The sequence below is a fragment of the Ruegeria sp. CH10 genome, from assembly GCF_056537125.1.
Map to the genome: position 1 here is coordinate 1 of NZ_JBQFQY010000003.1, position 223878 is coordinate 223878.

At 59.4% G+C, this 223878-nt stretch carries 226 protein-coding genes, 3 tRNA genes, 1 pseudogene and 3 riboswitches (1 of these 233 only partly in view); of the genes and pseudogenes, 130 read left to right on the top strand and 100 right to left on the bottom strand.

The features are described from left to right. Both ACRZ94_RS10145 and ACRZ94_RS10150 read right to left on the bottom strand, forming a co-directional pair. Positions 1–224 (bottom strand): annotated as a pseudogene (locus tag ACRZ94_RS10145) (hypothetical protein); the annotation flags it as partial. Positions 225–278: 54 nt separating this feature from the next. Next, positions 279–992, bottom strand: coding sequence for a uroporphyrinogen-III synthase (locus ACRZ94_RS10150; RefSeq protein WP_480797263.1), 714 nt, complete (start codon positions 990–992; stop codon positions 279–281). A gap of 97 nt (positions 993–1089) precedes the next feature. Here ACRZ94_RS10150 and tsaD point away from each other — a divergent pair, with 97 nt between their 5' ends. From tsaD to ACRZ94_RS10170, 4 genes are read left to right on the top strand one after another with little or no spacing between them, the layout of a single operon-like run. Then, complete coding sequence (tsaD, locus tag ACRZ94_RS10155) at positions 1090–2187, top strand: tRNA (adenosine(37)-N6)-threonylcarbamoyltransferase complex transferase subunit TsaD (RefSeq protein WP_480797264.1); 1098 nt, start codon at positions 1090–1092, stop codon at positions 2185–2187. After that, positions 2184–3140, top strand: a complete 957-nt coding sequence (locus ACRZ94_RS10160) for an NAD(P)H-dependent glycerol-3-phosphate dehydrogenase (protein WP_480652919.1) — start codon at positions 2184–2186, stop codon at positions 3138–3140. Before tsaD ends, ACRZ94_RS10160 begins: the two co-directional genes overlap by 4 nt. A 1-nt stretch (position 3141) precedes the next feature. Further along, positions 3142–3411, top strand: a complete 270-nt coding sequence (locus tag ACRZ94_RS10165) for a YciI family protein (protein WP_480652921.1) — start codon at positions 3142–3144, stop codon at positions 3409–3411. Next, positions 3411–3833, top strand: coding sequence for an EVE domain-containing protein (locus tag ACRZ94_RS10170; protein ID WP_480652923.1), 423 nt, complete (start codon positions 3411–3413; stop codon positions 3831–3833). Before ACRZ94_RS10165 ends, ACRZ94_RS10170 begins: the two co-directional genes overlap by 1 nt. Positions 3834–4029: 196 nt before the next feature. Here ACRZ94_RS10170 and ACRZ94_RS10175 read toward each other — a convergent pair whose 3' ends face one another. Then, positions 4030–4371, bottom strand: a complete 342-nt coding sequence (locus tag ACRZ94_RS10175; protein WP_480652925.1) for a DUF2853 family protein — start codon at positions 4369–4371, stop codon at positions 4030–4032. A 114-nt stretch (positions 4372–4485) separates the two neighbouring features. Beyond that, entirely contained in the window at positions 4486–5391 is a 906-nt protein-coding gene (locus ACRZ94_RS10180) for a LysR family transcriptional regulator (protein ID WP_480797265.1), read from the bottom strand. Positions 5392–5483: 92 nt separating this feature from the next. Here ACRZ94_RS10180 and ACRZ94_RS10185 point away from each other — a divergent pair, with 92 nt between their 5' ends. Beyond that, entirely contained in the window at positions 5484–6560 is a 1077-nt protein-coding gene (locus ACRZ94_RS10185; protein ID WP_480797266.1) for an L-dopachrome tautomerase-related protein, read from the top strand. 36 nt (positions 6561–6596) lie between these two features. Here the strand turns inward: ACRZ94_RS10185 and ACRZ94_RS10190 are convergent, their stop codons facing one another. The 3 genes from ACRZ94_RS10190 to ACRZ94_RS10200 form a co-directional block, all read right to left on the bottom strand. Continuing rightward, a complete protein-coding gene (locus ACRZ94_RS10190) occupies positions 6597–7343 on the bottom strand; it encodes an extensin-like domain-containing protein (protein WP_480797267.1) in 747 nt (248 codons plus the stop codon). A 13-nt stretch (positions 7344–7356) separates the two neighbouring features. After that, entirely contained in the window at positions 7357–8745 is a 1389-nt protein-coding gene (gene ahcY / locus ACRZ94_RS10195) for an adenosylhomocysteinase (RefSeq protein ID WP_480797510.1), read from the bottom strand. Positions 8746–8847: 102 nt separating this feature from the next. Beyond that, positions 8848–9168 (bottom strand): hypothetical protein, encoded by a 321-nt coding sequence (locus tag ACRZ94_RS10200; protein ID WP_480652932.1) that lies wholly within the window; start codon positions 9166–9168, stop codon positions 8848–8850. Positions 9169–9374: 206 nt separating this feature from the next. On the opposite strand from ACRZ94_RS10200, the gene ACRZ94_RS10205 reads away from it, so the two are divergent. Beyond that, on the top strand, positions 9375–9968 hold the full coding sequence (locus tag ACRZ94_RS10205) for an HD domain-containing protein (RefSeq protein ID WP_480652934.1): 594 nt from the start codon (positions 9375–9377) through the stop codon (positions 9966–9968). On the opposite strand, the gene ACRZ94_RS10210 is transcribed toward ACRZ94_RS10205, so the two are convergent. The 4 genes from ACRZ94_RS10210 to ACRZ94_RS10225 all read right to left on the bottom strand — a co-directional run bounded on the left by ACRZ94_RS10210 (position 9965) and on the right by ACRZ94_RS10225 (position 12104). Then, positions 9965–10336 (bottom strand): VOC family protein, encoded by a 372-nt coding sequence (locus ACRZ94_RS10210; RefSeq protein WP_480652936.1) that lies wholly within the window; start codon positions 10334–10336, stop codon positions 9965–9967. The genes ACRZ94_RS10205 and ACRZ94_RS10210 overlap by 4 nt on opposite strands. A gap of 105 nt (positions 10337–10441) precedes the next feature. After that, a complete protein-coding gene (locus ACRZ94_RS10215) occupies positions 10442–10765 on the bottom strand; it encodes a hypothetical protein (RefSeq protein ID WP_480797268.1) in 324 nt (107 codons plus the stop codon). 88 nt (positions 10766–10853) lie between these two features. After that, a complete protein-coding gene (locus ACRZ94_RS10220; RefSeq protein ID WP_480652939.1) occupies positions 10854–11408 on the bottom strand; it encodes an ActR/PrrA/RegA family redox response regulator transcription factor in 555 nt (184 codons plus the stop codon). A 75-nt stretch (positions 11409–11483) separates the two neighbouring features. Continuing rightward, positions 11484–12104: an SCO family protein gene (locus tag ACRZ94_RS10225; protein ID WP_480652941.1), complete on the bottom strand. Its 621-nt coding sequence runs from the start codon at positions 12102–12104 to the stop codon at positions 11484–11486. Positions 12105–12196: 92 nt separating this feature from the next. Between ACRZ94_RS10225 and regB the strand changes: the two genes are divergently transcribed. From regB to ACRZ94_RS10275, 10 genes are all read left to right on the top strand, one after another. Then, positions 12197–13594 carry a sensor histidine kinase RegB gene (gene regB, locus ACRZ94_RS10230; protein WP_480652943.1) on the top strand — a complete coding sequence of 466 codons (1398 nt, stop codon included), beginning with the start codon at positions 12197–12199 and terminating at the stop codon, positions 13592–13594. A gap of 79 nt (positions 13595–13673) precedes the next feature. Next, positions 13674–15170 carry a PAS-domain containing protein gene (locus tag ACRZ94_RS10235; RefSeq protein WP_480797269.1) on the top strand — a complete coding sequence of 499 codons (1497 nt, stop codon included), beginning with the start codon at positions 13674–13676 and terminating at the stop codon, positions 15168–15170. A 41-nt stretch (positions 15171–15211) separates the two neighbouring features. Continuing rightward, positions 15212–15685 carry a tRNA (adenosine(37)-N6)-threonylcarbamoyltransferase complex ATPase subunit type 1 TsaE gene (gene tsaE / locus ACRZ94_RS10240; RefSeq protein WP_480797270.1) on the top strand — a complete coding sequence of 158 codons (474 nt, stop codon included), beginning with the start codon at positions 15212–15214 and terminating at the stop codon, positions 15683–15685. Then, on the top strand, positions 15682–16686 hold the full coding sequence (locus ACRZ94_RS10245) for an aminoglycoside phosphotransferase family protein (protein WP_480797271.1): 1005 nt from the start codon (positions 15682–15684) through the stop codon (positions 16684–16686). The genes tsaE and ACRZ94_RS10245 overlap by 4 nt, the downstream gene beginning before the upstream one ends. Next, positions 16683–17369, top strand: coding sequence for a nucleotidyltransferase family protein (locus ACRZ94_RS10250; protein WP_480797272.1), 687 nt, complete (start codon positions 16683–16685; stop codon positions 17367–17369). The genes ACRZ94_RS10245 and ACRZ94_RS10250 overlap by 4 nt, the downstream gene beginning before the upstream one ends. Next, positions 17362–20289 (top strand): double-strand break repair protein AddB, encoded by a 2928-nt coding sequence (addB, locus tag ACRZ94_RS10255; RefSeq protein WP_480797273.1) that lies wholly within the window; start codon positions 17362–17364, stop codon positions 20287–20289. The genes ACRZ94_RS10250 and addB overlap by 8 nt, the downstream gene beginning before the upstream one ends. Next, complete coding sequence (gene addA, locus ACRZ94_RS10260) at positions 20286–23645, top strand: double-strand break repair helicase AddA (protein WP_480797274.1); 3360 nt, start codon at positions 20286–20288, stop codon at positions 23643–23645. The genes addB and addA overlap by 4 nt, the downstream gene beginning before the upstream one ends. A gap of 60 nt (positions 23646–23705) precedes the next feature. Further along, positions 23706–24026, top strand: coding sequence for a thioredoxin (trxA, locus tag ACRZ94_RS10265; protein WP_170382359.1), 321 nt, complete (start codon positions 23706–23708; stop codon positions 24024–24026). A gap of 66 nt (positions 24027–24092) precedes the next feature. Next, positions 24093–24443, top strand: coding sequence for a Lin0512 family protein (locus ACRZ94_RS10270; protein WP_480797275.1), 351 nt, complete (start codon positions 24093–24095; stop codon positions 24441–24443). Then, positions 24440–24802: a Lin0512 family protein gene (locus tag ACRZ94_RS10275; RefSeq protein WP_480797276.1), complete on the top strand. Its 363-nt coding sequence runs from the start codon at positions 24440–24442 to the stop codon at positions 24800–24802. Before ACRZ94_RS10270 ends, ACRZ94_RS10275 begins: the two co-directional genes overlap by 4 nt. 58 nt (positions 24803–24860) lie before the next feature. On the opposite strand, the gene ACRZ94_RS10280 is transcribed toward ACRZ94_RS10275, so the two are convergent. Beyond that, positions 24861–25055, bottom strand: a complete 195-nt coding sequence (locus tag ACRZ94_RS10280) for a DUF1127 domain-containing protein (RefSeq protein WP_480797277.1) — start codon at positions 25053–25055, stop codon at positions 24861–24863. A gap of 197 nt (positions 25056–25252) precedes the next feature. Here ACRZ94_RS10280 and hslV point away from each other — a divergent pair, with 197 nt between their 5' ends. Continuing rightward, positions 25253–25810 carry an ATP-dependent protease subunit HslV gene (gene hslV / locus ACRZ94_RS10285; protein ID WP_480652960.1) on the top strand — a complete coding sequence of 186 codons (558 nt, stop codon included), beginning with the start codon at positions 25253–25255 and terminating at the stop codon, positions 25808–25810. On the opposite strand, the gene ACRZ94_RS10290 is transcribed toward hslV, so the two are convergent. Beyond that, positions 25802–27043 carry an MFS transporter gene (locus ACRZ94_RS10290; RefSeq protein WP_480652962.1) on the bottom strand — a complete coding sequence of 414 codons (1242 nt, stop codon included), beginning with the start codon at positions 27041–27043 and terminating at the stop codon, positions 25802–25804. The genes hslV and ACRZ94_RS10290 overlap by 9 nt on opposite strands. Positions 27044–27215: 172 nt before the next feature. Here ACRZ94_RS10290 and hslU point away from each other — a divergent pair, with 172 nt between their 5' ends. After that, positions 27216–28523, top strand: a complete 1308-nt coding sequence (gene hslU, locus ACRZ94_RS10295; protein WP_480652964.1) for an ATP-dependent protease ATPase subunit HslU — start codon at positions 27216–27218, stop codon at positions 28521–28523. 97 nt (positions 28524–28620) lie between these two features. Continuing rightward, entirely contained in the window at positions 28621–29721 is a 1101-nt protein-coding gene (locus ACRZ94_RS10300) for an alpha/beta hydrolase (RefSeq protein ID WP_480797278.1), read from the top strand. Between the two features lie 9 nt (positions 29722–29730). Here the strand turns inward: ACRZ94_RS10300 and ACRZ94_RS10305 are convergent, their stop codons facing one another. The 3 genes from ACRZ94_RS10305 to ACRZ94_RS10315 are packed head-to-tail and all read right to left on the bottom strand — an operon-like array spanning position 29731 to position 32008. Further along, positions 29731–30318, bottom strand: coding sequence for a Smr/MutS family protein (locus ACRZ94_RS10305; protein ID WP_480652968.1), 588 nt, complete (start codon positions 30316–30318; stop codon positions 29731–29733). Further along, on the bottom strand, positions 30318–31352 hold the full coding sequence (gene mltA / locus ACRZ94_RS10310) for a murein transglycosylase A (protein ID WP_480797279.1): 1035 nt from the start codon (positions 31350–31352) through the stop codon (positions 30318–30320). The genes ACRZ94_RS10305 and mltA overlap by 1 nt, the downstream gene beginning before the upstream one ends. Continuing rightward, entirely contained in the window at positions 31349–32008 is a 660-nt protein-coding gene (locus tag ACRZ94_RS10315; protein ID WP_480652972.1) for a Tim44/TimA family putative adaptor protein, read from the bottom strand. The genes mltA and ACRZ94_RS10315 overlap by 4 nt, the downstream gene beginning before the upstream one ends. 107 nt (positions 32009–32115) lie before the next feature. Between ACRZ94_RS10315 and ACRZ94_RS10320 the strand changes: the two genes are divergently transcribed. Together ACRZ94_RS10320 and secB are read left to right on the top strand one after the other, a co-directional pair. Beyond that, positions 32116–32604 carry an FxsA family protein gene (locus tag ACRZ94_RS10320; RefSeq protein WP_480652974.1) on the top strand — a complete coding sequence of 163 codons (489 nt, stop codon included), beginning with the start codon at positions 32116–32118 and terminating at the stop codon, positions 32602–32604. 64 nt (positions 32605–32668) lie between these two features. Beyond that, entirely contained in the window at positions 32669–33166 is a 498-nt protein-coding gene (secB, locus tag ACRZ94_RS10325; RefSeq protein WP_480652976.1) for a protein-export chaperone SecB, read from the top strand. Between the two features lie 30 nt (positions 33167–33196). Here secB and dnaQ read toward each other — a convergent pair whose 3' ends face one another. The 4 genes from dnaQ to ACRZ94_RS10345 are packed head-to-tail and all read right to left on the bottom strand — an operon-like array spanning position 33197 to position 35931. Beyond that, on the bottom strand, positions 33197–33919 hold the full coding sequence (gene dnaQ / locus ACRZ94_RS10330) for a DNA polymerase III subunit epsilon (RefSeq protein WP_480797280.1): 723 nt from the start codon (positions 33917–33919) through the stop codon (positions 33197–33199). After that, the gene (coaE, locus tag ACRZ94_RS10335) at positions 33912–34505 is read right to left on the bottom strand and encodes a dephospho-CoA kinase (protein ID WP_480797281.1); all 594 of its coding nucleotides are present in this window, start codon (positions 34503–34505) and stop codon (positions 33912–33914) included. Before coaE ends, dnaQ begins: the two co-directional genes overlap by 8 nt. After that, entirely contained in the window at positions 34502–35335 is an 834-nt protein-coding gene (locus ACRZ94_RS10340; protein WP_480797282.1) for a shikimate dehydrogenase, read from the bottom strand. The genes coaE and ACRZ94_RS10340 overlap by 4 nt, the downstream gene beginning before the upstream one ends. After that, complete coding sequence (locus ACRZ94_RS10345) at positions 35332–35931, bottom strand: Maf family protein (protein ID WP_480797283.1); 600 nt, start codon at positions 35929–35931, stop codon at positions 35332–35334. The genes ACRZ94_RS10340 and ACRZ94_RS10345 overlap by 4 nt, the downstream gene beginning before the upstream one ends. Positions 35932–36335: 404 nt before the next feature. On the opposite strand from ACRZ94_RS10345, the gene ACRZ94_RS10350 reads away from it, so the two are divergent. From ACRZ94_RS10350 to ACRZ94_RS10380, 7 genes are all read left to right on the top strand, one after another. Then, positions 36336–36785 carry a CopD family protein gene (locus tag ACRZ94_RS10350; RefSeq protein WP_480797284.1) on the top strand — a complete coding sequence of 150 codons (450 nt, stop codon included), beginning with the start codon at positions 36336–36338 and terminating at the stop codon, positions 36783–36785. A gap of 221 nt (positions 36786–37006) precedes the next feature. Further along, positions 37007–38278 carry a transcription termination factor Rho gene (gene rho / locus ACRZ94_RS10355; RefSeq protein WP_480797285.1) on the top strand — a complete coding sequence of 424 codons (1272 nt, stop codon included), beginning with the start codon at positions 37007–37009 and terminating at the stop codon, positions 38276–38278. A 30-nt stretch (positions 38279–38308) separates the two neighbouring features. Then, positions 38309–39595: a tRNA uridine-5-carboxymethylaminomethyl(34) synthesis GTPase MnmE gene (gene mnmE / locus ACRZ94_RS10360; RefSeq protein WP_480652985.1), complete on the top strand. Its 1287-nt coding sequence runs from the start codon at positions 38309–38311 to the stop codon at positions 39593–39595. Between the two features lie 12 nt (positions 39596–39607). After that, the gene (gene mnmG / locus ACRZ94_RS10365; protein WP_480652987.1) at positions 39608–41476 is read left to right on the top strand and encodes a tRNA uridine-5-carboxymethylaminomethyl(34) synthesis enzyme MnmG; all 1869 of its coding nucleotides are present in this window, start codon (positions 39608–39610) and stop codon (positions 41474–41476) included. Continuing rightward, complete coding sequence (rsmG, locus tag ACRZ94_RS10370; RefSeq protein WP_480652989.1) at positions 41473–42087, top strand: 16S rRNA (guanine(527)-N(7))-methyltransferase RsmG; 615 nt, start codon at positions 41473–41475, stop codon at positions 42085–42087. Before mnmG ends, rsmG begins: the two co-directional genes overlap by 4 nt. Then, positions 42080–42883: a ParA family protein gene (locus tag ACRZ94_RS10375; RefSeq protein ID WP_480652991.1), complete on the top strand. Its 804-nt coding sequence runs from the start codon at positions 42080–42082 to the stop codon at positions 42881–42883. The genes rsmG and ACRZ94_RS10375 overlap by 8 nt, the downstream gene beginning before the upstream one ends. Before the next feature lie 20 nt (positions 42884–42903). Continuing rightward, positions 42904–43797 carry a ParB/RepB/Spo0J family partition protein gene (locus tag ACRZ94_RS10380; protein ID WP_480652993.1) on the top strand — a complete coding sequence of 298 codons (894 nt, stop codon included), beginning with the start codon at positions 42904–42906 and terminating at the stop codon, positions 43795–43797. On the opposite strand, the gene ACRZ94_RS10385 is transcribed toward ACRZ94_RS10380, so the two are convergent. The 4 genes from ACRZ94_RS10385 to rph are packed head-to-tail and all read right to left on the bottom strand — an operon-like array spanning position 43787 to position 46612. Next, a complete protein-coding gene (locus tag ACRZ94_RS10385; RefSeq protein ID WP_480652995.1) occupies positions 43787–44140 on the bottom strand; it encodes a YbaN family protein in 354 nt (117 codons plus the stop codon). The genes ACRZ94_RS10380 and ACRZ94_RS10385 overlap by 11 nt on opposite strands. A 3-nt stretch (positions 44141–44143) precedes the next feature. Beyond that, positions 44144–45298, bottom strand: coding sequence for a radical SAM family heme chaperone HemW (gene hemW, locus ACRZ94_RS10390; RefSeq protein WP_480797286.1), 1155 nt, complete (start codon positions 45296–45298; stop codon positions 44144–44146). Continuing rightward, positions 45288–45902 carry an RdgB/HAM1 family non-canonical purine NTP pyrophosphatase gene (rdgB, locus tag ACRZ94_RS10395; protein WP_480797287.1) on the bottom strand — a complete coding sequence of 205 codons (615 nt, stop codon included), beginning with the start codon at positions 45900–45902 and terminating at the stop codon, positions 45288–45290. Before rdgB ends, hemW begins: the two co-directional genes overlap by 11 nt. Continuing rightward, the gene (gene rph / locus ACRZ94_RS10400) at positions 45899–46612 is read right to left on the bottom strand and encodes a ribonuclease PH (protein WP_170412685.1); all 714 of its coding nucleotides are present in this window, start codon (positions 46610–46612) and stop codon (positions 45899–45901) included. Before rph ends, rdgB begins: the two co-directional genes overlap by 4 nt. Before the next feature lie 112 nt (positions 46613–46724). Between rph and hrcA the strand changes: the two genes are divergently transcribed. Then, positions 46725–47789 (top strand): heat-inducible transcriptional repressor HrcA, encoded by a 1065-nt coding sequence (gene hrcA, locus ACRZ94_RS10405; RefSeq protein ID WP_480653002.1) that lies wholly within the window; start codon positions 46725–46727, stop codon positions 47787–47789. Between the two features lie 10 nt (positions 47790–47799). Then, the gene (locus tag ACRZ94_RS10410) at positions 47800–48363 is read left to right on the top strand and encodes a nucleotide exchange factor GrpE (protein ID WP_480653004.1); all 564 of its coding nucleotides are present in this window, start codon (positions 47800–47802) and stop codon (positions 48361–48363) included. Between the two features lie 58 nt (positions 48364–48421). Here ACRZ94_RS10410 and mutS read toward each other — a convergent pair whose 3' ends face one another. Next, positions 48422–51037 carry a DNA mismatch repair protein MutS gene (gene mutS, locus ACRZ94_RS10415; RefSeq protein WP_480653919.1) on the bottom strand — a complete coding sequence of 872 codons (2616 nt, stop codon included), beginning with the start codon at positions 51035–51037 and terminating at the stop codon, positions 48422–48424. A gap of 159 nt (positions 51038–51196) precedes the next feature. Between mutS and ACRZ94_RS10420 the strand changes: the two genes are divergently transcribed. Then, entirely contained in the window at positions 51197–53461 is a 2265-nt protein-coding gene (locus tag ACRZ94_RS10420; RefSeq protein WP_480653006.1) for an NADP-dependent malic enzyme, read from the top strand. Continuing rightward, positions 53458–54327, top strand: coding sequence for a ribokinase (locus ACRZ94_RS10425; RefSeq protein ID WP_480797288.1), 870 nt, complete (start codon positions 53458–53460; stop codon positions 54325–54327). The genes ACRZ94_RS10420 and ACRZ94_RS10425 overlap by 4 nt, the downstream gene beginning before the upstream one ends. On the opposite strand, the gene msrA is transcribed toward ACRZ94_RS10425, so the two are convergent. The 3 genes from msrA to ACRZ94_RS10440 form a co-directional block, all read right to left on the bottom strand. Next, a complete protein-coding gene (gene msrA / locus ACRZ94_RS10430; protein WP_480797289.1) occupies positions 54324–54995 on the bottom strand; it encodes a peptide-methionine (S)-S-oxide reductase MsrA in 672 nt (223 codons plus the stop codon). The genes ACRZ94_RS10425 and msrA overlap by 4 nt on opposite strands. Before the next feature lie 88 nt (positions 54996–55083). Next, positions 55084–55365 (bottom strand): SCP2 sterol-binding domain-containing protein, encoded by a 282-nt coding sequence (locus tag ACRZ94_RS10435; RefSeq protein ID WP_480797290.1) that lies wholly within the window; start codon positions 55363–55365, stop codon positions 55084–55086. A gap of 129 nt (positions 55366–55494) precedes the next feature. After that, positions 55495–56721, bottom strand: coding sequence for an argininosuccinate synthase (locus ACRZ94_RS10440; protein ID WP_480653014.1), 1227 nt, complete (start codon positions 56719–56721; stop codon positions 55495–55497). A gap of 141 nt (positions 56722–56862) precedes the next feature. Here ACRZ94_RS10440 and ACRZ94_RS10445 point away from each other — a divergent pair, with 141 nt between their 5' ends. Beyond that, the gene (locus ACRZ94_RS10445) at positions 56863–57621 is read left to right on the top strand and encodes a hypothetical protein (protein ID WP_480797291.1); all 759 of its coding nucleotides are present in this window, start codon (positions 56863–56865) and stop codon (positions 57619–57621) included. 56 nt (positions 57622–57677) lie between these two features. Continuing rightward, entirely contained in the window at positions 57678–58904 is a 1227-nt protein-coding gene (ilvA, locus tag ACRZ94_RS10450; RefSeq protein WP_480653016.1) for a threonine ammonia-lyase IlvA, read from the top strand. On the opposite strand, the gene ACRZ94_RS10455 is transcribed toward ilvA, so the two are convergent. Next, on the bottom strand, positions 58901–59230 hold the full coding sequence (locus ACRZ94_RS10455; RefSeq protein ID WP_480653018.1) for an Hpt domain-containing protein: 330 nt from the start codon (positions 59228–59230) through the stop codon (positions 58901–58903). The two genes, ilvA and ACRZ94_RS10455, sit on opposite strands and share 4 nt — an antisense overlap. A gap of 155 nt (positions 59231–59385) precedes the next feature. On the opposite strand from ACRZ94_RS10455, the gene ACRZ94_RS10460 reads away from it, so the two are divergent. Continuing rightward, positions 59386–60657, top strand: coding sequence for a PP2C family protein-serine/threonine phosphatase (locus ACRZ94_RS10460; RefSeq protein WP_480653020.1), 1272 nt, complete (start codon positions 59386–59388; stop codon positions 60655–60657). Here ACRZ94_RS10460 and ACRZ94_RS10465 read toward each other — a convergent pair. Then, positions 60654–61097, bottom strand: coding sequence for an NUDIX hydrolase (locus ACRZ94_RS10465; protein WP_480797292.1), 444 nt, complete (start codon positions 61095–61097; stop codon positions 60654–60656). The two genes, ACRZ94_RS10460 and ACRZ94_RS10465, sit on opposite strands and share 4 nt — an antisense overlap. A gap of 76 nt (positions 61098–61173) precedes the next feature. Between ACRZ94_RS10465 and hslO the strand changes: the two genes are divergently transcribed. The 8 genes from hslO (at position 61174) to ACRZ94_RS10505 (ending at position 70502) form a co-directional block, all read left to right on the top strand. Next, positions 61174–62151, top strand: coding sequence for an Hsp33 family molecular chaperone HslO (hslO, locus tag ACRZ94_RS10470; protein ID WP_480653024.1), 978 nt, complete (start codon positions 61174–61176; stop codon positions 62149–62151). Further along, positions 62135–62740 (top strand): CoA pyrophosphatase, encoded by a 606-nt coding sequence (locus ACRZ94_RS10475; RefSeq protein ID WP_480797293.1) that lies wholly within the window; start codon positions 62135–62137, stop codon positions 62738–62740. The genes hslO and ACRZ94_RS10475 overlap by 17 nt, the downstream gene beginning before the upstream one ends. Further along, positions 62737–63891 carry a CCA tRNA nucleotidyltransferase gene (locus ACRZ94_RS10480; RefSeq protein WP_480797294.1) on the top strand — a complete coding sequence of 385 codons (1155 nt, stop codon included), beginning with the start codon at positions 62737–62739 and terminating at the stop codon, positions 63889–63891. Before ACRZ94_RS10475 ends, ACRZ94_RS10480 begins: the two co-directional genes overlap by 4 nt. 191 nt (positions 63892–64082) lie before the next feature. Next, complete coding sequence (locus ACRZ94_RS10485) at positions 64083–65921, top strand: ABC transporter ATP-binding protein (protein ID WP_480653030.1); 1839 nt, start codon at positions 64083–64085, stop codon at positions 65919–65921. After that, positions 65918–67750, top strand: coding sequence for an ABC transporter ATP-binding protein (locus ACRZ94_RS10490; RefSeq protein ID WP_480797295.1), 1833 nt, complete (start codon positions 65918–65920; stop codon positions 67748–67750). The genes ACRZ94_RS10485 and ACRZ94_RS10490 overlap by 4 nt, the downstream gene beginning before the upstream one ends. A 139-nt stretch (positions 67751–67889) precedes the next feature. Continuing rightward, entirely contained in the window at positions 67890–69119 is a 1230-nt protein-coding gene (locus ACRZ94_RS10495; protein ID WP_480797296.1) for a class I SAM-dependent RNA methyltransferase, read from the top strand. Positions 69120–69139: 20 nt separating this feature from the next. Then, complete coding sequence (locus ACRZ94_RS10500) at positions 69140–69925, top strand: ion transporter (RefSeq protein ID WP_480653923.1); 786 nt, start codon at positions 69140–69142, stop codon at positions 69923–69925. Between the two features lie 58 nt (positions 69926–69983). After that, positions 69984–70502, top strand: a complete 519-nt coding sequence (locus ACRZ94_RS10505; RefSeq protein ID WP_480653036.1) for a L,D-transpeptidase family protein — start codon at positions 69984–69986, stop codon at positions 70500–70502. Here ACRZ94_RS10505 and ACRZ94_RS10510 read toward each other — a convergent pair. From ACRZ94_RS10510 to cysQ, 7 genes are all read right to left on the bottom strand, one after another. Then, entirely contained in the window at positions 70486–71931 is a 1446-nt protein-coding gene (locus ACRZ94_RS10510) for a nodulation protein NodH (RefSeq protein ID WP_480797297.1), read from the bottom strand. The genes ACRZ94_RS10505 and ACRZ94_RS10510 overlap by 17 nt on opposite strands. Before the next feature lie 6 nt (positions 71932–71937). Further along, complete coding sequence (locus ACRZ94_RS10515; RefSeq protein WP_480797298.1) at positions 71938–73638, bottom strand: DUF5927 domain-containing protein; 1701 nt, start codon at positions 73636–73638, stop codon at positions 71938–71940. Further along, the gene (locus ACRZ94_RS10520; RefSeq protein ID WP_480797299.1) at positions 73635–74621 is read right to left on the bottom strand and encodes a glycosyltransferase family 2 protein; all 987 of its coding nucleotides are present in this window, start codon (positions 74619–74621) and stop codon (positions 73635–73637) included. Before ACRZ94_RS10520 ends, ACRZ94_RS10515 begins: the two co-directional genes overlap by 4 nt. A gap of 166 nt (positions 74622–74787) precedes the next feature. Further along, positions 74788–75825, bottom strand: a complete 1038-nt coding sequence (locus ACRZ94_RS10525; RefSeq protein ID WP_480797300.1) for a glycosyltransferase family 2 protein — start codon at positions 75823–75825, stop codon at positions 74788–74790. Between the two features lie 7 nt (positions 75826–75832). Further along, complete coding sequence (gene galE, locus ACRZ94_RS10530) at positions 75833–76816, bottom strand: UDP-glucose 4-epimerase GalE (RefSeq protein WP_480653045.1); 984 nt, start codon at positions 76814–76816, stop codon at positions 75833–75835. A gap of 70 nt (positions 76817–76886) precedes the next feature. Continuing rightward, positions 76887–77687, bottom strand: coding sequence for a 3-deoxy-manno-octulosonate cytidylyltransferase (locus tag ACRZ94_RS10535; protein ID WP_480797301.1), 801 nt, complete (start codon positions 77685–77687; stop codon positions 76887–76889). Next, positions 77687–78484: a 3'(2'),5'-bisphosphate nucleotidase CysQ gene (gene cysQ, locus ACRZ94_RS10540; RefSeq protein WP_480797302.1), complete on the bottom strand. Its 798-nt coding sequence runs from the start codon at positions 78482–78484 to the stop codon at positions 77687–77689. The genes ACRZ94_RS10535 and cysQ overlap by 1 nt, the downstream gene beginning before the upstream one ends. 122 nt (positions 78485–78606) lie before the next feature. Between cysQ and ACRZ94_RS10545 the strand changes: the two genes are divergently transcribed. Next, complete coding sequence (locus ACRZ94_RS10545) at positions 78607–79428, top strand: ABC transporter permease (RefSeq protein WP_480797303.1); 822 nt, start codon at positions 78607–78609, stop codon at positions 79426–79428. On the opposite strand, the gene ACRZ94_RS10550 is transcribed toward ACRZ94_RS10545, so the two are convergent. Continuing rightward, positions 79425–80027 carry an alpha-ketoglutarate-dependent dioxygenase AlkB family protein gene (locus ACRZ94_RS10550; protein WP_480797304.1) on the bottom strand — a complete coding sequence of 201 codons (603 nt, stop codon included), beginning with the start codon at positions 80025–80027 and terminating at the stop codon, positions 79425–79427. The two genes, ACRZ94_RS10545 and ACRZ94_RS10550, sit on opposite strands and share 4 nt — an antisense overlap. A 212-nt stretch (positions 80028–80239) precedes the next feature. Between ACRZ94_RS10550 and dnaK the strand changes: the two genes are divergently transcribed. From dnaK to radC, 13 genes are all read left to right on the top strand, one after another. Next, positions 80240–82147, top strand: a complete 1908-nt coding sequence (gene dnaK, locus ACRZ94_RS10555) for a molecular chaperone DnaK (RefSeq protein WP_480797305.1) — start codon at positions 80240–80242, stop codon at positions 82145–82147. Between the two features lie 74 nt (positions 82148–82221). After that, positions 82222–83373, top strand: a complete 1152-nt coding sequence (gene dnaJ, locus ACRZ94_RS10560; RefSeq protein ID WP_480797306.1) for a molecular chaperone DnaJ — start codon at positions 82222–82224, stop codon at positions 83371–83373. Between the two features lie 170 nt (positions 83374–83543). After that, positions 83544–83650: riboswitch (TPP riboswitch) on the top strand. Between the two features lie 44 nt (positions 83651–83694). Continuing rightward, a complete protein-coding gene (gene thiD, locus ACRZ94_RS10565; RefSeq protein WP_480797307.1) occupies positions 83695–84498 on the top strand; it encodes a bifunctional hydroxymethylpyrimidine kinase/phosphomethylpyrimidine kinase in 804 nt (267 codons plus the stop codon). Next, a complete protein-coding gene (locus tag ACRZ94_RS10570; protein WP_480797308.1) occupies positions 84495–85472 on the top strand; it encodes an FAD-dependent oxidoreductase in 978 nt (325 codons plus the stop codon). The genes thiD and ACRZ94_RS10570 overlap by 4 nt, the downstream gene beginning before the upstream one ends. Continuing rightward, positions 85456–85650: a sulfur carrier protein ThiS gene (gene thiS, locus ACRZ94_RS10575; protein ID WP_480653063.1), complete on the top strand. Its 195-nt coding sequence runs from the start codon at positions 85456–85458 to the stop codon at positions 85648–85650. Before ACRZ94_RS10570 ends, thiS begins: the two co-directional genes overlap by 17 nt. Positions 85651–85652: 2 nt before the next feature. Further along, a complete protein-coding gene (locus tag ACRZ94_RS10580; RefSeq protein ID WP_480797309.1) occupies positions 85653–86417 on the top strand; it encodes a thiazole synthase in 765 nt (254 codons plus the stop codon). Continuing rightward, a complete protein-coding gene (locus tag ACRZ94_RS10585; RefSeq protein ID WP_480653066.1) occupies positions 86414–87010 on the top strand; it encodes a thiamine phosphate synthase in 597 nt (198 codons plus the stop codon). Before ACRZ94_RS10580 ends, ACRZ94_RS10585 begins: the two co-directional genes overlap by 4 nt. Next, positions 87007–87969: a ThiF family adenylyltransferase gene (locus ACRZ94_RS10590; RefSeq protein WP_480653068.1), complete on the top strand. Its 963-nt coding sequence runs from the start codon at positions 87007–87009 to the stop codon at positions 87967–87969. The genes ACRZ94_RS10585 and ACRZ94_RS10590 overlap by 4 nt, the downstream gene beginning before the upstream one ends. Positions 87970–87989: 20 nt before the next feature. Further along, positions 87990–88925 carry an ABC transporter substrate-binding protein gene (locus ACRZ94_RS10595; RefSeq protein ID WP_480797310.1) on the top strand — a complete coding sequence of 312 codons (936 nt, stop codon included), beginning with the start codon at positions 87990–87992 and terminating at the stop codon, positions 88923–88925. After that, on the top strand, positions 88922–89596 hold the full coding sequence (tenA, locus tag ACRZ94_RS10600) for a thiaminase II (protein ID WP_480797311.1): 675 nt from the start codon (positions 88922–88924) through the stop codon (positions 89594–89596). Before ACRZ94_RS10595 ends, tenA begins: the two co-directional genes overlap by 4 nt. Beyond that, the gene (locus tag ACRZ94_RS10605; RefSeq protein ID WP_480653074.1) at positions 89593–90318 is read left to right on the top strand and encodes an ABC transporter ATP-binding protein; all 726 of its coding nucleotides are present in this window, start codon (positions 89593–89595) and stop codon (positions 90316–90318) included. Before tenA ends, ACRZ94_RS10605 begins: the two co-directional genes overlap by 4 nt. Beyond that, a complete protein-coding gene (locus ACRZ94_RS10610; protein WP_480653076.1) occupies positions 90315–91049 on the top strand; it encodes an ABC transporter permease in 735 nt (244 codons plus the stop codon). Before ACRZ94_RS10605 ends, ACRZ94_RS10610 begins: the two co-directional genes overlap by 4 nt. A 35-nt stretch (positions 91050–91084) precedes the next feature. Next, positions 91085–91840 (top strand): RadC family protein, encoded by a 756-nt coding sequence (radC, locus tag ACRZ94_RS10615; protein ID WP_480797312.1) that lies wholly within the window; start codon positions 91085–91087, stop codon positions 91838–91840. Between the two features lie 70 nt (positions 91841–91910). Here radC and ACRZ94_RS10620 read toward each other — a convergent pair whose 3' ends face one another. The 3 genes from ACRZ94_RS10620 to secA all read right to left on the bottom strand — a co-directional run bounded on the left by ACRZ94_RS10620 (position 91911) and on the right by secA (position 97223). After that, positions 91911–93458, bottom strand: a complete 1548-nt coding sequence (locus ACRZ94_RS10620; RefSeq protein ID WP_480797313.1) for a phosphate ABC transporter substrate-binding/OmpA family protein — start codon at positions 93456–93458, stop codon at positions 91911–91913. A gap of 25 nt (positions 93459–93483) precedes the next feature. Beyond that, positions 93484–94404, bottom strand: a complete 921-nt coding sequence (locus tag ACRZ94_RS10625; protein WP_480797314.1) for a hypothetical protein — start codon at positions 94402–94404, stop codon at positions 93484–93486. Between the two features lie 101 nt (positions 94405–94505). Continuing rightward, the gene (gene secA, locus ACRZ94_RS10630) at positions 94506–97223 is read right to left on the bottom strand and encodes a preprotein translocase subunit SecA (RefSeq protein WP_480653081.1); all 2718 of its coding nucleotides are present in this window, start codon (positions 97221–97223) and stop codon (positions 94506–94508) included. A gap of 176 nt (positions 97224–97399) precedes the next feature. On the opposite strand from secA, the gene ACRZ94_RS10635 reads away from it, so the two are divergent. The 3 genes from ACRZ94_RS10635 to mutT are packed head-to-tail and all read left to right on the top strand — an operon-like array spanning position 97400 to position 99875. After that, entirely contained in the window at positions 97400–98248 is an 849-nt protein-coding gene (locus tag ACRZ94_RS10635) for a peptidylprolyl isomerase (protein WP_480653083.1), read from the top strand. 5 nt (positions 98249–98253) lie between these two features. After that, positions 98254–99480: a bifunctional glutamate N-acetyltransferase/amino-acid acetyltransferase ArgJ gene (gene argJ / locus ACRZ94_RS10640; protein ID WP_480653084.1), complete on the top strand. Its 1227-nt coding sequence runs from the start codon at positions 98254–98256 to the stop codon at positions 99478–99480. After that, the gene (gene mutT, locus ACRZ94_RS10645) at positions 99477–99875 is read left to right on the top strand and encodes an 8-oxo-dGTP diphosphatase MutT (RefSeq protein WP_480653086.1); all 399 of its coding nucleotides are present in this window, start codon (positions 99477–99479) and stop codon (positions 99873–99875) included. Before argJ ends, mutT begins: the two co-directional genes overlap by 4 nt. Before the next feature lie 45 nt (positions 99876–99920). On the opposite strand, the gene ACRZ94_RS10650 is transcribed toward mutT, so the two are convergent. Then, on the bottom strand, positions 99921–100283 hold the full coding sequence (locus ACRZ94_RS10650; RefSeq protein ID WP_480797315.1) for a hypothetical protein: 363 nt from the start codon (positions 100281–100283) through the stop codon (positions 99921–99923). A 314-nt stretch (positions 100284–100597) separates the two neighbouring features. Here ACRZ94_RS10650 and ACRZ94_RS10655 point away from each other — a divergent pair, with 314 nt between their 5' ends. From ACRZ94_RS10655 to ACRZ94_RS10700, 10 genes are all read left to right on the top strand, one after another. Then, positions 100598–102568 carry an AMP-binding protein gene (locus ACRZ94_RS10655; RefSeq protein WP_480653090.1) on the top strand — a complete coding sequence of 657 codons (1971 nt, stop codon included), beginning with the start codon at positions 100598–100600 and terminating at the stop codon, positions 102566–102568. Between the two features lie 79 nt (positions 102569–102647). After that, on the top strand, positions 102648–103466 hold the full coding sequence (locus ACRZ94_RS10660) for an ABC transporter ATP-binding protein (RefSeq protein ID WP_480653092.1): 819 nt from the start codon (positions 102648–102650) through the stop codon (positions 103464–103466). 68 nt (positions 103467–103534) lie between these two features. After that, positions 103535–104521 carry a branched-chain amino acid ABC transporter permease gene (locus ACRZ94_RS10665; RefSeq protein WP_480653094.1) on the top strand — a complete coding sequence of 329 codons (987 nt, stop codon included), beginning with the start codon at positions 103535–103537 and terminating at the stop codon, positions 104519–104521. Positions 104522–104526: 5 nt separating this feature from the next. Next, positions 104527–104784, top strand: coding sequence for a hypothetical protein (locus tag ACRZ94_RS10670; protein ID WP_480653096.1), 258 nt, complete (start codon positions 104527–104529; stop codon positions 104782–104784). 3 nt (positions 104785–104787) lie between these two features. Next, positions 104788–105864 carry a branched-chain amino acid ABC transporter permease gene (locus ACRZ94_RS10675; RefSeq protein WP_480653098.1) on the top strand — a complete coding sequence of 359 codons (1077 nt, stop codon included), beginning with the start codon at positions 104788–104790 and terminating at the stop codon, positions 105862–105864. 75 nt (positions 105865–105939) lie between these two features. Further along, a complete protein-coding gene (locus ACRZ94_RS10680) occupies positions 105940–107220 on the top strand; it encodes an ABC transporter substrate-binding protein (protein WP_480653100.1) in 1281 nt (426 codons plus the stop codon). A 74-nt stretch (positions 107221–107294) separates the two neighbouring features. After that, positions 107295–108128, top strand: a complete 834-nt coding sequence (locus ACRZ94_RS10685; protein ID WP_480653102.1) for an ABC transporter ATP-binding protein — start codon at positions 107295–107297, stop codon at positions 108126–108128. A 19-nt stretch (positions 108129–108147) separates the two neighbouring features. After that, the gene (locus ACRZ94_RS10690; protein WP_480653104.1) at positions 108148–109368 is read left to right on the top strand and encodes a phenylacetate--CoA ligase family protein; all 1221 of its coding nucleotides are present in this window, start codon (positions 108148–108150) and stop codon (positions 109366–109368) included. A gap of 118 nt (positions 109369–109486) precedes the next feature. Then, positions 109487–111151, top strand: a complete 1665-nt coding sequence (locus ACRZ94_RS10695; RefSeq protein WP_480653925.1) for an ABC transporter permease — start codon at positions 109487–109489, stop codon at positions 111149–111151. Positions 111152–111215: 64 nt separating this feature from the next. Further along, positions 111216–111566 (top strand): DUF2794 domain-containing protein, encoded by a 351-nt coding sequence (locus ACRZ94_RS10700; RefSeq protein WP_480653106.1) that lies wholly within the window; start codon positions 111216–111218, stop codon positions 111564–111566. On the opposite strand, the gene ACRZ94_RS10705 is transcribed toward ACRZ94_RS10700, so the two are convergent. From ACRZ94_RS10705 to ACRZ94_RS10715, 3 genes are all read right to left on the bottom strand, one after another. Continuing rightward, positions 111563–112300, bottom strand: coding sequence for a C40 family peptidase (locus ACRZ94_RS10705; RefSeq protein ID WP_480797316.1), 738 nt, complete (start codon positions 112298–112300; stop codon positions 111563–111565). The genes ACRZ94_RS10700 and ACRZ94_RS10705 overlap by 4 nt on opposite strands. Continuing rightward, positions 112297–113679 (bottom strand): leucyl aminopeptidase family protein, encoded by a 1383-nt coding sequence (locus ACRZ94_RS10710; protein ID WP_480797317.1) that lies wholly within the window; start codon positions 113677–113679, stop codon positions 112297–112299. Before ACRZ94_RS10710 ends, ACRZ94_RS10705 begins: the two co-directional genes overlap by 4 nt. Before the next feature lie 63 nt (positions 113680–113742). After that, the gene (locus ACRZ94_RS10715; protein WP_480653112.1) at positions 113743–114132 is read right to left on the bottom strand and encodes a hypothetical protein; all 390 of its coding nucleotides are present in this window, start codon (positions 114130–114132) and stop codon (positions 113743–113745) included. 143 nt (positions 114133–114275) lie between these two features. Here ACRZ94_RS10715 and ACRZ94_RS10720 point away from each other — a divergent pair, with 143 nt between their 5' ends. After that, a complete protein-coding gene (locus tag ACRZ94_RS10720) occupies positions 114276–114926 on the top strand; it encodes a carbonic anhydrase (RefSeq protein ID WP_480653114.1) in 651 nt (216 codons plus the stop codon). Between the two features lie 91 nt (positions 114927–115017). Next, positions 115018–115554 carry an SRPBCC family protein gene (locus tag ACRZ94_RS10725; RefSeq protein WP_480797318.1) on the top strand — a complete coding sequence of 179 codons (537 nt, stop codon included), beginning with the start codon at positions 115018–115020 and terminating at the stop codon, positions 115552–115554. Between the two features lie 10 nt (positions 115555–115564). Here ACRZ94_RS10725 and arsB read toward each other — a convergent pair whose 3' ends face one another. The 5 genes from arsB to ACRZ94_RS10750 are packed head-to-tail and all read right to left on the bottom strand — an operon-like array spanning position 115565 to position 120137. Beyond that, on the bottom strand, positions 115565–116596 hold the full coding sequence (arsB, locus tag ACRZ94_RS10730; RefSeq protein WP_480797319.1) for an ACR3 family arsenite efflux transporter: 1032 nt from the start codon (positions 116594–116596) through the stop codon (positions 115565–115567). Then, on the bottom strand, positions 116593–117867 hold the full coding sequence (gene arsJ, locus ACRZ94_RS10735; RefSeq protein ID WP_480797320.1) for an organoarsenical effux MFS transporter ArsJ: 1275 nt from the start codon (positions 117865–117867) through the stop codon (positions 116593–116595). The genes arsB and arsJ overlap by 4 nt, the downstream gene beginning before the upstream one ends. Then, positions 117857–118291 (bottom strand): DUF6998 domain-containing protein, encoded by a 435-nt coding sequence (locus tag ACRZ94_RS10740; protein ID WP_480653121.1) that lies wholly within the window; start codon positions 118289–118291, stop codon positions 117857–117859. Before ACRZ94_RS10740 ends, arsJ begins: the two co-directional genes overlap by 11 nt. A gap of 17 nt (positions 118292–118308) precedes the next feature. Further along, a complete protein-coding gene (locus tag ACRZ94_RS10745; protein WP_480797321.1) occupies positions 118309–119307 on the bottom strand; it encodes an ArsJ-associated glyceraldehyde-3-phosphate dehydrogenase in 999 nt (332 codons plus the stop codon). Further along, the gene (locus tag ACRZ94_RS10750; protein ID WP_480653125.1) at positions 119307–120137 is read right to left on the bottom strand and encodes an arsenate reductase/protein-tyrosine-phosphatase family protein; all 831 of its coding nucleotides are present in this window, start codon (positions 120135–120137) and stop codon (positions 119307–119309) included. The genes ACRZ94_RS10745 and ACRZ94_RS10750 overlap by 1 nt, the downstream gene beginning before the upstream one ends. 515 nt (positions 120138–120652) lie before the next feature. Here ACRZ94_RS10750 and ACRZ94_RS10755 point away from each other — a divergent pair. Then, positions 120653–122227, top strand: coding sequence for an anti-phage dCTP deaminase (locus tag ACRZ94_RS10755; protein WP_480797322.1), 1575 nt, complete (start codon positions 120653–120655; stop codon positions 122225–122227). Positions 122228–122434: 207 nt separating this feature from the next. On the opposite strand, the gene ACRZ94_RS10760 is transcribed toward ACRZ94_RS10755, so the two are convergent. From ACRZ94_RS10760 to ACRZ94_RS10770, 3 genes are all read right to left on the bottom strand, one after another. Then, a tRNA-Thr gene (locus ACRZ94_RS10760) sits at positions 122435–122510 on the bottom strand. A 204-nt stretch (positions 122511–122714) separates the two neighbouring features. After that, positions 122715–122933, bottom strand: a complete 219-nt coding sequence (locus tag ACRZ94_RS10765) for a GDCCVxC domain-containing (seleno)protein (RefSeq protein WP_480653129.1) — start codon at positions 122931–122933, stop codon at positions 122715–122717. Between the two features lie 4 nt (positions 122934–122937). Beyond that, on the bottom strand, positions 122938–123303 hold the full coding sequence (locus ACRZ94_RS10770) for a hypothetical protein (RefSeq protein ID WP_480653131.1): 366 nt from the start codon (positions 123301–123303) through the stop codon (positions 122938–122940). A gap of 45 nt (positions 123304–123348) precedes the next feature. Here ACRZ94_RS10770 and ACRZ94_RS10775 point away from each other — a divergent pair, with 45 nt between their 5' ends. Next, a complete protein-coding gene (locus tag ACRZ94_RS10775; RefSeq protein ID WP_480797323.1) occupies positions 123349–123738 on the top strand; it encodes a MerR family transcriptional regulator in 390 nt (129 codons plus the stop codon). A 34-nt stretch (positions 123739–123772) separates the two neighbouring features. On the opposite strand, the gene ACRZ94_RS10780 is transcribed toward ACRZ94_RS10775, so the two are convergent. From ACRZ94_RS10780 to ACRZ94_RS10790, 3 genes are all read right to left on the bottom strand, one after another. Beyond that, positions 123773–124162, bottom strand: coding sequence for a hypothetical protein (locus ACRZ94_RS10780; RefSeq protein WP_480653135.1), 390 nt, complete (start codon positions 124160–124162; stop codon positions 123773–123775). A gap of 232 nt (positions 124163–124394) precedes the next feature. Continuing rightward, on the bottom strand, positions 124395–124820 hold the full coding sequence (locus tag ACRZ94_RS10785) for a hypothetical protein (protein WP_480653136.1): 426 nt from the start codon (positions 124818–124820) through the stop codon (positions 124395–124397). A gap of 514 nt (positions 124821–125334) precedes the next feature. Next, positions 125335–125730 (bottom strand): hypothetical protein, encoded by a 396-nt coding sequence (locus ACRZ94_RS10790; protein WP_480653138.1) that lies wholly within the window; start codon positions 125728–125730, stop codon positions 125335–125337. 224 nt (positions 125731–125954) lie between these two features. Between ACRZ94_RS10790 and ACRZ94_RS10795 the strand changes: the two genes are divergently transcribed. Next, complete coding sequence (locus tag ACRZ94_RS10795) at positions 125955–126650, top strand: hypothetical protein (RefSeq protein WP_480653140.1); 696 nt, start codon at positions 125955–125957, stop codon at positions 126648–126650. A 41-nt stretch (positions 126651–126691) separates the two neighbouring features. On the opposite strand, the gene ACRZ94_RS10800 is transcribed toward ACRZ94_RS10795, so the two are convergent. Further along, positions 126692–127060, bottom strand: coding sequence for a DUF3768 domain-containing protein (locus ACRZ94_RS10800; RefSeq protein ID WP_480653142.1), 369 nt, complete (start codon positions 127058–127060; stop codon positions 126692–126694). A 343-nt stretch (positions 127061–127403) separates the two neighbouring features. Next, positions 127404–127479, bottom strand: a tRNA-Lys gene (locus ACRZ94_RS10805). A 212-nt stretch (positions 127480–127691) separates the two neighbouring features. Here ACRZ94_RS10805 and dapF point away from each other — a divergent pair. Together dapF and mtaB are read left to right on the top strand one after the other, a co-directional pair. Further along, the gene (gene dapF / locus ACRZ94_RS10810) at positions 127692–128534 is read left to right on the top strand and encodes a diaminopimelate epimerase (RefSeq protein WP_480653144.1); all 843 of its coding nucleotides are present in this window, start codon (positions 127692–127694) and stop codon (positions 128532–128534) included. Continuing rightward, on the top strand, positions 128531–129787 hold the full coding sequence (gene mtaB, locus ACRZ94_RS10815) for a tRNA (N(6)-L-threonylcarbamoyladenosine(37)-C(2))-methylthiotransferase MtaB (protein ID WP_480653146.1): 1257 nt from the start codon (positions 128531–128533) through the stop codon (positions 129785–129787). The genes dapF and mtaB overlap by 4 nt, the downstream gene beginning before the upstream one ends. A gap of 139 nt (positions 129788–129926) precedes the next feature. Here the strand turns inward: mtaB and ACRZ94_RS10820 are convergent, their stop codons facing one another. From ACRZ94_RS10820 to petA, 3 genes are read right to left on the bottom strand one after another with little or no spacing between them, the layout of a single operon-like run. Further along, positions 129927–130712: a cytochrome c1 gene (locus ACRZ94_RS10820; protein ID WP_480653148.1), complete on the bottom strand. Its 786-nt coding sequence runs from the start codon at positions 130710–130712 to the stop codon at positions 129927–129929. A gap of 17 nt (positions 130713–130729) precedes the next feature. After that, a complete protein-coding gene (gene petB, locus ACRZ94_RS10825; RefSeq protein WP_480653150.1) occupies positions 130730–132061 on the bottom strand; it encodes a cytochrome b in 1332 nt (443 codons plus the stop codon). Positions 132062–132075: 14 nt separating this feature from the next. Further along, positions 132076–132660, bottom strand: coding sequence for a ubiquinol-cytochrome c reductase iron-sulfur subunit (gene petA / locus ACRZ94_RS10830; protein ID WP_480653152.1), 585 nt, complete (start codon positions 132658–132660; stop codon positions 132076–132078). A gap of 486 nt (positions 132661–133146) precedes the next feature. Between petA and ACRZ94_RS10835 the strand changes: the two genes are divergently transcribed. Next, positions 133147–133593, top strand: coding sequence for a c-type cytochrome (locus ACRZ94_RS10835; RefSeq protein ID WP_480797324.1), 447 nt, complete (start codon positions 133147–133149; stop codon positions 133591–133593). 48 nt (positions 133594–133641) lie between these two features. Here ACRZ94_RS10835 and ACRZ94_RS10840 read toward each other — a convergent pair whose 3' ends face one another. After that, on the bottom strand, positions 133642–134250 hold the full coding sequence (locus ACRZ94_RS10840) for a glutathione S-transferase (RefSeq protein ID WP_480797325.1): 609 nt from the start codon (positions 134248–134250) through the stop codon (positions 133642–133644). 108 nt (positions 134251–134358) lie between these two features. Continuing rightward, positions 134359–134509: riboswitch (FMN riboswitch) on the top strand. 68 nt (positions 134510–134577) lie between these two features. On the opposite strand from ACRZ94_RS10840, the gene ACRZ94_RS10845 reads away from it, so the two are divergent. The 5 genes from ACRZ94_RS10845 to cobO all read left to right on the top strand — a co-directional run bounded on the left by ACRZ94_RS10845 (position 134578) and on the right by cobO (position 138546). Further along, positions 134578–135018, top strand: a complete 441-nt coding sequence (locus tag ACRZ94_RS10845) for a 6,7-dimethyl-8-ribityllumazine synthase (RefSeq protein ID WP_480653160.1) — start codon at positions 134578–134580, stop codon at positions 135016–135018. Positions 135019–135161: 143 nt separating this feature from the next. Then, positions 135162–136262 carry a chorismate synthase gene (gene aroC, locus ACRZ94_RS10850; protein WP_480653161.1) on the top strand — a complete coding sequence of 367 codons (1101 nt, stop codon included), beginning with the start codon at positions 135162–135164 and terminating at the stop codon, positions 136260–136262. Further along, positions 136246–136920, top strand: coding sequence for an HD domain-containing protein (locus ACRZ94_RS10855; protein WP_480653163.1), 675 nt, complete (start codon positions 136246–136248; stop codon positions 136918–136920). The genes aroC and ACRZ94_RS10855 overlap by 17 nt, the downstream gene beginning before the upstream one ends. Positions 136921–136952: 32 nt before the next feature. Beyond that, positions 136953–137888: a DMT family transporter gene (locus ACRZ94_RS10860; RefSeq protein WP_480797326.1), complete on the top strand. Its 936-nt coding sequence runs from the start codon at positions 136953–136955 to the stop codon at positions 137886–137888. Positions 137889–137946: 58 nt separating this feature from the next. Then, the gene (gene cobO, locus ACRZ94_RS10865; protein WP_480653166.1) at positions 137947–138546 is read left to right on the top strand and encodes a cob(I)yrinic acid a,c-diamide adenosyltransferase; all 600 of its coding nucleotides are present in this window, start codon (positions 137947–137949) and stop codon (positions 138544–138546) included. A gap of 194 nt (positions 138547–138740) precedes the next feature. Here the strand turns inward: cobO and ACRZ94_RS10870 are convergent, their stop codons facing one another. The 4 genes from ACRZ94_RS10870 to ACRZ94_RS10885 all read right to left on the bottom strand — a co-directional run bounded on the left by ACRZ94_RS10870 (position 138741) and on the right by ACRZ94_RS10885 (position 142862). After that, positions 138741–140309: an alkaline phosphatase D family protein gene (locus ACRZ94_RS10870; RefSeq protein WP_480653168.1), complete on the bottom strand. Its 1569-nt coding sequence runs from the start codon at positions 140307–140309 to the stop codon at positions 138741–138743. Between the two features lie 133 nt (positions 140310–140442). After that, positions 140443–140808: a hypothetical protein gene (locus ACRZ94_RS10875; RefSeq protein WP_480797327.1), complete on the bottom strand. Its 366-nt coding sequence runs from the start codon at positions 140806–140808 to the stop codon at positions 140443–140445. Positions 140809–140917: 109 nt separating this feature from the next. Further along, positions 140918–141868 carry an AraC family transcriptional regulator gene (locus ACRZ94_RS10880; RefSeq protein WP_480797328.1) on the bottom strand — a complete coding sequence of 317 codons (951 nt, stop codon included), beginning with the start codon at positions 141866–141868 and terminating at the stop codon, positions 140918–140920. A 127-nt stretch (positions 141869–141995) separates the two neighbouring features. After that, positions 141996–142862 (bottom strand): branched-chain amino acid aminotransferase, encoded by an 867-nt coding sequence (locus ACRZ94_RS10885; RefSeq protein WP_480653173.1) that lies wholly within the window; start codon positions 142860–142862, stop codon positions 141996–141998. Between the two features lie 160 nt (positions 142863–143022). Here ACRZ94_RS10885 and ACRZ94_RS10890 point away from each other — a divergent pair, with 160 nt between their 5' ends. From ACRZ94_RS10890 to dxs, 6 genes are all read left to right on the top strand, one after another. Beyond that, positions 143023–143535: a MarR family winged helix-turn-helix transcriptional regulator gene (locus tag ACRZ94_RS10890; RefSeq protein ID WP_480653175.1), complete on the top strand. Its 513-nt coding sequence runs from the start codon at positions 143023–143025 to the stop codon at positions 143533–143535. Next, complete coding sequence (locus tag ACRZ94_RS10895; RefSeq protein WP_480653177.1) at positions 143532–144233, top strand: response regulator; 702 nt, start codon at positions 143532–143534, stop codon at positions 144231–144233. The genes ACRZ94_RS10890 and ACRZ94_RS10895 overlap by 4 nt, the downstream gene beginning before the upstream one ends. A 69-nt stretch (positions 144234–144302) precedes the next feature. Then, positions 144303–145229, top strand: coding sequence for a histone deacetylase family protein (locus tag ACRZ94_RS10900; protein WP_480797329.1), 927 nt, complete (start codon positions 144303–144305; stop codon positions 145227–145229). Beyond that, entirely contained in the window at positions 145226–145468 is a 243-nt protein-coding gene (locus ACRZ94_RS10905; RefSeq protein WP_209195839.1) for an exodeoxyribonuclease VII small subunit, read from the top strand. Before ACRZ94_RS10900 ends, ACRZ94_RS10905 begins: the two co-directional genes overlap by 4 nt. After that, on the top strand, positions 145469–146335 hold the full coding sequence (locus ACRZ94_RS10910) for a polyprenyl synthetase family protein (RefSeq protein ID WP_480797330.1): 867 nt from the start codon (positions 145469–145471) through the stop codon (positions 146333–146335). A gap of 2 nt (positions 146336–146337) precedes the next feature. Continuing rightward, on the top strand, positions 146338–148245 hold the full coding sequence (gene dxs / locus ACRZ94_RS10915) for a 1-deoxy-D-xylulose-5-phosphate synthase (protein WP_480797331.1): 1908 nt from the start codon (positions 146338–146340) through the stop codon (positions 148243–148245). Between the two features lie 8 nt (positions 148246–148253). Here the strand turns inward: dxs and ACRZ94_RS10920 are convergent, their stop codons facing one another. The 4 genes from ACRZ94_RS10920 to ACRZ94_RS10935 all read right to left on the bottom strand — a co-directional run bounded on the left by ACRZ94_RS10920 (position 148254) and on the right by ACRZ94_RS10935 (position 151442). After that, a complete protein-coding gene (locus ACRZ94_RS10920) occupies positions 148254–149405 on the bottom strand; it encodes an acyl-CoA dehydrogenase family protein (RefSeq protein ID WP_480797332.1) in 1152 nt (383 codons plus the stop codon). A 14-nt stretch (positions 149406–149419) separates the two neighbouring features. After that, the gene (locus ACRZ94_RS10925) at positions 149420–149656 is read right to left on the bottom strand and encodes an acyl carrier protein (protein WP_480653185.1); all 237 of its coding nucleotides are present in this window, start codon (positions 149654–149656) and stop codon (positions 149420–149422) included. Positions 149657–149661: 5 nt separating this feature from the next. Then, on the bottom strand, positions 149662–151158 hold the full coding sequence (locus ACRZ94_RS10930) for an amino acid adenylation domain-containing protein (RefSeq protein WP_480797333.1): 1497 nt from the start codon (positions 151156–151158) through the stop codon (positions 149662–149664). A gap of 207 nt (positions 151159–151365) precedes the next feature. Beyond that, a tRNA-Arg gene (locus ACRZ94_RS10935) sits at positions 151366–151442 on the bottom strand. Between the two features lie 243 nt (positions 151443–151685). Here ACRZ94_RS10935 and ACRZ94_RS10940 point away from each other — a divergent pair. Then, the gene (locus ACRZ94_RS10940; protein WP_480797334.1) at positions 151686–152711 is read left to right on the top strand and encodes a LacI family DNA-binding transcriptional regulator; all 1026 of its coding nucleotides are present in this window, start codon (positions 151686–151688) and stop codon (positions 152709–152711) included. Positions 152712–152714: 3 nt separating this feature from the next. Further along, positions 152715–153923 (top strand): winged helix-turn-helix domain-containing protein, encoded by a 1209-nt coding sequence (locus tag ACRZ94_RS10945; RefSeq protein WP_480653191.1) that lies wholly within the window; start codon positions 152715–152717, stop codon positions 153921–153923. A 3-nt stretch (positions 153924–153926) separates the two neighbouring features. Here the strand turns inward: ACRZ94_RS10945 and ACRZ94_RS10950 are convergent, their stop codons facing one another. The 3 genes from ACRZ94_RS10950 to ACRZ94_RS10960 form a co-directional block, all read right to left on the bottom strand. After that, a complete protein-coding gene (locus tag ACRZ94_RS10950; RefSeq protein WP_480653193.1) occupies positions 153927–154625 on the bottom strand; it encodes a fumarylacetoacetate hydrolase family protein in 699 nt (232 codons plus the stop codon). Between the two features lie 111 nt (positions 154626–154736). Continuing rightward, positions 154737–155171 carry a homoprotocatechuate degradation operon regulator HpaR gene (gene hpaR / locus ACRZ94_RS10955; protein WP_480653195.1) on the bottom strand — a complete coding sequence of 145 codons (435 nt, stop codon included), beginning with the start codon at positions 155169–155171 and terminating at the stop codon, positions 154737–154739. 145 nt (positions 155172–155316) lie between these two features. Then, entirely contained in the window at positions 155317–156459 is a 1143-nt protein-coding gene (locus tag ACRZ94_RS10960; RefSeq protein ID WP_480653197.1) for a DUF3095 domain-containing protein, read from the bottom strand. 141 nt (positions 156460–156600) lie between these two features. Here ACRZ94_RS10960 and ACRZ94_RS10965 point away from each other — a divergent pair, with 141 nt between their 5' ends. The 4 genes from ACRZ94_RS10965 (at position 156601) to ACRZ94_RS10980 (ending at position 160729) form a co-directional block, all read left to right on the top strand. Then, entirely contained in the window at positions 156601–157773 is a 1173-nt protein-coding gene (locus tag ACRZ94_RS10965; protein ID WP_480653199.1) for an MFS transporter, read from the top strand. An 18-nt stretch (positions 157774–157791) separates the two neighbouring features. Further along, a complete protein-coding gene (locus tag ACRZ94_RS10970; RefSeq protein WP_480653201.1) occupies positions 157792–158829 on the top strand; it encodes a glycosyltransferase family 4 protein in 1038 nt (345 codons plus the stop codon). 112 nt (positions 158830–158941) lie between these two features. Continuing rightward, positions 158942–159964 carry an aspartate-semialdehyde dehydrogenase gene (locus tag ACRZ94_RS10975; protein WP_480653203.1) on the top strand — a complete coding sequence of 341 codons (1023 nt, stop codon included), beginning with the start codon at positions 158942–158944 and terminating at the stop codon, positions 159962–159964. Positions 159965–160237: 273 nt separating this feature from the next. Then, positions 160238–160729, top strand: coding sequence for a ferritin (locus tag ACRZ94_RS10980; RefSeq protein ID WP_480653205.1), 492 nt, complete (start codon positions 160238–160240; stop codon positions 160727–160729). A 32-nt stretch (positions 160730–160761) separates the two neighbouring features. Here the strand turns inward: ACRZ94_RS10980 and ACRZ94_RS10985 are convergent, their stop codons facing one another. From ACRZ94_RS10985 to ACRZ94_RS11000, 4 genes are read right to left on the bottom strand one after another with little or no spacing between them, the layout of a single operon-like run. After that, positions 160762–161775 carry a FecCD family ABC transporter permease gene (locus ACRZ94_RS10985; protein WP_480653207.1) on the bottom strand — a complete coding sequence of 338 codons (1014 nt, stop codon included), beginning with the start codon at positions 161773–161775 and terminating at the stop codon, positions 160762–160764. A 1-nt stretch (position 161776) separates the two neighbouring features. Continuing rightward, positions 161777–162724: an ABC transporter substrate-binding protein gene (locus ACRZ94_RS10990; protein ID WP_480797335.1), complete on the bottom strand. Its 948-nt coding sequence runs from the start codon at positions 162722–162724 to the stop codon at positions 161777–161779. Positions 162725–162742: 18 nt separating this feature from the next. After that, positions 162743–163528 carry an ABC transporter ATP-binding protein gene (locus ACRZ94_RS10995; RefSeq protein ID WP_480797336.1) on the bottom strand — a complete coding sequence of 262 codons (786 nt, stop codon included), beginning with the start codon at positions 163526–163528 and terminating at the stop codon, positions 162743–162745. Continuing rightward, positions 163525–163881, bottom strand: a complete 357-nt coding sequence (locus ACRZ94_RS11000; protein WP_480653213.1) for a DUF1636 family protein — start codon at positions 163879–163881, stop codon at positions 163525–163527. The genes ACRZ94_RS10995 and ACRZ94_RS11000 overlap by 4 nt, the downstream gene beginning before the upstream one ends. A gap of 101 nt (positions 163882–163982) precedes the next feature. Beyond that, positions 163983–164182: riboswitch (cobalamin riboswitch) on the bottom strand. A gap of 101 nt (positions 164183–164283) precedes the next feature. Here ACRZ94_RS11000 and ACRZ94_RS11005 point away from each other — a divergent pair. The 3 genes from ACRZ94_RS11005 (at position 164284) to ACRZ94_RS11015 (ending at position 167054) form a co-directional block, all read left to right on the top strand. Beyond that, complete coding sequence (locus tag ACRZ94_RS11005) at positions 164284–165072, top strand: DUF3299 domain-containing protein (RefSeq protein ID WP_480797337.1); 789 nt, start codon at positions 164284–164286, stop codon at positions 165070–165072. 72 nt (positions 165073–165144) lie between these two features. Further along, positions 165145–166602 carry a GMC oxidoreductase gene (locus ACRZ94_RS11010; protein WP_480797338.1) on the top strand — a complete coding sequence of 486 codons (1458 nt, stop codon included), beginning with the start codon at positions 165145–165147 and terminating at the stop codon, positions 166600–166602. Then, complete coding sequence (locus ACRZ94_RS11015) at positions 166599–167054, top strand: hypothetical protein (protein ID WP_480797339.1); 456 nt, start codon at positions 166599–166601, stop codon at positions 167052–167054. Before ACRZ94_RS11010 ends, ACRZ94_RS11015 begins: the two co-directional genes overlap by 4 nt. Before the next feature lie 11 nt (positions 167055–167065). Here the strand turns inward: ACRZ94_RS11015 and ACRZ94_RS11020 are convergent, their stop codons facing one another. Then, complete coding sequence (locus ACRZ94_RS11020; protein WP_480653221.1) at positions 167066–168211, bottom strand: glycosyltransferase; 1146 nt, start codon at positions 168209–168211, stop codon at positions 167066–167068. Positions 168212–168490: 279 nt separating this feature from the next. On the opposite strand from ACRZ94_RS11020, the gene rfbC reads away from it, so the two are divergent. From rfbC to ACRZ94_RS11035, 3 genes are read left to right on the top strand one after another with little or no spacing between them, the layout of a single operon-like run. Beyond that, positions 168491–169021: a dTDP-4-dehydrorhamnose 3,5-epimerase gene (gene rfbC, locus ACRZ94_RS11025; RefSeq protein WP_480653223.1), complete on the top strand. Its 531-nt coding sequence runs from the start codon at positions 168491–168493 to the stop codon at positions 169019–169021. Positions 169022–169056: 35 nt separating this feature from the next. After that, entirely contained in the window at positions 169057–169995 is a 939-nt protein-coding gene (locus ACRZ94_RS11030) for an NAD-dependent epimerase/dehydratase family protein (protein ID WP_480797340.1), read from the top strand. A 1-nt stretch (position 169996) separates the two neighbouring features. Next, the gene (locus tag ACRZ94_RS11035) at positions 169997–171322 is read left to right on the top strand and encodes a protoporphyrinogen/coproporphyrinogen oxidase (RefSeq protein ID WP_480797341.1); all 1326 of its coding nucleotides are present in this window, start codon (positions 169997–169999) and stop codon (positions 171320–171322) included. 10 nt (positions 171323–171332) lie between these two features. Here ACRZ94_RS11035 and ACRZ94_RS11040 read toward each other — a convergent pair whose 3' ends face one another. From ACRZ94_RS11040 to ACRZ94_RS11050, 3 genes are all read right to left on the bottom strand, one after another. Then, entirely contained in the window at positions 171333–172340 is a 1008-nt protein-coding gene (locus ACRZ94_RS11040) for an NAD-dependent epimerase/dehydratase family protein (RefSeq protein WP_480797342.1), read from the bottom strand. Further along, positions 172267–173181 (bottom strand): sugar phosphate nucleotidyltransferase, encoded by a 915-nt coding sequence (locus ACRZ94_RS11045; RefSeq protein WP_480797343.1) that lies wholly within the window; start codon positions 173179–173181, stop codon positions 172267–172269. The genes ACRZ94_RS11040 and ACRZ94_RS11045 overlap by 74 nt, the downstream gene beginning before the upstream one ends. A gap of 137 nt (positions 173182–173318) precedes the next feature. Further along, positions 173319–174662, bottom strand: a complete 1344-nt coding sequence (locus ACRZ94_RS11050; RefSeq protein WP_480797344.1) for an O-antigen ligase family protein — start codon at positions 174660–174662, stop codon at positions 173319–173321. 359 nt (positions 174663–175021) lie between these two features. On the opposite strand from ACRZ94_RS11050, the gene ACRZ94_RS11055 reads away from it, so the two are divergent. From ACRZ94_RS11055 to ACRZ94_RS11075, 5 genes are all read left to right on the top strand, one after another. Then, on the top strand, positions 175022–176425 hold the full coding sequence (locus tag ACRZ94_RS11055; RefSeq protein WP_480797345.1) for an oligosaccharide flippase family protein: 1404 nt from the start codon (positions 175022–175024) through the stop codon (positions 176423–176425). A gap of 337 nt (positions 176426–176762) precedes the next feature. Beyond that, complete coding sequence (locus tag ACRZ94_RS11060) at positions 176763–176945, top strand: hypothetical protein (protein ID WP_480653237.1); 183 nt, start codon at positions 176763–176765, stop codon at positions 176943–176945. Between the two features lie 391 nt (positions 176946–177336). Beyond that, complete coding sequence (locus ACRZ94_RS11065) at positions 177337–178041, top strand: sugar transferase (protein WP_480653239.1); 705 nt, start codon at positions 177337–177339, stop codon at positions 178039–178041. Between the two features lie 42 nt (positions 178042–178083). Continuing rightward, on the top strand, positions 178084–179394 hold the full coding sequence (locus ACRZ94_RS11070) for a polysaccharide biosynthesis/export family protein (protein WP_480653241.1): 1311 nt from the start codon (positions 178084–178086) through the stop codon (positions 179392–179394). A gap of 92 nt (positions 179395–179486) precedes the next feature. Beyond that, positions 179487–181007: a hypothetical protein gene (locus tag ACRZ94_RS11075; protein WP_480797346.1), complete on the top strand. Its 1521-nt coding sequence runs from the start codon at positions 179487–179489 to the stop codon at positions 181005–181007. Here the strand turns inward: ACRZ94_RS11075 and ACRZ94_RS11080 are convergent. Beyond that, positions 180973–181959: a glycosyltransferase family 2 protein gene (locus ACRZ94_RS11080; protein ID WP_480653245.1), complete on the bottom strand. Its 987-nt coding sequence runs from the start codon at positions 181957–181959 to the stop codon at positions 180973–180975. The genes ACRZ94_RS11075 and ACRZ94_RS11080 overlap by 35 nt on opposite strands. 180 nt (positions 181960–182139) lie before the next feature. Here ACRZ94_RS11080 and ACRZ94_RS11085 point away from each other — a divergent pair, with 180 nt between their 5' ends. Further along, positions 182140–182520 (top strand): GtrA family protein, encoded by a 381-nt coding sequence (locus ACRZ94_RS11085; protein WP_480653247.1) that lies wholly within the window; start codon positions 182140–182142, stop codon positions 182518–182520. A gap of 4 nt (positions 182521–182524) precedes the next feature. On the opposite strand, the gene ACRZ94_RS11090 is transcribed toward ACRZ94_RS11085, so the two are convergent. The 3 genes from ACRZ94_RS11090 to ACRZ94_RS11100 form a co-directional block, all read right to left on the bottom strand. Continuing rightward, complete coding sequence (locus ACRZ94_RS11090) at positions 182525–182767, bottom strand: hypothetical protein (protein WP_480653249.1); 243 nt, start codon at positions 182765–182767, stop codon at positions 182525–182527. Further along, on the bottom strand, positions 182757–184145 hold the full coding sequence (locus ACRZ94_RS11095; protein ID WP_480797347.1) for a GMC oxidoreductase: 1389 nt from the start codon (positions 184143–184145) through the stop codon (positions 182757–182759). Before ACRZ94_RS11095 ends, ACRZ94_RS11090 begins: the two co-directional genes overlap by 11 nt. 125 nt (positions 184146–184270) lie before the next feature. After that, positions 184271–186406 carry a GumC family protein gene (locus ACRZ94_RS11100; protein ID WP_480653253.1) on the bottom strand — a complete coding sequence of 712 codons (2136 nt, stop codon included), beginning with the start codon at positions 186404–186406 and terminating at the stop codon, positions 184271–184273. Positions 186407–186769: 363 nt separating this feature from the next. Between ACRZ94_RS11100 and ACRZ94_RS11105 the strand changes: the two genes are divergently transcribed. The 12 genes from ACRZ94_RS11105 to ACRZ94_RS11160 all read left to right on the top strand — a co-directional run bounded on the left by ACRZ94_RS11105 (position 186770) and on the right by ACRZ94_RS11160 (position 198461). Then, positions 186770–187570: a WecB/TagA/CpsF family glycosyltransferase gene (locus ACRZ94_RS11105; RefSeq protein WP_480797348.1), complete on the top strand. Its 801-nt coding sequence runs from the start codon at positions 186770–186772 to the stop codon at positions 187568–187570. Between the two features lie 76 nt (positions 187571–187646). After that, complete coding sequence (locus ACRZ94_RS11110; RefSeq protein ID WP_480653257.1) at positions 187647–188513, top strand: sulfotransferase domain-containing protein; 867 nt, start codon at positions 187647–187649, stop codon at positions 188511–188513. Between the two features lie 3 nt (positions 188514–188516). Then, positions 188517–189488 (top strand): sulfotransferase family protein, encoded by a 972-nt coding sequence (locus tag ACRZ94_RS11115; RefSeq protein WP_480797349.1) that lies wholly within the window; start codon positions 188517–188519, stop codon positions 189486–189488. Next, positions 189478–190443: a glycosyltransferase family 2 protein gene (locus tag ACRZ94_RS11120; protein WP_480797350.1), complete on the top strand. Its 966-nt coding sequence runs from the start codon at positions 189478–189480 to the stop codon at positions 190441–190443. Before ACRZ94_RS11115 ends, ACRZ94_RS11120 begins: the two co-directional genes overlap by 11 nt. Position 190444: 1 nt before the next feature. Next, on the top strand, positions 190445–191407 hold the full coding sequence (locus tag ACRZ94_RS11125; protein WP_480797351.1) for a glycosyltransferase family 2 protein: 963 nt from the start codon (positions 190445–190447) through the stop codon (positions 191405–191407). 3 nt (positions 191408–191410) lie between these two features. Continuing rightward, positions 191411–193960: a glycoside hydrolase family 9 protein gene (locus ACRZ94_RS11130; RefSeq protein WP_480797352.1), complete on the top strand. Its 2550-nt coding sequence runs from the start codon at positions 191411–191413 to the stop codon at positions 193958–193960. 150 nt (positions 193961–194110) lie between these two features. Then, positions 194111–194539 carry a hypothetical protein gene (locus ACRZ94_RS11135; RefSeq protein WP_480653267.1) on the top strand — a complete coding sequence of 143 codons (429 nt, stop codon included), beginning with the start codon at positions 194111–194113 and terminating at the stop codon, positions 194537–194539. Next, positions 194536–195201: a MotA/TolQ/ExbB proton channel family protein gene (locus ACRZ94_RS11140; protein WP_480653268.1), complete on the top strand. Its 666-nt coding sequence runs from the start codon at positions 194536–194538 to the stop codon at positions 195199–195201. Before ACRZ94_RS11135 ends, ACRZ94_RS11140 begins: the two co-directional genes overlap by 4 nt. Positions 195202–195232: 31 nt before the next feature. Continuing rightward, entirely contained in the window at positions 195233–195559 is a 327-nt protein-coding gene (locus tag ACRZ94_RS11145; protein ID WP_480797353.1) for an ExbD/TolR family protein, read from the top strand. Further along, complete coding sequence (locus ACRZ94_RS11150) at positions 195556–195933, top strand: ExbD/TolR family protein (protein WP_480797354.1); 378 nt, start codon at positions 195556–195558, stop codon at positions 195931–195933. The genes ACRZ94_RS11145 and ACRZ94_RS11150 overlap by 4 nt, the downstream gene beginning before the upstream one ends. Next, complete coding sequence (locus ACRZ94_RS11155) at positions 195930–197102, top strand: energy transducer TonB family protein (protein ID WP_480797355.1); 1173 nt, start codon at positions 195930–195932, stop codon at positions 197100–197102. The genes ACRZ94_RS11150 and ACRZ94_RS11155 overlap by 4 nt, the downstream gene beginning before the upstream one ends. Positions 197103–197447: 345 nt before the next feature. Further along, positions 197448–198461 carry a porin gene (locus ACRZ94_RS11160; protein ID WP_480653276.1) on the top strand — a complete coding sequence of 338 codons (1014 nt, stop codon included), beginning with the start codon at positions 197448–197450 and terminating at the stop codon, positions 198459–198461. A gap of 58 nt (positions 198462–198519) precedes the next feature. Here ACRZ94_RS11160 and ACRZ94_RS11165 read toward each other — a convergent pair whose 3' ends face one another. Genes ACRZ94_RS11165 through ACRZ94_RS11185 form a run of 5 tightly spaced genes read right to left on the bottom strand, consistent with a single transcriptional unit; the run spans position 198520 to position 202726 of the window. Beyond that, positions 198520–199062: a DUF3833 domain-containing protein gene (locus ACRZ94_RS11165; RefSeq protein ID WP_480797356.1), complete on the bottom strand. Its 543-nt coding sequence runs from the start codon at positions 199060–199062 to the stop codon at positions 198520–198522. Further along, complete coding sequence (locus ACRZ94_RS11170) at positions 199059–199676, bottom strand: DUF3833 domain-containing protein (protein ID WP_480797357.1); 618 nt, start codon at positions 199674–199676, stop codon at positions 199059–199061. The genes ACRZ94_RS11165 and ACRZ94_RS11170 overlap by 4 nt, the downstream gene beginning before the upstream one ends. Continuing rightward, positions 199673–200896 carry an MFS transporter gene (locus ACRZ94_RS11175; protein WP_480797358.1) on the bottom strand — a complete coding sequence of 408 codons (1224 nt, stop codon included), beginning with the start codon at positions 200894–200896 and terminating at the stop codon, positions 199673–199675. The genes ACRZ94_RS11170 and ACRZ94_RS11175 overlap by 4 nt, the downstream gene beginning before the upstream one ends. Beyond that, positions 200896–201441 carry a hypothetical protein gene (locus ACRZ94_RS11180; RefSeq protein WP_480797359.1) on the bottom strand — a complete coding sequence of 182 codons (546 nt, stop codon included), beginning with the start codon at positions 201439–201441 and terminating at the stop codon, positions 200896–200898. Before ACRZ94_RS11180 ends, ACRZ94_RS11175 begins: the two co-directional genes overlap by 1 nt. After that, positions 201398–202726, bottom strand: coding sequence for an NAD(P)/FAD-dependent oxidoreductase (locus ACRZ94_RS11185; RefSeq protein ID WP_480797360.1), 1329 nt, complete (start codon positions 202724–202726; stop codon positions 201398–201400). The genes ACRZ94_RS11180 and ACRZ94_RS11185 overlap by 44 nt, the downstream gene beginning before the upstream one ends. Before the next feature lie 190 nt (positions 202727–202916). On the opposite strand from ACRZ94_RS11185, the gene ACRZ94_RS11190 reads away from it, so the two are divergent. Then, complete coding sequence (locus ACRZ94_RS11190) at positions 202917–203642, top strand: SDR family NAD(P)-dependent oxidoreductase (RefSeq protein WP_480653288.1); 726 nt, start codon at positions 202917–202919, stop codon at positions 203640–203642. Positions 203643–203659: 17 nt separating this feature from the next. Here ACRZ94_RS11190 and ACRZ94_RS11195 read toward each other — a convergent pair whose 3' ends face one another. Both ACRZ94_RS11195 and ACRZ94_RS11200 read right to left on the bottom strand, forming a co-directional pair. Beyond that, positions 203660–205312, bottom strand: a complete 1653-nt coding sequence (locus ACRZ94_RS11195; RefSeq protein WP_480797361.1) for a DUF6504 family protein — start codon at positions 205310–205312, stop codon at positions 203660–203662. Positions 205313–205373: 61 nt separating this feature from the next. Next, positions 205374–205664: an I78 family peptidase inhibitor gene (locus ACRZ94_RS11200; RefSeq protein WP_480797362.1), complete on the bottom strand. Its 291-nt coding sequence runs from the start codon at positions 205662–205664 to the stop codon at positions 205374–205376. 130 nt (positions 205665–205794) lie between these two features. Here ACRZ94_RS11200 and ACRZ94_RS11205 point away from each other — a divergent pair, with 130 nt between their 5' ends. Continuing rightward, positions 205795–206907 (top strand): S-(hydroxymethyl)glutathione dehydrogenase/class III alcohol dehydrogenase, encoded by a 1113-nt coding sequence (locus ACRZ94_RS11205; protein ID WP_480797363.1) that lies wholly within the window; start codon positions 205795–205797, stop codon positions 206905–206907. Positions 206908–206959: 52 nt separating this feature from the next. Here ACRZ94_RS11205 and ACRZ94_RS11210 read toward each other — a convergent pair whose 3' ends face one another. The 3 genes from ACRZ94_RS11210 to ACRZ94_RS11220 form a co-directional block, all read right to left on the bottom strand. After that, positions 206960–207898: a DMT family transporter gene (locus ACRZ94_RS11210; protein ID WP_480653295.1), complete on the bottom strand. Its 939-nt coding sequence runs from the start codon at positions 207896–207898 to the stop codon at positions 206960–206962. Between the two features lie 135 nt (positions 207899–208033). After that, positions 208034–208447, bottom strand: coding sequence for a group III truncated hemoglobin (locus tag ACRZ94_RS11215; RefSeq protein ID WP_480653297.1), 414 nt, complete (start codon positions 208445–208447; stop codon positions 208034–208036). Positions 208448–208495: 48 nt separating this feature from the next. Continuing rightward, the gene (locus ACRZ94_RS11220; RefSeq protein WP_480797364.1) at positions 208496–211414 is read right to left on the bottom strand and encodes an error-prone DNA polymerase; all 2919 of its coding nucleotides are present in this window, start codon (positions 211412–211414) and stop codon (positions 208496–208498) included. 110 nt (positions 211415–211524) lie between these two features. On the opposite strand from ACRZ94_RS11220, the gene ACRZ94_RS11225 reads away from it, so the two are divergent. Further along, on the top strand, positions 211525–211992 hold the full coding sequence (locus ACRZ94_RS11225; RefSeq protein WP_480653301.1) for a DUF1203 domain-containing protein: 468 nt from the start codon (positions 211525–211527) through the stop codon (positions 211990–211992). Here ACRZ94_RS11225 and ACRZ94_RS11230 read toward each other — a convergent pair. Further along, complete coding sequence (locus ACRZ94_RS11230; RefSeq protein ID WP_480653303.1) at positions 211989–212981, bottom strand: ABC transporter ATP-binding protein; 993 nt, start codon at positions 212979–212981, stop codon at positions 211989–211991. The genes ACRZ94_RS11225 and ACRZ94_RS11230 overlap by 4 nt on opposite strands. An 87-nt stretch (positions 212982–213068) precedes the next feature. On the opposite strand from ACRZ94_RS11230, the gene ACRZ94_RS11235 reads away from it, so the two are divergent. The 3 genes from ACRZ94_RS11235 to ACRZ94_RS11245 all read left to right on the top strand — a co-directional run bounded on the left by ACRZ94_RS11235 (position 213069) and on the right by ACRZ94_RS11245 (position 214592). Continuing rightward, positions 213069–213239 carry a zinc-finger domain-containing protein gene (locus ACRZ94_RS11235; RefSeq protein ID WP_480653305.1) on the top strand — a complete coding sequence of 57 codons (171 nt, stop codon included), beginning with the start codon at positions 213069–213071 and terminating at the stop codon, positions 213237–213239. A 95-nt stretch (positions 213240–213334) separates the two neighbouring features. Next, positions 213335–213997, top strand: coding sequence for a YrbL family protein (locus ACRZ94_RS11240; RefSeq protein WP_480653307.1), 663 nt, complete (start codon positions 213335–213337; stop codon positions 213995–213997). 124 nt (positions 213998–214121) lie between these two features. After that, positions 214122–214592 carry a hypothetical protein gene (locus ACRZ94_RS11245; RefSeq protein ID WP_480653309.1) on the top strand — a complete coding sequence of 157 codons (471 nt, stop codon included), beginning with the start codon at positions 214122–214124 and terminating at the stop codon, positions 214590–214592. 67 nt (positions 214593–214659) lie between these two features. Here the strand turns inward: ACRZ94_RS11245 and ACRZ94_RS11250 are convergent, their stop codons facing one another. After that, positions 214660–215151 (bottom strand): hypothetical protein, encoded by a 492-nt coding sequence (locus tag ACRZ94_RS11250; protein WP_480653311.1) that lies wholly within the window; start codon positions 215149–215151, stop codon positions 214660–214662. Positions 215152–215178: 27 nt separating this feature from the next. Here ACRZ94_RS11250 and polA point away from each other — a divergent pair, with 27 nt between their 5' ends. Then, positions 215179–217983, top strand: coding sequence for a DNA polymerase I (polA, locus tag ACRZ94_RS11255; protein WP_480797365.1), 2805 nt, complete (start codon positions 215179–215181; stop codon positions 217981–217983). Positions 217984–218028: 45 nt separating this feature from the next. On the opposite strand, the gene ACRZ94_RS11260 is transcribed toward polA, so the two are convergent. After that, positions 218029–218259, bottom strand: a complete 231-nt coding sequence (locus ACRZ94_RS11260; protein ID WP_480653315.1) for a DUF2798 domain-containing protein — start codon at positions 218257–218259, stop codon at positions 218029–218031. A 61-nt stretch (positions 218260–218320) separates the two neighbouring features. After that, the gene (locus tag ACRZ94_RS11265) at positions 218321–219076 is read right to left on the bottom strand and encodes a hydroxypyruvate isomerase family protein (RefSeq protein ID WP_480653317.1); all 756 of its coding nucleotides are present in this window, start codon (positions 219074–219076) and stop codon (positions 218321–218323) included. A gap of 174 nt (positions 219077–219250) precedes the next feature. Here ACRZ94_RS11265 and ACRZ94_RS11270 point away from each other — a divergent pair, with 174 nt between their 5' ends. Continuing rightward, a complete protein-coding gene (locus ACRZ94_RS11270) occupies positions 219251–220192 on the top strand; it encodes a DMT family transporter (protein ID WP_480797366.1) in 942 nt (313 codons plus the stop codon). Here the strand turns inward: ACRZ94_RS11270 and ACRZ94_RS11275 are convergent. Further along, positions 220189–220767 (bottom strand): DUF1285 domain-containing protein, encoded by a 579-nt coding sequence (locus ACRZ94_RS11275; RefSeq protein ID WP_480653321.1) that lies wholly within the window; start codon positions 220765–220767, stop codon positions 220189–220191. The two genes, ACRZ94_RS11270 and ACRZ94_RS11275, sit on opposite strands and share 4 nt — an antisense overlap. 64 nt (positions 220768–220831) lie before the next feature. Here ACRZ94_RS11275 and ACRZ94_RS11280 point away from each other — a divergent pair, with 64 nt between their 5' ends. The 3 genes in view from ACRZ94_RS11280 to ACRZ94_RS11290 are tightly spaced (each overlapping or abutting the next) and all read left to right on the top strand, a layout consistent with a single transcriptional unit that may run on beyond the window. Beyond that, positions 220832–221839 (top strand): AAA family ATPase, encoded by a 1008-nt coding sequence (locus ACRZ94_RS11280; RefSeq protein ID WP_480653323.1) that lies wholly within the window; start codon positions 220832–220834, stop codon positions 221837–221839. Beyond that, complete coding sequence (locus tag ACRZ94_RS11285; RefSeq protein WP_480653325.1) at positions 221836–222711, top strand: DUF58 domain-containing protein; 876 nt, start codon at positions 221836–221838, stop codon at positions 222709–222711. Before ACRZ94_RS11280 ends, ACRZ94_RS11285 begins: the two co-directional genes overlap by 4 nt. Beyond that, a protein-coding gene (locus tag ACRZ94_RS11290; protein WP_480653327.1) for a DUF4159 domain-containing protein crosses the window boundary here: on the top strand, positions 222708–223878 show its beginning. 1592 nt of this gene lie beyond the right edge of the window; 1171 of the gene's 2763 nt are visible here — the first part of the coding sequence; it begins with the start codon at positions 222708–222710; its stop codon lies off the right edge, out of view. Before ACRZ94_RS11285 ends, ACRZ94_RS11290 begins: the two co-directional genes overlap by 4 nt.

Consider the following 223878-nt stretch of genomic DNA (forward strand, 5'->3'; position numbering starts at 1 on the left):
GCTTCGGCTTCGGCTTCGGCTTCGGCTTCGGCTTCGGCTTCGGCTTCGGCTTCGGCTTCGGCTTCGGCTTCGGCTTCGGCTTCGGCTTCGGCTTCGGAAAGGGCCTCTTCTACGGGTGCGGCGGCGTCAAGCGACGCCTCTTCCCGCTGCGATGTGAATTCAACCGTTTCCTCGGTTTTGGGGTCCTCTACCGGCTTTTGTTCGGATTTTTTCTTACGAGCCACCGCAGTATTCCCCTTATCGAATCCAATTTCACAAGAATAACAGGCTCGTCTAAGTTAGTCGGTGGTCTCGCTGCCCTCAACCCGCATCGCGTGTTTCACAAGCTTTTTAACTGCTTTCCGCATTTTCCTGGGCGTCGGCTCTTTGGCAATCTTCAGCCGGGCGTAGTCCAGTGAATTAAGGGGTTCGGCGGTCGCCTGACTGATTGCAGCCAGCCACAAGGGCGCCGATCCGGTCCAGATATCGGCAAATTGTCGCGCCGTTCTGGGTGAAAACAAAGGCGCGATCACCGGCAAATTGCCATCTGCAGTAGCCCTTGCCTGCGGTGTCAGCGGTAACAGGCGTTGCTGATACACCGCCTGCTCGCGCACGGTCAGGCCCGACTCGGTCAGGCGGGCGGCGACATCGCCCCGGCTATGCTCACCCCGCAAATGCAGCAGCGGGCTTTCGGGCCTGAGCTTCAGCAGGTTCGCCACCAACTCCTCTGCGGTGGCCCCGACCATCTGCGCATCCCACCCCGCACCCTGGGCCGTGCCCGTGGTGGCGGGACCCACGCAAAATGCCGGCATGTCCCGCGACAGGTTCATCGACACGGCGGCATTCACGCCGTTGGCCGAGGTGAAGATCAATCCGCGCACACCTGTGGTATCGACTGAGATCGGCAGAGGTTTGATTTCCAGGATCGGGGAATAGATGACCTCAACCCGCGATCTGGTACGGGTTGGCAGCGTCGCGACAAACCGTTCCGAGGCCGCGCGCGGGCGAGTCATCAACAAATACAACGATCGGCGCCTTCCGCCTTGGGATTGTTTGCGTCCGCGCAGGGTGATACCCCGCTTGTCAATCATGGTGTAACGGATCAGGCCAATGGTGCAAACACTTACCGTCCTCGGGTTGGAAAGCAGCTGTGACGATACAGCCGCCGCCGTTGTGCGCCAGACCGAAGGGTCGGGGGCCGAGGTGCTGTCGTCGGTCGTCTATGGCCAGACCGAATTGCACAGCGCCTATGGCGGCGTCGTTCCCGAGATTGCCGCCCGCGCACATGCCGAAAAGCTGGACACATGTGTGGTGCAGGCACTGCAGGATGCGGCTCTGACATTGGACGAAATCGATGCGATAGCGGTCACTGCCGGGCCCGGCCTGATCGGCGGCGTGATGTCCGGTGTCATGTGCGCCAAGGGGATCAGTGCGGCAACCGGTCTGCCCCTGATCGGGGTGAATCATTTGGCGGGGCACGCACTGACGCCGCGCCTAACCGATGGGATCGCCTTTCCCTACCTGATGTTGTTGGTGTCAGGCGGCCATTGCCAATATCTGATCGCTCATGGGCCGGAACAATTCACCCGCCTGGGCGGCACCATCGATGACGCGCCGGGTGAGGCGTTTGACAAAACCGCGCGTCTGCTGGGCCTGCCGCAACCCGGCGGCCCGTCTGTTGAGGCCGAGGCGAAAGGCGGCGACCCCGAAAGGTTCCGCTTTCCCCGCCCGCTGTTGGATCGACCCGGATGCGATCTGTCCTTTTCGGGCTTGAAGACGGCGCTGATGCGGATGCGTGATCAAGTTGTTGCTGAAAAAGGCGGGCTGACCCGTCAGGACCGCGCCGATCTCTGCGCCGGGTTTCAGCAGGCCATCGTCGACACGCTGGCCGTGAAAACCCGCCGTGCGATTGATCGATATCTGGACGAAAACCCCTCGGACCCGGTGATCGCCGTGGCCGGGGGTGTTGCGGCCAATACTGCGATTCGTTCCGCGTTAGAGACTGTTTGTGCGGAAAAGGGTACTCGTTTCACCGCGCCACCCCTGGCGCTGTGCACCGACAACGCGGCCATGATCGCCTATGCGGGGATGGAGCGGTTTCGCGCCGGTGCCCGCGACGGTCTGGACCTGACGGCCCGCCCCCGCTGGCCTCTGGACCAGACCAGCCCCGCCATGCTGGGCGGCGGCAAAAAAGGGGCCAAGGCATGAGCGTTTCTGTCCTTGGGTCCGGCGCATTTGGCACCGCGCTGGCGATCTCGCTGGCTGGAAATGGGCCGGTCGCACTGTGGGCACGTAATGCAGAACAGGCACAGTTGATGCAAAACATGCGCGAGAACGCCGCGCGCCTGCCGAATATGCCCCTGCCGGACGGAATCACGGTGACCTCTGACATCGCGCAAGCGGCGGAAAATGAGACACTGCTGATCTCAGTTCCTATGCAGAAACTGCGCGGGGCGCTGACCGATCATGCCGATGTGCTGGCCGGGAAAACGCTGGTTGCCTGCTGCAAAGGGATTGAGCTGTCAACGGGGCTGGGGCCGATCTCGGTCATCCGGCAGACCATTCCTGACGCGCGCCCGGCGCTGCTAACCGGGCCCAGCTTTGCCGATGACATTGCGCGCGGGCTACCCACAGCGCTGACGTTGGCCTGCGCCGATGACGCGCACGGGCTTCAGCACGATCTGACAACGGCCAACCTGCGCCTTTATCGCACCACCGATGTGATCGGGGCTGAACTGGGGGGCGCGTTGAAAAACGTTATGGCCATTGCTTGCGGTGCGGCCATTGGCGCGGGGTTGGGTGACAGCGCCCGCGCGGCCCTGATGACCCGCGGATTTGCCGAGATGCAGCGCTTTGCCCTGATGCGCGGGGCGCAGCCCGAAACGTTGATGGGGCTATCGGGGCTGGGCGATCTGGTGCTGACTTGTTCATCTGAGCTGTCGCGAAATTATCGTTTTGGCCTGAGTTTGGGTCTGAATCGGGACTTTGACACCACAACGACCGTCGAAGGCGTCGCCACCGCGCGCGCCATGGCCGACATCGCCAAGGCCGAAGGGCTGGACATGCCCATCAGCGCCACCGTCGCCGACCTGAGCCACGGCGCATACAGCGTCGCGCAAGCCATCGAAACCCTGCTCAACCGACCCCTGAAGGAGGAATAACATGCTCATCGCCCTCATCGCCCGTGACAAGGACGGCGCGCTGCAAACTCGGCTGGACAACCGCGCCGACCATCTGGCCTATATTGAGGAAACCGGCGTTGTTGCGCAGGCGGGTCCGCTGTTGGACGGCGACGCCATGATCGGCTCGCTGATCATCCTTGAAGTCGAGGACATAGCCGCCGCCCAAACCTGGGCCGACAATGATCCCTATGCCAAGGCAGGTCTGTTCCAGTCCGTCGACCTGATCGCGTGGAAAAAGGTCATCGGCTGATGGCATATTGGCTGTTCAAATCCGAACCCTCAACCTGGAGCTGGGACCAGCAGGTGGCCAAGGGGGATGCGGGCGAAGAATGGGACGGCGTGCGCAACTATCAGGCGCGCAACTTCATGCGTCAGATGGCCATTGGTGATCGCGGGTTCTTTTACCATTCGCAAAAAGACAAGGCGATCGTGGGCATTGTCGAGGTCTGCGCCGAGGCGCATCCTGACAGCACCACCGATGATGACCGCTGGGACTGCGTGGACATCAAGGCGGTGCGGGCGTTCTCAAAACCCGTCACGCTGGATCAGATCAAGGCCGATGAACGGTTGGCCGAGATGGCGCTGGTCAGAAACTCTCGCCTGTCTGTGCAACCGGTTGGCGACGCCGAATGGCAGGTGATCTGCGCTTTGGGCGAAACTGATCCTGAATAAAAAGGGAAGGTTCCGACGGATGCAGAACCTTCCCTACCCCCGCGTGCTCCCAACTCACCACACGCGTATGGAAATCTCTGGTTCTGACCGTCCTGGTCACACTGTGACACTAAGCGAAATCTGGCCAGCACTTCAAATGCCAAGTGCTTAAAATTGAAAACGCCCGCGTAGGGAGCGCGGGCGTTTTATACCGGGCTCAGCCGTAGACCGATTCTTTGCCGAAATGTTTGGTCAGCATGTAATAGACCACGGCGCGATACTTGTTGCGTTCGGACATACCATAGGTTTCCAGAACCGATTGGATCGCTTCATCCAGTGCCGGACCGTCGGACAGACCCAGTTTCTTGATCAGAAAGTTGTTCTTGACGGTCTCAAGTTCTCCTTCCTGCGTGGCTGCAACGGTGGACGCGTCGGCATCATAAATCGCCGGGCCACAGCCGATGGTGACCTTGGTCAGCAGGTCCATATCGGCGTCCATCCCGCATTTTTCTTTCAGATCTTCTGCATATTTGGCGATCAGCTCGTCGCGTTTACCCATAAAATACACTCCAATAGTGCAGCCCAGGCTGCGTTTGTCCAAACCTTCAAAAAGGTGCAGGCAGGTTAGTCACATGCAGACATTCAACAAAGGGAAAAATCCCGAATTTTCCCACTAAGCGGATTTCCGTGCGTCAGGCCGGGGTTGAAACGCGAGGCTGGCCAGTTCGGAAAACGCCCTGACTTTGCGTCCGGGCGTCGCGTTGCCTGCATGCACAAATGAAATCGGCGCGTCCGGGGATCGCAAGATACCGGGCATGATTTCGCACAGAGTGCCGTTCTCCAACTCACGCTGAACCGCCAGCCTTGATTTGACCGCCAGACCCAGACCCTGCACCGCCGCCTCGGTCAACATGTCCGAGTTTGACACGGCGATACCACGCGGGATGGAAAATTGCGCTGTCCGATTTGGCCCATCCCGCAAATCAATCCGGGTTTGCCAGGGCAGGCAGGCCCAGCGCATCAGCCGCAGATCCTCAACCGATGCAGGGCGGCCATGTTTTTCACAAAAAGACGGGGCGGCGCAGATGATGCGGTCATTGTCGCTCAGCTTGCGGGCGCGCAGGGTGCTGTCGGCCATCTGCCCCACCCGAATGGCGCAGTCGATCCCTTCATCCACCAGCGAAACATAGCGGTCCACGGCCAGAAACTCGACCGAGAGGTCCGGGTAACGGGTCTGAAACCCATCCATCAGCGGCATCACAAAGCGTGATAGTATCCACGGCGACAGCGTGACCCGCAAATGCCCCCGCACGGCACCTGTACCACTGCCAGCGTCCAGTTCGGCCTCGCGCAGGTCGGCCAGAACCGGTTCGATCCGATCCAGAAAGATCACCCCTTCGTTGGTCAGCTGCACCTTGCGGCTGTTGCGGTGGAAGAGTTTGAGGTTCAACACCTCTTCCAGCTTGGTGATACGGTGACTGACGGTGGCGGCAGAAATACCCAGCGCCTTGGCCGCCGATCCAACCCCACCGGTTTTTGCGACCGAGACAAAAGTCAGCAGATCATTCATGTGATACATTCGAAAAATCCTAACACTGGTTTCAGAATTGAGCCAGTTATCGTGAAAAATTTCAAATGGTATCTGCTCTGAGATTGCCAGAGGAGGACCTGATGAAATCGCTTTACGTAGCCACATGCGCGCTTGCGCTGGCTCTGCCCGCCGCGGCGGCCGAGTTGGAAACCTATCTTGAGTTTGAAAAGGCCATGCCTCCGGGCAATCTGGCCATTGGTCCGGATGGGCGCATGTTCATGTCGGTGCATGAATTCTACGGCCCCGAATTGCGGGTGGTTGAGGTGATGCCGGACGGGTCAACCAAGCCTTACCCGACCGAGGACTGGGCCCGCGCGCCAAACGATGACGCGGATGGGCTGAACGGTGTTCTGGGCCTGCGGGCCGACCGCGATGGTATCCTGTGGATGCTGGACGGTCAGGGCGAAAACCAGACCGGGCGCGTTGTCGGCTGGGACACCAATACCGAGACACTTCATGCGATCCATTATATCGGCGCACCTGTCGCACGCCCGACCTCGTTCCTGAACGATCTGGCCGTGGACCGCGATCATGGGGCCATCTACATCTCGGATACGGGTGACGGTCAGAACTCGGCCATTATCGTTGTCGATCTGGAGACAGGGCGCGCGCGGCGGGTTCTGGAGGGGTCGAAATATACAATTCCAGAAGATACGCCGATGGTCATAGACGGGCGCGAGATTACGCTGGGCGGCAATCCGGCCAAGATCGGCATCAACCCGATCACCGTCGATCCGACCAATACATGGGTCTATTTCGCCCCGATGACGGCCAGCGCGATGTATCGCATTCCGACCGCCGCACTGCTGGACGAAAGCCTGTCGGATGCCGATCTTGAGGCCAAGGTTGAACGCTATGGCGACAAGCCAATCTCGGATGGGTCAACCGTGGATACCGGCGGCAATGTCTATATCACCGCGATGACCGACAATGCGCTGGGTGTCACCAAGCCGGATGGCAGCTATGAAGTGCTGTTCCAGTCTGATGATGAATTGCCTTGGCCGGACGGGTTCTCGATCGGTGCGGATGGATATGTCTACGCCACGATCAACGAGTTGCACCGCTCACCCGTTCTGAACAATGGCGAAGATGCCTCCAAGGGGATCTACAAGATCGTTCGCTTCAAATCGCTGTCGGACGCGGTCAGCGGACGCTAAGCGACCTCCCGGCCCTGCGATGCGGGGCCGGGACACCTATCGGCAATAGCCCCAACCGGGGCCTTGCAGATGGAAGTGATCCGCGTGCAGGCGGTTGAAATTTGGGCCCAGCACCACACGAAACCAGTCGCAGGCCCCCTGCCCGATCCGGTGCAAAAAATCCGCCTCAGTCCCCGGCGTGGACCAATCCCGCAACAGGCTGAGCGCGCGCCCATCGGCCAGTTCCACACCTATAATGTCAATCGAATCCGCCGTTGCATGGCTGCTCCAACCGCTATTTGCACCCTGCGTGGTGCGCATGCGGCGGCAGTTGTAGCTGCCCAGATGCCGCAAGGCGCTGACTTCGGTGCCCAACACATCGCGCGCGGCGGGCTGAACCACATGGTTTTCCCACATAGCCAAACGCAGCGCTGTGGTGCAACGGGTCTCAACCCCCCGCAGATTCGCGCGAACCAGTCCGGACAGCAGACCCCGCCCGGCAATGCCACAGTTCTGGTCAACCACCAGATCGTCCATCTGCGAAAACGCGACACCTGCCTTCGACAGCGTTGCTCGGCACAGCCGCTCATCCGCCAGCGCCCGGTTCAGTTGATACGCTGTGACAGGTGTGACCGGCGCGGACACGGACAGATCCCGAAACGGGTTCCAGTGGTCAGGGACCGGAGAGTTCGGGTGCGACAACAGCAGATAGCCACCGGACCCAACAAGAAATAAAAATACGATGATCGAAAAGAAAGACGCCGCCAGTTGCGTGAACCGGCGGCGTCCTGAACGTTTGGTCATACCCGTTCCGCAATCAATAGCGGTAATGCTCGGGCTTGTAAGGGCCTTCGGGTTTCACGCCGATATAGGCCGCCTGTTCGTTGTCCATCTTGGTCAGCTTCACGCCGATGCGGTCCAGATGCAGGCGGGCAACCTTTTCATCCAGATGCTTGGGCAGGATGTAGACGTCGTTTTCGTACTCGTCACCCTTGGTGAACAGCTCAATCTGCGCCAGAACCTGGTTGGTGAAGGACGCCGACATCACAAACGACGGGTGACCGGTGGCGTTGCCGAGGTTCAGCAGACGACCCTCGGACAGCAGGATCAGACGATTGCCCGAGGGCATCTCGATCATGTCCACCTGTTCCTTGATGTTGGTCCATTTGTGGTTCTTCAGGCTGGCCACCTGAATTTCGTTGTCGAAGTGACCGATATTGCCGACGATGGCCATGTCCTTCATCTCGCGCATATGCTCGATGCGGATCACGTCCTTGTTGCCGGTGGTGGTGATGAAGATATCCGCCGATGCGACTTCGTCTTCCAGCAGTGTCACCTCGAACCCGTCCATGGCGGCCTGCAGGGCGCAGATCGGATCAACTTCGGTGACTTTCACGCGGGCACCCGCGCCACGCAGCGACGCCGCCGAGCCTTTGCCCACATCACCATAACCACACACCACAGCGACCTTACCGGCCATCATGGTGTCGGTGGCGCGGCGGATACCGTCGACCAGCGATTCCTTACAGCCGTATTTGTTGTCAAACTTCGACTTGGTGACGCTGTCGTTCACGTTGATCGCCGGGAACGGCAGGTGGCCGTCTTTTACCAGCTGATACAGACGGTTCACACCGGTGGTGGTTTCCTCGGACACGCCCTGGATCTGGTCCCGCATCTTGGTGAACCAGCCCGGGCTTGCTGCCATGCGTTTGGCGATCTGCTTCTTGATCACCTCTTCCTCTTCCGAGCCCGGAACGGGGATGATGTCTTCACCCGCTTCGGCGCGCGCGCCCAGCAGGATGTACAGCGTCGCGTCGCCGCCATCGTCCAGGATCATGTTCGGGCCGTCCTCGAACAGGAAGGATTTGTCCAGGTAATCCCAATGCTCTTCCAGCGTCTGGCCCTTGATGGCGAAGACGGGAATGCCAGCCTCTGCAATCGCGGCGGCAGCGTGGTCCTGGGTTGAGAAGATGTTGCACGACGCCCAGCGCACATCCGCGCCAAGCGCAACCAGCGTTTCGATCAGAACGGCAGTCTGGATGGTCATGTGCAGCGAACCGACGATGCGCGCCCCTGCCAGCGGCTTGCTGTCGCCATATTCCGCACGCAGGGACATCAGCCCCGGCATCTCGGTTTCGGCAATATCCAGTTCCTTGCGGCCGAAACCGGCCAATGAAATGTCTTTGACGATATAGTCCCCGGCCATCAGGTACTCCATTCCGGTAAATCTTGGTCCGGGTTGCCCCTAACATCCCTTTGGGGACGTGGCAACGCAGATGGCCGGAAACGGGATTTTATGCCGCCCTTCTTAGCTGGGCGTGCCTTCTACCTTGATCTTGGGGATCGCTTCGAAAAAGTCGGTGCCAACGGCGACGATACAACTCAGGCCGTTCGCATGGGTCACCAAAACGGTATAGCTTCCCGTTTCCTCAGAGGTCCAAACCTCCATCACCGATTGTCCGCTGCGCGATTTCTGCAATCCACCAAATGCCAGCTGTTCCGAGTAGCTTTCCTGCAATTTGGCGATCACATGTTCACGCTGCGCACATTTCTGCTGCTGAGCAAAAGCCGGAGGGGCAGTGGCGGCCATTCCAAAGGCCAGGGCAATTCCAAACAAACGCTTGAACATAGCAAGCTCCTTTCGATACGCGTTACGTTCCGAGAGGGGCACACCGGGAGGAGCATGCGCCCCCCTCAGCACTTGATGTCGGTATCACCGCGCCCTTGTTCAAAGCACGAATGCTCAAGAAAAAGTTGGCAGCCGGTGATCTTGACGGGTAAACCATATCACAAAATCGCGGCACAATCGCGGCTGTTGAAACGGGGCATGGCATAATGGCAACACAAACCAGAGCATGGCAAAGGATGCTGTCTGGCCGCAGGCTGGACTTGCTGGACCCCACCCCTGTGGACATCGAAATCGAAGATATCGCGCATGGATTGGCCTTTGTCGCCCGTTGGAATGGCCAAACGGCGGGGGATTTCGCCTATTCCGTGGCCGAGCATTCCCTGCTGGTCGAAGAGCTGTTCGGCCGCATCGCCCCCAAAGCGCCGGTCAAATGGCGACTGGCCGCTTTGTTACACGACGCCCCCGAATACGTGATCGGAGATATGATCTCTCCGGTCAAATCCGCCGTCGGCCCGGACTATGGCGCGTTGGATGATCGGTTGGCGGCGGCAATCCACATCCGGTTTGGCTTGCCAGCTGCGGTGCCGAAAACGATCAAACGTCAGATCAAAAAGGCCGACAGGATCAGCGCCTGGATGGAGGCCACCCAGATCGCGGGCTTTTCCGAGGCCGAGGCGTCCAAGTTCTTTGGCCGTCCGGACAAGGCCGTGATGGAGGGGTTGAACATCGTGTTACGCCCACCGGTCGAGGTTCGGCGGGCGTATACAGAAAGGCATGCAGCCCTATTGGCCGAGCTTTAGCCGAAGACGTAAAAACACAGCTTGTTGCCGTCCAGATCGCGGGCATAGGCCCCGTAGAAAACATCGGGAACGCGCTGACCGGGCTCACCCTCGTCCGAGGCACCCAGGCTGATCGCTTTTTCATACATTGCCTGCGCGTGTTCTTTCGAGTCGGCTGCAAAAGCCACCATCGTGCCATTGCCCGGCGCGCAAGCCTCGCCATCATAGGGTTCGCACACCGCCAGCATCGGGGCGTTCGGCTGATTTCCGATAAACGCAATACGACCCGCATCCAGCGTCACCTTGGCATCCCGATCTGAGAGCAGATCCGTATAGAATTTCTTGGCGCGCTCCATATCCGACACGCCGATGGTCACATAGCCGATCATTTTGGGGTTCCTGTTTTGTTAAGTGTTTTCTCGAAGCAAACACTTGGGCTCAGAGCACAGAGGTGCAAGTCACGAAGCTGTGACATGAGATAAGCGGATGTGTATCTAAAAGACGTTCGAAATCAGCAAATAGAATCCTCTCAGGATCACGACCATCAGCGTTAGCAAGCCCCAAAGACGATATGCAAATTTAAGACGGTCGGCTTGTAGCTCTATGACATTCACAACCTGCAATGACGGCCGCTGGCGTTCGTGTTTCAACAAGCTGGGAAAGATAGCGCTCATCCCGTGAAAAACACCGACAACACAAAGGGCAGCACACAACATCAATCCGAACGCACTTGCCGCCACGCCGACAAATGTCCACGGTTTGTCAAACGCGTTGAACACCGTCACGGAAACAGAAGCCAAGCCGAACAGAGCGGTCAAACACCAAACCAAGGCGCCTACGCGCTCTAACGCTGTTTCCGGAGACGATTTGGCGAGAAATTGTAGCACCGTCGCTAGCGACTATTTTTCACCGCGGGCTGCGTTTCGCCAAAATCCGCTGCAAGGTCCGGCGATGCATGTTCAGCCTGCGGGCGGTCTCGGATACGTTCCGGTCGCACAGCTCATAGACCCGCTGGATATGCTCCCAGCGCACGCGGTCGGCGCTCATGGGGTTTTCCGGCGGAGGGGGCAGTTCGTCGCCCTTCGCCAGCAGCGCATTGGTGATGTCGGTGGCGTCGGCGGGTTTCGATAGGTAATCCGTTGCGCCGATTTTGACAGCAGCCACAGCGGTGGCGATGGCGCCATATCCGGTCAGAACCACAACCCGGCTGTCGGGGCGCTTTTCTCGCAGTACTTCGACCACATCCAGCCCATTTCCATCCTCAAGCCGCAAGTCAACCACGGCATAGGCAGGCGGGCGGGCGATGCTGATGGCGCGGCCCGCGGCGACGGACCCGGCTGTTTCAACCTCGAACCCGCGTTTTTCCATGGCTTTGGCCAGACGTCTCAGAAACGGCTCGTCATCATCTACCAGAAGCAGGGATTTATCCGCGCCGATAACCAGGTCCGAGCTGTCCGCCATTGTCTGTTCTTTCTGCTATTTCACGCCTTTGGCCTGACATGAGTAATAGCAGCGCCATGCCAAAGGTCAAATCTGTCATAGCTTGTCGAGGAAACACCCAACCTTGTCCGCCATCTGCTGGGCGGTGTCATTGCGGTTGAAGAATTCGATGAACCCCTGCTCGGGTGTCACGAGATAGGTAAAGGTGGAATGATCCACCAGGTAATACTCGTCGCTTTTGTCATGGGCCTTGTAATAGGTCTTGTAGGCCTGGCTGGCGGCCTTGACCTGCTCGGGCGAGCCGGTTAGCGCGATGGTCTTGCCACCCAGGTTGAAGGCGTAATCGTCCACCACCTCGGGCGTGTCGCGATCCGGGTCGATTGAGATGAACAGGGGCGTGACAGACTGTCCGCCCTCGGCCAGAATATCCACCGCCTCGGCGTTGCGCGACATGTCGAACGGGCAGACATCGGGGCAGAACGTGTAGCCGAAATAGACCAGCGTGGGTTCGGTGATCACGTCTTTGTCGGTCACCGTCTCACCCTTGCCGTTGATCAGCTCAAACGGGCCGCCAATGGCTGCAGTGCCGCCTGCGATCTGGGATGACCGGCATTGTGCAAACTGATCGTCGGACCCCGCGCCGCGTGTCAGCAGCCACATGGCCCCCACACCAATGGCCAGAGCAACTGCAGCAAGAATAGCGTAGAGACGGACCATCACATCAATCCTGATATCAGAGGGGTTGTTGATCGTTTCGGCCGGGACACCTATCAAGATAGACAGCCGATGCAACAGGACATAGTGGATCGATGGCCAATTCCAATATCACATTTTGGCGCGGGCAGGAACGTAGCAGCTGGATCAGGCTGCGCACGCTGATCCTGTTGCGCTGGGTGGCCATTATTGGCCAGTTCACAGCAATCACCGTGGCGCAGCAATATTTTCACGTTCAGCTGGAACTGGCGCTGTGTTACCTGGCCATCGGCGTCTCGGTAATGGGGAACATGACGGCCATTTTGCTGTTTCCACAGAACAAGCGTCTGACCGAGTTCGAGAATTTTCTGATGGTGCTGTTCGACCTGACTCAGCTGGCCATACTGCTGTATCTGACCGGCGGCCTGAACAACCCGTTTGCCCTTCTGCTGCTGGGTCCGGTAACGATCTCGGCGAATGTCATGAGCACGCGGTCAACCCTGATTGTCGGAGCGGTTGCGATTGTGTTGACGACCCTGTTGGCCGAATTCCATCTGCCTTTGCGCACTGACGCCGGACAGGCACTGGACATTCCCGAGTTGCTGCTGTTCGGCAACTGGGCTGCGATCATCATCGCGATTGTGTTCATTGGCGCTTATTCCCACCGGGTCAGTTCCGAAGTGCAATCCATGTCCGAGGCGTTGGCGGCCACCCATATGGCCCTGGCCCGCGAACAGAAGCTGACCGATCTGGGTGGCGTCGTCGCTGCCGCTGCGCATGAGCTTGGCACACCGCTGGCCACGATCAAACTGACCAGCTCCGAGCTGATAGAAGAGCTTGACGACCGCCCCGACCTGAAAGAGGACGCGGCCCTGATCCGCGAACAGGCCAATCGGTGCCGCGACATTCTGCGCGATATGGGCCGGGCCGGCAAAGACGACCTGCATCTGCGGCAGGCCCCTCTGTCCACGGTTATTCACGAGGCGGCCGAACCTCATATCCATCGCGGCAAGACCGTCCATTTTGCCGAAGGGCCTGCCGGGGATGGCGATGTGCAACAACCCTCGATCCTGCGCAAGCCCGAGATCATTCACGGGCTGCGCAACCTGATCCAGAACGCAGTGGATTTCGCCCGCGCCAATGTCTGGGTCGAGGCCGAATGGACCACCGATCAGATCATCATCAAAATCATGGATGACGGGCGCGGTTATCCGGCCCATATGATCGGCCGGATCGGCGATCCATTCATGCGCCGTCGCCGTGCCGAAAAAGACCAAAAAGCCCGCCCGGAATATGAAGGGATGGGGCTGGGGCTGTTCATCGCAAAGACCCTGCTGGAACGCAGCGGTGCCGATCTGAATTTTGCCAACGGGTCGGACCCCTATCAGAACCTGTGCGAAAACCCTGAACGCCGGGGTGCTATTGTGCTGGTGACATGGCCACGCAACCTGGTGGACGCCCAGACCGGAGATACCCCCGTCCCGTCAGGGGAAAACCAGCGTATTCTGGTCTGATCTGCTCAGGTGCGGGTTAAGACACCGTTAACCATTAAGGCGCATAAATCCTGACCATAACACAGGTACCGAGGATCGCATGGTCGACTGGATTATTCTGGCCGCAATCAGCCTGGTCTCAGCCAGTCTGGCGGTGCAATGGCTGTTGCCCCGCCGCAGACACAGGGGTGATGATTTCGGTTTATCCGCCCCGGCATCCCTGCATGATGCGGTCTTTCTGTTCGACGATGACCGGCTGATCAGCCACTCCGACATTGCGCTGGAAGGATTTGAATCTGTCCGCAACTGGACGGATTTGCGCCGCCTGCTGCAGCGCGACTTTCCCTCGTTTCCCGAGGGCCCTGATCATATCCGGCGTGAGGGGACACTGATCATTCCGGCCATCGACTGCACTGTCGAGCGGGACGTTCTGTGCGAATGGATCGACGGTATCGTCCGTGTGCAATTGCGCCAAAGCTGCCACGCACCGGGCTCAGCCCGGCTTGAGGCGCAGGACCCGATCCGCCTTGCGATGGAACAAGCGCCCTATCCCGTCTGGATGCTGGATCACCAAAGCAATGTCCGGTGGTGCAACGCGGCCTATGTCTCATTGGTGAGAAAGGTACGCGGACAGGACACCGATCTGACCGCACCGCTGTTCACCGGCGCAGATGGGGACGCCAGATTGGGGGCAAAGACCCGCATCTCGATTACGTCTGAAAACAGCGATAACAAGCTGTGGTTCGATCTGAACCTGGTCGAACACCCCGAAGGCCACCTGTGCTATGCGGTTGATATAAATGCAATTGTCGCGGCAGAAACAGCCCAGCGCAAATTCGTACAAACCATGACGAAGACCTTTGCGCAACTGTCCATCGGGCTGGCGATTTTCGACCGGAACCGGCAATTGGCTTTGTTCAACCCGGCGCTGATCGACCTGACCACCCTGCCCCCGGATTTCCTCAGCTGCCGCCCCAGCCTGTCCAGTTTCTTTGACCGGCTGCGCGATCAGCACATGATGCCCGAACCCAAGAATTACCGCAGCTGGCGCAGCCAGATGAATGACCTGCTGGAGGCGGCCGAAGACGGGAATTATCAGGAAACCTGGTCGCTACCATCCGGGTCCGTCTATTCGGTCAGTGGCCGCCCGCATCCCGACGGCGCGGTGGCCTTTCTGTTTGAGGATATCACCGCCGAGATTACCCTGACACGCCGGTTCCGGTCAGAGATGGACCTGATGCAATCGGTGCTGGACAAGCTGGCCGATGCTATTGCCGTCTTTGGCGATGACGGAACGCTGGCCTTTACAAACCGCGCCTACCAAAAGCTGTGGGGCGACAACGATGAGACCGGCTTTGAACCGGACTCAGTGCTGGATGTGACACGGCGCTGGCGGGAACGCTGCGCCGCAACGCCTTTGCTGGGTGAAGTGCGCGATTTTGTCGAAATGCGCGACAACCGGGCGGAATGGTCTGGCCATATCAAGATGCGCGACGGCACAGACCTGACCTGCATCGTCAGCCCCATGCAGAACGGCGCAACTATTGTGCGTTTTAATGTCGATGATCTTGGAGCGGTACAGCAGATCAGCGCCTGAACCGGGTTGCAGCCGACCGGGCCTAAGGCCATTGTGGCGCCATGACGCTGCACACCCGTTCAATCACCCTGACGTCGCCCGAAGACACCGCCGATTTGGCCACCCGGATCGGGGCTGAACTGCGCCCCGGCGATGTGATTTTGCTTGAGGGCGAGATCGGAAGCGGCAAGACCCATTTCGCCCGCAGTCTGATCCAATCCCTGATGACCGTGCCCGAAGACGTGCCCTCGCCCACCTATACGCTGGTGCAGGCCTATGACACGCCAGAGGCCGAGATCTGGCATTGCGACCTCTATCGTCTGAGCGCGGTGGAAGAGATCGAAGAACTGGGCCTGTCCGAGGCATTCGAGACCGCCATTTGCCTGATCGAATGGCCGGACAAGCTGGGGCCGTTGACACCGGACACCTCACTGAAGATGAACCTGAAAGCAGACCCTAACACAATGGAAACACGCCATTTGACGCTGTCCTGGTCCGATCCGAAATGGACCCAGAAACTGGAGCGCGCCGCATGACAAACCGGACCGTGCTGGCCCAAGCCCTGATTGCACAGACACCCTGGGCCAATGCAGGCCGCGCGCCTTTGGCCGGTGATGCCTCGAACCGTCGGTATGAGCGTTTGACTGACCCGGAAACCGGGCGCACGGCGGTTTTGATGGATTCCCCGCCGGGCAAGGCCGAACCGGTCGCGGCATTTGTCCGCATGGCGCATCATCTGCGTTCGGCCGGTCTCAGCGCGCCCGAAGTCTATGCTGAGGACACGGAAAACGGGTTCCTTCTGTTGGAAGATCTGGGCGACGACCTTTTTGCCCGTGTCCTGAAACGGAACCCAAAGGCCGAAAGACAGCTGTATGAGGCGGCGACAGACGTTCTGATTGCACTGCACAAGGCACCGATCCTGTCCCTGCCCGCCTATGACTCAGCAATGATGAGCGAGCTGGCGGCGCTGTCCTTCACCAAATACGCGCAGGCGGTTCAGGGGCAGCACGACGTGGATGCCCGAGAGCGGTTTGAGCACCGGTTTTCGGATATTCTGCATCAGGAAACCTCGGGCCCCAAAGTGGTGATCCAGCGCGATTACCATGCCGAGAACATGATCTGGCTGCCGGACCGCGATGGGATTAAACGCGTGGGTCTGCTGGATTTCCAAACGGCCATGCTGGGCTATCCGGCCTATGATCTGGTGTCGATGCTGCAGGATGTGCGCCGCGATGTCTCAACCGGGACCGAGATGCAGATGCTCAACCGCTATATCGCCGCAACCGGGGTGAATGATCACGACTTCCGCACCGCCTATGCGGTGCTGGGGGCGCAACGGAACCTGCGGATTCTGGGCGTGTTTGCCCGGTTGGCGACGGAATACGGCAAACCGCACTATGTCGATCTGATCCCGGCCACATGGGCGCATCTGATGCGTGATCTGGACAATCCCGCGTTGGTGTGTGTCGCAGATTTGCTGCGTGACGCCCTGCCCGCACCGACCCCGGAAAACCTCGACAGGCTCAGACAGGCATGACCCAACACCCTGACGCCGTAATGCTGTTCGCCGCCGGGTTCGGCACCCGCATGGGCGCACTGACCGAAACACGCCCCAAACCGCTGATCGAGGTGGCCGGTCGCCCCTTGATCGACCACGCGCTGGATCTGGTGGACGATCTAAGCCCGGCACGCGTGGTGGCCAACCTGCACTATCTGCCCGATCAACTTGAGGCACACCTGTCCCCCAAAGGCGTGCTGCTGTCCCGTGAAGACCCCGAGATTTTGGAGACCGGCGGTGGGCTACGCGCCGCTTTGCCTTTGTTAGGGTCTGATCCGGTGATTACCCTCAACACCGATGCGATCTGGTCCGGTCCCAACCCCCTGACCCTGCTGCGCAACGCATGGGATCCTGAACGAATGGACGCTTTGCTGATGTGCGTACCTACCGCGCAGACCATCGGGCACACGGGACAGGGCGATTTCACCGCCGATGCCGAAGGGCGCATCACCCGCGGCGGAAACCTGATCTATGGCGGCGCGCAGATCCTCAAAACCGAAGGGTTGTCGACCATTTCGGATAAGGCGTTTTCGTTAAATCGGCTTTGGGATCAGATACATGGCCGGGGTCGCCTGTTTGCTGCCATCTACCCCGGTCGCTGGTGCGATGTCGGTCGCCCCGAAGGGATCGCGCTGGCCGAAGGGTTGATTGCGGATGTTTAAGCCCAGCACCCATCCCCGCGTTTTTGCCGTGCCGCCGGGTTCGGATTTCCCCAAAGCGCTGGTTGAGGGGCTGCGACAGCGCAGCGCAGCGCATCCGCCCGAGGCTTTGGCGAAGGTCCAGCTTGTGGTGAATACCCGCCGCATGGCCCGCCGCGTGCGCGATCTGTTTGACCAGGGTCCTGCCTGCCTGTTGCCCCGGCTCTCGCTGGTGACCGATTTGGGCGACAGCGTCGATCTTGCGCAAATTCCACCCGCGATTCCCGCCCTGCGGCGCAGGCTGGAACTGACGCAGCTGATTGCCAAGCTGTTGGAGCAACAGCCCGATCTGGCGGCGCGGTCCTCTCTGTTTGATCTCTCCGACAGCCTTGCCGCCCTGATTGATGAGATGCAGGGCGAAGGCGTCTCGCCCGATGCGATCCGGCAGTTAGACGTCAGCGACATGTCGGGCCATTGGGCCCGCGCGCAGGCGTTTATCGGAATTGCGGATCACTTTGTCGACTCGGGGCCCGATGCGCTGGATGCGCAGGCGCGACAACGGAAGGTGGTCGAAAACCTGATTGAGCGCTGGCAGGAAACCCCTCCGCAGCACCCGGTGATCCTTGCGGGTTCAACCGGGTCGCGGGGCACCACCCTGATGCTGATGGAGGCCGTCGCCCGCCTGCCCCAAGGTACACTGATCCTGCCCGGGTACGATTTCGATCAGCCTGATGCCGTCTGGCACCGACTGGATGAGGCGCTGACCTCGGAAGATCACCCGCAATACCGGTTCCGCAAGCTGATGACCCGGTTGGGAATGGACCCCGGACAGGTTGAGCCCTGGACCGATGACCCGGCCCCCTCACCTGCGCGTAACCGTCTGATTTCACTTGCGTTACGCCCTGCCCCAATCACCGACGCGTGGATGTCCGAAGGCCCGCAACTGACCGATCTGGACAGCGCCACCCAGGACCTGACACTGGTTGAGGCGCAATCACCACGGGCCGAGGCACTGGCCATCGCCCTGCGTCTGCGCGAGGCGGCGGAAACCGGCCAGACCGCCGCGCTGATCACGCCCGATCGGATGCTCACCCGTCAGGTCAGCGCCGCGCTGGACCGTTGGAACATCCTGCCCGATGACAGCGCGGGCCTGCCGCTGCAACTGTCACCGCCGGGCCGGTTCCTGCGCCACGTGGCCGGGCTGTTTACCAAACGGCTTGAGGGTGAGGCGCTGCTGACCCTGCTGAAACATCCCCTTTGCCATGGTGGTGACGACCGGGGGGCGCATCTGCTGCACGCCCGCGATTTGGAACTGGATTTGCGGCGGCATGGCCCACCATTCCCCGACAACGCCAGCCTGACCGCCTTCACCATCCGAAAGGAGGTGCCCGAGGACTGGATGCGCTGGCTGATCACCCATTTCTGCGATCAGCAGTTCACGGGGGACTTGCCCCTGTCCGATTGGGTCACACGTCTGCGCAGTCTGGCCGAGGCGATCTCGACCGGCAGCGCAGGTGAAACCAATCCGCTTTGGGACAAGAACGCAGGTCAAAAGGCGCTGTCGGTCCTGACCACGCTGGAGGATGAGGCGCAGCATGGCGGCCCCATGACCGCCCGCGATTTCGCCGACCTGCTGGGCGCGCTTCTGGCGGGCGAAGAGGTCCGCGACCGTGACGCGCCGCATCCGCATATCATGATCTGGGGCACGCTTGAGGCGCGGGTGCAGGGTGCCGATCTGCTGATTCTGGGTGGTCTGAACGAGGGCAGCTGGCCCGAGGCCGCCGCGCCAGACCCCTGGCTGAACCGGCAAATGCGGGACAAGGCCGGTCTGTTGCTGCCCGAACGCCGCATTGGTCTGTCGGCCCATGACTTTCAGCAAGCCGTCGGCGCGCCCGAGGTTTGGCTGACCCGCGCGACCCGGTCCGATGACGCCGAAACTGTGCCATCGCGCTGGCTGAACCGCCTGACGAACCTGCTGCAGGGTTTGCCGGGGCAGGGTGGTCGTGATGCCCTGTCCGCCATGCGCGCACGGGGTCAAACCTATCTGCGCTGGTCCGAACAGCTTGAGGCCGCGCCGCGCATCGACCCCGCGCCGCGCCCATCGCCGCGCCCGCCTATCGCGTCGCGCCCGCGTCGCCTCAGCGTGACCGAGATCAAACGCCTGATCCGCGATCCTTACGCGATTTACGCAAAACATGTGCTGAAGCTGCGGCCACTGGACCCGTTGGTTCAGGCCCCGGATGCGTTGCTGCGCGGGATCGTCATCCATGAAATCCTTGAACATTTCGTCAAGGACAGCGTATTGGACAGCGCCTTGCTGACCCGCGAAAACTTTCTGAAACGGGCCGAAACCCTATTGGATCAGCATGTCGCCTGGCCCACCGCGCGCAAGCTGTGGCTGGCGCGGCTCGAACGGATCGCGGATGATTTCCTGGTCGCCGAAACCGCCCGACGCGGGGATGGCGGGCCGGTGGCGTTCGAGGCCGCAATGAAACTGGTGCTGTCACCGCTGGATTTCACCATCGCGGGACGGGCTGACCGGATTGATCACAACAGCCGGGGCGCTTTGCGGATCGTGGATTACAAAACCGGCACCCCTCCGACAGAATCCCAACAGGCCAAGTTCGACAAACAATTGCTGATCGAGGCTGCAATGGCCGAGCAAGGGGCCATCGAAGGGATTGACCCGATTGCGGTGGCCGAGGCCATTTTTGTCGGCATGGGCGGTACCTATAAAGAGGTCGCAGCCCCCCTGGCCAAAGAACCGCCCGACAAGGTTCTGGCCGAGTTGAAAGAGCTGATTTCTGCCTATTTAGAGCCTGATCAGGGCTTCACATCCCGCCGAATGCTGCACAAGGACACAGACATTGGCGACTACGATCACCTCGCCCGGTTTGGTGAGTGGGACCGCACCGACGCATCCGACCCCGAGGTGTTGAAATGACCGCCCGCAACGATGCGACCGAGCGGCAGGTGCAAGCCGCGCGCCCCGATGCCTCAACCTGGTTGGCGGCCAATGCGGGGTCCGGCAAAACCCGCGTTCTGACCGACCGGGTGGCGCGATTGTTGCTGGGTGGCGTGCAGCCGCAGCATATCCTGTGCCTGACTTACACCAAGGCCGCCGCCAGCGAGATGCAGAACCGCCTGTTCAAACGGCTGGGCGAATGGGCGATGTTGGGCGACGATGCACTGCTGGCGCAGCTGACCGATCTGGGCGTGCCGGGTGTGATCGACCCCGAGCGTCTGGCGCAGGCGCGCACCCTGTTTGCCCGCGCGATTGAGACGCCGGGCGGCTTGAAGATCCAAACGATCCATTCCTTCTGCGCCTCGCTTCTGCGGCGCTTTCCGCTTGAGGCCGGGGTCAGCCCGCAATTCTCGGAAATGGAGGACCGCGCCGCCGCCCTGTTGCGCGAGGAAATCGTTGAGGATTTTGCCGACGGGCCTCAGGCCGGTTTGATCGAAGACGTTGCGCGGTTCGTCACCGATACCGGGTTCGACAACCTGACGACCGCCATCACGCATAAACGCAACCTGTTTGCGCAGCCGCTGGACTGGCCCGATCTGCTGCAACGGTTCGACTTGCCTGACGGGTTTGACGAAGACGCGCTGAAAGCCCGCGTGTTTCTGGGGGGTGAGGTCGACCTGATCCGCGCGATCCTGCCTGCGCTGACGGAAAGCGGCGGCAACAACGCCAAGGCGGCTGCGAAACTGGCTGCGTTTTCTGAAGCGAGGATCAGTAGCCTGCCCCTTTTGGAAAGCGTGTTCCTGACCGGCAAAGCGGCAAAAGAACCCTTTACCGCCAAGATCAACAGCTTTCCGACCAAAGCTCTGCGCGAAGGGGCGCTGGCCGGGCAGATGCCTCAGCTTGAGGCGCTGATGTTGCGCATCGAGGCCGCGCGTGAGCAGCGATTGGCGCTGGTCGCAGCGCGTAAGACGCATGTCTTGCACCGCTTTGCCGCGGCCTTCCTGCCGGAATATGAGCGGCGCAAACAGCTGCGCGGATGGCTGGATTTCGACGACCTGATCCTGCGCGCGCGGCAGGTGCTGAACGACCCGGCGGTGGCCGAATGGGTGCTGTACCGGCTGGATGGCGGCATCGATCATATTCTGGTTGATGAGGCGCAAGACACCAGCCCCGACCAATGGGATGTGGTCGAAAAACTGGCGCAGGAATTCACCAGCGGGGAAGGGGCCCGATCCGGGGTTGAGCGCACGATCTTTGTGGTCGGTGACAAGAAACAGTCGATCTATTCCTTTCAGGGCGCAGACCCGGCGGCCTTTGACCGGATGCAGCAGGAATTTGGGCGCAGGCTGGCGGAATCAGGCTCTAAACTGTGGGATTCGACGCTGGAATACTCGTTCCGATCCTCCAGCGCGATCCTGTCTCTGGTGGATATTCTGTTCGAAAACCGGGCTGAGGCCGGGTTCCACAAGGACAGCCAGCACCGCGCGTTCAAATCCGATCTGCCCGGTCGCGTCGATCTGTGGCCGGTCGTTGAAAAGGTTGAAGACGACGAGGACGGTGACTGGACCGATCCCGTCGATCGCCCCGGCGCGCGGCATCACACTGTTATTCTGGCCGAGAAGGTGGCGCACTCGATCAAAGACATGATCGACCGTGGTGAGACGATCCCCGAGGATGACGATAGACCCGGTACTTTCGTCCGACGAAGGGTGCAGCCGGGGGATTTTCTGATCCTCGTGCAGCGCCGGTCCGACCTGTTTGCCGAGATCATCCGTGCCTGCAAAGCCCTGCGCCTGCCCATTGCCGGGGCAGACCGTCTGAAAGTGGGCGCGGAACTGGCGGTCAAGGATCTGGCCGCACTGCTGAGCTTTCTGGCCACGCCCGAGGACAGCCTGTCGCTGGCGACCGTGCTGAAATCGCCTCTGTTCGGCTGGACGGAACAACAATTGTTTGATCTGGCGCATCGGCGGCAGGAACAATTCCTTTGGGCCGCACTTCGCAGCCGGGCCGAGGATTTTCCCGACACGCTGGAGGTCCTGAACGACCTGCGCGGCCAGATTGACTTTCTCCGCCCCTATGACCTGATCGAACGCATCCTGACCCGCCATGACGGGCGGCGCAAATTGTTGGGCCGTCTGGGGGCTGAGGCAGAGGATGGCATCAACGCGCTGCTGTCTCAGGCACTGGCCTATGAGCGCACGGACATTCCCAGCCTGACCGGGTTTCTGGTGTGGATGCAGACCGACGATCTGGAAATCAAACGCCAGATGAGCGGTGTCGGTAACATGATCCGGGTGATGACGGTGCATGGATCGAAAGGGTTGGAAGCGCCGATTGTGATCCTGCCGGATACGGGCAAACGGCAGGCTCCGCGCGATGCTGAGATCATGGTGGGTGAGGGGACACCGCTGTGGAAAGTACCTGCTGATGCCTCACCCGCGCTGATCGCCCAAGCCCGGACCGAGGCACGCGCGCGGGAAGAGAATGAGCGGCTTCGATTGCTTTATGTGGCTCTGACACGGGCGGAAAAGTGGTTAATTGTGGGTGCTGCAGGGGATGTCGGCAAGGACGGAACCAGCTGGTATCAGATGGTTGAGGCCGCGATGGCGCGGGCAGGGGCCGTTCAGTTGCCGGACGAAGACACCCGGCGCTTGTCGCATGCGGATTGGGATGCCCTGCCACTGGTTGAGCATAGCGAGGCTGAGGTGACTGAGGTCCCGCTGCCAGACCATTTCCAAACGCCCGCTGCTGTACCCGACACCGCGCCTGAAACGCTCAGCCCGTCTGATCTGGGCGGGGCGAAGGCGCTGCCGGGGGATACCGGTCAGGATGAGGAGGCCGCCAAGCTGCGCGGCACACGCCTGCACCTTCTTTTGGAACACCTGCCCGCAGTCGCGCGGGACCAATGGCCCCAGCTCTGCGCCCGCGTTCTGCCGGATATGCAGGAACCCGAACGGCAGGGCCTGCTGGCCGAGGCGCAGACCGTGCTGACCGCCGATCACCTGCAACCCGTTTTCGCCGCAGGCACGCTGGCCGAGGTTCCGGTCACAGCCGACCTCAATGGGCGGCGTATGCATGGGATCATCGACCGGCTGATTGTGTCTGAAACCGACGTACAAATCATTGATTTCAAATCAAATGCAACGGTGCCCGATCGCCCCGAAACCTGCCCCGAAGGTCTGTTGCGTCAGATGGGGGCCTATGCGCAGGCACTGGCGCAGATTTACCCGGGGCGTAAGGTTCGCACAGGGATATTGTGGACCCGAAACGCCGACCTCATGTGGTTGCCACACGATCTTGTGACGGACGCGCTGGCCCGAACCCAGATACCTTGACCTTGCACCGGACCGCCCCTACGTTCTGTTCCCGAGTTAGCCCCATTCAGGAGACAGAATATGTCGACCGTAGCAGTAACCGACGATACCTTTGACGCCGAAGTCAAGAATTCCGACATCCCCGTTGTTGTCGACTTCTGGGCCGAATGGTGTGGCCCCTGTAAGCAGATTGGCCCCGCTCTGGAAGAGCTGGCCGCTGAATACGGCGACAAGGTGAAAATCGCCAAGGTGGACGTGGACAGCAACCCGAACTCGGCCGCGGCCATGGGTGTACGCGGTATCCCGGCGCTGTTCATCTTCAAGGACGGTCAGGTTGTTTCGAACCGCGCAGGTGCCGCCCCCAAGGCAGCGCTGCAAAGCTGGATCGAAGAATCCATCTGATCCGCCCGGATCATCGAATACCAAAGGCGTCCACTTTCGGGCGCCTTTTTTACGCCGGAGGGTCAGATGGCAAAAACACGGGTTCTTGTTGAGTTCGGCATGGGAACCTCGCTGAGGCGCGAGGATTATACCGAGGCCGCGCGGCGGGCGATCAAAGACGCGCTATGGCACAATTCGGTCAACATGGCCGAACTGTTCGACTTTCCAAAAGACGCAATGATCATCGATGCCGAGATTGGTGTTCAGCAGCCGGACAAGGTTGATAAACAGGCGCTGACCGAGATTTTTCCATATGGGCAGCCCAATATCACCGTCACGCAGGGCGGGTTGGATATCGAAAAACCTCATGCCGAAGGGTGCACTGTCATCGCCAATGCGGCCATCATCGTTTCGTTCGACTTGGAGCCCGTGACATGACCGGAAAACGCATCATTCTGGAAATGGGCACCGGCAACGATCTGTACGGGCAGGACTACACCAAGGCCGCGCGCCGGGCGGTACAGGATGCGCTGCATCATTCCTCGATCACGTTGTTTTCAAAGCTGGGCATCGATCACGCCGACATGCGGGTGCGCGTTACGATCGGCGTGCAGGAACCCGATCGCGTTGACTGCGACGTGGTTGCCACCGACCTGCCGCGTGGCCGGGCCGAGGTGCGGGCGGTGAAAGGCGGGCTGGATGTCGCTGATGCCGAAGCTGGCACCAAACACGTGGTCGCGACCGCCGCGATTGAGGCTTTTCTACCCGATCTGTCTGACCGCTTTAAGCTGAGCTGACAAAGAAAAAGCCGCTCGAACGAGCGGCTCATCTTTTGCGGTGGTTCCGATAGTTGGATCAGACCTTGTTGATGTCCGCGCGGCACAGACCGATATCATCCAGTTGATGATCAGACAGTTCGGACAACAGGGCGCGTGTTTTGCGGGTTTCATTCCACTCAGCCGCTTTTTCAAAAGCTGCGGTGAACGCGTCCACTACATGCAGGATGGTAGCTGCTCCGAGTGGCGCATGGATATTTGCAGTACTTGCCATTTGCGCATTCCTTAAAACTGAAACAGCCGACCCTTCGTCGGTTGCAGGTCTCATTTAGAACCAAGGGCTGAGTCCCACAATTGCTAGTCCTACAGACCCGATCTGCGATTCCTGCATATCTTTTAAGCAGTTTGTGAACTGTTGCGCTGACCCCCGGTCCGGCCCATATAGGGTGCCAGCGAAGAACGGAGGCCCCCATGGCAGATAGCGATTTTCCCGGTTGGCACGGCACAACGATCATTGGCGTCAAAAAGGGCGGCCAGGTGGTGATTGCCGGCGACGGACAGGTCAGCCTGGGCCAGACCGTGATCAAGGGCACCGCCCGCAAGGTGCGCCGCCTGTCGCCCGGCGGGTTCGAAGTGGTCGCAGGCTTTGCCGGATCGACAGCGGACGCCTTCACCCTGCTGGAGCGGTTGGAGGCCAAGCTTGAGGCCACGCCCGGCCAGCTTGCCCGCGCCTCGGTCGAATTGGCCAAGGACTGGCGGACGGATAAATACCTGCAAAAGCTTGAGGCGATGCTGATCGTCACCGACGGCACCGATCTGCTGGTGATCACCGGCGCAGGCGATGTGCTGGAACCCGAACACAACGTGGCCGCCATCGGCTCGGGTGGCAATTTCGCACTGGCCGCCGCCCGCGCGATGATGGACAGCGACAAACCCGCCGAAACCGTGGCGCGTGAGGCGATGGCGATTGCGGCCGATATCTGCGTCTATACCAACGGCAATCTGACGGTTGAGAGCATATCAGGCTAGCAACGCTTTTATCTCTTTGCCTTTCCAACGCAATTGCATCCCGATCAGTCCCAGTATCGCCGCAAGGATGACGATGTAATAGGGCACGCGGATGTCGATGCTCATCAACCCACCACCGATCAGGGACATCACGCCGCCCGCAAGGCAGAACACGGCTGTGGTCACCCCCATGACCCAGCCCTGATCGGTTTCACTGACCGCGGATGAGAACAGGCCCAGCAGGGTCGGGTAAGACACGCCGAAGAAGAAGTAGAAAAAGAAAACGGGGACGTAGCTCAGCACCCCGCTGGGGCTGAAGGCAAAGCCGAATCCGCAGATCACCATGACCACCAGCGAGGCAAAGATGATCTGATGCTTGCTGAACCTTTCCTGCGCCGGTTTCACAAGGAATGTGCTGGAAAAGGCCAGCGCAAAACCGATCACCACCATCGCCATGCTGCCGCCGATGACCCCGTAGCCCCAGGCGCTGGTCAGGAAATTGTCGACGAACACGTAGAAGGTGACATTGGCGATCATGAACAACGCGTAAACCGGCAGGATTTTCAACACCATCGGATGTGACCGCACCGCGATCAGGCTGTCGGTGATGTCGCGGGGGCGGAACACAAACGCGGCCCGCTCGGACCGGGTATCTTTAAAGAAAACCATCACCATGAAAATGGCGACCAGTACCAGAACGAAGGCCCCGTAAAACGGTGTTTTCAACGTGGCGAAACTGCCCAGCAGGTTGGCGTCGGACAAGATCGCGCCAATCAGGGGTCCACCAACGAGGCCAAAGCTGACGCCGGTAATGATATAGCCCATGTTGCGGTCGCGGTCGGCATCATCGGTGCTGCCGTCAATCATCGCCGCTTGCGCAATGGGTTGATTGCCTGCGGTGAATCCCGTGATCGACCGGCCAACAATCAGCAGCAACAGACTGTTGATATACAGCGCCGCGATTGTCAGCGCATAGCCGACCAGCGCCCCGCCCAGACAAATCAGCAGGGCATTCTTGCGCCCAATCGAATCTGACACTTTCGAGACATAGACCACCCCCAGAAACCAGGACAAAAAGAAGCACCCGATCACCAGACCGTAGTACAGATGCCGCGTGCCCATGCCTGTACTTTCTGGCAGAAACCCGGATTTTGTCTCCATGATCAACGAATTGATAATGGGAAAAACCAGACCCTGACCCAACAGGTCGACGAACACCACAAACAGCAGAGTGATCTTGGCTAATTTTGTCATGTCCGCGCTCCTGACCCTCAAAGCGTTGAAAACACTGTACCAGAGGGCACGCGTTTCACCTATGGAAAGCATTTGCAAACCGGATGGGGCATTGCTAACCAACGTGGCCGCTGTTGTTTTCACTCTCGCGGTGACTACCTAAGCCGAACCGCTGATCGAAAGGACCCAACCCGTGACCGACCTGACCCCGCGCGAGATTGTCTCGGAACTGGACCGTTTCATTATCGGTCAGAAGGATGCAAAACGCGCCGTTGCCGTCGCGCTGCGCAATCGCTGGCGGCGCAAGCAGCTGGCAGACGATATCCGCGATGAGGTCTATCCCAAAAACATCCTGATGATCGGCCCCACCGGTGTCGGCAAAACCGAGATCAGCCGCCGTCTGGCGAAACTGGCCCGCGCGCCCTTTGTCAAGGTTGAGGCCACCAAGTTTACCGAGGTCGGTTACGTTGGTCGTGACGTGGAACAGATCGTGCGCGATCTGGCCGATGCAGCAATTATCCAGACCCGCGAATATATGCGCGAGGACGTTAAGGCGCGCGCGCATCAAGCCGCTGAGGATCGGGTGATCCAAGCTATCGCGGGCGAGGACGCCCGTGAAGGCACACGCGAGATGTTCCGCAAAAAGCTGAAAGCCGGAGAGTTGGACGACACGGTGATCGAACTGGAACTGGCCGACACTTCAAACCCGATGCCGATGTTTGACATGCCCGGCCAGCCCGGCAGCCAGATGGGGATGATGAATCTGGGTGATATCTTCGGCAAGGCGTTCGGCGGGCGGACCGTCAAGAAACGCATGACCGTGGCCGAAAGCTATGACGCGCTGATCGGGGAAGAGGCGGACAAGCTGCTGGATGACGAAACGGTCAACCGCGTAGCGCTGGAGTCGGTCGAACAGAACGGCATCGTCTTTCTGGATGAGATCGACAAGGTCTGCGCAAGATCCGATGCGCGTGGCGGCGATGTCAGCCGCGAAGGGGTGCAGCGCGACCTGCTGCCCCTGATCGAGGGCACTACCGTCAGCACCAAGCATGGCCCGGTCAAAACCGACCATATCCTGTTCATCGCCAGCGGAGCGTTCCACATCGCCAAGCCCTCGGACCTGTTGCCGGAACTGCAGGGGCGTCTACCGATACGGGTAGAGCTGCGCGCCCTGACCGAAGAGGATTTCGTGCGCATCCTGACCGAGACCGACAATGCCCTGACCCGCCAGTACACCGCGCTGATGGGAACAGAAGAGGTCACGGTCAGCTTTACGGATGACGGCATCGCAGCCCTTGCCAAGATCGCGGCGGATGTGAACCAAAGCGTCGAAAACATCGGCGCGCGGCGGCTTTACACCGTGATGGAGCGCGTGTTCGAAGAGCTCTCGTTCACCGCGCCCGATCAGGCCGGGGCGGACATTACCGTCAACGCGCAATTCGTTGACGACAATCTAGGCGAACTGACCAAATCCACTGACCTGAGCCGTTACGTTCTGTAACACGGGCCAGCTGGTTTTTGCCGCTACTTGCCCCGAACATCTCTGGACGTGGGGCCAGAAATCGATAGCTTGGCGCAAAATCATTCATAGGTGTTTTGTGCTGCGCTATTTGATCGTTTTGGTCCTGTCCCTGTCTGTATCGGCCTGCGTCGACCGGACAATCACGGAAACCGTGCCCTCGGCTGTGAATATCGGCACGCCGATTACCGTGTTCGCCAGCACAACCCGCGCGCGCGAGGCGGACGGATCCTATGGGTTCCGACGCGGTGAAACACTGCAATTTCTGGAAACGCAGGTCTCGATCCCGCCATCGCACACGCCCGGAACCCTCAGGTTTTCCTATGCGGACCCCGATCCGCAAAAGGAATTCGTTCTGGCAGACATCCAGCAACTCAGCGGCCCTGAAGGGTTGCACACGCATCTGCGCGGTCAGGATGACGTGACCATCTTTGTGCACGGCTATAACTCGACCCAGACCGAAACCATTTTTCGTGCCGCGCAGCTGTCGCATGACATCGGGCTGCCCGGATCGATCCTGGTGTATTCCTGGCCCAGCCGGGCCACCGGGTACGGCTATGCCTATGATCTGGACAGTATGCTGTTTGCCCGCGACGGGCTGGAGCAAACCATCCGCGAGCTGAAATCCATGGGGGTCAAACGCGTGGTTCTGGTGGCGCATTCGATGGGCGGCGCCCTGTCGATGGAGATGATGCGACAGGCCGAGTTGCAACAGCCGGGTTGGTCCAACAGGAATATCGAAGGCGTGGTGCTGATCTCACCTGATCTGGATGTGGATTTGTTCCGATCACAGATGAAACGGATTGACACGCCGCCCGATCCATTTGTGGTCATGGTGTCGCAGAAAGACAAAATCCTGAATATCTCGGCCCGCCTGCGCGGCACAGCCGAGGGCGAAAGGCTGGGCAATATCAGCTCGGTCGATGATCTGGCCGAGTTTCCGATCAATGTACTTGATACCACGGCTTTTAACAGCGACGCGGAATCTTCACATTTCGTGGCTGCGACCTCGCCGGCCTTGTTGGCGATCCTGGGTTCGGTCCGGCGGGTCACGGGCACGTTCGGGTCCGACGAGCGGCGTGGAATCGATGTTCTTGTCCCACCGAGTCAGCGCAACCCTGATGGCGCGACCGAAATTGTGCTGACCGAAACAGGGGACGCCGAGGTGATTAAACCATAGCCGCCGGGTCTACCGGGTCCGCCGCAGATAGACGTAATAGGCGCCGTCGCCACCATGGCTGATATGAGCGGGCGTCACCTGCAGCACCGCCTGCGCCAACGGCGGGATCGACAGCCAATGTGGCACCTGATTGCGCAACACCCCGCGCGGGGTGGGGATGGGGCCGGGTTCGTCACGATCCTTACCCTTGCCCGTCACCACAAGGACCAGCCGCTTGCCCTGCGCCTGCGCGGTCAACACGAACCGGATCAGGGTGGGGTGGGCCGTGTCCACGCGCATGCCATGCAGGTCCAGCTTGCCCTCGGGTTTCAGCTTGCCGCGCTTCATCCGCCCGAACGCCTTGGTGTCCATCTGCACCGGGCTGGCACGCATCCGGTCCGTGACCGAGGGCTGCAAACCATGCCGCGCCGGTTTGGTGGGCGCGGTTTGCCCAACTTCGAACCCCTCAAGCCGGAATTTCGGAGTTTTTGTTGGCTTGGGTTTGGGCAGGGTGGTCGGATGCACCGACTGCGGCAGTTCAGGGTGCATGCGTTCGGCTTGTTTGGCGACCTTGCGCCACAGCTCGATCTCTTCTTCGGTCAGTTTGCGCCGGGTCATCAGAACTCATCCGGGATCAGGGCATAGGCGCGCTGGATCGGCAACAAAAGAACCATCCGGCCCGGGTCTTTCAAACGTCCGGCAGCCTGACCTGCCGCATCGCCGGTGCCAAAGAAAATATCCGCCCGTTGCGCCCCCTTGATGGCGGACCCCGTGTCCTGTGCGATCATCAACCGGCGCATCGGGTCCTTGCCGTCCTTCTCAACCCAAACCGGGGCACCCAACGGTGTATAGGCCGGATCGGCCGCAATGCTGCGCATGGTGGTGACGGACCGGTTCATTGCACCCAACGGTCCGAACTCGGGCGCAACGCGGGAAACTTCGCGAAAGAACACGTAAGAGGGGTTGTGAAACAACAGCTCTGCCCCGGCTTCGGGGTTCTTGCGCACCCATGACTTGATCATCTGGGCACTGACCTGATGGGCCGCCAACGCGCCCTGACGGATCAGCTCGGACCCGATCGAGCGATAGGGGTGCCCGTTCGCCCCGCCATAGCCCACCCGCAAGGCCCCGCCATCGGGCAGCCGAATACGGCCCGAGCCCTGGATTTGCAGAAAGAACAGCTCAACCGGGTCATCGACCCAGGCGATCTCAAGTCCGCGCCCGGTCATCGCATCACCCGTCAGGATATCGCGACGGCTGAGCCATGGCCCCTCGGCCCGTGCCTCGGGTGGCATTTTATAAATTGGGTATTTGTAGCGGTCCGTGCGGGTGCGCGAGCCATCCAGTTCCGGTTCGAAATAGCCGGTGAACAGCGCATCCTTGCCGTCCTGAACCAGAACCGGACGGAAAAACAGCTCAAAGAAAGATCGGGCGGCATCGGATTCGTAGGTCCGCGCCACGCCACATAAGGCACGCCAATCCGGGTCGTCCAGATCCCCGCAGGTGTTCAGAAAAACCGAAAGGGCCGCGCCGTGATCATCGGCGGCCCAGCCATCAAGGTCGTCAAAGGACAGGATGGATCGCGTCGCCTCGGCATTGGCAGAGGTTGCCATCACAGCCCCCAGCAAAAGCGACCGAAGCGCGGCAATCATGCGTCCGTGGCAACAAGCAGCCAGTTCGGATCGTCACTGCCCATGACACGGGCAAAGGTCCAGCTGTCCTTTTGGCGTTTGACGGTGTTCGGGTTGCCTTCGATGATGTCGCCGCCGCGATCGCGCACGACCGAGGTCAGCTCACCAACAAACCGCATGGTGATCTCGGCCTGGTTGGTGTCCTTGTCGAACTTCGCATCCGCCACCGTGGTTTCACGAACACCGATGAACTCGGCCTCAATGGTCAGGCCCTGATCTTCGCGGTCTGCGACGACAGAGACAAAGGTGTCGAACACCTCTTCCGACAGGAAAGGCTGGATTTCATCCAGGTTCCCTTTTTCGAACCCCATGACGATCATCTCGTAAGCACCGCGCGCGCCCTGCACGAATTCGCTGACCGAAAAGCTGGGCTCAACCCGTTTCATCGCCGCCAGGGTCTGCGCCTGTTCGCTGTCTTCGGCGACATGGTCGGTGATGTCATGATCCGGGCCGCCATCGATCACCTCAAACCCGCGGCGGGCGTTCTGAGTATCGGGCTGCTGCTGAACGGGAGGTTTTTCAAAACCTTCACGCGTCCCCAGCACGCTTTTCAAGCGCAGGATCAGGAAAACGGCAATTCCGGCCAGGACCAGCAACTGGATCATCGGTTCGTTCATTTCATCCTCTTTTCAGACCGTGGCTTTGTATACACGGCCTCTTGCCACTATGTAGGTGACAGTTTGTGGCAAGTCCACCGCCCGGTCCCCGTTAAAGGATAACGCAAATGTATCTGTTCTTGGCATTTTTGTTGGTGCCCATCATCGAGATCGCCCTGTTCATCCAGGTTGGTGGTCTGATTGGCCTGTGGCCAACGCTGGCAATTGTGGTTCTCACAGCCATTATGGGCACTGCATTGGTCAGGACACAAGGTCGCATGGCGCTGGCCAACCTGCAGCGATCCTTTGCCGAACTGGACGATCCGACCGAACCCCTGGCGCATGGGGCCATGATCCTGCTTTCGGGTGTGTTGCTGCTGACGCCGGGCTTTTTCACAGATGCCATTGGTTTTGCTTTGCTTATCCCCGGCATCCGCGTCGCGGTGTTCCGCTATCTGAAATCCAGGGCCACCATCACCGGGTTTCAAATGGGTACCGGCGCGCAGTTTCGCACCGGACCGCAATCCTATGACGATGACGTGATCGACGGAGAATTTACCGAGGTCCGCCCCAATCGCGACCCCTCAAAGCCCTCCAAATGGGTCGAAGGCCCGTGACCTGCATTGAGGTACCGCGCCCAACTTGCTAAGCAATGGCAAATTTCATTTTTGGAGTAGATCCATGGCCGAAGAAAACGCTGCGGAAAACACCGCAGCCCAAGCAGCCCCGCAGGTTCAAATGCGCGTTCTGGGACAATTCATTCGTGATATGTCCTTTGAAAACGTGATGGCACAAAAAGGTGTGTCCGGTGATGTTCAGCCCGAAATCGCAGTTCAGGTGAACCTGGACGCGAAAAAACGCCCGGTCGAGCATCAGTACGAGGTTGCCGTCAAACTGAACCTCAAATCCAAAGCCAAGGGCATGGAAGACGTCCTATTCCTGTGCGAGATCGACTATTGTGGTCTGTTCCACATCGAAGGTGTGGCCGATGACCAGCTGCACCCGTTCCTGATGATCGAATGCCCGCGCATGTTGTTCCCGTTCCTGCGCCGCATCGTCAGCGACATCACCCGCGACGGTGGCTATCCGCCGGTCAATCTGGACAATATCGATTTCGTCGGTCTCTACCGCAACGAATTGCTGCGCCGTCAGGCCGAAGCCCAAAAAGCCGAAGCCTAAGGGCTTTGACGACCCGCGCCGAGACAGGTCTCAGGCGCGGGTCCACAGGGCGTTTTCGCCCAGTTTCCCAACAAATGCCTCATGCGCTGCGCGTTCATCCTCGGTGATCTTCGATGCCAGAGCTGTCGGACGCGCCGTGGGACGCCAGTCATCCTGACCCCCTGCGCCCGATGACGCGGATGTGGACAGGCCGAAATCCGGCTGCCGCCCGCCGATCAGTTCCAGATAGACCTCGGCCAGAATTTCCGAGTCGAGCAAAGCCCCGTGCAGCGTCCGGTTCGAGTTGTCGATATTGAACCGCCGGCACAACGCATCCAGTGACGCGGGCGAGCCGGGAAAACGTTTGCGCGCAATCGCCAGCGTATCCAGTGCCTGATCCATCGGAATCTGCGGCAGCCCCATCCATTTCAACTCAGCGTTCAGGAATTTCATGTCGAAAGAGGCGTTGTGGATCACCAGCTTGGAATCCTTGATGAAATCGCGAAATCCCTGACCAACCTTGGCAAAGACCGGCTTGTCCTTCAGCGTCACCTCACCCTTTTCCGGCGGGCGTGGGTTGTCCAACAGGTCCGGGCCGATTCCATGCACGCCAAACGCCTCATCCGGCATCCCGCGTTCGGGGTTGATATAGACGTGATAGGTCTCACCTGTGGCCACGTGGTTCCACAGCTCGACCGCGCCGATTTCGACAATCCGGTCGCCGCTTTCGGGATCAAACCCCGTGGTTTCGGTATCGAGTACAATCTCACGCATCTGCCATCCCCGCCCGTATCTGCCTGACCACATCCTGCACCTGCGCACGGGCATGGTCCAGCGTATCCGTCACGATCACAAAATCCGACCGCGCGCATTTCTCGTCATTCGGCATCTGCTTGGTGCGGATCTGTTCAAACTGCGCCTCGGTCATCGTGCCGCGCGCCATCACGCGGCGCTTTTGTTCCCCGGCCGGGATCGACACGCAGGCAACGGCGTCCATCACCGCGTCCCCGCCCGTTTCAAAGAGCAGAGGGATGTCGAACACCAGAATATCCGCCGTCGCCGTCTCGCGAAACGCAGCACGGTCCGCCGCCACCAATGGGTGCACGATCGCTTCGATCTGTTTCAACGCCTGCGGGTCCTGCGCGATGATCTGTTTCAGTGCATCGCGGCTGACAGCACCATCAACAATCGCATCAGGAAAAAGGGCGCGCATGGGTTCAACAGCGGCCCCACCCCTTGTATAGAGCCTATGTACCGCCGCATCCGCATCCCACAGCGCACAGCCTTCGGCGACGAATATCTGCGCCGTGGTGCTTTTGCCCATCCCGATTGAGCCCGTCAGACCCAGCGCAAAGCTCATCCCAATACCGCCGCGCGCAGATCATCCGTGACCTCGGGGCGTACACCGAACCAGCGTTCAAATCCGGGCACGGCCTGATGCAGCAACATGTCCAATCCGTTGACGGTGGTGCATCCAGCCTGTTCAGCCACCTGCAACAGCTGCGTTTTCAACGGCGCATAGATCAGGTCGGTCACAACCGTGCCCGGCTGCAACCCATCCAGCGGCACCCGCAATTCCGGCTGCCCCTGCATCCCCAGCGATGTTGTGTTGACCACCAGCTCGGCCTGATCGACCACATTCCCGGCCCGCACCCAGTCAACCACGGTGATGCGGTCGCCAAATTCCTGTTGCAGGTGATCTGCGCGGGCGCGGGTTCGGTTGCTCAGCAGAATCTGGGGCACGCCCGCCTCAATCAACGCCTGCAACACTGCGCGCGCCGCGCCGCCTGCACCAAACACCACCGCAGGGCCATCTGTCGGCACCCAATCCGGCGCGCCCGAGTGCAGATTTTGCATGAAACCATAGCCGTCGGTGTTATCCGCATGAATCGACCCGTCATCGTGAAACACCAGCGTATTTGCCGCCCCGATCTTTTTCGCCCGGTCCGAGACATGATCCGCGATGCGCAGTGCAGCCTCTTTATGCGGGACAGTGACATTGGTGCCAACAAACCCGGCCTTGGGTAGGGTGCGCAGAACGGTCTCAAGATTTTCCGGTGCCACATCCATCGGAACGTAATGCCCGGCCAGCCCGTAGGTTTTCAGCCAATGCCCATGCAATTGCGGCGATTTGGAATGCGCAATCGGGTGCCCGACCACACCGGCCAGAGGAATACGGTTATGCGTCATTGATCGATCACCCCTTTGACGGCCAGATAGTTCAGCAATTCCAACAGGGGCATACCCAAGACATTAAAATAGTCGCCGTCAATGGTGGCGAACAGACGGACGCCTTCCTCTTCCAGCTTATAAGCGCCCACCGCGTGCCGGATGCTGTCCCAATTGCGGGCTACATAGTCGCGCAGATACGCGTCCGAGCTGGCCCGCATCCGCAGGCGTACCTGACCCACATGACGCCAGATCGGCTCACCATCCTGATAGATCACCGCCGCCGACAGCAACATATGCCGTTTGCCCCGCATCGCCTTAAGCTGCGCTAAGGCGTCTTCGGGCGTTTCAGGTTTCGACAGCAGCTGCCCGTCGAAATCCAGCACCTGATCGCAGCCCAACACCATCGCGCCCCGGGATTTATCGCTGATCTTGCGCGCCTTCATCTCGGCCAGGGCATCGGCAATGTCACGAGGCGCTGCGCCCTCGGCCAGCAGCGCGCGCTTCATGGTATCCTCGTCCACGCGCGCCACCTGAACGGAAAACGGCACGCCTGCGTTTTCCAGCAACTGTGCGCGGATGGATGAGCCTGAGGCCAGGATGATGGGGACAGACATGTGGACAACCCCGTGTGCAAATCGTTGAGCGTTCCTGAACGGTTTGTATGGTTTTCAGATTGACACGCAACCCCGGGATTTTCGCGCAAAACTTCCCTGAGTCGCTCAAACGCTGTCCATCCGGGACAAGGATAAGTCGGAAAGGTGGGAAAACCGCGATCTCCACAGATACCCCAAGATTTGTCCCCAGAGGTATTCAGGAATTCACAAAATAAGTATTTGTTTTATATATGAAATTTATCCCACTCACAGAATCACTCTTCCCACGCCTGAAAAAGTCCACCTGGGGAAAACACATGTGTAAAAAAGTAATCCACGGATTTTGTTCACCCTACAAAACCATCTTCCTTTTTCTTTTCTTATTTTTTTATTAGGGAGAGTTCCGAGCAACGCCCGGAGCCAGCATGACCGATCTTCTTTTCACGATTTACCCATGGGTGAAGTCCGTTCACATCATGGCCGTGATCTCATGGATGGCCGGCCTGTTCTATTTACCGCGTCTGTTCGTCTATCACGTCGAAAAAGCCCAAAGCGTCGATGGGGCTGAGACCATTTTCCATGAAATGGAAGAAAAGCTGCTGCGGGTAATCATGCGCCCGGCAATGATCGTCGCATGGGCATGTGGTCTGATCATGGTGTTCACGCCGGGCATCGTCGGATGGGATTTTGCGTGGCCCTGGGTCAAGGGGGCGGGCGTGATTGCCATGACCTGGTTCCATCATTGGCTGATGGCACGGCGCAAAGACTTCTTTGAGGGGCAAAATAAGCTCACTGGGCGGCAGTATCGCATGATGAACGAGGTTCCGACCATTCTGATGGTTGCCATCGTTCTGGCGGTCGTTCTGAAGTTCTAGGCACTTTACGTTTTCAGAAAGAAATAAGAATCGAAACGCGCGTTCGAGCGTAGCGAGAGGCAGCGTGTTTCGATGTCGATGAAACGTAAAGTGCTTTGAGGGGCGGTTTGACTCTGACGGCTGCGGCGCTTATGTAGGTGGCAACACGCCCGTCCGGGCGGCGTATCTTCCGTACTGAAATTCCACTTCGTGCCGCGCTGTCTGCGGTGAAGGTATATATCATGACAACTGAAGCTTTGAATCTGGCCGATCTGAAAGCCAAAAGCCCCAAAGACCTTTTGGCGATGGCCGAAGAGCTGGAAATCGAAAACGCCTCGACCATGCGCAAGGGCGAGATGATGTTCCAGATTCTGCGCGAACGCGCGGATGAAGGCTGGACCGTCGGTGGCGATGGTGTGCTTGAGGTTCTGCAGGACGGGTTTGGGTTCCTGCGCTCGCCCGAGGCGAACTACCTGCCGGGCCCGGATGACATTTATGTTTCGCCCGACATGATCCGTCTGCATTCGTTGCGCACCGGGGATACGGTCGAAGGTGAGATCAAGGCACCGGACGATAACGAGCGTTACTTTGCGCTGACCAAAGTCACGATGATCAACTTCGAGAATCCTGAGAAGGCCAAGCACAAGATTCTGTTCGACAACCTGACGCCTCTGTACCCCGATAAGCGTCTGAAGATGGAGATCGAGGATCCGACCATCAAGGACAAATCGGCACGCGTGATCGATCTGGTTGCGCCCATCGGTAAAGGCCAGCGGTCGCTGATCGTGGCACCGCCGCGGACGGGTAAGACGGTGATCCTGCAGAACATCGCGCATTCGATCGAACAGAACCACCCCGAATGCTATCTGATCGTCCTGCTGATCGATGAACGCCCGGAAGAGGTGACGGACATGCAGCGTTCGGTGAAGGGTGAGGTTGTGTCCTCGACCTTTGACGAACCGGCGACGCGCCACGTGGCTGTGTCGGAAATGGTGATCGAAAAGGCCAAGCGTTTGGTGGAACATAAGCGAGATGTTGTTATCCTTCTCGACTCGATCACAAGACTTGGTAGGGCCTTTAACACTGTGGTGCCATCCTCAGGCAAAGTTCTGACCGGTGGTGTGGACGCGAACGCGCTGCAACGGCCCAAGCGATTCTTTGGTGCGGCGCGGAATATCGAAGAGGGTGGTTCGTTGACCATCATCGCGACTGCTCTGATCGATACCGGCAGCCGGATGGACGAGGTGATCTTTGAAGAATTCAAGGGCACCGGTAACTCGGAAATCGTTCTGGATCGCAAGATTGCGGACAAACGCGTGTTCCCGGCCATCGACATCCTCAAGTCTGGTACACGAAAAGAGGACCTGCTGGTCGACAAGGGTGATCTGGCCAAGACCTTTGTTCTGCGCCGCATCCTCAACCCGATGGGCACCACCGACGCGATCGAGTTCCTGCTGTCCAAGCTAAAGCAGACCAAGACGAACGGTGAGTTCTTCGATTCGATGAACACCTGACACAGGTCTTAATCCAGGCGAGGCCTTCGAATGGATACGATATTCGCCTTGGCCAGCGCGCAAGGCAAAGCCGGGGTGGCGGTCATCCGCCTCTCGGGTCCTTTGGCGCATTCCGCTGCGGTCCAGCTGACCGGTAGCCCGCTGCCGCCACGTGGCATGCGGGTTCGGTCCTTGCATGCGGCCGACGGATCACGGTTGGATGATGGGCTTGTTCTGACGTTCGAAGCCCCGGCCAGCTTTACCGGTGAGCACGTGGCCGAGTTGCAAATCCACGGAAGTACGGCTTCGGTCAATGCCGTGATGCGGTGCCTATCCGAAACGGAAGGGTTGCGTCTGGCCGAGCCCGGGGAATTCACGCGTCGCGCGCTTGAGAATGGCAAGATGGATTTGACTCAGATCGAGGGCCTGGCCGATCTCATCGATGCTGAAACTGAAGCGCAGCGCAAACAGGCGCAGACCATTCTGGCTGGAGAGCTTGGTGGATTGGCCGAACGCTGGCGTCGTGATCTGATCCGCGCGGCATCCCTGTTAGAAGCGGTGATCGATTTTGCCGATGAAGAGGTTCCGACTGACGTGACGCCCGAAGTGCGCCAATTGGTGACGGGCGTGATGCGGGACCTGCAACACCAGGCAGAAGGTGTGAAAATTGCAGAGCGCATCCGAAACGGGTTCGAGGTTGCCATCGTGGGTTTGCCAAACGCCGGCAAGTCAACTTTGCTGAACGCTTTGGCAGGGCGTGAGGCGGCTATCACCTCCGAATATGCCGGAACGACCCGCGATGTGATCGAGGTTCGTATGGATCTTGGCGGCCTGCCAGTTACTTTGCTGGACACTGCCGGTTTGCGCAAGACCGAGGATCACGTTGAAAGCCTTGGGATCGAACTGGCCCGCAAACGCGCTGATGCAGCAGACTTGCGTGTGTTTCTGACGGAAGACCCTTTGGAATTGGGTGTTCAGATGCAGGACGGGGATATTCAATTGTTGCCGAAAGCCGACCTTCGCGAAGATGTTGAAGGTGGGATTTCTGGTAAAACGGGGCAAGGAATTGATCGCCTGATCAACCACATATCGCGTGTTCTGGGCGAACGATCCACTAGCCATGGTATTGCAACACGCGAAAGGCATCGTGTTTCGTTGATCGATGCGCGGAATGCGCTGAACACCGCCATGACAGTTCTGGAATCGGGTCCAGACCTGTATGATATCGCAGCCGAAGAACTGCGCACGGCGATCCGCGCCCTTGAAACTCTGGTCGGCAGAATAGGTGTAGAGGATCTGTTGGATGAGATTTTCTCTAGCTTCTGCCTTGGTAAGTAAGGAGTGTTTCACGTGAAACATTCAGATTTCGATGTAGTGGTCATTGGGGCTGGACATGCGGGCACCGAGGCCGCGCATGCCGCCGCGCGGATGGGAGTTGCCACGGCTTTGGTCACGCTGTCCGCATCAGATATCGGGGTGATGTCCTGTAACCCGGCCATTGGGGGATTGGGAAAAGGCCATTTGGTCCGCGAGATCGATGCGCTGGATGGTGTTATGGGGCGCGTTGCGGATCGCGCGGGTATCCAGTTCCGTTTGCTCAATCGTCGTAAAGGTCCCGCGGTGCAAGGACCCAGAACCCAAGCTGACCGCGCTTTGTATCGCGCTGCAATGCAAAGTGAGACCGAGAAACAAGAAAACCTCTCGGTGATCACCGGCGAGGTTACTGATTTCCTGATGGATCAAGACCGCGTCGCAGGCGTTGAACTGGCGGACGGGTCTGAGATCCGCGCAAGGGCAGTTATTCTGACATCCGGGACCTTCCTGCGCGGGGTGATCCATATCGGAGATGTGTCGCGTCCTGGTGGTCGGATGGGCGATCGTCCCTCGGTTAAGCTGGCCGAACGGCTTGATAGTTTTGCGTTGCCTTTGGGGCGTTTGAAAACGGGGACACCACCGCGGCTTGATGGCCGCACAATTGATTGGAACGACCTGGAACGTCAGGACGGAGATGACGATCCAACGCTCTTTTCCTTCCTGTCGACAGAGGTTGTGGCCCCTCAGATTTCCTGTGGCATAACGCATACCAACGCGCGGACACATGAAATCATCGAACAGAACCTGTCTCGGTCTGCAATGTATGGCGGTCATATAGATGGGGTGGGACCGCGATATTGTCCTTCAATCGAGGATAAAATTGTCCGCTTTGCGGAAAAGGACTCCCATCAGATTTTCCTGGAACCAGAAGGGGTCAATGACCATACCATCTACCCCAATGGAATTTCGACTTCCTTGCCTCAAGATGTTCAAGAGGCGTACGTCCAGTCGATCAAAGGGCTGGAAAAGGCAGAAATTTTACAACCGGGTTACGCGATTGAATATGACTACGTCGATCCTCGTGTCCTGACGTCGTCGCTGTCTCTTCCAAGTGCTCCGGCACTATATCTTGCTGGCCAGATTAACGGAACCACAGGATATGAGGAGGCAGCGGCCCAAGGGCTTGTTGCGGGTTTGAACGCAGCGCTTGCGGTTCAGGGCCGTGATCCTGCCCACTTTACGCGAGCAGACAGCTATATCGGCGTGATGATCGATGATTTGACCACCCGCGGGGTTGCAGAGCCATACCGCATGTTTACTTCAAGGGCTGAGTTCCGCCTGTCTCTCAGGGCAGACAACGCAGATCAGCGCCTGACGCCTCTGGGGATTGATCTGGGTTGCGTTGGGCAGCGTCGTGAAACCGTTTTTCTAGCTAAAATGGGGAAGCTGGCGACCGCCAAATCCCATCTGACCGAAAAGACCCACACTCCGAAAGAGATCCGCGCGGTTGGAATAAGCGTCAATCAGGACGGAAATCGCCGGGACGGTATGGCGCTATTGGCCTTTCCGGACGTTTCCTTCAGTGACCTGATTCCTCTTCTTCCAAACCTGGCAGATGTCGAAAGTGACATAAGACTGCAAGTAGAGCGGGATGCTTTGTACGCCAACTATATCGAGCGCCAGAAAAAAGACGTCGAAGCGATGAAACGTGACGAATCCTATGAGATTCCGCAGGATTTCGACTATTCAACGCTAGAAGGTCTGTCATCTGAAATGAAACAAAAGCTGTCACTTGCGCGGCCGCAAAACATTGCTCAGGCCGGGCGTGTTGAGGGTGTAACCCCGGCGGCTTTGACCTTGCTTCTTGCAAAATTGCGACGAGAGCAAAAGGTGCGCAAGGCATGAACTCCGGTGTTTTTGAGAGTTTGGATGTTTCACGTGAAACATTTGATCGGCTCACGACGTATGTGGAATTGGTGAAACGCTGGAACCCGAGGATAAACCTGGTTTCGCGCAACAGTTTGAACGATATCTGGAACCGCCACATATTGGATTCTGTACAGGTTTATCGTTGCGCAGCTACCTTCGATAGCTGGGTTGATCTTGGCAGCGGAGGCGGCTTTCCCGGTATGGTTTGCGCGATATTGGCCATCGAAGACGCCCCGTATGCGCAGTTTACCTTTGTTGAAAGCGATCAGCGTAAGTCTGCATTTCTCAGGAACGTTGCGCGCGAATGTGGTGCGCGATGCACTATTATCTCCAGACGAATCGAGCAGGTGGAGCCTTTGGGCGCGGATATCCTTTCGGCGCGCGCCCTTGCTGATCTTAAGACGCTTTTGTCATTTTCCAGCAGGCACTTAGCTGAAAATGGAACCGCCCTGTTGCCAAAAGGTGCAAGCTGGAAAAAAGAGCTGGATGAAGCGCGGGAAGAATGGAATTTTGAATGCGAGCCGATTACAAGTTTAACTGAACCCCAAGCAGTTATCCTAAGGATCAAAGGAGTATCGCGTGGTTGATCTGTCTCGTCCCTCAGGGCCCCGGATAATTGCGGTTGCCAATCAAAAGGGTGGGGTGGGTAAGACAACAACAGCGATCAATCTGGCTGCGGCACTGGCTGAGGCAGGAAGCAGGGTTTTGGTTGTTGACCTGGATCCACAGGGGAATGCCTCGACGGGGTTGGGTGTCGAAGACCGAGACTGGACGACATATGATCTGATCCTTGACGACGCGCCGCTTGAAGCCGTGGTGCAAGAGACTGAGATCGACGGCTTGTTTGTTATACCAGCCACGGTTGATCTGAGCTCGGCGGATATTGAGCTTATTTCAAACGAAAAGCGCAGCTATTTGCTGCATGATGCACTACGCCAGACGGCAATCGACCAATTTGACCTTGAATTTGTGCTGATCGATTGCCCGCCGTCTCTGAATTTGCTGACCGTAAACGCTATGGTTGCTGCGCATTCGGTGCTGGTCCCGCTGCAAAGTGAGTTTTTCGCTCTGGAAGGTTTGTCGCAACTCATGCTGACGATTCGAGAGGTTCGCCAGACGGCGAATCCCGACCTTAGAATCGAAGGTATTGTGTTGACCATGTATGACAACCGCAACAACTTGTCCCGTCAGGTCGAAAAGGATGCGCGTGACAATCTGGGTGAGATGGTATTTAAGACGAAAATACCCAGAAATGTGCGGGTCAGTGAGGCGCCGTCTTACGCTTTGCCGGTTCTGCAATATGACTCGGGGTCGTTGGGGGCGATGGCATATCGGCATCTGGCGCGGGAAGTGATTTATAAAAACAAGAATATTGCCGCTTGACCGGCAATGAGGAGGGCACCGTGGTGGCCAAAAAATCAAAACCAAGAGGGTTGGGTCGCGGTCTATCCGCGTTGATGGCGGATGTAACGCAGGAGTCCGAGGGGATAATCCCTTCGCAACCGCGTCGTCCGGACATGAAGGTTCCGATTGAAAAACTGCGCGCCAATCCCAATCAGCCGCGCCGGACCTTTTTGCCCCAGCAGTTGGACGAACTTGCTGCCTCGGTTAAAGAAAAAGGCATTATCCAGCCTTTGATCGTTCGAGAAATCTCGGGTGGCGACTACGAAATCGTTGCTGGTGAGCGGCGGTGGCGTGCAGCACAGATGGCGCAGCTGCACGAAATCCCGGTTATCGTTCGGGAATTCGACGACACCGAGGTTTTGGAAGTCGCGATTATCGAAAACATCCAGCGCGCGGATCTGAATGCCGTGGAAGAGGCTGCCGGTTACAAGCAGTTGATGGACCGGTTCGGGCACACGCAAGAGAAACTGGCCGAAGCTCTGGGCAAAAGCCGCAGCCATATTGCCAATCTGCTGCGGTTGTTGTCGCTGCCGATGGATGTCCAGACATTGGTGATCGAAGGAAAGCTGTCGGCAGGGCATGCGCGCGCGTTGATTACGGCGGAAAACCCGTCTGAACTGGCGAAGATCGTTGTGCGCGATGGTCTTTCGGTTCGTGCGACCGAGGCATTGGTCAAGAAACAGCAGGCTGATCCGGTTAAATCGGCGCCAAAGTCCAGAAATCTGGATGCGGGCAAGGATGCAGACACGCGCGCGCTTGAAAAAGACCTTTCGGCTATTCTGGCGATGAAGGTTGTGATTAACCACAAACCAGGAACGGAAACCGGGCAGGTGGTTCTGACCTATGAAAACCTGGATCAACTCGACGATCTGTGTGCCAAGCTCAGCCGTTAGGGCGAGTCCAGATAAAGATCATCACCGCGCCTAATACCAACGCCTGAATGATCAGAACATGGGACGGCAAACCCAGTACCAAAGACAACGCAAACACGGCGGCGACCGAGACGGTAGCCGCCTTTTTTGCGCCCGGTCGGATCGCGCCATGGGTCTGCCAGTCAACGATCATCGGGCCGAAGGTGCGATGGGTGATCAACCAATTGTGCAGACGGGATGAGGATCGGGCAAAGAAAAACGCGGCCAGCAGCAGGAATGGCACCGTCGGCAACAGGGGTAACACAATACCCACCACCGCCAAACCGACGCAGATCAATCCAAGAGCGGCCCAGATATATTGCATCGTCTAATCCAGCAACTCTCGGATCACCGCATTCAGAACGGCGCGCCCGTCCTTTGTGGCGATCAGCCTGCCACCGGTTTGCTGCACCATCCCGATCTCCTCTAACTCAGCCAGTTTGTCTGCGGGAAGAGGATGATCGGCTAGCGCATTGAATCTATCAATATCTAGTCCTTCGACTATCCGTAGCCCCATCATCAGGTATTCTTCCGCCTGATCTTGCGTACTAAGCGCCGACCGCTCTTTTTCTCCGGCCCCTGTGTTAACAGCATTTAACCACGCTGTTGGCGACAGGTAGGTTTCTATCGCCAGTTTGCGACCGTTCAGGGTGACGCGGCCATGTGCGCCGGGCCCGATACCGACATAGTCGCCATAGCGCCAGTAGATCAGATTGTGCTGAGATTCTGCCCCGGGCCGCGCGTGGTTTGAGACCTCATAGGCGGGCAGGCCATGCGCCTCGCAGATCTCTTGTGTGGCCAGATACATATCGGCGGCGTGGTCATCCTCGGGCAGGCCGCGTAGTTTTCCGATGGCATAGCGGTCGCCAAAGGCGGTGCCTTCTTCGATGGTCAGTTGATAGAGGGACAGGTGGTCCACGGCCATCGTCAGGGCCTCGGTTAGTTCTGCCTGCCAATCCGCAGGTGTTTGGTGTTGGCGGGCGTAGATCAGATCAAAGCTGACGCGATCAAAGCAATTGCGGGCAATGTCAAACGCGGCGCGGGCCTCGGCAACGGTATGAATGCGACCCAAACGGCGCAGGTCTTCGTCATTCAGCGCCTGCACCCCCATGGAAATCCGGTTGACCCCGGCATCGCGATAGGCGGCAAAGCGCCCGGCCTCGACCGAGCCGGGATTGGCTTCAAGCGTGATTTCCATGTCATTGGCCGGTCGCCACAGCGCGCGGGCCTCGTCAATGACAGCAGCAACGGTTGCGGGCTCCATCAGGGACGGGGTGCCGCCACCAAAGAAGATCGTGTTCAACACCCGATCCGGGGTTTCCGCGGCTGAGCGCCGCAATTCGCTCAGATAAGCGCTAAGCCATTGTTTTTGATCTATATTACGAGAAACATGGCTGTTGAAATCGCAATAGGGGCATTTGGCCTCGCAAAAGGGCCAATGCACGTACAGGCCAAAGCCCCCGTTGCGCCAATCATCCGCCAAAGCAGCCTTTCACGAACATCTCCACCGCGCGGCCGCGATGGCTGATCTTGTTCTTTTCCCAGCGATCCATCTCGGCAAAGGTAATGTCATAGCCGTCGGGGACAAACATCGGGTCATAGCCAAACCCGCCTTCGCCGCGAATGGGCCAGACCAGATGGCCGGGGGCGATGCCTTCGAACACCTCGTCATGACCGTCGGGCCAGGCCAGCACCAGAGTGCTGCGGAATTGTGCTGTGCGCGGGTGCGGGGCGTTCTTGGCCTCCAGCTCATTATGCGCGCGGGTCATGGCCATCAGGAAATCGCGGCCATTGCCGGTTTCGGCCCAATCGGCGGTGTAAACACCCGGCGCGCCGTCCAGCGCATCGATGGTGATCCCGGAATCGTCCGACAGGGCAGGCAGGCCGGTCGCCTTGGCTGCGGCATGTGCCTTGATCCGGGCGTTGCCGACAAAGGTATCCTCGGTTTCTTCCGGTTCGGGCAGGTTCATTTCGCCCGCGCCAATCACGGTCACACCAAAGGGCTCAAGCAGATGCGCCATCTCCTCGAGCTTGCCTTTGTTATGCGTGGCGAACAGCAGCCTGTCGCTGTCGAACTTACGGGTCATGCGGTCGCAGCCTTTTGCGCGGCGGCCAGTTCGCCCACGCCTTTTTCGGCCAGATCCATCAGCTGATCCATCTGCGCGCGGCTAAAGACCGAGCCTTCGGCGCTCATCTGCACTTCGATCAGCTTGCCCGATCCGGTCATGATGAAGTTGCCGTCCACGCCGGCCTCGCTGTCCTCGGGGTAGTCCAGATCCAGAACCGGCTGACCGGCATAGATACCACAAGACACGGCAGCCACCGGATCGACCAGAGGATCGGAGATCACATCGCCCGCTTTCATCAACTTGTTCACCGCCAGACGCAGCGCAACCCAACCGCCGGTGATCGAGGCGCAGCGGGTGCCGCCATCGGCCTGAATCACATCGCAGTCGACGGTGATCTGACGTTCACCCAAGGCAACGCGGTCCACACCGGCGCGCAGGGCGCGGCCGATCAGGCGTTGGATTTCCACGGTGCGGCCGCCTTGTTTGCCGCTGGCGGCCTCACGCCGCATCCGGGTGTTGGTGGCGCGGGGCAGCATGCCGTATTCGGCGGTGACCCAACCCAGGCCGGAACCTTTGATAAAGGGCGGTACGCGATCCTCGATCGTGGCGGTGCACAGCACATGGGTGTCGCCCATCTTGATCAGGCAGGAACCTTCGGCATGTTTGGTAAAGCCCGTCTCGATTGAAACGGCGCGCATTTCGTTTAGATCACGTCCTGAGGGTCGCATGGAAAATCCTTTGTTGGCTGGGTTGGGGATAACTCTCAGTGGCGTTACGATGCAACCCCGATTGACCTTTCATTTGCCTGCGATTTAATGACGACCCAGCAGGGGGCCGCCGATGAGCGAAGCAAGCAAAATTCTGAATGAGATGAACGACCGCTCACGCGAAGTGTTCCGGCTGATCGTCGAAAGCTATTTGGAAAGCGGTGAGCCGGTGGGCAGCCGCACCCTGACCCGCACCCTGTCAGAGAAAGTCAGCGCCGCAACCGTGCGCAATGTGATGCAGGATCTGGAGTTTCTGGGCCTGCTCGACAGCCCTCATGTATCAGCGGGCCGGATTCCCACGCAGCAAGGGCTGCGGATGTTTGTCGACGGGCTGCTTGAGGTCGGTGATCTGGGCGCGGATGATCGGCAGAAGCTGGACCAGACATTAGGCTCTAACGCAGGCGATGTGGGGGGGATGCTGGATCGTGTGGGATCGGCTTTATCACACGTGACACAAGGCGCCTCGCTGGTTCTGACGCCCAAGCACGAGGCCGAGATCAAGCATATCGAGTTCGTCTCGCTGGGCCATGACCGTGCGTTGGTGGTTTTGGTGTTCTCGGACGGTCACGTGGAGAACCGACTGTTCTCACCTCCGCCGGGGCAAACGCCCAGTTCCATGCGCGAGGCAGCGAATTTTCTGAACGCACTGATCGAAGGCCGGACGCTGAGCGAAGTGCGTCGTCAGATGCTGACCCAAATCGATGCCCGCAAGCAAGAGATCGATGTGCTGGCGCGGGAAATGGTCGAAAGTGGCATGGCGGCTTGGGACGGAGACGGGGAAGACTCGGCCCGTTTGATCGTGCGCGGACGGGCGAATCTGTTGAATGAACCGGGTCAGGCCGAAGAGTTGGACCGAATCCGCACCCTGTTTGACGATCTGGAACGCAAACGTGACATCGCCGAATTTCTGGAATTGACCGAAGAAGGCGAGGGTGTGCGCATTTTTATCGGGTCTGAGAACAAACTTTTCTCACTTTCGGGTTCCTCTTTGGTGGTGTCTCCATATATGAACGCTGATCGTAAGATAATCGGTGCGGTTGGGGTCATCGGACCCACACGTCTGAACTATGGGCGGATCGTACCGATCGTGGATTATACGGCGCAACTGGTCGGCAAGCTGATATCCGACCGGAGCTAGAGGGTAAGAGATGGCAGAGCCCAAGAACGAAGATTTTCTGGACGATATCGCAGCCGCTGAGGCCGAAGAACTGGCGGAAGAGATCGCGGAATTCAGCGATGAAGCGCTGGAGCTGGATGAACTGCGTGCCGAGCGGGACGATTACAAAGACAAATTCATGCGCGCGCTGGCGGATGCCGAAAACGCGCGCAAGCGCGGCGATAAGGCGCGTCGGGATGCGGAACAGTATGGTGGCTCGAAACTGGCCCGTGACATGCTGCCGGTTTACGACAACATGAAACGTGCGCTTGAGGCGGCCACCGACGAACAGAAAGAAGTGGCTGCCGGTCTGCTTGAAGGTGTTGAGCTGACCATGCGTGCGCTGAAGGATGTGTTTCAGAAACACGGGATCGAGGTGATTACCCCGGAAGTGGGGGATCGCTTTGACCCGAATGTGCATGAGGCGATGTTTGAGGCCCCGGTGCCCGGTACGCGCGCAGGGGACATCATTCAGGTCTCGGCCGAAGGGTTCATGCTGCATGACCGTTTGCTGCGCCCGGCACAGGTTGGCGTATCGTCGACGCCTGCGAGCTGATTGGCCTCTGCGAGGCCAAGCCTCCGGCGGCCGTATTTTGAACAAGAAGAAGGGGCGGTCAGTTTTTGGCCGCCTCTTTCAGTTTGTAGATCAGGTCGAGCGCGTCGCGGGGGCTGAGCTCATCCGGCAGGATGTCGTCCAGCATGTCCGTGACAGGGGAGGTTTTTGGCGCTGGGGGCGGAGGCGGCGGTGCGGCGGAGAACAGCGGCAGGTCGTCGATCAGCGCCTTTTGCTTGCCGCCTTCGCGTTCGGTTTTCTCTAGTTGATCCAGCACTACGCGGGCGCGATCGACGACCGAGGCCGGGAGGCCCGCCAATTGCGCGACCTGAACGCCATAGGACCGGTCGGCAGCACCCTTGTGGACCTCGTGCAGGAAAATGACCTCACCTTCCCATTCCTTGACGGCGACAGTGGCATTGTCGACGCCTGTCAGTTTCCCGGCCAGTGCGGTGAGTTCGTGGTAATGCGTTGCGAAAAGGGCGCGGCATTGGTTTGCGGCGTGCAGGTGTTCCAGCGTGGCCCAGGCGATGGAGAGGCCGTCATAGGTGGCTGTTCCGCGCCCGATTTCGTCCAGAATGACAAGCGCACGGTCGTCGGCCTGGTTCAGAATAGCGGCGGTTTCGACCATTTCTACCATGAAGGTCGAGCGGCCACGCGCCAGATCGTCCGAGGCTCCGACACGGCTGAACAGCTGGCTGACAACGCCGATATGAGTCTGTTCGGCGGGGACGTAGCTGCCCATTTGTGCCAGCAGTGCAATCAGGGCGTTTTGGCGCAGGAATGTGGATTTACCGGCCATGTTGGGACCGGTCAGCAGCCAGACCGCGGCACCCTGATCGGCGCTGAGGTCGCAGTCATTGGCGATGAAGGCATCACCCGATTGCTGGCGCAGCGCGTGTTCAACGACCGGGTGGCGACCGCCTTGGATATTGAAGGCGCGCGAGCTGTCGACCTGGGGGCGGCACCAGTTTTCACCGCGCGCAAGATCGGCAAGTGCTGTGGTGAGATCCAGTTCTGCCAGCCCGCGGGCAGCTTGGTTCAGGCGGGCGGCGAGGGCGAGAACCTCGTCAGATAGCCTTTGATAGAGCCGCTTTTCGATCTCCAATGCCAGATTTCCGGCGTTCAGGATGCGGGTTTCGATCTCGGACAGTTCGACCGTGGTGAACCGTACCTGATTGGCGGTGGTCTGGCGGTGGATATAGGTCTCACTGAACGGTGGGTTCAGCATCTTCTCGGCATGGGTGGCCGTGGTTTCGATGAAATAGCCCAGCACGTTGTTGTGCTTGATCTTCAACGAGGTGATGCCGGTATGTTCCGCGTATTTCTGTTGAAAGCCTGCGATGACGGATCGGCCCTCGTCGCGCAGGGTGCGGGCCTCGTCCAGTTCCGCGTCAAACCCGGGCGCGATGAAGCCACCGTCGCGGGCCAGAAGGGGTGGTTCGGCCACAAGCGCCTCGTCCAGCAGGTTTAGCAGGTTGTCAAAGCCAACGAGGTTTTGCAGGGCGGTCGCCAGCAGAACCGGCAGGTCCTGACCCTCGCAGAGTTCGGCGATTGCGGCGGCCTGGGTCAGCCCGTTGCGGATGGCGGCCAGATCGCGCGGGCCGCCACGTTCCAGGGACAGGCGGGACAGGGCGCGGTCCAGATCGGGGGTTTTGCGCAGGGCCTCGCGCAGATCCGAGGCGATCAGGCTGTCTTCAGCGGCGAAATTCACCGCATCCAGTCGGGCGTGGATCACATCCAGATTGCGTGAGGGGCTGGAAAGGCGTTGTTCCAGCAGGCGGGCGCCCCCCGGTGTTACGGTGCGGTCAATCACCGACAGCAATGATCCGGCGCGGCCCCCGGACAGGGATCGGGTCAGTTCCAGGTTGCGGCGCGTGGCGGCGTCGATCTGCACCACGCGATCCTCGGATTCCTTCAAAGGCGTCTGCAGCAGGGGCAATTTGCCTTTCTGCGTGATCTCAAGATAGTCGATCAATGCGCCCATGGCGGACACTTCGGCCCGGCCAAAGGACCCGAACGCATCCAAAGCGCCCACGTGAAACAACCCGCAGATGCGTTTTTCCGCCGCCGTGCTGTCGAAACTGGCGCGCCCGATGGGGGTCAGCGAAATACCCAGATCGCGGGTGGTTTCGTTCAGTTCCCGCTCCGCCCCGTCGGCCACGATCAGCTCGGACGGGGCCAGCCGCGCCAGTTCCGGGCTGAGCCGAACGGATGTCAAAGGCATCACGTGAAACGCGCCGGTGGAAATATCGGCCCAGGCCAATGCGGCCTCATCCCGAACCTCGGCATAGGCGGCCAGAAAGTTGTGGCGGCGGGCCTCAAGCAGGGCGTCCTCGGTCAGTGTGCCGGGGGTGACCAGACGCACAACATCGCGCCGAACCACTGATTTAGAGCCTCTTTTCTTCGCCTCAGCCGGGCTTTCCATCTGTTCGCACACGGCCACGCGGAACCCTTTGCGGATCAGGGTCAGCAGATATCCCTCGGCGGCATGGACGGGGACGCCGCACATGGGGATGTCCTCGCCATTGTGTTTGCCGCGCTTGGTCAGGGCGATGTCCAGCGCCTCGGCCGCGTTGACGGCGTCCTCGAAAAACATCTCGTAGAAATCGCCCATGCGGTAAAACAGCAGCGCGTCGGCATGGGCGTCTTTGATTTCGAGATATTGCGCCATCATCGGCGTGACTGTGGACAAGGCTGTTCCCTTCTGGCGTATTCCGGCGCGACCTTACAAATCCGGCGGCTGCGACGAAAGGCGAAATCTATTGTCGTTGAGGCTGAGGCGGGCCTAGGCTAAGACGCTAAGGCCCCAACTTGCAAAGAAACGACATATTCCATGCCCAAAACGAAGATCACCAAAGAAGAAGCGCTGGCCTTTCACCTGGACCCGACCCCCGGCAAGTGGGAGGTGCAGGCCACCGTCCCGATGACCACCCAGCGCGATCTGTCGCTGGCCTATAGCCCCGGTGTGGCGGTTCCCTGCGAGGCCATCGCTGAGGCGCCCGAAACAGCCTATGACTATACCAACAAGGGCAATCTGGTTGCGGTGATTTCGAACGGGACGGCGGTTCTGGGTCTTGGCAATCTGGGCGCGCTGGGGTCGAAACCGGTGATGGAGGGGAAATCCGTCCTGTTCAAGCGGTTCGCGGATGTGAATTCGATCGATATTGAACTGGATACCGAAGACCCGGACGAATTCTGCCGCGCTGTGCGTCTGATGGGGCCGACCTTTGGTGGGATCAACCTTGAGGACATCAAAGCGCCCGAATGTTTCATCATCGAACAGCGCCTGAAGGAAGAGATGGACATTCCCGTCTTTCACGATGACCAACATGGCACGGCGGTGATCTGTGCGGCGGGGCTGCTGAACGCGCTGCATATCTCGGGCAAGAAGATCGAGGATGTGAAGATCGTTCTGAACGGCGCAGGGGCTGCCGGGATCGCCTGTATCGAATTGCTGAAATCGATGGGCGCGCGGCATGAGAACTGCATCGTGTGCGACACCAAGGGCGTGATCTATCAGGGCCGCACCGAAGGGATGAACCAGTGGAAATCGGCGCACGCGATCACCACCGAATTGCGCACGCTGGAAGATGCCATGAAGGGCGCGGACGTGTTCCTGGGTGTCTCGGTCAAAGGGGCGGTGACGCAGGATATGGTGGCCAGCATGGCCGACAACCCGGTGATTTTTGCCATGGCGAACCCCGATCCCGAGATTACGCCGGAAGAGGCACATGAGGTGCGTGTGGATGCCATCGTCGCCACCGGGCGCAGCGACTATCCCAATCAGGTGAATAACGTTCTGGGCTTCCCCTACCTGTTCCGCGGCGCTTTGGATATTCACGCCCGCGCGATCAATGATGAGATGAAGATCGCCTGTGCCCATGCGCTGGCCAATCTGGCGCGCGAGGATGTGCCGGATGAGGTCGCCATGGCCTATGGCAAATCGCTGACCTTCGGGCGCGATTACATTATTCCCACGCCGTTCGATCCGCGCCTGATCCACCGCATTCCGCCCGCCGTTGCCAAGGCCGGGATGGATACCGGGGCTGCGCGGCGTCCAATCATCGACATGGACGCCTATGAGCTGAGCCTGAAATCCCGCATGGACCCGACCGCCAGCATCCTGCGCGGTCTGAACGCCCGCGCCCGCGCGGCGCAAAGCCGGATGATCTTTGCCGAAGGCGACGATCCGCGCGTATTGCGTGCGGCGGTGACCTATCAGCGCTCGGGCTTTGGTAAGGCGCTGGTTGTCGGTCGCTCGGAAGAGGTAAAGCAAAAGCTGGAAGAGGCCGGTCTGGGCGATGCCGTGCGCGAGCTTGAGGTGGTGAACGCCGCCAGAACCACGCATCTGGATGCCTACAAGGACTTTCTCTATCAGCGGCTTCAGCGCAAAGGGTTTGATCGCAAGGATATTCACCGGCTGGCGGCGCGGGACCGGCACGTGTTTTCATCCCTGATGCTGGCACATGGGCATGGCGATGGTCTGGTGACCGGGGCCACACGCAAATCGGCGCATGTGCTGGACCGGATCAACCATGTGTTTGATGCGGATGCGACGCATGGGGCTGCTGGTGTGACAGCCTTGTTGCACAAGGGGCGGATCGTGCTGATCGGGGACACCCTTGTGCATGAATGGCCCGACGAAAACGATTTGGCCAATATCGCAGAACGTTCCGCCGCCGTGGCCCGCCATATGGGGCTTGAGCCACGTGTGGCCTTTGTCAGTTTCTCGACCTTCGGCTATCCGGTGTCGGAACGGGCCGAAAAGATGCACCGTGCGCCTGCGGTTCTGGACCAGCGCGGCGTGGATTTCGAATACGAAGGCGAAATGACCGTCGATGTTGCCCTGAACGTGGATCAGCAGGCCAGCTATCCGTTCCAGCGTCTGACCGGTCCCGCGAATATCCTGATCGTTCCGGCGCGCCATTCGGCGTCGATTTCCACCAAGCTGATGCAGGAAATGGGCGGAGCGACTGTGATTGGCCCGATCCTGTCGGGCATCGACAAGCCGATTCAGATCTGTTCGACCGTGTCGACGGCGAATGACATTCTGAACATGGCGATCCTCGCCTCCTGCGATATTTCGGGCAAACCATGACGATCTGGAATCTCGGCTCGATCAATGCGGACATGATCTATGACGTGCCGCATCTGCCCGGACCGGGTGAGACGCTTTCGGCCAATCGTCTGGATCGGTTTCTTGGGGGCAAAGGCGCGAATATGTCTGTCGCCGCCGCCCGTGCCGGTGCGCGGATTGCGCATATCGGGGCCGTGGGTGCAGATGGGCTGTGGGCGCGGGATCGGTTGACGGAATATGGCGTGGACACGCGCCATATCGCGCAGGTGGACGTACCCACGGGTCATGCGATTATCGCGGTGGATGCCAAGGGTGAGAACAATATCATCCTGTTTCAGGGTTCGAACCACGCGATCTCGGACGATCAATTGGGGCAAGCCCTGTCATCCGCGTCGCAGGGCGATCTGCTGGTGATGCAGAACGAAACCAACCTTCAGGTCGAGGCTGCCCGCATGGGGCGCAAGATGGGCCTGACCGTCTGTTACGCCGCCGCCCCGTTTCAGGCCGACTCTGTGCAGGCCGTTCTGCCCTATCTGGATTTCCTGATCCTGAACGAGGTTGAGGCCGAACAGCTGCATCAGGCCACGGGCCAATCGGTGAGCGATCTGGACATTGCGCATGTCATCGTCACGCTGGGCGCAAAGGGCGCGCGCTACTACCATGGGGGGGAGGTATCCGAGTTTGCCGCCCATAAGGTGCAGGCCGTGGATACGACGGGCGCGGGCGATACGTTCACCGGTTATGTTTTGGCTTGGATGGATCGTGGGATGCCGATGGCGCAGGCGATCCTGCAAGCAAATCGTGCCGCGGCCCTGATGGTCACGCGGCACGGGACTGCTGATGTGATCCCCGACCTCAAAGAGGTGCATGAGGCGCGGTTTGATTAGGACCCGACAAAAGGGGCGTCGCCGCCCCACAGCTGCTTGACGCGCGCGTCGCGGCCGCAGGCATTGCGATAGGCTTTATAGGCATTCTTCTGACGCTTGGGACCAAAGCGGGTGAAGACCAGTTTTTCGCCCTTGTAATAGTTCTGGTGATATTCCTCGGCCGGATAGAAAGCCCCTTCCTGCAGGATTGGCGTGACCACGGTCTGCCCAAGGGCGCGCTGGGCATCAGCCTTTGCTGCCTCGGCCAGGGCTTTTTCCCCCGCGTTAGAGACGAAAATTGCCGTGCGATAGCTGTTTCCCCGGTCGCAGAACTGACCGCCTGCATCCGTGGGATCGACCGAGCGGAAAAACATGTTCAGCAGGGTTTCACGGGAAACGCGGGCGGGGTCAAAGGTGATCTGGACGGCCTCGTAATGGCCGGTGCCACCCTTGGACACCTGATCATAGGTGGGGTTGGCCGCCTTGCCGCCGGTGAAACCGGACACGGCGCCAATCACGCCGGGTACGGATTCGAAATCGGATTCGACACACCAGAAACAGCCTCCGGCAACCGTCAGGGTCTCGGGTCCGGCGGCGGGCGCAGGGGCCGCGCGCAGCAGCGCCGCGATGGTGATCAAAGCAAAAAGAAGCGTCGGTTTGACGTAGTCGAGATAAGCGATGCGTGTCATGGCAGGTCTCCTTCTGAGATCAGGCTGCCTTGTCTTTTCCCCCGGCGCAATCGCCTGACATGGTTTGTCACGGGGTGGTGAGACGAGTTTATCCCAACAGCTGACCCAGCTTCATCGCCACACCCATATTTCCCGAAATCTTGAGCTTACCCAACGCAACCCCGGTCATCGGGTTCAGCTTGCCGGTCAGCAGTTTCGTCAGATTGTCCTGCGAAATGCGGATGGTGCAATCCGTGTCCTGATCCTGTGTGGTGGCCTGATTATTGGCCAGAACGATGACCCCGTCATCGCCGCAATCGAATTTCAGCGACCCGTCAAAGCGTTTGCCGTTCAGACCCTTTTGGATGCCGTCCGCGATGTCTTGCAACATGGTGTTCCTCCTTAGTTGACCTTTGGGTAAAGGCAACCGGGCGGGGCGGGCAAGGGTGACCCAACTGGAACTGACGCAGAGATGAAAAACCCCGGCGTTGCGGGCCGGGGCTCTTCGAATGCTATCGCGTTACTTCGACAACCGCTTATCACGCGCCGCCAGTAGTTTCAGGCGCAGCGCGTTCAGTTGGATAAAGCCCGCCGCATCTTTCTGGTCATAAGCGCCGGCGTCTTCCTCAAAGGTCACGTGTGCCTCGGAATAGAGCGAATGATCCGACCAGCGGCCCACGGTCGAAGCCAGACCTTTGTACAGCTTCACGCGGACGGTGCCGGTGACGTGTTCCTGTGATCGGTCGATGGCGGCCTGCAGCATTTCACGTTCGGGCGAGTACCAGAAGCCGTTATAGATCAGCTCGGCATATTGCGGCATCAGCTGGTCTTTCAGATGCATCGCGCCACGGTCCATGGTGATGGATTCGATCCCACGGTGTGCTTCCAGCAGGATGGTGCCGCCGGGGGTCTCATAAATGCCGCGCGACTTCATGCCAACGAACCGGCCTTCGACCAGATCCAGACGGCCAATGCCGTGCTTGCCGCCATATTCGTTCAGCTTGGTCAGGATCGTCGCGGGGCTCATCGCCTCGCCATTGATGCTGACTGCGTCGCCTTTTTCGAAACCGATCTCGATGAATTCGGGCGTGTTCGGCGCGTCTTCGGGGTGGACGGTGCGCTGATAGACGTAATCCGGCGCCATATCGGCGGGGTCTTCCAGAACCTTACCCTCGGACGAGGTGTGCAAAAGGTTCGCATCGACCGAGAACGGCGCCTCACCACGTTTGTCCTTGGCAATCGGAATCTGGTTCTGTTCGGCAAATTCCAACAGCTTGGTGCGGCTGGTCAGGTCCCACTCACGCCAGGGCGCAATGACCTTGATGTCGGGGTTCAGCGCGTAGGCCGCCAGTTCGAACCGAACCTGATCGTTGCCCTTGCCGGTCGCGCCGTGGGACACGGCATCGGCACCGGTGGCCTCGGCAATCTCAACCAAACGTTTCGAGATCAGCGGGCGCGCGATGGAGGTGCCCAGCAGGTACAGCCCCTCATACTGCGCATTTGCACGGAACATGGGGAAGACGAAATCGCGGACAAATTCCTCGCGGATGTCCTCGATATAGATGTTTTCGGGTTTGATCCCCAGCAGCTCGGCCTTTTTACGGGCGGGTTCCAGTTCCTCACCCTGACCCAGATCGGCGGTGAAGGTGACAACCTCACAGCCATATTCGGTCTGCAACCATTTCAGAATGATCGAGGTATCAAGGCCACCGGAATAGGCCAGAACAACTTTCTTGGGCGCGGACATCTGACTTCCCCTTATGCGTAGAACGCTTGGCCCCTAGCGGGTTTTGAAAGCGGGGGCAAGTTATCTGCGTTGACGCTGGGCGGGAATTGCGGTGAAACAGGCTCAAAGAGAACAATGATTGGTTGAAGGGGCAGTTTTTCAATGTTGGGCTGGCAGATTTTTGTTCATTCCGTGCGGATGGTGTTTGGAAACCTCAAGCAGGTGCTTCAGATCACAACGGGCCCTGCACTGGTTGCAACTGCGGTGATCATTGCGGCGTTTTTTGTTCTGGATATTCCGCTGGACGAACTGGGCGCGCAGACCGGAGATTTACCGTCCACAGCCTCAACCGGATCGATTGTTCTGTTTGTGATCTGCCTGATCATTGTTGGCTTTGTGACTACGTTCTGGATCGCTGTGTCCTGGCACCGCTTTATTCTGCTTGAGGAATACCCCCGCGGCATTTTCCCGACCTTCCGGTTCGACAGAATCCTAGCCTATTTCGGACGGCTTCTGTTGCTTGGGCTATTGATGGGACTTGCCTTTATACCAATCAGTCTTGTTGTTTCGATAATCGGCGGCGTATTGGCATTGGCGATTGCCGCGGTTTACGCCATCTTTTTGGTCGCTTGCTTTTACCGACTGTCCATCATTCTGCCGGCGGCAGCCATTGGAAACCCGCTGTCTTTCAGCGGCGCCTGGAGCAACACCGAGGGCACAACCGGGGCTATCTTAACGCTGCTGGTCGTGAACTTTCTGTTTCAGTTTGTGATACAACTGATCTTTACGGCACTTGCCTTTATCCCGGTATTGGGCATTTTGCTGACCTTGTTCTTTGGAACCCTGGTTCTGCCTCTGGTCAATGTCAGCATCCTGACCACGATGTTCGGCGTATTTGTCGAAAAACGCGAACTCAACTGATGCGTACACAGATGTATTCCTTGCTCTTTTAGTCAGGATCGGCCAGTGAACGGGTCATGACTGATTTCATGACCCGTGCCCGCGCTGCCGAACAGGCGATGCGCTCTGTGTTTCCGGCAACGCCGTTGCAGCGGAATGCCCATCTGTCTGATCGGTATGGGGCTGACATCTGGCTCAAACGCGAAGACCTCAGCCCGGTGCGGTCGTATAAAATCCGCGGTGCGTTCAATGCCATGCGCAAGCAGCAGGGTCAGGACCTGTTCGTTTGCGCCAGCGCGGGCAACCATGCGCAGGGTGTGGCCTTCATGTGCAGGCATCTGGGCGTGAAGGGCGTGATCTTCATGCCAGTCACCACACCGCAGCAGAAAATCCAGAAAACCCGCATCTTTGGTGGCGACAATATCGAAATCCATCTGACCGGAGACTATTTCGATGACACCTTGGCCGCTGCCCAAGCCTGGTGCGCACAGCAGGGCGGGCATTTCCTGTCGCCTTTTGACGATGAGGATGTGATCGAAGGGCAGGCCTCGCTGGCGGTTGAGATCGAGGAACAGCTGGGCAAGCTGCCCGATCACGTGATCCTGCCGGTGGGTGGGGGTGGCATGTCTTCGGGCGTGGCGACGTGGTTCGGGGATCGCACCCATTGCCTGTTTGTCGAGCCCAAGGGCGGGGCCTGCCTGCATGCGGCAATGGCGGCAGGGCATCCGGTAGCGCTAGATCATATCGACAATTTCGTCGATGGCGCTGCAGTGGGCAAGATCGGCGCGAAACCGTTTGAGCTGTTGAAAGATCGCCACCTGTCCGACGTGCATGTCCTGTCCGAGGATCGCATCTGCACCACGATGATCGAGATGTTGAATGTTGAGGGCATCGTGCTGGAGCCCGCAGGCGCGCTGGCGATTGAGGCGCTGGGCGATATTCAAAGCTTTATCCGCGGCAAGACCGTGGTTTGCCTAACATCGGGCGGCAATTTCGATTTTGAGCGCCTGCCCGAGGTCAAGGAACGGGCGCAGCGCTATTCGGGCGTCAAGAAATACTTCATCCTGCGCCTGCCGCAGCGCCCCGGTGCGCTGAAGGAGTTTCTGGGCATTCTCGGCCCCGAGGATGACATCGCCCGGTTCGAATACATGAAGAAATCGGCGCGCAATTTCGGCTCGGTCCTGATCGGGATTGAAACCCGCAAGCCCGAGAATTTTGCCCGCCTGTTTGCCCATCTGGACGAGGCCGGGTTTACCTATACTGACATAACCGAAGATGAGACGCTGGCGCAGTTCGTGATCTAAGCCAGATTTGTACCTTTTTCGGCCAGAAACACGGTGCGGGATTCGTCATAGATTTGCAGCAGGGCGGTCAGATCAACCTCGGCCGCCTGTCCTGCAGCGGCGTGGCGTTCCGCATCCTGACACAGTTTGGAAAACCGGTCGAACCCAAGGCTGAGTGCGCTGCCTTTCAGAAAGTGCATGTTCTGCTCGAACTCAAGACGGTTGGTATCGCCGTGTACCCTGTCGATGGTTTCCTGCACTTCGTCCAGAAAAATCTCAACCACCTCGTCGAACTCGCTGGCACCAACCTCATCCCTGAGCTGTCTGACCCTGGACCAGTCGATCATGTTCGGTGCCTCCACAGATATCGCGATGTGACTTGCATAGGCCGCGCTCGGTAAAGGTCGGGTTAAACCACGACAAAAGACGCCTTCACGGGATGTTAAACCGCTGCGCGCTAGGGTCGCTGCGATCAGAAAACGTCGCAGTGCAGAGGGTACAGGTGACACAGGGCAGTCAGGCAGAGGCCAGGTCCGATCTGGATTTTGGTGCGATCCAAAAGGTGCTGGTCGTCGATGACAGCCGCCTGCAAAGACGGATTCTGGTGGCCTCGCTGAAAAAGTGGGGTTTTGAGGTGCTTGAAGCTGACACTGGCGAGGCTGCGATCGAAATCTGTGCTGACAATCCGCCGGATCTGGTGGTCAGCGATTGGGTCATGCCGGGGATGAGCGGGCTGGAATTCTGCCGCGCGTTCCGGGCCATGGACAGCGACCAATACAGTTATTTTATCCTTTTGACCTCAAAAAGCGAAAAGCAGGAGGTGGCCAAGGGCCTTGACGCCGGTGCCGACGATTTCCTGATCAAACCACTTGAGGCCGATGAGCTGCGCGCGCGCATTTCGGCAGGCGCGCGGATTCTGGATATGCAGCGCGAACTGTCCGAGAAAAACCGCATGATCGAAACCGCGCTGAAGGAATTGCGCGTGGCGCATGATGCCATCGACAAGGATTTGATTCAGGCGCGCAAGATTCAGGAATCGCTGGTGCCGGAACTGACGCGCGACTTTGGAAAATCCCGCATAAGTCTGTTACTGAAGCCCTGCGGTCACATTGGCGGCGATCTGGTGGGGATGTTTTCCCCCGGGGTGAACCGGGTTGGCTTTTACAGCATCGATGTGTCGGGCCACGGCATCACCTCGGCCATGATGACGGCGCGTCTTGGGGGGTATCTATCCAGCAGCCACTTTGATCAGAACGTGGCCATGGAAAAGCGGTTCGACAAGTTCTATGCGCTGTTGCCGCCGGAACAGGTGGCGGAGATGCTCAACTGTCGCCTGATGGCCGACGCCGGCGTCGAAGAGTATTTCACGATGGTCTACGCCATTATCGACCTGCGCAACGGGCATCTGAAAATGGTGCAGGCCGGGCATCCGCATCCTCTGGTGTTGCGCTGCGATGGCCGGACCGAGTTTCTGGGCGAGGGCGGGCTGCCCATTGGGTTGTTGCCGGATGTCTCGTTTCAACGGATCGAAACCTATCTGAAACCCGGTGACCGGCTGTTGATGTATTCCGACGGATTCACCGAATGCAGCCTTGCGGGCGGTGGGTTGCTTGAGGAGGACGGCCTGCGCCAGATGGCCATTGATTGCGCGCCGGGCCGCCACGGGACTGAGTTTCTGGATGATATGTTCTGGCGCCTGACCCAGGCCATGGCCCCCGGTACGGGCATGGATGACGACGTTTCAGCCGTGTTCTTCGAGTATAACGGGACTTAAAGTCCGTTCAGGTGCCGCGTTGCAAAATGCCGGTCACCCGCATTGCCCAACATCTCGGCCGCATCGGCGGAATGCATCCAGATCGCATCGTGAAACGGCTCGGACGGGGGGCCAAGACGGCGTATGGGGCGGGCGCGGTAGATCAGGCAGACCTTTTCGGCCCACAGGTCGTATTCCGGCATGAAGGTAAACCGCCGAAACGCACCGATCCGCTGCGGGTCGGCAATGGACCAGCCGGTTTCTTCGAACACTTCGCGATGCAAGGCGGTGATCGGCGATTCTCCGGGATCGATCCCGCCACCGGGCAGTTGCAGGTCGGGTCCGGGTTGGGTCTGGCAGGTCAGTAAAAGGTGCCGGCCCCGCGGCAGCAACGCATAAACACCCACACGTCTGGTGTATTTCCGACCCTTTTGCGGGGTTTCACCGAACCGCCTTATCATGTATGGCCCCTTACAACCCGAAGTCTTCGACCTATATGCTGGCGGTATGCCAATCTGTGGCGTGTAAGGAAACCCCATGTCTCTTGGAACCAAAATCGCGTGGGACGACACCGTCCTGCCCTTTCAACTTGATCTGTCGGATATGCGCGGCCGCGTGGCCCGTCTGGATGGTGTGCTGGACGGCATCCTGAAACAGCACGACTATCCCGAAAAGGTCGAGGCGCTGGTGGCCGAGATGGCCCTGCTGACCGCGCTGATCGGGCAAACGATTTCGCTGCGCTGGAAACTGTCGCTTCAGGTTCAGTCCAAAGGCCCGGTGCGGATGATCGCAACCGACTATTACGCTCCTACGCAAGAGGGCGAACCGGCCCGCATCCGCGCCTATGCCAGCTTTGACCGCGAACGCCTGACCGATGGTGCGCCGTTTGATCAGGTGGGCGAAGGCTATTTCGCCATCATGATCGATCAGGGTGAGGGCACGCAGCCCTATCAGGGGATCACCCCGCTGGCCGGAGGGTCGATCAGCGCCTGTGCCGAGGCGTATTTTGCCCAGTCCGAACAGCTGCCCACGCGCTTTTCGCTGAGCTTCGGCAAATCGACCGAGCCGGGTGTCGGTGAACACTGGCGTGCGGGTGGGATCATGTTGCAGCACATGCCCAAAGCTTCGCCCTTTGCTGCAACCAGCGAGGGCACTGGCGACATTTTGACCGCCGATGATCTGGTCGATGGCGACGAAGGTGAAAACTGGGGCCGCGTCAACATCCTGTTGGATACGGTTGAGGATCTGGAGCTGATCGGGCCGTCCATTGCGCCGACCGATCTGCTGGTCCGTCTGTTTCACGAGGAACAGCCACGGGTCTATGACGCGCAGCCCGTGCAGTTCGGCTGTACCTGTTCCGAGGACCGTGTGCGTCAAAGCCTGTCGATCTATTCGGCGAGGGACATCGAAAAGATGACTACGCCCGAGGGCGACGTGACCGCCGATTGTCAGTTCTGCGGCGCGCATTACGTGCTGGATCCCAGCACCGTGGGTTTCGATGCGGATAACGCCTGACCCAACTGAACAGCTGCGGGCGGCACTTGACCGCCCGGGCCGCGGGTCCAGCGATTTTGACCTGAACCCAGACACTAAACTGCCGGAAAACCGCAAGCTGCGCCCGGCAGGGGTGCTGGTGCCGATCTTAACCACTAGCGAGACGCCGCGTGTGATCCTGACCAAACGGTCCTCGGCTTTGAAACATCACCCTGGCCAGATCGCCTTTCCCGGCGGCAAGCAGGATGAGGGCGACGCTGATGTCACCGCCACCGCCCTGCGTGAGGCGCAGGAGGAAATCGGCCTGCCACCCGACCTGCCCGAGGTTCTGGGGCATCTGCCGACCCATGAAACCGTCACTTCGTTCAACGTGACCCCGGTTGTGGCGATCCTGCGTGCGCCGTTTCAGGTGATCCCGGAACCCGGAGAAGTGGATGAGGTCTTTTCGGTTCCGCTTGCACATGTGCTTGATCCTGCGAATTATATCGTTGAATCGCGCCGCTGGCGGGGTCAGAAAAGATATTATTACACAGTGCCGTTCGGTCCTTATTACATCTGGGGCGCGACGGCCCGGATGTTGCGGGGATTGGCCGCGCGGGTGAGTGAATGACGCAAATTACAGAAGCCTGGATCATTGACCCGGCAACACAAAAGGTCTGCGCGGCACTCACCGAAGCGGGGGCGCAGGCGCTGTTTGTGGGCGGCTGCGTGCGCAACGCTCTGCTGGGCGCGCCGGTCTCGGATATTGACATTGCCACCGATGCCCATCCGGAACGCGTTGTGGAACTGGCGCAGGCAGCGGACCTCAAGGCCATTCCCACGGGGATCGAACATGGCACCATCACCGTGGTCAGCAACGGTGCCCCGCATGAGATCACAACCTTTCGCCGCGATGTGGAAACCGATGGCCGCCGCGCGGTTGTGGCTTTCTCTGACAGGGTAGAAGAGGACGCAGCGCGCCGCGATTTCACCATGAACGCGATTTACGCCCGGCCCGACGGGTCTGTTCTGGACCCGCTGAACGGTCTGCCCGACCTGCAGGCGCGACGCGTGCGGTTCATTGGCACGGCTGAAAACCGCATTCGCGAAGACTACCTGCGCTCATTGCGGTATTTCCGGTTTCATGCGTGGTATGGCGATGCCGAGGCCGGGTTCGACCCGGATGCGCTGGCGGCGATTGCGGCCAATCTGGATGGTTTGGTGCAGCTGTCACGCGAACGGGTGGGGGCTGAGTTGTTGAAACTGCTGGGCGCACCGGATCCCGCGCCCTCGGTCGCGGCCATGCGGCAGGCGGGGGTTCTGGCGCAGGTTCTGCCGGGGGCCGATGACCGGTCACTGGCGCCTTTGGTTGCGCTGGAACAGCAGGCCGGGGTCGCGCCCGATCCGATCCGCCGCTTGGCGTCAATCGCCACGCCCGAGCATGCCAAGACCCTGCGCCTCAGCAAAGCGCAACTGCAACGCCTGACCCGGATGCGGGATGAAGCCACGGGCACTGCCTCGGTCGCCGAGCTGGGTTTTCGCTATGGTGAAGAGGGCGGGATGCACGAAACCTTGCTGCGCTGCGCCCTGCTGGAACAGCCCTGGTCGGAACAGATGCGCCAGGACCTGCGCACCGGCGCTGCGGCGGATTTCCCGGTGCAGGCCACCGACCTGATCCCCGATTTCACCGGCCCCGCGCTGGGCAGAAAACTGGCCGAGCTTGAGGCCCGCTGGATCGCCTCGGGCTTTTCCCTGAACCGCGACGATCTGCTGAGCCCTTGATGCGAAGTCTCAAAAGGGGATGACAAAACCATTTCTTTGTGGTTACGTGCGCCTATCCAATGAACGGAGGGATGCGAATGTATTACGGGATCTGGTTCGGCTAAAGCTGGAACACGTTGACCCGTAGGGGTGGTGTTCTGGCGCCATCTTTCTTCGCATGACTAATTCTCTGCTCAATCGGAGCACTCTCCATGTTTCGCTATTTCGAAAACCTCGTTGACCCTTTTGTCGCCTATAAGGAAACCGACACGCCGCCGACGCGGCTGTGGCCCTTTATGCTGGACTATTCCCAGCCCTTTAAGCTGGTGTTCTTTTGGGCGGCGCTGATTTCCGTCGTCGTCGCGGCGGTTGAAGTCGGGCTGATCTACTATATGGGCCGGGTTGTTGACCTGTTGTCAGGCTCGCCTGCCGAGGTCTGGCAGGACCACGGGACCGAGCTGATCCTGGTGGCGGTGTTCGTATTGTTGCTGCGGCCACTGTTGCATGTGATCGACGTGCTGCTGCTGAACAACACGATTCTGCCGAACTTTGGCACCCTGATCCGGTGGCGGGCGCATAAACATGTGCTGCGCCAGTCTGTGGGCTGGTTCGAGAATGACTTTGCCGGTCGCATCGCCAACCGCATCATGCAAACGCCGCCCGCTGCGGGTGAGGCAGTGTTTCAGGTGTTCGACGCGATTTCATTCTCGCTGGCGTATTTGATCGGCGCGGCGATCCTGCTGATGGCGGCGGATCCGCGCCTGCTGTTGCCCCTGCTGATCTGGTTCGCGCTGTATGCGCTGCTGGTGCGCTGGACGGTGGCACGGGTTGGTCCCGCGTCGCAGGCGGCATCCGATGCGCGATCCGCTGTGACGGGCCGCGTGGTGGACAGCTATACCAACATCCATTCCGTCAAAATGTTCGCCCATGACGCGCAAGAGCTGGACTATGCCCGCGAAGCGATTGAGGAAACGCGCCGCACCTTTCAGATCGAGATGCGGATTTTCACCATCATGGACGCCGTTCTGGTCACGCTGAACGGTCTGCTGATCGTGGGTGTGGTCGGCTGGGCCATCGCCCTGTGGATGCAGGGCAGTGCCTCGGTTGGTGTGGTTGCGGCGGCCACCGCGTTGACCTTGCGGTTGAATGCCATGACCGGGTGGATCATGTGGGCACTGACCAGTTTCTTCCGTCAGCTTGGCGTCGTGGCCGAGGGGATGGAGACGATTGCCCAGCCCATCGATCTGCTGGACGCGGCGGATGCCAAGCCTTTGCAGCTGGCCAAGGGACAGATCGATATTCAGGATCTGTCGCATCACTACGGGCGCAAGACGGGTGGTCTGGATCACATCAACCTGACGATCAAACCCGGTGAGAAAATCGGTTTGATCGGGCGATCCGGTGCGGGGAAATCGACCCTAGTAAAGCTACTTTTGCGGTTTTACGACGTGGAACAGGGCGCGATCCTGATCGACGGTCAGAACATCGCCCATGTCAAGCAGGACAGTTTGCGCAGCCACATCGGCATGGTTCAGCAGGACAGTGCGCTGCTGCATCGGTCGGTGCGCGACAACATCCTGTATGCTCGTCCCGATGCCTCTGAGGACCAGATGATCGCCGCCGCCAAACAGGCTGAGGCGCATGAGTTCATCCTAGACCTGCAAGATCCGCAGGGGCGCACCGGGTATGATGCGCATGTGGGCGAACGCGGCGTCAAGCTGTCGGGCGGCCAGCGGCAGCGGGTGACGCTGGCGCGGGTGATCCTGAAAAACGCTCCGATCCTCCTCTTGGATGAGGCGACATCCGCCCTAGATTCCGAGGTCGAAGCGTCAATTCAGGAAACTCTTTACGGCATGATGCAAGGTAAAACCGTGATCGCCATTGCGCACCGCCTCAGCACGATTGCGCAAATGGACCGCATTCTGGTCATGGATGGCGGTCGGATTGTGGAACAGGGCGGCCATGCCGAACTTCTGTCCCAAGGCGGGCTTTACGCGCAGTTCTGGGCGCGGCAATCTGGGGGCTTCCTGAACCCGGAGGCCGCAGAATGAGGGTTGCTGACCTCATAAACCCGTTCAAAAATGTTGAAACGCCCCCGCCACAGACGCTGGGGGCGTTTATTCGCTGGGCCTTGTCGGGCGCCTGGCCAATGCTGTTTGTCGCGGCGTCCTTCTCGGCCTTTGCTGGCGCGATGGAGGCGGGCACGGCCTGGATTTTGGGCTTTGTCATCGACATCGCGACCTCCAGCGGCCCCGAGGCGTTTTTGTCGGGCGATAATCTGTGGATGATCCTTGGTGCGGTGGCGTTTTTCATGCTGATACGCCCTGTGCTGTTCGGCCTGTCCTCGCTGTCGAACAATTACATCGTGATGCCCAACATCGCGCCGCTGGTTTTGGCCAAGCTGAACCGCTGGACGCTGGGCCAGTCGGTCACCTATTTCGACGATGATTTTGCCGGGCGGATCGCGCAAAAGCAGATGCAGACGTCAAACGCGATGTCCTCGGTCGTGTCCGAAGTGATCAGCGCCATTGTGTTTGCGCTGGCCTCGTTGGTGGGGTCTTTGCTTTTGTTAGGGTCTATTCATCCGCTGGTGATGCTGCCCTTTGCGGCGTGGCTGGTGCTGTATTTCATGCTGGTGCGCTGGTATCTGCCGCGCATCCGCAAACGATCCGCCGCGCGGGCGGGGGCGCGGGCGATGGTGTCCGGTCAGGTGGTGGATACGATCACCAATATCAAAACCGTCAAACTGTTCGCCCATTCCGAATTCGAGGACAACGCAGCGCGCAATGCCATGGTTGATCTGCGGGAAAGATCGCTGGATTTTGGCCGTCTGTCCGCCAGTTTCCGGTTCATCCTGATGACATTGGCGGGTGTTCTGCCGGTGCTGCTGCTTGGGGCCACGCTGTGGCTGTGGCAGGGCGGGTCCGCCACTCCGGGTGATGTGGTGGCCGCGGGTGCCGTGTCGATCCGTATCGCGCAGATGACCGGCTGGGTCAGTTTCACGCTGATGGGGCTGTATGCCAATGTGGGTGAGATTGAGAACGGCATGAAAACCCTGACCAACCGCGAACGGGTCGAGGATGCCCCAGATGCAACCGATCTGATCGTGTCCGAAGGCCGCATCCGGTTTGACCATATCAGCTTTGCCTATGGGCGCGATGTGGGCGGGGTGTCCGACGTGGATATGGTGGTTCACCCCGGCGAGAAACTGGGCATTGTGGGCGCGTCGGGTGCGGGGAAATCGACCTTGGTTTCGCTGCTCCTCAGGCTTTATGACAGTGAAAAAGGCGCTATTCGCATCGATGATCAGGATGTCACGCGGGTCCGGCAGGACAGCCTGCGCCGTCAGATCGGCATGGTTACGCAGGAAACCGCGATGTTCAATCGCTCTGCGCGTGAGAATATCCTCTATGGCCGTCCAGATGCCTCTGAGGATGAGATGATCGCAGCCGCGCAAAAGGCCGAAGCGCATGAGTTCATCCTTGGCCTGCAAGACGCCCATGGCCGCAAGGGCTATGACGCGCATCTTGGGGAGCGTGGCGTGAAACTCAGCGGTGGGCAGCGGCAGCGGATTGCCCTGGCGCGCGCCATTCTGAAGGATGCGCCGATTCTGGTGCTGGATGAGGCGACCTCGGCCCTGGATTCCGAGGTCGAAGCCTCGATTCAGACCGCGCTGCACCGGGTGATGCAGGGCAAGACGGTGCTAGCCATCGCGCATCGCCTCTCCACACTCAGCGAGATGGACCGGATCGTCGTGCTGGATCAGGGCCGTATTGTTGAGGCAGGGACCCATGACGCCTTGCTGGAGCAAGGCGGGCTTTATGCCCGGTTCTGGCATCGCCAATCGGGTGGGTTCATTCAGGCCGAGGCGGCAGAATAAGGGACCTTTGCATTTCCGGCCAATGTAGCACCGGAATGCGCGTTCGACCGAAGGGAGAGGCAGCGTATTTCGATCCAATATAGATGCAAAGGACCCATAGGGCTTTTGTTGTGCGCAAAGCCCCGGTATCAGGCCCCTTATGACACAGCAGTACACGATAACCCGCCTTGGTCATCAGGGCGACGGCATTGCCGATGGCCCCGTTTACGCCCCTCGTACCCTGCCGGGTGAGGTGGTCAGCGGCACATTGCTGGGTCAGTTTCTGCAGGACATACGGGTTGAAACCCCATCCGATCAGCGGGTGAAGGCACCGTGTCGCCACTACAAAGCCTGCGGCGGATGTCAGTTGCAGCACGCGGCTGATGATTTCGTCGCTGGCTGGAAAGTCGAGGTGGTGCGCAACGCGCTGGCCGCGCAGGGGCTCGATGCCCCGATGCGGCCCATTCACACCTCGCCCGACCGGTCCCGCCGTCGGGCAACAATTGCGGTGAGGCGGACGAAAAAGGGAACGCTTGCGGGGTTTCATGGCCGGGCTTCGGACACCATCACGGAAATTCCCGATTGCCACCTGCTGCATCCCGATCTGATAGAAGCCATTCCCGTGGCCGAAGCGCTGGCGCTGTTGGGCGGCAGCCGCAAAGGCGTGCTGGCCGTGACGCTGACCCTGTCCGACGCCGGGCTGGATGTGTCGGTCAAAGGCGGCAAGCCGCTGGACGGCCCGTTGGAACTGGCCCTGGCGCAAGCGACCGAGAAACACGGTCTGGCCCGGCTCAGCTGGGAGGGTGAGGTGATCGCCATGCGCCACGCCCCGGTTCAAAGGTTTGGCGCGGCCAATGTGGTGCCACCGCCCGGGGCTTTCCTGCAGGCCACGAAGGACGGAGAACAGGCTCTGTTACAGGCGGTTTTGCAGGCAACGCAGGGCGCAAAGCGGATCGTCGATCTGTTTGCAGGATGCGGAACCTTCTCTCTGCCCCTCGCTGCCGGTGCCGAGGTGCACGCGGTTGAGGGTGAGGCTGCGATGACAGAGGCGCTGGATCAGGGCTGGCGTCGCGCGCAGGGCCTCAAGAAAGTCATGACCGAGGCGCGCGATCTGTTCCGCCGCCCCCTGATGCCGGATGAATTGAAATCCTTTGACGCCGTGGTCATCGACCCACCCCGTGCGGGCGCCGAGGCGCAAATCACCGAACTGGCGCAGGCGCAGCGCCCGGTGATTGCCTATGTTTCCTGCAACCCGGTGACCTTTGCCCGCGATGCAAAAACGCTGGTTAACGCAGGTTACACCCTTGAATGGGTACAGGTGGTGGACCAATTTCGGTGGTCGTCACATACCGAACTTGCCGCACGCTTTGTCTTGGGGCCCGCATCATGAGCAGACAGGAGAAGATCCAAATGGGATTGAGCCACCGCCTCTTGGGCATCATCGAAAATCCCGTTTTTGGCCGGTTTATCACCGGGGTCATCATCTTCAACGCCATTCTGCTGGGCATGGAAACATCGCCCACGATAATGGAGGCTGCAGGCCCCCTGATCGTCACCCTGGACAGCCTTTGCCTTGCGATCTTCGTGGCGGAAATCGCGATGAAACTGGTCGCGACGGGTCGGCGGTTCTTTACCAATGGCTGGAATATCTTTGACTTTATCGTCGTTGGCATCGCGCTGATCCCCAGTGCGGGCGGGCTGTCGGTGCTGCGGGCCTTGCGTATCCTGCGGGTTTTGCGCGTCATCTCGGTGGCACCCCGTCTGCGCCGTGTGGTCGAAGGGTTCATTTCGGCCCTGCCGGGGATGGCCAGCGTGTTCCTGTTGATGGCGATCCTGTTCTACATCGGGGCGGTGATCTCGACCAAGCTGTTCTCAAACAGTTTTCCCGATTGGTTCGGCGATCTGGGCCTGTCGGCCTATACGCTGTTCCAGATCATGACGTTGGAAAGCTGGTCCATGGGCATCGTGCGCCCGGTGATGGAGGTCTATCCTTACGCCTGGCTGTTCTTTGTGCCGTTCATCATGGTTACCACCTTTGCGGTGGTGAACCTGTTGGTGGGTCTGATCGTGAACTCGATGCAGGATGCCCACCACGCCGAGGACGAGGTCAAGACCGACGCTTATCGGGATGAGGTTCTGGAACGGCTGGAAAGCATCGAGCGTCGCCTGACCGAGCAATCACACAGCAAAAAGTGATTTCAGTTTTTTCAGATTCTGGCATAATGCTGAAAAAAAAAGAGCAGGCAGTGAAACTATGGATCGTCGAGCATTTGGATTGGGTGCTGTGGCAACGTTGGGCCTTTCGGCCTGCGCCTCGGCTAACCCTCGTATTCTTACCTATGATGGCCCCGAGGTGACCTCATTGGTCATCAACAAGGGCGCGCGGAAGATGTATCTTCTGCACAACGAAACCATTCTCAAGGAATACAAGGTTGATCTGGGCTTTGCCCCGAACGGGACCAAAACCAAACGTGGGGATGGCCGCACGCCCGAAGGCACCTATCTGATCGACCGCCGCAACCCCAACAGCCGCTATCACCTGTCGCTGGGTATTTCCTATCCGAATTCGCAGGACGTGGCGCAGGCCAAGGCGGCTGGTGTTGATCCGGGGGGCGACATCTTTATCCACGGTCAGCCCAATCGCCGCAAGGAACGCAAGCGCGCGACCAAGACGCCGGACTGGACCGCAGGATGCATCGCCGTCAAAAATGACGAGATGGAAGAGATTTACGCGATGGTTGGCCGGGGAACCCTGATCACGCTGCGCCCGTAATCGGTTTCCAGTCTCCAAACCCAAACTGCATATAGTCGCGCTGGTAGGTGTCTACCGCCAGCGCCTCAAGCTGTGGGTCGTAAATCTCGCCAAGGGCGAAGGGCGCATCCGGGGCGCAAATCCGTGGCGTGGGCGGGGTGACGTGACCCAGGCGCTGCGCCAGTTCAGGCAAGGCTGTTGCGATCTCATCCTCGCGCAGAATCTGGTCGGGCAGCGCAAATGAGGCCATGCCTTCCAAAATCTGCGACTGGCTGGCCCAGACCCCATCCACCCGCACCGGGGTTTGCCCGGCCAGGTTCTGACGCAGAAAGGTCAGAAAGGCCGTAAACGCCTCATAGTGTTGATCTACCGGGTAGTTGTCCTTGCGCAGCTGGCCGGGGATCGGCAGCTTGAACCGGTTGCGCAGCATATTGCGGATTTTCACATAAGCCCCCGGTTCGGTGCTGAGGATTTGAGAGCAAAACGCCGTATGCGCCCGTGCCAGCGGATGCCTTAGAACCGTGAACCTGCGATGCCCCGGATGATCCTGCAGCCAGCGCCGCATCTGTTTGCGGTTTTGGTTGGTGATCAGCCTGTCATGCCCGACCTTGTCCAGATCGGCCAGCCATTGACTGACGGCCCCTTCGACCCCGCCGCGAATGGGCAGATACATCAGCGGCGTTTCAGGGGATGCGATATAAGTCGCCACAGCCGGACCCCGTCTGGGTTCGAAATTCGGGATACGGTGCAGATTGAAACTGTCGATCTGCGCCAGTGCCTGCTCGGCCTCCTCCGGGTTGGTGACTTTGGTTAAAACCGGCTCGGGGTTTTGGGGCTTGATCGTATCGTCGATCGCGGACAGCCGGGATGAGACCCCCAACCAGTCTGCCAGCCCATTCAAAACCCCCAGATTGGTCAGGTCGTCATAAGCGATGTGGAAGGCAGTTTGCCCGGTGGTTTGCAACGTGTTGAGCGCCAGCAGTTGAAAACCCTGCTGCTGGTCCAGGTATCGCTCAAACTCGGGGCCATCAAATTCAATCTGCGCTTCGCGGCGGCGCTTGATGTTTTTTAACTGCCACTGCTTGGTTTCGCGCGCGATCTTGAGCGAGACATAACTGTCCAGCGGATTGCGCGTCAGAATGATCTTGGCGCATCTTGGATCGTTCAAAACACACTCTAACACACGGGGATCATGGCCATCAAAGAAGCGAAATCCATTGATTTCACCGGGGGCGGATTTGATCGCCTGCACGAGCTTCATCGGGTCCTCATCGCGTTCGTCAAGCGTGACGCCCAGCAAATCCTCGGATTTAAGCCGTCCAATGAAATGGGGGTTGAATGCCTCACCATGGCTGGTGACGCCGTCCAGCGCGTTCAGGTTGAATTCCAACAGGTTGGATCCTGTGCGCATCGCGGCAAGAACGACGAAGTAATCGAAATGGGACGCCATGAGGGGTTATTGCACCAAATAGGGTTTCTTGAACGGCTGCGCGCGCGCGCCGAACACATCATCAGCCGGAAAATCACCCATCAGATAGGGGTGCATCCCCTGGTTTTTCAGATTTTGCAGGAATTTCCCAAAGCCCGACAGATCAACCATGACCGGCGCTTCGGTGAGGTGGTTGGGATGACGGGTCCCAATCTCATCAATGACGGTTTGCAATGGGTCCATCGGGGATTCGACAAACTCTGCCAGCGACCAGATGCGCACCCGCGCTTTGGTCCAGACCGAGTTCAGAACCTCAAGCTGTTTGGTCTCAATCCGCTGCAGGCGTGCGGCCTCAACCCGGATATCGGCAAAGTTCATGTTCGACCGGAACAGCGGAATCGCCCAGGCGCCGGTTATGACCGAGATTTGCGCATTCCTGTCGCGGGCCAGGAACCAGTTGATCTTTTGCGTGTCCCACGGCCCGAACTGAAAGCACTGCCGCTCACCCCGTGTGTTCCAGATCAGGTTCGAGACAAAGGCCGTGGGGTTATAGTCGCGCAGAACCGCACAATCGCTGAGCGCGCCGTTGGTGATCGAAACCCCTTGGGCAAATTCGGCACGGGCGGGGCCGAACAGATGCCCATGCACCCGGGCACCTGTGGTTTCCTCCAGCCAGGGCTCAAAACCCTCAAACAATTCGGCAAAGCCCTGAAACACCGAATAGGGGGATGAGGTCAGGCCGTTTTCGCTGCCGTGACGCGGAAACCGGCTTTGCATGTAAAGGCCATCGCGGCCCTTGGTGCGCCGCTCAACCGCTTTGGAAAAGACCCGGTCGATTTTGCCGGGATTGGGTTCGGTTGGGTGCATGGCAGTGGTCTGGTCGGTCAAAAACGCCTGATACAGCCTGTCGGCCTGCGGCCATATCTTGCGCGCCACGAAACAGTCGGACCGGCGCAGCAATTGCAGGTGGTCGTCGTAAAAGATATGCGGCCGGCCCTGATAGTCGAATTTTGACAAGGTCAGCGACCGGCTTTCGATATGCGTGGAATACAGCCGTGCCAGCGTTTGGAAATAGCTTTCATCCGGTATCCAGACGCGCCGGAAATATCGGTCATAGGTCTTGCGCTTTGGGTCCTGCAGAATGGCCGACAGGGTCTGACGGGTCAGGCACCACCACTGACTGCCCATATGCGGGGTCAGCCCATCCGGAATCCTGCGCCGCATCCCAAGCGCACGCTGCAGTTTGACATAAGCATCAAACAGTTTGCGGCTTCTGCGCCAGGAAAACGGAAAGCGCAGGGTAAAGCGTTCCTGGTCCAGCCCGCCTATGGTCCAGCTGACATCTGCAGTGGTGGCGCTTTCGATGAAATCAACCCGCGGGCGGTCGGCCAGATAGTCGATCAGCTCTCTCACAGGGCGCAAGGGCAGACAAGCGCCCGAGGACAGGTACACATGGTGGACATCCGGAAACTCTTGCAGCATCTGATCGGCGGCGGATTGTGAGGCCGCGACGATGCCCCAGCTGCCCCATTCGCAGGTGTGACGCTCTGACATCCGGATCAGCGGATCATCCGCGCAGGAGGCCGCGAAATCGGCATAAACACGCGCGGGCACTTTGCGATCCACATGGATCACCACCGGGCAGCCCGAGGCCGTCCAATGGCGCGCCACCTGCTCGGCCCGGTGCAGGGCTGTATGGACCAGCATGACGATGCCCAGACTGCTCATGCCCAGTTTCCTTTGGACATCAGGCCCAGAATCTCAAGCTGTCGCCAGTTGATGAATTTCTCGGACTGTTCGCACCAGAACACGGGCTTATCTTCAAGCCCGTCGGCATAGGCGCGGTATTCGCCGGATCGGCGGTAATGCTGGCGGCGCTGCATTTCCTCGGCGGCCTTGTCGGTCAATGTGCTGATCAGCTTGGCATGCAGCAACGCGCCGCTGGCTTTTTCACCGCCCCAATCGTCATAAACCTGATTCAGCCCCCGCGGTAGCAAGGCGTGGGTTGAGCTGACATAGACATAGCGCTTGTCCCATTTGACCAGGGGAATCTTGTTCAGCGCGGGCGCCTTTGACGGGGTGTTGCGGAAAAACACCCGTGCGCGCGGCCCGCCCTGAATCCACAGGTTCTTGTAGTCCGGGTTCTTGGTGATCATGTAGTTGCCCGCATCGAACCAGCGGGCAATCTGGAACGGGTCCTGTCCTTCGTGATAGGGGTCGGCATCTACCGGGCCTTGCGGGTACATGTCGATCAGCATGGTGCCGAAACTGCGCACCGCGCAGCCATCCAGCCAATCGGTCAGGGCACGGATCGGGCGGGTATCGCAGAAGGGATAGATAAAGAACTCATCCGGGTCGACGGTCAGAACCCAGTGCCCATGGGCGTGTTTGCGCAGCAGGTAGTTCGACCAGTCCAGCCCAAAGGATGCCTGTTTGTAGCTGGCCTTTGCACACCAGACCGATGCATCAGGCTGACTGGCCAGATATTCGCGCGAGCCGTCATCGCTGTTGTTGTCGACAAACAGGAAATGATTGACCCCAAGCTTGCGGTAATAGTCCAGAAAATAGGGCAGGCGGATTTTTTCGTTCCGCAGAACGCTCATCAACAACACGTCGTCGGGGCGGATATCGCCGGTCTTGTCGGATACCGGTTTGAGTTGCCGCCGTTTATACACGCAGCGCGCAAGACGGCGCTTGCGCCGAAGCCTCATCCGATATGAATCCAACAGGCTCACGCGTCTGCTCTACCTTTTTTGTTACGCGAGCATGCCCGGGGGCTGGATGATCCAGAGTGGTGCCGGGCAATTGCCGATTTATGCCATTTTTACATCTTTGATGGCAACGCCTTTAAAAGTCGTTAGCCAGATCTGCTGCTTTTCAGCCAAGTTTCCCCATCAGTCCCATCCCCTGCAATTGGGCCCATCCCTCGTAGCGCACGGAGTCTGGTGTCCACATCGTCGGACGGTTTTCGATTGCATCATAGTATGTCGCAAATAGGTCCGGATCATGAAAATGCTGGCGTCGCGCTTTGTCCGCGCCGGATTTTTCAATCACATCGGGCAGGAACTTTGTGTGCAGCAGGACGCCGGATTGGGCATCCTGATCCGGGCCGTCATAGGCCGCGTTCAGGTGTCGGGGCAGGGCGGAATGGCATGAATTCACGTAGGCATATCGGCGCGACCATCGGACCAGAGGGATTTTGTTTAGGGTGGGCGAATGGCGCGGCTGGTCGGCGAAGAAAACCCGTTCGCGGGCCCCGCCCTGCAGCCACAGATTGCCCAGCGGGCTTTGCCGTTGCGCGCGGTAAGGGCCGGGGTCGAACCAGTCCAAAACCTCGGTCGGGTCGGTCTCGGGGTCATAGTCCTGCGTTCCCAGTGGCCCTTTGGGATAAAGGTCCAGCATCAGTGCGCCAAAACCGACCCGGCCCTGCTGGTCCAGTGTTGCGGTCAAATCTTGCAGGGATCGGGTGTCGTGATCTGGATAGATCAGCAGCTCATCGGCATCCACCATCAGGGTCCAATGACCGTGGCCATAGCGCATTTGCAACCATGTCAACCAATCCAGCCCAAACCGCGATGCGCGATAGCTGGCGGGCGTCTGCCACAGTGATACATCCGGTTGGTCGCGCAGAAACGCGGCCGTGCCATCATCGCTGGCGTTATCCACCATCAGAAAGTGATCGACGCCCAACCCGCGATAGTGGCGGAAGAACCACGGCAGACGGGTGGTTTCGTTTCGAAGCGTGGTAAAGGCCAGAATGGCACCGGGTTTGATTTGCCCCGTTCGGTCATTCAGGCAGGTCAGCTGATGGCGGCTGCGGAAAGACCGCCACAACAGCCGCCGCCGTTTCAGGCGCAACCGGTATTTTTGTACCCACCCGATGGGGGGAAGAGGGTCGGTTGCGGGGCTTCTCACCGGCGGCTCACTTCTCGTAATTGCCGTTCTGGTGCCAGCGCCAGGCGTCGCCGATCATCGTCTCTAACGTTGATCTTTTTGGCTGCCAGCCCAGCTCTTGCCCGGCGCGGACGGACCCCGACACCAGCTTGGTACAGTCGCCCGCGCGGCGGGGGCCGATGGAATAGGGCACCTCGCGGTTGGTGACGGATTTGGAATGGCCGATGACCTCCATCACCGAAAAGCCCGAGCCAGTGCCCAGATTGAACACGCGGCTGCCTTTGCCTTGTTCCAACCAGTTCAGACCCAGCACATGGGCGTCAACCAGATCGCAGACATGCACATAGTCGCGAATACATGTCCCGTCGGGCGTGTCGTAGTCGGTGCCAAACACGGTCAGCCCGTCGCGCTTGCCGTCAATCGCGTCCAGCATCAGTGGGATCAGGTGCGTCTCGGGGCGGTGGAATTCCCCGACCTCGCCCTCGGGGTCGGCCCCGGCCACGTTGAAATAGCGAAAGATCACATGGTTCAGACCGTAAGCGGCCTGAAAATCACGCAGGATGTCTTCGATAGCTCGTTTCGAAGCGCCATAAGCGTTCAGCGGCTCTTGCGGAGTGTCTTCATCCAGCACCACATTGTCATGCTCGCCATAGGTGGCGCAGGTCGATGAAAAGACAAAGTTCAGGCACCCGGCGGCCACGGCGGCCTCGATCAGAGACAGCGAGCCGGTGACGTTGTTGCTCCAGTATTTTCCCGGTTCGGACATCGCCTCACCCACCTGGCTGAGGGCGGCGAAATGCATCACAGCGGCGGGTTGGTACTTGGCAAAAACCTCATCCAGACGGGCGCGGTCCAGCAGGTCGCCCTGTTCAAAGGGGCCAAATTTCACCGCGTCCTGCCAGCCGGTGATCAGATTGTCATAGGTCACAGGCGTATAGCCCGCCTGCGCCAGCGCCTTGCAGGCATGCGATCCGATATATCCGGCACCGCCCGTTACAAGTATGTAAGTCACTTTAACGTCCAACTTTCGAAATCCGGCGCATCCGGTCCACAGAGGGTAAACACGCCGCTAGGAATACTATTCAGTCCAGGCCCATCGCGGCCATCATCGCCTCAAGCTTGGGCACGTCCTGCGGGTTGTTCAGCTCCCAGAACTGGCGGCCTTTGGCTTCGACCTCGACGCACAGAACTTTGCGCCCGTTTTCCATGAAACGCAGCTGTTCCAGCCCTTCCAACTGCTCCAACGGGCCGACGGGCCATGTGGGATAGGCAGCCAGCGCATCGGGGCGGTAGGCATAGACGCCGACGTGGTGGAACACGGGGGTGTCGTCATCCGCACCATAGGTTTGCGCCGTATATGGCACGACCTCTTTCGAGAAATACATCGCGCTGTGGTCGGCGGCGAAGACGGCAGTTGTACCGCCGACGCGCCCGTGTTTGCGATCATTCAGCAGACCGTTCAGCGCATCGCCGTCACAGCGTAGAACCGGCGTAGCCACCCCCGCGTCAGGCGCGGCCCGCAGGCCCGCGATCAGGTCTTCGACGAACCAATGCGGCGTCAGAGGCGCGTCGCCCTGCAGGTTGACCACGATGTCATAGCCCGCGCCCAGATTTGCATGGGTTTCGGCGCAGCGTTCGGTGCCGTTCTGGCATGTGTCCGCGGTCATCACGACCTCGGCCCCGAAACCTTCCGACGCCGCGCGGATGCGGTCGTCATCTGTGGCTACAACCACCTTGTCCACGCCTGCGACCGAACAGGCCGCGCGCCACGACCGTTCGATCAGGGTCATCGCTTTGCCACTGGCCCCGGTCAATGGCACCAGAGGCTTGCCCGGATAGCGGGTCGAGGCGTAACGGGCGGGAATGGCGATCAGAACGGACATCAGGCCTCCTTCAACTCAACACCCGGAGCGTAGGCGATAAAGAACGGGTTTGCATATGCGTCTTTGCCGTAGCGCAGCGGCGTGTGGTCATCAAAACGCACGACATCGCCACCTGCACCGGCCAGAACGGCGTGACCAGCGGCCGTATCCCACTCCATAGTGCGGCCCACGCGGGGATACAGATCGGCCTCGCCCGTAGCGACCAGACAGAACTTGAGCGACGAGCCCGCGCTTTTGCTGTCCTTCACCTGATATTTGTTGATGTAATCCTCGGTCGCCTGATCCCGGTGTGATTTCGACGCCACGATCATCAGCGCCGAATTGTCCGGTTTAGAGACTGAGATCGCCGTCACCTCACCAGCCTGCGCCTTGTCCAACGCGCCGGTTTCCTCGACCGATTTCCCATCGGCTTGGGTGTAGAACATGCGGCCCTTGGCCGGGGCATAGACCACACCACGGGTCGGTACGCCGTTTTCCACAAGCGCGATGTTCACGGTGAAATCGCCACGGCGGTCGATGAATTCCTTGGTGCCGTCCAGCGGATCAACAATCAGGAACGTGTCGCCTTTTTCGGAATGCGAGGCGGCCTGTTCTTCGGTCACCAGCAGGATGTCGGGGAACGCCGCGCGCAAACCGGCCGAGATCAGGGCATCGGCGGCCTCGTCCGCTTCGGTCACGGGGCTGGCATCGGATTTGACTTTGACGTCGAAATCATCTGCCTCATAAATCTCCATGATCTTGTCCCCCGCTTCCAGGGCCAGACGTCGGATGACAGGGATGAGGGCGTCGTAGGTCACAAAAATGCTCCGTTCCTGTGGTTTGTTGATAGAATATCCTGACGGCCTTATGATGCGCGGGTTACGGATCGGCAAGAAATTCGTGGCAGGATGCAGGCGAAAAAACGGGAAAGACGCTTCGGGTGTATCAGTATAAGCGAAACCAATCACTGCTGGGCGGCGCGTTCACAACGCTTGAGCTGATTTTTCACGCGGTTGTTCGAAACATTCGTTCAAGCCACAGCAATGCATTGCTGGCGATTCTGATCAGCATTCTTCAGGTTCTGGTCATGGTTGCAGTGTTTTACGCGATCATGTCCTTTATGGGACCGCGTATTTCCCGCGTCCGGGGCGAATTTATCCTGTATTTGCTGTCGGGTGTCTTTCTTTTCCTGATGCACATAAAATCCGTCTCTGCGGTTGCCGGGGTCAGCACAGGTGGCAATCCGATGATGCTGCATTCACCAATGAATATGATGGTGATGTTGTTGGCGACCGCGTTCGCAACCCTATACACACAGATTATGACGGTGTTCATCATCCTCAGCCTGTACAGCGTGATCGTTGCGCCGCTTGAGATACAGGATCCGGGCGGCGCGTTTGGCATGATGATCCTGTCTTGGTTCACCGGATGTTCGGTCGGTATCGTGCTAATGGCCCTGACACCCTGGTTTCCGACTGCGGCCACCATCATCAGTAACATCTATCGCCGCCTGAACATGATCTTTTCGGGTAAGATGTTTTTGGGGAATGCGCTGGGCGGGGCCACGTTGGCGATGTTTGCCTGGAACCCACTGTTCCACATTATTGATCAGTGCCGCGGCTTTGTGTTTCGGAACTACTTTCCGCGAAACTCCAGCTGGGAATATGCGCTATGGGTGGGTCTGGCGCTGTTGCTGATCGGCTTGCTGGGCATTTTCTTTTCACGCCAGCACATCTCTCAAAGCTGGAGCGCGCGGCGCTAGTTTGCCACACGCAGGGTCAGGTTGATCCGTCCGCCTTTTGGCAAAAGCTTGGACGATCCGAACCGGATACGGTCAACACCGTGATAGGTCAGCCGCGCCGGTCCGCCCATGATCACCACATCACCCGAGCTGAGCCAGATCGACTCGGTCTTGCCGCCGCGGGTCTGGTTGCCGATGCGAAACAACGCGTCATCCCCCAGTGAGATTGACAGGACGGGCCAGGAAAAATCGGCCTCATCCTTATCCTGATGCAACCCCATTCGGGCCCCTTCGCCGTAGTAGTTGATCAAACAGCAATCGGGATCGCGTTCCGTGCTGGCAAGGTTGCGCCAAAGGTCCAGGATGGGGGCGGGGATCGCGGGCCACGCCGCGCCTTTGGGATGCTGCGGCTGATACCGATACCCGGCCCGGTCGGTGACCCACCCCAATGCCCCGGCCGAAGTCATCCGTACTGACATTTCCTTGCCCGAGGGCGTGACCGGGCGAAACAGTGGCGCGGTTTTCAGAATCGGGCGCAGCAGATCAACCAGCCGGGCCTGCGCCGCGCTGTCCAGATGTGCTTTGTGAATGTCAAACCCGCGTAAATTCAGCCGCGCCATCCAAGATTCCCCGATCCTTGCCAAAACCTTGCCGAAAAAGGCCACAGATTCCCGAAAACCTGCGATTTACAACGCTTGCAGGCCATTCGTCCCGCCCTTATATACGCCGGGACGCGCGACGGTGTAGGGCCCTTGCGCAAATCAGATCGAGGCCGGGTGCCATAACGGGTTCGGACCTCGGACATCGCCTTGAAGAGAAAGGGATTGAACATATGGGAAAAGTAATCGGGATTGACCTCGGAACCACCAACTCGTGCGTGGCCATCATGGACGGCTCGCAGCCGAAGGTCATCGAAAACGCCGAAGGGGCGCGGACCACGCCCTCGATCGTCGCCTTCACAGAAGATGAGCGTCTGGTCGGTCAGCCTGCAAAGCGTCAGGCGGTCACCAACCCCGACAACACGATCTTTGGCGTCAAGCGCCTGATCGGTCGTCGTGTGGATGATGCCGAAGTCGAAAAAGACAAGAAAATGGTGCCGTATGCCATCGTCGATGGCGGCAATGGCGACGCATGGGTCGAAGCCCGTGGCGACAAGTATTCCCCAAGCCAGATCTCGGCCTTCACTCTGGGTAAGATGAAGGAAACCGCCGAGAGCTATCTGGGTGAGGAAGTCACACAGGCGGTCATCACCGTTCCGGCCTATTTCAACGACGCACAGCGTCAGGCCACCAAAGATGCGGGCAAAATCGCCGGTCTCGAAGTGCTGCGGATCATCAACGAACCGACAGCGGCTGCTCTGGCCTATGGTCTGGACAAAGAAGAAACCCAAACCATCGCGGTCTATGACCTTGGTGGTGGTACCTTCGACGTGACCATTCTGGAAATCGACGATGGCCTGTTCGAGGTCAAGTCGACCAACGGTGACACCTTCCTGGGTGGTGAAGACTTTGACATGCGCATCGTCAACTACCTGGCGGATGAGTTTAAAAAGGAACACGGTGTCGACCTGTCTCAGGACAAGATGGCCCTGCAGCGTCTGAAAGAAGCCGCTGAAAAAGCCAAGATCGAGCTGTCCTCGACCTCGCAGACCGAGATTAACCAGCCGTTCATCTCGATGGGTTCGAACGGTCAGCCGCTGCACATGGTCATGAAGCTGACCCGTGCCAAGCTGGAATCGCTGGTTGGTGACCTGATCAAAAAGTCGATGAAGCCTTGCGCCGCCGCTCTGAAAGACGCCGGCCTGTCGGCTGGCGACGTGGATGAGGTTGTTCTGGTCGGTGGTATGACCCGGATGCCGAAGGTCATCGAAGAGGTCACCAAATTCTTCGGTAAAGAGCCGCACAAGGGTGTGAACCCGGACGAAGTTGTTGCCATGGGCGCCGCCATTCAGGCCGGTGTTCTGCAGGGCGACGTCAAAGACGTGGTTCTGCTGGACGTGACCCCGCTGTCGCTGGGGATCGAGACACTGGGTGGCGTATTCACCCGCCTGATCGACCGCAACACGACCATTCCGACCAAAAAGTCTCAGGTCTTCTCGACCGCCGAGGACAACCAGAACGCCGTGACCATCCGCTGTTTCCAGGGTGAGCGCGAAATGGCCGCGGACAACAAGATCCTGGGTCAGTTCAACCTTGAAGACATCCCGCCCGCGCCGCGCGGCATGCCTCAGATCGAGGTGACTTTTGACATCGATGCCAACGGCATTGTCTCGGTTTCGGCCAAAGACAAAGGCACCGGCAAAGAGCAGAAGATCACCATCCAGGCATCGGGTGGTCTGTCGGACGAAGATATCGACAAGATGGTCAAGGACGCCGAGGAAAACGCCGAGGCCGACAAGGAACGCCGCGAGCTGGTGGACGCCAAGAACCAGGCGGAAAGCCTCATCCACTCGACCGAGAAATCGATGGAAGAGCATGCCGACAAGGTCGACCCGACCACCATCGAAGCGATCGAACTGGCAATTGCCGCGTTGAAGGACGAGCTGGAAACCGAGAATGCCGACAAGATCAAGTCGGGCATCCAGAACGTCACCGAGGCCGCGATGAAGCTGGGCGAAGCCATCTACAAGGCGCAAGCCGAAGAAGGCGAAGAAGAGCCTGCCGCGGCAGACGAAGCGCCCGCAGAGGATGACATTGTCGACGCAGAGTTCGAAGATCTGGACGACGACAAACGTAACTAACGGGTAACCGGGCCAATCCGGGCCGGTCCGCTCGCCGGGCCGGCCCGATTACGTTGAGGCAGAAGGAAATACTGATGTCAAAACGCGACTACTATGATGTGCTCGGCGTATCCAAGGGCGCATCGGCGGACGAGATCAAGAAGGGTTTTCGTACGAAGGCCAAAGAACTGCATCCCGACCGCAATAAGGATAACCCGGATGCAGAGGCGCAGTTCAAAGAGGCCAATGAGGCCTATGATGTCCTGCGCGATGCTGAAAAGAAAGCAGCCTATGACCGATTTGGCCATGCTGCGTTCGAAAATGGCATGGGCGGTGGTGGCCGTCCCGGCGCTGGATTTGGCCAGGGCGATTTCTCCAGCGCGTTTTCGGACGTGTTTGACGATCTGTTCGGCGATTTCATGGGTGGTCAGCGCGGCGGCGCCGGTGGCGGACGTCGCGCCGCGCGCGGTTCGGACCTGCGTTATAACCTGCGTGTGACGCTGGAAGAGGCGTTCTCGGGCCTGCAGAAAACCATCAGCGTTCCGGCGGCGGTGGCGTGTTCGGCCTGTGATGGCACGGGCGCGGAGAGTGGCGTCGAACCGACCACCTGCCCGACCTGTTCCGGTATGGGCAAGGTCCGCGCGCAGCAGGGTTTTTTTACGGTCGAACGGACCTGCCCGACCTGTTCGGGTCTGGGTCAGATCATCAAGAACCCCTGTAAATCCTGCAATGGTGCGGGCCGCGTGGAAAAAGAACGCGCCCTGTCCGTCAACATTCCCGCCGGTGTCGAAACCGGGACCCGCATTCGTTTGGCGGGTGAGGGTGAGGCTGGGATGCGCGGTGGCCCTCCGGGTGATCTCTATATCTTTGTCGAAGTCTCGGATCACAAACTGTTCGAACGCGACAGCGTGAACCTTTACTGCCGCGTGCCGGTCAGCATGGCCAAGGCAGCCTTGGGCGGTTCGATTGAGGTTCCGACCATCGATGGCGGTCGCGGCCGCGTGCAAATCCCGGCTGGCAGCCAATCGGGCCGCCAGATGCGCCTGCGCGGCAAGGGTATGCCGGCGCTGCGCGGCGGTGGCATTGGCGACATGTTCATCGAACTGGCCGTCGAAACGCCGGTGAACCTGACCAGCCGTCAGAAAGAACTGTTGAAAGAGTTTGATGATCTGGGCGAAGATAACCACCCGGAATCCAAAAGCTTTTTCTCATCCGTCAAATCCTTTTGGGACGGTATGAAAGGCTGAGAAGTCGGGTAGGGGGCTTTGCCCCCGCCGCCCTTTGGGCGACTCCCCCGAGATATTTATAGACAGGTGAAGCAGGGGATCCGCACTTCATCTGTCTGAAAATATCCCGGAGCGCGAGACAGAGCCTCGCAAAATCCCCTTGAATATTTTCACTGCGCCTGAGATGGTCGCGCCAACCGTTGGGGTGCCCTGATCAAAGGGCTGAGAGGCGTGAATGCGTTAACCCATCGAACCTGATCCGGGCAATACCGGCGTAGGGAACGGTCTAGCGCGAACAGACGTTTTCCATGCTGCGTTGCCCATTGATGATGGAGCAACGATATGGCGCATATTGCCCTGACTATTGCGGGCTCGGACAGTGGCGGCGGGGCCGGGATACAGGCGGACCTCAAGGCGATGTCTGCCCTGGGTGTCTATGGTGCCAGCGTGATCACCGCCGTGACGGCGCAAAACACGCAGGCCGTGACGGCGGTGCATGGGATACCGCTGGATGTGGTTGCGGCCCAGATTGATGCGGTTCTGACCGATCTGGATGTGGGTGCAATCAAGATCGGCATGCTGGCAACGCCTGAAGTTATTCAAACGGTTGCGGATGCGATTACCGGGTTTGAGGGGCCTGTCGTGCTGGACCCGGTGATGATCGCCAAGTCGGGCGACGCCTTACTGGCAGAGGAAGCGGTTCAGACATTGCGGGATGTCCTGCTGCCTCGGGCCGCCGTATTGACTCCCAATCTCCCCGAGGCCGCCTGCCTGTTGGACTGCCGTGTCGCGGAAACACCCGAACAGATGATTGATCAGGGCCTGGCCCTGTGCGCCTTGGGGGCGGGTTCGGTGTTGATGAAAGGCGGCCATGGGCGTGGCGAGATTTGCTATGACCTGTTGATCGAGCCCACAGGGCTGGTCGCTGAATTCACGGCCCCCCGGCGCGCAACGCGAAACACCCACGGCACGGGCTGCACGTTGTCCTCGTCTATTGCGGCAGGACTGGCGCAGGGGCTTGGGTTGGTTGACGCCGTTGGTCAGGCGCATCGCTATCTGCAGGGGGCGATCGCCCGGGCGGATGAGTTGAAGATTGGCAATGGTCACGGGCCGGTTCATCACTTTCATCAGGTTTGGCCTGCGTGACGGTCTGGTCGGTCATAGGCGCGGGCGTCGCAGGTCTGGCCGTCGCGACCGAGCTGGTGTCTCGGGGCGCGAAGGTACAGGTCTTTGATCCTGCTGGCCCGCCGGGTCCGCATGGGTGCTCGTGGTGGGCCGGGGGCATGCTGGCCCCGTGGTGTGAGTTCGAAAGCGCCGAGGAGCCTGTTTTGCGTCTAGGGCAGACCGCGTTGGAGTGGTGGGCAAGGCACACTTCGGTTCAGCGGCGCGGAACACTGGTTGTGGCCAACCCGCGTGACTTACCCGACCTGCGCCGTTTTGGGCGCCGGACCGAGGGGTTTGGCGAGGTTGAATCCCACGAAATAGCCCAGTTAGAGCCTGATTTGCATGGCTTCACCAAGGCGCTGTATTTCGCAGATGAGGCGCATCTCGACCCGCGTCAGGCGTTGCGGGACCTGTACGCTCACCTGCTGAACCACGGTGTCGAATTTCATCGCAAGCTTGCCCCGGCGCGGTTGGAAAACGCGATTGATTGCCGGGGGCTGCACGCGCGCGAGGTGCTGCACGATCTGCGCGGTGTGAAGGGTGAGATGCTGGTGATCCGCTGCCCTGATGTCTCTTTGACCCGTCCGGTACGCCTGCTGCACCCCAGGATGCCGCTTTACATCGTGCCACGGGGCGAGGGCATCTATATGCTGGGCGCTACGATGATCGAGAGTGAGGACAGCAGCCGCATCACTGCGCGCTCGATGTTGGAATTACTCAGCGTGGCCTATGCGCTCAACCCCGCATTCGGAGAGGCCGAGGTGCTGGAGATCGGCGTCGATCTGCGCCCGGCCTTTCCCGACAACCTGCCACGTATCCGGCGGCTGGGGCGCACGATCTATGCCAATGGCCTGTACCGCCACGGGTATCTGCTGGCCCCGGCGCTGGCGCAGGGTGTGGCGGATCTGGCGCTGGACAACAAACATTCGGAGATGGTCGATGAAGATCGTGCTTAATGGTGAACCCCAGGAAATTCAGGCTCTAACATTAGCGGAACTGCTGGTGGAACGCGGAGTCTCGGGGCGGGTCGCAACGGCGGTGAACGAAGAATTCGTACCGTCGAGCCTGCGTATTGCCCACAGATTGGCAGATGGCGACCGGGTCGAAATCCTTGCGCCGATGCAGGGGGGCTGAGGATGAAACAGTTTTACGGCACCGAATTGCCTAACCCGCTGATGCTGGGCACGGCGCAATATCCCAGCCCTGCCATTCTGGAACAGGCGTTTCGCGATAGCGGCGCGGGTGTGGCCACCGTCTCACTGCGCCGCGAATCCGGGGCGGGGCAGACATTCTGGCAGATGATCCGCGATCTGGGCGTGTTGGTTCTGCCGAACACCGCCGGGTGCCATACGGTCAAAGAGGCCGTGACCACCGCCCATATGGCGCGAGAAGTGTTCGACACAAAGTGGATCAAGCTGGAGTTGATCGGCCACACGGACAGTCTGCAACCGGATGTGTTCCAACTGGTCGAGGCCGCACGCATTCTGACCGAGGACGGGTTTGAGGTTTTTCCCTACACCACCGACGATCTGATCGTGGGCGAACGTCTGCTGGCGGCTGGGTGTGAGGTGCTGATGCCCTGGGGCGCGCCGATTGGCTCGGGGCGGGGGTTGAACAACGAATACGCTTTGCGCGCCATGCGGGCAGAATTTCCTGATGTGCCGTTGGTGATTGACGCGGGCATTGGTCTGCCCAGCCATGCCGCGCACGCGATGGAGCTGGCCTATGACGCCGTTCTGCTGAACACGGCTGTCGCGCGGGCGGGTGATCCTGTGGCCATGGCGCGGGCCATGATGCAGGCGACCCTTGCCGGGCAACTGGCGCATCAGGCCGACCCGATTGAGGCGCGCGATATGGCCGAGCCCTCGACCCCCGTGATCGGAAAGGCGTTTTTGTCATGAGATTGGATCGGTTCTACCCGATCTTCGATCATTCCGACTGGTTGCGGCGGATGCTGCCCCTTGGGGTCAAGCTGGTGCAGTTGCGGATCAAGGATCAGCCTGACGCGGTGGTGCGCGAACAGATTGCTTTGTCGCGTGATCTGTGCCGCCAGCATGGTGCAGTTCTGGTGGTCAATGACTACTGGCAGGCCGCCATTGAGGCCGGATGCGACTGGATTCATCTGGGGCAAGAAGATTTGGATGAGGCCGATCTGAACGCGATCCGCAAGGCCGGGCTGAAACTGGGCGTCTCAACCCATGATGACGACGAACTGGAACGGGTACTGGCCATGGACCCCGACTATGTGGCGCTGGGTCCGGTCTATCCGACCATTCTGAAAAAGATGAAGTGGGAGCAGCAGGGCCTGCCCCGCGTCACCGAATGGAAGGCGCGCGTGGGCGACATCCCCTTGGTCGGGATCGGCGGCATGAGCGTTGAGCGCGCGCCGGGTGTGTTGCAGGCGGGCGCGGATATCGTCTCGGTCGTGACTGACATCACGCTGAACGCGGACCCCGAATCCCGTGTGCGCGAATGGATTGAGGTCACGCGATGAGCCGTTATGCCCGCCAGACGATCCTGCCCGAACTGGGTGCAGACGGGCAGGGTCGCCTGTCCGCCGCACGTGTACTGGTGGTGGGCGCGGGCGGATTGGCCGCCCCGGTCCTGCCGTTGCTGGCCGGGGCTGGGATCGGGCATCTGACGATCATGGACCGGGATGAGATCGCCCTGTCAAACCTGCACCGGCAGACGTTGTTCACGCCGTCTGACTGTGGCCGCCCAAAGGCCGTGGTCGCGGCTGAACGTTGCCGCGCGTTGAACGATGAGTGCGATATTGTTGCCGAAGAACAGGCTCTAACTAGTGCGAATGTCACTGAATTTGTTCAGCAAGTCGATCTAGTTCTGGATTGCGCCGACAGCTATGCGGCAAGCTATACTCTGTCTGACACCTGCCTTGCCCTTGGCAAACCTTTGATTAGCGCCTCGGTGCTGGGGCTGACCGGCTATGTGGGCGGGTTCTGCGGTGGGGCTCCGTCATTGCGGGCTGTGTTCCCCGACGCGCCGGACAGCGGTGCCAGTTGCGCAACGGCCGGTGTGCTTGGCCCGGTTGTCGGGATCATGGGTGCGATGCAGGCGCAGATGGTGCTGAACTTGATCCTTGGCCTGCAACCCTCGCCCTTGGGTCAGATGGTGCAGTTTGACGCGCGGACCTTTCGCAGCACCACGTTTCGTTTTGATGGCGCCCCGGAGCCTGCACGGCATTTCTCATTCCTGTCTGCTAACCAATTGCGCGCGGACGATGTGATCGTCGAACTCCGCAGCGCAGAGGAAGCGCCTGAACCGATCCATCCCAACGCGCGGCGCACGACTACTGCAAACATCAAAACAGAGCCTAATAAGGATAAAAGGCTAGCACTTTGCTGCGCCACTGGCCTGCGGGCCTGGCGCGCGGCAGAAGAATTGCAACCGGATTGGCCGGGCGAGATTGTCCTCGTCGCGGCCTCAACCTCGTGAACGAAAAGGACCCGCGAGATATGAAGAAACTGATGACAGCCATCGCCCTGCTGGCCGCCGCGCCTGCCTGGGCCGAGGATAAGATGACCGTTCTGCTGGACTGGTTCGTCAACCCCGATCACGGCCCCATCATCGTGGCGCAGGAAAACGGGTATTTCGCGGATGAGGGGCTTGAGGTTGAAATCATCCCGCCTGCCGATCCGTCGGCCCCGCCGCGCCTTGTGGCCGCCGGTCAGGCGGATTTGGCGGTGTCCTATCAGCCCCAGCTGCACCTGCAAATCCACGAAGGCCTGCCCCTGAAACGCGTTGGCACGCTGGTTGCCACGCCTCTGAGCTGCCTGCTGGTACTTGAGGACGGGCCGATCAAAACTCTGGCCGACCTCAAGGACAAAAAGATCGGCTTCTCGGTCGCTGGTGTCGAAGAGGCAGTGCTGTCGGCCATGTTGAACACGCATGGCGTCGCGTTGGATGATATTGAATTGATCAACGTCAACTTTTCGCTCTCGCCTTCTTTGATGAGCGGTCAGGTGGACGCGGTGATCGGGGCCTTCCGTAACTTTGAACTGAACCAGATGGATATCGAAGGTGTCGCGGGCCGCTGCTTCTATATCGAGGAAGAAGGCGTGCCGCCCTATGATGAGCTGATCTATGTGGCGAACCCGGACACGATGGACACCGACAAAGTGGCGCGTTTTCTGGCCGCGACTGAAAAGGCGACTCAGTTCATCGTGAACAACCCTCAGGAAAGCTGGGAGATTTTTGCCAACACCTCACCCGAGTTGCAGGATGAGCTGAACGCTCGCGCCTGGGTCGACACGCTGCCCCGTTTCGCCCTGCGCCCGGCGGGGTTTGATGCCGGTCGCTATGCTCGGTTCGAGGCATTCCTGAAAGACAGTGGCATGATCGACAGCCTGAACCCGGTCAGCGACATCGCCATTGATGTGACCGCGCAATGAGCGGATATGGCAAAGCTTTCGCGCTGATGCGCGACGCGGCGCAGGGGCCGTGGCGGGATTATACCCGCCACGCCTTTGTCCAAGGGTTGGGGGATGGAACCCTCCCGCGCGCCGCGTTCCTGCATTATCTGCGGCAGGATTACGTGTTCCTGATCCATTTCTCGCGGGCCTGGGCGCTGGCGGTGGTGAAATCGGAAACGCATGCGGAAATGCTGACGGCTGTGGGCACGGTGAACGCATTGGTCGCCGAGGAAATGCAGCTGCATATCGGCATTTGCGAAGCGGCCGGGATTTCGCAGGAGGAGTTGTTCGCAACCCCAGAACGGGCCGAAAATCTGGCCTATACGCGGTTCGTGCTTGAGGCCGGGTATAGTGGAGATTTGCTGGACCTTCTGGCGGCCCTGGCACCCTGCGTCATGGGCTATGGTGAGATCGGCGCACGGCTCGCCTCTGAGGCCACATCAGAGACCTATCGCGACTGGATCAACACCTATGCCAGTGATGACTACCAGGGCGCATGTCAGGCGGTTGGAGATCTATTAGATTCGGCTCTAACACGGCGAATTGGGGTTGAATTTGAAGCCTCTACGCGTTGGGACCGTCTATGCCGGACCTTCCGCACAGCAACCGAGCTTGAGGTCAATTTCTGGCAGATGGGCCTGACCCCGTGACGCAAGCGCCTGACCTGACCATCAGCGGTTCAGCCACAATCAACGGCGCACCTTTGTTCGCGCCGTTGACCCTGACCCTTGCGACGGGGCAGTGGACGTGCCTGCTGGGCGGGTCAGGTGTGGGGAAAACCACCGTTCTGCGCCTGATTGCCGGGCTGGAGACGGGCGCAGACTTCAACGGGCAGATCGTCGCCAGTGATGCGCAGCCAGTCCCAAACCGGGTCGCTTACATGGCGCAGGATGACCTGCTGCTGCCTTGGGCGACGGTGGCGCAGAATGTGTCTCTGGGCGCACGTCTGCGGGGCGAAAGACCCGATCTGGTCTGCAGGGACCGTCTGATCGAACGGATGCGGTTGCAGGACCATATGGGCAAGAAACCCGGCGAGCTTTCAGGCGGCCAACGCCAGCGCGTTGCCTTGGCGCGCACGTTAATGGAGGATCGCCCGATTGTTTTGCTGGATGAGCCGTTCTCGGCCCTTGATGCCAGAACACGCGCTGACATGCAGGACCTTGCGGCCGAGGCGCTGGCGGGACGCACCGTCTTGCTGGTGACCCATGACCCGGCCGAGGCCGCGCGGTTGGGCCAATCCATCGTGGTGATGACCGCGCAAGGCTTGACTGCGTGCAATCCACCCTCAGCCCCGGCCCCGCGCCATGTGGATGATCTGGAAACGCTGGAAACGCAGGGCGCGTTGCTGCGTTTGCTGAGAGAGGCGGCATGAAACTTCTTTCGGGCCTTGCAGCGACCGTCTTTGCCGTCGCGCTCTGGCAGGCGATTGTCAGCCTGACGGGCTTGCCCAGGTTCATACTGCCCGGCCCGGCTTTGGTGGCCGAAACATGGTGGCAGAACCGCTGGTTGATTGCCGAACACACATGGATCACGGCGGTCGAGGTGGTGATCGGTCTGGCCGTCGGCACGGTGCTGGGCGTGATCACCGCGTTACAGCTGGCCAATTCGCGGGCCGCGCGGGTGTTGGTGCAGCCCATGCTGGTCTTTACTCAGGCGCTGCCGGTCTTTGCGCTGGCGCCGCTGTTGACGCTGTGGCTGGGCTATGGGTTGTGGTCCAAGGTCGCGATGGCGGTTCTGATCATCTATTTCCCGATCACCTCGTCCTTCTTTGACGGTTTGATGCGCACGCCGCCGGGTTATCTGGACCTTGCCCGCACCATGCAGGCCAGCCCGCGCGCTGTGCTGTGGCATATCCGCATTCCGGCGGCGCTGCCCTCGCTGGCATCCGGGATGCGGCTGGCGGCGGTTTATGCGCCGATCGGGGCGGTGATTGGTGAATGGGTCGGATCGTCCAAAGGACTTGGCTATCTGATGTTGTTGGCCAATGGGCGCGCCAAGACCGATCTGATGTTTGCCGCGATGCTGACCTTGGGGGTATTTTCCATCCTGCTGCATCTGACCATTCGCCGCGCCACGGTGCGCATGGCGGGTGAGGGGCGTTAACCATTCGGAAACCGATTCTGCGTCAGGGTGAGGCCATGACCAAAGACGCCTTTGCCGAAGCCCCCATGCTGTTTGAAACGGATGAAGCGCCCGCGCAGCCGCTGCCGTCTGGTCGATTGCCCTCCTATATCAAAGACCACCGCAAGCGGTTGCGCGAAAGGTTCATGTCCGGCGGGTCTGCCGCGATGCCGGATTATGAGCTGTTGGAGCTGGTCCTGTTCCGATCGATCCCCCGGCAGGATGTGAAACCGTTGGCGCGGGCGCTGATGGACACGTTCGGGGATTTCAACCGGGTGTTGACCGCGCCCGAAGACCGGCTGCGCCAGATCAAGGGCGTGGGCGATACAGTCATCACCGATCTGAAAATCCTTGAGGCCTGCGCCCACCGCATGGCCCGCGCGCGGGTGATGCAGCGGCATGTGATCTCGGGCTGGGATGCGTTGCTGGATTACTGCCATACGACAATGGCCCATCGGGAGACCGAGCAATTTCGTGTTTTCTATCTCGACCGCAAGAACGTGTTGATCGCGGATGAGGAGCAGGCCAAGGGGACTGTCGATCACGTGCCGGTTTATCCGCGCGAAGTGGCGAAACGCGCGCTGGAGCTGAACGCTTCGGCGCTGATCGTGGTGCACAACCACCCGTCGGGCGATCCCACGCCCTCGCAATCGGATATCGATATGACCAACCGGATCCAGGATGCCTGTCTGGCGTTGGGCCTGACCCTGCATGACCATTTGATCATAGGCAAATCGAACGAGTTGAGCTTTCGGTCAGAGGGATATTTGTAGGGGCGTTGCCCCCTTTTGTCCTTTCAGGCCAATTCACACCGACCGTGCATTAAATGAGAAGAAGATGGGGTTATTGCACCCAAATCTCGACGCGGCGGTTGATTTTGCGGCCCCATTCGGTGTCGTCGCAGGCCATGGGCATGGCTTCGCCAAAGCCGTCGACATCCAGCGTGATACTATCAGGGATGGCAGTTTCCACGGCGGCCAGAACGGCATTGCGCACGGTTTTGGCGCGCAGCAGGGAAATCCGCGCGTTTGAGGCGGCGGCCCCGTCCCCATCACTGAACCCGACGAAAAGCAGTTTGCGAGCGTCCAGAGTTCCGGCCTCAAGCTGTTGGGCCAGGTGCAGGATGTTGGACCGGGATTGCGCGTCAGGGCGGGAGGATCCTGCCTCGAACCGGAAGGACAGCGACAGTCGCGACAAGGGGCGCAGGGTGGTCACCATGCGTTGCAATTCGTCCAGCCCAACCTCGGACCCGCCCGAGGCGACGGCATTTGCAAACCGGTTGCCCTGAAGGTCGATGGGCAGCGTTTCGGGGGCCTGATCGACAAAGCCCGCGTCACGGATGGCCAATTGCGCCTCGGGGCTTTGGGTATAGGCCAGGAACTGGCGGGCGATCCGGGGCAGGCGGCGGTCAGGCAGGTAGAGGAACATGGGCGAAGTCAGGGGGTAATCCTCGGTCTTGATCGTTTGCCTGTTGGCGATCAGGACATGGCCGCAGCCCCCGGCCAATGGCAGGGCACGGGCGGCACGCGCCTCGGCTTGGCTGGCAAGACCGATGGCAAAGGGATCATCGGCCACATCGCGCACCAGTTCGCTGCCGCGCATGTGCCGGGTGACCTTGGCGGTCAATGCGGTATCCGCGGGGCCCAGCAGGCGATCCTCGACATCTTGCGCCAGTCCGGATTCGGTATCGGGAAGATGCAGCGCAATGGGAGCGTCAGGGCCCCCAAGGGCAGACCAGTTGTCGATCTCACCCGATAGCACAAGGACCAGATCGGCCAGCGATATATGCGGCACCGGATTGCCCGGTGACACAATGGGCACCAGCGCATCCAGCGCGACCACCCGCGACCGGCGGGGATGGTTCAGATCGCCCTGACCGGCGGCGAGGGCAGCATCATTTTCCTCGGCGCGGACTTCTCGCAGGGCCAAAACGATATCTGTCTTGTCGTCGATTAGATCGGCGAAGCCACCGCTTGTGGTACCGATTTCAAAGGAAAACCGTCCAAGGGGGGTGGCGCGGCCGTTTTGGTAAAGCTCGTAGACTGAACCGGTGCTGTCGTGTTCAACCGACAGCCCCTCGTGCCGGGCAAAAGCCCTTAGCAATGCGGGCATGACGGTTTCGGCCATCGCGGATGCCCCGGACAGGCGCAGCTCGGCCACGAAATCGGTAAGGCTGGGGCAGGCGGGTCCATCACAGGTCACGCCCGAGCCGTCGACCGTCAGCTCACCGAATTGCGTGTCGACGCGGTAGAATTCACCGTCAAAGCCCAGCAGAGTGCCAGTCACCTCGACCTTGCCATCATGCGAGGTCAGGGTGATGTCCTGCGCCTGCAGCGAGGTTGTGGATATTGCCGTCAACAGTGCGGCGGCGGCCACACGGAAAAATGTCATAAGAGGGTCAAGCCTGCCTGCGGTTCTATTTGGCCGCGATTGTCAGGTTTTGAAGCAGATTATTCAACACCAGAAACTCACCGGATTGCGTACAATCCGGAAAGCTCAGGGTCAGATCGCGCGATTGCAGGCTTTGATCTGCACCCAGTTGCAGGGATTGAACACTCAGGCTGCGACCGCAATTGGTCTGGGTCACCTCGGCCTCGACCGTTAGCTGGATCTGGCCCGATTGATGTGATTGCGCAATCGGGAACGAGTAAACCTCGAGGTTGCGGGCATCGTTGAACGTGGTGTTCGACAGGCGCACCACGCTGCCGGTGCCGTCGTCAGACCCGGCTGAGACATGACCCGCCTCTCCATAATTGGCGCCAAATTCCAGGGCGTGGATCTGCAGATCGGTCTCACCCTGCCACTGCAGGGCCACGCGGGAATACTGGCTGATGTCGGGGATGTGAGTGGTGGCGACGGTGCCTTTCTGATCCTCAAGGGAAATCAGAAAGATCGCGTATTCCGACAAGGCTGGTATTGTCAGGTCGAGCGTGCCGTTTGCGTCGGCCTGTTGTGTGACCGTCAGGCCGCTGTGATGCACATCAATCCGTTGATTTCCGTGGCAGGGGGCTTTGACGATCAGACGGGCGCTGCCACCCGGGGCGGCATAGGCACGCGCCCGCAATTTGCAATCGGCGTGGTCAGAGGGGGCTGACCGGCTGGGTGTCAGTCTGCGCTGCGCGGCAGTGCCTGTTGCGTCGCTGTCCGGGGCAGGGGTCGCTGAGGTCAGAACAATATCCTCAAGCCCGGGAACAACAGCGTTCGGGTCCATGGTCGCAACCTTAGTGCCCTGCGTATTGTCCGACCACGCAGGGATTCCATTCTGCATCAGGTAACCAATAGCCAGCGCACAAACGACAGTGCCGCCGGTGGTCACGTAGTTCTTTATGACAAACAAGACACCCTCCCCAGTTGAAGGAGCGAGTCGCATATTGATCGTGAAACACGGCCAATATGTGGCCGTGGCGGGGACTCAATGTGTCTGATTTGTGCCTGACGTCAGGTCAGGCGACCGTGGCAATGCTTGAATTTTTTGCCCGATCCGCAAGGGCAGCGGTCATTGCGGGACGGGTTGCCCCATGTGTCGGGATCGTTCTCGTCAAAGCCGGGCAGCGGGTCACCCGAAGCTTCGGCCTCGGCCACAGCCTCGGCGCGGTCAGTGGCCTGTTCCACCGACTTTTGCGCCTGCTCTTGCTGCGCCTGCATCTGGGCCAGCATCTCGCGCTGCTCTTCTTCGGTCAGCGGACGCACGCGTGACAATTGCTGAGTCACGGTTTCGCGCAGAGAATCCAGCATGCTTTCGAACAGCTGGAAGCTTTCGTTCTTGTATTCGTTCAGCGGATCGCGCTGGGCGTATCCGCGGAACCCGACGACCGAGCGCAGATGCTCCAGCGTCAGCAGGTGCTCGCGCCATTTGCTGTCGATGGTGTTCAGCAGAACCTGCTTTTCGATGTTGCGCATGTTTTCGGGGCCAAAGGCAGCGGCCTTTTGCGCCATCATCTCATCTGCGGCGTTGACCAGACGCTCACGCACCTGTTCGTCATCCACGCCTTCTTCGGCGGCCCAGTCCTGAACTGGCGCGTCGATGGTCAGCTTGTCCTTGATCGCCTCGTGCAGGCCATCCGTGTCCCACTGATCGGCATAGGATTTGGGCGGCATGTATTCGTCGATCAGATCGTCGATCACCTGTTCGCGCATGTCCGACACGATCTCGGACAGATCATCGGCAGACATGATCTCACGCCGTTGGCTGAACACCACTTTCCGCTGATCGTTCATCACGTCGTCAAATTTCAGGACGTTCTTGCGCATGTCAAAGTTGCGGCCTTCGACCTTGGATTGCGCGCGTTCCAGCGATTTGTTCACCCAGGGGTGGACGATCGCCTCGCCCTCTTTCATGCCCAGCGTAGTCAGGACCTTGTCCAACCGTTCCGAGCCGAAGATACGCATCAGATCGTCTTCGAGGCTGAGGTAGAACACCGTCCGCCCCGGGTCGCCCTGACGGCCCGAGCGGCCGCGCAGCTGGTTGTCGATGCGGCGGCTTTCGTGGCGTTCAGAGGCCATCACATATAGGCCACCGGCGGCCAGCACCTTTTCTTTCTCTTCGGCGTGGTTCGCTTCTTCCGCGGCGCGCAGCTCGGCGGGGTCGGCCTCGGGGTTTTCGGCCAGCGCCTTGAGGACTTTCATCTCGACATTGCCGCCCAGCTGAATGTCGGTGCCGCGACCGGCCATGTTGGTGGCGATGGTCACCGCACCCAGACGGCCCGCATCGGCGACGATCTGCGCCTCTTGCTCATGCTGGCGGGCGTTCAAAACATTGTGTTCGATACCCTCTTTCTGCAGCAAATGGCTCAGCAGTTCGGATTTCTCGATCGAGGTGGTGCCCAGCAGAACCGGCTGACCTTTTTCCTGCGCCTCTTTCGTCTGTTCGATCATCGCACCGTATTTCTCGCCTGCGGTGCGATAGACCTGATCGTCTTCGTCCAGACGCGCGATTGGCTTGTTGGTCGGAACCTCAACCACGCCCAGACCGTAGATTTCGGCAAATTCCTCGGCCTCGGTCAGCGCGGTGCCGGTCATGCCGCCCAACTTGTCATAGAGGCGGAAATAGTTCTGGAAGGTCACGCTGGCCAGCGTCACGTTCTCGGGCTGAATTTGCACGCCTTCCTTGGCCTCGATGGCCTGATGCAGACCTTCGGACATGCGGCGGCCCGGCATCATCCGGCCGGTGAATTCATCGATCAGAATGACGTTGCCGTCGCGGACGATGTAATCCTTGTCGCGCGTGAACAGCTTATGCGCGCGCAGGCCCTGATTGACGTGATGCACCACCGTGGTGCTTTCGGGATCATAGAGTGAATGCCCCTCGGGGATCAGCCCGGCTGCGATCAGCTGCTGTTCCAGAAACTCGTTGCCTTCATCGGTAAAGGTCACGTTGCGCGACTTTTCATCCAGCGTGAAATGATCATCCGCCAGCGTCGGGATCAGCGCATCAATCGCGGTGTACAGGTCCGAGCGGTCCTGAGACGGGCCCGAGATGATCAGCGGCGTCCGCGCCTCGTCGATCAGGATCGAGTCAACCTCGTCCACAATCGCAAAGTTATGATATTTCTGGTAAATCTGATCCAGATCGGCCTTCATGTTGTCGCGCAGATAGTCGAACCCAAGCTCATTGTTGGTGGCATAGGTGACGTCGCAGCCATAGGCAGCCTTCTTTTCGGCATCGGGCTGGCCCGACCAGATCACGCCGGTGGTCATGCCGAGGGCGGCAAACACCTTACCCATCCATTCCGAGTCGCGCTTGGCCAGGTATTCGTTCACCGTGACGACGTGCACGCCCTTGCCGGTCAAGGCGTTCAGATAGGCGGGGAAGGTGGCGACCAGCGTCTTGCCCTCACCCGTTTTCATTTCCGAGATGTTACCCTGATGCAGGAAGGCGCCGCCCATCAGCTGCACGTCAAAGGCGCGCAAACCCAGCGCGCGTTTGGCACCTTCGCGGACGTTGGCAAAGGCCTCGGGCAGCAGGTCGTCCAGGCTTTCGCCGTCCAGCGCGCGTTTGCGCAATTCTTCGGTCTTTTCGATCAGACCTTCGTCAGTGAGCTTTTCGAACTCGGGCTCCATCGCGTTGATCTTGTCGATCAGGGGGCGGGTCGCCTTGATCTTGCGGTCGTTCGGTGTTCCGAACACCTTTTTGGCGAGCGTTCCGAGTCCCAGCATGTTCACTCCAGCGGATCTGTTCTTGTCTTGGTTGCGACAGGCTTGCCCACCTTGCGCGCAACCCATAGATACGGGGGGAGAAAGGCGGCCCTGTCCAAGGCTTCAAAGCGATGTAAGCGGCAGGTTCCAGAGTGTCAACGCTGCGCCCTGTCGCGGCAAACAAATAGGATGATTCCATGCCCAAAGGCCTCACTTTTCTGCCATCGCTGGCGTTTGCTGCCGTGATGGCCCTGCCGCTGGCCGCCGAAACCCAGCCCGATCCAAGTGCTGTTGTCGCCCGTGTGAACGGTGAAGAGATCACGCTGGGTCACGTCATCGCCACCGCTGCGGCGCTGCCGGAGCAATATCAGCAGATCGAGGATGACGTGTTGTACGAGCTGATCCTGGACCAGTTGATTCAGCAGCAGCTTCTGGGTCAGCAGCAGGACGCATTGAACACGCTCAACACGCTGGCCATTGAAAATGAAACCCGGTCGCTGCGCGCGGTGCAGACCGTCAACACCCTGATCGAATCCGAACTGACGGATGAGGTGATTCAGGACGCCTATAACGCAGAATACGCGGATTTCGAAGGTGTGGATGAGTTCAACGCCAGCCATATCCTTGTGGAAACCGAAGATCAGGCCAAAGACCTCAAGGCCCAGCTGGATGATGGCGCCGATTTTGCCACGCTGGCCAAAGAGCATTCGACCGGCCCCTCGGGCCCCAATGGGGGTGAGCTGGGCTGGTTCGGCACTGGCCAGATGGTGCCTGAATTTGAGGCCGCCGTGCTGAGCCTGGAAAAAGGTCAGGTCTCGGACCCGGTCAAAACCCAGTTCGGCTGGCACGTTGTCACCCTGAACGACAAGCGCAAATCCGAGGCCCCCGCGCTGGAGCAGGTGCGCGCCCAGCTGACGCAGACCCTGCAGCAGGACGTCATTCAGGCCCGCATCGATGAACTGACCCAAGCGGCCGAGATCGAACGCCCGACCCCCGAAGGCGTAGGCCCCGAGGCACTGCGTCAGATCGAGCTGATTCAGGAGTAAACCCCGTGGCCACGATTACCAAGGTCTCTCCGCTGGCCCCGGCGGGCTTTCCCGACTTGCCTGCCATAGATGGTGTGCGGTTTGCCACGGTTGAGGCAGGCGTGCGCTATCAGGGTCGCACGGATGTGATGCTGGCGGTGCTGGATCCGGGCACATCTGTGGCGGGTGTGTTCACCCGCTCGGCCACCCGCGCCGCGCCCGTGCTGGATTGTCAGGACAAGATCGGCGGGGCCAGCGATGGCCCGGCGGCCGTTCTGGTCAATTCCGGCAATGCCAACGCGTTCACCGGGCATTACGGGCAGACCTCGGTCGCCGAGGTGACACAGGCCGTGTCCAAAGCCACCGGCGTTCCGGTCGGGCGGGTCTTTACCGCCTCAACCGGCGTGATCGGTGAGCCGCTGCCCCATGACCGGATCGTTTCGCAGCTTGAGACGCTCAAGGCTGGCCTCAGCCGTCACGCCATCGAAGACGCGGCGCGGGCGATCATGACCACCGACACCTTCCCGAAAGGGGCCAGTGCGCAGGTCGAGATTGATGGCAAAACAGTCTCTATTGCGGGGATTGCCAAGGGTTCCGGCATGATCGCGCCGGATATGGCGACGATGCTGGTTTACATCTTCACCGACGCGCAGGTCGAGCAATCGGCGCTGCAGGCGATGCTGGGCGCGCAGACGGATCGCACGTTCAACTGCATCACGGTGGACAGCGATACCTCGACCTCGGACAGCTTGCTTTTGTGTGCTACGGGTGCCTCGGGCGTGGATGCCACCGGAAACGCGGGTTTTGCTCAGGCGCTGGAAACGGTGATGCTGGACCTTGCGCAGCAAGTTGTGCGCGACGGTGAAGGCGCCACGAAGTTCGTAGAAATTCGTGTGACGGGTGCCGCCACGGATGCCGACGCCAAGGTGCATGGTCTGGCGATTGCCAACTCGCCCTTGGTGAAAACCGCGATTGCGGGCGAAGACCCTAACTGGGGCCGCGTGGTTATGGCCATCGGCAAATCAGGGGCGGCTGCGGATCGCGACCTGCTGAGCATTTCTTTCGGCGATATTCTGGTGGCCGAAAAAGGCTGGGTCAGCCCCGATTACCGCGAAGAAGAAGCTGCCGCATACATGAAAGGTCAGAACCTTGTGATCGCAGTCGATCTGGGGCTGGGCGATGGCGCATCCACCGTTTGGACCTGCGACCTGACCCACGGCTATATCGAGATCAACGCGGATTATCGTTCATGAAGACCGTTCTGGTGTCGGCCGTCGCCCTGATCGATGTCGAAGGCCGGGTGTTGCTGGCGCAGCGCCCGGAGGGCAAGTCCATGGCCGGTCTGTGGGAGTTCCCGGGCGGCAAGGTCGAACCCGGCGAAACCCCCGAGGTCGCCCTGATCCGCGAGCTGGAAGAGGAACTGGGCATCAACACCTGGGCCTCCTGCCTTGCACCGCTGACCTTTGCCAGCCACAGCTATGAAGACTTCCACCTGTTGATGCCGCTCTTTGCCTGCCGAAAATGGGAGGGCATTCCGCAGTCCAAAGAAGGACAGGCGCTGAAATGGGTCCGCGCGAATGACCTGCGGAACTATCCGATGCCGGCGGCGGACGTCCCGCTGATCCCGATTTTAAGGGATTGGTTGTAAGTGGACTTTAGATCAAGGGTTTGAGCAGTCCCCGCATTGGTTGCGTCACACGCAAATACCGCCGTAAACAGTGCTGAGGCTTGAAACGCTTGCGCCCTGAGTCTCCCAATGAACACGCCAAACGAATGTGCAAAGAAACCGGGGTTTCTCAAAAACGGCAAAGTTATTGTCTGTATTGACTACAAATCCCTGGGCCTCCAACCGTGAGGTGAGCTCGTCTTCAGAGATAGGTAGTTGAAATTCGGCTTTTACACGCCGTTCAAACTCTTGCTTTGCTTCTGAAAAGCTGTTGGGCAAGTTTCTTCCGATTTCTGGTGGGATTGGAAGTGGAGGAAACAGCAGTAAGTAACCTGCGCAAATCACCAATGCAAAAAAGAAGAGACCAAGTAGAAGTGCTTTCTTCAACATTAGTAGCTTAGAACTTTCTATAAAATGATAATGGCGCCACGTTGCGTTGTTTTTGTCTATTTAACAAGTGCTTGGTAGTTTTCTACCAACTAGAACAAGCTCTTTTTGGGTATTTGGTATTCGGATGCTGTGTCTCTTTCTCTTCCAAAACAGCCGCCCTTACCCCTGTTACAATTCGTAAGAATTGAGAAAACATCAGGCAAAACTTGACGCTGATCGTGCCTCTGTCTCTTAATCGGGGCATTGGCGTTCGGGCCTGACCCGAACCCGCCATTTCCGGCCCGGGGAGGGGTCGGGTGGGGAGGAGAGAAAGATTGGCTCAGACGCAATCGGGCGCTGAAGGGTTGGACTCCCTTCCGGCGCTGCTACACCGCAATGCGACGCAGTTCGGGGACGCTCCGGCTTATCGGGAAAAGGAATTCGGGATCTGGCAAGGCTGGACCTGGGCGCAAACCGCCGCCGAGGTGCGCAAGCTGGCGCTGGGGTTTCTGGAGATCGGCGTTGAAAAGGGCGACCACATCGCCGTCATAGGCCGCAACCGTCCGGCGCATTACTGGTCGATGGTGGCCGCGCAGATGGTGGGCGCAGTTCCGGTGCCGCTCTATCAGGACTCGGTTGCCGAAGAGATGGCCTATGTTCTGGAACACTGCGGCGCGAAATACGTCGTCTGCGGTGATCAGGAGCAGGTCGATAAGGTCATCGAGATTCAGGAGAACCTGCATCAGGTCAAACACATCCTCTATACCGACAAACGCGGGATGCGGAAATATGACCACAGCCAGATGAACGCGCTGGACGACATCATGGCCGAGGGCAGCGCGGGTCACGCGCGGTTCGATGCCGAGTTGGATAAGCGCATCGCGGCGCTCACTTATGACGATACCTGCGTGATGCTCTATACCTCGGGCACGACCGGAAAGCCCAAGGGTGTGGTGCTGTCGAACCGCAACGTGATCGAAAGCGCCAAGAACTCGGCCGAGTTCGACCATCTGACCCGGAATGAGGACATCCTGTCCTATCTGCCGATGGCCTGGGTGGGCGATTTCATCTTTTCCATCGGTCAGGCTTATTGGTGCGGGTTCTGCGTGAACTGCCCCGAAAGCGCCGACACGATGATGACGGACCTGCGCGAGATCGGGCCGACCTATTTCTTCGCTCCGCCGCGCGTGTTCGAGACCCAGCTGACCAATGTGATGATCCGGATGGAAGATGCGGGCAAGCTGAAGAAGCGCATGTTCCGCCACTTCATGGATCACGCCAAGAAGGTGGGCGGTCTGCTGCTGGACGGAAAACCGGTCGGCGCCATGGACCGGATGAAATACGCGCTGGGCAATATGCTGGTCTATGGGCCGCTCAAGGATACGCTGGGCTATGGCCGCTTCCGTGTTGGCTATACGGCGGGTGAGGCCATCGGGCCCGAGATTTTTGATTTCTACCGCTCGTTGGGCATCAACCTGAAACAGCTATACGGCCAGACCGAGGCGACCGTGTTTATCACCGTGCAGCCCGATGGCGAGGTACGTGCGGATACGGTGGGTGTACCTGCGCCTGCGGTTGAGCTGAAGATCGACGAGAGTGGCGAGATCCACTATCGCTCACCCGGTGTGTTCGTGGAATATTACAACAACCCGGATTCAACCGCTTCGACCAAGGATGCCGAGGGCTGGGTGGCCACGGGCGATGCCGGGTTTATCGAGGAAAACAGCGGCCATCTGCGGATCATCGACCGCGCCAAGGATGTGGGCAAGATGGCGGACGGGTCGATGTTCGCACCCAAATATGTCGAGAACAAGCTGAAATTCTTTCCCGACATTCTTGAGGTCGTGCTGTTCGGCAATGGCAAGGATCGGTGTGTGGCCTTCATCAATATCGACCTGACCGCGGTGGGCAACTGGGCCGAGCGCAACAATGTCGCTTATGGGTCTTATCAGGAACTGACGGCGCATCCGCAGGTATTGGACACCATTCGGTCCCATGTGGAAGAGGTGAACAAGTCTGTTGCTGCGGATGAGATGTTGTCAGGCTGCCAGGTGCACCGGTTTGTCGTGTTGCACAAGGAACTGGATGCGGATGATGGTGAGATGACCCGGACCCGCAAGGTGCGCCGCGGGTTTGTGGAAGAGAAGTTCAGCGACATTATCGCAGCGTTGTATGACGGATCCGAGAGCGTCTCGACCACGACCGAAGTGACTTATGAAGACGGGCGCAAAGGGTCGATCTCGGCCACGCTGCAGATCGTGGACGCACCGGTTGTGCCGGTCACACAGAAGATGGCGGCAGAATGATGGGGTGCCGAGCGCCGCTCGACCTTGCGGTCATCGCCCCGCCCGCCATCCCGTTTTTGTGCAGCTCAGGGAGGGGCTGATGCTGGATAATTCCGAAGGATATGTCACCGAAGACGGCCGTAAGATCGGCGGTGTGGTGATGGAGATGAAGAACATCACCCTGCGCTTTGGTGGTGTGGTGGCGATCAAGGATATTTCGTTCGACATTCGCGAGGGTGAAATCCGCGCCATTATCGGGCCGAACGGGGCGGGTAAGTCCTCGATGCTGAATGTAATCTCTGGGTTTTACGTCCCGCAGGAAGGCGAGGTCTGGTTCCATGGTGCCAAGCGCCCGCCGTTGCGCCCGTATGAGGTGGCGCGGCAGGGGATAGCGCGGACCTTCCAGAACATCGCTTTGTTCGAGGGTATGAGCGTTTTGGACAACGTGATGACCGGTCGGCTGAACTATATGAAGACCAACATATTCCAGCAGGCGTGGTGGAAGGGTAAGGCCGAGGCGGAAGAGGTGGAAAACCGCGAGGCGGTGGAAAAGATCATCGACTTTCTGGAGATTCAACATATCCGCAAAACGCCTGTGTCGCGCCTGCCTTACGGGTTGAAGAAACGGGTTGAACTGGCTCGTGCTCTGGCGGCGGAACCCAAGCTGCTGCTGCTGGATGAGCCGATGGCGGGCATGAATGTCGAAGAGAAAGAGGACATGAGCCGCTTTATCCTCGATGTGAATGATGAGTTTGGCACGACCATCGCATTGATTGAACACGATATGGGCGTGGTGATGGACCTGAGTGACCGGGTTGTCGTGATGGACTACGGCAAGAAGATTGGCGACGGCACACCGGATGAGGTGCGCAGCAATCAGGACGTCATCGACGCCTATCTGGGGGTGAGCCATGACTGATCCAGGCGCAACGCTGAGAAAATTCGTCGAATTTTCTTGTGCCGACCAGACCGAGCGGAGGATGTGCAATGCCTGAACAACTCGTATTTGCGATGGAAGTGATCCTCAACGGTCTGATGGCCGGGGTGTTGTATGCGCTGGTCGCGCTGGGCTTTGTGCTGATTTACAAGGCCTCGGGGATTTTCAATTATGCGCAGGGGGTTATGGCCCTGTTTGCGGCGATGACCCTGGTGGGGATCATGAATGGTCAGGTGCCCTTTTCCCATTTGATCAACGCCACCTTTGGCACTCATATCCACTATTTCGGCTGGAACGTGCCTGCGCTGTTGGCGATTGTTCTGACGATGGCGGTCATGGTCTTGCTGGCATGGGCTGTGCAGCGTTTCGTGATGCGCCATCTGGTGGGGCAAGAGCCGATCATCCTGTTCATGGCAACCATTGGTCTGGCCTACCTGCTTGAGGGCGTGGCCGACCTGATGTGGGGGTCCGAGATCAAGACGCTGGATGTGGGCCTGCCGCAGGGCATCAACCTGTGGATCGATGAAAGCACATTCAACATCTTTGGTTATGGCTTCTTCATCGACAATCTGGACATCGTGGCGACGGTGATTGCGGCGCTGCTGGTGGCTGCGCTGGTCGCGTTCAGCCAGTACACGAAACAGGGCCGTGCGATGCGCGCGGTGGCGGATGATCATCAGGCGGCATTGTCAGTGGGGATCTCACTGAACTTCATCTGGGTGATGGTCTGGTCGGTGGCCGGGTTTGTGGCCTTGGTCGCGGGGATCATGTGGGGCACGAAATCGGGTGTTCAGTTCTCGCTGTCGCTGATCGCGCTCAAGGCACTGCCGGTGCTGATGTTGGGCGGCTTCACCTCGATCCCCGGTGCCATCGTGGGCGGGCTGATCATTGGCGTGGGAGAGAAGCTGTTCGAGTTTGCCATCGGGCCGCTGGTGGGCGGCGCGACCGAGAATTGGTTTGCCTATGTGCTGGCCTTGATCTTTCTGGTGTTCCGGCCTCAGGGGCTGTTCGGCGAGAAAATCATCGAGAGGGTTTAGCGGGCATGACCAAACTCATCGCCATCATCAACGTCATCTCGTGGGCCGGGTTCTGGGCGTTTGGATATATCGCCCTCACCTCGGACGATCTGACTGACGGTCAGCTGACCATCGCCGCGATTCTGGCCTTTGCCGGGCTGATCATGGGCATGCTGGCCTATCTGAAACTGGTCCGCGCGTCCGAGGCGAGCGGATATGCCAAAGGCTCAAACCAACTGGACACTGAGGCCCGGAACCGGGCGCAGGAACAATGGGGAAAGTAAGACATGTTCTATCGTGAAGCCGGGGATTTCAAAACCTCGTACATTGATGACAGCCAGACCTTCCCGATCAAGTTCGACCGGTACCGGTACTATGTGGTGCTGGCGGTGGCGTTTGGGATCGTCCCGTTTCTGATCAACGATTATCTGGCCAATGCGCTGCTGCTGCCGTTCCTGATTTATGCAATTGCCGCTATCGGGCTGAACATTCTGGTGGGCTATTGCGGGCAGGTCAGTCTGGGGACCGGCGGGTTCATGGCGGTGGGGGCTTATGCCTGTTACAAGCTGATGACCGCCTTCCCCGATGTCAGCATGTTCATTCACGTGATTTTGGCAGGCGGGGTCACGGCCCTGGTCGGGGTACTGTTTGGCCTGCCAAGCCTGCGGATCAAGGGGTTCTATCTGGCGGTGGCCACGCTGGCGGCGCAGTTCTTTCTGGTGTGGCTGTTCAACCGGGTGCCGTGGTTCTACAACTATTCGGCCTCGGGTCAGATCAACGCGCCTGAACGGGACGTGTTCGGCATCATCATCACTGGCCCGAATGCGCCTGCCTGGGCCACCTATCTGTTCTGCCTGATCTTCCTAGCCTTATGTGCCGTGATCGCGCGTAACCTGACGCGCGGCACCACGGGTCGGACATGGATGGCGATCCGTGACATGGATATCGCCGCCGAGATCATCGGAGTGAACCCGTTGAAGGCGAAACTGACTGCCTTTGCCGTCAGTTCCTTCTTTGTTGGCATCTCGGGCGCGCTGTTCTTTGCGGTCTATCTGGGCGCGGTCGAGGTCGGAGAGGTCTTTGGCATTCAGAAGTCTTTCCTGGTGCTGTTCATGATCATTATCGGCGGATTAGGGTCTATTTTTGGCTCATTCGCGGGTGCCGCCTTTCTGGTTCTGCTGCCGGTGGTGCTGAAAGTTGTAGGCGCCGACTGGCTGGGTTGGCCCACGGATATTGTGGCGCATCTGAATCTGGTGGTGGTCGGCGGGCTGATTATCATGTTCCTGATCCTTGAACCACATGGTCTGGCGCAGCTGTGGCGCGTGGCGAAAGAGAAACTCAGACTCTGGCCGTTCCCGCACTAAGGGGCCGGTCCAATCAGATAACGGGCAGTACAAGCCCGAACGTAACATCGGATCAACCAAGGGAGGAGACACCCGATGAAATTGAAACTGGCAACCATGGCGCTGGGCGCCTTGATGGCGGCAGGTCCGGTCATGGCCGACCTTGTATTTCCGTCGCTCAGCTATCGGACCGGGCCTTACGCGGCGGGTGGTATTCCCTTTGCGGATGGCTACGCGGACTATTTCACCCTGCTGAACGAACGCGATGGTGGGATTGGCGGCGTTGCCGTCAGCGTGCCCGAGTGTGAGACGGCCTATAACACCGAAAAAGGCGTTGAGTGCTATGAGGCAACCAAGGACAGCGGCGCGCTGGTCTATCAGCCTCTGTCGACCGGGATCACCTATCAGTTGATCCCCAAACTGGCCGTCGACAAGATCCCGATGCTGACTTCGGGTCTGGGCCGGACCTCGGCCAAGAACGGGTCGGTGTTTGAATGGGTGTTCAACTTCCCGGCCAACTATTGGGATGGCGCATCCGGTGCGATCAACCACATTCTGGACCTGAACGATGGTGACATTTCGGGCAAGAAAGTCGCGCTGGTCTATCACAACTCGGCCTATGGCAAGGAGCCGATCCGCACGCTTGAGGAACTGTCCGAAAAGCACGGTTTCGAATTGGTCGCCCTGCCGGTTGATCACCCGGGTCAAGAGCAGAAATCGCAATGGCTGCAGATCCGCCGGGATCGTCCCGACTATGTGCTGATGTGGGGCTGGGGCGTGATGAACCAGGTTGCGGTGCAAGAGGCCGCGAACATCCGCTTTCCGATGGAAAACTTTATCGGTGTCTGGTGGTCGGGCTCGGAAAACGACGTTTTGCCCGCGGGTGAGGCCGCCAATGGATACAAGGCGCTGACCTTCCACAATGTGGGATCTGACTATCCGATCTACGAAGACCTGCAGGCTTATGTCTATGACAAAGGTCTGTCGGCAGGGGCCGGGGATCAGCCCGGTACGGTTCTGTACAACCGGGGTGTCTATGCCGCGATGCTGGTCGCAGAGGCCGCCAAAAAGGCGCAAGAGATGCACGGCGTGGCCGAGATCGACTCGTCAATGATGCGTGACGGCATGGAAGCTCTGGTCATTGATGAGGCGCTGATGGCCGATCTTGGCCTGCCGAACTTTGGCCCCAGCTTCTCGGTCGCCTGTAACAATCACGGCGGTGACGGCCTGGTGGGTGTGACCCAGTGGGATGCATCTTCGAAAACATGGTCGCTGATCTCGGACTTCAAGCAATCGGATCAGGATGTCATCCAGCCGCTGATAGATGCGGACTCGTCTGCTTACGCATCCGAGAACAACATCGAACCGCGCTGCTGATCGCAGTGACTTGAACACCGGGGCGGCGGGTTGCTGCCGCCCCGACCCCCACAGTCGAACGAGGACACGCGCTGATGTTGGATGCAGCACAAACCACCGACGTACAGACCGAGACGCTGCTTGAGGTCAACAATATCGAGGTGATCTACAACCACGTCATCCTGGTTCTGAAAGGTGTCAGCCTGACCGTGCCCAAAGGGGGCATTACCGCGCTGCTGGGCGGCAACGGGGCCGGTAAGACGACCACGCTCAAGGCGGTGTCGAACCTGCTGCATTCCGAACGCGGCGAGGTCACCAAGGGAACGATCACCTATCGTGGCACCAGCGTACATGAAAGCGATCCCGCCGATCTGGTGGAAAAGGGCGTCATCCAGGTGATGGAAGGTCGCCATTGTTTCGAGCATCTTACGGTCGAGGAGAACCTTCTGACCGGCGCCTATACCCGCAAGGATGGGAATGCCGCGATTCAGCAGGACCTTGAACTGGTCTACACGTATTTCCCCCGTCTCAAGGAACGCCGCCGGTCGCAGGCGGGTTACACTTCGGGCGGTGAGCAACAGATGGTTGCGATGGGCCGGGCGCTGATGTCGCGGCCTGAAACGATCCTGCTGGACGAGCCCTCGATGGGTCTTGCACCGCAGCTGGTCGAAGAGATTTTCGGCATCGTGAAAGATCTGAACGAGAAAGAGGGCGTGTCCTTCCTGCTGGCCGAACAGAACACCAATGTGGCGCTCAGGTTCGCGCATTACGGCTACATCTTGGAATCGGGTCGGGTGGTGATGGATGGCCCCGCAGCTGACCTGCGCGAAAACCCGGACGTCAAGGAATTCTATCTCGGCATGTCCGACGAAGGGCGCAAAAGCTTCCGCGATGTGCGCTCGTACCGTCGCCGCAAGAGGTGGCTGTAAGCGGATGGAGGATCTGGTCATGACCAAGTATTACGACGCGCTCGAGACCCGTTCAGCCGATCAACGCGCCGCCGATCAGGCGCAGGCGCTGCGGGTGCAGCTTGAACGGACGCAATCTGCGCCGGGATTTCAGGCGCATCTGGCCGGGGTCAGCATCGATGACGTCCAGTCAGTTGCCGATCTGGTGAAACTGCCGGTGCTGCGCAAGTCCGATCTGGCGCAGGCTCAGGCCACGCGGCCTCCGTTCGGGGGGTTCACGGTCACGCCTGCGCGGCATTTCCACCATGTGTTTCAATCTCCGGGGCCGATCTATGAACCCGGCAGCATCGATCCCGACTGGTGGCGCATGGGCCGCTTCCTGCATGCGGCGGGCATTGGTCCGGGTGACATCGTGCATAACTGTTTCGGCTATCACCTGACCCCGGCGGGGATGATCTTTGAAAGCGGCGCGCGGGCGGTTGGGGCCGCCGTGCTGCCCGCAGGTACGGGACAGACCGAGCTGCAGGTGACCGCCGCGCGCGATGTAGGATGCTCGGCCTATGCCGGCACGCCGGATTACCTGAAGGTCATTCTGGACAAGGCCGATGAGATGGGCGTTGCCCTGAATTTCTCGACGGCCGTTGTTGGTGGCGGTGCACTGTTCCCGTCGCTGCGTCAGGAATATGCAGATCGTGGGATTTCCTGCCTGCAGTGTTATGCCACCGCTGATCTGGGCAATATCGCCTATGAAAGCCCCGCGATGGAGGGGATGATCATAGATGAACATGTCATCGTTGAGATCGTCACCCCCGGCACCGGAACCCCCGTGGCCGAGGGTGAGGTGGGTGAGGTCATCGTGACCTCGTTGAACCCTGACTATCCGCTGATCCGCTTTGCCACGGGCGATCTGTCGGCCATCATGCCCGGGCACTCGCCCTGTGGCCGCACCAACGCGCGGATCAAGGGATGGATGGGCCGGGCCGACCAGACCACCAAGATCAAGGGTATGTTCGTGCGCCCCGAACAGGTGGCCGCGCTGGTCGACAAGCACGAAGAAATCGTCAAGGCCCGCGTCATCGCCGCCCGTCAGGGCGAGATGGACACCATGACCGTTCAGATCGAAAGCCCCCGTGGCGATGACATGGCCTATGCCAAGTCCGTGGCCGAGGTTCTGAAACTGAAAGGCGCGATCGAGGTGGTGGCCCCCGGCTCGCTGCCCAAGGATGGTCTGGTGATCGAAGATCAGCGGGTTTACGAGTGATGCCAAACGGGTCTGCGGCAGAAAGTGCCGCAGATTTGTTCGCCCGCCCACTGGTGTTTCTTAGCGTTTTGGTCAATTAAAGGCGGACCTTGCGCCTTTGGCTGATACACGCGGAAACATGGCCGATATCGAACTTTCAGAACACGGAACGCGCGACCGGGGTGCGTTTGGCTCTCGACTGTTGGCTGTCGTGGCTTGTCTGGTGGCTGCGGCCTGTTTGCTGCCGATGGTGGCGGTTGTGCTGGCGGCAGTGACGGGCGGAACGGATACGATCTCGCACCTGCTTGATACGGTTTTGCCGCGTTACGCGCTGACGACGGCTATTCTGGTGGTGCTGGTGGCCGCTGGCACCTTTGCCATCGGTGTGGGTGCCGCGTGGCTGGTGACGATGACCCGCTTTCCCGGTGTGCGCCTTTTTGAGGTGGCACTGGTTCTGCCGCTGGCCTTTCCGGCTTATGTGCTGGCCTATGCCTATACCTTCGTGCTGGACCATCCCGGAATCGTTCAGGCGACTTTGCGGGACGTGACCGGCTGGGGACCGCGCGGCTATTGGTTCCCCGAGATACGCTCCACCGAGGGTGCGGCGGTGATGCTGATCCTTGTGCTGTATCCTTACGTCTATCTGCTGGCGCGGGCGGCGTTCCTGCAACAAAGCGCCACGGCCTTTCTGGCCGCAAGGGCGCTGGGCAAAAGCCCCTGGCTGGCTTTCTGGCAAGTGTCGTTGCCAATGGCGCGCCCGGCGATTGCAGGGGGTGTTCTGCTGGCCATCATGGAAACCATCGCCGATTTCGGCACCGTAGCCTATTTCGGTGTGCAGACCTTTGCCACCGGTATCTATACAAGCTGGTTTTCGATGGGTGACCGGGCGGCGGCGGCGCAGCTGGCGCTGTGCCTTTTGGGCTTTGCACTGGCCATTGCGGTGATTGAACGGACCCAGCGGGGCAAGGCAAAATACTATCAGGCCGGCAAAAGCCACGCAGCACTGCAGGTAACAGAGCTGACGGGCTGGAAATCTGCGGTGGCCCTGTGCCTGTGCGGCGTGCCGGTTCTGTTGGGGTTTTTGCTGCCGGTGTTCATTCTGGTGCAAATGGGGCTGGAATCCGAACAGAACCTTCTGTCGCGGCGTTATGTAGGGTTCATCCAGAACTCGTTGATTCTGGCGGGAACGGCGGCGGTGATCACGGTTTTTGCGGCGATCTGCGTGGGGTTCTTTCAGCGGTTGCGACCGGGGCGGGCGGCGGCTACGGCGGGTTACATCGCGCGGTTGGGCTATGCGGTGCCGGGTGGGGTGATTGCGGTTGGCCTGATGGTACCGTTTGCCAGCTTTGACAATGCGTTGGATGCGTGGATGCGGCAGACATTCGATGTTTCCACGGGGTTGCTTGTCACCGGTTCGATCTGGCTGCTGGTCGCGGCTTATATGGTGCGCTTTCTGGCCGCCGCGTTGAGCGCCTATGAAGGCGGTCAAAGCACAGTGCACGCCAATATGGATGCTGCCGCGCGATCGCTGGGGCAGACGCCGCTGGGCACGCTGCGCCGGGTGCATCTGCCGATCCTGACGCCCTCGTTGCTGACCGCGCTGCTGATCGTCTTTGTCGACGTGATGAAAGAGCTGCCCGCCACGCTGATCATGCGTCCGTTCAATTTTGATACACTGGCGGTGCAGGCCTATCGGCTGGCCTCGGATGAGCGGCTTGAGGGGGCGGCGGTGCCCTCGCTGGTGATCCTTGCCGTGGGGCTGTTGCCGGTGATTCTGATCTGTCGTCAGGTCGGGCGGCGTTAGCAAAATACCACACCCCGGTCTGCGCGGGCTTGATTCAAACGCATTTTCCGGCAAGGCTGAGGGTATGAACATGCAGCCTCCCAGCCGGTTTTCTGCAAACTCGGCCCAGATGCCCGTCGCATTCAACCGGCACGAGATGTCCCATATCCTGTCCGTCTATGGCCGGATGGTCGCCGCCGGAGAATGGCGCGATTACGGAATTTCCAACCTGCGCGACATGGCCGTGTTTTCCATTTTTCGACGCACCGCTGAGCATCCGATCTACCGGGTCGAGAAACACCCCCGCCTGCGGCAAAAGCAGGGGATGTATTCCGTGGTCGGGATGGATGGGCGCATCCTGAAACGCGGCCATGACCTGCGCACGGTGCTGCGGGTACTGGAACGCAAGCTGATCCGCCCGGTCGATCTGGATTAGAGCCGCTTGTGACTGGTCACCGGCCCGTCACCCTGATCCAGAATACGCGCGATGGCCTGATCCATCGGCTCGAACGTGACATCCATGTGATAGGCGTTGGCATGCAGCAGCATGTTGTCCCCATAGACCCAGGCCACGTGACCCTTCCAGAACAGAAGATCACCGCGCTTTGCCTCAGCCCCCTGAGGCAGGGTTTGCCCCAGTTCCCGTTCCTGATCGCCGCTGTCGCCGGGGCAGGGCATCCCGCAGGCCAACAGCCCCGCCTGCACCAGACCCGAGCAATCCAGCCCGAACCGGCTGTTACCACCCCACAGATAGGGGGTGCCCAGAAACAGCTCGGCCACGGAAACCGGGTCGGACAGGTGCACCGTTTTCCGCTTGGCATGCACGGCGGGGACAAACCCAAGCTCGGTTTCCAGAAATCTGTCATGCGTGGCCAGAACCCGGACACGGCTGCCAAAGCTCAGTGATACACGGTCGGCGCTTTTCATATCCGGCTGCGTATAAGCGTGGGTCGCAGGCGCGGTGATCCAGTGTGTGTCGGCCACCGGGTCTGCCAATTGGTCCGTCTGCACCCAGCCGGAATAGCCGTCTTTGTCTGCGGTGATACGGCTCCAAACGTTTTGGGTTTCGGTCACAGCGACGGTGTCGCCGAACAAAAGCTGCCGGTCCCGCGGGCCGTCGGGGCGGCGCAGCAGGTCCACCACCGGGTTTATGATGCGCTGCCCTGTCATAGCTTCAACAACTCGGGCAGGGCGGTTAGCACCGCGCGCGGGCCTTGGCCAAGCCCGCCTTTGCTGCGCCCCGGGGCTTTGCTGGGCTGCCACGAATAGATGTCGAAATGCATATAGCGGCAATCGCCTACAAACCGGCGCAGGAACAGCGCCGCCGTGATTGACCCCGCAAACCCGCCCGAGGGGGCATTGTCCAGATCGGCAATGCCCGGTTCGATCATCGCCTCATAGGGGGCGTGAAAGGGCATCCGCCAGACCGGATCCGCGGCCTGTTGCCCGGCCTTTGACAGCGCCTCGGCAGCGCTGTCATCATCGGTGTAGAACGGCGCAAGATCGGGGCCGACAGCCACCCGTGCCGCGCCGGTCAGCGTCGCCATCGAGATGATCAGGTCCGGCGCGCCCTCGTCCGCCAGCGCCAGTGCATCGGCCAGAACCAGCCGCCCTTCGGCATCGGTGTTGTTGATCTCAACCGTCAGACCCTTGCGCGAGGTCAGAATGTCGCCGGGGCGAAACGCGTTTCCGGCCACCGCGTTTTCAACCGCCGGGATCAGCACGCGCAGTTGCAGCGGCAGGTTCAGCGCCATGATCATCCGCGCCAGACCCAGCACATTGGCCGCCCCGCCCATGTCCTTTTTCATCAGCGCCATCGAATTCCCGGGCTTAAGGTTCAGCCCGCCCGTGTCAAAACACACGCCTTTGCCGACCAGAGTCAGCTTTGGCCCCGCACTGCCCCAGTTCATTTCGATCAGGCGCGGCTCTTGCGCGGCGGCGCGGCCAACGGCGTGGATCATCGGGAAATTCTGGTCCAGCAGCGCATCCCCCCGGATCACACTGCACGATGCGCCAAACTCCTGCGCCAATGCCTCGGCCGCGCTTTGCAGCTCGTCGGGGCCCATATCTGCGGTGGGCGTGTTGACCAGATCGCGGGTCAGGGCCTCGGCCTGGGCCAGAACCTCAAGCCGCGCAGCATCGATACCTTCGGGCGCGACAAGACGGGCCTTGGCAGCGGATTGCGTGGCGTAGCGGTCAAACGCATAGCCGGTCAGCAGCCAGCCCAGACACTCGGTCTCTAACGCCTCAGCAGGGACGCCGGATGCAATGTGATAGGCGCCTTCGGGCAGAGCCTCTGCCGCGGCGGCCAGGGGAAACCGTTTCCGCGCCCGTCCCGTTTCCGCTCCGTATCCGGCAACGGCAAACTCAGCCTGCCCATCCGATCCGGGCAGCAGCGCAACCTGCCCCATCGCCCCGGTGAACCCATTCAGGTTGAGCCATTTTGCCACCGTGTCAGGCTGGCCGCTCAGCCAGTCATCAAGGTCAGGCTGGGCAATAACATGCAGCGGCAGGGAGGGTTCAGAGCTGGGCGCAAAGGACAGGGTCATAGGAGTCTCGGCTGGTTCAATACGCGCCCAGCCTAGCTGCCCACGACCTGTCCGCAAGCCCTGTCAGACGGAAAGATCCTGTTGATCCCAGATCACGGTCAGCGATTTCTCACCCACCCGGATCAGGCGCGACAGGGTCGCCCCCGTCGCCACGGCGTCGCCCGCATCCACGGTCTGCGCCACGTCGCCCGCGACACGGGCCAGGGCAACCATGCCGATCTGCTCGGCAATCGCCACCAGCGAGCGCGCGCATTTGCGCAGGCCAACCCAATCGCGTTGCCGCCAGTACCGTTCGCAGTTCGACAGGCGCACGGCCAGTTCCTCGACCGTGCGACACAGCACGTCCAGCGCGTTCTTGTCGCCCAATTGACGGTACAACGCGCTGAGTTGATCCGGGTCCAGACGCACGGATTCCTTGTGTTCAAGCGTCAGTATCTTTTCCACCACATTCACCCCAATTCTTTACGCCCCCACGGCATAGTCCGAGTTAGACTGTCAATTCCTTTGCAAAACCTTGCTGGTACACTGGATAATTGCTCGAATTTTCCGCGAATTCGGGATAGAGCAGCCGTCAGCGACGAAAAGAAGGGCACAGAATGGAACACGCCAAACCTTTGCCGGGATATCTGGTCAAGCGGTATCACGGCTGGAAAGCCACCACCTATTCCGAAAATCAGGTCTGGTATCGCCGCCTTGCCACCGAAGGTCAGCGCCCCCGCGCGATGGTGATTTCCTGCTGTGACAGCCGTGTGCACGTGACCTCGATGTTTGGTGCGGATCAGGGCGATTTCTTTATTCACCGCAACATCGCCAATCTGGTCCCGCCCTACCTGCCGGACGGGGATCACCACGGCACCAGTGCTGCCATCGAATATGCCGTGACCGCGCTGAAAGTGGCGCATCTGATCGTTCTGGGCCATTCGCAATGCGGCGGCGTTCAGGGCTGTATCGACATGTGCAAGGGGCAGGCCCCGCAGTTGGAAGCCAAAGAGAGCTTTGTTGGCCGCTGGATGGAAATCCTCAAACCGAAATTCGACCTGGTTGCCGATGTCGAAGACAGCGTCGAGCAGGCGCGCCAGTTTGAGCGTTATGCGGTTGTGGCCTCGCTTGAAAACCTGATGACCTTTCCGTTTGTGTCATCGGCTGTTCAGGATGGCTCGCTCAGCCTGCATGGGTTGTGGACGGATATCGGTGAGGGCGGGCTGGAATGCTACGACCCGCAGGACAAGAAGTTTGTCGTTGTGTGATCGGGGCTTTGGCTGAGGGGGCATAACGCCTCTGATTTTGGAAGGGTTTTTGGTATAGTCGCTGCAAATGGATTTGCTTTAGGGACTTACCATGCGATTTCTGAAACGTGTTTTCCTTGGATTGATTGTGCTTATCGCGTTGGTGGTGGGCGTGTCATACTTGCTGCCCGGTCAGGCGCAAGTGTCGCGCAGCATCACCATTGCCGCCCCGCCGGCTGCGATCTTTCCCTACGTGAACTCAATGCAAGAGACCGAGAAATGGTCCCCCTGGCTGGCCCGCGATCCGCAGACGCAGTTGTCGTACAGCGGCCCGGAGGTGGGCGTTGGAAATACGCTGAACTGGAGCTCGGACAATCCGCAGGTCGGGACAGGCTCGCAGCAGATTATCGAAAGCGTGCCGGATCAGGCGGTCAGAACCGCGCTGGATTTCGGTCCCATGGGTACCGCCATAGCGTCATTCGATCTGGTGCCGGATGGCGGTCAGACTCAGGTGACATGGGGGTTTGTCACCGATCTGGGTCTGAACCCGATGGCGCGCTGGATGGGGCTGATGATGGACGGTTGGGTCGGCGGCGATTATGAACAGGGCCTGACCAATCTGAAAGAACTGGTCGAGGCCCAAAGTTAGTCCTCTGATCCTATTGGGCGTTTGCAGCCGCCGGTTCGGGAAAGCGTGCGCGTGTGCGGTTGGCAAAGGCCACCAGCGACAGCATCACCGGAACCTCGACCAGAACGCCCACAACGGTGGCCAGCGCCGCGCCCGAATTCAGGCCGAACAAGCTGATGGCGACGGCGACGGCCAGCTCGAAGAAGTTCGAGGTGCCGATCATCGCGCAGGGGGCGGCGATGCGGTGGGGCACTTTCAACGCATAGGCCGCGCCATAGGCCAGCGCAAAGATGCCATAGCTTTGGATCAGGATAGGAACCGCGATCAGGACAATGACCATCGGTTTCGCCAGAAGGGTCTGCCCCTGCAGGCCGAACAGGATAACCACGGTGGCAATCAGGCCCAGCACGGACCATGGCTTGACGCGGGCCGAGAAGGCTTCGATCGCCTCAGCCGAGCCCAGCTTGCGACGGGTGATCAGCCCCGCGATCAGGGGCAGTACCACGTAAAGAACGGTGGCCAGCACCAGGGTCTGCCACGGCACCGAAATGTCGGTAACCCCCAGCAGCAAGGCCACGATCGGGGCAAAGGCCACAACCATGATCAGGTCGTTGACCGACACCTGCACCAGCGTATAGGTCGCGTCGCCCTTGGTCAGCTGCGACCATACAAAGACCATCGCAGTACAGGGCGCGGCCCCCAGCAGGATCAGACCAGCGGTGTATTGCGCCGCGTCTTCGGGCCGAATCCACGGGGCAAAGACATGGTCAAAGAACAGCACCGCCAGAAACGCCATGGTGAAGGGTTTGATCAGCCAGTTCACGATCAGCGTCACGATCAGGCCCTTGGGCTGTCGCGCCACACCTGCAACGGCTCCGAAATCAACGCCCACCATCATCGGATAGACCATGGCCCAGATCAGCACGGCCACCACAAGGTTGATGCTGGCCAGTTCCGCCGAGGCGATCAGCCCGACCAGACCGGGCGCGGCCAGCCCAATCAGCACGCCTCCGACCATGGCAAGGGCGACCCAGACGGTCAGGTAACGTTCGAAAATGCTCATGTATACGCCTCAGAGGTTTGATCGGTGAGTTTGCCAGAGGTCAGCGCGGCCAGAGCGACCATGATCGCAGCCGTGCCCAGAACCAGCGGCAGACCGCCAAGTTGATAGGTCAGCCCCGACAGGACCGTGCCCACCAGACGGCCTGTGGCATTGGCCATGTAGTAGAACCCCACATCCATCGTGACACGTTCAGATTTGGTGAAGGCGAGGATCAGATAGGAATGCAGGGAGGAGTTCACGGCAAAGATCGCCCCGAACACCAGCAGCCCCAGAACCAGCGTGACCGTCAGCCAGGTCTGCGGACCCGAAGACAGCAGTACCGCCACTGTCAAAACGGCAGGCACGCAGAAGAGGGCGGCGGCCCAAGTTCGGGCGGCGCGGATCAGGTCGCCCTCGGACCTTTCGCTGGCGCGCAGGATTTTGGGGGCGTTGGCCTGAATCGCTCCGTACAGGATGATCCACAGCGCCATGAAGCTGCCGATCATGAAGAACGCGGCGCGGTTGCCGGCCTCGGTCCCGTCCGACAGGACGGCGTAGAAATAGATCGGGATGCCGACCACAAACCACACATCCCGCGCGCCAAACAGAAACACCCGCGCCGCCGACAACCAGTTCACGTTGCGCGATTTTGAGAAAACCTCGGAGAACTTCGCGCCTTTGCGGCCTTTGGGCAGGCCGGGGGGCATGAACAGGATGACCGCCCCCAGGATGACCGCCAAGACCACCGCCATGAACAGGACGGCCCAGGTGAACCCCAGTGTTGCCAACAGTGCCGCCCCAAGCAAAAAGCCCAGACCTTTCACCGCGTTCTTCGACCCGGTCAGAACCGCGACCCAGCGAAACAACCCGCCGCCCTCTGTGGGGGCCAGCAGTTTCACGGCGGATTTCGAGGACATCTTGGCCAGATCCTTGGCCACACCGCTGGCACCCTGCACCAGCATGACAAAAGCCACCGAGGCCCCAATCGCCCAGTTAGGGTCTAGTTGCGTCAAGGCCAACAGCGCCAGAACCTGCAATCCAAGCCCGGCATAAAGCGTCGAGGTCAACCCGAACCGCGCCGCGATCCAGCCCGCCGCAAGGTTCGTCACCATTCCAGCGATTTCATACAACACGAACAGATAGGCCAACTGAACCGGCGAGAAGCCCAGCGTATGAAAGTGCAGCAGCACCAGCATCCGCAAGGCTCCGTCGGTCAGCATAAAGGCCCAATAGGCCGCCGTGACCGCGATATAGGCCGACAGCCCCTCGGGCCGGTGTTCTTCACTTGTCACGTGACCAAACCTGCGTTGCGATGCGTTGAAACTCCCGCACGCCAAGGGCACCTCGAGCTCGTGCTTTGGAACCAGGAACGCTCAACCTAGCTCGTACCGCTTCCATCGAGGCTTTCCAGATCGCAGTCGCTTCCAATTCTTCATCCATCAGAACGAGAGCCACCGAGTCGCAGGGAGCGTCTGGTTTAATAGTACCAAGGCGCTGCCCTGGCTTTGAATCTGGCAAAATTACCCGCCCCTTTATTTGAATTCGCTCTCCATCCTGTCGCGTTGCATCGTACCCTTCTGTTCGAGCTGGCGCTAACTTCAGTTTAAGAATGTTAGCGGCATGGAATTCAGCAACTTCGCCAGCGACTCCGAGAGGTTTCCCGGTTAGTCGGCGATACTCCGAAGCAATTTTCTTAGCTTGCACCAAGAGTTCCATTGTCCGCTTAACCCTTGTCACAGCGAGGCCCCGACCATCAGCGCCACGTCCACCAAACGATGCGCATAGCCCATTTCATTGTCATACCACGCGTAGATCTTCACCTGCGTCCCGTTCACCACCATGGTCGATGGCGCATCCACGATCGAGGAGCGTTCGTCATTGGTGTAATCGGTCGACACCAGCGGGCGGGTCTCATAGCCCAGAATGCCCTTCAGCGGGCCTTCGGCGGCGGCTTTGAAAAAGGCGTTGACCTCCTCGGCGGTGGTTTCGCGTTCCACCTCGAACACGCAATCGGTCAGCGAGGCGTTCAGCAGCGGCACCCGCACCGCATGGCCGTTCAGCCGACCTTTGAGTTCGGGGTAGATCAACGTGATCGCTGTGGCCGATCCGGTCGTGGTTGGGATCAGAGAGTTCAGGGCCGAACGCGCCCGCCGCAGGTCTTTCGCGGGGCGATCCACGATGGTTTGGGTGTTGGTCACGTCATGGATCGTGGTCATCGATCCGTGGCGAATGCCCAGATTTTCATGGATCACTTTCACCACCGGGGCCAGGCAGTTGGTCGTGCACGACGCCGCCGTGACGATCTGGTGCGCAGCCGGGTCATAGGTGTCGTTATTGACGCCGATGACGATATTTGCCGTTGGGCCGTCCTTGACCGGGGCCGACACAACGACCTTTTTCACGCCCGCGTCGAAATACGGGGCCAGCGCGGCCTGGGTCTTGAACACGCCGGTGCAGTCGATCACCACATCGACCCCGTCCAATGGCAGGTCCTTCAGGTCTTTGGTGCCGATAAAGGGCAGGCGGGTGCCGTTGATGGTCACACTGTCCGCATCATGGGAAAACGCCGCGTCCCAGCGACCGTGGACGGTATCAAACTCCAGCAGATGCGCGTGCATCTCAGGGTCGCCCACCCCGTCATTGATCCAGGCGATGTTCGCGCGCTTTTCCAGTAACGGTTTCAGGGCCAGCTTTCCCATCCGGCCCAGGCCGTTCAGTGCATAAGTAGTCATTATTCTTCCTCGACAGACGTTCTGCCGATGTCATCGACAGCAGATTGCAATGCGATCCGGTCGAGGCTCTCGACCGGCAAAGACGTAAACGCCTGAATCCGACGCTTGAGCGCGCCATAGGCGTTCTGAAAGGCCAGGCTTTTTTCGGCATCGGTGCCCTCGGCCTTGACCGGATCTTCCATGCCCCAATGACCGCTGATCGGCTGACCTTCCCAGGCGGGGCAGTCTTCGTTCGCGGCCTTGTTGCAGACGGTGAACACGAAATCCAATTCCGGCGCATCCGGCCCCGAGAACTCGGATACGTTTTTCGAGCGCAGGACCGATGTGTCATGACCCTTGTCGTCCAGAACCTGCATCGCAAAGGGGTTCAACTCGGAATAGGGTTGGGTTCCGGCGGAGTAGACGTTGAACCGATCCCCCGCGATGTCGCGCAGCAGCGATTCCGCGAAAATGGACCGCGCCGAGTTGCCGACGCAGATGAATAGGACGTTGAATTTCCGATCTGTCATTGGGGCGTTTCCTTGATCAGGGGGCATGCAGATATCAGGGCGACCACGGCAGCAATCATTCATCAGAAAACCAAGCATGTGCTGCACGTGCTTCATTTCAACGGAATAGCGCAGAGAGGTGCCGGACCGTGCCTGTGTCACCAGCCCGGACCGCTGCAGCGCGTTCAAATAGTTCGACAGGGTGCTGGGTTTGATCCCTAGCTCAGCTGCCAGTTCACCCGCGGGCACGGTGTCGGGAAACCGTCGCATCAACATGCGAAAGACCGAAATACGCTGAGGGTGGCCAAGGGTCGCCAGCTGATCTGCAATCTGTTCTATCATATTTCATGAAATATGGAAATAAAGGGAGCGTCACAATCCCCAATCCCCGCTGTTACAAAAAATTCGCAATCGTAGCGGTGGTCAGCCTCAATACGGCGCGATCACGCCCATTCCCCACGCCCAAGAAACCTGCTTGGCACGCATATGCCATCGTTGATCAACTGCGGTGGCAGTGTTCAGATATGCATTGTGGTGAAATTCCGGTTCATCCGGTTTGTCGAAGAACCAGATTGCAACGACCCGTTTTGCGAGAAAAGTGGTGTCTCAAGAGGGACTCGAACCCCCGACCTTGTCCTTACGAATGCGGCGGGCTAGCGTCCAACCACATTGACTTTAAAGCATTTTATGTAATCGCGTATCAGTGTTGCAAGGATATTACACGTTTTCCTGACCGAGACGAGCCGCATACCACGCATGGACGTTTTAGAAACCCAGAATGAGATCACCTCTGGATTGAAAGCAATGTTCCAGCTACCACTGTCTCAATTATTTCATACCGACGGAGCTACGCGCCGATGGCTACTGCGACCACAGCAAAAAAAGACAAAATACTGGACGATTTCGAAGAAGAATTTGATGATATCGAAGGCATCGAGGGTGGAGTCGCTCGCCCAACCGAAGAATTAGTTATCGGCATGGTTGGAGCTGTGGGCGCTGGAGTTACGACTGCGGCCCATATCTTGAAAGAAAAGTTAGACAAAGAGTATGGGTATGAAGTCACGATACTAAAGGCAAGTGACCTTATTCGGGACAATGCTGACAAAACAGCCACGCCTAACCCTTCTGCAGTGGGCGCAACCCGCATTAAGGACTTGCAAAAGGTCGGCACCGAACTTCGCGATAAGTTTGGCGAGGAGTACGTATCTGCAAAAGCCGTTGAGACTATTGCCATTCACCGAAGTGCCAGGGGTGGGTACGACGAAAGCACAACAGTGCCTCAGCCAAAGCGTCTTAGACAAGCAACAATCATCGACTCGCTAAAGCATCCAAAAGAAACGGAACTTCTTCGGAACGTGTATGGTGGGATGTATTGGCAGTTTACTGTGTTCGCGCCTGAGGCGGTTCGAGAAGCTAGATTGAAGTCCCAAGGAATAGAAAAGGACGACTTGGCGGGGATTTTTACTCGCGACGAGAATGACCGAGAAGGAGACCACGGACAAAAAGTGAGCAAAACGGCTTACCTGTCCGACTTTTTCATTCGGAACGATGGTCAAAATGATGAGCGCCTAAAGGTTGTTACGGATAGGTTTCTTGAGGTGATTTTCAACATCTCTGTCCACACTCCAACCACTGATGAAGCCGGTATGTATGCCGCAGTTTCCGCGGCGAGTAAGTCTGCATGTTTGTCTCGGCAAGTGGGCGCCGCAATATATTCCGAAAATGGTGAGCTTCTCAGTGTAGGTTGGAATGACGTTCCAAAAGGTGGTGGTGGCCTTTACTCAGCGAATGACAAAAACAACGATCACCGTTGTTTTAAGTGGGGTGGAAAACTATGCCACAATGATCGGAAGAAAGAAAATCTATACAATAAAATCTACGAACAATTGGAAGCAGAAGGCCTGTTAGCTAAAGGTGTCGACTTAAATCAGCTACGAAGGCAGTTGGTAAAAACCCCCGTAAAGGACCTTATTGAATATAGCCGGTCCATACATGCCGAAATGGAGGCAATTGTATCTGCTGCGCGAGCGGGAAAATCCGGGATGGTTGGGGGTACTCTGTATACAACAACTTTTCCCTGTCACAATTGTGCAAGGCATATTGTCGCCGCCGGAATCAGCAAGGTTTACTACGTTGAACCCTACGCCAAGAGTCTTGCATTGGAACTCCATGCTGACTCAATTGCAGTCACCGAAGATGAGCAAGACTTGTGTTCGTTCCTCCAGTATGAAGGCGTAGGGCCTGACAGCATCCTAAAACTCTTCCATCATGGAGTGGAGAGAAAAAGCGGTGGAAAGGCGTTAACCAACGACAAGGAAACAGCCCATCCGATCCTTCCACCCCCAATGGATGGATTCACAACTCACGAAAAACGCGTTATAAGACGTTTAGAGAGCATCGAAGGCCAACCTACTGAAGACCAAGCTGGATAGAAAATGGGCAGTGATCAATCCAAACGTAGGAACCAACGCGAATTCATGTTCGTATTTTCTTCTGATCAGAAGAGGTCCAACTCTCCAACAGAAGATGCCCAAGCCGATGCTCCGAAACATTCAAGTGGCGTTAGACTGAAAGAAGACGAGGCCAAGGACGTGCGTCGCAAGCTGATTGATCAACTCCGAGAGTTTGGTTGCTGAAAATGGTGCCGCATGAGGGACTTGAACCCCCGACCCATCGCTTACGAAGCGATTGCTCTACCAGCTGAGCTAATGCGGCAGCGACACGTCGTTTAAACGCGCCAATCCTCGTTGTCCAGTGTCCTGACGGACTGATCGCGACTTGAATATCTCGGACGCTAAAGCCGCTTTTGGCCAAGTTTGCAAATCGTACCCATCGCTGCGGGTTCGCAGCCAGCCAAGGGCAAACTATATTAACCGAGTTACGCAGTTCCGGCTTTGCGGACCAAAGCCGACGTTCACTTCATCTGCAACAGCTATCGCCCACTTGGATTGGTGGACACGGAACAGTGGCGTAAGAACAGTATACACAACAGTCGCCTTCCAACGGCTTCAAAACTGTTTTGCACGCCTTGCATTCGTAGAGCCACTGGCAGGCATCCGTTGGCATTTCTTCGGTTTCGCTGTGCCCACACTTTGGGCAAGTCAGTGTGCTTTCAAGCACTACAGTTTGGTCCGTCATTGTCTCACATCTGCATAATCAGGAAATCGTTGATCCGGGCCTCATAGAACACGACAATCCAAGCTAATCCGGTCATCGCGGTCGTTCCCCAAAGCCACCATTTCAATTTTGGTAGTGACCCGCGCTGATAAGACACCAGCCAAGATACCGCGACAAACCCGGTCGAAATCGCGAGCACGTAGTAGCTTGCCGCTGCAATCTTGCCAAAGATTGCTATCCAACTGCCGCCCAAACCCAGCAACATCATCGTCATGGGCATTACACAGCAGGTCGCGACGCCAAGCGCGGACAGTGATCCTATGTAACTGAGGCTAAGGTACTTCTGCATTTCATTCCTCGGTTGTGATTGTTGCCACGTCTGCGCAATCATCTATAACTCCTGTAGCAACTACAGGATCAAGGTGGGAAATCTCACATGTTTGCGATTGGGGAAGCGTCTCAGCAAAGCGGTGTCGGCATCGAAACTATCCGCTACTACGAACGCGAAGGGATCGTGCCGAAGCCGGAGCGGGCATCAAACAACCGGCGCATGTACTCCACGCAGGATATTGGACGGCTTCGGTTCCTAAAGAAGTGCCGTGACTTGGGTTTTCCTCTTGCCGACGCGAAAACGCTCCTAGGACTGTCTGAAGGCGATAGCGAGGACTACCGCTCCGTTAAGGACATGGCCGAACACCACGTTCTTAATGTACGCGAAAAGATAAGCGAACTTAGGCGTTTGGAAGCGGCATTGACTGAACTTACGGCCAACTGTGACAGCGGGAATGTCTCCTGCCCAATGCTCTCAAAACTGCGCACCTTGTAGTGGATTTGGGCTCAGAGCAGCAGTTTGTCGCGCTTCACGTTTGCGGCAGATCCCAGCCCCACAGCAGACATAGGCAGCTTGTTGCGGCTGCTGAGAACAGCCGCACACCACTGGTGGCGATCTGCGGATGTGCAACTCGTTGCGGACGCACAAAGTTCACCTTATGAGGGTTTCTGAGGCCCGTGCCGCTGAGTGTGCGCTTTGCTACGGTTTGAGCGGCTGTCAAATAAGGAAGAATCGGCGTGTCGAATTTGAACGGAATTAGTTCTGAGATAGCTACCATTTTGGCCGAAAAACCCGCGGCACCGTTCCTTTTTCTGGGATCAGGTTTTTCTATAGGAACCGTACCGTTCGTACCGAGACAGGTCCCAAAATCATTTCTCAAGGCCTCAAAAGATGGCTGTGGCGACGGTTCCAGCGTCACGCCTGACCTGACAGCCTCAGCAAAGACTCAGTGTCCAGCCGCACATATGGGCTACCAGACACCATCGTCTCCAACTCCTCCAATGAACATTCAGTCAGGTCACGTGGCCCAGTGTTGGTGACTGGTTCGGGACGTTTGGGTGGCACCCACCCGAGCCGGTCTAGCACGTCCCGTGCGGCCTGCAAGCGAAGTTGAGGGCTGGGCGCAGCATTCTGCTGGGCAACGCGGACCATCAGAACAACAGTTCTTGAAACTCAAGCCACGCCTCCCCATCCCTGTAAGTCTTCGAGTATTCGACCCTGCTGTTGTTGCCGGTTGTCCAAGTCGCACGGCCGATGCACGTGACTTCCTTAGGCGACTGAGACTCAGTCGAAATGTTCACGATGTCTCGAATGGCAACGCCATTGTTTTGTGAGGCATGGCTTTTTGACAGTGTGATGATCTCGTCCTGAATGCTCTCGCAGTCCAGATTGCCGACCTCAATATCCATTTGCCTCAATAGATCAGTCACCATCTCCATTGGGTTTGGTGGCTCGCCTTGAGACAGCCAGTTCAGCCCAAAGGTAAAAACAAAGCTAGTTGCCAAGAAACCGGTCACCACTTTCACAAATCTAAAGGCGGTGCTGGAGGTGGAATCGTTATCATCCTCAAACTGCAATGGGGCTCCGCAGTGGGGGCAAGACGCAGCGAGGTCTGAAATTTCAGCTTCGCATTCATAGCAGGTTGTTAGGGCCATTGTTCACTACTCGTTTTGTATATCTGGTTGATTTGTTGGTTCGAGTCAGGGGTTTCTGCGAATGTGCCGTGGCGCTCTTGGATCGCACTTTCAGCGGGGTGCAGAGCTTGAGGTTTGATCGATGTCGGCCCAGCACAAGTCTGCATTGTGACTTGTGCTCGGCCATCTCGTTGGTCAGTGGCTACTTGGCGGACAAAATCATCGCCATGCCAATCAGTGGACCTAGTATGAACTGGATTGAGCAGATTACGCGGAACCACCCGCTAATCTTATGACCGTTGGTCTTTAGCTGTATTCCACTGCGGAACATTGATTGACCAAAATAGAAACAGACCATCATGGCGACCGCGCCGATTAAGAACTTCATTTCGTATCCTGTTTTAATAGGGAGTTTTTAGAAGGTTCGGGCCAGATAAAGACCGGCAAGTTTGGAGGTCTATTGAAGGACCATCGCTGCGCAAACCTGCGAAAAATCAGGATAGATAGGATCGGACCCGCGTTTTTGCCCGGTCTGCACACCGAATTCGATCATCTTATCCATGCATGGAGCGATGCGTTCCGCGATCATCTGCAACTGTCCGGATTGGATCAGGTGCTGTACTTGAGCGTCGGAAGGAATCAAGGCTGTGAAATAGTTTGCTGCAGAAGCAACTTTGATCTGGCGGGTCGCTTGTCTCCAATCGGCGATCTGTGCGTCAAACGATAGGTAGTTTGACAGCCAACTTGGCAAGCCAACACTCTCCTCAGGCTCATCGGCTTCACCAAATATGAGACCTTGTGCGGAACCAGCAATGATGAAGTCGAGGAAAGAGGCGACAACCAGCCCGTACATCAATGGTGCCACAACGTACCGATATGTAAACAAAAACGGGAACAAAAAATATGCATATAATTTCAAATGGTTATGGTGATTTTTATGAATTTTTCGGTGTTATCTTGCGACGTTAAGACGAAGAAATTAACAAGTTGCAACGTTGTAAAAAATATTTTTCCATTTTACGATGTTATTGCGTCTAAAGTTTTCCGAAACAACTTGTTTCGAGTGGAGTGATTCAGATGGCTGCATCCCAAAAACGTCCAGAGCGAGCTACCAGCGAAGAACTCTATTTGTTTGAGACCCATATGAAGGACGTTTTCTCTCTGAAAGAGTGGAAATTCGTCGAACCAGCAAAAATTAAACTCAAGCTGCCTAAGCGCAAACGCCACATCCGAAGTGCACTTAACGAAATTCGTCGCGAGATTGTGGGGGTCGTTGAACATTTTCACGCTGAAGGAAACGCAATCGGCCAATGCTACATGTATCAACCCAAGAACGTACTGAAGCAATTTTCTTATCAACTAGCGGTTGGGTGCCAGGAAAAGGCTTTAGAAAGTGAGCTAAGAGAGTTTTGGGACGACTATCTGCGATCCTTGGGAAAACACGTTCAAAGGAATCCGAAGCAAAAAGGTGCATCTAGACTTCATTACCTGTGCTTGCTTGGGCTGGACCCTAATGGATCATGGACAGGTTCAGGGGAGGTTTCCCGACTAGCGCGCCAATTGCACTACGCGCAAACACAAGGTGTTCCATCTAAGTTCTTAGTTGGCTTCACTTACCAAACTGGTGGGCAAGTAGTGAGCTTAGAAAGAGTTAAAGAAGAAGACGAAAGGAGGAGCGCTGAAAGAAAAAAACGAAAGAGAAAGGAAGCGAAGAGAAAGGCAAAGGCGGAGAAGGCGAAAATTAGAGAAGCAAATAAGGATGAATGGGGTTAAGAGTTTTTGCCGGTTCTCACTAGTGAGAACCGGCATATGGATCAATACTCAGTAGACAGCAATACCGCCATGTACCTTGTCGTCAGTTGTGGGTCAGTGGGGTCAGGTGACTCGTCATCAAGGTCTTTGTTGTAATAGTTGATTTCCCATTCAATGGTTCGATTGTTGACCTTGATTGAACCCACATCATGTTCACCGCCAGCTTCTACACTTTTGTCGCCCGCATCCCCGGCAAGCTGTTTCATGATCGCGTCAACGGTAGCTCTCCCAAGAAGATGTATTCCCATAGAGATCATGACAATGCCGCCTTCCCCGGTTTTCCGGAAATGATCGTTCAAAACTTGGTTCTTCTGAGTGGGGGACATGTCCGCTGTCAGTTTGACATGCGAAGAGATTTTGCTGTCCGTCATGGAAAGCTCCTGTGCTTTTGAGATTTTTGATTGTTGTGAGGACGTACAGGCGGGCACAGCTTCGCTTTTTTCAGCGTAGCCATTCAAATTATCTGTGCTCTTTTGGAAGTTGCACGCGACAGTCAATTGCCGTTCTGCACATTGTCAGTGTACCAAAAACTCTTTCAAATGTCAAAAAGCATCAAAATAACAATGCCTTAAGAGGTCGCCAAAAAAGGAAATTCATGCCTTCAAAGAAACGGTTTTCTACACGTTTCTACGTCAATCTATGCCGCGTGGTTGCTAGGTGGTTGCTGTAGGCGTGAGAAATTCTCGCCTATTCTTGCTAACCCTTTGAAAAAAGTGGTGAGCCGTGCAGGATTCGAACCTGCGACCCACTGATTAAAAGTCAGTTGCTCTACCAACTGAGCTAACGGCCCACTCTTTTGTCTGGATCTTGTCGATCCGTGGCGCTCTCTAAGCCAATTCCCCGGCCGGGTTCAAGCCCTTATTTCGCGCCTCGCTTCGCCTTCACTTAACTCGTGTCCGGCGTCCCGATAGGCGGCCTAATTAGGCAGGTGGCGCGGGGGGGTCAACCCCTTTTTTCAGGAATCTGCGCCGCAGGGTGGATTCCTTTCCAACACGGGGTTATATGCGCGCCATGCAACGAATACTGACCTCCGGTTTGCCCTTCATGAAGATGCACGGGCTGGGCAATGACTTTGTCATTGTCGATGCGCGCGCGCATGGCGTGCAGATTACGCCTGCGTTGGCCAAGGGAATCGGCCACCGACAATTCGGTGTGGGTTTCGATCAGCTGGCGGTGATCGAAAACGGCGATTCGGACGCGCATCTGGTGTTCTTCAATGCGGACGGGTCGACCTCGGCCGCCTGCGGAAATGCCACACGCTGTATTGCCAGATTTCTGATGGAAGAAACCGGCAAGTCCGAGCTGACCCTGACCACCGAACGCGGCACGCTGTTTGCGCGCGATGCCAGCGGTGGCCTGACCTCGGTCAATATGGGTCAGCCACAACTGGAGTGGCAGGACATCCCGCTGGCCGAAGAGGTGGATACGCTGGAGCTACCAATCGAGGGCGGGCCAAGCGCCACCGGTATGGGCAATCCGCACTGCACATTTTTTGTCGAGGATGCCGAAGCGATCCCTCTGGCTGAGTTCGGCGCGCGCTATGAATACCACCCGCTCTATCCGGAACGCACCAATGTGCAGGTGGCGCAGGTCATCGGCCCGGATCACATCCGCATGCGCGTCTGGGAGCGCGGTGTGGGTATCACTCTGGCCTCAGGGTCTTCGTCCTGTGCCACCGCCGTCGCCGCCGCGCGGCGCGGCCTGACCGGGCGCACGGTGCAGATCGAACTGGATGGCGGCACCATCTGGATCGACTGGCGCGAGGATGGCGTCTGGATGACCGGACCCACCTGTCACGTGTTCTCGGGCACTCTAACGCACGAATTCCTGGAAACTCTGGGATGAGCGCCCCCAAATTCACCACGCTGGGCTGCCGCCTGAACGCCTATGAGACCGAGGCGATGAAAGAGCTGTCGCAGCAGGCGGGTCTGTCCAACGCCGTGGTGGTGAATACCTGCGCCGTGACCGCCGAGGCCGTTCGTAAGGCCCGGCAAGAAATCCGCAAGTTGCGCCGCGAAAACCCTGATGCGCGCCTGATCGTGACCGGCTGCGCCGCCCAGACTGAGCCTGAAACCTTTGCCCAAATGGATGAGGTCGACGCGGTTATCGGCAACACGGAAAAGATGCAGCCCGACACCTGGAAGGGCATGGCCGCCGATTTCATTGGCGAGACCGAGGCTGTGCAGGTCGATGACATCATGTCCGTGACCGAAACCGCAGGCCACCTGATCGATGGGTTCGGCACCCGGTCGCGTGCCTATGTGCAGGTCCAGAACGGCTGTGATCACCGCTGCACCTTCTGCATCATTCCCTATGGCCGGGGAAATTCCCGAAGCGTCCCCGCGGGCGTGGTGGTGGATCAGATCAAACGGCTGGTGGATCGGGGCTATAATGAGGTGGTTCTGACCGGCGTTGACCTGACCTCATGGGGCGCCGACCTGCCCGCACAGCCCAAGCTGGGCGATCTGGTGATGCGCATCCTGAAATTGGTGCCGGACCTGCCGCGCTTGCGGATCAGCTCGATCGACTCGATCGAAGTGGATGAAAACCTGATGCAGGCCATCGCGACCGAGCCGCGCCTGATGCCGCACCTGCACCTCTCGCTGCAGCATGGCGATGATCTGATCCTGAAACGGATGAAACGCCGCCACCTGCGCGATGACGCGATCCGTTTCACCGAAGAGGCGCGCAAGCTGCGTCCCGACATGACCTTTGGTGCCGACATCATCGCGGGTTTCCCCACCGAATCCGACGCCCATTTCGAAAACTCGCTCAAACTGGTGGCCGAGTGCAACCTGACCTGGCTGCACGTCTTTCCCTATTCCAAACGCGAAGGCACCCCGGCGGCCCGCATACCGCAACAGGTCAACGGCAATATCATCAAAGCCCGCGCCGCCCGCCTGCGCACCGCTGGCGAGGCGCAGGTTGCAAAACACCTGAACGCGCAACTAGGCAAAACCCATCACATCCTGATGGAAAACCCGCATATGGGCCGCACCGAACAGTTCACCGAAGTCACCTTCGATACCTCACACCCTGAAGGGCAGATCGTCACCGCCACGATCACGGATCACACCGATAGCCAACTCAAAGCCTGATCCGCCCTTCATCTGGCCAAAAATATCCCGGGGATGAATTGGCCGCAGGCCAAGAAGGGGCTGGCCCCTTCCCCCCAAGCAACAAAAAAACCCCGCAGCCATATGGCGCGGGGGTTTTCAATTCAGACGGCGAAAGACCTTAGTCTTTGCGCTTGCCTTTCACACCAGCCCACAACCGCTTGTTGACCAGGTACAGCAGCACCGACAGAACCGACAGGAAGATGACGCCGACAAAGCCGGAATACTTACGTTCCATCATCTTCGGCTCAGCCGTCCACATCAGGAAAGCGGCGATATCTTCGGACATGGCCTCAACCGTGGCCGGGTGGCCATCGGCGAATTCGACCTGATCATCGGACATCGGCGGCGCCATCGAAATCCAGCCTCCGGGGAAGGCTTTGTTCTCATATAGGATGGTGCCTGCCTCTTCCTTTTCCTCACCGGTATAACCATCCAGCAACGAGGCGATGTATTCCGCACCGCCCATGCCTTTGAAGAACTGGTTGATCCCCAGACCATAGGGCCCGTGGAAACCCGCGCGGGCCTTGGCCATCAGGCTCAGGTCCGGTGCGCCAACCCCGTTATTTGCGGGGAAATGGTCGGTCGGGATCGCCGGGCGGAAATCGTCCTGCTCGGGGTCGAAAACTTCGAAGTTTTCTGCCGAATAGGCAATGACTTCTTCTTCGGAATAGCCCAGGTCTTCCAGCGTGCGCAGGGGCACATATTGAAGGCCATGGCAGGCCGCGCAGACCTCGGTATAGATCTGCAGGCCGCGCTGCAGCTGGTTCTTGTCCCAGGTGCCAAACGGCCCTTCGAACGAAAAGTCGAAGTCTTCGATGTGTTGCTCACCGCCACCTGCCGCAAAGGTCGAGGCGGGCGCAAGGGCCAGGGCAAACGCGGCACCGATTGCAAGTTTCTTGAACATGTTTCCGGTCCCTCTTCTTACTCGGCCGGCGTGGCATCGGCGTCAGCCTTGCCATAATGCGCGTTGAAGTCTTCTTCGATGGTCTCAGGCGGGGTCAGAGGTTTCTCGATCACACCCAGGATCGGCAGGATCACGAAGAAATAAGCGAACCAGTAGGCGGACGCGATCAGCGAGAAGGTCGCATAGGGCTCCTCGGCGGGCATCGCACCCAGCCACATCAGGGCAAAGAAGTCGATGACCAGCAGGTAGAACCACCATTTGAACATCGGACGGTACTTGCCGGAACGCACGGTCGAAGTGTCCAGCCACGGCGCCAGCGCCATCGCCAGAATTGCGCCGAACATCGCCAGAACACCAAAGAACTTGGCGTCGATGATGCCGCCGGTGATGAAGCTGGCGAATTGCACAACCCAGACCTCACCGGTGAAGGCGCGTAGGATCGCGTAGAACGGCAGGAAGTACCATTCAGGCACGATGTGTGCCGGTGTGACCAGCGGGTTCGCCTCGATATAGTTGTCCGGGTGGCCCAGATAGTTGGGCATAAAGCCGACAACCGCCCAGAACACGACCAGAATGACGGCCAGCGCGAACAGGTCCTTGATCACGAAATAGGGCCAGAACGGCAGGGTGTCTTTCTCGGCCTCGGCTTTCGAGCCACGGCGCACTTCAACACCTGTCGGGTTGTTGTTGCCAGTGGTGTGGAAGGCCCAGATATGCACGATCACCAGCGCCGCAATCACGAACGGCAGCAGATAGTGCAGCGAGAAGAAGCGGTTCAGCGTGGCGTTGTCCACCGCCGGTCCGCCCAGCAGCCAGGTCTGGATCGCCTCACCCACAAACGGGATCGCGCCAAACAGGCCGGTGATCACGGTCGCACCCCAGAAGGACATCTGACCCCAGGGCAGAACATAGCCCATAAAGGCAGTGCCCATCATCATCAGGTAGATCAGCATCCCGATGATCCACGTGATTTCACGCGGCGATTTGTAAGAGCCGTAGAACAGGCCACGGAAGATGTGGATATAAACCGCAACAAAGAACAGCGACGCGCCGTTCATGTGCAGGTAGCGCAGCATATAGCCGCCGTTCACGTTGCGCATGATGTGTTCGATGCTGGCAAAGGCCAGATCAACATGCGGGGTATAGTGCATCACCAGAACGATGCCGGTGACGATTTGCAACGCCAGACAGAAAGTCAGGACGATGCCCCAGATCCACATCCAGTTCAGGTTCTTGGGGGTGGGGATCATGAGCGTGTCGTACAGCAAGCCGACGATGGGCAGGCGGCTGTTCAGCCACTTTTCGCCATTTGTCTTCGGCTCGTAGTGATCGTGGGGAATTCCGGACATAAGTTGGGTCTCCCTTAGCCGAGTCTGATGGTGCTGTTGTCGACCCATTCCGCCGGGGGAACAGGCAGGTTTTCAGGTGCGGGGCCTTTGCGGATACGGCCGGCCAGATCATAGTGCGATCCGTGGCAGGGGCAGAACCAGCCGCCAAAATCGCCGGCATCGCCCAGAGGCACACAGCCCAGATGCGTGCACACGCCCATCTGTACCAGCCAGGCGCCGGGTGCCTCACCTTCGGGCGAGGGCATCACGCGGTTCGCGTCTGTCGCAGGCGCATCAGCGGGCTGGTTAAAGTTGCGCGCCAGCGGATCGGGCAGCGCGTCAACGCCTTCGGCGTCCTGCTGCTGCGCTTCGGCGATCTCGGCGCCGGTGCGGTGACGGATAAACACGGGTTTACCCAGCCACTTGACAGTCAGCTGCGTACCCGGCTCAACGCCGCTCACGTCCACACGGATCGAGGACAGCGCCTGAACATCGGCTGATGGGTTCATTTGGTTGACGAGGGGCCATACGGCTGCACCTGTCGCAACGACACCTGCGCCGCCAGCGACGTAGTAGAGGAAATCTCTGCGGGTGCCTTCGTGGTCTTCAGCGTGGGACACGAGGTTATCTCCGATTTTCTGGCGCCCGCGAACGGGCATATAGCTCGCGCACCGCACGAATGCGGCGTCTTAAATGAGGTATCTATCGGGGGGAAATCGGTTCGTCCAGCGGTCATAGGCGCGCATTACGCCGCATGTAGCCATTCAATTCACAACGAAACCGATAATTTTCAAGGTGTGGCTGCGTGGAAACAAGAAAACCGCACGAATCCCGCCCCGTCGGCAATATGTGATTCGGTGCGCGCCCCTTGGGCAACTGCAGTCCGGGTCGATCTTGCGCCCCGGGCGCGTAAACCCTGAGCAAAGCGCATAGTTTTGACCAGAATTCGCCACGCAATTTCCCAATTCCAACAGAACCGTGACCGTAAAAAAACTGCGCCGAAAATACATATTTCATAAAGGCTTAGGCGCAGAAAATTCCGATTGAACTTGGGGCTGAAATCGACGAATGGCCGAACGACTCCCAACCTCAGTAGGACGTTTTTCATGCTCAAGATCATTCCAACCGTTCTGACAGTCACGATTGCTTTCACATCGCAGGCTTTGGCCATTGGCGATCCTGTTAAGGGTGAAAAGCTTTACAATCGCTGTTCGGCCTGTCACGCGATCATCAAAGATGGCGAGGTTTTGGTCAAAGGTGGCATCACCGGGCCGAATCTATACGGTGTGGTCGGCCGCGTCGCAGGATCCGAGAACGATTACCGCTATGGGAGCGAGCGCTTGCCCATCGGAATGTTCACCGACGACATGATCCGCGCAGGTGACGAAGGGCTGGTCTGGACACAGGAAAACATCGCCGCCTATTCGAAAAACCCGATCGGTTTCATTCAGGAGTATCTGGATGACGAAACCGCGCGCCCGAACATGAGCGTAAAGCTGAAAAAAGGCGCGGATGACATCGCAGCCTACCTGGCCACGTTCAGCGCAGACTAAGACCGGAAAACGCGCTGGCCCTGCGGGTCACGGCCAGCGCCCAAACCCTCAACCCTCTGGACGGGTGGCCACCATGCTGGGCCGTTCGCCAAACGTGGCAAACCAGGTGGCAAGGGCATCATTTCCCTTGCGCCAACCCCGTGCATCGTGGCGCAAATCCAGATAGCCCAGCGCACAGCCCACAGCCACCTGTCCCATATCCAGCGGCCCTGACAGATGCGCCATCCAGCGCTGGTTCAATGCGGCGCAGGCCCGTTCGATCTTGACCCATTGCGCATCGACCCAATCCTCCCATTGTTTGTCCTCGGGACGCAGCCGGACCTCATAGGTCATCAGCAAGGCCGCATCCAGAATACCATCCGCCAGCGCCTCAAGCGTCAGCACATCCCAACGCGCTGCGCCGTCGGGATACAAACCCGCCCCGGCCCGCGCATCCAGAAAAGCGCAGATCACACGGCTGTCGAACAGAGTTGGGCCATCCGGGCGCTCCAGCGCAGGCACCTTGGTCAGCGGGGCCTTGCCCAACAGCGGGGCTGCCGGGGAAACCGGTGTGCTGGCAACGGTTTCCAATTCGATATCCTGTAACTGGTCGGTTTCATGCAGCAAAACCATGACTTTGCGCACATAGGGTGACGTCGGACTGTGATAGAGTTTCATTCGCAGGCTCCTTGTTTGGGCCGACCTTACAACACGACCCGCAAAACAAAACCGCAAATTCCCGTGCTCGGGATCTCTTGCAGTCGCGCCCACATCTTGGCACTGTCGCCGCGTTCTCAGGGCGGGGCGAAATTCCCCACCGGCGGTATGCGGGCTGCGACCCGTAAGCCCGCGAGCGGTCTCGTATCATTCGGGATGACAAGCAGATCTGGTGAGAGACCAGAGCCGACGGTTAAAGTCCGGATGAAAGAGAACGTGCAGCGCGCCACCCGGCACGGCTGCTCGTGATCGCCTTGGGTGACGTGTCTGTTTACGTAGGAGATCATGATGACACACACCCGCTATGCTTTCGTCAAAGCCAACTGGCATTCCGATATCGTTGACCGCGCGCTTGAGGGCTTCCAACAGCTTATCCCGGCCGACCAGATCGACGTCTTCGACGTGCCCGGCGCGTTCGAAATGCCCCTGCTGGCCCGCGATCTGGCCCAAACCGGACGCTACGCGGCCATCGCCTGCGCCGCTTTTGTCGTGGATGGCGGCATCTACCGGCATGATTTCGTGGCACAGGCCGTGGTCGATGGCCTGATGCGCGCCGGAATGGACACTGGGATACCGGTCCTGTCCGTCTCGCTGACCCCGCACCAATATCAGGAAACCGACCACCACAACGCCATCTACCGCGACCACTTCGTCCAAAAAGGGCGCGAGGCTGCGCAGGCCGCACTGATGATCACGGAAACACGCCAGAAACTCAAAAGCGCGTCCTAGATACTTCTTCTTGTCGCAAATACGGCGGGGGTGAATTGAGCCAAAGGCTCAAGAGGGGGCTGGCCCCCTCCCTTGCTTTACCGAAATCCGCTTGAGGCCAAAGGCTCTCCCCGCTAATCACAACGCGCAAAGGAGCACGCCCCATGTCGATGAACAGCTTTGGACACCTCTTCCGCGTCACCACCTGGGGCGAAAGCCACGGCCCCGCTTTGGGCGCCACCGTTGACGGCTGCCCGCCGGGCGTGACCATCGACGCAGGGATGATTCAGCACTGGCTGGATAAACGCAAACCGGGCCAGAACAAGTTCACCACCCAAAGGCGCGAACCGGATCAGGTGAAAATCCTCTCTGGCGTGTTCGAAGGTCAGACCACCGGCACCCCCGTCCAGCTGATGATCGAAAACACCGACCAGCGTTCGAAAGACTATGGCGACATCATGGACAAGTTCCGTCCGGGCCATGCTGACATTACCTATTGGCAGAAATACGGCATCCGCGACTATCGCGGCGGCGGGCGCAGTTCAGCGCGTGAGACCGCATCGCGCGTGGCCGCAGGCGGGCTGGCGCGTGAAGCAATCAAGCAGATCGCACCCAACGTGCAGATCACCGGCTATATGACCCAGATTGGCCCCCACAAGATTGACCGCGCCAATTTCGACTGGTCGCAGATCGAACAGAACCCGTTCTGGACGCCCGATGCGCAGGCTGCTGACGACTGGGCCGCCTATCTGGGCGACCTCCGCAAATCCGGCAATTCGGTCGGCGCAGTGGTTGAGGTCGTGGCGCGCGGCGTCCCTGCCGGGCTTGGCGCGCCGATTTACGCCAAGTTAGACACTGATTTGGCGGCCGCGATGATGTCGATCAACGCGGTCAAGGGCGTCGAGATCGGCGAGGGCATGGCCGCGGCTGAACTGACCGGTGAGGCGAACGCGGACGAGATATTCATGGGTCAGAACGGACCGCAATACAGCTCGAACCATGCAGGCGGCATTCTGGGTGGTATCTCGACCGGGCAGGACATCGTGGTGCGGTTTGCGGTGAAACCGACCTCGTCGATCCTGACCACGCGCAAGACGATCACCAAGTCCGGTCAAGAGGCAGAGATCATCACCAAAGGCCGCCATGACCCCTGCGTCGGCATCCGCGCCGTGCCGGTGGGTGAGGCGATGATGGCCTGTGTCGTTCTGGATCACCTTCTCCTGCATCGCGGTCAGATCGGAGAGAATCGTGGACGGATCGGCTGATCTGCGCACCCGTCTGCGCGCCGTGGTGGCGCAGCGTATGGAAACCGATCCCGCCCATGACCTGGCCCATCTGGACCGCGTCTGGGTGAATGCGCAATCCATTGCGGATGGACAGACAGACATGCCGGTGCTGATGGCCGCCAGTTATCTGCACGATCTGGTGAACCTGTCCAAAGACGACCCCGACCGCCATCTTGCATCAAGACGGTCCGCCCAGGAATCAGAGCCTATTCTGGGGAAACTCGGCTTTTCTTCGGACCAGATCGGGGCCATCCGGCACGCGATCGAGGCGCATAGCTTCTCGGCCAATATCGCCCCCGAAACGCCCGAGGCCCGCATCCTGCGCGATGCCGACAGGCTGGATGCATTGGGCGCGATCGGCATTGCCCGGAATTTCTCGGTCTCGGGCGCGCTGGGGCGTGCGCTTTATGATCCGGCAGACCCGTTTGCTGCAAACCGGCAGCTAGACGACCTGACCTATTCGCTGGACCACTGGAAGGTAAAGCTGCTTGCCTTGCCCGCGGACATGATGACTGAACGTGGCCGGGTCATCGCACAGGCCCGCGCAGACCGCATGATCCGCTTTCTTGAGGAATTCGCGGATGAAATCGGCAGCCCGCTGCCTCAAACTTGGGTGAACCAGCCGCCCGAGCGTTGATCTTTCCCCCTTAAACACGCAGGCTGGCGCCGATGGCAAAATCCTTAACATCGCATCGACCTCTTCTGGCCGTCGCGCTCAAACTCAGTGCGTTGCTGCTGTTCACGGTCATGCAGGCGCTGGTAAAGTCCCTGTCCGATGAGTTCCCGCCCGGAGAGCTTGTGTTCTTTCGGTCGCTTTTTGCCGTACCTGTCATCATCGCGTGGCTTGGCTGGCGGGGTGAGCTGTCGCAGGGCCTGGTGGTCAGAAAACCCATGGGGCATTTCTGGCGCGGCGTTCTGGGCACCAGCGCAATGGGTCTGACATTTACAGGTCTCAGCCTGCTGCCACTGCCAGAGGTGACGGCAATCGGCTATGCCACCCCGATTTTCACCCTGATTCTGGCCGCGATCATGCTGGGGGAACGCATCCGAATGATCCGCATCGGCGCTGTTGCCATCGGGTTGCTGGGGGTTCTGATCATGCTCTGGCCCCGGTTGGGGGGCAATAACATGGATACGGCAGCCACGATTGGAGCGCTTTGTGTCCTGGTCGCGACAATCGCCCGAGGGTTTGTTCAGATCCATATCCGGCAATTGGTTCAGGTTGATCACCCGGCCGCAGTTGTGTTCTATTTTTCGATCACGGCGACCCTCATGTCGGCGCTCAGCGCGTTTTGGGGCTGGGCAATGCCAACATGGGAACAGGCTCTGATATTGATAATTGTTGGGCTTATTGGCGGGATCGCGCAGATACTCGTGACCAGTTCCTACAAGTTTGGGCAGGCGTCCATGCTTGCCCCGTATGACTATTCGACCATGCTGTTTGCCGTCTTTATTGGCTATGTCTGGTTTGATGAGTTGCCGACGGCGGTCATGCTGGGTGGTGCGGCGCTGGTGATCGCGGGCAATGTCATGGTGATCCTGCGCGAACGTCAGTTGGGATTGGAACGGGGCAAGGCGCGGTCAGCAACGGACCTCAAAGCCTGATCTTTACCTTTGCTGAACTTCGCCTAGGTTGGGCGCAACATAATGAAAGGTTCCCTCGATGAGCGACGCGCAGGATCACAAGGAAAAGATGCAAAAGGTGCAGGCCCAGCACCGCAAAAAAGTGTCCGAGGCCGTCGACCCGGACCGTGGGCTGGTGCTGATCAACACCGGCAAGGGCAAGGGCAAATCCTCGGCCGCGTTTGGCGTGGTGATCAGGGCATTGGGCTGGGGTCAAAAGGTCGCCGTTGTGCAGTTCATCAAGGGCAAATGGAAAACCGGCGAGCGCCGCTTTTTCGAAGAACGCGATCTGGTGACGTGGCACACAATGGGCGAAGGGTTCACCTGGGATACGCAAGACCGCGAGCGTGACATCGCCGCCGCCAATGCCGCCTTTGACAAGGCCCGTGCGCTGATGGCCAGCGGTGAATACGACCTTGTGGTTCTGGACGAGATCAACATCGCCCTGCGCTATGAATACCTGTCGGTCGAACAGGTGATCGATGGCCTCAATGAACGCGCGGACAAGACCAGCGTGTTCCTGACCGGGCGCGATGCCCCGCAAGCGCTGCGGGACTATGCCGATCTGGTCACTGAAATGACCGAGGAAAAACACCCGTTTCAGGCCGGGATCAAAGCGCAGCGCGGCGTCGATTACTAAGCGCGTCAAGGGATCGTTTCCGAGGCGGCGGCGAACCCTCACATATCAGAACGCTAAGTTCGCAAACCGCCTCGAAATCCGGCGCTGGATGCGCTTGCATCTGGCGTTGCGATATATCTGACTAATTTAGTCAGTAATTGCAACTGCGAAAACCGCGCCCCAGAAACTCCCTTGGGGCGCGGCGTGGTTGACGGTCAGATTCCTTGCGGCTGGGGGTCCAGTGTGACTGACCATAGCTCGGTATCGGCGCGGTCCATCAGGCGCACGGTCATCTGTTGGGTCGTCCCATCAATATCGACCAGTCCAAAGAATTGCAGACCGGCGCTGGGGGGCAGGTTTGCGCCTTGCTCTTTGGTCGGTGCTTTGACGAATTTCACCTGCGGCCCAAAGGTGCCGTCCAACGCGTTGGGGCCAAAGGTTCCGGCATGCAGAGGGCCCGAGACAAACTCCCAAAACGGCTCAAAATCCTGAAATTGAGCCGTATTAGGGTCATAGTAATGCGCGGCGGTGTAGTGCACATCAGCGGTGAACCAGACCGTGTTTGTGATCCCTTCGGTTTTGATGAAACGCAGCAGGTCAGCGATTTCCAACTCACGCCCTTTGGCCGGGCCACTGTCACCATTGGCAATCGCTTCGGCCCCCATCTGATCATTCCAGCGGTCCCAGACGATCAGACCGATGGGCATGTCCGAGGCGATTACCTTCCACGTGGCTTGTGATGCGGCCAGCTCGCGTTTCAGCCAGGCCAGCTGCGTGGCCCCCAGAATGCGGGACTGATCGGTGATCTCATCCTCCATCGAGGCACCGTTTGGCCCGCGATAGCTGCGCAGGTCCAGAAAGAAAACGTCCAGCATCGGACCGTATGAGATTTTGCGGTAGACGCGGCCGGGTTCTGCGGGGGTGATCCGCAGCGGCGTCATCTCATGAAAGGCGCGTCCGGCGCGGGCCTGCAGCGCATGCACCGATTTCTCGGTGTAGCGATCGTCAGAAATCAGGTCCTTGGCGTCGGACCAGTTGTTGACCACCTCATGATCGTCCCATTGAAAGAAGGTCGGGCAGACCGCGTTCATGGCGCGCACGTGATCATCCATCATATTGTATTTCCACTGGGCGCGGAATTCGTCCAGCGTTTCGGCCACCTTGCGCTTTTCGTCGATCAGGGTGGTGTTTTTCCAGATCAACTGGCCGTCTTTTTCCACCTCATCCTGCATCGGACCGTCCGCATAGACGGTGTCGCCGGAATGGATGAAGAAATCGGGACGGTGCTGCGCCATGGTGGCATAGGTGCGCATCCCGTCATCATCGATGCCCCAGCCTTGCCCGGCGGTATCCCCGGACCACGCGAACCGGATATCCCGGCGTTGGGACGGAGCAGTGCGGAATTGGCCAATAATAGGCTCTGATACGGCATTAATGTCGCTCAGATCGGCAGCCACGAAGCGATAGAAGATGTCCTGATCCGAGGGCAGACCGTCGACCAGCCGCTTTACCGCCATGTCGCTGTTCGGAATGGCATCCATGGCCGGCAATTGGCGGGCGTCGGCAAAGCTCTCGGTGGTTGAAACCTCCATCATCACCCGCGCGGGGCGGTCGGTGCGGGTCCAGATCATGCCGGATGTCATGTCCACATCGCCCGACTGCACCCCATGGGTGAACACGGGGCGCGATGCGGCACGGCTGAGGGCAGGCATAGCCAGGGATGCGGCGAAAGCGGTGCTGCCGGCCAGAAAGGCGCGGCGATTGGGGCGAAGGATTCGGGTCATGCGGGCTCTCCTGTCTGGTGGCCGGGCGCGGCCACGGGATCGGTGAGCGGCAGTGAGCCGCCTGTTTGTAAAACAAGCGGCTCAGATTCTTGAAAGTATCACGATGATATTGTGACACCTATGGGCAATTTGCTCAGGCAGTCACGCCTTCTTCCGGCGAGCTGAGCGAGATGACGGCGACCACCGCCGCGCCGTTCAGCCAGTAGTATATCGCATCCAGCCCCGAAAACCCAAGCAGGCTGGGTGCGGCCAGGAACGTAACGCCCACAATCAGGTCAACAGCCAGGTGAAGCTTATAGGGCAGCACCCGCCAGATCCCCAGATGGTGGTCCGTCAGCACGGTCACCACAAAGGCCGCAACCCCGGTGACCACGGACAGCCACAAGGCCAGAGGGTTGGATTGACCCAGCCCAAGCAAAAAGGGCAGGCCCATCAATGCGAATGCAACAGGGTAGTCCAGATAGGCGTGGATATTGCGGGTGACAAAGCGAAGAGACATGGGGGTTCCTTTCCTTGAATGGGATGACTCCAAACTAGGCAAGGACCATGGAACGTTTAATTCTGGATCGTTCGGCAGATTTTGCAGATCGTCCAGAACCGTGGGGTGATCAGTGCATGGATCGATACGCCGCCGGTGACAGCCCGACCTGTTTCTTGAACACCCGCGAAAAGGCGGCCTCGGAGGCGTAGCCGACCTCGGCCGCGGCGTCGGCCACGTTCCAGCGCGCTTCGGTCAGGCCATGGCAGGCGATCTGCATGCGCCAGTCGGTCAGGTATTGCATGGGCGTGGCGCCCATTTTTTCCGCAAAAAGCTGCGCGAAGGCGGTGCGTGACATCCCGGCCTCACGCGCCAGCGATTCGACGCTCCAATCCTGTGCGGGGGCTTGGTGAAACGCGGTCAGTGCGCGCGAAATGCGCGGATCGGCAAACCCGGCAAGGGCCGATTGGTTGGGGCTTTGATGTTCCAGATGGGCGCGGATGGCCTGCGCGAACAGCACCTCGGACAGTTTCAGCGCGATCAGATCACCGCCGATCCGGGCGCCGTTCACCTCGGACCCGATCATGCGCAGGGTCGCTTCGATCCAGGCCCCGGCCTCTTCGCCGTAGTTTTCGATCAGGATATAGGGCGGCAGCCGGTCGATTAGCATATGGCCCGTTCCTTGACGCCCCGGCGGGCCGGTGAACGAGAAATGGCCGCAGATCAGCTGGGTATCGCGGCTTTTGTCCTCGCCCCCATAGATCAGCACACCGTCACCTTGATAGCCGGACTCCTCCAGCACCTGTTCCAGTGGCAGCGCATCGACCGGTTTGACCTCATTGCACAGCAAAGCATGCGCAGCACCGTGCGGTATCAGGATCAGGTCCCCCTGCTTCAATCGCAGGGTTTCCCCTGTGTTAGAGACATAAACCTTCAGCTCACCCCGTTGGACAAAGTGAAACCGCGCCACGTTTTCGAACGCGGGCACCTGCACGCCGAAAGGCGGTGTAAAGGACGTGCGGAAATAGAACGTGCCGCGCAGGGACAGGCGGGTCAGGATATCGCTGAGAAGGTCCAACATACCGCCCAATCTAAACACACCTGTCAAAGCGTCCAGTGACCGGGACAATCTGCACAAAAGATTGAACGTCAGGCAAAGAAAAACCCCCACGAAACGCGGGGGTGTGATTTTTGGTGATCGATGTGGATCAGGCGCGGACCATCGCCTCGTACTCGGCAGCGATGTCACGGGTGATATCGCCCACTTCGAACGTATAGTCACCGATCTGCCCGACCGGAGTGACCTCGGCCGCGGTGCCGGTCAGCCAGCACTGCTCGAACTCTTCCATTTCCTCGGGTTTGATGCGGCGCTCGTGCACGGTGATGCCTTTGTCTTTCAGCATCTGGATCACGGTCTGGCGGGTGATTCCGTTCAGGAAGCAATCGGCCAGCGGGGTATGAACCTCACCATCTTTGACAAAGAACACGTTGGCCCCGGTCGCCTCGGCCACGTAACCGCGATAATCCATGAACAGCGCGTCCGAACAGCCCTTGGCCTCGGCCTTGTGCTTGGAGATGGTGCAGATCATGTAAAGGCCCGCCGCCTTGGCATGAACCGGGATGGTTTCAGGGCTGGGGCGTTTCCATTCGGCAATGTCCAGCTTGGCACCCTGCATCTTGGCATCGCCGTAATAGGCGCCCCAGGCCCAGACGGCCACAGCCATTCGCACCGGGTTTTTCGCCGACGCGACACCCATATCATCGCCCGACCCGCGCCAGACCAGAACGCGCACATAAGCGTCCTGCAAACCGCTGGCCTTGAGGGTCTCTTCCTTGGCGGCCTCGATCTCGTCCAGCGAATAGGGCATCGGCATGTCCAGCGCCTCGGCCGAGGCGATCAGGCGCTCGGAATGCTCGCGGCTTTTGAAGATTTTGCCGTTATAAGCGCGCTCCCCCTCGAACACGGACGAGGCATAGTGCATGGCATGAGTCAGGATGTGCACATTGGCGTCGCGCCATGGCACCAGCTTGCCATCCAACCAGATGACTCCATCACGATCATCATATCCCGACATGCGAAACCTCCTGAACCGGGTTGAACTTTCCAATTATTGCGCCAATTAAGTCCGATGCGGACATAAAGTTGCGCAAAAACTGCGATTCGATACCTCTCCACTCTTGGAATGTCAACAACGCTGACATAAACTTGGAGCCGAGCAACAGATGAGGCAAACCATGTCTGATACGCGCCCCGCCCAAGTCTTTGGCGGTGAAAGCCTTTTGTTCCTGACCGACGAACAGCTTCGGCAGGGGATCGAGGCGATGTTTTTTGCCTATCGCGGATTTACCGCCGACCCTGACCGGATTTTGACGCAGCTGGCCTATGGGCGGGCCCATCACCGGGCGATTCACTTCATCAACCGCGCGCCGGGCACCACGGTCAACAACCTGCTGGCCATTCTTGGGGTGACCAAGCAATCCCTAAACCGCGTGCTGCGGACCTTGATCGAGGACGGGCTGGTCGAAAGCCGTGTGGGAACGGCAGACAAGCGCGAGCGCCATCTGTTTCTGACCGAAAAAGGCAAGGCGCTTGAGGCGCAATTGTCCGAGGCCCAGCGCGTTCGGATGCGGGCCGCCTACAAGGATGCGGGCCCCGAGGCCGTATCAGGATTTCGTAAAGTGCTTGAAGCGATGATGGATGCTGATATGCGTCATGCTTATAAAAAACTGCGGGATACGACCTCATGAGCGATATGGATGCCCATCTGCTGATCGTTGACGACGATGAGCGTATTCGTGATCTGCTCAAGAAGTTCCTGATGCGCAACGGGTTTCTGGTCACGTCGGCCCGCGATGCCGCCCATGCGCGGCGGGTGTTGTCGGGGCTGGATTTCGACATGATCGTTCTGGATGTGATGATGCCGGGCGAAGATGGCGTCAGCCTGACCAAGACGCTGCGCGAAACGCATAGCACGCCGATCCTGCTGCTGACGGCACGGGGTGAGACCGAACACCGGATTGCCGGGCTTGAAGCGGGCGCGGATGATTATCTGGCCAAGCCGTTTGAGCCCAAGGAACTGCTGCTGCGGATCAACGCCATTCTGCGGCGGATGCCCGAGACACCCGCGCAAGAGACGGCGACCAAGATTCTGAATCTCGGCCCGATCCGTTATGATGTGGAACGCGGTGAGATGTGGCAAGGCGAAGACCCCGTGCGCCTGACCGCGACCGAGAGCCAGCTGATGAAGATTTTCTCGGCCCAGCCGGGTGAGCCGATCAGCCGGGCCAAGCTGGTTGAGGATTTGGGCCGCGACAAGGGTCAGGCGCAGGAACGCGCGGTGGATGTGCAGATCACCCGCCTGCGGCGCAAGATCGAACAGGACCCGAAGCAGCCGCGTTACCTACAGACCGTTCGGGGGGCCGGATATATGTTGGCGCCGGATTGATTTGGCCGCCGCGCGGCGGTTTGATGCCTTCGGCGAGGATATTTTTAGCCAGATGAACAGGGGACCCCGATGAAGACCGCCCTTTTGACCCATGCCGATTGTCTGGGACATGTGACGCCGGACGGGCACCCCGAGCGTGTGGCGCGGCTGGAACATATTCTGCATGCGCTGGAAGATCTGGACCTGAACCGCAAGACGGCCCCGATGGCGGCGGATGATGATCTGCTGCGGGTGCATCCCGAAAGCCATATCGAGGATATTCGCAGGTCCCGGCCCGCCGAAGGGTTCCAGCAGATTGACGGGGATACGTTCATGTCCCCCGGCTCGGTCGATGCGGCGTACCGCGCGGCGGGTGCGGCTGTGCGGGCTGTTGATCTGGTTCTGGGGGGTGAAGCGCCAAATGCGTTTTGCGCCATCCGCCCGCCCGGCCATCACGCCGAGACGGACAAGGCCATGGGGTTCTGCCTGTTTGGAAATGCGGCGCTGGCGGCGAAACATGCGCTGGACCATCACGGGTTGAACCGGGTCGCGGTGGTGGATTTCGATGTGCATCACGGCAATGGCACGCAGGATTTGCTGTGGGATGAACGGCGCGCCCTGGTGGTCACCAGCCAGCAGATGCCGCTGTGGCCGGGATCGGGGCGTCCGGATGAGACCGGCGCGTTTGAGACCGTTTTGAACATCCCCCTTGCCCCGGGCACCGGCGGGGCCGAGATGCGCGCCGCTTATGAGACGCAGGTCTTTCCCCGGCTGCGCGCCTTCAAGCCCGAGTTGATCATCATCTCGGCCGGGTTCGATGCGCATCAGGACGATCCGCTGGCCAATCTGAACTGGTCCACCGGCGATTTCGCCTGGCTCACCGCCGAGCTGTGCGGGATTGCCGATGAGGTTTGTCAGGGCCGTATCGTCTCGACTCTGGAAGGCGGGTATGATCTGAACGCATTGGCACAGGCCACCCGCGCCCATGTGCAGGAATTGATAAAGGCAGCGCAATGACTGAGACCCCCGTCGATCAGATGACATTCGAACAGGCGATGAAAGAGCTGGAGGCCGTGGTCGGTCAGCTTGAACGCGGTGATGTGGCGCTGGATCAGTCCATTGCGCTGTACGAACGCGGCGCGGCGTTGAAAAAGCGCTGCGAGGATGAGCTGAAGCGGGCCGAGGAAAAGGTGGCCGCGATCACGCTGGATGCCAATGGTCAGCCGACCGGGACGACCCCTGTCGAAGGTCAGTAAATGTTTCGCGAAAGACTGGCGCAGGATGCGGCGCGGATTCAGGATCAGTTCGATCTGGTTCTGGGGGCGCTGGACGATCTGGATGTGACGCAGGCGATGGCCTATGCCACCCAGGGCGGCAAACGGCTGCGCGGGTTTCTGGTGCTGGAAAGCGCGCGGCTGCATGGCGTGGACATGGACCGTGCCATCTGGCCTGCGGTCGGGATTGAGGCGCTGCATGCCTATTCTCTGCTCCATGACGATCTGCCCTGCATGGATGATGACGATCTGCGCCGGGGGCGGCCAACCGTTCACGTGAAATGGGACCAAGCCACCGCCGTTCTGGCCGGGGATGCCCTGCAAACGCTGGCATTCGAGCTGTGCGCCCGGCCCGAGGTTGGGCCTGCGGATGTGCGGGCCGAGCTGGCGCTGACACTGGCCCGGGCCAGCGGGGCGCAGGGCATGGTGCTGGGTCAGGCGTTGGATATTGCGGCTGAGACGGCCACGACGCCGCTGACGCTGGAACAGGTTACGCGGCTGCAGGCGGGCAAGACCGGGGCTTTGATCGAATGGTCGGCCTGTGCGGGCGCGCGGCTGGCGCAGGCCGATCCAGCGCCGCTGCACCGCTATGCCAAGGCGCTTGGTCTGGCGTTTCAGATCGCCGACGACATTCTGGATGTTGAAGGGGATGCGGAAAAGGCCGGTAAGCGCCTGCAAAAGGACGCCGAGGCGGGAAAGGCCACATTTGTCTCGCTTTTGGGGCTGGATGCGGCCAAGGCGCGCGCCGCTGATCTGGTGGATCAGGCCTGTGCGGCACTGGACAGTTACGGCGCGGCGGCGCATGTCTTGAAGGACGCCGCCCGCTTTGTCATCGCCCGGGACACCTGATCATGTCTGACCGCCCCAAGACGCCCCTGCTGGATATGGTGAACTGCCCTGCCGACCTGCGGCAGTTTTCCGACACGCAATTGCATCAGGTGGCGCAAGAGCTGCGCGCCGAGACGATCTCGGCCGTGTCGGTTACAGGCGGCCATCTGGGGGCCGGTCTGGGTGTGGTTGAGCTGACGACGGCCCTGCATGCGGTTTTTGATGCGCCCCGCGACAAGATCATCTGGGATGTCGGGCATCAGTGTTATCCCCACAAAATCCTGACCGAACGGCGCGACCGTATCCGCACCCTGCGGATGAAGGGCGGGCTGAGCGGCTTTACCAAGCGCAGCGAAAGCCCCTATGATCCCTTTGGCACCGCCCATTCCAGCACCTCGATCAGTGCGGCGCTGGGTCTGGCGGTGGCGCGCGATCTGGGCGGTGAGACCGCCGAGGGGATCGGCGATACGATCGCCGTGATCGGCGATGGCGCGATGTCGGCAGGCATGGCGTTTGAGGCGATGAACAACGCGGGCGATCTGAAAAAACGTCTGATCGTCATCCTGAACGACAACGGTATGAGCATTGCCCCCCCGGTCGGCGCGCTGTCCACCTATCTGTCGCGGTTTTATACCGAGGCCCCGTTCCATGATTTCACTGCAGCGGTCGAAGGTGCGGTATCGATGATGCCCAAACCCCTGCGCGCTGGTGCCAAGCGGGCCAAGGAGCTGCTGAAGGGCATGGCGCTGGGCGGCACATTCTTTGAACAGATGGGCTTTTCCTATATCGGCCCGCTGGACGGCCACGACATGGATCAGCTGTTGCCGGTTCTGCGGGCCGTCAAAGACCGGGCGACCAGTCCGATCCTGATCCATGTGATGACCCAAAAGGGCAAAGGCTACCCCCCGGCCGAGCAAGCCTTTGACAAGGGCCACGCGACCGAAAAGTTCGACGTGGCAACTGGCAAGCAGAAAAAGGCGCGCCCGAATGCGCCGTCCTATACCTCGGTCTTCAGCAAGACCCTGCTGGATCTGGCCAGCCGCGATGACAAGATTGTCGCCGTGACCGCCGCCATGCCCGATGGCACCGGGTTGCGGCAATTTGCGGAACGCTACCCCTCACGCTGTTTTGACGTGGCGATTGCGGAACAGCATGGCGTGACCTTCTCGGCCGCGCTGGCCGCGGGCGGGATGAAGCCGTTCTGCGCGATTTACTCGACCTTCCTGCAGCGCGGCTATGATCAGGTGGTCCATGATGTGGCCATTCAGGGCCTGCCGGTGCGCTTTGCCATCGACCGGGCCGGTCTGGTGGGTGCCGATGGCGCGACTCATGCCGGGTCATTCGACATTGCCTATCTGGCCAATCTGCCCGGCATGGTCGTGATGGCCGCCTCGGATGAGGCTGAACTGGTGCACATGGTTGCGACCGCAGCCGCGCATAGTGATGGCCCGATTGCGTTCCGCTACCCAAGGGGCGAAGGCGTAGGCGTTGAGCTGCCCGAAGAGGCCGAGGTGCTGCCGATCGGCAAGGGCCGTCTGGTCCGCGAAGGGGACCGGGTGGCGCTGCTGTCCTTTGGTGCGCGTCTGGCCGAGGTTCAGAAAGCCGCCGAACTGCTGGCGGCCCGTGGGATCACCCCCACCATCGCCGACGCGCGCTTTGCCAAACCTCTGGACCGCGAGTTGATCCTGAATCTGGCCAACACCCATGAGGCGCTGATCACCATCGAAGAAGGTGCCATCGGCGGGTTCGGCAGCCATGTGGCGCAATTGCTGGCGGATGAGGGGGTTTTTGATCGCGGATTGAAATACCGCTCAATGGTGTTGCCGGACGTGTTTATCGATCAGGCAAGCCCGGCGGATATGTACGCAACCGCAGGTCTGAACGCGGAACAGATCGCGGCCAAGGTGGTATCTGTTCTGGGGCTGGACTAAGGATTGCCTCAGCGCCCGGCTGCACCTTTAAGCTGGGCTGCAATCAACAGGCGCTGAATATCCGATGTGCCGCCCAGCGTGATGGTCCCCGCCATATCGCGCAGCATCCTTTCCGCCTCACCCGTCAGATAGCCGTTGGCCCCCCGGATGCGCTGCGCCTGTTGGGCGTTTTCCAACAAAGCCTCGGCCACGTTCAGCTTGACCACCGCCGGGGTCATGCGGTTTTGAACACCCGCATCGGTTTCCCGTGCTGCGTTTTCGATCAGCAACCGCGCAACCTCATGGCGCATCTGCATATCGGCCAGCCGGTTGGCGACGGTCTGGTTGTTGATAATGGGCCAGCCGTTTGGCGCGCGATCCCGCGCGAAAATCACCGTCTCATCCAGCTGTCGCTTCATCGCGCCGATATGGCCTGAAAAGATAAAGCTGCGCTCCCACGCAATGGACTGGGTGAAGATCGCGTGCCCCGCACCTTCTGCGCCCAATAGGGCAGAATGGGGGAGTTCGACGTTTTCAAACCTCAGTTCGCCGGTGGGCACGGTGCGGTGGCCCGATTTTTCATAGGGTGCGCTTTTGGACACGCCGGCTGTATTGAGATCAACCAGAAAGGCCGACATGCCCCAGGCCCCAAGATCAGGATTGGTGATGGCAAAGACCTGCGCGACATCCGCCGCAGGGGCCATCCCGATCCAGATTTTCTGACCGTTCAGCACATAGCCATCCGCCGTTTTCTGCGCGCTTGTGCGAATGCCGGTCACATCCGATCCGCTGTTTACCTCGGTCACCGCATGGGCGCACAGGATCGACCCATCCACCAGACCGGGCAGCCAGGTGTCTTTCTGCGCGTCGCTTCCGAAGACCATAATGGACTGCTGCATTGCCCAAAGCTGACCGCTGAGCCCCAGCAACATGCCGTTGTCGCGACAGCCTTCGCCCAGCGCATGCAGCGCCTGCACGGCGTCCAGAAAGCTGCGTCCCTGACCGCCAAATTCCTGCGGGATGATCAGACCCAGAACACCCGCCTGCGCAGCTGCGGTCCAGAGGGGCCGCCAATCCGCTGCGTCCTGTGCCCCGCGCCGGTCGCGGGCTTCGACATCAACGCTCAGCACCTCTTGCCCAAGGGTGCGGAACGCCTCGCATGTGTCATGGATCGATCGCATCGGATGCACCCTGTTCAGGTCGGTTGAAGGGTTGTCAGAAACTGCGACAGCTGCTGCACGCTGCTGAAGTTTTCAAAGGTGATCTGATCTGTTGGGATCTGGACCTGCATCTCGGTTTCCAGAAAGGCGACCAGCGTCATAACCCCAAGCGAATCCAGAATACCGGACACCAACAGCTCATCACCCGGGTCAACCTGCCTGCCGTCCAGAATGGTTCCTGAGATGAAATCTGCAATCTTCTGCTGGGTCATTCCGGTCACCTGTCCAACTCTTCAAGGGTTCTGCGATTGATCTTGCCCGTGCTTGTCTTGGCAAAGGCGGTTCGGGCCTCAAGCGTATCGGGCACCATATATCCCGGCAGTTTTGTCTGCAGGAACGCTTTCAGATCGGCCATGGTCAGGGTCTGATCATCGACCAACGTGACAAAGCCCAGAATGCTGGACCGGTCCGACGATACGGTAACCGCGGCCTCGGACACAGCGTCATGAGAGGCCATCACCAACTCGATCTCATCCAGCTCAACCCGGTAGCCGCGTATTTTGGCCTGACGGTCCTCGCGCCCCAGAAAAACCCAGCGCCCTGCCGCGTCCTGATCGACCCGGTCGCCGGTCCGGTAATACCGCTGCCCGTGCACCTGCACAAAAGAGCGTTCGTTCTGATCGGGCCTGTTCCAATAGCCGGTCATCATCGACGGCGACGCCACCAGCAGTTCCCCATCCTCGGCCCGCAGAAACCGGGCGTGGTCCATCGTGTGGCCAATCGGGATCGGCATATCTGCCGGGTGATCCTGCGGGACCGTATATTCCGAGACCTGGTTGACCTCGGCCGGGCCGTAAGAGTTTGAAATGCCCGCCCCGAACGCGCCGCGTAACATCGGCAGCGCCGATGGTGGCATCGGCTCCCCCCCATAGATCAACCATCTGAGGCGCGACACATCCCGCTTTTCCAGCGCGCCACGCTCACACAGCTGAACAAAGGTATAGGGCACGGAACTCCAGATCGTGCCGCCGCTTTCCTCCAGCAGCTTTGCGAGGCTGGCGGGAAACAACAGCGCCTGTTCGATCACCAGCTCGGTCGACGCACCAACCATGGGGGGCGTGAAAAAGTCGGCCAGCGAGAAATCGAAATGCAGCGGCACGGTGTTAAAGAACACGTCTTCGGGCCGTAACTTGTACTGTCGCAACCAGGCATGGGCAAAAGCGCTGCCCGACGCAAATGTATGGCATATGCCCTTGGGCACGCCGGTCGACCCCGAGGTAAAGATGATATAGGCCAGATCATCCCGCCGGTTTTCATGGCTGCGGATGTCAGACGCGTCGGGGTCGGGCATCAGACAAGTGCAACCCGGCACCTCAACCCCGATCACGGTCACTATGTTCTCGGCTGCGATTTTCTCAACCAAAGTGACCGATTTCGGGGCGCCGATCACAACAGAGGTTCCGCAATCCGCGAGGATGTGGTTCAACCGTTTGGATGGCGCTGTCGGGTCCAGCGGTACAAAAGCAGCCCCAACCATCCAGATCGCGTGGATCGCAACGGGCATCTCAAGCCCTTTGAACAAGGCCAAGGCCACCCGATCTCCGGGCTGAACACCAGCTGAGAGAAGCGCGACAGCCATCGCTTGCGCTTTTGTCTTCAGGTCGGCATAGGAAACAGTCTCACCATTGCAGCGAAATGCCGTGCGTTCGGGCCACTTTTCCGCCGCCTGCGCCAGGCATGTGTCAATATCGCTGAATTCAATGCCAGTCTTCAATTCACCACTCCAGCGATCTGCTTACAAACCCAGACGGGTGCGTTCTGCCCATTCCGGGATCGGATCACTGTCTTTCCCTCTCGCTCACGATACTGTGTGTTCGTTTGGATCGGGGGTTTGGATCACTCATGATCCAAAAACGGGATTGTTGGCGTGGAAAACTGCACCCTTGTGTTCTGATAAGCTCAGATTTGGAACAGTGCGTTGTGGCGCCCACGGGAGGATTCGAACCTCCAACGATCCGCTTAGGAGGCGGGTATTCTATCCAGTTGAATTACGCGGGCGTCTTTAAGCTTCATGTCGTGTCGCATTGCGGTTGTCAATTTACGGCGCGTCCCTTTTGCGGCCAAGCCAAAATTTTTCCCGACTGTGGCAGGGTGGAAATTGTGGTGGCCCCCTTTTGACAGCTTATGCAACGCTTTCTGCGGCTTGATCTTTTCACGGTTGTTATGGCGGTCTGACAACAGTTGTAAATTGCGTCCTGTTCACGCTACCATTCGTGGAAACAACACTGCAGGTGCCCTTTCGTGACTACAGATACCAAACGCCCGCTTACCCTTCGTGATGTGTCAGAAGCGTCGGGGGTTTCCGAGATGACGGTCAGTCGCGTGCTGAGAAACCGGGGCGATGTATCGGATGCCACCCGCACCCGCGTTCTGGCCGCCGCGAAAGAGCTGGGCTATGTGCCCAACAAAATCGCCGGAGCGCTGGCATCCAGCCGGGTGAATCTGGTGGCGGTGATCATTCCATCGCTGTCCAATATGGTGTTCCCCGAGGTTCTTACAGGCATCAACCAAGTGCTGGAAGACACCGAATTGCAGCCGGTGGTCGGTGTGACAGACTATTTGCCCGAGAAAGAGGAAAAGGTCCTGTATGAAATGCTTTCGTGGCGGCCGTCAGGTGTGATCATCGCCGGGTTAGAGCATACCGAGGCCGCGCGCGCCATGCTGGCTTCGGCTGGCATTCCGGTGGTTGAGATCATGGATACCGATGGCAAACCCGTCGATGCGATGGTCGGTATTTCGCACCGCCGTGCGGGGCGTGAGATGGCGCAGGCGATCCTGAAGGCGGGGTATGAACATATCGGCTTTATGGGCACCAAGATGCCGTTGGACCACCGGGCACGCAAACGGTTCGAAGGTTTTACCGAAGTGCTGGGCAAAAACGGGATCGAGATCGAAGATCGCGAGTTCTATTCCGGCGGTTCGGCTCTGGCCAAGGGGCGTGAGATGACGCAGGCCATGCTGGAACGCGCACCCGATCTGGATTTTCTGTATTATTCCAATGATATGATTGGGGCGGGCGGTTTGTTGTACCTGCTGGAGCAAGGCATTGATATACCGGGTCAGATTGGCTTGGCGGGGTTCAACAATGTCGAACTGTTGCAGGGCCTGCCGCGCAAACTGGCCACGATGGATGCCTGCCGGCTTGAGATCGGGCGCAAAGCGGCTGAAATCATTGCCGCACAATTGGCCGACCCAGAGGCCGAGGTTGAGACCCGTGTAACCCTGACACCCAAGATCAGCTATGGTGACACACTCAAACGGCGCTGATCCGTGGCGCTGAGGCGGCTGGACAACAAGACAGCCCGTGGCATCTTTATGGATCGTCACGCGTTGGCCGAGCCGCCCTCTGGCGGGTCCAAAGGGGCTGATCTGCTGGATTTGATCCACCGGCTGGGTTTTGTACAGCTCGACAGCATCAACACTGTGGCCCGTGCCCACGATATGATCCTGTTCTCGCGCCGACCCTCGTATCGGCCCGACAACCTCAAACATCTGTATGAGCGTGACCAAGCCCTGTTCGAACATTGGACGCATGATGCGGCCATGATCCCGATGGCGTTCTATCCGCATTGGCACCTGCGGTTTCAACGCGATGCTGAACTGCTGAAATCCCGCTGGAAGAACTGGCGCAGGGACGGGTTCGAGCAGCGGTTTTCAGACGTTTTGCAGCATATTCGCGATCACGGGCCGGTCTCTTCCTCGGATGTAGGAAAGGATGAAAAGAAAGGGTCGGGGGGATGGTGGGATTGGCACCCGTCCAAGACAGCGCTTGAGTTTCTGTGGCGGTCCGGGGCGTTGACGGTTGTGGGCCGCAGCGGGTTTCAGAAACGCTATGACCTGACTGAGCGGGTGATTGAAACGCATCTTTGCCCCGGCAACATGAGCTGTGATGCCGAGCAGACCGTGGATTGGCTGTGTCATGCGGCGCTGGATCGGTTGGGGTTCGCGACCTCAGGTGAATTGGCAGCCTTTTGGGACACCGTCGAGGCGGCGGAGGCGAAAGACTGGTGTGAAAAGGCTCTAAAACAGGGAAAACTGGAAGAGATCGAGGTTACCTGTGCCGATGGGCGCACACGGAAGCTTTTTGCCCGCCCGGACCTGAGCGAGACTGACCTGCCGCAATCAACGGGTCGTATTCGTGTCCTCAGCCCGTTTGATCCCATGCTGCGCGACCGAAACCGGGCCGAGCGTTTGTTTGGCTTTCACTATCGGATTGAGGTCTTTGTGCCCGCAGCTAAGCGTATCTATGGCTATTATGTCTTTCCCTTGCTCGAAGGTGACAAGCTGATTGGCCGGATCGACATGAAGGCCCGTCGTGATCGAGGGGTGCTGGAGGTCAACGCGCTGTGGCCGGAACGTTCCATTCGCTGGTCACCTGCACGCACCAAACGGTTGCAATCCGAATTGGACAGGGTCCGTCGGTTTGCCGGGTTGGACGATGTACAATTTGTATCGGACTGGATGAAAGACCATATTTAGGGTCTATTCCGGCGCTGTGAGGCTAAGTTTTACGGGCTCCAGCCCATCGATCGCGCCTTCGATCACATCGCCAGCTTGTGTGGGGCCGACGCCTGCCGGGGTACCGGTCAGGATCAGGTCGCCGGGGCGCAGATGGTAATAGCCGGACAGGTGGCTGATGATCTCATCGATTTTCCAGATCAGCTCACTCAGCGTGGCGTCCTGCCGGGTGTCGCCATTTACGCTCAGATGAATGCGGGTTGTGTCCTGTGGCGCCCAGTCGGTGGCTGGTGTCAGCGGGGCAAAGACGGCCCCGCCCTCAAGATCCTTGCCCAGATCCCAGGGGCGCTGCTTGTTCCGCTCGCGGATTTGCAGATCGCGACGGGTCATGTCCAGTGCGCAGCCATATCCATAGACGGCCTGCTGGGCCTGCGCTGCGGTTCCATGAAAGATCGGTGCGCCAATGGCGACAGCCAGTTCCATTTCGTGGTGATAATTCTCGGTGCCCGGCGGATAGGGAAGGGTTGCGCCGGTCAGAACGGCATTGGCGGCGGACTTGGTGAAGTAAAACGGCGCTTCGCGGTCGACCTCATGCCCCATTTCGGCGGCATGGGCCGCATAATTGCGCCCAACGCAGAAAATCCGCCCGACCGGGTAGACCAAATCCTTTCCGTGCACCGGAATCTCAAGCGGCTCGGGAAGAGAAAACAGACGATCAGGCATGGCGGCCCCCTTTGGTGTCAGCCTGCGCGCATCGTAGCGGCGCAGCCCAAGGGGGCAAGCATGTTCCATACGATATGCGCCCGCGTTACCGGTCAGGATCGCAGGGTTCTGTCACGTCTCAAGATCGCGCAGGTCGTTCAGCAGATCCAGCAGGGCCTCATGGCGTTCGGGCCCAAGTTTGGCGCGCAGGTCCTCGGCCAATTGGACGGTGACCTGGATGTTATCCCGAACGATCTGCTTGCCTTTCGCTGTGATATCAACAATTTGCCGGCGCTTGTCGCAAGGATGCGTTTGCCTGACGACCAGCCCTTTGGCTTCCAGCTTTTGCAGGATACGGGTGAGGCTGGGCAGCAGCAGACAGGCTTGTTCAGCCAGATGTGTCGGCTCCTGCGGCCCTTCTTCGTCCAGTACGCGCATGACGCGCCATTGCTGTTCGGTGATGTCCACATCAGCCAGCATTTTGCGAATAGGACCCATGACCCGTTCCCGCGCCCGAAGCAAGGCAATGGGCAGTGAGCGTGACGTCAATGGTGCTTCATTGGTCATAAGAAAGTGTCGCTGAAAACCGTTGCCGCTGCAATGGTTCTGCCCGTATCTCGCGGTTTTTTGACGGTTTTGTAATATGTTAGACTCTAACTGGTCGCTGTTAGCGCTGCCAGTCCGGGCCCAAATGGCCGTGCGTCGAAAAACCCTAACCCCGCATCGCGGCAGCGGCCTGCGCGTATCCGCCCGAGGCCCCATCGACGAAATGCACGTGATCGTCTCGCATGGCAGAGGGTACAAAACAGGTCATCATCGCCTCATCCTGCGCGTGCAGACCATAGCGTATCTTTCCTTGCCCGCGCGCCTGTTCCAGCATAATCTCGATCTGGGCCAATGTGGCTGGGTCGCAATCCAGCGTCATCTTCAACCCATCGTCGAACTTGCGAAAATCGGCATTGCGGCTCACGGCGTTTTTGTAGTGTTTAGGGTCGAAATTACCCAGTTGCCTTTCGGTTTTGAACAGTACCGCAATCAGCAGATTTTGCCCCAGCAGCTTTAGCTTTTGGCCCAGCAGGCTGCGCCCGGCCCGCGACACGCGGGCGTCCAGATCGACGTCGGGGGGCGGCCAGCTTATGGGCGGGCCATTTTCTGGCACCGGGTGGCCGGACCGTTCCAACCCGTCCGAGGCGGACAGGACCGATTGCGCCAGATCGGCAAAGTCGCTTTCGGTGGCTTTTGCGGTGGGTTGCACCACCAAAGACACGATCTGGCCATGGCGGGCCTTGCTGTTGGACCAGCGACAGGACAGGCCCATCAGATCGGGCAATGCGCCGGGCTCGGCGGCGGGAACCTCAAAAGCACCGGCCTTCATCTGCGTTTCGGCCCAGACCAGACCACCGCCCGCAAACATCGCGTAATCCACCCCGTCCGAGGGCGCATAGCGGGCCACGCGCAAGTCGCGACCGGCTAGCCGGATTTCCGATACCGGCACCAAGGCTGCGCGCAGGTTGATGGTAAATTCCTGCCCGGCCCATTGCCGCAGATCGGCCAGAACGGTGCGCGCGGTGTCCACTGCACTGGCAGGCACGGCAAATCCGGCACCGTCACCGCCGAAGACATAAGGAAATTCCTGCCCTTTCAATGCGTTGATCATGGCTGAGATGACCGCAGCGCCCACCATATTCACGGTTTTGTAGCGCCCGCGCGCGATCTCACCGGTCGAGTCGACAATATCGGCCACACCCACGGCCCAGTCATCCGGCACGGCAGCGAACCGCGTCGGTTGCGCAAGCAAGGTAAAGTCCCGCTGCAGCGGAAGGCTGTCATAAAAGGCGGCCTGGGCGTCTTTCATCGGCACCTCGGGGTGATGGGTAACACAGTAAATAGACCAGATGTGAACTCTGTCCGCTAAAAACAGTATAGCACACACGCTTGTGTGGAACACCTCGGCGTGCCAAGCATTCCTGCGCGGCGGCGGAAAAGGGGACCGTTCATGAAGGCAGGTTTGGTGGTCTTGTGCCTGGGCTATGTGCTCAGCCAGTTTTTTCGCGCGTTTTTGGCCGTGCTCAGCCTGGATCTTGAGCGTGACATCGGCGCGACGCCCGAGGATCTGGCCTTTGCGTCGGGCCTTTGGTTTCTGGTCTTTGCCGCGATGCAACTGCCAGTGGGATGGGCTCTGGACCGGGTTGGCCCGCGCGCAACCTCCGCCGCGCTGCTGCTGGTCGGAGGGGCAGGCGGTGCCGCCCTGTTTGCCGTGGCGAGCACGCCGTTTCATATCGCACTGGCCATGGGGCTGATCGGCGTTGGCTGTTCGCCGGTTCTGATGGCGTCTTACTATATCTTTGCGCGCGAATACCCGCCCGCGCGGTTCGCGACCCTGGCTGCGGTGATGCTGGGCGTCGGGTCTGTGGGCAATCTGGTGGCCTCCTATCCCACGGCGCTGGCCGTTGAGCTGATGGGATGGCGCGCGACCATGTGGGTTCTGGCGCTGTTTTCCGCCGTCATCGCGCTGGGTATCTGGGCCACGGTTCATGATCCCAAACGCGTCGAGACCGAACATCGCGGGTCCGTTCTGGACCTGCTGAAAGAGCCCGCCCTGTGGACGATCCTGCCGCTGATGCTGGTGGCCTATGCGCCCTCGGCCGCCACGCGCGGATTGTGGGCCGGGCCGTACCTCAGCGATATGTTCAGCCTCAGTACAACTCAGATCGGGACGGCCACGCTGATCATGGGGGCGGCGATGATTGCCGGGACTTTTGTCTATGGCCCACTTGACCGGCTGCTGGGCACGCGGAAATGGGTGATTTTCGGCGGCAATGCGCTGGGCGCTGCGGCGCTGGCGGTGCTGTGCCTGTTCATCGACAACGCGGTTTGGCTGTCGATCGTGCTGATTTCTCTGATCGGATTTCTGGGGGCCAGCTTTCCGGTCATCATGGCCCATGGCCGGGCCTTCGTGCCCCCGCATCTGGTGGGGCGGGGGGTGACGCTGTTGAACCTGTTTGGCATTGGCGGTGTGGGGCTGGCGCAGTTTGTCACCGGCCGGGTCCATGCCGCCACGGTGGACATCAGCCCGACCGCGCCCTACACAGCGATATTCGGCTTTTTTGCCGTCACCCTCGCGATTGGCTGCATCATCTATCTGTTCAGTCGCGACAGTACCGACTGACCCCGACAGGAGAGCGCAATGGCAGAGATCGAAGTTCTGGCGCCGAACCTCAAACACAGCCTGTCAGGTGTAACGACAACCGTTCTGCGGCTGCTGCCCATTCAGGCAAAGATGATCAATATCCGCGCCACGGGGCCGGGGCTGCCGGAGGATATTCCGCATATTCGCCTTTGGAAGACTCTGTTTTTGCCCAACAAGACCCCGATTGTGTGGCATGCGCGGCGCAATACTGAGATGCTTATGGGGCTGGTGCTGCGCGCTGTGTTCCGGCGTAATTACAAGCTGCTGTTCACCTCAGCCGCGCAGCGCGATCATTCGGGATTTACCAAAAGCCTGATCTCAAAAATGGACGCGCTGATTGCAACGACACCGCAGGCGGCCTCGTTCCTGCAGCACCCCGCGACGGTGATCATGCACGGGGTGGACACGCAGATTTTCCACCCCGCACAGGACAAAGCCGCCCTGCGTGCGCAGTTGGGTCTGCCGTCCGGTACGCTGATCGGGTGTTTTGGCCGCATTCGGCCCCAGAAAGGCGTCGATCTGCTGGTGGATGCCGCCCTTCAGGTGCTGCCCGATTTCCCCGATGCGCAGATCATCTTTACCGGCAACGCAACCAGTGAATTTGAGGGGTTTCAGCGCGAACAGGAGGCCAAGCTGAAACAGGCTGGGCTGTCTGATCGCGTGCGGTTTCTGGGGGAACGCCCCTGGGATGAGATCGTGCAAACCTACCGCGCGCTGGACCTGTTCGTGGCCCCCGCCCGCCACGAAGGGTTCGGCCTGACCCCGCTTGAGGCGATGGCCTCGGGCGTCCCGGCCATTGCGTGCCACGGCGTCGGGGCCTTCAGTGCGCAGATCAGGGATGGCGAAACGGGACGTCTGGTGGAAAAAGACAACGCGGATGCGCTGGCCGGTGCCCTGCGCGATATGCTGAGTGACCCAGACCATTTGCGCGCCGCAGGGGTCGCCGCCCGCAAGCATGTGGAACAGAATTTCCGAATCGAAGGCGAGGCGGAAGAGATCGTAAAGGTCTATCGGTCCCTGTTGGCACAGGGCTAGGAACGCTGAAACGCCTCAAATCGCCGTCATAGGTCGGATTATGGTGCGTTTGCTCTTTTTTCTTTGCGGCAACGCAGCTAAGAACGCGCGTCCTTAACTTTGGAGACATGAAATGGGCTATCGCGTCGTTGTCGCCGGCGCCACGGGTAACGTGGGCCGCGAAATGCTGAACATCCTGGCGGAACGCCAGTTCCCCGTTGATGAACTTGCCGTGCTGGCAAGCCGTCGTTCGCTGGGAACCGAGGTAAGCTTTGGCGACAAGACACTGACGACCCAGGACATCGACACCTTTGACTTCACCGGCTGGGACATGGCGCTGTTTGCCATCGGCTCGGACGCGACCAAGGTCTACGCGCCCAAGGCGGCTGCGGCGGGTTGTGTGGTGATCGATAACAGCTCGCTCTATCGCTATGACCCGGACATTCCGCTGATCGTGCCGGAGTGTAACCCGCAAGCGATTCACGACTACAAGAACAAGAATATCATCGCCAACCCCAACTGCTCGACCGCGCAGATGGTTGTGGCGCTGAAACCGCTGCATGACCGCGCGCGGATCAAGCGCGTGGTTGTCTCGACCTATCAGTCGGTTTCGGGTGCCGGCAAAGACGGCATGGATGAGCTTTGGGATCAGACCAAAGCGATCTACAACCCCACGACTGAGGTTGAGCCGAAGAAATTCCAAAAGCAGATCGCTTTCAACGTCATCCCGCAGATCGACGTCTTCATGGAAGACGGATCGACCAAGGAAGAGTGGAAGATGGTGGTCGAGACCAAAAAGATCGTCGATCCGTCGATCAAGGTCACAGCCACCTGCGTCCGCGTTCCCGTTTTCGTTGGCCATTCCGAGGCCGTGAACATCGAGTTCGAGGAATTCCTGGACGAAGACGAAGCCCGCGACATCCTGCGCGAAGCACCGGGCATCATGGTGATCGACAAGCGTGAGGCTGGTGGCTACGTCTCGCCCATCGAATGCGCGGGCGATTTCGCCACCTTCATCAGCCGTATCCGTCAGGATTCGACCATCGAGAACGGTCTGAACCTGTGGTGCGTGTCCGACAACCTGCGTAAAGGTGCCGCCCTGAACGCGGTGCAGATCGCCGAATTGCTGGGCCGTGAGGTTCTGAAAAAAGGCTGAAGATCAGCCACCGCATCATGACCAAGGGCCGCCTGTAAGGTGGCCCTTTTTCTTTGCGCGGATTTACGTGCCACAACCCGGATGTTGACAGGGATCAGAGAAAACACATTAAATTTAATTGATACTTGCATAATAGCCAAAACCGAAAACGCATCAAAAGCTTGCTCGGGCCGCGTTTCAAGGACCCGGATTTCGCCAAAGACAGTGATCGGCACGCCAACTCATTTCTGAAAAAGGAACTCTCTTATGTCACACCTGTCCACGGCGACTATCATGAATGATCTGATGAATGGTGAGCTGAGAGCGGCGCATCTCTATTGGCAGGCTGGTGCCTGGTGCGTGGAACGCCATCTGGATGGCTGCGCCGAGCTGTTGCTGGCCCATGCGGATGAAGAGCTGACGCATATGAAGAAGATGCTCAACTATCTGGTGGATTGCGAATGGCCGATCCAATTCAAAGAGCTGCCGGAACCCAAGGTCGAGACGAATTCGGTTCAGGAATTGTTCCAGATTATTCTGGACCACGAAAAAAAAGTGACGGACGGCATCAATTCCGCCGTCAAGGCGGCGCAGGCCACTGATGACCACAGCACCTTTGAGTTCCTGCAATGGTTCGTCATGGAACAGCGCGAAGAGATCAAGACCTTTCAGGGTATCATTGATCGTATCAACCTGATCGGCGACGGTCCGCACGCCCTCTATTACATTGACAAGGAGGTCGCCGAGATTTCGGCGTCGATGGCCGGAGGGGACGCGGCAGTTTAGATCGCAAAGCGCGCTGGAATGGTGTCAGAGCGCTATTTGCGCGCTCTGGCGGTGCGGAACAGAAGCAAAAAGACGAACACGGACCCGATGGATGTTGTCACGATCCCGACGGGCAGTTCCTGCGGGGCCAGAAGCAACCGGCTGAGGATGTCGGACCCTGTCAGCAGCGCCGCGCCCACGATGGCGGCCGTGGGCAGCAGGCGTTTGTGCAGCGGCCCCGCAATGCCGCGTGCGATATGCGGCACCATCAGGCCCACAAAGCCGATCACACCCGCGACGGAAACGAAAACAGCCGTGGCCAGTGCTGCGGCAAAGAACATGCTGAACCGCAACCCCTGCACCGGGACACCCAGGGTCGAAGCGGTCAGATCCCCGGTCAACAGCGCATCCAGCCAGCGGTTGCGGTACAGCGAATAGGACAGGATCAGGACCAGACCGGCGCAGACCAGGGGAAACGTCTCCCACCGGGCCAGGCCCAGACCGCCCAGCATCCAGAAAATCACCGAATGCGCGGCGCGGCTGTCGCCTGCGAAGATCAGGTAATTGGTGATGGCCGAGAACAGAAAAGACACCGCCAGCCCGGCCAGAATCAGCTTTTCAGGCGCGCTTGTGCGCAAGCCATGCACCAGCGCCAGCACGATCCCAGAGGCCACAAGCCCGCCGCAAAACGCCGCCAGCGGTAAGGTCCAGAACCCCAGTATGTCTCCGGTCACAGTGATCACGAACACCGCCCCCGCCGCCGCGCCTGAGGACAGGCCAAACAGAAACGGGTCAGCCAGATCGTTGCGCGTGGTGGTTTGCAGGACGACGCCGACAATGCCCAACCCGGCGCCGATGACCGCCGCGAACAGGGCGCGGGGCAGGCGCAGGTCAAAGACGATGCGATGCAGCGGGGACATATCCCCATCCGTCAGGCCGGTGCCCAGCAAGACCGCCTGCAACGCATCCGAGGCGGGGATGGGCGTGGTGCCGTAGACCGTGGAAATCAGTAAGAGGGCGGCCAGAATGACCGCCCCCAGCACGAGCATAACGCCCAATCGGGTCATATCAGTTGAGGCCCGGGTGCATTGCCTTGGCCATTTTCGAGATCGCCTCGATATTTGCCGGTCCGGGGGTCAGTTCCTCGTACCGCAGGCCGATCCAGCGTTCGTTCTTGACCGCGTCAGTCTGCGACATCACCGGATGTTCCTGCAGGAACTTGAACGTATCCGCCGCGCCATTGCCGGTCTGATAGTCCAGCAGCACCAGGAATTCCGGGTTCGCGGCGGCCACGGCCTCCCACGAGGTGCGGCCCCAGCTGGTGTCCATGTCATGGGTGACATTCTCACCACCCGCAGCTGCAATCATCGCGTCGGGGATGGCGAATTTGCCAGCGGTAAAGGGCGCATCTGCCGGGCCGTCCAGCAGGAAAACGCGGGGTTTGGCGACATCGGCGGTTTGCGATTGAATCGCGGCCAGTTCCTCTTTCCAGCCAGCGACCAGCGCCTCGGCCTTGTCTTCGACATGCATGACGGTGCCCAGACGCAGAACGTCGTCAAACAGCAGGTCCATGCTGGCCTCGGGGCGGTCCTTGTCCAGATGCACGCAGCTTTCCGTCAGGATCATGGTCTTGATGTCAAAGGGTGCAAGCGTGTCGGGGGTCACGTCACCGCCCGGCTTCATGCCGTAGTACCAACCGGCAAAGAACAGATCGGGCTCTACCGCGACCAGGTTTTCAACGGTCGGGTATTTCGGGGCCAGCTCAGGGATGTCACCGCGCAGAGTGTCAAACTCGGGGCTGGTTTTGTACCAGCCGGTGATGCCGGTCAGGCCCACGATCTTGTCCTGCAGACCCAGCGCAAAGGCCATGTCGGTCATGTTCATGTCATGCACGACCAGACGCTCGGGCTGGGTTTCAAAGACCAGCGGTTCGCCGCAATTGTCGACCGTGACCTCATGTGCCGAGGCACCCCCCGCAATGGTGGCCACGACGGCAGCAGACCAGAGTTGTTTCATGTGCAATAGTTCCTTGGGTTAAGTTGAAACAGGTGTTCTTCGGATATCCAGGGCCGGGATCATCCGGCCTTCGTGCTGAAAGCACAGGTAATCGACACCAAACGTGTCGCGCACATGTTCGGGTGTCAGCACGTCGGCCACCGTGCCAAAGCTGGTCAGACGTGTGGATTTCATCAGCGCCACATGGGTTGCGAATTCCGGGATCATGACCAGATCGTGCACGATCATCACAACCGTGATACCCAGTTCAGCCACCAGCGACAGCATCCGCCCCTTGGCATCCGGGTCCAGATGGTTGGTGGGTTCATCCAGAAATAGTAGGGCCGGGTTTTGGGCCAACGCGCGGGCGATATGCGCCCGCTGACGCTCACCCCCGGACAGTTGCGCCATGCGCTTGCCCGCCAGAGCGCCAAGATGGGTCAGGTCGAGTATCCGGTCCAGTTCAGCCGCGTGTTCAGCCGCAGACCGGTCGGCGCGGATCGGGATCTGCCCAAGGGCCACATAATCGCGCAGCTCCAGCCGTCCGTCAGGGTATTCCTGCTGGCTGACAACGGCGATCATGCGGGCGCGTTCGGTGGCCGACATCTGTTTCAGGCTGCGCCCGCCGACACGGACATCGCCCAGAACCAGATCAGCCGCACCGCATAGCAGGTTCAGCAGCGTTGTCTTGCCTGCCCCATTGGGCCCCGCAATGGCCAGAATTGCCCCTTTGTCCAATTCGAACGAGACGCCCTGAAGCAGGACATCCCCGTTCAGGGCGTAATACTCCAGGTCTTCAGCAACCAAAAAGGGAGGGTGAGTCATGGTCGCCCTCCAAACTCCAGTCGCGGCATGCGGGACAGCGTCTTGGTATAAAGCGCCCGAGGCCGGTCCGTTGCGCTGGTCCAGCCATCAACGCTTTGCTGGTATTGATGGGCAAAGGTGGCCAGCGCGTCGATGTCGCGCTGCGTGCGGATGTCGCCGAACAGGTATTGCGCCTTGCCCACCGCCTGAAACCCAACCGTTATTGGCCGGGCACAGCCTGCCATACAGTCCACGGTGCGCACCGCAAACCCCACAGGCAGCTTATCTGCAAGCGCTGTTTGAATGGCCTCTGCGCTCAGTTCACCTTTGCAGGTCGTGCAGATCAGAATGACATGATCAGATTTTTCCGACATCCTCAGGCCCGCCCGTCAACAGCGGCCACAGAGGGTATCGATCGTCGAAACACGCGCCAGTCGTGTCATCATAGCCTCCTTCCAGGACGCCCCGCCCCGGGTTGGTTGAACACATGATGGCAGGTCTCCTGACTTGCGGGTCGTGGCTTTGCCATCCTTCCCAGCCGCTGGGCCAGTGGATATTTGGCATTGCTCACCGCTTACAGTTGCGGGGGCAGTCACGGACTTGGCGCCTGTTGGCAAACCGCACCGTATTCCCTTTCTCTTCCCCTTGCGGGGAACCATCGTCAGATGGACTGCCCCAGTTCCTGCGATGGGTCAATGATAAAGTTCTCAGTTTGACAGTTTCCGGAGTGGGCGGGCGCAGATAAACTCTGCGCGTGCCCGCGGAAAGAGGCTGGAATGATCCCGTCTGATCGGTACAGTCGGGACATGCGCAATTGGGTTCACATTCTGGCCTTGTTGGCCCTGGGCTGGTTCGGCACTGCGGCCGCATCGGGCCAGGTGTTGGATTGGTCTGAACTGCCAGATCCCGCTGCCCAGAATTACGAGGACCCGTTTCGCGCCCTCACGCCCGAACAGTTCGATGATGTCATCTTTGCCCTGCGCCTGCGGGGCAGGTTGCAACAGGGTGCAGGCAGCGACGAAGAGCGCCGGAAATGGCAGATGCTTTTAACAGAAACCGAGGCCGCTCTGACAGCCGATGCAATAGATGTGGATTGGCTGCTGGATCAGGTGCAGGCGGTCACGCAGCGCCGGGATAATGCAGGATCTGCGGGCAATCCCGATCTTGATGGCCAGACCGTCACGCTGATGGGGTTTGCCATCCCTGCGCCGCCGGATGCGGATGGGCAGAGTGTCGTCTATCTGGTGCCACAAAGCGGGATGTGCAGTCATCTGCCCGCGCCGCCGCCCAATCAGATGATCCGGGTCCGGTTGAATGTCGACTGGACGCCCAACCATGTCCATCAGCCCGTGCGGTTGACCGGAACGCTCAGCATTGATCCGTCCGCGCAAAACGTGATGGTCGTTGACGGGATCATGCCCATGCGCACGACCTTCCTGCTGGAGTCCGATCACGTCGAAACCCTGACTGCACAGGAGGAGCAGTTGAACTGGACCCAAAGCACCAAGGATCACTTCCGCAAGGCAAACCGGCGCAAAAGTGGCGGCGCGCAAACTGCGGACTAAGGGTTGCGTCCCCGCGCTTTGTTTATTTGACAAAGCCCCGCGCGCCGTTACCCTGAGACATCTTTTTCGTGTATGAGTAACGTGGTTCGCGCCTCGCCAGAGGCCATGGTTGAACAGATGAAACGCATTGACCTAGCACAGGTTGCGTCCCGGCACTGGGATGTTGTGATCGTTGGCAGCAGCTTTGCGGCAATGTTCTTTGCGCATGGTTTACCGCCCGATCTGGATGTGCTGATCGTCGAACAGGGCGGCATGCGCCCCCATGATACGCAGCTGCGCGATGGCTGGCGACCGGGTGAGCCGATCGCACAGCGCAACACATCCGGTTTGCGCAAGGACTGGCTGAGCTTCATCACCTTTGGTGGCAATTCGAATTTCTGGTGGGGGGATACGCCTCGGTTTCACCCTGATGATTTCCACCTGCGCACCCGGTTTGGCGTCGGGGTGGATTGGCCCTTTGGGTATGAGGACCTGACCCCGTATTATGAACGTGCCGAAACCCTGATGGAGATTGCGGGCGGCGGGTCTGACCATATCCTGCCCCGCGACAAACCCTTTCCGCATCCTCACCACATACAATCGCGCGCCGATCAGGTGCTGCAGGCCCATAGCAATGCGTGGGTGCCGCTTCCGACCGCGCGGGCAAACGGGGGGACGCGGCCGACATGCTGCGCAAATGGCGTCTGCGGCATTTGCCCCATAGATGCAAAATTCACGATCCTGAACGGATTTGAGCATCTCGCACATCCCCGCGCCCATTATGTGCTTGAGACCGAGTTCCGCGCGATTCTGCTGCAGGGTGGGCAGGCCACGCATGGGGTGCTGCGCGGGCCGGATGGGAAAGACATCCAAGTGCGGGCCAGCGCCTTTGGGCTGGGGGCCAATGCCATTTTCAACGCGGCAATTCTGTTGCGGTCCGGTGTGACGTCTCCGGCGCTGGGCCGGTATCTGAACGAAGAGGCCTCGCAAACCGTTGTGATCGATACGGCTACGCTGAAAAACTATTTTGGCGGAACGTCCGAGACGAGCCACGGCTATCACTTTTATCACGGTATCGACCGCTCCGAGGCGGCGGCAGTGCTGATCGAAAGCTCGAACGCGCCCGCCAATATCCGCGAGGAACCGGGTAAATGGACCAACCGTTTGGTCCTGACCCTTGTGGCCGAGGACCTGCCCATAGCCGAAAACCGCGTTCTGCTGGAAGGTGACGCGCCGGTGATCGAATGGACGGGCCACCACCCTTATGCCTTTCGCGGTCTGCAACGCGCGCTGGATGGGTTGCCCGACATTATCCCAGATGTGCTGGATAAGGTGAGCGCGGGGCGCATTCAGCCTTCGCAGGCGCATATTCAGGGCACGCATCGGATCAGTACGGACCCCGCCGAGGGGGTGGTGGATGACTATCTGCGCCTGCACGAGGCCCCGAACGTCTTTGCGCTGGGCGCCGGGGCGTTCCCGACCTGCTCACCGGCCAACCCGACCCTGACCCTGTCGGCATTGTCACTGCGCGCAGCCGGGGTGGTGCGATGAAACTGTCCAGACGCAGCGCATTGTTGGGGGGTGTTTGTCTGGCGGCAAGCGCGGGCGGGCTGGCGTTTGCCCTGCGACCGGGCGGCGTTGCAGCCCATGCTTCGGAGGTCATCGCGCGTGTCTACGGGGCCGAAATCGCAGCCCACCCCGCCGCGCAGGAGTTTTGCACGGCCTATGAGGCTTTTGTGATCGCCAAAGGTCTATCAGGTCAGGCGGTCAACACTGTCTTCAACCTCCGAGCCGGGTCGCTGCCTTATATTGCTGATGAGACCAAGAAAATGAGCCGCTCTATTGTGCAGAAATTCGCGACCTCGACCAATGTTGTGCTTGCACATGAATTGGGGATCGAACTGGAGTTCGTGGGAATTTTCCACCCGGTGGAAAACAGTTGCAGCAACCAACTGTCCTATCTTGGGTTGGTCTGGGCCGATTCTGTCGCCAGCGCCGGGTAGTCGGCGTTGTTTCAGGCCGGGGTTCTTTCATCCGGCTGGGCTGGCTGTTTGTCTGACAACCGTTGCGCAATTTGCGCCAGGGCTTGCCGCCGATCTGTCATGGCTGCCGTTTCGGGCAGGTTCAGATGGCCCAGAATGTCGGCCCACCGGTGCAGCCAATCGTGTTTCTGCAACGCGTTTTGCAGGTTGATCCGACGCATACGATCTTGTTCCGCCGGATCATCCAGGATTGAGACGATCCTTTCGACGGCGCGATCGGGGTCTTCCGGCAGGCGCAGAACTGACTCGGGCCAGTCGAAATAGCGCGTGTAATCCTCGGTCTCGGGGGCATAGCCCACTTGGATGGCCCCGCCGGCAAGACCTTCGACATGGCGCGGGCCCCATGCGATGTTGCCTTTTTTCTGGTCGTCATGGCCGATCTTGGCGATATCCACCATGAAAAGCTTGGAATGCTGAACCAGATTGGCCAACAGGTCGCGATGCACCTTGTGCTGCGCCGTTGTGGGCGGCTTGGTGGCAGAATCATACAGATAAAACCCCTGCCGATCTGCGATTATCTTCAACAGGCGATCATGCAATTCGGGGCGCCTGCGACCCATGCAATACAGGTCAATGGGCCGATCCACATACAGGTTGCGTGGGGCGAACCGCACCATATCCGCAGCACCGGGCAGGTGAATGACAGGTTTTCCAGTGATCCGGCGCAACGCTTCGCAGGATTCTGCAAAGGCGCTGGCGATCAGGTCAAATTTGGACAGGGACCGGATCAGCGGCAGGTGTTGATCGATGCTGCTGGTCCAGACCTCTTCCAGCACACAGACCGCAAGACCGCAGCGCGCGCGCCAGTCCGGCACCGCATCCAGCGCCAACAGTTCCAGCGGCTTTTGCGCGTTACAAAAGAACAGATCAAAATTCCGGGTCAGAGGCGATTTCTGCACCCCCGAAGGCCAGTATTGAAACAAATCGCTGCGCCGTGACAGCCACCGTTTCGGATTGAAGGGCAGAGTGCCGTTTTGCCGTGGCGCGCAAATCTCGGCCGTTTCAATCTCGGCAATGACGTCTTCGAATTCGAACCCCGAACACCGCGATACGTTGTCATTCAGATTGCGCTGCGAAAACATCAAAACGCTACGTTCAGGCGGGGCAGATGCGGTCACATGCATATCCTCAAACAAATAAATCACCGCGAAATACACATGTGCGGTGCCGGCTTTTTAACAAATTACGCACGGTTCTGCGCCAGCACCTAGGGGATTCCTGCGGGACGGGTCGAAAACCGTGGAAACCAAGCCGATTGTCTGATTAGTTTTTGGTATTGCCCTTAGATGCCAATACGGGCGCAGCGCATCTTTCGTTTCGCTGCACCGTGGCGTGATTTGTGATCGGGGGCCTGCGTGTGGTTAAATGGTTGCGGTCGACAAAGGCGGTTTATTTTAATGATTTTCACAGAAACACATCTGCCGGGGGCCTATGTGGTCGACCTGCAGGAAATCTCGGATGATCGTGGATTTTTTGCCCGTGCCTTCTGCGCAGATGAGTTTGAAAAACACGGGCTGAAACCGGCAATCGCCCAGATAAACCTTTCGTTTAACGAGAAAAAAGGCACGCTGCGCGGATTGCATTACCAGCAGGCCCCGGCGCATGAGGCCAAGTTCATGCGCTGTATCACCGGCGCGATTTACGATGTGATCGTGGATATGCGCCCCGACAGCGCGACCTATTTGCAGCATTTCGGGATTGAGCTGTCGGCCGAAAACAGGCGCGCGCTCTATGTGCCCGAGATGTTTGCGCATGGCTATCTGGCGCTGAGCGATGGCGCGCAGGCGTACTATTCCGCCAGCGCATTTTACACCCCGGGGGTCGAGCGGGGGATTCGATACGATGATCCTGCCTTAAGTATACAATGGCCCAAACCTGTAACGATTGTTTCTGAAAAAGACGCGAACTGGCCCCTGCTTCATCCCTAGGCCCTGTCGCGATTCCAAGGAAAGACGGCTGTCCCATGACAAATACAAAGGAAGAAAAGACAACAGTGATGGTGACCGGGGGCGGTGGGTTCATCGGTCGCGCAATCGTGACGGTGCTGGCGCGCAATGGGCACCGGGTGGTTGCGACATATCGCTGTGACCCGCCTCCGAAAATCTATGGCGATGTGCATTGGGTTCGGGTTGATGTGACCAATGCCTCGGATGTTGGGGCCATTATCCATCTGCACCGTCCCAGCCATCTGATGGCTCTGGCCTGGTACATGGGGCCCGACAACCAGCAATCGCTTGAGAATTTTCGCTGGTTGCAGCATTCGGTCGATCTGATGTTTGCCTTTGCGGAAGCGGGCGGCAAACGGGTGACCTTTTGCGGGTCCTGTATGGAATATGACTGGTCCGGGTCGGACAAGCTGCGCGAAGGGCAGACCCCGTTGAACCCGGCCACCGAATATGGCGCGGCCAAGGCGGCCATGTTCACGGCCTTTGGCCCCATGTGTAAGGCGCTGGATCTGTCGGGGGCCTGGGCGCGGCCCTTCTTTCTCTATGGTCCGGGGGAAAATCCAAACCGGCTGGCCGCAGATGTCATCCGCGCCCTTTTGCAGGGGCAAGAGGCGCTCTGCACTCATGGCAAGCAAAAACGCGATTTCCTGCATGTGGGGGATGTCGCCACCGCGATGACGGCCCTGATGTTCAGTGACCTGACCGGCGCTGTCAATATCGGCAGTGGCACGGCGATCCCGCTGGCCGATCTGATCCACGAGATCGGGCGCCAGACCAAGGCAGAAGACCTGATCCGTCTGGGCGCGCGCGAGGCCCGCCCCAATGATCCGCCGCTGGTCGAAGCGGACACCACCCGCCTGCACGACGAATTGGGTTGGAGCCCGAGATACACATTGAAAACCGGTATTGCGGACACCATCGCCTGGTGGCGCCGCGAGTTAGCAAGAGAACGTTGATATGAGTGACCAGAAGATCGTTATCCTAGGCTCGGGCATGTCCGGGCTGGGGGCTGCCCATCACCTGCACGGGGCGGGCGTGTCCAGCCGGATGTATGACAAGAACACCTTTCCCGGCGGCCATACTGCAACCTTTGCCCATGACAGCGGGTTCATCTTTGATGACGGGCCGCATATCTCATTCTCGAAAGACCCGCGGTTTCAGGAACTGTTCGCCGAAAACGTGGGCGGTGCCTATGAAAAGCTGCAGGCTTATGTGAACAACTATTACCACGGGGCCTGGGTGAAACACCCCGCACAGGCCAATCTGCACAACCTGCCGGATGAGTTGAAAACCCAGTGTATTCTGGATTTCATCGAAGCGTCCAAGCAAGAGGTTGTGGAAAAACCCGCCAATTATCTGGAATGGCTGATCTCGGTCTTTGGAGAGACCTTTGCGACCCATTTCCCCGCCGTCTACGGCAAGAAATACCACACGGTCGATGCCGATCAGATGAGCACTGTGTGGATGGGGCCGCGCCTTTATCGACCCTCGATGGATGAGGTAATCCGCGGCGCGATTTTCGCCGAGACGCCGGATGTGCATTACATCACCGATTTCCGCTATCCGACCGAGGGCGGGTTCATCTCATACCTCAAGCCGTTTCTGGAAAAGACCGACCTGCATCTGGATCACAAGGTCGTCGCGATCGACCCCGAGGCGCGCAGTGTCACCTTTGAAAACGGTGTGACCGAACAGTATGAGCACCTGATTTCCTCAATCCCGCTGCCCGATCTGATCCCGATGGTCAAAGGTGCGCCGGACCACGTGCGCGCGGCGGCGTCCAAGCTGGCTTGTACCACCTGCGTGACGGTCAATCTGGGCCTTGCGCGGGATGATTTCACGCCCGCCACATGGACCTATATCTATGATGAGGACATCGTTTTCACTCGCCTCAGTTTTCCGCATAAAATGTCGGCCAAAACCTGCCCGCCGGGCTGTGGGTCTATTCAGGCGGAATGCTATTACTCGCACAAGTACCGCCCTTTCACCGGGTCCCCTGACGATCTGATCCAGCCGGTGATCGACGATCTGGTGAGGATCGGGCTGATCGAAAAGGATGAAGAAATCCTGCACACCGATGCGCGGCTGATCACCCATGCCAATATCATCTTTGATCTGGACCGCGAACAGGCGCTGCCCATCGTGCACGACTGGCTGAATCAGGTCGGCATCCACTATGTGGGCCGCTTTGGCGAATGGGGCTATCAGTGGACCGATGAGGCCTTCAAATCCGGCGAGCGCGGTGCACGCACCGTGTTGGACCGGATCGGGGCAACAGTTTAGGGTCAGGACTCTAAGCGACGGGCTGGGTCCGGCGAAAATCCTGATCCAGTTGGTTTTCCTGTAACAGCGCCTCAAGCTGCGCCAGACGCTTGTATTTCCGGCCCTCGAAATCCTCGACCTTCAGGTCACAGGCTTTGACCGCATCAAAGATTTGCTGCGCGCCGCGCACTGCGTCCCATTGCGGCGCGAACCCCGGAATGGACTTTTCGATCTTGGCGGAACTCACGCGGTAGGACCGGTTGTCGGGCCCGGCGTCAGCCGCATAGTCGATCTTTGCGCCGGGCACCGTGTCGGCCACGATCTCGGCCAGATCGCGGATTTGATAGTTGTTCTCGGTCCGGCACACATTGAACGCCTCGCCGGAAATCGCCTGCGGATCGGCCTGCAGTGTCGCCAGAAAAGCGCGAGCCATGTCCTCGACATGGATAATAGGTCGCCACGGGGTGCCGTCCGACATCATCAGGATACGGCCCGAGGTATAGGCATGCGCGATCAGGTTGTTCAGCACGATATCGAACCGCATCCGGGGGCTGGCCCCATAGGCGGTGGCAAAGCGCAGGAAGGTGGGGGTAAAGCTGTCATCGGCCAGCGGTTTCAGGTCACGTTCCGCCAGAACTTTGGACACGCCATAATCGGTTTGCGGGTTCAGCTTGCCGTCTTCATCCACGAAATCCTCACCCGCGCGGCCATAATTGGAACAGGACGAGGCAAAGACAAACCGGGACACACCTGCTGCCTTGGCCTGTTTGGCCACGTGCACGGTGCCTTCGTGGTTGATCTGCTGGGTCAGGCCCGGGCGCAAATGGCCCAGCGGGTCGTTGGACAGCGCGGCCAGATGCACCACCGCGTCAAACCCGGCCAGATCATCTGCCGTCAGATCGCGAATGTCCTTGCCCAGATTGGGAATATCGGGAACCGCCCCGCCGGGGGCGAAATCGGCCCTGTCAAAGAGATTTATATCGCACCCAGTCACCTGGATTCCCGCCTCGGCCAATACCGGGGCGGTGACCGTCCCCACGTAGCCGAGATGACCCGTTAACAGGACGTTCCGAATGTTCCCATGTTGCCCACGGACGGTTGCCATTTTTCCACATCTCCTCAAGCCGGCGTTTGTCCGCCAAATGATCCATGCAATACCAGAAACCCGGATGGCGATAGGCCATCAGCTCACCCATTTCCATCAGCTTGGGCAGGGGGCCTTCTTCCCACATGATCTCATCGCCATTGACGCTGGCGACGGCGTCGAACACACCGGGTTCCAGAATGAAAAAGCCGCCATTGATCCAGTCGGCCGCGGTTTCGGGTTTCTCCATAAAACCTTCGACAAGCCCATCCTCGCGCACTTGCAGGTGGCCGAACGTGGTCAGCGGGCGCACCATTGTGATCGTGGCCAGCTTGCCGTGTGAGCGGTGAAAGGCGATCAGCGCGTCCAGATCGACATTCGACACACCATCCCCATAGGTCAGCATGAAGGTTTCATTGCCCAGATAGGGTTGCAGCCGCGCCAGACGCCCGCCGGTCATCGTATCCATGCCGGTATCGATCAGATCAACGGTCCAGGGCGGCGTCTGATCTTCGAACGCGCCGTTGGAATAGTCGGGCTCGCCAAACAGCTCACGCTGGGTGAAATCGATGCGCAGATTGCCCTGATACTGGCACAGGTTCGAGATATAGCGCTTGATCAGGTCACCCATATAGCCAAGCGCCAGCACGAACTCATGATGCCCATAGGTCGAGTAGTGCTGCATGATATGCCACAGAATCGGGCGATTTGCGATTTCAACCAGGGGCTTGGGGCGAACGCGGGTCTCTTCGATCAGGCGCGAGCCTTTGCCGCCTGCAAAAATGGCTGTTTTCAATAGTGCCTCCCCAAGAAACTGGTAACCAAACAAAAGCAAAAAACTGGGTATTCTTGAATTCGACACCACCGGGGCCGCTGCTGTCAATCGTTTGGGCACACCTTGGGGTAGAAAACCCGTGAATTCCCCAAAGCGGGCTAAGCAGTCGGCGCAGGTTGACCTGTCATTCCGCCTGACGGGCCCCTGCCCGGATCTTCGGTAGAGGTCGCGGCGCGGGCGTTGACGCTGTGCTTTACGGCCCGCGCAACAAGGTTCATCTTGGCGACATAGGCCACAAAGAACATCCAGCTGATATCCAGTCTGGACAGCAGGGTGCTTTCGGTGATGTTGGCAAAAATATAGGTCATCATCAGGGCCATTGTGCACACGATGGGTGTGCGATCCGCCACAAAGCGCAGGCTGAGGAAGGCGGAAAAGAAAAAGCGCACAATGGCCGTGAACAGCAGGACCACACCGATAAACCCGGTGTTCAGCCAGGTCTCGATCAATCCGTTATGCGAATAATGCGGCGTGAAGCCCAGATTCGATTTATTGGATAAAATCGCCAGTCGGCTGGAATCGGGGTTCCAGAAACTGCCATAGCCCCAGCCCAGCCAGAACCGATCCATGACATAGGGCCATGTAAGCTCCCAAATCGGGATTCTCTCGGACAGGGTCGGTTTGCGGCCGACCAATGCAAACAGGGGGTCCGCCATGGGCGAGGCCAGCAAAAACGCGATTGTGCCGACCAGCAGTACCGAAAACAGGATATAGCCTATGGCCCATGTCATCTCGAACCGGGGCAGGATCCAGCTGATCATAAGGGTGGTCATCGAAATCAATCCCACTGCCTGCGAGGTCCGCGATTCCGAGGCGATCAGCAGCAGGATGGCCACGACCAGCGTCACCTGAAACATCAGCTTCAGCTTGCCCGACACCTGGCCAATGGCATAGGCCGAGGTCAGCAGGGCCATGATGCACACAGCACCCAGCGCATTCTTGTGCAAAAAGATACCGTTCCAGACATCGCCCCAAGGTGGAATGCCACGCGCCTGAGGCAGGGTCGCGATGGCCCCGACATTCAGCGCCATGATCAGCGCAAACGCCGCCGCCATGAACAGCAGTAACCCCCTGAGCGACATCAGGCTGCCCAGAACCAGGGCAAAGCCTGTTGTCACGACCAAGGGAACGCACCGTTCCGCAGCATAGGCCGGACGGTCGCTGAGGGTTGTGGACAACATCGCCCAGATCACCAGAACGGCCAGTTCTGGCGCGGCAAAGAACCCGCGAATGAAGTGCCGGTAATAAAGCGTGGTGATTGCCAGCACCGGCAGCAGCATCAGGATTGAGATTTTGTTGGCCAGACTGTTCTGCCACAGCACGATCGGAAACAAATCCGTTCCAACGCAGACGGTCAGAACCAAACATATCGCCAGCACGATATGCCGAAATGCGGGGCCCGAGACATGCGCGTTCGGGCCGTTCTGAGTCAAAGTCGTCATAACAAAACCAACTGGCCAGCAAACTGACATCCGATCGGGTGCGCCAAATCGGACGAGTCCGGAAAATACGAATGCCTCAAGCCTAGGGCCCAGGCGCCGCGTTGTCTATCTGTGAGGCAGGTCTGGCATTTTCGATCCGTGTGAAGACCAGCTCTGCCGGAATAATCCTGTCACAAATGCCTGTGATGCGGTACGGCTATGGATCAGGCGCGATGGGTTTTGCGTTTGGGTTGCCTGCGTGGCCGGTGTCTTCACGGCGGCGCGACGGAAGTTGATATGTGTAACGAGTGTTCAGGGCCCATTCTTGGGCCGGTTTTGGGTGTAGGTTTCGATTTGCCGATTTTGGGAAACAATCCGCGATGACTTGGTTTTTTGTCCCCAGAATGCTCTCGGCATTTATTGCCATCGTGATTCTGATCGTTCTGACCCGCGTTCTGGGTGCAGCGGATTTCGGGCGCTATAACCTGACGGTTTTGGCGGGCATGCTGCTCTATTCCTTTTCTTTCAACTGGTTGGCCGTTTCGGTGGGCCGTTTTCATCATGCGCCGGAATTTCAGGGCAAAACGATAGCGACGGTGTTGGGGGCCTCGGCCTTGCTGGCGCTTTTGTTGATCTGCCTCGCCGTTGCGGCACATGCGCTTTTACCCTCGGGTTGGGTCGGCAGTTTCTATTTGGCCGTGCTTTTTTGCACCAGCCACGCGATGTATGAATTGGGCACTGTCTGCTTGCGCCAGTACAAAGAGGGCCCGAGATTTGCCGCCGTTACCCTGTTGCGTCAGGCACTGGGCGTGTCTCTGGCCGTGGCGTTTGTGCTGAATGGCGGCGGCTATGCCAGCGCAGTGATTGGCATGTCGCTGGGGGCGGCGATCACCGGCGCATATGCGCTGCTGCGTGCGGTTCGACGGTCTGGCATCACCCTGCCCGGCCTTGCGACGCTCAAGGTCTTTTTCCGATTCGGGTTCCCACTGGCTGCGGTGGCCTCCAGCGCGTCTTTCTTTGCGATGCTGTCGCAATCGTTGCTGGCCTATTTTGCCGGGTTGGAGGCGGCAGGGTATTTCGCGGCGGCGCAGACGCTTGCGTCAAAAGCGTTGCAATTACCGATGACAACATTGTCGCGCGTGGTGGCCCCCAGCGTGTTCGAGGCGCATGAGACCAACGGCGCGGCCTCATCCGATGCGGTGCTGGATCGGTATTTCTCGTTCCTGATCCTGATTTCGATGCCTATCGTCGTGGCGCTGATCTGCGCGGCGAATGTGTTCACCAACCTGCTGTTCGCGCCGGAGTTTGCCAGCAAAACCGACCTGTATCTGAGACTGCTCGCCCCGGCGGCGTTTACCATCGGGTTACAGGGCGCCTTTTTCAGCTATGCGTTCATGCGGTCGAAAATGACGGCGCTGCAGCTTGGGATCAGCATCGGATCTTTGATCGTGCATGCCGTGCTGTCTTTCCTATTGGTCTACACGTTTGGGGCACCTGGTGCGCCCTGGGCATTCCTGCTCAGTGGCGGCGTCAGCTTTGCGGCCTATTACATCATCGGGCAGCGGGTCGATCCGTTGCGCGTGCCTGGTCCTGAATTGTCAAAGGCAGCGATCGGGGCTTTGGCCTATGCGCCGTTCGCGATTGCGGCTGGGATGGCCTCGAATCTGGTGCTGCAGTTTTTGCTTTTGGCGGGGGGGCTGATTTTCATGGTCGCCGTCCTGATCGGGGTCCGGCAGGTCGCTGCGGTTGCTTTGTGGAAGAAAGCGCGCCATTGGGCAGTTTAAAGCCGAAATTGATTTCGAATTATTTATTAATTAACAGAATGTTAATCTCGTATCGGCAAATTTCTTCGCACTAGGTGGTGCCAAATTGCCGATCGGTCCTAGATTTTATGGAACGAAAGACACATGTCTCGTGGTTCAAAACCAATGGTGTTAAACTGAACCCGATCTTCTTGATGAGTTTCTTTTTCGGGTCCCTGACCCTGACGAGTACACGCTGAGAGGGTGCTGCCCAAAAACCGACACAATACTGCGCAAGGGTTATGCAGGTGCGTCAAATGCGGAAAGACAAAACCGAGCTAGGTCTGAGATGATAATTGTGTATTTGCTGTCGGGCCCAGTGGCCGCCGCGCTTTTGATCGTGGCATTGATCGCCTCGGGGGCCAGTACGGGCGCGGCTGTTGCCGGTGGCCTTATTGCCGGCTTTTTGGCGCCGGCCGTTATTGCGGGACTGCATTTGCTTTTCAAAAGCAAACTGCGCCTGAAACTGGACAATAAACTGTCGGTCGAAACCGAGCAGTAATTGGTATCCCGGCATGTCGGAGTGAAACGCGCAAAGCGGATTTAATCCGACAGAAATCGTTGCCAATACAAAGTTGTGAAAAAAGCAGCATTGCGTTTCACAATGCCGTTTCACCTCCATGATGTCTGAACAAAAAAGTTGTCTGGTTGGGCAATAAGTGCGAAGATATTTTCAGGGCAGAACCCGGCCTCTTTCTTTTTACCGAGTCGGGAAAATAATTTCGGGGCAACGGAAGTCAGGGCGTTGCACCTGAAATCTGTTGAGCAAAGCAAGTTTTGAACTCACGGGCCGCGCCTTTTTTCATGGGTGCAAACGCATGTGGGGATGTGAAGCGATACCTGAGTTCCGGGTGCGTTGTGAGTAGTCAGTGAGTGAGTTTTTGGGGGTCATTATGAACCACAACCGAGGTTCTTTTCCTATTGAAGAGACCGAAATTTATAATACCAATCAAAGCTTTATTTCTAATTCGGAAGATCACTCCAAACTGGAAAGCTTTTACGTGGCCAAAGGCAAGCGTCTGCTGGACATTTGCCTGGTCCTGATCGGTGCACCTTTTGTCTTGCCGCTGATGCTGTTGGTTGCGCTCTGTGTTCGGTTGGATGGGGGGCCTGCGATCTACAAGCAGAAACGCGTGGGCTTTGGCGGGCGCGAATTCGCCTTTCTGAAATTCCGCTCGATGATGATTGATGCTGATCAGATTTTTCAGGATCACATCAGGGAATGCCCCGCCGCGGCCGCCGAATGGCAGGCGCGCCAAAAGCTTGAGAATGATCCGCGCGTCACAAAGATCGGGCGGTTTATCCGCGCGACCTCGCTGGATGAGCTGCCTCAGCTTTGGAACGTTTTGATGGGGGATATGAGCCTGGTCGGCCCGCGCCCCATGTTGCCACAGCAGCAATCGATGTACCCGGGCGTGGACTACAACCTGCTCAAACCCGGGATCACCGGCTTATGGCAGGTGTCCGAGCGCAACGATGTCGAGTTTTCGGACCGCGCCATTTTCGACAGTGAATATGCGCGGAAAATCAGCCTGGGGCTGGACCTCAAGATACTGTTTCAGACGGTTGGGGCCGTGTGCAATCGCACGGGTCGCTGAACGACACATCGCAACCCTTGAGAACAGAGGGATGTTACGATCATGGAAGACGTGAAAAAAACCGCCTTTAGCTCAGTGCCCAAATGGTTTGGGGGCTTGGTTCCGATGCGCAACTTCTGCGCCGCTGCCCTGGCGCTGGGGGTCTTGTCCGCGCCCGTCGCGGCCGATTACAAGCTTGCGCCGGGGGATCAGTTGCGGGTGTCGCTGACCGGGCTTGAGGGCCTGTCTTTCGACGCTATCATCGACGCCCATGGCAACGTCAATCTGAAATGGCTGGGCCATTTCGAGGCCCAGGGCCTGCTGGCGGATGAGCTTGAGATGCTGGTACGGCAGGATGCGGCCGGGAAGATCGTCAAACAATACAATCAGAACGGTGAGATTTACATCATTCAGCTGGATGGTGACGAAATCGAAGTTGCGCGTAACGGATACCGGCCCATCATTATCGGCGGTGATGTGGCGCGTACCGGACAGATCGATTTCCGCCCCGCCATCACCGCGCGCGAGGCGGTGGCGCTGGCCGGTGGGGTCAGAAGCATGCTGTTGGCCGATGATGTCACTGTCGATCCCATTCAACTACTGCGCTGGCAGACCACCTATGGACAGGCCGCGCTGCAACACGCGCAGGCGATGGTGCAGGTCTGGCGAACAACGTCCGAGTTGCGTCAACACCTAGAGTTAGAGCCACCGGCGCAGGGCCAGGTCTCGGTCTCTGCTTCGGTGCTGGATGAGCTGATCTCGGAACAGATGCGGATTCGTGCGGTCAATCAGGAAAACGAAGCCGGTGAGCGTCAGTATTTCGAGGATGCCGAAGATCAGGCGGAAAAGCGCATTGAAATCCTGAAGGAACAGGAGGTTGAACTGGCCAAGGCACTGGCCGCGGATGAGGAAGAAGAAGAACGGGTCATCAGCCTGGTGGAACGCGGCCTGACTGCGGGGTCCCGTCTGGCCGATACGCGGCGGACCACGGTTCTATCGGCCACCCGCTTGCTTGAGGTCGAAGAGGATCTGGCCACAACAAATCTGGTTTTGACCCGCCTCAGACGGGATCAGGAACTGTATGAACAGGAACGATCCCTGCGCCTGTTGCAACAACGCCGCGAGGCCCATCTGGCGCTGCGGGATGCCAGCCTCCAGATGGATACGATCGCAAAATACCTTGCAGGCGCATCCAGCGAGATCGGAACCGAGAGCCTGATCAGTGACATTGATTATACGGTGACGATCTTCCGGGTTGTTGACGGCCAGTTGCAAGAGCTGCGGGCCGACAAGCTGACCCAATTGTTGCCGGGCGACAGTATCGAAATCTCGGTTGAACAAGTGACCGAGCAGACGTCGCAACTGACGGAATGAAGGGATGAGAATACCGCCCTGACGGGCGCATGTTCGGGCCAGGTTCTCTTTGACCTTCGCATTTTGATTGGCCCCAGAGTTTACGAGTTTCAATGGCTTATCTAAAAACGCAATCCAGCCTGTCTACCCCTGTCTCTGAGATGAGAACGCTAAAGGCCGTTCTGCTGGTTTTCTGTTTTGCCTTCATGCAAATGGCCCCTGCGGTGATCAACGGCTATCCGTTCATTTTCTTTGATACGCGGGGATACAACAACGCGGGCAAAGCGGTGGTGCAGACCGTCGCCGGAAAGCTGGGCAGTGAGACTGTGCAGGTCCCCCAGACGCAGGACAGCCAACCTGCGACCGCTGGGGCGGTAGAGGACAAAACCAAACGTGCAATTCCCATGTCACGCTCGCCCTATTATGGGGTCTTTGTCTTTGCCTTCCTGCAATCCAACGCATTTTTGCTGGCGCTGCTGCAATCTTTGATCGTTGGCTATGCGGTCTGGCTGGTTGTGCGAAAAATATGTACCGAGAACCCGGCGACACCGTATCTGATTGGCGGTGCGATCTGTGCTATTGCGACGCCGCTGCCCTATTTTTCAACCTACGCCATGCCAGATGTGTTTGCGGCGCTGGTGCCGGTGTGTCTGTTCCTGCTGTGCTTTGCCAAACGCGATCTGAATGTGTGGCAACTGGTCTTTTGTTGGGTCACGCTGACGGCCTCGGTCGCCTTTCACAACAGTCATATCCTGTTGACCTTTGGCTTGCTCGCGCTGCTTGCTCTTATGGCGCTGTGGCCGCAAATACGGCCTGTTCTGTCGGGATGGGTGCTGTCTGTTTTGGCGTTTGGAACGGGCATCGCCGCCGTGTTTGCCTTTGCTTTTGTGTCTTATGCGGTCTTTAACAGCTGGCCCCAAAGCCTGCCGTTTTTGACCGGTCGGGGGATTGAGGACGGCCCGGTCGCCGCGTTGATCGCCGAAGAATGCGGCGGGCATGATTTTGCCATTTGTCAGGCCGGACCATTGGACAATACGGATTCGCAATATTTTCTGTGGGACCAGAACGGGTTTTACCAAACTGCGGATGAGGATACCAAACAGCGGCTTAGCGCCGAGGATGCGACCGTGTTCTTGACCGCAGCGCGTACCTATCCGGGGATGCAGTTGCTATCGTCGCTGAAAAACACGGCCGAGCAATATGGAATGTTCGGATTGTATGAATTTCAAACGGCTGAACGCGTCATAACCGACAGCGCCCCCCATTACATGACGGAACGTGCGTTATCAGACTACGCCCAGTCGTGGGCTGTGACAGGGCAGTATCCGTTCGAATTCTTGTCAGCCGTTGTCTACGTCGCGGTCGCACTAAGCGTGCTAGGGGTGGCCCATGCCTTTCGATGGCGGGCCGTGTCAAATACCGCACTGGCGTTGGTGGTGCTGATCTTTGCAACGCTGGTAATGAATGCGGTCATCTGTGGCGTGCTGTCCGATCCGCACCACAGGTATCAGGCGCGGGTTATCTGGTTGCTGCCGTTCCTGGCCACGTTGCTGGTGTTTCAGACAGCGCAGGTCAGGTCGCGATCTCAGGGTCAGGAACCTAAGGGTTTGGCCCCGGGTATTGCAGATAGCTAAGGCGCCGGGCCTCGCGCCTGCCGCGCGAGACTGTGTCCAGTATCAGCGCGCATGCGACACAAACCACGGTGATGACAAACCCCGACAAAGACGCAAAGAGCGAGGGAAAACGTGCCACTTGGCTGGTTTCGATGAACTCGAACAGCACCGAGAGGAATACCAGAAAGGACGGCACGAATATCACCCCGGCCAGCGTCAGGAAGAACAACATCGGGTTCTCTTCCTTGACCAAAAAGCTGATCATGCGCAGGATTTTGATCCCGTCCCCGTAGGTCGAAAGTTTCGATTCCGAGTTTTCGGGCCTGGCCCTGTAGTTGATCGGTACCTCGTCGATGGGCAGCCGCAATTGCAGGGCATGCACGGTCAGTTCGGTCTCGATCTCAAAGCCGCTGGACATGCTGGGAAAGCTTTTGACAAACCGTCGGCTAAAGATGCGATAGCCCGACAGCATATCGTTCAGGTTCTTGCCGAAAAACACCCGCACCATCGAGGTGAGCAGCCGGTTGCCGAATTTATGCCCCCGGCGATATGCGGCCTCATCCGAATGTTGTCGCGCGCCGTTCAGCATATCCAGATTCTTGCTGCGCAATTGATCGACCATGTCGCGCACGGTGCTGGCGTCATAGGTCGCGTCCCCATCGGCCATCACATAGATATCCGCTTCGACATCGGCAAACATGCGACGCACCACGTTGCCTTTACCCTTGTTGGCCTCGGACCGGACGATTGCGCCTGCCTCGGTGGCGACCTTTACGGTCTGATCCGTCGAGTTGTTGTCAAACACATAGATCGCGGCTTCGGGCAGGGCTGTTTTGAATTCCGTGACTGTTAGGCCAATCGCTGCTTCTTCGTTGTAGCAGGGTAAAATCACCGCAATCCGACACTGGGCGCCAGAGCTGTCAGTCTCCGTGGAAAAACCGGGCAGGTCAGAGGTTTCGTTTTCCTTCAACAAGGTCTTTTCCTTCCAACCCAAACAATCTTAACATCACCAATGCGTTTGAAATTACCAGAAATTCAGACCTGTCAAAAGAAAAACCCGATGACTTGCTTTTGATGAAAAACCTTGTTTCAGAGTATATGAAAGTATTGGAGTTTGCTGTCAGTTGTTTCCACGATGTTGTCTTCACAGTTCTTGAAATTCGCAATTGTGGGTGCGGTGGCCTTTGTGGTGGATGCCGCATTGCTGATGATTGCTATTCAAGGGCTGAACTGGCCCCCCGAGGGCGCGCGCATCCTGTCCTTTCTGGGCGCTGTGACAACGACCTGGTATTTGAACCGAACTTTCACCTTTGCCACACAAGCCGCGCCCAACGTTTCGGAGTTTGTCAGCTATGTGCTGGCGATGAGTTTCGGACTGGCGGTGAATTACGCGGTTTTTGTCGCCGTGATCCGGTTGAATGACATTGCGGGGACCTATCCGGTGCTGGCCCTGGTGCCTGCAACGCTGGCTGGGATGGTCATAAACTTCCTGTTTTCGCGTAGAATTCTGGATGCAAAGGATCGTCCGGAATAGGCGCTTATTCGACTTGTGCGGTGGCGATGTGCTTGGTCAGTTCTTCACGATCTGCCGCGCTTAGCAGCCAATCGTCTTCGGCCCCGCTGGCCATGCCCAATTGCGTGATATTGGGGCGTGATACGCCCAGCAGTTTTCGGACCTGATCGCGGTATTTGAAACCGACAACGCCTGTCACCGCGCCGCCCGCCGCGAAACCGCCAACGCCGAACAGCAGGCTTCTTCGGGTTAACCTGTTAAACCTCATTGATCCCTCCCAGTTTGTCGCCCAGCCGCGCGGCCAAAGCCATGATCGTCAGCGTCGGATTGGCATGCCCGACCGACGTGAACATCGATGAGCCCGCAACAAAGAGGTTCTGATATCCGTGCACCCGGCAGTCGGCATCTACGACGCTGGTTTTTGGTGATGTACCCATCCGGGTGGTGCCCATCGTGTGGCCTCCGCCAGAGACGCCAAAGATGATTTCGTCATTCGACATGCGCAGCCGCCCGGTATCGGCGGTCATCAGCCGTTCGCCCAAAAGCTCAAGAAACGTGTCTACGGCGCGGAAAACGCGCCCGCCGACATGGAAACTGGTGCGCAATTTATGCAGCCCGGCCGGATCGGTGCCCGACCGCAGGGTGACGCGGTTTTCGGGATCGGCATCCATTTCGGCCCGGACAATGATGCCGTAGGCCACAGCGTCGTCGCCCCATTTCTCGGCAAACATGGCTTCAACAGAGTCATTGGGATTAAACCGGCTTGGGTACAGCGCGGCCGAAACCTCAAGCGCGCCCAGTTGTTCATACAGCGCGTCGTCCGGTTCAAGCAGATCAACGCGAACCCCGAAATCGTCTGGTAAGTCAGGCAGCCGGAAGGCACCACTGCCGATCAACTTGGCGCAATCGGGAAAATGCGGATGCTCCATCAGATAGCGCCCGACCTGATCGGTCTCATTGCCGACGGCAGGCCCGTTTTCCTGGTAAGAGCTGAGCAGAATTTGTGCGTTCCCCATCGCCCCGGCGGCCAGAACGACCGTCTGATCCGCCCGCAGATCGATCTTTTTGACATCATCGCCGGGCATATGAACCGAGATCGCCTCAACCCCGTGCCGGTCATCGCGGGGATATAGCCGGTTCAGCGTCGTCCCAAGTGCCAGATCGATATTGGGCATCCGATCATAGCGCTGCGGCTCGCGGATCAGGCGCAAGGGTTCCTCGGTGGAAATCGGGCGGTAGACAAAGCCGGGCTCAAAGCCCGCTGCATATTCCAGAAAAGGCTCGGTTCGGTTCAGAAGACCGGCTGCGATCTTGTAATAGGGGGCAAGGTCCCGGGCCGTGATTGGCCATTGGCGAAAGTTACGTTCGATCATCGTGCTGCAATAACCAGCCCAAACCGCCGAGGTTCCCCCCATCGCGCGCACCCAATGCACGGGCCAGTGCGATCCGTCCAAATGCCCGCGACCGGTTATGTCTGCAAAGTCGGATTGAACAGACCCGTCATATTCGGTTTGTCCGGTTTCCAGCAAGATCGCGCTTTTGCCCGCCTCTGCTAGACGCTGCGCCATGGCATAGGCTGCCAGCCCCGAGCCCGCTACGATCACATCGTATTTGCTGAAATCTGCTTCCCCTGCTGAAACCCGCACACTGATAACCCGACACAAAAAACAAAAAAAGAATCACGTTCTGAGAATATCATATTAAGTGATTTTTTGCGTAATTTGCGTGACGCTGCGGCGGCAGGGGCCTTTAAACAAGACCGCAAAGCCCTTTAGCCAAAGTTGGGATCGCCATAGAGCCGCGCTTTTTTCAGATCGACGCGCGTCGCCACCAGCGCCGAAGCCCGCACGCCTACATTCTCCAACTCGCGCAGGGCCCGGTACATCGTGTTCTTGGTGGTGCTGTTCCAACGCGAAAACAAAAGCACCCGATGCGAAATCTGTGACAAATAGGCGGATTCTACAGCCGATAGCAGCGGCGGCGTATCCAGCAGGATCACGTCATACATGTCCGACAGCGTGAACAGCAGATCAAGGAAAGCTTGCGAACACAGGAAATCCCCGGCCAGCGCCTGTTGGCCATCCTCTTGGCTGCGGATCAAGGGCAGGATGTCCAGCCCTTCCTGCGGGCTGCCCACCACGTAATTGAGTAGAAAATCAGGGTCTGTTTCGGCGTGTTTCAGCGCCTCTGGCGTCATGCGGGAATAGACGCGATAGGCGGATGTGACCGTATCGCAATCGATGATCAACGTGCGGTAACTTGCCTTGGCACTGACCGCACCCAGCAACAGCAGGGACGAAGATTTCCCCTCATCCGCTTCGGCCGAGGCGCTGGACAGGATCACGCATTTCCCCTCGGACGTCAGGTGCTTGGGCCGGTTCGAAAAGACGTAATTGGATTGCGCCGCCGCCGGTTCAGTCTGACCTTGGGTGACGCGCAGTCCCAAATCGCTGCTGGCCAGCAATTTGCGCCCGAAATGCTGCAATTCGGGGTCCAGCTTTCCCTCATGGGCAAAGAAGGTTTCAAAGGGCGGCTCATCCCTGATCTCAGGAAGGATCGCCGACAGTTTGACGCCTGACGCAGTTTCGAATTCCTGAGTGGTCCGCAGCCGGGTTTGAAAAATTTCCCGTGCGACAGTCCAGATCAGCCCCAGAAATACGATGGCGAACATGACGCTGATCGAGGTTTGCGACCGCTTGGGTTCGGACGGATCGACAGCGGGGCGGGCCCGTTCAATAACATGCGCGCCGGCGTCTAGATAATCGCCCTGTTCCGCCCGGCGCCCCAATTGCGAGACGAAATCACGATAGATGGCTTCGGTCACCAGAATCTCATTCTCGATCCGTTTGGTTACGGAATCGTGCTGAACCTGACGGGCCTGCTGTTCCTTGAACGTGTCGATGTTTTGTTCCAGCGTCACCAGTTGGTTCCGAAACTGATCCATTTTACGGTCGGCGGATTGCTGAACGGCGTCCAGCGCCGCAACGGCATCCGCATCGCTGATATCATTGGTTGAGCTGCGCGACAGCAGACCGGCTTGCGCGGCATAGTCCACGGCCTGCTGCAGCTCACCCTGATCACGCAAAAGGTTGATCGTGCCGGTTTGCTCTTCCAGCATAACAAGACTTTCATTGGTCAGGGCCGAGCGGCGCTCTGCCTTGATTCGCTGCGCCTTGATGGTCGCGTATTCATCCGGGGAATAGGGCGTTTCGATAGAATGGGTCTCAAGACCTGAGCTGAGCTTGTTCAGATCCTCGCGCAATTGGCCGATCCGGATGGTCAGCCAATCCTGCGATTGCCCCAGCGCATCGCGCTTCATCTTGGTCAGAACCGTCAGGTATTCCGAGGCCAGACTGTTGGCAATCTGCGCGGCCTTCTGGTTGGAGCGCGACGTGACGCGGATTTCATAAACGGCCGAGGTGTCGCCCACCTGTTCGATGCGGCGGGCCCTGAGCAGGCTTTCAACGGCTGAATCCCTGAGCAGCTCCTCTTCGCTGCGTCCGCCTGTGCTGTCGGCCTCATCCTCGCCGCCCTTCAGCAGGTCAACCACCCCGTTCTTGACGCCGCGCAGCAGTGCAACGGGGGACAGGTTCAACCCGGAGTCGTCGCCCGCGAATTCGGAATCATTCTGCAAATTCAACCGCAGGACCACGCTTTCGATCAGGTCTGTCGATCTTAGCAACTGCAGTTCGCTCTCCAGTGAGGTCAGAGACAGCGGCAGCCCGGACACCTGCGGCGTGAACTGCGTTTCCGTCTGAACGCGGGTCTCGATCATGACCTTGGCCACAGATGTGAACCGGGTGTCAGATGTGTAGGTGAAGATATAGGCCAACAGCCCGCCGCCAAACGCCAAGGCCAGAATCGTCAGGATGGACCGTCTGATGGCCCATGCGACATTGGACAGCATTCTAAGCTCGGGGTCGCCTACGGATCCGGGTCCCGGACCCGATAATTCTACGTCTAGCCCTCGGCGGTACTGATCAGTCATCACTCATAACAACGTGTGGCACAGTTAACATTCACACAGGCCCGGTCACCAATGCGCAGGACAAGACTACATCAGCATTGGTCAGGGGCGGGCCAGAAAAACTCAACAATAGATCAAGCAAACCACAATTGGCCGTGAAAAGTAAGCGAGTTTGCGGGGAATTCTGAAAATACGGGCAGAAATCGAAACAATCCGTCGTGAATGCGATGAATTTCCTAGTACGAATCGACGGGCCTGTTAACCTGATCGGGCGTTTGTTTTCTGTACCCAGTTGGTTTTTGTATGAACAAGATTGTGGAAAAGCGTCTGCCGCATGCTTTTGTCGGAGGCATGCCAGTAGCAATCGCAGGCGCTGATGAACTGACCCAATTGATGGTAGAAGACGCCCAATTGCGGCAAAGCGGCAAGCTGAAGCGGGCCGTGACTGTATTTGATTCAAACGCGCATGCAATCTCGTCCTATGCCAGTGACGAAAAGTTTGCCCGGGCCATCGATGCGGCCGACATTGTGCATGCAGACGGTCAGATCGTGGTGTGGGCGTCGCGCCTGTCTTATGGCAATTATGGCGTGCCCGAGCGTACGGCAACAACTGACTTTATCCACTCGGCTGCCAAGGTTGCTGTCGAAAACGGGTTGAGTTTCTACCTTTTGGGTGGGGTTGAAGAGATCAACCGCGACTGCGCCGAAAAGCTGACGCAGATGTATCCCGGCCTGGTCATCGCGGGGCGACGCAACGGCTATTTCGATGCGTCTGATGAGGATGCTGTCGTCGCAGACATCAATGCCAGCGGCGCCGACATTCTGTGGGTCGGGCTTGGGAAGCCGAAGGAACAGTTTTTCTCGGCCCGCATCGCCGACAAGCTGGATCATTGCGCCTGGATCGTCACCTGTGGTGGGTGTTTCCACTATATTGTTGGCGATTACCCGCGCGCGCCGGGCTGGATGCAGACCATCGGGTTAGAATGGTTTCACCGCGTCCTGACAGGCCCGCGCTATCTGACGTGGCGCTATATGCGCACCCTGCCACATGCGCTGAGCATCGTGCTGAGGAAAGACGTCCCCAACCGGCTTGGCCGCAGATAATGCGGCGTGGCCAGGGCAGGCAGAGGATTTGAACAAAACCGCCGCCGGAATGGCGCGGTCTGAAAGGGTATTTGGTGTGAGTAAGGTTGAGTTCATTGGCATTGGTGCGCAGAAGGCGGCGACGACATGGCTGCATCATGTCCTGTCAGATCATTCCGGCGTGACCACGGCGGACGCCAAGGAACTGAACTTTTTCACCGCGAACTATGACCGTGGCTATATCTGGTACGAAAGCTGTTTTGCCGAAGGCCCGGACGGCACGATCAAGGGCGAATGCTCTCCGACCTATTTCTTCAGTCAGGACGCCCCTCAGCGGGCCCGGGATTACAACCGCGACCTCAAGCTGATCTGCATTCTGCGCGACCCGGTTGAGCGGGCCTATTCCAACCACCTGCATGAAATCCGCAAAGGGCATATCGCATCTTCGATCTCGTTCGAGGATGCGCTGTCGCAGAACCCGGCCTATGCGCGTCAAAGCCAGTACAAACTGAATCTGCAGCGCTGGCTGGATTGTTTTGATCGCAGCGCGCTGCTGTTGCTGTTTTCCGAGGACATCGCTGAGGACCCCGGGGGCACCTATGATCAGATTTGCAGGCATCTTGCGATTGCCCCCGATCACGTCCCGGCGTCTTTGGCGGAACGCCATCATGAGACCGTCACCTATCGCAACCCGGCGGTACAGCGCACTTTGCGGCGTGGGGGGGACATGATGCGCTCCATCGGGATGCGCGGGGCGGTGCGTACCGTCAAATCTCTGCCCGGGTTGAAACAGGCCCTGTCGCTTAACCGTCAGCATCTGAAAACACGGGTCGCCCCGCCCACCGGAGAGACGCGCCAAAAACTGACCGAGCTGTTCACGCCGGACATGGAATATGTGGCGCAGGTGACAGGCCGTGCGGATTTGCCCTGGCAATCCTGGCGCGCATGCAGGGGCAATGTGTAAGCCATGCGACTGACTCAGGTGTCACGCACCCTTGGCGATATGCGCCTCAACCAGACGGGACAGATCGTCCGCCGCCTGCTGGGTGTACGGTATCTGGCCATTGAGGATTTCCTGCCGCCGATTGCCCCGGAGCAGGGCGCGCGGCTGGCCGAATTGGCGCGGCGCGCGCGGGGGGATGTGTGCACACCCATCCTTGTGCTGGGTGTCATGCCGCGCTCGGGCACCAATTTCATCCGTGACCTTCTGGCCATGCACCCGGATGTGGCGGCCGATGCCGGGCGGCTTTATGAATTTCCGCTGCTGCACGCGGCCAAGGATGCGGCGGCGTTTGGGCGCGATTTCCTAAGGTATTTTCCGCGCAACGAAGAGGTTATGGGCAAGCATGACCTGCTGGCGCTGCTGTCGGGCGCCTGGTTTCGCGAGCTTCAGGCCGGCGCGCCGGGCAAACATATCCTGCTGAAATGCCCGCATGTGCATAATCTGACACTGGCCCCCTATATCTTTCCCGACGCCCGGCTGATCCTGTGCCTGCGCGACGGGCGCGATGTGGTGGATTCGTCGCTCAGAACCTTTTCGCGCTACTCGCTGACCCGAAAAACCTTTCGCCAGCTGGCCCATGAATGGCGTCTGGGGGCCGAGGCGATCACCAGTTTTGCCGAGGGCGGCGAGAATGAAAACGACGACACGATGGTGGCCCGTTATGAGGATGTCGTCGCCGACCCAAAGCATTTCGTGACCGAAGTGCTGGCCCATACCCAGCTGTCGCCCGAAACGTTCCCGTGGGACAAAGTGGACAACCTGCCGGTGCGCGGCTCATCCCGATCGGCTGCGGGGAATGAGGCGCGCTGGCAGCCACAGGCGAAATCGTCGGATTTCAACCCGGTCAAGCGCTGGGCCGCGTGGTCAGATACGGAAAAAGCCCGGTTCGACAAACTGGCCGGGCACGCGTTGGAGCTTGCCGGGTATGAGCGGTAATGGCCCCAAACCTAAAGGCCCGCATGTGGCCGTTTGCGTGGCTACCTATCTGCGGCCCAAAGGGTTGCGGGCGCTGATCGACAGCCTGAATGCGCAGAAACTGGGCCGGACGGGCGCGCGGGTGACTTTGGTGATCGCCGACAACGCGCCGCATGCCCCGGCGAAGGATAGTCTGGGCGGTATTCAGCATCTGTCCCGCTGGCCCGTGATCTACGTGACCGAGGATCAGCGCGGCATCGTTGCGGCGCGCAACCGAACCCTGTCCGAGGTGCCCGAGGATGCGGATTTCATCGCTTTCCTCGATGATGATGAAGTGGCCAGTGACATCTGGCTGGCCGAGATGCTGAAAACCATCGCTCTGCCCGATACGGTTGCCGTACAAGGGGCGGTTGAACCGCGCTTTCGCCAGCCACCGCCTGACTGGGCCGAGGCGCTGAACCTGTTTCGCATGGGCCCGTATGAGCAGGGTGAGGAACTGAATGCGGCGGCCACCAATAACGCGATGGTGCGGGCCTCGGTCATCCGGGATCGCTGGTTCAGGTTCGATCCGCGTTTCAACATCACCGGCGGCGAGGATGAAGAGTTCTTTACCCGTCTGCGCATGGGCGGAGGCACGATCCGTGCGGCGGCGCAGGCGCTGGTCTGGGATGATGTGCCGGAAAACCGTGCGACGCTGCGTTGGTTGCGGCGGCGTTGGTTCCGTATGGGCAACACCCTGAGCCGGATTGCCCTGATCCGCCGCAAGGATGTCGGGTTGCGGGGGATCAAAAGCGTGGGCGCGATGGGGTGGGGGGCCACGATGTGCCTGTGCCTTGGATTTGGGTCGCGCGCCAGATGGGTGCGCGGGTTTCTGGAACTGTGCCGGGGCGCGGGCATGATGGCCGGGCTGATGCGGGTCGAGTTCGCGGAATACAGCAGTGCCGCGGTTCAGGTCGACCGGGTCGGAGGGCGCTGAAATGGAGCATGCTGTCTTTTCCATCATCATTCCCGCCCGCAATGCAGAACGCTTTGTGGCCGAAACGCTCGACTCGGTGTTGCACCAAAGCTTTGCGGGTTTTGAGGTGATGTGCATCGATGACGGATCAACCGATGGCACGCGCGCGGTTTTCGACAGCTACGCGCAACGGGACCCCCGGTTTCATCTGATTGATGGCCCGGCAAAAGGGGTGAGTGCTGCGCGAAATCTGGGTCTAACACAGGTCAAAACGCCGTTTGTGTTGTTTCTGGATGCGGATGACCTGCTGCACGGGGATGCGCTGCAATCCTATTATAACGCGCTGACACATAGTGATGCGGTCGCTGCGGTGGCGGGTGTTCAGCGCATGGATATTGACGGCACCCCAATGCGCGGGGCTGACAACCGGGCGCTGGTGCCCGAGCGAAACCAACTGGACGCGCTGTTGCTCAAGAACTTTGTGGTCAATGGCGGGGCGCTGGCGCTGAGAACCAATGCGGCCCGGCAGGCCGGGGGGTATGACGAAAGCCTGATCATGGCCGAAGATTGGGAATTCTGGTGCCGCGTTGCCTTGCTGGGCGATTTTACCGTGGTCGCAGGGCCGCCTCTGTTGCACTACCGACAGGTCGCCAGTGGGGCCAACCATCAGGCCCGTGGCCCCGTCTTTGCCCGCCGGGTGCCCGGATTGCAGAAAGTGGCGGCCAACCCCGATATGCAGGCCCGGTACGGCCCACGACTGCGCGGCCTGCTCAGGGCCCGGCAGATCGACATGTTCTGGTCCGGCGTGCGCAATCAGTACCAGTACGGGCGCAAATCCACCGCCTTGGCCGAGGGGCTGTGGGGCGCGGTTCTGTATCCCGACAGCCTGCTGCGGCCCAAATTGATCTGGCGGTTTTTCAAAAGCCTGGATCGCAGCGCGCAACAGGCCACCGCCACCCCGGCAGACAGCGAAAGGAGGCACTGAGTGATGAGGATTTCCCGACGTGCGCTGTTGCTGCAGGGAACAACGCTGGCACTGTCTGTTCCGGTTCTGGGGACGATGGGTTTTGCAAACCCCACCCCGGACATCGCCGTGGGGTTCATGGGAGACAATATCCTGCAACTGACGGTGATCGACACGCTGTTTGAGGTTTCGCAGGCCGCACCCGTATCCCCGTCAGATGATCGCATCTGGTCGCCTGATCCGTTTGACAGCTTTGGATCGCTGGGTCGGCTTAACGGGGTTGAGGGGTATTTCTCGGGCGATGCAAACCCCTCGCAACCACAAGGTTTCACGCCATGGCCCAAGATCGTCAGCGGCAGCCAGAGGTCAGGCTTTGACGCAAGCGCTTCGGTGCTTCGGCGTGGCACGCCTGCGGATCAGCCGGGTGAATGGCATGTGACGATCGATGGGGTGCCAGCCAAAACCGAGTCGGTCTATCGCAAATCCGTCCCGATCCGAACGGTCGCCTTGGCCAAGCGTGAATGGGACAGCACCAAACGGCACAACCTGACGCTGGTTCTGGATCGGGCGATCCCCGATGGGGCGCAGATCACGGTTGAGGGGCCCTCGGTCGCGGTGCTCAGCCAGCGCAAGTCCTCCGACCTGTTCACTGAGGCGATACATGTCTGTCACGCGGGGTATCCGCTGCGGGGGCCTAAAAAGGCGTATGTCGGGGCGTGGCTGGGGCATGATGCTGCGGGTCAGCCCGGCAGCACCGACGCGCTGCTGTCAGAGCAAACCCGCTGGACCCTTCTGTCGGCAAGCGATGGGACCCAGCTGCGTCAGGGACAATTGACGCTGGCCAAAGCCGGGGCAGAGCCGCATCAGAAAGGGCGGAACTACAACGGCTGCGATGTGTATGAGGCCGATTTCTCAGACCTGGACACCGAAGGCGATTGTGTTTTGCAGGTCGAAGGGCTGGGCCGGTCCTTTGCCTTCCGCATCTCCCCCGCCCCTTATGCCGAGGCTTTGCGTTTGGCTGCGCGGTGGTTTTTCCACCAACGATCCGGCTGCGCGATAACCGCACCTTACGGTGAAACTCGCACCCGCCCGCGCAATGGCCACCCCGAGGATGGCCTGACCGTCTGGCAGACGGCGGCGCAACTGGGCCCCACCGGCGAAGGGTACGGGAAAGAGAGCGCAACGCGTCTGCTGTCCGAGCAACCCGTGGGCGTGACCGGGGTCGAAGGCATTCCAGTCTCGGCCCGCGCGCAGGCCAACCCGGATGCGTGGGGTGGATGGCATGATGCTGGGGATTGGGACCGGCGTATCCAGCATATGGATGTGGTCTTTCAAATGGCGCATCTGATCGAGATACTGGATCATACGCGGTCTCTGCACCTGAACCTGCCCGAAAGCGGCAAGCCTTTTGCACATCCGGGTGTACTGGCGCGCAAGGGGACGGATGATCGGGGCGATGGCATAACCGTCCTGCCCGATCTGATACATGAGGCGCTGTGGGGCATTTCCCTGTGGCGGCGGACGCAGGGCGCGGATGGGTCGATTATAGGTGGCGTGGAATACTCTAACCCGGGGATTTTTGGTTCAGTCTCATGGAATCCGGTGCAGATCGCCTACGCCTATGGCCCCGAGGATTGGGCCGCCTACAATTTTGCGATCAGCGCGGCCAAGCTGGGTCACGTTATCAAACAGACCTGCGGCGATCCTGTTCTGGGCGATGCGCTGATAGATGAGGCGCTGCGGGCCTGGCGCTGGGCCGAACAGGATGCCCGCGCCAATGCGAACAAACAGCAGGACGACAAGGCCAAAGCCATCGTGGCCCGTGCCCGCGTGGCGGCCGCGGCGGTTCTTTATCGGGCCAGCGGCGATGTTGCGGCCCGCGATGTGTTTGAGGGGAACAATGCCTTTGTGCCACGTTCCGACAAGCCAGCGGCGGGGGTGAAAAAGGGCAACTACCCCAACGCGTCGCTGGAATACGTGTTGGCCGCACGGGATGGGCAGCTGACAGACCCTGAGATTGTTGCCGCCATCGAGGGTTGGACCCGGTATCGCGCCAAAAGGGCGGGACGGATGGGGGCTGATTATGGCCTGCACAGCACTGACACCTATCCCTGGGGCCGCGGCTGGCTGCGGTTTGGCCCGGGTTCCAACTGGAGGGCGAGCGAATATGCGATGTATCTGACCGCAAGCGACGAGCTTGATCCGCAGATGTCGGATGCGGTGGCCGAAGGCATGTGGTTCGGACTGGGCTGCAACCCATCCAACACCAGCTTTGTTCAGGGGTTGGGTTATCGCGATTTTGCAGACCCTCTTTTGCTGGACGGGCGCGGATTGCCGCCGATCCCCGGCCAGATCAGCTTTGGCGTGGCGGGTGGCAAGATGCACAAATGGGAACTGCGCAAGACCGAGGGCGCGATTTACCCGCCTGATCAAGACAATTGGCCCGTTTACGCGCAGATTTTCGAAAGCCGCAGCATAGCGATCTGCGCCGAACACGGTATCAAATCCAACGCGTTGGAATGGCTGGTGGCCTGTGCGCTGGTCAATCGCGACCCGCCGGACCCGTCGCAATAGCCCCTCTTTGGGACGGCGCAGCCTTGCAGGCCGGGTGACTCACCCTTTATCACTTAAATGTCGGTAGCTCTTTCTTGCCCATACGGTCTTGGATAAGACGGGGCAGGGCAACCAAGCCCCTTGCTGCGCCAAACAATCAGGAGCGTATCCATGACCAGTCTCCGTTCGGTCCTTGCCGCCAGCCTATCTGTGTTGCCTGCGCTGGCAGCGGCCCAGACGACCGCAAACACCGGGGGGCTGCAGATCGAGCTGAACGCCGTCGAAACCGTCGAGAACGCATGCCGCCTGACCTTTCTGGTCGAAAACCAATCGGATACGTCGATTGATACGGCCAATTATCAGGTGGTGATCTTCGATGAGGGGGGCGTTTTTGAACGGCTCACCCTGTTTGGGTTCCGCGACCTGCCGGCCGGGCGGCCTCGTGTGCGCCAGTTCGATGTGCGCGACATCGCATGTGACAGCCTTGGGCGTGTTCTGTTCAACGGCCTCAGCGCCTGTACCGTCGGTGGTGCCGACAGCACTGCCTGCGACGCGACCCCGACCCTGACCACCCGAACAGAAGTGGAGCTTTTGGGATGAGCTTTCTGGACGCCCTGCGCGAAATTCTGGCCCTTGGCGGGCCTGTGGTTGCCATCCTGATCGCCATGTCCGTGGTGACGCTGGCGGTCACGATTTACAAACTCTGGCAATTTGCGGTCTCGGGCGTTGGCCGCCACCGCGTTCTGACACAGGCGCTTGAGGCATGGGATGCCGGGGACAAACAAACCGCCCGCGCGCGGCTGGCGAAAAGCCACAGCTATCTGGCGCCGCTGGTTGGCGTTGCGATGGATGCCCCCGATGCGCCCGGTCTGGACCAAAGGCTGGATGCCGAGGCGGGGCTGGCGTTGGCCGGGTTGGAACGCGGCTTTCGCCTGCTTGATACCGTCGCGCAGCTGGCCCCTTTGCTGGGCCTGTTCGGTACGGTTCTGGGTATGATCGAGGCATTCCGCAGCCTGCAATCCGCCGGGTCATCCGTTGACCCCTCGCTGTTGGCTGGTGGTATCTGGGTGGCGCTGGTGACCACTGCGGTGGGTCTGGCCGTGGCGATGCCGACCTCAATGGTTCTGTCATGGTTCGAAAGCCGTACCGCGCGCGAGCGGGTCTTTGCAGACAAGGCGCTGCGCACCGTTCTGGTGCCCGGTCAGGCTATCCCGCTGGCGCAGGATGATCAGACCATGGCGGCGACGCCCGGACATGCGTAACCCGGCACCCTTTGTCAGACGGCGCATGGCGATGACACCGCTCATCGACGTGATCTTTCTGCTGTTGCTGTTCTTCATGTTGACTTCGACCTTCTCTAAATTCGGTGAGATCGAGTTGAGCAACGCCACCGCAGGTACCTCATCGGGTGAGGCGCCACAGGACCGCGCCTTTGTGCAACTAGGTGTGGACCGGCTGGTGCTGAACGGAATCCCGGTGACGCTGGAGGAGCTAACGGCGCAGGTGACCACCGGGCAGGTGCTGGTCAGCCTGGACCCGGACACCACGGCACAGAATGTGGTGGACCTGCTGGTCGAACTGCGTGGCCGCGATGGCCTGAGCGTGTTGGTGCTGGAATGATCCGTCAGGCCCGCCCCCGCGCCCGGCGCGATTCTACTATTGCGTTGATCAACATCGTCTTTCTGATGCTGATCTTCTTTTTGATTGCGGGCACTGTGGCCACGCCGTTGGACCCGGATCTGGACCTTGTGGACACGTCCGAGTTGGACGGGCGCGAGCCGCCGGATGCGCTGGTGTTGCATCAGGACGGGACGCTTAGCTTTCGCGGTGCGCCGATCCAGCCCGAAACCTATATGGCTGGGCGTGAGCCGGGGCCCGTGCGTATCGTGCCTGACCGCAACGCCCCGGGCATTCGCCTGATGGAGGTGACCGGTGAGCTGCGCCGTCTGGGTGCGCTGTCGGTCTTTGTCGTAACCGAGAAAGCGCTGGAATGATCCGGGGCTCGGTCTATATCGCGCTGCTGGCCGCGCTGTTGTCGCTGATCCTGCACCTTATGGGCCTAAGCTTGACCGCCCCCAGTCTTGTGCAAGAGCAGGGGGCAGACGGATCCACGGATTCGGTCGAATTGGGCAATAGCTTTGAAGACCTTGTCGATACGGTCGCCGAACCGGTTGAGCCTGAGGAACAGGACGCCCCCGAGCCAGAGGAGCCACCCGAGCCCGAACCGGAACCCGAGCCTGAGCCGGAAGCGGCTGAAATTCCCACCAGCGAGGTGCATGTCGCGTCCGATGACCCGCAACAGACCTTTGCGCCCGACACCGGCACCTCAGAGGTGGTTCAGCCCGTATCGCCGGACCCGGTCGAGGCGGAAACGCCCCCCACCGAAGACACAACCGAGGGCGACGAAACCGCCAGCGATGAGGTTGATGAAACCCCCGATGTTGAAACGGCTGAGGTCGCCGAGACGCCCGAAGGCTCACCTGAGGCGACCGAGCCGGTTGCCGACCCACCCGCCGCGCCGGAACCCCAGGAGGTTGAGCAACTGGCCGCCCTGACCGAACCGTCGGAGACGCCTGAACCATCCGCCACAGCGGTCGTGCCGTTGGACTCTGAGGCGGTCGAGGCGATTATCCCCGCCGCCCCTGCTGAGGCTGTTCCGCAGATCGAAGACAGCTCTGAAGGGTCCGAGCTGGCGGTGGCCTCGTCCATCCGCCCGCAATTGCCAGATCGACGCCCACAACCCGAAGCCCCCGGCGTGCTGAGCGGATTGCGGGATTTCAGCGATCTGCGTTTTCCAACGCGAGAAGTTGAGTCACCCCTGGCCACCTATGCGCGCCGGGGCGTAGATGCCTTTACCATAAGCGACAGCGGCACGCGGTCCGGCGGGCGCGGGCCCGGAAACTCGGACAGAACCAATTATGCGGGTGAGGTTCTGGTGCATCTGAACCGCGCGCCGGTGGTCTATACGGCAGCGCGTGGAGCAGCGAAGGTGTTCTTTGAGATCAACCCGGATGGGACCCTTGCCTGGGTCGATGTGGTCGACAGCACCGGCACACCCGATGTTGAACGCGCCGCCAAGGCGCAGGTCGAAGCCGCGTCACCTTTTCCCAAACCCCCCGGAGGCGTCAGCCGCAAGCTGACTTTCGTGTACAGCAGCAGATGAATTGTCTGTTGCGCCGGTCCGTCTGGCGTTTGCCATGTCAAAAGTTGGACCCGAACCAGAGCGCAAGTGCATCCGACTTAAACTGTCAGGAATTCGAAGTTTAAAGAGGCGCTTGAATTTTTTGTCATCACCTTTTTGTCACTGAGGGTGATTGATGCACAAGTATTTGTAAAATAACTAAAATTATATGAAGCAAATATGACGCAGTGCAAATTCGCAACGCCTGATTTCGGCAAAAATCTGAGTCCACGTAACGGGCGTTGCTGTTGCTTTCGATTTGCCCGATGACGCGTTCAGCCACAGTGTGTGGCGACACTCCTCTCACAATAACCTTATGGATTAACCATGAAAAAGCTTCTTTTCGCATCGACTGCGTTGTTTGCGACAGCCGGTATGGCTGCTGCTGAATCTGGTGTTAACTTCAGCGGCTACGGTCGTTTTGGTATCGGCTATGTTGAAGACCGCACCGGAACGGTAACCAACTTCACATCGGGTGGCGCTGCAGCGGGCACAGCCACCGTCGACACCGACGACGCGATCCTCGTTTCGCGCTTTCGTCTGAACCTTGACGGTTTCACCGAAACCGATGGTGGCGTTCGCTTTGAAGGCCGTGTTCGTCTGCAAGCTGACGAAAACAGCGGCAACGGCGAAGCCAACACTGCTGGCCTGAACGGCGCACGCTTCTCGGTCATCTACGGTGGTCTGCGTGTTGACGCGGGCAACGTCTCGGGCGCCTTCGACAACCTTGGCGATTACTTCGGTAACGAGCCCGGCCTTGAGGAATTCCTGGGCCAGTATGTTGGTGTGAACTACGAGTTCCTCGAATACAGCTCGACCGGTGCAGGCGCGCAGGCTGTCTTCTTCCAATATGATGCGGGCGACCTGTCCTTTGGCGGTTCTTACGACCAGCAGACAGTGGCCGTGAACGGTAACGCAACCGATGCAGACCGTTGGGACGTCTTCGCGTCCTATTCGTTCAACAACTTCACTGCCTCGCTGGTTTATGGTGAGACCGACAGCTTTGGCTCGATCGACAAGCAAAGCCTGACCGTTCTGACCCTGGGTGCAGAATTCGAAGACTTCTACGGCACGCTGTTCCTGGCTGACGATGATGTCGCCGATGACGACGAAAACGGCACCGCCTATGGCTTCTCGGTTGCTTACAACGTTGGTGCAGCAACCACACTGCAACTGGTTTACGGTGACGGTAACGCTGACGGCGACACCCGTAACATCGGCGTTGGTGCCATCTATGATCTGGGTGGCGGCACAACACTTCGCGGCGCTGTGGGCCAGGTCAAAGAAGGCGAAGCGGACAGCTTCATCCAGTCCGACTTTGGTGTTTGGTTCAACTTCTAAGTTGGGCTGATCCAAAACGGCTAAAGGGCGGGTTTTCGGACCCGCCCTTTTTCATGTGTTACTTCTTTTCAAAGAACAAAATGACCTCACCCAAACGCACCCCATAGCGTGAGACATAGGCGCGGTTCAGCAGGCGGTCATCGCTTAGCAGCCACATCCAGTCGTCGAAATTCACCCGCATGGTGCCGTCCTTGACGGGCAGGTCGATCTTGTATTTCCAGTTGAACGTATCGCCCCGTTCAACCCCGCTGGCGGTGCCCAGCACGCCGGGGGCAGTTCCGGTCCAGGTATCCTTGCTGGTTTTGGTCAGGGTCCAGATGCGTTGTTCGGTGGCCCCGTCATCATAGATGAAATCCTCGACCAAGGTCAGCGTTTCACCATCCCAGGTGCCGTCAATCTCAACCGTGAAACGGCGGGGGACATTGCCCAGCACATCCTGAAACTGACCGTAGGCAACGGTTTTGCCCTCAAAGAACTCTTCAAGGTTCAGCTGCCGGTCGGACAGGAAGGTCTTGGGCACGCGCGGCTTGGCCGAACAGGCGGCCAGTGCGATCAGCCCCAGAACGGCAAATGCTGCGATCAGGTAACGGCGCGGGGTCATTGCAGCGTCCGTGTCTCGGCGGTGGCGTCGTATCCGTTTGAGCCGCTGACATGCGCCGCCTTCGCCTCGGGCGCGGGGCGCATTGTGGCGACCAATTCGGCAACCTTCAGGCCGAATTTGCGCATTTCAGAGCGGTTCATGATCACGCCGCTTTCGGTCAGATACATCCAGTCGGTGACATCCAGCGTGTGCCCGCCCGAATCCTTGGGCAGGATGATCCGATAGGTCAGCTTGACGGTCGAGCCCGAGATTGTCCCGTGCCCTTCGCCCACAATGTCATCTGCCGTGGCAGTAAACGTATTGCCGGTGCCCAGCGTCAGATACCATTTGCGGGTCATCTGTTTGCCGTTGGAATAGGTGAAGTACTCGGCCAATGTGCCGGTGTTTCCGTTCCACTCCCCCACCATGCGGGCGACAAAGCTGTTGGTCATCTTGCCGTTGGGGCCATAGATCAGCCCTTCGGACAGGATTTCGCCGCTCAGGTTTTCCTTCATTTTGAACGCGGGCCCGGTACCTGCATAATCGGCAGGGGTTTGGGACCGGAAACTCAGGAACCGGCGTCGAACGATGATCAGGATAAGGACGGCAGTCAGAAAGATGGCGACAGATGTCATTTGGCTGAGACCTCCGTTGGCAGCGTCAGGACCAGCCCGAACGCGCCGAGTTTCAGGATGCAGGGCAGCACGGCATAGGCGAAGGTGAGTGTGCGTAGCGCCTCGGCCGAATTTGTTTGCCCCGGTGTGAATCCACTGCGTTCCAGCAGCGGCAGTGTGAAAAAAGCGGCCAGTGCAAGGCCCAGCTTGCCCGCGAATGACCAGATGCCGAAGGCGGCAGATGCGTTCAGCCCCGCGCGGGTCAGCACGACCGAGAACATTGCGGGCAGCACGACCATATCGGCCCCCAGCGCCGCCCCCGACGCCACGCAGATCAGGGCGAACCCAGTCAGGTTTCCGGTGGCCAGCGTCGCTGCCCCGACAAAGCCTGCAATCGATAGTGGCATGGCGATCATCAGAGTCTGTTTCGGGCCAATCCGGTTACTGAGCCGCGCCCACAGCGGCACGCTGAGCCCGGCGCTGAGGAAAAACAGGATCAGCAGCGGACCGGCTTTTCCGGGTAATTGCAGGCGGTCTTCGACAAAGAACAAAAACAGGGTTGAGGTGATCGCCACAGGCAAGCTGTTGACCAAGGCCAGAAACAGAAGACGCAGCGCGCCAGCCTGTCCAAGCCCAGAGAGTGACAGGCCCTGCCCTGTGATCGGAACCCGCCGCCAGATAGGCACCGTCATCACCAATGTAAGAACGGCCAGCAGACCCAGAAACATCCCGAACGCCGGATAGCCTTGCGCGCTGGCCCCCAAGGCCACGAACAGGGCGGGGGCGCTGGCGGCCAAAATGACGCCGGTCAGTTGCCCGCCTTCGCGCCATGCTGCCAGCGTCATCAGCTCTTTGGCGTCGGCCTGTTTGGCCAGCGTTGCGCTGCGTCCATAAAGAAGGATCGTGCCAAGGCTGTAGGCCGAGAATAAAAGCACCAGAACAGACACTAATGCAGCGATACTTGCGCCTTCAGGCAGTCCAAACAGCAGGGGAAACCCGACGGCCAGTCCAAGGGCGGCCGCTGCGGCAAAGGCCAGCTGCGCGCCGGGCCAGCGGTCGATGGACCAGCCGATCAGGGGATCTTGCACCAGATCGACAATGCGGATCAGCAGCAATACGGTTCCAATTGCGCCCAGCCCAATACCAAGGTTAACGGCGGCAAAGCGCGGCAGATGGATATACAGCGGTATCCCCGCCGCAGCCAACATTAGGGCATACAGACTGACCCGTGGGTAGAGCATCACTGCCCTCGCAGCTTTTGCGTGAAGGCGGCCGATCGGGTGTTGTCCCCCAGAAAAACCGACATAAAGCTTCGTTTGATCCCCGGATAGGACATCGTGCAGGTCTTGCTGCCGTTCAGCCAGAAGGACACTTTGTCAGGCCCCTCGGACACCGCCAGATAGCGGTCGCCTTTCTTAACGGCCTTGAAGCAGACCTGCAGTTGATCGCGCACAGGGGCGGACCGGCCAATGCGCTCCATCTCGTCCAGGGTCGAGTTGATCAGCGCCTTTTGCGAGATGTTGCGGCGGTACTGCAGCTGCAGGCCGAAATCCTCGTTCCAGTTAAAGGCCGCACCCCCCGGCGTATACAGCGTCGCGTCATACACAGGCAGCCCGAGATAGCGATAGGTTGCCGTACCGCGCAGTTGCGGGTTGTTCAGCTCATCCAAACCGGGGGCTGCCAGCACCCCCGAAGGGACCAGCAAACAGATCGACAGCAACGTCGGGCGCAGAATGGTAGCTTTAAGCCGAAGCAGGCAGGACCGGGTCTTTTGCAAGAATGCCATTGTCAGCTCCGAGTGTGTGCGGGGTGCCGTTCAAGCGCTCGACCACATGCATCGCGCTGGCAATCCCGTCTTCGTGAAAGCCATGCCGGTTATACGCACCGGCAAACCATGTTCGGTTCTGTCCCTGCATATCGCGGATTTGCCCTTGTGCCTTCAGGGCGGCCTTGTCGAACACCGGATGGGCAAATTCGACCTGATCATAGATTTTATCCGCAGGAATATCCGAGGATGCGTTCAGCGACACAAACATCGGATCGCTGTCCGGGATGTTCTGAAGCCGGTTCATCCAATAGGTGACGCCAACATTCCCTTCTTGCGAGCGATAGGTCCAGCTGGACCAGCAGGCGCGCCGGCGCGGCATCTGGCGCGGGTCGCAATGCAGGATGGCGGTGTTGGGTTGATAGCGAATAGACCCTAACGCGGCTTTTTCGCCCTCGGTCGCGGCATCACCCAATATGGCCAGCGACTGGTCGGAATGGGTGGCCAGGATGATCTCATCAAACAGATCGGCCTGTCCCTGACTGTGGACAGTGACGCCTGTTTCATCCCGCTGAACGTGGTCAACGGGCGCGGCCAGCCGAATCTCGCACCCCCGCGCGCGCAGGGCGGCGTCGATGCGGCGGACATATTCGATGCTGCCGCCTTTGACGGTGTACCACTGATGCTGTTTGGCGCGGCCACTGGCCAGCAGGGCGTGATTGCGGAAGAACTGCACCAGCGATCGGGCGGGGAACTGATCCACGAACTCAACCGGGGTGGACCAGATCGCGCCGCACATGGGCATCAGGTAATTGTGGCGGAACCAGTGGCCAAGGCGCAGTTGATCCACAAGCTCTCCGATGGTGGTGTCATCATCCTGCGCGGCCTCGGGGGCCTCTTTACCAAAGCGCAGGATGTCGGCGATCATCTTGTAATAGGCCGGACGCGCGAGGTTGCGTTTCTGCGCAGTCAGGGTGCGCAGGTTGTTCAGCCCGTATTCGATGCGGCCATTGTCGATGGTGGCGCCAAAGCTCATCTCGGATTTTATGACGGGCACGTTCAACTCATCAAACAGCGCGGTCAGGTACGGATAGGTCGCATAGTTGAAGACGATAAACCCGGTATCCACGGGCTGATCCCCGTTCTTGCCCGCCATGACGGTGCGGGCGTGACCGCCCAGCCGGGGCTCGGCCTCGAACACGGTTACGTCGTTGTTTTGTGACAGGTAGTAAGCTGCGGAGAGACCCGAGATGCCTGCGCCTATGACTGCGATTTTTTTCCGGACGCCCCGGGATTCGTCGAACATTCAAGCCTCGTTATGTAACGTATTACAATAAGATACGCAGAATAGGCTGGGGTGGATCAATCGGGTTAGTGGTTTTTCAGTTTTGCACTATGTTGTGACCTCTGATTACAGGCTGCGTTTGTCTGCGCTGCGTGATCCACGGAACCAGCAGGGCCGTAATACAAACACACAAAACGGAAACGGCCCTTGAATGAGCAGCTTTAACGGAAAAACCTATTGGATCATCGGCGCCAGCGAAGGCTTGGGCCGGGCGCTGGCCGTGGCGTTGGCCCGTCAGGGTGCCCATCTGATCCTGTCCGCGCGCAATGCCGAGCGTCTGGCCGAGATCTGTGGGACGCTGCCCAATGCGCGTGCAATTTCGATGGATGTGACTGATTTAGACTCTATTCGAGCGGCTGTGGCCGAGACCGGAGAGATTGAAGGTCTGGTCTATAATGCAGGTGCCTATGATCCCATGCGCGCGGGTGAATGGGACACCGATGCCGCCTTGCGGATGGCCGATGTGAACTATCTGGGCGCTTTGCGTGTGCTGGGTGAGACCGTGCCCGCGCTTGTCAAAGCGGGACGGGGAGAGATAACGCTGATCGGCTCGTTGGCTGGGTATCACGGCTTGCCCGCAGCGATTGGCTATGCGTCCAGCAAAGCGGCGCTGGTGTCATTGGCCGAGACGATGCGGCATGATCTGGCAGGGTCGGGGGTTACGGTGCGGATCGTCAATCCGGGCTTCATCAAGACCCGCCTGACCGAAAAGAACAGTTTCAAGATGCCCATGCTGATGACACCCGAGGATGCCGCGGATCGCGTGGTCAAGGCGATGTCGCGCCGTCGGTTCCGTACCGATTTCCCCGCGCCGTTTTCGTGGGTCATCCGGTTGATTGATTATCTGCCGGATTGGCTGGTTTACCGTGGAAAATAGACCCTAATTAGCGCTTTTCAGCAAAACTTCCCCTGACAGAACCAGCCTGCGGACATGGTGCCGCCGTGGCCGTAAAACAGCCACAACCGCTCGCCCTGTTCGGTCACCACCACCCAGTAATCGCGCACGCCGCTGCGCCAGTTCGGATCGTCCAGCCACCATTCCGGTGCGATCCGTTCCGGGCCGGTGGCCTGCGCCAGTTGCCAGTCGCGCCCACGCCAGCGGAATGTGTCGGGCACATCCGGGGTTTCGGGGGCCATTACGGGTTCGGGCTGCCACATCTGCAAGGGGCGCGGTCGGGGCGGTGCGGGCCAGTCGCGCGCGGGCTCGGACCAGGCTGCCGCCAGTACCTGCGCGGTTTTCTCGGGGATATGCGAGGCCGCCGGATGCCGCCTTGTGATCGCGTCCAGCCCGACCCGCGCACCCAGCTTGCCAATCAGGTCTTCAACGGCGGTGTTGCCCTCCAGCCGGTTGCGCACGGCACGGCGCGCCTCGGCGTGGCCGGCCATGGTGCGGGCGTGGATGGGCTCGGTCTGCAGCGCCTCAAGCCGTAGCATATCGATGCCATAGCCCGCGTCGATCTGATCGATTTTCATCTCTAACAAAGGGCGAATACGGTGTTTGTCATAGGTCGGGCGGGCCAGTCCGACCTCGATGATCTCAGCCGCCTGATCGGCGCGATGGGCCTCAAGGCGCAGGGTGCGCACGCCGCGCGCCTTCTCTTCCAGCTTGGTGCAGAGCGTCGGCAGAACGCGGTCGATGGCGGCCATTACGTCTTCGGTCAGGCCGATCGGGTTGGGCAGGGTCATCCGCACTGCAAAGTGATGCGGAGGACGGGCGGGTGAGACCGGCTCGGGCGCGCTGCCCATCGCCTGATCCAGCCGCAGCACCAGCCCACGCCCAAACCGCCGCGCCAGCGATGCGCGCGGCTGCCCTAGTAGATCGCCGATCCGGCGCAGGCCCAGCCGGTTCAGCTGCGCGACCACCTGATCCTCAAGCCGCAGCGCCGCAATGGGCAGGGGGCTGAGCGCGCCATAGGCTTGCCCCGGCGCCGCAATCCGCGCGCCGCCCCCCAACGCGACCACCTGCGGCGCGGCCCCGCCCTTGGTCCAATGCCGCCGCTTGGTGGCACGGGCGCGGGTGGCGCGTGCCTCTTGGCTGATGGCGTCGCCATTGCGGTCCGAGGTGGCCTCTTGCCCGGCATACCGCGCCAGCGCCCAGGCCGCCCCCAGCGTGTCGGCGATGCCCATCTGCACGCTCAGCCCCATATCGGCGCAGTCGGTTTCCAGCACGTTCAGCAGCGCCTGTTCGCCGCCGAACAGATGCGCGCAGCCTGACAGGTCCACGATCAGACCATCAGGGGCCTCTTCCGCCACCCATGGGCTGAACTTGCCCGCCCAGCGGCGCAGCGCGGTCAGAAAGGCCGCCTCGGCCGGGGCGTTGCGGGGACGGGTCACAAGGCTGGCGCACATAGCATGGGCATCGCGCACCGGCTGCCCCACATGCAGCCCGGCGGCCTGCGCCTCTGCGTTCAGCGATGTGACCACCTGCATATTCGCCTGCTCGGCCACCACGGCCAAAGGTCCATCCTGCAGCCCCCGCGCAGCGCGGATCAGCCGTTCAGCCCCCAGACGGGGAAACCAGAGCGAGAGTATGCGGCGTTTCAGCATCGGCAGACATCAAAGTGTTCCCATTTTGTTCTTATCTGAGAATCACCTGCCGAGTCCACGCCTACCCGCAGGTGAGCCGCTGAATGATCCCGGCCTCATCGACAAACACATTCAGCCGGTCGATGCGGTAATCCTGCGTGGCCAGATCATCGGGCCCAAGCACCCGCGACCGTTCGGGCAACGCGGATTGAATGGTTGAAACCGGCTGACCGATGGAATTGGCAACGCCATCCCCTTCGCAAAAGACCAGATCGACGGGGGCGGCCTCGGGGGCAAGGCGGGTCTCTTCCGGGGCGGGGGGCGTCTGCGCGCAGGCTGCCAGCAGGATCAGGGGTGGAATAAAACGGCGCATTGGCGCTCCTTTTTCCGGCAATGTCGTTTCTGTAATATCAAATCCTTAGTCGATCTGTCACCAAAGCGCAGTTGAAAACACCCTGCTTTTGGCGCAGGGTCGGGGCGAATTTGACTGGGAGACAAGCACCATGCGTACCCGTGCAGCCGTCGCCGTTCAGGCGGGCAAACCTTTGGAAGTGATGGAGGTGAACCTCGAAGGCCCCAAGGCGGGCGAGGTTCTGGTGGAAATCAAGGCCACCGGCATCTGCCACACCGATGAATTCACCCTGTCGGGCGCCGACCCCGAGGGGCTGTTCCCCGCGATTCTGGGCCATGAAGGCGCAGGTGTCGTGGTTGAGGTCGGCCCCGGCGTCACCAGCCTGAAGCCGGGCGATCACGTGATCCCGCTTTACACCCCCGAATGTCGTGAGTGTGAATACTGTCTGCACCCCAAGACCAACCTGTGTCAGGCGATCCGTTCGACACAGGGGCAGGGGCTGATGCCCGACGGCACCTCGCGCTTTTCGACGCTGGATGGCGATCCGATCCTGCACTACATGGGCTGCTCGACCTTTGCGAACCACACGGTTCTGCCCGAAATCGCGCTGGCCAAGGTGCGCCCGGACGCGCCCTTCGACAAAATCTGCTATATCGGTTGTGGCGTGACCACCGGCATTGGCGCGGTGATCAACACCGCCAAGGTGGAAATCGGCAGCCGCGCCATTGTGTTCGGTCTGGGCGGTATCGGTCTGAACGTCATTCAGGGCCTGCGTCTTGCCGGGGCTGACCAGATTGTCGGCGTCGACTTGAACCCGGCCAAGGTCGAGATGGCGACCAAATTCGGCATGACCGATTTCGTGAACCCGGCTGAGGTCGAGGGCGATCTGGTCCCCTATCTGGTCAACCTGACCAAGGGCGGCGGCGATTACACCTTTGACGCAACCGGCAATGTGGGCGTGATGCGCGCCGCGCTGGAATCGGCGCATAAGGGCTGGGGTGAGTCGATCATCATCGGCGTGGCACCTGCGGGGGCCGAAATCTCGACCCGTCCGTTCCAGCTGGTCACCGGCCGCTCGTGGCGCGGGACGGCCTTTGGCGGTGCGCGGGGCCGGACCGATGTGCCCAAGATCGTCGACTGGTACATGGACGGTAAGATCGAGATCGACCCGATGATCACCCACACCATGGGTCTGGACGACATCAACCACGGGTTCGACCTGATGCATAAGGGCGAAAGCATCCGTTCGGTTGTGGTCTACTAAGGTTTTAAACCTGCGACTTTGAGGAACGGCGCGCGGATTGGCGCGCCGTTTTTCATTTCCCCGGCCGCGATGCGCCGGTGTCGGACCGGGGCGAGCGGACCCTCAGAACCGGGGTATTGACCGAGGATGTATTCGCCCGGGCCTCGCGCCAGACCACATAGACGCCCGAGGCGATGATTATGCTGGCCCCAACGGCGACCCAGCCATCGGGCCGCTCGTTGAAAAACACCATGCCGAACAGGGTGGCCCAGATGATCTGACTGTATTGGCTGGGGGCGACCACGCCTGCAGGCGCGGCGCGATAGGCCAAAATGATCAGGTGTTGCGCGATCACTGAGAATACGCCGACCAAAGCCATCATCGCCAGATGCAGCAGCGACGGCGGTTGGTAGACGGCAGGCTGCAGCAGGCTCATCACCAGAATGGCCAATAACATGGGATAGAGGATCAGCACGGCTGAGCGTTCCTCATTCCCGATTTTGCGGACCAAAACAGACCCTAACGCGCTGGAAAACGCGGCGGTCAGGGCGGCGAGGTGACCCAGGGTGATGTCTGTGGCCCCCGGGCGCAGGACGATCAGAACGCCGATCAGACCCACCCCTACGGCGGCCCAGCGCTGGGCGCGCACCACCTCTCCCAAGATTGGAATCGACAGGACGGTGACAAACAGGGGGAAGGCAAACAGCAGAGAATAGACCTCGGCCAGTGGCAGGGCCGAGAAGGCGTAGAAGGCGCAGACCATGGATGTAACCATCAGGGCCGAGCGCAGCAGCACCAGCCACGGGTGATGCGGCAGGAAGTTGCCTGTTGTCCGGTCGGTCAGGATCGTCACTGCCATTGGAACAAAGGAAAACAGCGTGGCGAAAAAGATGATCTGCATCACCGAGTATGTGCCGCCCAGCACTTTGATCAGCGCGTCATGGCTGGCAAAGACGGCAAAGCCCGCAAACGCATAGCCAAGACCCCGAAGGGTGGAGTTCTGAGTGCTCATGGATCGGCCTCGGGTGATGTGTCGGTGTAGGGGCGCAGCGCAAACGGGGCTGTCTTACCCTCAAGTAAACCCATTTGGCCGACCCGCATAGCCCCTATTTTACCGCTAACATCGCAAAGCCGCCATGACCCGTGATCATCGCAGCAATGGCGGCGCGTCCTTGGGCTGGCGCGCGGATTGCACACCTGCCTTCATGCCCACCCCGATCCGCCGGGCCAGCGCAACCCAGGGGGTGGCCGTTTCCGGGGGCAGGGTTTGGGTGGCGACCTCTTCGAACAGGTCCAGCCAGTGGGCGAACATCTCGGGCTTCACATCCGGCCGCTCGCTATGGACCCGCTGCGGATTGCCGTCATAGCTGCGCTCAAACAGGATGGCGTTGCGCCAGAAGGCGGCGATCTTGTCCTCATGCGCGGGCCAGTCGTGGACATGTTTGTTGAACACCGGTCCCAGCACTGTGTCCGTGCGCACGCGGGCATAAAAGGCGCGGACCTGCGCGTTGATCTGGTCCGGTGTCACGGGAAAGCGCGGCGGCAGGGTGGGGCGGGTCATATGCGGTCCGTTTTCGACTCTGTTTCTGGCGGATACCCGGTTCGGGCGTCATGCAACAGGTGTGGTTTTGTCGCGCGGCTCAGGCGTCAGTAGGTGCCGGATCAGGGCGACGGGATGCGCCTTCAGGCTAAGGCGGGTGGCCACGTAATCCTCGACCACCTGTTCGCCCAGTGTCATCTGCGGCAGATAGGCTGCGGGTTCATCCAGCGCCTCGCCCTCCAGATCCTGCGAGAACAGGGGCAGGGGCTTGGCGGTGGCGATCGCCTTGGCCTGCCACAGGGCTTCGCGCCGGGTCAGGTCGCAGGCGGCAAAGGCATCAGCCTCGGCCAGCCGCTCGATGACGGATGGCCCCAGCCCTGCGCGTCGCCAGACGTCATCGACCTGGGTGTAGCCATTGCCCCGCGCGGCGGTCAGCCAGCTGGCGTCTTCCTCGCTCAGGCCCTTGATCTGGCGGAACCCCAGCCGCAGCGCCAGCCCGCCGCGCCCGTCGGGTTCCATGACATTGTCCCAGAAACTGGCATTGATACAGACCGGGCGCACCTGCACCCCGTGTTCGCGCGCATCGCGCACGATCTGGGCAGGCGCATAGAACCCCATCGGCTGTGAATTCAGCAGCGCGCAGGCGAAAATCCCCGGATGGTGGCATTTGATCCAGGCTGAGGCATAGACCAGCAGGGCGAAACTAGCCGCATGGCTTTCGGGGAAGCCGTAAGAGCCAAAGCCTTCGATCTGCGAAAAGCAGCGCTCGGCAAAATCCTGTTCATAGCCGTTCCGTTCCATCCCGCGCAGGAACAGGGAACGGAATTCGCTGACATTGCCGTGCTTCTTGAAGGTGGCCAGTGACCGCCGCAGCCGGTCCGCCTGTTCGGGAGTGAACCCCGCGCCCACGATGGCGATCTGCATGGCTTGTTCCTGAAACAGCGGCACGCCCAGCGTTTTGCTCAGCACCTCGCCCAATGCGTCCGAGGGGAAGCTGACCTCCTCTTCTCCGTTCCGGCGACGGATATAGGGATGGACCATGTCACCCTGAATCGGGCCGGGGCGGATGATGGCGACCTCGATCACCAGATCATAGAAATCGCGCGGCTTCATCCGGGGCAGGAAGTTCATCTGTGCCCGTGATTCCACCTGAAACACGCCGATACTGTCGGCCTTGCAAAGCATGTCATAGACCACTGGGTCCTCAGGCGGCAGGGTGGCCAGCGTATAGTCGGTGCGGTGGTGCTGCTGGATCAGGTCGAACGCCTTGCGAATGCAGGTCAGCATCCCGAGGCTGAGGACATCGACCTTGAGGATACCAAGCGAGTCGATATCGTCCTTGTCCCAGCAGATGACCGTGCGGTTTTCCATCGCGGCGTTTTCGATGGGGACAAGTTCGTCCAGACGCCCCTCGGTGATAATGAAACCGCCCACATGTTGCGAGAGGTGACGGGGAAAGCCATCGATCTCATATACCAGTGATAGAGTCTGTTTCAGGCGGCGATCCTCGGGGTCAAGGCCGATTTCGCGCATCCGTTCGGCCTCAAGCCCCTTGGCCGAGAAGAACCCCCAGAGCTGCGAGGACAGGGCCGAGATCGTGTCTTCGGTCAGGCCCATGGCGCGCCCGACCTCGCGGATGGCGCGCTTGCCGCGATAGTGGATCACGGTGGCGCACAGCCCCGCGCGGTGGCGGCCATAGCGGTCGTAAATATGCTGGATTACCTCTTCGCGGCGTTCATGTTCGAAATCCACGTCAATATCGGGCGGCTCGTCCCGCGCCTCGGAGACGAAGCGTTCGAACACCATCGTGCCCAGCTCGGGGCTGACCTCGGTGATGCCGAGGCAGTAGCAGACGACGGAATTGGCCGCCGACCCGCGCCCCTGGCACAGAACATCGCGGGACCGGGCGAATTTGACGATATCCCGGACGGTCAGAAAGTAGGGTTCGTATTTGAGCTTGCCGATCAGGGTCAGCTCATGCGCCAGCATCTTTTTCGCCTTCTCCGAGGCCCCCGCCGGATAGCGCCAGTTCAGCCCCTCATGCGCCAGACGGTGCAGGCGTTGGGTCGGGGTTTCCTGATCGTTGCCTTCGCTGGGATATTCATAGCGCAACTCATCCAGTGAGAATTGCAGCTGTTCGCTGAGGACATGGGCGCGGGTGACGGCCCCTTCATGGTTTTTGAAGATGCGCCGCATTTCGGCCTCGGACCGCAGGCGTTGTTCACCATTGGCCAGCGCATCCCGGCCCAGATCATCCACCTTGCGGCGCAGGCGGATGGCGGTCAGGACATCACCCAGTTTGCGGCGGGTGCCGTGGTGCATCATCGGCGCAGCACTGGCGAGGGTCGGGATGCCGAGTTGCCGTGAATCAGTCTCTAATTCGTGAAAATATATACTATCGGCGCCATCGTACCGAGGGTGCATCAACAGATGCATCCGTCCCGCAAAGCGGCGCGTCAGCTGTTGCGCCTGTGTCCGCCATGCGCCCGCGCCGCCCTGCGACCGGGCCGCTTGTGGCCAGAGGAGCAGGTGGAGACCGTCGGAAAACTCCATCAGGTCCGACAGATGCAGGATGCAGTCGCCTTTCTCAGCCCGCAGGCTGCCCTTTGACAGGATGCGGCACAGGTTGCCCCAGCCCTGCCGGTTCAGGGGCAGGGCGGTGACGGTGGGCGCGTCGGTAAAAATCAGCCGCGCCGCCGGGATCAGGCGCGGCACCGCGTGGATCGGGTATGAGGGCGGTTTCGGGATGTGATCGGGGCAGGGCGGGCCGATGGATGTGTTCTGCGCCTCCCACTCCAGCCGTTCACGCACCTTGCGGGCGATCTCGCGCCCTTGAGTATGGGCGCGCACGATCCCGGCGACCGAGTTGTCATCGGCAATTGCGATAGCGGGCAGGCCCAGCGTCACGGCACGCTGCATGTATTCCTCGGGGTGCGAGGCCCCGGTGAGGAAGGTGAAATTCGACGTGATCGACAACTCGGCATACATGGCGAATCCTTATTATATTCACCTTTTGTTCTTTTTCGAGTCCTTTGCGCAGGAAACGGGTCGCCTGAGGTCATCGCGACGGGCAGGGTGATCAAAAAAGGAGAGACATCATGCAGAAAATATCCGCCCTTCCCACAGATCAGGTTCAGGCCTATCGCAACGGCGCACCGGACGGCTATGGCAACCCGCCCGAGCATGCGATTTCGAACGGTGAGGGGAACCCGTGTCGTCACTGCCTGACTTACATTCCGAAGGGAAAAGAGATGCTGGTTCTGGCGCACAGGCCCTTTCCCAGAACGCAGCCATTTGCCGAAACAGGACCCATATACCTTTGTGCAGAGCCTTGTCAGCGTTATGAGGGACCTGCCGATCTGCCCGAGGCACTGACCGCATCGCCCAACTATCTGATCAAGGGATACGGTACAGATGACCGGGTTGTTTACGGCACCGGGGTCATCACGCCACAGGCGCAGTTGCGCGCAGCGGCAGAGACCATATTCGCGCGTGATGACGTGGCTTACATCCATATCCGATCAGCGCTGAACAACTGTTACCATGCGCGGATCGACCGTGCCTAAAGCTTGACCCGGTGCATGCCGCGACGGGGTTGGTCCTGATCATCCATCGGCGCGTCGTCGACGCGTGAAGAGGTCAGGGCGAGGAAGACATCCTCAAGATCGGCCTCTTCGGTGCGGACGTCGCGGATGCGGATGTTCGCGGCGCGCACCGATTCCAGAACCTGCTCGGCGCTGGTGAGGGCGCTGCGATATTGCAGCACGACACTGCCATCGTCGCGCAGCGTGGCCTCGACCCCCTCGGATGTGGGCAGATCAGTGACCGGCGCGTCGGGGACGATCACCATGGTGCGGCTGTCCATGCGGTTCAGCAAATTGGCGGTGCTGTCCTGCGCGATCTTTTCGCCGTGGTTGATGATGGCGATCTCGTCGCACATTTCCTGTGCTTCTTCCAGGTAATGCGTGGTCAGGATGATGGTCATGCCCTGTTCGTTCAGCTTGCGCACATTGGCCCACAGCATCTGGCGCAGCTCGATATCCACCCCCGCAGTAGGTTCGTCCAGAACCAGAATCTTGGGATGATGCACCAGCGCCTTGGCCAGCAGCAACCGTCGCCGCATGCCGCCTGAAAGGGTGCGGGCATAGGCTTCGGCCTTGTCGGCAAGCCCGACCAGTTCCAGAATCGCGTCACTGCGGCGCTGCGCCTTGGGTACACCATACAGACCGGCCTGAACCTCCAGCGCGCCGCGCGGGGTGAAAAACGGGTCCAGGTTCAGCTCTTGCGGCATCACACCGATAGCGGCACGGGACTGGCGCGGATGCTGATCCTGATCGAATCCCCAGATCGACACATTGCCCGCGCTTTTGACCACCAGACCGGCAAGAATGTTGATCAGGGTTGATTTCCCGGCCCCGTTAGGGCCCAGAAGACCAAAGACCGACCCGCGTGGAACCGTCAGATCAATGCCTTTCAACGCATGTTTTTCGGGCTGGCTTTTGCCGCCACGATAGGTTTTGCGCAGTCCCTCGATCCTGATTGCCGCATCACTCATGTGGCTCTTGCCCCCGGTTTACTCATCGCTCATAAAAGCACCTAAACCATGCCCGCGAGGCCGACAACCAATGAAGGATCGCCAGCCGTGACCATCGAAGCGCCGGAAACCAGGATCGTCGAAACCACCCGTGTCGCCTGCGACGGCGGCGAGGGGGCCTTGGGTCATCCCCGGGTTTGGCTGCAGATCCCTGAAGATACCGGCTGGGTCGAATGCCCCTATTGCGATTGCAAATACGTTCTGGCCGACAAAGACTAAAAAAACCGACACAAATCTGTTACACATGCTTCTCCTGCCGGAAGAAAGAGTCTAAATCCGGCGGGCTGGTTTTGTGATTTCAGGATGTGCTTCAGGTGTTCTTTCCACTGCAGACATTGCACCTTTCAGATCAGGAGCTTGTGGCCAAAGGCGGCCACAGAAACGTCTATGCCTGCCCCGAGCAGCCTGAGTTGCTGGTCAAGGTGACACGGCCACGGACACGGCGGAACCGGTCTTTTGCGAAACGCGTGGTGCGGCGTATGCTGCCGGATTCGGCGTTTCGCAATGCGCTCAAGGAAATTGAGTGTGAGATGAAAGCGGCGCTGAAAAGCGGTCTGGATATCTCGAACATGCCGCTGGCGCGGTCCTTTGGCATCGTCCAGACGGATGTCGGGCCGGGTCTGGTGGTTGAGCGGATTTGTTCGGAAGACGGCGCGCTTGCGCATGATCTGTTGTCCATCTGCAAGCAGCATGCGCTGACCGATGCGGTACTGGATGAGCTGAACGTGTTCGTGCGCAAGCTGTTCGAATTTCAGATCGTGGGCCGGGATATTCATGCGCAGAACATTGTCCACGGCATGCGGGATCAGGTGCGCATGTTCTTTCTGATTGATGGCTATGGTGAACGGAACCTTGTGCCACTGCGTACGCTCAGCCGTCGATTGAATGATCGGTCTCTGAACAAGCAGATGCAGTTGATCGCAGAGCAGACCGGGCTGATCTGGGACAAAACCGACCGCGCCTTTCGTATGGCCTAGATCGCTAACGGTTTATGCCTTTTCGGGCACAGCCGCGCCCTGACTGTCCCAACGATCCCCCTTTGCCAAAATCTCGCCGCGATTGTCGTGATATGCAGGAGTGCGGCCAAGAGAGGGGAGTGCAATGACGGATGTTTCTGACACGGATACTGCCAGCCCGGTCTTTGGATGGATCGGGTTTTGCGTTGCGTCAGCTGCGATGTTTGCGGCGCTGTTTGTGTTTTGGGCCGGGCCGTTTGCGCCTCAGCAGTCCGCCGGGGTGTCGCTGGGTGAACTGGCGGCCGAGCTGGGTAAATCCACCTTGCGCTCCGCGGCTGGGTTGGACCAACCCGATCCCGTGGCGCGGACCCGCGACATGGATGATTTTCTGCGTATCGGTGTGGCCATGTTGGGCGGGCTGGCTATCGTTGTTTCGGTGATCGGTATCCTGCGCCACGAAAAGCGGCGCCCGGCCATTGCCGGTGTTGTTATCGGCCTGGGTGCGATCCTGTTTCAGTTCTTTGCTTTTGCTTTTTTCGCCCTGCTCGGCGTGATGGTGATCATGGCCCTGCTGAACAGTTTCTCGGACGTGTTCAGCGGGCTGTTCGGTGGATAGATGGTGACCTAAACAACCGTAGACGGAAGCCTCTAGAAAAGTATGTTCAGGTAGATGGCGGCGGTTATCAGCTGACGGGCTTTGCGATGTTCCGGCAGAGCGCTGCGGTGTCTATGTTCCCAAACTCATCCAGCAAAAACTGCTCCACGTTATGACCTGTCCAAACGCGCAATGGTTCTCCGTTGCTCATGAATCCCGTCCCGGACGCAGTGCCCGTTTCAGGGTGCTGATAGGTGAAAAAGGCCCTGCCGGTCAGGTCATTGTCACAGGTGATCTTGGCCTCGCCCAAACCGAAGGTGCCTTTTGCCGTCCATTCGCCATAGCATGCAAACTCGGCGCTGCTTTGACCCGCGAAGGTGCCCGAACTCCAGCCTATTGCGCGACCGGAAAAATAGATGCCGCCTTTGCCAAGGCAGGCCAGAATCGGCACGCAGTTGGACGCGTTTGTTTGATCCGAAACACAATCCTTCGGAAGCTTGGGGCCTGAATATGCCGGAGCGCCGACAAGAGTGATTGCGGTCAACAGCGGGATGGCGGATAAAATGCGCTTAACGAACATGATCAGCACTGTAAGGGGCGCGCCACCATGAGCAAGAGTGAATTTGGAAAAGGGTGTCACCTGCATCTGATCGACGGATCGGCCTTTATTTTCAGGGCTTATCACGCACTACCGCCGCTAACCCGCAAATCTGACGGGCTGCCGATCGGGGCCGTGTCGGGGTTCTGCAACATGCTGCAGAAATATGTCGAAGGAAACGCCGGACCCGATGCGCCGACCCATGTGGCGGTGATCTTTGACAAGGGCTCGCACACGTTCCGCAACGACCTCTATGACCTTTATAAAGCCAACCGCGAGGCGATGCCCGAGGATCTGCGCCCGCAGATGCCCCTGACCCGCGAGGCAACGCGCGCTTTCAATATCGCCTGCAAAGAGCTTGAGGGGTACGAGGCCGATGACATCATCGCCACGCTGGCCGTTCAGGCGCGCGCGGCAGGCGGGCGGGTGACCATCGTCAGCTCGGACAAGGACCTGATGCAGTTGGTGGGTGACGGCGTCGAAATGCTGGACGCGATGAAGAACAAGCGCATCGACCGCGACGGGGTGGTTGAGAAATTCGGGGTCGGCCCCGAACGTGTGGTCGATGTGCAGGCTCTGGCAGGTGACAGCGTCGATAACGTGCCGGGCGCGCCGGGGATTGGGGTCAAGACTGCGGCCCTGCTGATCAACGAATACGGCGATCTGGAGACCTTGCTTGACCGCGCCGAAGAGATCAAACAGCCCAAACGTCGCCAAACCCTGATCGAAAAGCGCGATCAGATCGAGCTGTCGAAAAAGCTGGTGCAGCTGGACGAAAATACTCCGCTGGATTTCACGCTGGATGATCTTGAGGTGAAAGACCCCGACGCCGAAACCCTGCTGGGCTTTCTGGCGGATATGGAGTTCCGCACCCTCACCAAGCGCATTGCCGACAAGCTGGGGACCGAGGCGCCGGTGATTGCCGACGCGCCCGCGCCGGTCGCTGAGGTGGAAGAGGCCGAGGCGCTGCCCTTTGATGCCACGAAATACGAATGTGTTCGTGACGCGGGGGCGCTGCAAAAATGGATCGATCAGGCCTATGAGCGGGGCTGGGTGGCTGTTGACACAGAGACCACGGGCCTGAACGAAATGATCGCTGATCTGGTTGGTATCTCGCTGTGCATTGAGGCCGGTGAAGCCTGTTACATCCCTCTGACCCACCGCGATGGTGCGGCGGATGATCTGTTTGGCTCGGACGCGCTGGCCGAGGGGCAGATGCCGCTGGATGAGGCTCTGACCCTGCTGAAACCGCTGCTTGAGGACGCGTCGATCCTGAAAATCGGGCAGAACATGAAATACGACGCCAAGATTTTCGCGCGCTATGGCGTGGATGTCGCCCCCATCGATGACACGATGCTGATGTCCTATGCGATGCATGGCGGTGAGCATGGGCATGGCATGGATACCCTGTCGGAACGTTATCTGAGCCACACGCCCATTCCGATTAAACCGCTGCTGGGTTCGGGCAAATCGGCGATCACTTTCGACAAGGTGCCGATTGATGAGGCCACCGCTTATGCCGCCGAGGATGCGGATATCACCCTCCGCCTGTGGAAGCTGTTCAAACCGCAACTGCATCAGGTGCAGGTAACGACGGTTTATGAAACGCTCGAACGTCCTCTGGTGCCGGTTCTCAAAGAAATGGAGATGCACGGCATCAAGGTTGACCGCGATGTCCTCAGCCGCATGTCCAACGCGTTTGCGCAGAAAATGGCCGGGTTAGAGGCTGAAGTTCACGAATTGGCTGGTGAGAACTTCAACGTCGGCTCGCCCGCGCAGCTGGGCGAGATTCTGTTCGACAAGATGGGTCTTGAGGGCGGCAAGAAGGGCAAGACCGGGAAATACTCGACCGGGGCGGATATTCTGGAAGACCTCGCCACCGAGCATGAACTGCCCCGCCGGGTGTTGGACTGGCGGCAGCTTAGCAAGCTGAAGTCGACTTACACGGATGCGCTTCAGACCCATATCAATCCCGATACAGGCCGGGTACATACGTCGTATTCGATCACCGGGGCCAACACGGGCCGTCTGGCCTCGACCGATCCGAACCTGCAGAACATCCCGGTGCGCACCGAGGAAGGTCGCCGCATTCGCGAGGCTTTCATCGCCGAGCCGGGCAATGTGATGGTTAGCCTCGACTATAGCCAGATCGAGCTGCGGATTCTGGCCCATATCGCGGATATTCCGGCGCTGAAACAGGCGTTCGCGGATGGTCTGGACATTCACGCCATGACCGCGTCCGAGATGTTCGATGTGCCGCTGGACGAGATGACGTCCGAGATCAGGCGGCAGGCCAAGGCGATCAACTTTGGAGTGATCTACGGGATTTCCGGCTTTGGTCTGGCGCGGAACCTGCGCATTCCCCGCGCCGAGGCGCAGAGTTTCATTGACCGGTATTTTGAGCGGTTCCCGGGTATCAGAGCCTATATGGACGACACCATCGCTTTTGCGAAAGAGAACGGATATGTCCAGACGCTGTTCGGCCGCAAAATCCATACGCCCGAGATCAACGCCAAAGGGCCGCATGCAGGATTCTCGCGTCGGGCGGCGATTAACGCTCCGATTCAGGGGACGGCTGCGGATGTGATCCGGCGCGCGATGGTGCGGATGCCGGATGCGATCGACGGGCTACCTGCAAAGATGCTGTTGCAGGTGCATGACGAATTGCTGTTCGAAGTGGCCGAAGACGCAGTAGATCAGGTGATCGGCGTGGCGCGGGACGTGATGGAAGGGGCCTCGGACCCTGCGGTCAAGCTGGACGTCAAGTTGAGCGTGGATGCAGGCCAGGGGGCCAACTGGGCCGAGGCGCATTGAGGCAGGCGCTGCTCATCAGGCCCGGCGGGCCCTCTTCGCAGCGGGTCAGTCCGTGGGACTGACCAGGCGGTTGACCACACGTTGTACCGTGGGGCCCAGCAGCAGGATCACGGTGAAGGCGATGGGCCAGCAAAACCCCCAGGACGCCATCCAGTCACCCAGCGTGGTGGGCCCAAACCCGATGGCCTTGACCGTCGCGATACCGGTCACGATGCAGGACATCAGGCCGGACATGATCAGGCTGAAAATGGCGCGGGCGTAACGGGCAGGGATCATATCGGGCATCCTGATTGTCGCGATGCGTTCACCTGCCTGATTTTGCCCAAAAAGACCAGAGCTAGCCCCGCATCCACCCCAGGCTGTCGGTCGTGCGGGGCGTCGATGGGGTATACTCGGCACTGACCCAGTTGATATAGCCCGCAGCCTCCATCGCGGAGAACAGGTGCTTGAAATCGGTGACCCCCCGACCGGGTTCCGAGCGATCCGGGGCGGCGCCGATCTGGGCATGCACCACCCGCGTATGAAAGCGTTCCCAAACGGTATGGGCGTCGCCGTGGATCATATGGGCGTGGAAGCTGTCATATTGCAGACCGACATTGGGGCGGTTCACATGGTCCAGCACCTCGGCTGCCAGATCGTAATCATTCAGGAAATAGTCGGGCTGGGACACCGGGTTGAGAGGCTCGATTGTGAACTGTTGGTCCGGGGCATAATCCGCGGCCCATTGCAGGTTCCGCACAAATGTATCCCGCGCCTCGGGGCCTGAGGCATAGCCTGACATGATGTGGATTAGCGCAGGTTTCAGCACACCAGCATAGCGCATCACACGGCGGATGTCGGATTGAAACCGTGCCTCACCCCCCGGAACGGCGGCATACCCAGGCTCACCCCCGGTATAGTTGGGTGGCGGGGCGTTGATCAGCACCAATTCAAGCCCGTTGGCCAGCAATGCGCGGCGGGTTTCCTTGGCGGCCAGATCATAGGGGAACAGAATCTCAACAGCTTTGAAGCCCGCTTCGGCGGCGGCCTGAAACCGTTCAAGGTAGGGAAGCTCGGTAAAGAGCAGCGAGATATTGGCGGCGAATTTGGGCATGCGGGGTCTCGGGGCGATTTCATGCTGACCTTAGCGGCAGGCTGACTTGGGTGAAAGAGGACCAAAAACGACAGATTGTCGAAAATCGACCAGAATGGTCGTTTCAAATCAACGACCCTCAGAGCCAACGCGGCGAATCAATTCCGATCCCCGTTCAACAGAAGGTTTGGCCCCATGGCGATGAGCCCTGACCCCGCGCGCGGGAACACCCTTTCTGTGTCTGCCGGACGCAGCCCGGTTTTGACTGGCAACGGGCTGGCGGTCGCCTCGATGCTGACCTGGGCGGCGGGGTTTCCGGCGGCTGAGGTGCTGTTGCAAAGCTGGCCGCCGGTTGCGCTGTTTGTGGCGCGGCTAGGGCTTGCGGTGGCGGTCATGGTGCCGATCTGGATCCTGATCGACGGGCCCAGCCGGGTTCTGGGGGCGCGGTGGGGCCATGCGCTGATGGTCGGCGGGGTTCTGGGTGTGGCCATGTTCCTGATCATTCTGGCGCAAAAGTTCACGGACCCAGTGACTGTGGCGATCATCGCCTCATGCGCGCCGCTGTTTGCAACTGTGATCGAGCTGGCGACGGGGGCGCGACGTCTGCGGTGGAATTTTGCGCTGGGCGTCATGGTGTCAATCATCGGGGGGCTGATTGCGACCAGCGCGCTGGCTCCGGCGCAATTGGGGCTGGGGGCCCTGTGTGCAATCGTGTCGACCGCCTTGTTCTGCTGGGCCAGCATGGCAACCGCGCGCGATTTTCCCGAGCTCAGCCAGACCGGGCGCAGTACGATTACCTTTGCGGGCGGGCTGGTCGTGGCCTTGATGCTGTTCTTTGGTGCCAGGCAGATGGGCATGCAGGTCATGCCGACCATCGCGTTTGATGTGCAGCAGGCCGGAATGCTGATGATCTATGCGCTGATCTCAATGGGGTTGAGCCAGGTGTTCTTCATCGCCTCGATTGGCAAGATCGGGGTGGCCCTGACCTCATTCCACATCAATATTGCGCCATTTTACGTGATGCTGATCATGCTGGCGATGGGGGATGAGTGGAATTGGACCCGCGCGCTGGGCGCGGGGATTGTTGCTGTGGCCGTTGTGCTGGCGCAGGATCGCCGCGTGGCGCGCCCGGCCTAATCGGGCAGGGCGTCAGACTGGATCAGCGGGAAAAACTGTCCCCCGGACCACACGCCGAACCAGCCATCGCGGTGGGTGGCAATGTCGACAAGGCGATAGAAACTCTTGCGGTCGATCCGCGCCTCAAGGTTTGTGCGAACCAATACATAGGGTGACGGCTCATCTGTTTCGGGATCGATGACAATTCGGATCGGATGGTCCGGCCCGGCCAGCGCGGTGTCGCCAACATGTGTTGTAAAGATCAGGTTCTGCGCCTCGCCCGTGCCCTCTGCGTCGAAATCGACGGCCACAAACGGCGCATCGTCGACAGTGATTCCCACCTTTTCGACCGGGGTCACCAGATAGTATTTCCCGCCTTCTTTCTTAAGAATTGAGGAAAAAAGCTTCACAAGCTCGAACCTGTTGATGGGCGACCCTAAATAACTCCAGGTGCCATCTTTGGCGATGCGGATGTCCAAATCGCCGCAAAACGGAGGATTCCACAGGTGAACAGGGGGCAAACCCTTGGTTTTGGCCGCTTTGACTGATGCAGCCAGGCCATCAGGGGAAGGTGTCACAGCTTTTTGTCCGCTCATTGCTTTTGCCATTTCCTCTCAGCGCGATACACTCAACTTATAATAGTCCACGGAAGGGAAAGTCATGACCGAACCTGCCGACCTCGTGTCCGAGATCGAAGCGCTGGAAACCAAACTACAAGAGGCCAAGGCCTCGATCACCCGCCGCTTTATCGGACAGGAACGGGTCGTGGACCTGACGCTGACCGCGTTGCTGTGTGGCGGGCATGCGCTTCTGATCGGCCTGCCCGGTCTGGGCAAGACGCGGCTGGTCGAGACGTTGTCGACCGTGATGGGCCTGCATGGCAACCGTATCCAGTTCACGCCCGACCTGATGCCCGCCGATATTCTGGGGTCCGAGGTTCTGGACACGGCCGAGGATGGCTCCCGCCATTTCCGGTTCATTCAGGGTCCGATCTTTTGCCAACTGTTGATGGCGGATGAGATCAACCGCGCCAGCCCGCGCACCCAGTCGGCGTTGTTGCAGGCGATGCAGGAACGCACGGTGACTGTGGCGGGTGAGGATCGGTCGCTGGGTGACCCCTTCCACGTGCTGGCCACGCAGAACCCCATCGAACAGGAGGGCACCTATCCCTTGCCCGAGGCGCAGCTTGACCGGTTCCTGGTGCAGATCGACGTGGAATACCCGGACCGCCAGACCGAGCGTGATATTCTGCTGGCGACCACAGGCGTCGAAGAAGAAGAGGCGCATGAGATTTTCACCAAACAAGAGCTGCTGGCCGCGCAGGTTCTGCTGCGCCGGATGCCGGTGGGGGAGTCCGTGGTTGAACTGATCCTCGATCTGGTCCGCGCCTTCCGCCCCGAAGAGGCCGGCGTGTCCGAGCGCGTTGCTGAGACCGTTGCATGGGGCCCCGGTCCCCGTGCGGCGCAGGCGCTGATGATGACGGTGCGCGCGCGCGCGATGCTGCAGGGGCGGCTGGCGCCCAATGCCGAGGATGTGCTGGACATGGCACGCCCCGTTCTCAGCCACCGGATGGCGCTGAACTTTGCGGCACGGGCGCGGGGTGACAGCCTTGCCGATCTGATCGAAAGCACCGCCGCAGGTCTGGCCCGCACCGAGGCTGCGGCGTGAATGCCGCGCTGACCCTTCGCGAAAGGTCCGAGGCCGAGGCGTCCCGGTTCCCGCCCCTTTTGGCACGGGCCGAACATCTGGCCGGAACCGTCCTGCTGGGCGATCACGGGCGCAGACGATCCGGTCTGGGCGATGATTTCTGGCAATACCGCCCGGCGCAGATCGGTGACAGCCGTCGTATGATCGACCATCGGCGGTCGGCCCGTGGGGATCAGCAATTTGTGCGCGAACGCGAATGGCAGATCGCGCAATCGGTGATGATGTGGATTGATCAGGGGGCATCCATGCGGTTTGCCTCTGACAAGACGCTGCCCCCGAAAGCCGACCGGTCGCGTCTGTTGGCGCTTGCTATCGCCATTCTGCTGGTGCGGGGCGGCGAGCGTGTTGGTCTAACCGGAACCACCTTGCCGCCCCGGCGGGGCAATGCGCAGATCGTGCGGCTGGCGCAGGCCTGGTCCGAGGATTCCGAGACCGACTACGCCCCGCCCGAACACCGCGCGATGATCCCCCATGCGCGGGCTGTGTTCATATCCGACTTCCTTGGGTCGCTGGACGAGGTTGAGCTGGCCCTGACCAAAGCCGCAGATCGCGGAGTCCGGGGTGTGCTGCTGCAGGTGCTCGACCCCAAGGAAGAGACATTTCCCTACCGTGGTCGCACCATTTTCGAAAGCGTCGGTGGGTCTGTGCGGCATGAAACGCTCAAGGCTGGAGAATTGCGGGATCGCTATCTTGAGCGGCTTGCCAAGCGCAAGGATGCGCTGACCCGGTTGTGTCGCGCCACAGGCTGGCAATTGGGCCTGCACCATACCGGTGACAGTGCACAGGCGGCTCTTTTGTGGCTCTATCGCGCGCTGGATGGGGGAACGCGATGACGGTTTTGGCGGGCATCGGCTTTACTGCACCATGGGTGCTGCTGGGTCTGCTGACCCTGCCGATCTTGTGGCTGATCCTGCGCGCCGTGCCACCTGCGCCGATCCGACGTTTGTTCCCTGCCGTGACGCTGTTGTTGGGTCTGAAGGATGAAGAGAGTGTCTCGGATCGGACCCCGTGGTGGCTGTTACTGCTGCGAATGCTGGCCGCGGCGGCGATTATCATTGGGTTGGCCGGACCGGTCCTGAACCCGTCCCGCGATCAGACCGGAACGGGCCCTTTGCTGCTGCTGCTTGATGCCAGCTGGGCCGGGGCCACGCGCTGGTCCTCAACCCTCGATCAGATCGATGCGCAATTGTCCGAAGCCGGGCGCGCAGGCCGCACCGTGGCCATCCTGAGCCTGACGGAGCCTGAACAGCCGGTATTCCAAGCCGCAGAAGCGTGGCGCGGACGTTTGCCCGGTTTGACCCCGACACCATGGCAACCCACCGAATTGCAGATCGATCAGGCAGTGGCCGCTATCGGCCAGTTGGACGGTGGCTTTGACACCCATTGGTTCAGCGACCGTTTGGCCTTTGAAGGGCAAGACCGCGTTCTGGCAGCACTCCAAGCGCGCGGGGCAGTCACTGTCTATCAGGCCGCAACACCGGTTCTGGGCCTGCTGCCCGCCGCTTATCAGGATGGCGTGATCCAACTGACCGCTCAGCGGGCCGAGGCCGGACCTGCCGACAGCATGACCGTTTTGGCGCAAGGCCGCGACCCCGCCGGAGTGATGCGGGTTTTGCAATCGGTCGAGTTGGAGTTTCCCAGTGGTGAGACACTGGCGCAGGTAGACCTGGCGCTGCCATCTGAGTTGCGCGCGCGGATCACAAGGTTTGAGATTCAGGGCCAGCGCTCTGCCGGCGCCTTGACCCTGACCGATGACAGCCTGCGCCGGCGTGAGGTGGCGCTGATTGCGGGCACGCTGAATCGCGAAGGGCTGGAGCTGCTCTCGCCCCTGCATTACCTGACGCAGGTTCTCAGCCCGACGGCGGATTTTGTTGAGGGCGGCTTGCTGGAAGTTCTGCCCGCCAATCCCGACGTGATCGTTTTGGCCGATGTGGCAAAGCTGTCAGATGGTGAGCAATCGGCATTGACAGAATGGGTTGAGCAGGGCGGTTTGCTGCTGC

What these genes read in the sequence shown, in the direction of transcription:
- ACRZ94_RS10150 (WP_480797263.1), bottom strand. Translation starts at nt 992, where the DNA reads ATGACTCGCCCGCGCGCGGCCTCGGAACGGTTTGTCGCGACGCTGCCA.
- tsaD (WP_480797264.1), top strand. Translation starts at nt 1,090, where the DNA reads ATGGTGCAAACACTTACCGTCCTCGGGTTGGAAAGCAGCTGTGACGAT.
- ACRZ94_RS10160 (WP_480652919.1), top strand. Translation starts at nt 2,184, where the DNA reads ATGAGCGTTTCTGTCCTTGGGTCCGGCGCATTTGGCACCGCGCTGGCG.
- ACRZ94_RS10165 (WP_480652921.1), top strand. Translation starts at nt 3,142, where the DNA reads ATGCTCATCGCCCTCATCGCCCGTGACAAGGACGGCGCGCTGCAAACT.
- ACRZ94_RS10170 (WP_480652923.1), top strand. Translation starts at nt 3,411, where the DNA reads ATGGCATATTGGCTGTTCAAATCCGAACCCTCAACCTGGAGCTGGGAC.
- ACRZ94_RS10175 (WP_480652925.1), bottom strand. Translation starts at nt 4,371, where the DNA reads ATGGGTAAACGCGACGAGCTGATCGCCAAATATGCAGAAGATCTGAAA.
- ACRZ94_RS10180 (WP_480797265.1), bottom strand. Translation starts at nt 5,391, where the DNA reads ATGTATCACATGAATGATCTGCTGACTTTTGTCTCGGTCGCAAAAACC.
- ACRZ94_RS10185 (WP_480797266.1), top strand. Translation starts at nt 5,484, where the DNA reads ATGAAATCGCTTTACGTAGCCACATGCGCGCTTGCGCTGGCTCTGCCC.
- ACRZ94_RS10190 (WP_480797267.1), bottom strand. Translation starts at nt 7,343, where the DNA reads ATGACCAAACGTTCAGGACGCCGCCGGTTCACGCAACTGGCGGCGTCT.
- ahcY (WP_480797510.1), bottom strand. Translation starts at nt 8,745, where the DNA reads ATGGCCGGGGACTATATCGTCAAAGACATTTCATTGGCCGGTTTCGGC.
- ACRZ94_RS10200 (WP_480652932.1), bottom strand. Translation starts at nt 9,168, where the DNA reads ATGTTCAAGCGTTTGTTTGGAATTGCCCTGGCCTTTGGAATGGCCGCC.
- ACRZ94_RS10205 (WP_480652934.1), top strand. Translation starts at nt 9,375, where the DNA reads ATGGCAACACAAACCAGAGCATGGCAAAGGATGCTGTCTGGCCGCAGG.
- ACRZ94_RS10210 (WP_480652936.1), bottom strand. Translation starts at nt 10,336, where the DNA reads ATGATCGGCTATGTGACCATCGGCGTGTCGGATATGGAGCGCGCCAAG.
- ACRZ94_RS10220 (WP_480652939.1), bottom strand. Translation starts at nt 11,408, where the DNA reads ATGGCGGACAGCTCGGACCTGGTTATCGGCGCGGATAAATCCCTGCTT.
- ACRZ94_RS10225 (WP_480652941.1), bottom strand. Translation starts at nt 12,104, where the DNA reads ATGGTCCGTCTCTACGCTATTCTTGCTGCAGTTGCTCTGGCCATTGGT.
- regB (WP_480652943.1), top strand. Translation starts at nt 12,197, where the DNA reads ATGGCCAATTCCAATATCACATTTTGGCGCGGGCAGGAACGTAGCAGC.
- ACRZ94_RS10235 (WP_480797269.1), top strand. Translation starts at nt 13,674, where the DNA reads ATGGTCGACTGGATTATTCTGGCCGCAATCAGCCTGGTCTCAGCCAGT.
- tsaE (WP_480797270.1), top strand. Translation starts at nt 15,212, where the DNA reads ATGACGCTGCACACCCGTTCAATCACCCTGACGTCGCCCGAAGACACC.
- ACRZ94_RS10245 (WP_480797271.1), top strand. Translation starts at nt 15,682, where the DNA reads ATGACAAACCGGACCGTGCTGGCCCAAGCCCTGATTGCACAGACACCC.
- ACRZ94_RS10250 (WP_480797272.1), top strand. Translation starts at nt 16,683, where the DNA reads ATGACCCAACACCCTGACGCCGTAATGCTGTTCGCCGCCGGGTTCGGC.
- addB (WP_480797273.1), top strand. Translation starts at nt 17,362, where the DNA reads ATGTTTAAGCCCAGCACCCATCCCCGCGTTTTTGCCGTGCCGCCGGGT.
- addA (WP_480797274.1), top strand. Translation starts at nt 20,286, where the DNA reads ATGACCGCCCGCAACGATGCGACCGAGCGGCAGGTGCAAGCCGCGCGC.
- trxA (WP_170382359.1), top strand. Translation starts at nt 23,706, where the DNA reads ATGTCGACCGTAGCAGTAACCGACGATACCTTTGACGCCGAAGTCAAG.
- ACRZ94_RS10270 (WP_480797275.1), top strand. Translation starts at nt 24,093, where the DNA reads ATGGCAAAAACACGGGTTCTTGTTGAGTTCGGCATGGGAACCTCGCTG.
- ACRZ94_RS10275 (WP_480797276.1), top strand. Translation starts at nt 24,440, where the DNA reads ATGACCGGAAAACGCATCATTCTGGAAATGGGCACCGGCAACGATCTG.
- ACRZ94_RS10280 (WP_480797277.1), bottom strand. Translation starts at nt 25,055, where the DNA reads ATGGCAAGTACTGCAAATATCCATGCGCCACTCGGAGCAGCTACCATC.
- hslV (WP_480652960.1), top strand. Translation starts at nt 25,253, where the DNA reads ATGGCAGATAGCGATTTTCCCGGTTGGCACGGCACAACGATCATTGGC.
- ACRZ94_RS10290 (WP_480652962.1), bottom strand. Translation starts at nt 27,043, where the DNA reads ATGACAAAATTAGCCAAGATCACTCTGCTGTTTGTGGTGTTCGTCGAC.
- ACRZ94_RS10305 (WP_480652968.1), bottom strand. Translation starts at nt 30,318, where the DNA reads ATGACCCGGCGCAAACTGACCGAAGAAGAGATCGAGCTGTGGCGCAAG.
- mltA (WP_480797279.1), bottom strand. Translation starts at nt 31,352, where the DNA reads ATGATTGCCGCGCTTCGGTCGCTTTTGCTGGGGGCTGTGATGGCAACC.
- ACRZ94_RS10315 (WP_480652972.1), bottom strand. Translation starts at nt 32,008, where the DNA reads ATGAACGAACCGATGATCCAGTTGCTGGTCCTGGCCGGAATTGCCGTT.
- ACRZ94_RS10320 (WP_480652974.1), top strand. Translation starts at nt 32,116, where the DNA reads ATGTATCTGTTCTTGGCATTTTTGTTGGTGCCCATCATCGAGATCGCC.
- secB (WP_480652976.1), top strand. Translation starts at nt 32,669, where the DNA reads ATGGCCGAAGAAAACGCTGCGGAAAACACCGCAGCCCAAGCAGCCCCG.
- dnaQ (WP_480797280.1), bottom strand. Translation starts at nt 33,919, where the DNA reads ATGCGTGAGATTGTACTCGATACCGAAACCACGGGGTTTGATCCCGAA.
- coaE (WP_480797281.1), bottom strand. Translation starts at nt 34,505, where the DNA reads ATGAGCTTTGCGCTGGGTCTGACGGGCTCAATCGGGATGGGCAAAAGC.
- ACRZ94_RS10340 (WP_480797282.1), bottom strand. Translation starts at nt 35,335, where the DNA reads ATGACGCATAACCGTATTCCTCTGGCCGGTGTGGTCGGGCACCCGATT.
- ACRZ94_RS10345 (WP_480797283.1), bottom strand. Translation starts at nt 35,931, where the DNA reads ATGTCTGTCCCCATCATCCTGGCCTCAGGCTCATCCATCCGCGCACAG.
- ACRZ94_RS10350 (WP_480797284.1), top strand. Translation starts at nt 36,336, where the DNA reads ATGACCGATCTTCTTTTCACGATTTACCCATGGGTGAAGTCCGTTCAC.
- rho (WP_480797285.1), top strand. Translation starts at nt 37,007, where the DNA reads ATGACAACTGAAGCTTTGAATCTGGCCGATCTGAAAGCCAAAAGCCCC.
- mnmE (WP_480652985.1), top strand. Translation starts at nt 38,309, where the DNA reads ATGGATACGATATTCGCCTTGGCCAGCGCGCAAGGCAAAGCCGGGGTG.
- rsmG (WP_480652989.1), top strand. Translation starts at nt 41,473, where the DNA reads ATGAACTCCGGTGTTTTTGAGAGTTTGGATGTTTCACGTGAAACATTT.
- ACRZ94_RS10385 (WP_480652995.1), bottom strand. Translation starts at nt 44,140, where the DNA reads ATGCAATATATCTGGGCCGCTCTTGGATTGATCTGCGTCGGTTTGGCG.
- rdgB (WP_480797287.1), bottom strand. Translation starts at nt 45,902, where the DNA reads ATGACCCGTAAGTTCGACAGCGACAGGCTGCTGTTCGCCACGCATAAC.
- rph (WP_170412685.1), bottom strand. Translation starts at nt 46,612, where the DNA reads ATGCGACCCTCAGGACGTGATCTAAACGAAATGCGCGCCGTTTCAATC.
- hrcA (WP_480653002.1), top strand. Translation starts at nt 46,725, where the DNA reads ATGAGCGAAGCAAGCAAAATTCTGAATGAGATGAACGACCGCTCACGC.
- ACRZ94_RS10410 (WP_480653004.1), top strand. Translation starts at nt 47,800, where the DNA reads ATGGCAGAGCCCAAGAACGAAGATTTTCTGGACGATATCGCAGCCGCT.
- mutS (WP_480653919.1), bottom strand. Translation starts at nt 51,037, where the DNA reads ATGATGGCGCAATATCTCGAAATCAAAGACGCCCATGCCGACGCGCTG.
- ACRZ94_RS10420 (WP_480653006.1), top strand. Translation starts at nt 51,197, where the DNA reads ATGCCCAAAACGAAGATCACCAAAGAAGAAGCGCTGGCCTTTCACCTG.
- ACRZ94_RS10425 (WP_480797288.1), top strand. Translation starts at nt 53,458, where the DNA reads ATGACGATCTGGAATCTCGGCTCGATCAATGCGGACATGATCTATGAC.
- msrA (WP_480797289.1), bottom strand. Translation starts at nt 54,995, where the DNA reads ATGACACGCATCGCTTATCTCGACTACGTCAAACCGACGCTTCTTTTT.
- ACRZ94_RS10435 (WP_480797290.1), bottom strand. Translation starts at nt 55,365, where the DNA reads ATGTTGCAAGACATCGCGGACGGCATCCAAAAGGGTCTGAACGGCAAA.
- ACRZ94_RS10440 (WP_480653014.1), bottom strand. Translation starts at nt 56,721, where the DNA reads ATGTCCGCGCCCAAGAAAGTTGTTCTGGCCTATTCCGGTGGCCTTGAT.
- ACRZ94_RS10445 (WP_480797291.1), top strand. Translation starts at nt 56,863, where the DNA reads ATGTTGGGCTGGCAGATTTTTGTTCATTCCGTGCGGATGGTGTTTGGA.
- ilvA (WP_480653016.1), top strand. Translation starts at nt 57,678, where the DNA reads ATGACTGATTTCATGACCCGTGCCCGCGCTGCCGAACAGGCGATGCGC.
- ACRZ94_RS10455 (WP_480653018.1), bottom strand. Translation starts at nt 59,230, where the DNA reads ATGATCGACTGGTCCAGGGTCAGACAGCTCAGGGATGAGGTTGGTGCC.
- ACRZ94_RS10465 (WP_480797292.1), bottom strand. Translation starts at nt 61,097, where the DNA reads ATGATAAGGCGGTTCGGTGAAACCCCGCAAAAGGGTCGGAAATACACC.
- hslO (WP_480653024.1), top strand. Translation starts at nt 61,174, where the DNA reads ATGTCTCTTGGAACCAAAATCGCGTGGGACGACACCGTCCTGCCCTTT.
- ACRZ94_RS10475 (WP_480797293.1), top strand. Translation starts at nt 62,135, where the DNA reads ATGCGGATAACGCCTGACCCAACTGAACAGCTGCGGGCGGCACTTGAC.
- ACRZ94_RS10480 (WP_480797294.1), top strand. Translation starts at nt 62,737, where the DNA reads ATGACGCAAATTACAGAAGCCTGGATCATTGACCCGGCAACACAAAAG.
- ACRZ94_RS10485 (WP_480653030.1), top strand. Translation starts at nt 64,083, where the DNA reads ATGTTTCGCTATTTCGAAAACCTCGTTGACCCTTTTGTCGCCTATAAG.
- ACRZ94_RS10490 (WP_480797295.1), top strand. Translation starts at nt 65,918, where the DNA reads ATGAGGGTTGCTGACCTCATAAACCCGTTCAAAAATGTTGAAACGCCC.
- ACRZ94_RS10495 (WP_480797296.1), top strand. Translation starts at nt 67,890, where the DNA reads ATGACACAGCAGTACACGATAACCCGCCTTGGTCATCAGGGCGACGGC.
- ACRZ94_RS10500 (WP_480653923.1), top strand. Translation starts at nt 69,140, where the DNA reads ATGGGATTGAGCCACCGCCTCTTGGGCATCATCGAAAATCCCGTTTTT.
- ACRZ94_RS10505 (WP_480653036.1), top strand. Translation starts at nt 69,984, where the DNA reads ATGGATCGTCGAGCATTTGGATTGGGTGCTGTGGCAACGTTGGGCCTT.
- ACRZ94_RS10510 (WP_480797297.1), bottom strand. Translation starts at nt 71,931, where the DNA reads ATGGCGTCCCATTTCGATTACTTCGTCGTTCTTGCCGCGATGCGCACA.
- ACRZ94_RS10515 (WP_480797298.1), bottom strand. Translation starts at nt 73,638, where the DNA reads ATGAGCAGTCTGGGCATCGTCATGCTGGTCCATACAGCCCTGCACCGG.
- ACRZ94_RS10520 (WP_480797299.1), bottom strand. Translation starts at nt 74,621, where the DNA reads ATGAGGCTTCGGCGCAAGCGCCGTCTTGCGCGCTGCGTGTATAAACGG.
- ACRZ94_RS10535 (WP_480797301.1), bottom strand. Translation starts at nt 77,687, where the DNA reads ATGTCCGTTCTGATCGCCATTCCCGCCCGTTACGCCTCGACCCGCTAT.
- ACRZ94_RS10550 (WP_480797304.1), bottom strand. Translation starts at nt 80,027, where the DNA reads ATGGCGCGGCTGAATTTACGCGGGTTTGACATTCACAAAGCACATCTG.
- dnaK (WP_480797305.1), top strand. Translation starts at nt 80,240, where the DNA reads ATGGGAAAAGTAATCGGGATTGACCTCGGAACCACCAACTCGTGCGTG.
- dnaJ (WP_480797306.1), top strand. Translation starts at nt 82,222, where the DNA reads ATGTCAAAACGCGACTACTATGATGTGCTCGGCGTATCCAAGGGCGCA.
- thiD (WP_480797307.1), top strand. Translation starts at nt 83,695, where the DNA reads ATGGCGCATATTGCCCTGACTATTGCGGGCTCGGACAGTGGCGGCGGG.
- thiS (WP_480653063.1), top strand. Translation starts at nt 85,456, where the DNA reads ATGAAGATCGTGCTTAATGGTGAACCCCAGGAAATTCAGGCTCTAACA.
- ACRZ94_RS10580 (WP_480797309.1), top strand. Translation starts at nt 85,653, where the DNA reads ATGAAACAGTTTTACGGCACCGAATTGCCTAACCCGCTGATGCTGGGC.
- ACRZ94_RS10585 (WP_480653066.1), top strand. Translation starts at nt 86,414, where the DNA reads ATGAGATTGGATCGGTTCTACCCGATCTTCGATCATTCCGACTGGTTG.
- ACRZ94_RS10590 (WP_480653068.1), top strand. Translation starts at nt 87,007, where the DNA reads ATGAGCCGTTATGCCCGCCAGACGATCCTGCCCGAACTGGGTGCAGAC.
- ACRZ94_RS10595 (WP_480797310.1), top strand. Translation starts at nt 87,990, where the DNA reads ATGAAGAAACTGATGACAGCCATCGCCCTGCTGGCCGCCGCGCCTGCC.
- tenA (WP_480797311.1), top strand. Translation starts at nt 88,922, where the DNA reads ATGAGCGGATATGGCAAAGCTTTCGCGCTGATGCGCGACGCGGCGCAG.
- ACRZ94_RS10610 (WP_480653076.1), top strand. Translation starts at nt 90,315, where the DNA reads ATGAAACTTCTTTCGGGCCTTGCAGCGACCGTCTTTGCCGTCGCGCTC.
- radC (WP_480797312.1), top strand. Translation starts at nt 91,085, where the DNA reads ATGACCAAAGACGCCTTTGCCGAAGCCCCCATGCTGTTTGAAACGGAT.
- ACRZ94_RS10620 (WP_480797313.1), bottom strand. Translation starts at nt 93,458, where the DNA reads ATGACATTTTTCCGTGTGGCCGCCGCCGCACTGTTGACGGCAATATCC.
- secA (WP_480653081.1), bottom strand. Translation starts at nt 97,223, where the DNA reads ATGCTGGGACTCGGAACGCTCGCCAAAAAGGTGTTCGGAACACCGAAC.
- ACRZ94_RS10635 (WP_480653083.1), top strand. Translation starts at nt 97,400, where the DNA reads ATGCCCAAAGGCCTCACTTTTCTGCCATCGCTGGCGTTTGCTGCCGTG.
- mutT (WP_480653086.1), top strand. Translation starts at nt 99,477, where the DNA reads ATGAAGACCGTTCTGGTGTCGGCCGTCGCCCTGATCGATGTCGAAGGC.
- ACRZ94_RS10650 (WP_480797315.1), bottom strand. Translation starts at nt 100,283, where the DNA reads ATGTTGAAGAAAGCACTTCTACTTGGTCTCTTCTTTTTTGCATTGGTG.
- ACRZ94_RS10660 (WP_480653092.1), top strand. Translation starts at nt 102,648, where the DNA reads ATGCTGGATAATTCCGAAGGATATGTCACCGAAGACGGCCGTAAGATC.
- ACRZ94_RS10665 (WP_480653094.1), top strand. Translation starts at nt 103,535, where the DNA reads ATGCCTGAACAACTCGTATTTGCGATGGAAGTGATCCTCAACGGTCTG.
- ACRZ94_RS10670 (WP_480653096.1), top strand. Translation starts at nt 104,527, where the DNA reads ATGACCAAACTCATCGCCATCATCAACGTCATCTCGTGGGCCGGGTTC.
- ACRZ94_RS10675 (WP_480653098.1), top strand. Translation starts at nt 104,788, where the DNA reads ATGTTCTATCGTGAAGCCGGGGATTTCAAAACCTCGTACATTGATGAC.
- ACRZ94_RS10680 (WP_480653100.1), top strand. Translation starts at nt 105,940, where the DNA reads ATGAAATTGAAACTGGCAACCATGGCGCTGGGCGCCTTGATGGCGGCA.
- ACRZ94_RS10685 (WP_480653102.1), top strand. Translation starts at nt 107,295, where the DNA reads ATGTTGGATGCAGCACAAACCACCGACGTACAGACCGAGACGCTGCTT.
- ACRZ94_RS10690 (WP_480653104.1), top strand. Translation starts at nt 108,148, where the DNA reads ATGACCAAGTATTACGACGCGCTCGAGACCCGTTCAGCCGATCAACGC.
- ACRZ94_RS10695 (WP_480653925.1), top strand. Translation starts at nt 109,487, where the DNA reads ATGGCCGATATCGAACTTTCAGAACACGGAACGCGCGACCGGGGTGCG.
- ACRZ94_RS10700 (WP_480653106.1), top strand. Translation starts at nt 111,216, where the DNA reads ATGAACATGCAGCCTCCCAGCCGGTTTTCTGCAAACTCGGCCCAGATG.
- ACRZ94_RS10705 (WP_480797316.1), bottom strand. Translation starts at nt 112,300, where the DNA reads ATGACAGGGCAGCGCATCATAAACCCGGTGGTGGACCTGCTGCGCCGC.
- ACRZ94_RS10710 (WP_480797317.1), bottom strand. Translation starts at nt 113,679, where the DNA reads ATGACCCTGTCCTTTGCGCCCAGCTCTGAACCCTCCCTGCCGCTGCAT.
- ACRZ94_RS10720 (WP_480653114.1), top strand. Translation starts at nt 114,276, where the DNA reads ATGGAACACGCCAAACCTTTGCCGGGATATCTGGTCAAGCGGTATCAC.
- ACRZ94_RS10725 (WP_480797318.1), top strand. Translation starts at nt 115,018, where the DNA reads ATGCGATTTCTGAAACGTGTTTTCCTTGGATTGATTGTGCTTATCGCG.
- arsB (WP_480797319.1), bottom strand. Translation starts at nt 116,596, where the DNA reads ATGAGCATTTTCGAACGTTACCTGACCGTCTGGGTCGCCCTTGCCATG.
- ACRZ94_RS10740 (WP_480653121.1), bottom strand. Translation starts at nt 118,291, where the DNA reads ATGGAACTCTTGGTGCAAGCTAAGAAAATTGCTTCGGAGTATCGCCGA.
- ACRZ94_RS10745 (WP_480797321.1), bottom strand. Translation starts at nt 119,307, where the DNA reads ATGACTACTTATGCACTGAACGGCCTGGGCCGGATGGGAAAGCTGGCC.
- ACRZ94_RS10750 (WP_480653125.1), bottom strand. Translation starts at nt 120,137, where the DNA reads ATGATAGAACAGATTGCAGATCAGCTGGCGACCCTTGGCCACCCTCAG.
- ACRZ94_RS10755 (WP_480797322.1), top strand. Translation starts at nt 120,653, where the DNA reads ATGGCTACTGCGACCACAGCAAAAAAAGACAAAATACTGGACGATTTC.
- ACRZ94_RS10765 (WP_480653129.1), bottom strand. Translation starts at nt 122,933, where the DNA reads ATGACGGACCAAACTGTAGTGCTTGAAAGCACACTGACTTGCCCAAAG.
- ACRZ94_RS10770 (WP_480653131.1), bottom strand. Translation starts at nt 123,303, where the DNA reads ATGATTGCGCAGACGTGGCAACAATCACAACCGAGGAATGAAATGCAG.
- ACRZ94_RS10775 (WP_480797323.1), top strand. Translation starts at nt 123,349, where the DNA reads ATGTTTGCGATTGGGGAAGCGTCTCAGCAAAGCGGTGTCGGCATCGAA.
- ACRZ94_RS10790 (WP_480653138.1), bottom strand. Translation starts at nt 125,730, where the DNA reads ATGTACGGGCTGGTTGTCGCCTCTTTCCTCGACTTCATCATTGCTGGT.
- ACRZ94_RS10795 (WP_480653140.1), top strand. Translation starts at nt 125,955, where the DNA reads ATGGCTGCATCCCAAAAACGTCCAGAGCGAGCTACCAGCGAAGAACTC.
- ACRZ94_RS10800 (WP_480653142.1), bottom strand. Translation starts at nt 127,060, where the DNA reads ATGACGGACAGCAAAATCTCTTCGCATGTCAAACTGACAGCGGACATG.
- dapF (WP_480653144.1), top strand. Translation starts at nt 127,692, where the DNA reads ATGCGCGCCATGCAACGAATACTGACCTCCGGTTTGCCCTTCATGAAG.
- mtaB (WP_480653146.1), top strand. Translation starts at nt 128,531, where the DNA reads ATGAGCGCCCCCAAATTCACCACGCTGGGCTGCCGCCTGAACGCCTAT.
- ACRZ94_RS10820 (WP_480653148.1), bottom strand. Translation starts at nt 130,712, where the DNA reads ATGTTCAAGAAACTTGCAATCGGTGCCGCGTTTGCCCTGGCCCTTGCG.
- petB (WP_480653150.1), bottom strand. Translation starts at nt 132,061, where the DNA reads ATGTCCGGAATTCCCCACGATCACTACGAGCCGAAGACAAATGGCGAA.
- ACRZ94_RS10835 (WP_480797324.1), top strand. Translation starts at nt 133,147, where the DNA reads ATGCTCAAGATCATTCCAACCGTTCTGACAGTCACGATTGCTTTCACA.
- ACRZ94_RS10840 (WP_480797325.1), bottom strand. Translation starts at nt 134,250, where the DNA reads ATGAAACTCTATCACAGTCCGACGTCACCCTATGTGCGCAAAGTCATG.
- ACRZ94_RS10845 (WP_480653160.1), top strand. Translation starts at nt 134,578, where the DNA reads ATGACACACACCCGCTATGCTTTCGTCAAAGCCAACTGGCATTCCGAT.
- aroC (WP_480653161.1), top strand. Translation starts at nt 135,162, where the DNA reads ATGTCGATGAACAGCTTTGGACACCTCTTCCGCGTCACCACCTGGGGC.
- ACRZ94_RS10860 (WP_480797326.1), top strand. Translation starts at nt 136,953, where the DNA reads ATGGCAAAATCCTTAACATCGCATCGACCTCTTCTGGCCGTCGCGCTC.
- cobO (WP_480653166.1), top strand. Translation starts at nt 137,947, where the DNA reads ATGAGCGACGCGCAGGATCACAAGGAAAAGATGCAAAAGGTGCAGGCC.
- ACRZ94_RS10870 (WP_480653168.1), bottom strand. Translation starts at nt 140,309, where the DNA reads ATGACCCGAATCCTTCGCCCCAATCGCCGCGCCTTTCTGGCCGGCAGC.
- ACRZ94_RS10875 (WP_480797327.1), bottom strand. Translation starts at nt 140,808, where the DNA reads ATGTCTCTTCGCTTTGTCACCCGCAATATCCACGCCTATCTGGACTAC.
- ACRZ94_RS10880 (WP_480797328.1), bottom strand. Translation starts at nt 141,868, where the DNA reads ATGTTGGACCTTCTCAGCGATATCCTGACCCGCCTGTCCCTGCGCGGC.
- ACRZ94_RS10885 (WP_480653173.1), bottom strand. Translation starts at nt 142,862, where the DNA reads ATGTCGGGATATGATGATCGTGATGGAGTCATCTGGTTGGATGGCAAG.
- ACRZ94_RS10890 (WP_480653175.1), top strand. Translation starts at nt 143,023, where the DNA reads ATGTCTGATACGCGCCCCGCCCAAGTCTTTGGCGGTGAAAGCCTTTTG.
- ACRZ94_RS10895 (WP_480653177.1), top strand. Translation starts at nt 143,532, where the DNA reads ATGAGCGATATGGATGCCCATCTGCTGATCGTTGACGACGATGAGCGT.
- ACRZ94_RS10900 (WP_480797329.1), top strand. Translation starts at nt 144,303, where the DNA reads ATGAAGACCGCCCTTTTGACCCATGCCGATTGTCTGGGACATGTGACG.
- ACRZ94_RS10905 (WP_209195839.1), top strand. Translation starts at nt 145,226, where the DNA reads ATGACTGAGACCCCCGTCGATCAGATGACATTCGAACAGGCGATGAAA.
- ACRZ94_RS10910 (WP_480797330.1), top strand. Translation starts at nt 145,469, where the DNA reads ATGTTTCGCGAAAGACTGGCGCAGGATGCGGCGCGGATTCAGGATCAG.
- dxs (WP_480797331.1), top strand. Translation starts at nt 146,338, where the DNA reads ATGTCTGACCGCCCCAAGACGCCCCTGCTGGATATGGTGAACTGCCCT.
- ACRZ94_RS10920 (WP_480797332.1), bottom strand. Translation starts at nt 149,405, where the DNA reads ATGCGATCGATCCATGACACATGCGAGGCGTTCCGCACCCTTGGGCAA.
- ACRZ94_RS10925 (WP_480653185.1), bottom strand. Translation starts at nt 149,656, where the DNA reads ATGACCCAGCAGAAGATTGCAGATTTCATCTCAGGAACCATTCTGGAC.
- ACRZ94_RS10950 (WP_480653193.1), bottom strand. Translation starts at nt 154,625, where the DNA reads ATGCCTGATCGTCTGTTTTCTCTTCCCGAGCCGCTTGAGATTCCGGTG.
- hpaR (WP_480653195.1), bottom strand. Translation starts at nt 155,171, where the DNA reads ATGACCAATGAAGCACCATTGACGTCACGCTCACTGCCCATTGCCTTG.
- ACRZ94_RS10960 (WP_480653197.1), bottom strand. Translation starts at nt 156,459, where the DNA reads ATGAAAGACGCCCAGGCCGCCTTTTATGACAGCCTTCCGCTGCAGCGG.
- ACRZ94_RS10965 (WP_480653199.1), top strand. Translation starts at nt 156,601, where the DNA reads ATGAAGGCAGGTTTGGTGGTCTTGTGCCTGGGCTATGTGCTCAGCCAG.
- ACRZ94_RS10970 (WP_480653201.1), top strand. Translation starts at nt 157,792, where the DNA reads ATGGCAGAGATCGAAGTTCTGGCGCCGAACCTCAAACACAGCCTGTCA.
- ACRZ94_RS10975 (WP_480653203.1), top strand. Translation starts at nt 158,942, where the DNA reads ATGGGCTATCGCGTCGTTGTCGCCGGCGCCACGGGTAACGTGGGCCGC.
- ACRZ94_RS10980 (WP_480653205.1), top strand. Translation starts at nt 160,238, where the DNA reads ATGAATGATCTGATGAATGGTGAGCTGAGAGCGGCGCATCTCTATTGG.
- ACRZ94_RS10985 (WP_480653207.1), bottom strand. Translation starts at nt 161,775, where the DNA reads ATGACCCGATTGGGCGTTATGCTCGTGCTGGGGGCGGTCATTCTGGCC.
- ACRZ94_RS10990 (WP_480797335.1), bottom strand. Translation starts at nt 162,724, where the DNA reads ATGAAACAACTCTGGTCTGCTGCCGTCGTGGCCACCATTGCGGGGGGT.
- ACRZ94_RS10995 (WP_480797336.1), bottom strand. Translation starts at nt 163,528, where the DNA reads ATGACTCACCCTCCCTTTTTGGTTGCTGAAGACCTGGAGTATTACGCC.
- ACRZ94_RS11000 (WP_480653213.1), bottom strand. Translation starts at nt 163,881, where the DNA reads ATGTCGGAAAAATCTGATCATGTCATTCTGATCTGCACGACCTGCAAA.
- ACRZ94_RS11005 (WP_480797337.1), top strand. Translation starts at nt 164,284, where the DNA reads ATGATCCCGTCTGATCGGTACAGTCGGGACATGCGCAATTGGGTTCAC.
- ACRZ94_RS11010 (WP_480797338.1), top strand. Translation starts at nt 165,145, where the DNA reads ATGAGTAACGTGGTTCGCGCCTCGCCAGAGGCCATGGTTGAACAGATG.
- ACRZ94_RS11015 (WP_480797339.1), top strand. Translation starts at nt 166,599, where the DNA reads ATGAAACTGTCCAGACGCAGCGCATTGTTGGGGGGTGTTTGTCTGGCG.
- rfbC (WP_480653223.1), top strand. Translation starts at nt 168,491, where the DNA reads ATGATTTTCACAGAAACACATCTGCCGGGGGCCTATGTGGTCGACCTG.
- ACRZ94_RS11030 (WP_480797340.1), top strand. Translation starts at nt 169,057, where the DNA reads ATGACAAATACAAAGGAAGAAAAGACAACAGTGATGGTGACCGGGGGC.
- ACRZ94_RS11035 (WP_480797341.1), top strand. Translation starts at nt 169,997, where the DNA reads ATGAGTGACCAGAAGATCGTTATCCTAGGCTCGGGCATGTCCGGGCTG.
- ACRZ94_RS11050 (WP_480797344.1), bottom strand. Translation starts at nt 174,662, where the DNA reads ATGACGACTTTGACTCAGAACGGCCCGAACGCGCATGTCTCGGGCCCC.
- ACRZ94_RS11055 (WP_480797345.1), top strand. Translation starts at nt 175,022, where the DNA reads ATGACTTGGTTTTTTGTCCCCAGAATGCTCTCGGCATTTATTGCCATC.
- ACRZ94_RS11065 (WP_480653239.1), top strand. Translation starts at nt 177,337, where the DNA reads ATGAACCACAACCGAGGTTCTTTTCCTATTGAAGAGACCGAAATTTAT.
- ACRZ94_RS11070 (WP_480653241.1), top strand. Translation starts at nt 178,084, where the DNA reads ATGGAAGACGTGAAAAAAACCGCCTTTAGCTCAGTGCCCAAATGGTTT.
- ACRZ94_RS11075 (WP_480797346.1), top strand. Translation starts at nt 179,487, where the DNA reads ATGGCTTATCTAAAAACGCAATCCAGCCTGTCTACCCCTGTCTCTGAG.
- ACRZ94_RS11090 (WP_480653249.1), bottom strand. Translation starts at nt 182,767, where the DNA reads ATGAGGTTTAACAGGTTAACCCGAAGAAGCCTGCTGTTCGGCGTTGGC.
- ACRZ94_RS11100 (WP_480653253.1), bottom strand. Translation starts at nt 186,406, where the DNA reads ATGCTGTCCAATGTCGCATGGGCCATCAGACGGTCCATCCTGACGATT.
- ACRZ94_RS11105 (WP_480797348.1), top strand. Translation starts at nt 186,770, where the DNA reads ATGAACAAGATTGTGGAAAAGCGTCTGCCGCATGCTTTTGTCGGAGGC.
- ACRZ94_RS11115 (WP_480797349.1), top strand. Translation starts at nt 188,517, where the DNA reads ATGCGACTGACTCAGGTGTCACGCACCCTTGGCGATATGCGCCTCAAC.
- ACRZ94_RS11120 (WP_480797350.1), top strand. Translation starts at nt 189,478, where the DNA reads ATGAGCGGTAATGGCCCCAAACCTAAAGGCCCGCATGTGGCCGTTTGC.
- ACRZ94_RS11125 (WP_480797351.1), top strand. Translation starts at nt 190,445, where the DNA reads ATGGAGCATGCTGTCTTTTCCATCATCATTCCCGCCCGCAATGCAGAA.
- ACRZ94_RS11130 (WP_480797352.1), top strand. Translation starts at nt 191,411, where the DNA reads ATGAGGATTTCCCGACGTGCGCTGTTGCTGCAGGGAACAACGCTGGCA.
- ACRZ94_RS11135 (WP_480653267.1), top strand. Translation starts at nt 194,111, where the DNA reads ATGACCAGTCTCCGTTCGGTCCTTGCCGCCAGCCTATCTGTGTTGCCT.
- ACRZ94_RS11140 (WP_480653268.1), top strand. Translation starts at nt 194,536, where the DNA reads ATGAGCTTTCTGGACGCCCTGCGCGAAATTCTGGCCCTTGGCGGGCCT.
- ACRZ94_RS11145 (WP_480797353.1), top strand. Translation starts at nt 195,233, where the DNA reads ATGACACCGCTCATCGACGTGATCTTTCTGCTGTTGCTGTTCTTCATG.
- ACRZ94_RS11150 (WP_480797354.1), top strand. Translation starts at nt 195,556, where the DNA reads ATGATCCGTCAGGCCCGCCCCCGCGCCCGGCGCGATTCTACTATTGCG.
- ACRZ94_RS11155 (WP_480797355.1), top strand. Translation starts at nt 195,930, where the DNA reads ATGATCCGGGGCTCGGTCTATATCGCGCTGCTGGCCGCGCTGTTGTCG.
- ACRZ94_RS11160 (WP_480653276.1), top strand. Translation starts at nt 197,448, where the DNA reads ATGAAAAAGCTTCTTTTCGCATCGACTGCGTTGTTTGCGACAGCCGGT.
- ACRZ94_RS11165 (WP_480797356.1), bottom strand. Translation starts at nt 199,062, where the DNA reads ATGACCCCGCGCCGTTACCTGATCGCAGCATTTGCCGTTCTGGGGCTG.
- ACRZ94_RS11170 (WP_480797357.1), bottom strand. Translation starts at nt 199,676, where the DNA reads ATGACATCTGTCGCCATCTTTCTGACTGCCGTCCTTATCCTGATCATC.
- ACRZ94_RS11175 (WP_480797358.1), bottom strand. Translation starts at nt 200,896, where the DNA reads ATGCTCTACCCACGGGTCAGTCTGTATGCCCTAATGTTGGCTGCGGCG.
- ACRZ94_RS11180 (WP_480797359.1), bottom strand. Translation starts at nt 201,441, where the DNA reads ATGGCATTCTTGCAAAAGACCCGGTCCTGCCTGCTTCGGCTTAAAGCT.
- ACRZ94_RS11185 (WP_480797360.1), bottom strand. Translation starts at nt 202,726, where the DNA reads ATGTTCGACGAATCCCGGGGCGTCCGGAAAAAAATCGCAGTCATAGGC.
- ACRZ94_RS11190 (WP_480653288.1), top strand. Translation starts at nt 202,917, where the DNA reads ATGAGCAGCTTTAACGGAAAAACCTATTGGATCATCGGCGCCAGCGAA.
- ACRZ94_RS11195 (WP_480797361.1), bottom strand. Translation starts at nt 205,312, where the DNA reads ATGCTGAAACGCCGCATACTCTCGCTCTGGTTTCCCCGTCTGGGGGCT.
- ACRZ94_RS11200 (WP_480797362.1), bottom strand. Translation starts at nt 205,664, where the DNA reads ATGCGCCGTTTTATTCCACCCCTGATCCTGCTGGCAGCCTGCGCGCAG.
- ACRZ94_RS11205 (WP_480797363.1), top strand. Translation starts at nt 205,795, where the DNA reads ATGCGTACCCGTGCAGCCGTCGCCGTTCAGGCGGGCAAACCTTTGGAA.
- ACRZ94_RS11210 (WP_480653295.1), bottom strand. Translation starts at nt 207,898, where the DNA reads ATGAGCACTCAGAACTCCACCCTTCGGGGTCTTGGCTATGCGTTTGCG.
- ACRZ94_RS11215 (WP_480653297.1), bottom strand. Translation starts at nt 208,447, where the DNA reads ATGACCCGCCCCACCCTGCCGCCGCGCTTTCCCGTGACACCGGACCAG.
- ACRZ94_RS11220 (WP_480797364.1), bottom strand. Translation starts at nt 211,414, where the DNA reads ATGTATGCCGAGTTGTCGATCACGTCGAATTTCACCTTCCTCACCGGG.
- ACRZ94_RS11225 (WP_480653301.1), top strand. Translation starts at nt 211,525, where the DNA reads ATGCAGAAAATATCCGCCCTTCCCACAGATCAGGTTCAGGCCTATCGC.
- ACRZ94_RS11230 (WP_480653303.1), bottom strand. Translation starts at nt 212,981, where the DNA reads ATGAGTGATGCGGCAATCAGGATCGAGGGACTGCGCAAAACCTATCGT.
- ACRZ94_RS11245 (WP_480653309.1), top strand. Translation starts at nt 214,122, where the DNA reads ATGACGGATGTTTCTGACACGGATACTGCCAGCCCGGTCTTTGGATGG.
- ACRZ94_RS11250 (WP_480653311.1), bottom strand. Translation starts at nt 215,151, where the DNA reads ATGTTCGTTAAGCGCATTTTATCCGCCATCCCGCTGTTGACCGCAATC.
- polA (WP_480797365.1), top strand. Translation starts at nt 215,179, where the DNA reads ATGAGCAAGAGTGAATTTGGAAAAGGGTGTCACCTGCATCTGATCGAC.
- ACRZ94_RS11260 (WP_480653315.1), bottom strand. Translation starts at nt 218,259, where the DNA reads ATGATCCCTGCCCGTTACGCCCGCGCCATTTTCAGCCTGATCATGTCC.
- ACRZ94_RS11265 (WP_480653317.1), bottom strand. Translation starts at nt 219,076, where the DNA reads ATGCCCAAATTCGCCGCCAATATCTCGCTGCTCTTTACCGAGCTTCCC.
- ACRZ94_RS11270 (WP_480797366.1), top strand. Translation starts at nt 219,251, where the DNA reads ATGGCGATGAGCCCTGACCCCGCGCGCGGGAACACCCTTTCTGTGTCT.
- ACRZ94_RS11275 (WP_480653321.1), bottom strand. Translation starts at nt 220,767, where the DNA reads ATGAGCGGACAAAAAGCTGTGACACCTTCCCCTGATGGCCTGGCTGCA.
- ACRZ94_RS11280 (WP_480653323.1), top strand. Translation starts at nt 220,832, where the DNA reads ATGACCGAACCTGCCGACCTCGTGTCCGAGATCGAAGCGCTGGAAACC.